At 58.0% G+C, this 230,686-nt stretch carries 204 protein-coding genes, 4 tRNA genes and 6 pseudogenes (2 of these 214 cut by a window edge); 133 read left to right on the top strand and 81 right to left on the bottom strand.

All coding sequences use genetic code 11. From position 1 onward, the window contains the following. Positions 1-690, top strand: partial view of an SDR family NAD(P)-dependent oxidoreductase gene (locus tag G3M63_RS15410; protein WP_163983685.1) — the 3' portion only. The gene continues 105 nt to the left of window position 1, outside the view; the window shows 690 of its 795 coding nt (coding positions 106-795); the start codon falls outside the window, past its left edge; the stop codon is at positions 688-690. Positions 691-826: 136 nt separating this feature from the next. Here the strand turns inward: G3M63_RS15410 and G3M63_RS15405 are convergent, their stop codons facing one another. Both G3M63_RS15405 and G3M63_RS15400 read right to left on the bottom strand, forming a co-directional pair. Continuing rightward, positions 827-1,024, bottom strand: coding sequence for a 4-oxalocrotonate tautomerase family protein (locus G3M63_RS15405; RefSeq protein ID WP_163983684.1), 198 nt, complete (start codon positions 1,022-1,024; stop codon positions 827-829). Between the two features lie 175 nt (positions 1,025-1,199). Continuing rightward, positions 1,200-3,068 (bottom strand): sigma-54-dependent Fis family transcriptional regulator, encoded by a 1,869-nt coding sequence (locus G3M63_RS15400; RefSeq protein ID WP_163983683.1) that lies wholly within the window; start codon positions 3,066-3,068, stop codon positions 1,200-1,202. Between the two features lie 311 nt (positions 3,069-3,379). Between G3M63_RS15400 and G3M63_RS15395 the strand changes: the two genes are divergently transcribed. From G3M63_RS15395 to G3M63_RS15375, 6 genes and pseudogenes are all read left to right on the top strand, one after another. After that, positions 3,380-4,180, top strand: a complete 801-nt coding sequence (locus G3M63_RS15395) for an SDR family NAD(P)-dependent oxidoreductase (protein ID WP_163983682.1) — start codon at positions 3,380-3,382, stop codon at positions 4,178-4,180. A 157-nt stretch (positions 4,181-4,337) separates the two neighbouring features. Beyond that, on the top strand, positions 4,338-6,008 hold the full coding sequence (locus G3M63_RS15390; protein WP_163983681.1) for an NAD(P)/FAD-dependent oxidoreductase: 1,671 nt from the start codon (positions 4,338-4,340) through the stop codon (positions 6,006-6,008). 113 nt (positions 6,009-6,121) lie between these two features. Then, the gene (gabD, locus tag G3M63_RS15385; RefSeq protein ID WP_163983680.1) at positions 6,122-7,570 is read left to right on the top strand and encodes an NADP-dependent succinate-semialdehyde dehydrogenase; all 1,449 of its coding nucleotides are present in this window, start codon (positions 6,122-6,124) and stop codon (positions 7,568-7,570) included. Positions 7,571-7,704: 134 nt separating this feature from the next. After that, positions 7,705-8,440: pseudogene (locus G3M63_RS15380) on the top strand (carbohydrate porin). After that, complete coding sequence (locus G3M63_RS19790; RefSeq protein ID WP_371923589.1) at positions 8,437-8,760, top strand: carbohydrate porin; 324 nt, start codon at positions 8,437-8,439, stop codon at positions 8,758-8,760. The pseudogene G3M63_RS15380 and the gene G3M63_RS19790 overlap by 4 nt, the downstream one beginning before the upstream one ends. A gap of 373 nt (positions 8,761-9,133) precedes the next feature. Next, positions 9,134-10,345 carry an MFS transporter gene (locus G3M63_RS15375; protein WP_163983679.1) on the top strand — a complete coding sequence of 404 codons (1,212 nt, stop codon included), beginning with the start codon at positions 9,134-9,136 and terminating at the stop codon, positions 10,343-10,345. A 298-nt stretch (positions 10,346-10,643) separates the two neighbouring features. On the opposite strand, the gene G3M63_RS15370 is transcribed toward G3M63_RS15375, so the two are convergent. Further along, a complete protein-coding gene (locus G3M63_RS15370) occupies positions 10,644-11,540 on the bottom strand; it encodes a LysR family transcriptional regulator (protein ID WP_163983678.1) in 897 nt (298 codons plus the stop codon). A gap of 252 nt (positions 11,541-11,792) precedes the next feature. Here G3M63_RS15370 and G3M63_RS15365 point away from each other — a divergent pair, with 252 nt between their 5' ends. From G3M63_RS15365 to G3M63_RS15335, 7 genes are all read left to right on the top strand, one after another. Then, positions 11,793-12,749: an LLM class oxidoreductase gene (locus G3M63_RS15365; RefSeq protein ID WP_163983677.1), complete on the top strand. Its 957-nt coding sequence runs from the start codon at positions 11,793-11,795 to the stop codon at positions 12,747-12,749. A gap of 41 nt (positions 12,750-12,790) precedes the next feature. Then, positions 12,791-13,780, top strand: a complete 990-nt coding sequence (locus tag G3M63_RS15360; protein WP_163983676.1) for a zinc-dependent alcohol dehydrogenase family protein — start codon at positions 12,791-12,793, stop codon at positions 13,778-13,780. An 89-nt stretch (positions 13,781-13,869) separates the two neighbouring features. Beyond that, entirely contained in the window at positions 13,870-14,163 is a 294-nt protein-coding gene (locus tag G3M63_RS15355) for a putative quinol monooxygenase (protein WP_163983675.1), read from the top strand. 10 nt (positions 14,164-14,173) lie between these two features. Then, positions 14,174-15,193, top strand: coding sequence for a zinc-binding alcohol dehydrogenase family protein (locus G3M63_RS15350; RefSeq protein WP_163983674.1), 1,020 nt, complete (start codon positions 14,174-14,176; stop codon positions 15,191-15,193). A 141-nt stretch (positions 15,194-15,334) separates the two neighbouring features. Further along, positions 15,335-16,441, top strand: coding sequence for an alkene reductase (locus G3M63_RS15345; RefSeq protein WP_163983673.1), 1,107 nt, complete (start codon positions 15,335-15,337; stop codon positions 16,439-16,441). A gap of 89 nt (positions 16,442-16,530) precedes the next feature. Then, positions 16,531-17,355, top strand: coding sequence for an aldo/keto reductase (locus G3M63_RS15340; protein WP_163983672.1), 825 nt, complete (start codon positions 16,531-16,533; stop codon positions 17,353-17,355). Between the two features lie 10 nt (positions 17,356-17,365). Next, entirely contained in the window at positions 17,366-18,346 is a 981-nt protein-coding gene (locus G3M63_RS15335; RefSeq protein ID WP_150298832.1) for an aldo/keto reductase, read from the top strand. A 23-nt stretch (positions 18,347-18,369) separates the two neighbouring features. On the opposite strand, the gene G3M63_RS15330 is transcribed toward G3M63_RS15335, so the two are convergent. Beyond that, on the bottom strand, positions 18,370-19,440 hold the full coding sequence (locus G3M63_RS15330; RefSeq protein WP_163983671.1) for an SDR family oxidoreductase: 1,071 nt from the start codon (positions 19,438-19,440) through the stop codon (positions 18,370-18,372). A 477-nt stretch (positions 19,441-19,917) separates the two neighbouring features. Here G3M63_RS15330 and G3M63_RS15325 point away from each other — a divergent pair, with 477 nt between their 5' ends. The 7 genes and pseudogenes from G3M63_RS15325 (at position 19,918) to G3M63_RS15290 (ending at position 25,965) form a co-directional block, all read left to right on the top strand. Beyond that, on the top strand, positions 19,918-20,409 hold the full coding sequence (locus tag G3M63_RS15325; protein WP_150298830.1) for a MarR family transcriptional regulator: 492 nt from the start codon (positions 19,918-19,920) through the stop codon (positions 20,407-20,409). Further along, on the top strand, positions 20,406-21,470 hold the full coding sequence (locus G3M63_RS15320; protein ID WP_150298829.1) for an HlyD family secretion protein: 1,065 nt from the start codon (positions 20,406-20,408) through the stop codon (positions 21,468-21,470). Before G3M63_RS15325 ends, G3M63_RS15320 begins: the two co-directional genes overlap by 4 nt. A 7-nt stretch (positions 21,471-21,477) precedes the next feature. Continuing rightward, positions 21,478-22,518 carry a DUF2955 domain-containing protein gene (locus G3M63_RS15315; protein ID WP_163983670.1) on the top strand — a complete coding sequence of 347 codons (1,041 nt, stop codon included), beginning with the start codon at positions 21,478-21,480 and terminating at the stop codon, positions 22,516-22,518. A 567-nt stretch (positions 22,519-23,085) separates the two neighbouring features. Beyond that, positions 23,086-23,630, top strand: a pseudogene (locus tag G3M63_RS19785) (chemotaxis protein CheB). Positions 23,631-23,763: 133 nt separating this feature from the next. Then, positions 23,764-24,114 (top strand): hypothetical protein, encoded by a 351-nt coding sequence (locus G3M63_RS15300; protein ID WP_163983668.1) that lies wholly within the window; start codon positions 23,764-23,766, stop codon positions 24,112-24,114. 48 nt (positions 24,115-24,162) lie between these two features. Then, complete coding sequence (locus G3M63_RS15295; protein ID WP_163983667.1) at positions 24,163-24,342, top strand: general stress protein; 180 nt, start codon at positions 24,163-24,165, stop codon at positions 24,340-24,342. Between the two features lie 300 nt (positions 24,343-24,642). Further along, a complete protein-coding gene (locus G3M63_RS15290) occupies positions 24,643-25,965 on the top strand; it encodes a substrate-binding domain-containing protein (RefSeq protein WP_163983666.1) in 1,323 nt (440 codons plus the stop codon). A 254-nt stretch (positions 25,966-26,219) separates the two neighbouring features. Here G3M63_RS15290 and G3M63_RS15285 read toward each other — a convergent pair whose 3' ends face one another. From G3M63_RS15285 to G3M63_RS15275, 3 genes are all read right to left on the bottom strand, one after another. Beyond that, positions 26,220-26,540 carry a hypothetical protein gene (locus G3M63_RS15285; protein ID WP_163983665.1) on the bottom strand — a complete coding sequence of 107 codons (321 nt, stop codon included), beginning with the start codon at positions 26,538-26,540 and terminating at the stop codon, positions 26,220-26,222. Further along, complete coding sequence (locus G3M63_RS15280) at positions 26,524-26,835, bottom strand: hypothetical protein (protein ID WP_218573619.1); 312 nt, start codon at positions 26,833-26,835, stop codon at positions 26,524-26,526. The genes G3M63_RS15285 and G3M63_RS15280 overlap by 17 nt, the downstream gene beginning before the upstream one ends. A 323-nt stretch (positions 26,836-27,158) precedes the next feature. After that, entirely contained in the window at positions 27,159-29,000 is a 1,842-nt protein-coding gene (locus G3M63_RS15275; protein WP_163983663.1) for a carboxylesterase/lipase family protein, read from the bottom strand. 1,009 nt (positions 29,001-30,009) lie between these two features. On the opposite strand from G3M63_RS15275, the gene G3M63_RS15270 reads away from it, so the two are divergent. From G3M63_RS15270 to G3M63_RS15255, 4 genes and pseudogenes are all read left to right on the top strand, one after another. Next, positions 30,010-31,263 carry a TolC family protein gene (locus G3M63_RS15270; RefSeq protein ID WP_163983662.1) on the top strand — a complete coding sequence of 418 codons (1,254 nt, stop codon included), beginning with the start codon at positions 30,010-30,012 and terminating at the stop codon, positions 31,261-31,263. Further along, positions 31,260-32,726, top strand: a pseudogene (locus G3M63_RS15265) (efflux RND transporter periplasmic adaptor subunit). Before G3M63_RS15270 ends, G3M63_RS15265 begins: the two are co-directional and overlap by 4 nt. Beyond that, positions 32,716-35,856, top strand: coding sequence for an efflux RND transporter permease subunit (locus G3M63_RS15260; protein WP_163983661.1), 3,141 nt, complete (start codon positions 32,716-32,718; stop codon positions 35,854-35,856). The pseudogene G3M63_RS15265 and the gene G3M63_RS15260 overlap by 11 nt, the downstream one beginning before the upstream one ends. 128 nt (positions 35,857-35,984) lie before the next feature. Beyond that, positions 35,985-37,361 (top strand): heavy metal sensor histidine kinase, encoded by a 1,377-nt coding sequence (locus G3M63_RS15255; protein WP_163983660.1) that lies wholly within the window; start codon positions 35,985-35,987, stop codon positions 37,359-37,361. Positions 37,362-37,371: 10 nt separating this feature from the next. Here G3M63_RS15255 and G3M63_RS15250 read toward each other — a convergent pair whose 3' ends face one another. Together G3M63_RS15250 and G3M63_RS15245 are read right to left on the bottom strand one after the other, a co-directional pair. Continuing rightward, on the bottom strand, positions 37,372-38,061 hold the full coding sequence (locus tag G3M63_RS15250) for a heavy metal response regulator transcription factor (protein WP_163983659.1): 690 nt from the start codon (positions 38,059-38,061) through the stop codon (positions 37,372-37,374). 156 nt (positions 38,062-38,217) lie between these two features. Continuing rightward, complete coding sequence (locus tag G3M63_RS15245; protein WP_150298818.1) at positions 38,218-38,544, bottom strand: four-helix bundle copper-binding protein; 327 nt, start codon at positions 38,542-38,544, stop codon at positions 38,218-38,220. Positions 38,545-38,949: 405 nt separating this feature from the next. Between G3M63_RS15245 and G3M63_RS15240 the strand changes: the two genes are divergently transcribed. The 12 genes from G3M63_RS15240 to G3M63_RS15185 all read left to right on the top strand — a co-directional run bounded on the left by G3M63_RS15240 (position 38,950) and on the right by G3M63_RS15185 (position 50,024). Continuing rightward, on the top strand, positions 38,950-40,761 hold the full coding sequence (locus tag G3M63_RS15240; RefSeq protein ID WP_163983658.1) for a copper resistance system multicopper oxidase: 1,812 nt from the start codon (positions 38,950-38,952) through the stop codon (positions 40,759-40,761). Between the two features lie 76 nt (positions 40,762-40,837). After that, positions 40,838-41,737, top strand: a complete 900-nt coding sequence (locus G3M63_RS15235) for a copper resistance protein B (RefSeq protein WP_256670028.1) — start codon at positions 40,838-40,840, stop codon at positions 41,735-41,737. Between the two features lie 222 nt (positions 41,738-41,959). Beyond that, positions 41,960-42,505 (top strand): cytochrome c, encoded by a 546-nt coding sequence (locus tag G3M63_RS15230; protein ID WP_163983656.1) that lies wholly within the window; start codon positions 41,960-41,962, stop codon positions 42,503-42,505. A gap of 10 nt (positions 42,506-42,515) precedes the next feature. Next, positions 42,516-42,971, top strand: a complete 456-nt coding sequence (locus tag G3M63_RS15225; protein WP_163983655.1) for a DUF305 domain-containing protein — start codon at positions 42,516-42,518, stop codon at positions 42,969-42,971. Positions 42,972-43,078: 107 nt separating this feature from the next. Then, a complete protein-coding gene (locus G3M63_RS15220; protein ID WP_150298813.1) occupies positions 43,079-43,537 on the top strand; it encodes a hypothetical protein in 459 nt (152 codons plus the stop codon). A 215-nt stretch (positions 43,538-43,752) separates the two neighbouring features. Beyond that, positions 43,753-44,604 carry an STAS domain-containing protein gene (locus G3M63_RS15215; protein ID WP_150298812.1) on the top strand — a complete coding sequence of 284 codons (852 nt, stop codon included), beginning with the start codon at positions 43,753-43,755 and terminating at the stop codon, positions 44,602-44,604. A gap of 2 nt (positions 44,605-44,606) precedes the next feature. Then, entirely contained in the window at positions 44,607-44,969 is a 363-nt protein-coding gene (locus G3M63_RS15210; RefSeq protein WP_150298811.1) for an STAS domain-containing protein, read from the top strand. Further along, positions 44,966-45,370, top strand: coding sequence for an anti-sigma regulatory factor (locus G3M63_RS15205; protein WP_150298810.1), 405 nt, complete (start codon positions 44,966-44,968; stop codon positions 45,368-45,370). Before G3M63_RS15210 ends, G3M63_RS15205 begins: the two co-directional genes overlap by 4 nt. Beyond that, entirely contained in the window at positions 45,367-46,371 is a 1,005-nt protein-coding gene (locus G3M63_RS15200; RefSeq protein ID WP_163984295.1) for an ATP-binding protein, read from the top strand. Before G3M63_RS15205 ends, G3M63_RS15200 begins: the two co-directional genes overlap by 4 nt. After that, positions 46,364-47,209 (top strand): sensor histidine kinase KdpD, encoded by an 846-nt coding sequence (locus tag G3M63_RS15195; protein ID WP_163983654.1) that lies wholly within the window; start codon positions 46,364-46,366, stop codon positions 47,207-47,209. Before G3M63_RS15200 ends, G3M63_RS15195 begins: the two co-directional genes overlap by 8 nt. Next, a complete protein-coding gene (locus G3M63_RS15190) occupies positions 47,202-49,139 on the top strand; it encodes a response regulator (RefSeq protein ID WP_163983653.1) in 1,938 nt (645 codons plus the stop codon). The genes G3M63_RS15195 and G3M63_RS15190 overlap by 8 nt, the downstream gene beginning before the upstream one ends. Positions 49,140-49,307: 168 nt before the next feature. Beyond that, positions 49,308-50,024, top strand: coding sequence for an SOS response-associated peptidase family protein (locus tag G3M63_RS15185; protein WP_150298807.1), 717 nt, complete (start codon positions 49,308-49,310; stop codon positions 50,022-50,024). 50 nt (positions 50,025-50,074) lie between these two features. Here G3M63_RS15185 and phrB read toward each other — a convergent pair whose 3' ends face one another. The 3 genes from phrB to G3M63_RS15170 are packed head-to-tail and all read right to left on the bottom strand — an operon-like array spanning position 50,075 to position 53,395. Beyond that, entirely contained in the window at positions 50,075-51,514 is a 1,440-nt protein-coding gene (gene phrB / locus G3M63_RS15180; RefSeq protein ID WP_163983652.1) for a deoxyribodipyrimidine photo-lyase, read from the bottom strand. Positions 51,515-51,524: 10 nt separating this feature from the next. Next, positions 51,525-52,439, bottom strand: coding sequence for a MerR family transcriptional regulator (locus tag G3M63_RS15175; protein WP_256669839.1), 915 nt, complete (start codon positions 52,437-52,439; stop codon positions 51,525-51,527). Further along, on the bottom strand, positions 52,436-53,395 hold the full coding sequence (locus tag G3M63_RS15170; RefSeq protein ID WP_163983651.1) for a DUF523 and DUF1722 domain-containing protein: 960 nt from the start codon (positions 53,393-53,395) through the stop codon (positions 52,436-52,438). Before G3M63_RS15170 ends, G3M63_RS15175 begins: the two co-directional genes overlap by 4 nt. Before the next feature lie 138 nt (positions 53,396-53,533). Between G3M63_RS15170 and G3M63_RS15165 the strand changes: the two genes are divergently transcribed. Next, the gene (locus G3M63_RS15165; RefSeq protein ID WP_218573618.1) at positions 53,534-54,292 is read left to right on the top strand and encodes an EAL domain-containing protein; all 759 of its coding nucleotides are present in this window, start codon (positions 53,534-53,536) and stop codon (positions 54,290-54,292) included. A gap of 20 nt (positions 54,293-54,312) precedes the next feature. Here the strand turns inward: G3M63_RS15165 and G3M63_RS19780 are convergent. The 3 genes and pseudogenes from G3M63_RS19780 to G3M63_RS15155 form a co-directional block, all read right to left on the bottom strand. Further along, positions 54,313-54,759: pseudogene (locus G3M63_RS19780) on the bottom strand (methyl-accepting chemotaxis protein); the annotation flags it as partial. Positions 54,760-54,858: 99 nt separating this feature from the next. After that, positions 54,859-55,545 (bottom strand): annotated as a pseudogene (locus G3M63_RS19775) (PAS domain-containing protein); the annotation flags it as partial. A gap of 415 nt (positions 55,546-55,960) precedes the next feature. Next, the gene (locus tag G3M63_RS15155; protein WP_150298802.1) at positions 55,961-56,413 is read right to left on the bottom strand and encodes a PAS domain-containing protein; all 453 of its coding nucleotides are present in this window, start codon (positions 56,411-56,413) and stop codon (positions 55,961-55,963) included. Between the two features lie 219 nt (positions 56,414-56,632). Here G3M63_RS15155 and G3M63_RS15150 point away from each other — a divergent pair, with 219 nt between their 5' ends. The 19 genes from G3M63_RS15150 to fdhE all read left to right on the top strand — a co-directional run bounded on the left by G3M63_RS15150 (position 56,633) and on the right by fdhE (position 77,176). Beyond that, complete coding sequence (locus G3M63_RS15150; protein WP_163983649.1) at positions 56,633-57,604, top strand: MerR family transcriptional regulator; 972 nt, start codon at positions 56,633-56,635, stop codon at positions 57,602-57,604. 91 nt (positions 57,605-57,695) lie between these two features. Continuing rightward, positions 57,696-58,655: a cation diffusion facilitator family transporter gene (locus G3M63_RS15145; RefSeq protein WP_163983648.1), complete on the top strand. Its 960-nt coding sequence runs from the start codon at positions 57,696-57,698 to the stop codon at positions 58,653-58,655. Between the two features lie 78 nt (positions 58,656-58,733). Continuing rightward, positions 58,734-59,135, top strand: a complete 402-nt coding sequence (locus G3M63_RS15140) for an antitoxin Xre-like helix-turn-helix domain-containing protein (RefSeq protein WP_150298799.1) — start codon at positions 58,734-58,736, stop codon at positions 59,133-59,135. Then, complete coding sequence (locus tag G3M63_RS15135; protein ID WP_150298798.1) at positions 59,129-59,830, top strand: RES family NAD+ phosphorylase; 702 nt, start codon at positions 59,129-59,131, stop codon at positions 59,828-59,830. Before G3M63_RS15140 ends, G3M63_RS15135 begins: the two co-directional genes overlap by 7 nt. Positions 59,831-59,961: 131 nt before the next feature. After that, positions 59,962-61,227, top strand: a complete 1,266-nt coding sequence (locus tag G3M63_RS15130; protein ID WP_163983647.1) for a sodium:proton antiporter — start codon at positions 59,962-59,964, stop codon at positions 61,225-61,227. Between the two features lie 42 nt (positions 61,228-61,269). Then, the gene (gene xth, locus G3M63_RS15125; RefSeq protein ID WP_163983646.1) at positions 61,270-62,058 is read left to right on the top strand and encodes an exodeoxyribonuclease III; all 789 of its coding nucleotides are present in this window, start codon (positions 61,270-61,272) and stop codon (positions 62,056-62,058) included. 551 nt (positions 62,059-62,609) lie between these two features. Further along, positions 62,610-64,148, top strand: coding sequence for an MBOAT family protein (locus tag G3M63_RS15120; protein ID WP_163983645.1), 1,539 nt, complete (start codon positions 62,610-62,612; stop codon positions 64,146-64,148). A gap of 21 nt (positions 64,149-64,169) precedes the next feature. Further along, positions 64,170-66,095 carry an HAD family hydrolase gene (locus G3M63_RS15115; RefSeq protein ID WP_163983644.1) on the top strand — a complete coding sequence of 642 codons (1,926 nt, stop codon included), beginning with the start codon at positions 64,170-64,172 and terminating at the stop codon, positions 66,093-66,095. Continuing rightward, a complete protein-coding gene (locus G3M63_RS15110; RefSeq protein ID WP_150298793.1) occupies positions 66,092-66,337 on the top strand; it encodes an acyl carrier protein in 246 nt (81 codons plus the stop codon). Before G3M63_RS15115 ends, G3M63_RS15110 begins: the two co-directional genes overlap by 4 nt. Before the next feature lie 7 nt (positions 66,338-66,344). After that, a complete protein-coding gene (locus G3M63_RS15105; RefSeq protein WP_256669838.1) occupies positions 66,345-67,355 on the top strand; it encodes a hypothetical protein in 1,011 nt (336 codons plus the stop codon). A gap of 94 nt (positions 67,356-67,449) precedes the next feature. Further along, complete coding sequence (locus G3M63_RS15100) at positions 67,450-67,911, top strand: HPF/RaiA family ribosome-associated protein (protein WP_150298792.1); 462 nt, start codon at positions 67,450-67,452, stop codon at positions 67,909-67,911. An 89-nt stretch (positions 67,912-68,000) separates the two neighbouring features. Continuing rightward, positions 68,001-68,432, top strand: coding sequence for a DUF1810 domain-containing protein (locus G3M63_RS15095; RefSeq protein WP_163983643.1), 432 nt, complete (start codon positions 68,001-68,003; stop codon positions 68,430-68,432). 93 nt (positions 68,433-68,525) lie between these two features. Then, positions 68,526-69,041 (top strand): hypothetical protein, encoded by a 516-nt coding sequence (locus G3M63_RS15090; protein WP_163983642.1) that lies wholly within the window; start codon positions 68,526-68,528, stop codon positions 69,039-69,041. Between the two features lie 286 nt (positions 69,042-69,327). Further along, positions 69,328-71,268 (top strand): selenocysteine-specific translation elongation factor, encoded by a 1,941-nt coding sequence (gene selB / locus G3M63_RS15085; RefSeq protein ID WP_163983641.1) that lies wholly within the window; start codon positions 69,328-69,330, stop codon positions 71,266-71,268. A 20-nt stretch (positions 71,269-71,288) separates the two neighbouring features. Then, positions 71,289-71,384 (top strand) — tRNA-Sec (locus G3M63_RS15080). Positions 71,385-71,541: 157 nt separating this feature from the next. Next, the gene (gene fdnG, locus G3M63_RS15075) at positions 71,542-74,604 is read left to right on the top strand and encodes a formate dehydrogenase-N subunit alpha (protein WP_178101060.1); all 3,063 of its coding nucleotides are present in this window, start codon (positions 71,542-71,544) and stop codon (positions 74,602-74,604) included. A 12-nt stretch (positions 74,605-74,616) separates the two neighbouring features. Then, positions 74,617-75,552: a formate dehydrogenase subunit beta gene (fdxH, locus tag G3M63_RS15070; RefSeq protein ID WP_150298789.1), complete on the top strand. Its 936-nt coding sequence runs from the start codon at positions 74,617-74,619 to the stop codon at positions 75,550-75,552. Further along, positions 75,549-76,250 carry a formate dehydrogenase subunit gamma gene (locus tag G3M63_RS15065; RefSeq protein WP_163983640.1) on the top strand — a complete coding sequence of 234 codons (702 nt, stop codon included), beginning with the start codon at positions 75,549-75,551 and terminating at the stop codon, positions 76,248-76,250. The genes fdxH and G3M63_RS15065 overlap by 4 nt, the downstream gene beginning before the upstream one ends. 35 nt (positions 76,251-76,285) lie before the next feature. Further along, the gene (fdhE, locus tag G3M63_RS15060) at positions 76,286-77,176 is read left to right on the top strand and encodes a formate dehydrogenase accessory protein FdhE (RefSeq protein WP_150299312.1); all 891 of its coding nucleotides are present in this window, start codon (positions 76,286-76,288) and stop codon (positions 77,174-77,176) included. Between the two features lie 181 nt (positions 77,177-77,357). Here the strand turns inward: fdhE and G3M63_RS15055 are convergent, their stop codons facing one another. The 3 genes from G3M63_RS15055 to G3M63_RS15045 are packed head-to-tail and all read right to left on the bottom strand — an operon-like array spanning position 77,358 to position 83,156. Beyond that, positions 77,358-78,812 carry an efflux transporter outer membrane subunit gene (locus G3M63_RS15055; RefSeq protein WP_163983639.1) on the bottom strand — a complete coding sequence of 485 codons (1,455 nt, stop codon included), beginning with the start codon at positions 78,810-78,812 and terminating at the stop codon, positions 77,358-77,360. Further along, the gene (locus G3M63_RS15050; RefSeq protein ID WP_150298786.1) at positions 78,805-81,984 is read right to left on the bottom strand and encodes a multidrug efflux RND transporter permease subunit; all 3,180 of its coding nucleotides are present in this window, start codon (positions 81,982-81,984) and stop codon (positions 78,805-78,807) included. The genes G3M63_RS15055 and G3M63_RS15050 overlap by 8 nt, the downstream gene beginning before the upstream one ends. Continuing rightward, positions 81,981-83,156: an efflux RND transporter periplasmic adaptor subunit gene (locus G3M63_RS15045; protein WP_163983638.1), complete on the bottom strand. Its 1,176-nt coding sequence runs from the start codon at positions 83,154-83,156 to the stop codon at positions 81,981-81,983. Before G3M63_RS15045 ends, G3M63_RS15050 begins: the two co-directional genes overlap by 4 nt. Before the next feature lie 218 nt (positions 83,157-83,374). Between G3M63_RS15045 and G3M63_RS15040 the strand changes: the two genes are divergently transcribed. Together G3M63_RS15040 and G3M63_RS15035 are read left to right on the top strand one after the other, a co-directional pair. Beyond that, positions 83,375-83,641, top strand: a complete 267-nt coding sequence (locus G3M63_RS15040) for a DUF2798 domain-containing protein (RefSeq protein ID WP_150298784.1) — start codon at positions 83,375-83,377, stop codon at positions 83,639-83,641. Between the two features lie 83 nt (positions 83,642-83,724). After that, on the top strand, positions 83,725-84,723 hold the full coding sequence (locus G3M63_RS15035; RefSeq protein ID WP_150298783.1) for a DUF4105 domain-containing protein: 999 nt from the start codon (positions 83,725-83,727) through the stop codon (positions 84,721-84,723). Between the two features lie 25 nt (positions 84,724-84,748). On the opposite strand, the gene G3M63_RS15030 is transcribed toward G3M63_RS15035, so the two are convergent. Then, on the bottom strand, positions 84,749-85,801 hold the full coding sequence (locus G3M63_RS15030) for an AI-2E family transporter (RefSeq protein ID WP_150298782.1): 1,053 nt from the start codon (positions 85,799-85,801) through the stop codon (positions 84,749-84,751). 176 nt (positions 85,802-85,977) lie between these two features. Here G3M63_RS15030 and G3M63_RS15025 point away from each other — a divergent pair, with 176 nt between their 5' ends. The 3 genes from G3M63_RS15025 to G3M63_RS15015 all read left to right on the top strand — a co-directional run bounded on the left by G3M63_RS15025 (position 85,978) and on the right by G3M63_RS15015 (position 89,575). Next, positions 85,978-86,415, top strand: a complete 438-nt coding sequence (locus G3M63_RS15025) for a nucleoside deaminase (RefSeq protein WP_163984290.1) — start codon at positions 85,978-85,980, stop codon at positions 86,413-86,415. A 162-nt stretch (positions 86,416-86,577) separates the two neighbouring features. Beyond that, positions 86,578-88,710, top strand: a complete 2,133-nt coding sequence (katE, locus tag G3M63_RS15020) for a catalase HPII (protein ID WP_163983637.1) — start codon at positions 86,578-86,580, stop codon at positions 88,708-88,710. A 139-nt stretch (positions 88,711-88,849) separates the two neighbouring features. Further along, a complete protein-coding gene (locus G3M63_RS15015) occupies positions 88,850-89,575 on the top strand; it encodes a GMP synthase (RefSeq protein ID WP_163983636.1) in 726 nt (241 codons plus the stop codon). A gap of 11 nt (positions 89,576-89,586) precedes the next feature. Here the strand turns inward: G3M63_RS15015 and G3M63_RS15010 are convergent, their stop codons facing one another. Further along, positions 89,587-90,774: a hypothetical protein gene (locus G3M63_RS15010; protein WP_178101002.1), complete on the bottom strand. Its 1,188-nt coding sequence runs from the start codon at positions 90,772-90,774 to the stop codon at positions 89,587-89,589. 69 nt (positions 90,775-90,843) lie between these two features. Between G3M63_RS15010 and arfB the strand changes: the two genes are divergently transcribed. Both arfB and G3M63_RS15000 read left to right on the top strand, forming a co-directional pair. Continuing rightward, positions 90,844-91,257, top strand: coding sequence for an alternative ribosome rescue aminoacyl-tRNA hydrolase ArfB (arfB, locus tag G3M63_RS15005; RefSeq protein WP_163983635.1), 414 nt, complete (start codon positions 90,844-90,846; stop codon positions 91,255-91,257). 293 nt (positions 91,258-91,550) lie between these two features. Next, positions 91,551-92,492 (top strand): IS110 family transposase, encoded by a 942-nt coding sequence (locus G3M63_RS15000; RefSeq protein WP_163983425.1) that lies wholly within the window; start codon positions 91,551-91,553, stop codon positions 92,490-92,492. 240 nt (positions 92,493-92,732) lie between these two features. Here G3M63_RS15000 and G3M63_RS14995 read toward each other — a convergent pair whose 3' ends face one another. From G3M63_RS14995 to G3M63_RS14985, 3 genes are all read right to left on the bottom strand, one after another. Next, complete coding sequence (locus tag G3M63_RS14995) at positions 92,733-93,587, bottom strand: PA4780 family RIO1-like protein kinase (RefSeq protein WP_163983634.1); 855 nt, start codon at positions 93,585-93,587, stop codon at positions 92,733-92,735. Between the two features lie 82 nt (positions 93,588-93,669). Beyond that, positions 93,670-95,412: an alkaline phosphatase gene (locus G3M63_RS14990; protein ID WP_150302422.1), complete on the bottom strand. Its 1,743-nt coding sequence runs from the start codon at positions 95,410-95,412 to the stop codon at positions 93,670-93,672. Positions 95,413-95,450: 38 nt separating this feature from the next. Further along, a complete protein-coding gene (locus G3M63_RS14985) occupies positions 95,451-96,668 on the bottom strand; it encodes a serine hydrolase (protein WP_150302421.1) in 1,218 nt (405 codons plus the stop codon). Between the two features lie 360 nt (positions 96,669-97,028). Here G3M63_RS14985 and G3M63_RS14980 point away from each other — a divergent pair, with 360 nt between their 5' ends. Further along, a complete protein-coding gene (locus G3M63_RS14980) occupies positions 97,029-97,403 on the top strand; it encodes a YkgJ family cysteine cluster protein (protein ID WP_150302420.1) in 375 nt (124 codons plus the stop codon). Positions 97,404-97,642: 239 nt separating this feature from the next. Here the strand turns inward: G3M63_RS14980 and G3M63_RS14975 are convergent, their stop codons facing one another. Next, the gene (locus G3M63_RS14975; protein ID WP_150302419.1) at positions 97,643-99,307 is read right to left on the bottom strand and encodes an electron transfer flavoprotein-ubiquinone oxidoreductase; all 1,665 of its coding nucleotides are present in this window, start codon (positions 99,305-99,307) and stop codon (positions 97,643-97,645) included. 279 nt (positions 99,308-99,586) lie between these two features. On the opposite strand from G3M63_RS14975, the gene G3M63_RS14970 reads away from it, so the two are divergent. Both G3M63_RS14970 and G3M63_RS14965 read left to right on the top strand, forming a co-directional pair. Then, positions 99,587-100,336 carry an electron transfer flavoprotein subunit beta/FixA family protein gene (locus tag G3M63_RS14970; RefSeq protein WP_163983633.1) on the top strand — a complete coding sequence of 250 codons (750 nt, stop codon included), beginning with the start codon at positions 99,587-99,589 and terminating at the stop codon, positions 100,334-100,336. Continuing rightward, a complete protein-coding gene (locus G3M63_RS14965; RefSeq protein ID WP_163981887.1) occupies positions 100,337-101,266 on the top strand; it encodes an electron transfer flavoprotein subunit alpha/FixB family protein in 930 nt (309 codons plus the stop codon). It begins immediately after the preceding gene. A gap of 294 nt (positions 101,267-101,560) precedes the next feature. Here G3M63_RS14965 and G3M63_RS14960 read toward each other — a convergent pair whose 3' ends face one another. Continuing rightward, complete coding sequence (locus G3M63_RS14960) at positions 101,561-102,283, bottom strand: UDP-2,3-diacylglucosamine diphosphatase (protein ID WP_150301552.1); 723 nt, start codon at positions 102,281-102,283, stop codon at positions 101,561-101,563. 9 nt (positions 102,284-102,292) lie between these two features. Continuing rightward, on the bottom strand, positions 102,293-102,787 hold the full coding sequence (locus G3M63_RS14955) for a peptidylprolyl isomerase (protein WP_150301553.1): 495 nt from the start codon (positions 102,785-102,787) through the stop codon (positions 102,293-102,295). A 308-nt stretch (positions 102,788-103,095) separates the two neighbouring features. On the opposite strand from G3M63_RS14955, the gene G3M63_RS14950 reads away from it, so the two are divergent. Next, a complete protein-coding gene (locus G3M63_RS14950; RefSeq protein WP_150301554.1) occupies positions 103,096-104,763 on the top strand; it encodes a glutamine--tRNA ligase/YqeY domain fusion protein in 1,668 nt (555 codons plus the stop codon). Between the two features lie 4 nt (positions 104,764-104,767). After that, positions 104,768-106,153, top strand: coding sequence for a cysteine--tRNA ligase (gene cysS / locus G3M63_RS14945; RefSeq protein WP_163983632.1), 1,386 nt, complete (start codon positions 104,768-104,770; stop codon positions 106,151-106,153). A 64-nt stretch (positions 106,154-106,217) separates the two neighbouring features. Here the strand turns inward: cysS and G3M63_RS14940 are convergent, their stop codons facing one another. After that, positions 106,218-107,630: a sodium:alanine symporter family protein gene (locus G3M63_RS14940; protein WP_163983631.1), complete on the bottom strand. Its 1,413-nt coding sequence runs from the start codon at positions 107,628-107,630 to the stop codon at positions 106,218-106,220. A 138-nt stretch (positions 107,631-107,768) separates the two neighbouring features. On the opposite strand from G3M63_RS14940, the gene G3M63_RS14935 reads away from it, so the two are divergent. The 5 genes from G3M63_RS14935 to G3M63_RS14915 all read left to right on the top strand — a co-directional run bounded on the left by G3M63_RS14935 (position 107,769) and on the right by G3M63_RS14915 (position 112,605). After that, positions 107,769-108,599 (top strand): metal-dependent hydrolase, encoded by an 831-nt coding sequence (locus G3M63_RS14935; protein WP_163984289.1) that lies wholly within the window; start codon positions 107,769-107,771, stop codon positions 108,597-108,599. Positions 108,600-108,613: 14 nt separating this feature from the next. Beyond that, positions 108,614-109,522, top strand: a complete 909-nt coding sequence (locus G3M63_RS14930; protein ID WP_163983630.1) for an AEC family transporter — start codon at positions 108,614-108,616, stop codon at positions 109,520-109,522. A gap of 202 nt (positions 109,523-109,724) precedes the next feature. Beyond that, positions 109,725-110,852 (top strand): NAD(P) transhydrogenase subunit alpha, encoded by a 1,128-nt coding sequence (locus G3M63_RS14925; RefSeq protein ID WP_163983629.1) that lies wholly within the window; start codon positions 109,725-109,727, stop codon positions 110,850-110,852. 2 nt (positions 110,853-110,854) lie between these two features. After that, positions 110,855-111,181: an NAD(P) transhydrogenase subunit alpha gene (locus G3M63_RS14920; protein WP_150301559.1), complete on the top strand. Its 327-nt coding sequence runs from the start codon at positions 110,855-110,857 to the stop codon at positions 111,179-111,181. A 5-nt stretch (positions 111,182-111,186) separates the two neighbouring features. Next, on the top strand, positions 111,187-112,605 hold the full coding sequence (locus tag G3M63_RS14915) for an NAD(P)(+) transhydrogenase (Re/Si-specific) subunit beta (protein ID WP_218573616.1): 1,419 nt from the start codon (positions 111,187-111,189) through the stop codon (positions 112,603-112,605). A 150-nt stretch (positions 112,606-112,755) separates the two neighbouring features. On the opposite strand, the gene G3M63_RS14910 is transcribed toward G3M63_RS14915, so the two are convergent. After that, on the bottom strand, positions 112,756-114,192 hold the full coding sequence (locus G3M63_RS14910) for an aldehyde dehydrogenase family protein (RefSeq protein ID WP_163983628.1): 1,437 nt from the start codon (positions 114,190-114,192) through the stop codon (positions 112,756-112,758). A 246-nt stretch (positions 114,193-114,438) separates the two neighbouring features. Between G3M63_RS14910 and iscR the strand changes: the two genes are divergently transcribed. The 10 genes from iscR (at position 114,439) to G3M63_RS14860 (ending at position 122,868) form a co-directional block, all read left to right on the top strand. Further along, positions 114,439-114,915 carry a Fe-S cluster assembly transcriptional regulator IscR gene (gene iscR, locus G3M63_RS14905; RefSeq protein ID WP_150301561.1) on the top strand — a complete coding sequence of 159 codons (477 nt, stop codon included), beginning with the start codon at positions 114,439-114,441 and terminating at the stop codon, positions 114,913-114,915. Between the two features lie 114 nt (positions 114,916-115,029). Beyond that, positions 115,030-116,466: a Fe-S cluster assembly protein SufB gene (gene sufB / locus G3M63_RS14900; protein WP_150301562.1), complete on the top strand. Its 1,437-nt coding sequence runs from the start codon at positions 115,030-115,032 to the stop codon at positions 116,464-116,466. Positions 116,467-116,521: 55 nt separating this feature from the next. Further along, positions 116,522-117,271, top strand: coding sequence for a Fe-S cluster assembly ATPase SufC (sufC, locus tag G3M63_RS14895; RefSeq protein ID WP_150301563.1), 750 nt, complete (start codon positions 116,522-116,524; stop codon positions 117,269-117,271). Then, on the top strand, positions 117,271-118,578 hold the full coding sequence (sufD, locus tag G3M63_RS14890) for a Fe-S cluster assembly protein SufD (protein WP_163983627.1): 1,308 nt from the start codon (positions 117,271-117,273) through the stop codon (positions 118,576-118,578). The genes sufC and sufD overlap by 1 nt, the downstream gene beginning before the upstream one ends. After that, positions 118,571-119,818 carry an aminotransferase class V-fold PLP-dependent enzyme gene (locus G3M63_RS14885; RefSeq protein ID WP_256669837.1) on the top strand — a complete coding sequence of 416 codons (1,248 nt, stop codon included), beginning with the start codon at positions 118,571-118,573 and terminating at the stop codon, positions 119,816-119,818. Before sufD ends, G3M63_RS14885 begins: the two co-directional genes overlap by 8 nt. A gap of 12 nt (positions 119,819-119,830) precedes the next feature. Further along, positions 119,831-120,187: an iron-sulfur cluster assembly accessory protein gene (locus G3M63_RS14880; RefSeq protein ID WP_150301565.1), complete on the top strand. Its 357-nt coding sequence runs from the start codon at positions 119,831-119,833 to the stop codon at positions 120,185-120,187. 13 nt (positions 120,188-120,200) lie between these two features. Then, positions 120,201-120,722, top strand: a complete 522-nt coding sequence (gene sufT / locus G3M63_RS14875) for a putative Fe-S cluster assembly protein SufT (protein ID WP_163983626.1) — start codon at positions 120,201-120,203, stop codon at positions 120,720-120,722. A 10-nt stretch (positions 120,723-120,732) separates the two neighbouring features. Next, complete coding sequence (locus G3M63_RS14870; RefSeq protein WP_150301567.1) at positions 120,733-121,155, top strand: SufE family protein; 423 nt, start codon at positions 120,733-120,735, stop codon at positions 121,153-121,155. A gap of 175 nt (positions 121,156-121,330) precedes the next feature. After that, entirely contained in the window at positions 121,331-122,425 is a 1,095-nt protein-coding gene (locus G3M63_RS14865) for a GGDEF domain-containing protein (protein WP_163983625.1), read from the top strand. A 53-nt stretch (positions 122,426-122,478) separates the two neighbouring features. Further along, positions 122,479-122,868: a YkvA family protein gene (locus tag G3M63_RS14860; protein ID WP_150301569.1), complete on the top strand. Its 390-nt coding sequence runs from the start codon at positions 122,479-122,481 to the stop codon at positions 122,866-122,868. 14 nt (positions 122,869-122,882) lie between these two features. Here G3M63_RS14860 and G3M63_RS14855 read toward each other — a convergent pair whose 3' ends face one another. From G3M63_RS14855 to G3M63_RS14840, 4 genes are all read right to left on the bottom strand, one after another. Next, the gene (locus G3M63_RS14855) at positions 122,883-123,311 is read right to left on the bottom strand and encodes a DUF411 domain-containing protein (protein ID WP_150301570.1); all 429 of its coding nucleotides are present in this window, start codon (positions 123,309-123,311) and stop codon (positions 122,883-122,885) included. 278 nt (positions 123,312-123,589) lie between these two features. After that, complete coding sequence (locus tag G3M63_RS14850) at positions 123,590-123,748, bottom strand: YqaE/Pmp3 family membrane protein (protein ID WP_150301571.1); 159 nt, start codon at positions 123,746-123,748, stop codon at positions 123,590-123,592. Between the two features lie 102 nt (positions 123,749-123,850). Beyond that, entirely contained in the window at positions 123,851-125,053 is a 1,203-nt protein-coding gene (locus tag G3M63_RS14845) for a benzoate/H(+) symporter BenE family transporter (RefSeq protein ID WP_150301572.1), read from the bottom strand. Positions 125,054-125,226: 173 nt separating this feature from the next. Beyond that, entirely contained in the window at positions 125,227-127,470 is a 2,244-nt protein-coding gene (locus tag G3M63_RS14840) for a TonB-dependent receptor domain-containing protein (RefSeq protein ID WP_150301573.1), read from the bottom strand. Between the two features lie 371 nt (positions 127,471-127,841). Between G3M63_RS14840 and G3M63_RS14835 the strand changes: the two genes are divergently transcribed. Continuing rightward, positions 127,842-128,747 (top strand): LysR family transcriptional regulator, encoded by a 906-nt coding sequence (locus G3M63_RS14835; RefSeq protein ID WP_150301574.1) that lies wholly within the window; start codon positions 127,842-127,844, stop codon positions 128,745-128,747. 15 nt (positions 128,748-128,762) lie between these two features. Here the strand turns inward: G3M63_RS14835 and G3M63_RS14830 are convergent, their stop codons facing one another. Then, positions 128,763-129,581, bottom strand: a complete 819-nt coding sequence (locus tag G3M63_RS14830; RefSeq protein WP_150301575.1) for a pyruvate, water dikinase regulatory protein — start codon at positions 129,579-129,581, stop codon at positions 128,763-128,765. 163 nt (positions 129,582-129,744) lie between these two features. Between G3M63_RS14830 and ppsA the strand changes: the two genes are divergently transcribed. The 6 genes from ppsA to G3M63_RS14800 all read left to right on the top strand — a co-directional run bounded on the left by ppsA (position 129,745) and on the right by G3M63_RS14800 (position 135,584). Beyond that, positions 129,745-132,114, top strand: coding sequence for a phosphoenolpyruvate synthase (gene ppsA / locus G3M63_RS14825; protein WP_150301576.1), 2,370 nt, complete (start codon positions 129,745-129,747; stop codon positions 132,112-132,114). Between the two features lie 19 nt (positions 132,115-132,133). Then, positions 132,134-132,619, top strand: a complete 486-nt coding sequence (gene rraA, locus G3M63_RS14820; protein WP_150301577.1) for a ribonuclease E activity regulator RraA — start codon at positions 132,134-132,136, stop codon at positions 132,617-132,619. Between the two features lie 193 nt (positions 132,620-132,812). Next, positions 132,813-133,061, top strand: a complete 249-nt coding sequence (locus G3M63_RS14815) for a CrfX protein (protein WP_150301578.1) — start codon at positions 132,813-132,815, stop codon at positions 133,059-133,061. Positions 133,062-133,064: 3 nt separating this feature from the next. Next, positions 133,065-133,886: a mechanosensitive ion channel domain-containing protein gene (locus G3M63_RS14810; protein ID WP_150301579.1), complete on the top strand. Its 822-nt coding sequence runs from the start codon at positions 133,065-133,067 to the stop codon at positions 133,884-133,886. A gap of 42 nt (positions 133,887-133,928) precedes the next feature. Further along, positions 133,929-134,510 (top strand): RNA polymerase sigma factor SigX, encoded by a 582-nt coding sequence (gene sigX, locus G3M63_RS14805; protein WP_163983624.1) that lies wholly within the window; start codon positions 133,929-133,931, stop codon positions 134,508-134,510. A 102-nt stretch (positions 134,511-134,612) separates the two neighbouring features. Beyond that, complete coding sequence (locus tag G3M63_RS14800) at positions 134,613-135,584, top strand: OmpA family protein (protein ID WP_150301581.1); 972 nt, start codon at positions 134,613-134,615, stop codon at positions 135,582-135,584. Positions 135,585-135,626: 42 nt separating this feature from the next. On the opposite strand, the gene G3M63_RS14795 is transcribed toward G3M63_RS14800, so the two are convergent. From G3M63_RS14795 to G3M63_RS14750, 10 genes and pseudogenes are all read right to left on the bottom strand, one after another. Continuing rightward, positions 135,627-136,079 (bottom strand): thioesterase family protein, encoded by a 453-nt coding sequence (locus G3M63_RS14795; RefSeq protein WP_150301582.1) that lies wholly within the window; start codon positions 136,077-136,079, stop codon positions 135,627-135,629. Between the two features lie 164 nt (positions 136,080-136,243). Further along, on the bottom strand, positions 136,244-137,839 hold the full coding sequence (locus G3M63_RS14790; protein WP_150301583.1) for an isocitrate lyase: 1,596 nt from the start codon (positions 137,837-137,839) through the stop codon (positions 136,244-136,246). Between the two features lie 446 nt (positions 137,840-138,285). Beyond that, positions 138,286-139,107, bottom strand: coding sequence for a secretin N-terminal domain-containing protein (locus G3M63_RS14785; RefSeq protein ID WP_163983623.1), 822 nt, complete (start codon positions 139,105-139,107; stop codon positions 138,286-138,288). 602 nt (positions 139,108-139,709) lie between these two features. After that, positions 139,710-140,132 (bottom strand): annotated as a pseudogene (locus G3M63_RS19570) (GNAT family N-acetyltransferase); the annotation flags it as partial. Beyond that, on the bottom strand, positions 140,119-141,294 hold the full coding sequence (locus G3M63_RS14775; protein ID WP_163983621.1) for a cupin domain-containing protein: 1,176 nt from the start codon (positions 141,292-141,294) through the stop codon (positions 140,119-140,121). The gene G3M63_RS14775 and the pseudogene G3M63_RS19570, both read right to left, overlap by 14 nt. A gap of 78 nt (positions 141,295-141,372) precedes the next feature. Further along, complete coding sequence (gene purB, locus G3M63_RS14770; RefSeq protein ID WP_163983620.1) at positions 141,373-142,743, bottom strand: adenylosuccinate lyase; 1,371 nt, start codon at positions 142,741-142,743, stop codon at positions 141,373-141,375. Between the two features lie 36 nt (positions 142,744-142,779). Further along, complete coding sequence (locus G3M63_RS14765) at positions 142,780-143,670, bottom strand: DMT family transporter (RefSeq protein ID WP_163983619.1); 891 nt, start codon at positions 143,668-143,670, stop codon at positions 142,780-142,782. After that, entirely contained in the window at positions 143,663-144,283 is a 621-nt protein-coding gene (hflD, locus tag G3M63_RS14760) for a high frequency lysogenization protein HflD (protein WP_150301589.1), read from the bottom strand. The genes G3M63_RS14765 and hflD overlap by 8 nt, the downstream gene beginning before the upstream one ends. Then, positions 144,280-145,410 carry a tRNA 2-thiouridine(34) synthase MnmA gene (gene mnmA, locus G3M63_RS14755; protein ID WP_163983618.1) on the bottom strand — a complete coding sequence of 377 codons (1,131 nt, stop codon included), beginning with the start codon at positions 145,408-145,410 and terminating at the stop codon, positions 144,280-144,282. The genes hflD and mnmA overlap by 4 nt, the downstream gene beginning before the upstream one ends. Before the next feature lies 1 nt (position 145,411). Next, on the bottom strand, positions 145,412-145,846 hold the full coding sequence (locus G3M63_RS14750) for an NUDIX hydrolase (RefSeq protein ID WP_163983617.1): 435 nt from the start codon (positions 145,844-145,846) through the stop codon (positions 145,412-145,414). A 402-nt stretch (positions 145,847-146,248) separates the two neighbouring features. On the opposite strand from G3M63_RS14750, the gene icd reads away from it, so the two are divergent. Beyond that, positions 146,249-147,508, top strand: a complete 1,260-nt coding sequence (icd, locus tag G3M63_RS14745; RefSeq protein WP_163983616.1) for an NADP-dependent isocitrate dehydrogenase — start codon at positions 146,249-146,251, stop codon at positions 147,506-147,508. A gap of 165 nt (positions 147,509-147,673) precedes the next feature. Here the strand turns inward: icd and cspD are convergent, their stop codons facing one another. Continuing rightward, positions 147,674-147,937, bottom strand: a complete 264-nt coding sequence (gene cspD, locus G3M63_RS14740) for a cold shock domain-containing protein CspD (protein ID WP_150301593.1) — start codon at positions 147,935-147,937, stop codon at positions 147,674-147,676. Positions 147,938-148,142: 205 nt separating this feature from the next. On the opposite strand from cspD, the gene clpS reads away from it, so the two are divergent. After that, the gene (gene clpS / locus G3M63_RS14735) at positions 148,143-148,505 is read left to right on the top strand and encodes an ATP-dependent Clp protease adapter ClpS (protein WP_150301594.1); all 363 of its coding nucleotides are present in this window, start codon (positions 148,143-148,145) and stop codon (positions 148,503-148,505) included. Positions 148,506-148,538: 33 nt separating this feature from the next. Then, positions 148,539-150,806, top strand: a complete 2,268-nt coding sequence (clpA, locus tag G3M63_RS14730; protein WP_150301595.1) for an ATP-dependent Clp protease ATP-binding subunit ClpA — start codon at positions 148,539-148,541, stop codon at positions 150,804-150,806. A gap of 91 nt (positions 150,807-150,897) precedes the next feature. Here clpA and xthA read toward each other — a convergent pair whose 3' ends face one another. Continuing rightward, positions 150,898-151,713 (bottom strand): exodeoxyribonuclease III, encoded by an 816-nt coding sequence (xthA, locus tag G3M63_RS14725; protein ID WP_163983615.1) that lies wholly within the window; start codon positions 151,711-151,713, stop codon positions 150,898-150,900. Positions 151,714-151,872: 159 nt separating this feature from the next. Between xthA and G3M63_RS14720 the strand changes: the two genes are divergently transcribed. The 3 genes from G3M63_RS14720 to tpx all read left to right on the top strand — a co-directional run bounded on the left by G3M63_RS14720 (position 151,873) and on the right by tpx (position 157,876). Beyond that, positions 151,873-153,591 (top strand): autotransporter assembly complex family protein, encoded by a 1,719-nt coding sequence (locus G3M63_RS14720; RefSeq protein WP_163983614.1) that lies wholly within the window; start codon positions 151,873-151,875, stop codon positions 153,589-153,591. Next, positions 153,588-157,298, top strand: coding sequence for a translocation/assembly module TamB domain-containing protein (locus G3M63_RS14715; RefSeq protein ID WP_163983613.1), 3,711 nt, complete (start codon positions 153,588-153,590; stop codon positions 157,296-157,298). The genes G3M63_RS14720 and G3M63_RS14715 overlap by 4 nt, the downstream gene beginning before the upstream one ends. Before the next feature lie 77 nt (positions 157,299-157,375). After that, a complete protein-coding gene (gene tpx / locus G3M63_RS14710; RefSeq protein WP_163983612.1) occupies positions 157,376-157,876 on the top strand; it encodes a thiol peroxidase in 501 nt (166 codons plus the stop codon). A gap of 34 nt (positions 157,877-157,910) precedes the next feature. Here tpx and G3M63_RS14705 read toward each other — a convergent pair whose 3' ends face one another. The 7 genes from G3M63_RS14705 to G3M63_RS14675 form a co-directional block, all read right to left on the bottom strand. Next, entirely contained in the window at positions 157,911-158,915 is a 1,005-nt protein-coding gene (locus G3M63_RS14705; RefSeq protein ID WP_163983611.1) for an SDR family oxidoreductase, read from the bottom strand. A gap of 43 nt (positions 158,916-158,958) precedes the next feature. After that, the gene (locus G3M63_RS14700) at positions 158,959-160,410 is read right to left on the bottom strand and encodes a vitamin K epoxide reductase family protein (RefSeq protein ID WP_256669836.1); all 1,452 of its coding nucleotides are present in this window, start codon (positions 160,408-160,410) and stop codon (positions 158,959-158,961) included. A 162-nt stretch (positions 160,411-160,572) separates the two neighbouring features. After that, a complete protein-coding gene (locus tag G3M63_RS14695; protein WP_178101000.1) occupies positions 160,573-161,865 on the bottom strand; it encodes a site-specific integrase in 1,293 nt (430 codons plus the stop codon). 1,040 nt (positions 161,866-162,905) lie between these two features. Further along, a complete protein-coding gene (locus G3M63_RS14690) occupies positions 162,906-163,502 on the bottom strand; it encodes an exopolysaccharide biosynthesis protein (RefSeq protein ID WP_150301601.1) in 597 nt (198 codons plus the stop codon). A gap of 18 nt (positions 163,503-163,520) precedes the next feature. Continuing rightward, positions 163,521-164,390, bottom strand: a complete 870-nt coding sequence (locus tag G3M63_RS14685) for a D-hexose-6-phosphate mutarotase (RefSeq protein WP_163983610.1) — start codon at positions 164,388-164,390, stop codon at positions 163,521-163,523. 42 nt (positions 164,391-164,432) lie between these two features. Continuing rightward, positions 164,433-164,855 (bottom strand): CBS domain-containing protein, encoded by a 423-nt coding sequence (locus tag G3M63_RS14680; RefSeq protein ID WP_163983609.1) that lies wholly within the window; start codon positions 164,853-164,855, stop codon positions 164,433-164,435. 277 nt (positions 164,856-165,132) lie between these two features. Then, positions 165,133-165,348: a dodecin gene (locus G3M63_RS14675; RefSeq protein WP_150301604.1), complete on the bottom strand. Its 216-nt coding sequence runs from the start codon at positions 165,346-165,348 to the stop codon at positions 165,133-165,135. Between the two features lie 175 nt (positions 165,349-165,523). Between G3M63_RS14675 and G3M63_RS14670 the strand changes: the two genes are divergently transcribed. After that, the gene (locus tag G3M63_RS14670) at positions 165,524-165,760 is read left to right on the top strand and encodes a hypothetical protein (protein ID WP_163983608.1); all 237 of its coding nucleotides are present in this window, start codon (positions 165,524-165,526) and stop codon (positions 165,758-165,760) included. Positions 165,761-165,831: 71 nt separating this feature from the next. On the opposite strand, the gene G3M63_RS14665 is transcribed toward G3M63_RS14670, so the two are convergent. Beyond that, positions 165,832-166,191 carry a PilZ domain-containing protein gene (locus tag G3M63_RS14665; protein WP_150301605.1) on the bottom strand — a complete coding sequence of 120 codons (360 nt, stop codon included), beginning with the start codon at positions 166,189-166,191 and terminating at the stop codon, positions 165,832-165,834. Positions 166,192-166,478: 287 nt separating this feature from the next. Here G3M63_RS14665 and G3M63_RS14660 point away from each other — a divergent pair, with 287 nt between their 5' ends. Further along, positions 166,479-166,973: a copper chaperone PCu(A)C gene (locus G3M63_RS14660; protein ID WP_163983607.1), complete on the top strand. Its 495-nt coding sequence runs from the start codon at positions 166,479-166,481 to the stop codon at positions 166,971-166,973. A gap of 25 nt (positions 166,974-166,998) precedes the next feature. Here the strand turns inward: G3M63_RS14660 and G3M63_RS14655 are convergent, their stop codons facing one another. Continuing rightward, on the bottom strand, positions 166,999-167,619 hold the full coding sequence (locus G3M63_RS14655; protein ID WP_163983606.1) for a trimeric intracellular cation channel family protein: 621 nt from the start codon (positions 167,617-167,619) through the stop codon (positions 166,999-167,001). A gap of 100 nt (positions 167,620-167,719) precedes the next feature. Further along, positions 167,720-169,084, bottom strand: coding sequence for a glutathione-disulfide reductase (gene gorA / locus G3M63_RS14650; protein WP_163983605.1), 1,365 nt, complete (start codon positions 169,082-169,084; stop codon positions 167,720-167,722). Positions 169,085-169,384: 300 nt separating this feature from the next. Between gorA and G3M63_RS14645 the strand changes: the two genes are divergently transcribed. Both G3M63_RS14645 and G3M63_RS14640 read left to right on the top strand, forming a co-directional pair. Then, positions 169,385-169,774 carry a DUF4398 domain-containing protein gene (locus G3M63_RS14645; protein WP_150301609.1) on the top strand — a complete coding sequence of 130 codons (390 nt, stop codon included), beginning with the start codon at positions 169,385-169,387 and terminating at the stop codon, positions 169,772-169,774. A 38-nt stretch (positions 169,775-169,812) separates the two neighbouring features. Beyond that, positions 169,813-170,583 carry an OmpA family protein gene (locus G3M63_RS14640; RefSeq protein ID WP_150301610.1) on the top strand — a complete coding sequence of 257 codons (771 nt, stop codon included), beginning with the start codon at positions 169,813-169,815 and terminating at the stop codon, positions 170,581-170,583. Between the two features lie 149 nt (positions 170,584-170,732). Here G3M63_RS14640 and G3M63_RS14635 read toward each other — a convergent pair whose 3' ends face one another. Continuing rightward, positions 170,733-171,608 (bottom strand): YihY/virulence factor BrkB family protein, encoded by an 876-nt coding sequence (locus G3M63_RS14635; protein WP_163983604.1) that lies wholly within the window; start codon positions 171,606-171,608, stop codon positions 170,733-170,735. A 177-nt stretch (positions 171,609-171,785) separates the two neighbouring features. Here G3M63_RS14635 and G3M63_RS14630 point away from each other — a divergent pair, with 177 nt between their 5' ends. Both G3M63_RS14630 and G3M63_RS14625 read left to right on the top strand, forming a co-directional pair. Then, a complete protein-coding gene (locus tag G3M63_RS14630; protein ID WP_163983603.1) occupies positions 171,786-172,655 on the top strand; it encodes a carboxylate/amino acid/amine transporter in 870 nt (289 codons plus the stop codon). A 568-nt stretch (positions 172,656-173,223) separates the two neighbouring features. Further along, positions 173,224-174,087: a LysR family transcriptional regulator gene (locus tag G3M63_RS14625; RefSeq protein WP_163983602.1), complete on the top strand. Its 864-nt coding sequence runs from the start codon at positions 173,224-173,226 to the stop codon at positions 174,085-174,087. A 35-nt stretch (positions 174,088-174,122) separates the two neighbouring features. Here the strand turns inward: G3M63_RS14625 and G3M63_RS14620 are convergent, their stop codons facing one another. The 4 genes from G3M63_RS14620 to norR form a co-directional block, all read right to left on the bottom strand. Further along, complete coding sequence (locus tag G3M63_RS14620) at positions 174,123-175,256, bottom strand: CBS domain-containing protein (protein WP_163983601.1); 1,134 nt, start codon at positions 175,254-175,256, stop codon at positions 174,123-174,125. A gap of 75 nt (positions 175,257-175,331) precedes the next feature. Continuing rightward, complete coding sequence (locus tag G3M63_RS14615) at positions 175,332-175,562, bottom strand: hypothetical protein (protein WP_256669835.1); 231 nt, start codon at positions 175,560-175,562, stop codon at positions 175,332-175,334. Further along, a complete protein-coding gene (ccoN, locus tag G3M63_RS14610; RefSeq protein ID WP_150301615.1) occupies positions 175,562-176,998 on the bottom strand; it encodes a cytochrome-c oxidase, cbb3-type subunit I in 1,437 nt (478 codons plus the stop codon). Before ccoN ends, G3M63_RS14615 begins: the two co-directional genes overlap by 1 nt. Positions 176,999-177,552: 554 nt before the next feature. After that, positions 177,553-179,091: a nitric oxide reductase transcriptional regulator NorR gene (gene norR / locus G3M63_RS14605; protein ID WP_163983600.1), complete on the bottom strand. Its 1,539-nt coding sequence runs from the start codon at positions 179,089-179,091 to the stop codon at positions 177,553-177,555. 159 nt (positions 179,092-179,250) lie between these two features. Here norR and ytfE point away from each other — a divergent pair, with 159 nt between their 5' ends. From ytfE to G3M63_RS14555, 10 genes are all read left to right on the top strand, one after another. Beyond that, complete coding sequence (gene ytfE, locus G3M63_RS14600) at positions 179,251-179,964, top strand: iron-sulfur cluster repair protein YtfE (RefSeq protein WP_163983599.1); 714 nt, start codon at positions 179,251-179,253, stop codon at positions 179,962-179,964. A gap of 10 nt (positions 179,965-179,974) precedes the next feature. Further along, the gene (locus tag G3M63_RS14595; protein ID WP_163983598.1) at positions 179,975-180,193 is read left to right on the top strand and encodes a hypothetical protein; all 219 of its coding nucleotides are present in this window, start codon (positions 179,975-179,977) and stop codon (positions 180,191-180,193) included. Between the two features lie 48 nt (positions 180,194-180,241). After that, entirely contained in the window at positions 180,242-181,417 is a 1,176-nt protein-coding gene (locus tag G3M63_RS14590) for an NnrS family protein (protein WP_163983597.1), read from the top strand. A gap of 387 nt (positions 181,418-181,804) precedes the next feature. Further along, positions 181,805-182,638, top strand: coding sequence for a cytochrome c family protein (locus G3M63_RS14585; protein WP_150301620.1), 834 nt, complete (start codon positions 181,805-181,807; stop codon positions 182,636-182,638). A gap of 39 nt (positions 182,639-182,677) precedes the next feature. Next, positions 182,678-184,063, top strand: coding sequence for a cbb3-type cytochrome c oxidase subunit I (locus G3M63_RS14580; RefSeq protein WP_150301621.1), 1,386 nt, complete (start codon positions 182,678-182,680; stop codon positions 184,061-184,063). 5 nt (positions 184,064-184,068) lie between these two features. Beyond that, positions 184,069-184,872, top strand: coding sequence for a CbbQ/NirQ/NorQ/GpvN family protein (locus G3M63_RS14575; RefSeq protein WP_163983596.1), 804 nt, complete (start codon positions 184,069-184,071; stop codon positions 184,870-184,872). Between the two features lie 6 nt (positions 184,873-184,878). Further along, complete coding sequence (locus tag G3M63_RS14570; RefSeq protein ID WP_163983595.1) at positions 184,879-186,915, top strand: nitric oxide reductase activation protein NorD; 2,037 nt, start codon at positions 184,879-184,881, stop codon at positions 186,913-186,915. A 181-nt stretch (positions 186,916-187,096) separates the two neighbouring features. After that, positions 187,097-187,738: a Crp/Fnr family transcriptional regulator gene (locus tag G3M63_RS14565; protein WP_163983594.1), complete on the top strand. Its 642-nt coding sequence runs from the start codon at positions 187,097-187,099 to the stop codon at positions 187,736-187,738. A gap of 25 nt (positions 187,739-187,763) precedes the next feature. After that, entirely contained in the window at positions 187,764-188,123 is a 360-nt protein-coding gene (locus tag G3M63_RS14560; protein WP_150301625.1) for a YbaN family protein, read from the top strand. Between the two features lie 199 nt (positions 188,124-188,322). Beyond that, entirely contained in the window at positions 188,323-188,826 is a 504-nt protein-coding gene (locus G3M63_RS14555) for a hypothetical protein (RefSeq protein WP_150301626.1), read from the top strand. A gap of 382 nt (positions 188,827-189,208) precedes the next feature. On the opposite strand, the gene G3M63_RS14550 is transcribed toward G3M63_RS14555, so the two are convergent. The 6 genes from G3M63_RS14550 to nosR all read right to left on the bottom strand — a co-directional run bounded on the left by G3M63_RS14550 (position 189,209) and on the right by nosR (position 197,011). Next, the gene (locus G3M63_RS14550) at positions 189,209-189,742 is read right to left on the bottom strand and encodes a nitrous oxide reductase accessory protein NosL (RefSeq protein WP_150301671.1); all 534 of its coding nucleotides are present in this window, start codon (positions 189,740-189,742) and stop codon (positions 189,209-189,211) included. Positions 189,743-189,761: 19 nt separating this feature from the next. After that, positions 189,762-190,592: an ABC transporter permease subunit gene (locus G3M63_RS14545; protein ID WP_163983593.1), complete on the bottom strand. Its 831-nt coding sequence runs from the start codon at positions 190,590-190,592 to the stop codon at positions 189,762-189,764. After that, entirely contained in the window at positions 190,589-191,500 is a 912-nt protein-coding gene (locus G3M63_RS14540; protein WP_163983592.1) for an ABC transporter ATP-binding protein, read from the bottom strand. The genes G3M63_RS14545 and G3M63_RS14540 overlap by 4 nt, the downstream gene beginning before the upstream one ends. Continuing rightward, entirely contained in the window at positions 191,497-192,801 is a 1,305-nt protein-coding gene (locus G3M63_RS14535; RefSeq protein ID WP_256669834.1) for a nitrous oxide reductase family maturation protein NosD, read from the bottom strand. The genes G3M63_RS14540 and G3M63_RS14535 overlap by 4 nt, the downstream gene beginning before the upstream one ends. 81 nt (positions 192,802-192,882) lie before the next feature. Further along, positions 192,883-194,784: a TAT-dependent nitrous-oxide reductase gene (nosZ, locus tag G3M63_RS14530; RefSeq protein ID WP_163983591.1), complete on the bottom strand. Its 1,902-nt coding sequence runs from the start codon at positions 194,782-194,784 to the stop codon at positions 192,883-192,885. Positions 194,785-194,851: 67 nt separating this feature from the next. Next, positions 194,852-197,011, bottom strand: coding sequence for a transcriptional regulator NosR (gene nosR / locus G3M63_RS14525; protein WP_163983590.1), 2,160 nt, complete (start codon positions 197,009-197,011; stop codon positions 194,852-194,854). Positions 197,012-197,555: 544 nt separating this feature from the next. On the opposite strand from nosR, the gene G3M63_RS14520 reads away from it, so the two are divergent. From G3M63_RS14520 to narL, 9 genes are all read left to right on the top strand, one after another. Beyond that, positions 197,556-198,422, top strand: a complete 867-nt coding sequence (locus G3M63_RS14520) for a CbbQ/NirQ/NorQ/GpvN family protein (protein ID WP_163983589.1) — start codon at positions 197,556-197,558, stop codon at positions 198,420-198,422. A 196-nt stretch (positions 198,423-198,618) separates the two neighbouring features. Beyond that, entirely contained in the window at positions 198,619-199,065 is a 447-nt protein-coding gene (locus G3M63_RS14515) for a cytochrome c (RefSeq protein WP_150301632.1), read from the top strand. 38 nt (positions 199,066-199,103) lie between these two features. Continuing rightward, positions 199,104-200,519 (top strand): cbb3-type cytochrome c oxidase subunit I, encoded by a 1,416-nt coding sequence (locus tag G3M63_RS14510; protein ID WP_163983588.1) that lies wholly within the window; start codon positions 199,104-199,106, stop codon positions 200,517-200,519. Between the two features lie 78 nt (positions 200,520-200,597). Beyond that, complete coding sequence (locus G3M63_RS14505) at positions 200,598-201,500, top strand: 4Fe-4S binding protein (protein WP_163983587.1); 903 nt, start codon at positions 200,598-200,600, stop codon at positions 201,498-201,500. Between the two features lie 3 nt (positions 201,501-201,503). After that, positions 201,504-203,342, top strand: coding sequence for a nitric oxide reductase activation protein NorD (locus G3M63_RS14500; RefSeq protein WP_150301635.1), 1,839 nt, complete (start codon positions 201,504-201,506; stop codon positions 203,340-203,342). Beyond that, complete coding sequence (locus G3M63_RS14495) at positions 203,339-203,947, top strand: cytochrome c oxidase subunit 3 (protein WP_163983586.1); 609 nt, start codon at positions 203,339-203,341, stop codon at positions 203,945-203,947. Before G3M63_RS14500 ends, G3M63_RS14495 begins: the two co-directional genes overlap by 4 nt. A 7-nt stretch (positions 203,948-203,954) precedes the next feature. After that, positions 203,955-204,194 carry a cytochrome C oxidase subunit IV family protein gene (locus tag G3M63_RS14490; RefSeq protein ID WP_150301637.1) on the top strand — a complete coding sequence of 80 codons (240 nt, stop codon included), beginning with the start codon at positions 203,955-203,957 and terminating at the stop codon, positions 204,192-204,194. Between the two features lie 66 nt (positions 204,195-204,260). Continuing rightward, positions 204,261-206,138 carry a type IV pili methyl-accepting chemotaxis transducer N-terminal domain-containing protein gene (locus G3M63_RS14485; protein WP_163983585.1) on the top strand — a complete coding sequence of 626 codons (1,878 nt, stop codon included), beginning with the start codon at positions 204,261-204,263 and terminating at the stop codon, positions 206,136-206,138. Beyond that, complete coding sequence (gene narL, locus G3M63_RS14480) at positions 206,131-206,784, top strand: two-component system response regulator NarL (RefSeq protein ID WP_150301639.1); 654 nt, start codon at positions 206,131-206,133, stop codon at positions 206,782-206,784. Before G3M63_RS14485 ends, narL begins: the two co-directional genes overlap by 8 nt. A gap of 545 nt (positions 206,785-207,329) precedes the next feature. Here the strand turns inward: narL and G3M63_RS14475 are convergent. From G3M63_RS14475 to G3M63_RS14440, 8 genes are all read right to left on the bottom strand, one after another. After that, positions 207,330-207,716: a putative zinc-binding protein gene (locus G3M63_RS14475; protein WP_163983584.1), complete on the bottom strand. Its 387-nt coding sequence runs from the start codon at positions 207,714-207,716 to the stop codon at positions 207,330-207,332. 70 nt (positions 207,717-207,786) lie between these two features. Next, positions 207,787-208,290, bottom strand: a complete 504-nt coding sequence (locus tag G3M63_RS14470) for an SCP2 domain-containing protein (protein ID WP_163983583.1) — start codon at positions 208,288-208,290, stop codon at positions 207,787-207,789. After that, complete coding sequence (locus tag G3M63_RS14465; RefSeq protein ID WP_163983582.1) at positions 208,284-209,174, bottom strand: U32 family peptidase; 891 nt, start codon at positions 209,172-209,174, stop codon at positions 208,284-208,286. The genes G3M63_RS14470 and G3M63_RS14465 overlap by 7 nt, the downstream gene beginning before the upstream one ends. Positions 209,175-209,185: 11 nt before the next feature. After that, positions 209,186-210,181 (bottom strand): peptidase U32 family protein, encoded by a 996-nt coding sequence (locus tag G3M63_RS14460; protein ID WP_163983581.1) that lies wholly within the window; start codon positions 210,179-210,181, stop codon positions 209,186-209,188. A gap of 123 nt (positions 210,182-210,304) precedes the next feature. Continuing rightward, a complete protein-coding gene (locus G3M63_RS14455) occupies positions 210,305-211,576 on the bottom strand; it encodes an acyl-CoA dehydrogenase family protein (RefSeq protein ID WP_163983580.1) in 1,272 nt (423 codons plus the stop codon). A 33-nt stretch (positions 211,577-211,609) separates the two neighbouring features. Then, positions 211,610-212,050 carry a DUF411 domain-containing protein gene (locus G3M63_RS14450; protein ID WP_163983579.1) on the bottom strand — a complete coding sequence of 147 codons (441 nt, stop codon included), beginning with the start codon at positions 212,048-212,050 and terminating at the stop codon, positions 211,610-211,612. 189 nt (positions 212,051-212,239) lie between these two features. Then, a complete protein-coding gene (gene nirK, locus G3M63_RS14445) occupies positions 212,240-213,628 on the bottom strand; it encodes a copper-containing nitrite reductase (protein WP_178100997.1) in 1,389 nt (462 codons plus the stop codon). 538 nt (positions 213,629-214,166) lie between these two features. Next, positions 214,167-215,138 (bottom strand): GIY-YIG nuclease family protein, encoded by a 972-nt coding sequence (locus G3M63_RS14440; protein WP_163983578.1) that lies wholly within the window; start codon positions 215,136-215,138, stop codon positions 214,167-214,169. A gap of 624 nt (positions 215,139-215,762) precedes the next feature. Between G3M63_RS14440 and G3M63_RS14435 the strand changes: the two genes are divergently transcribed. The 10 genes from G3M63_RS14435 (at position 215,763) to G3M63_RS14395 (ending at position 224,307) form a co-directional block, all read left to right on the top strand. Continuing rightward, positions 215,763-217,094 (top strand): integrase arm-type DNA-binding domain-containing protein, encoded by a 1,332-nt coding sequence (locus G3M63_RS14435; RefSeq protein ID WP_163983577.1) that lies wholly within the window; start codon positions 215,763-215,765, stop codon positions 217,092-217,094. Position 217,095: 1 nt separating this feature from the next. After that, positions 217,096-217,605: a hypothetical protein gene (locus G3M63_RS14430; RefSeq protein ID WP_163983576.1), complete on the top strand. Its 510-nt coding sequence runs from the start codon at positions 217,096-217,098 to the stop codon at positions 217,603-217,605. Between the two features lie 81 nt (positions 217,606-217,686). Further along, a complete protein-coding gene (locus tag G3M63_RS19770; RefSeq protein WP_371923460.1) occupies positions 217,687-217,971 on the top strand; it encodes a helix-turn-helix transcriptional regulator in 285 nt (94 codons plus the stop codon). 10 nt (positions 217,972-217,981) lie between these two features. Beyond that, positions 217,982-218,293: a hypothetical protein gene (locus G3M63_RS14425; protein WP_163983575.1), complete on the top strand. Its 312-nt coding sequence runs from the start codon at positions 217,982-217,984 to the stop codon at positions 218,291-218,293. Beyond that, complete coding sequence (locus G3M63_RS14420; protein WP_163983574.1) at positions 218,290-220,704, top strand: phage/plasmid primase, P4 family; 2,415 nt, start codon at positions 218,290-218,292, stop codon at positions 220,702-220,704. The genes G3M63_RS14425 and G3M63_RS14420 overlap by 4 nt, the downstream gene beginning before the upstream one ends. A 408-nt stretch (positions 220,705-221,112) precedes the next feature. Then, positions 221,113-221,463 (top strand): hypothetical protein, encoded by a 351-nt coding sequence (locus G3M63_RS14415; RefSeq protein ID WP_163983573.1) that lies wholly within the window; start codon positions 221,113-221,115, stop codon positions 221,461-221,463. Beyond that, positions 221,460-222,875 (top strand): hypothetical protein, encoded by a 1,416-nt coding sequence (locus G3M63_RS14410; protein ID WP_178100995.1) that lies wholly within the window; start codon positions 221,460-221,462, stop codon positions 222,873-222,875. The genes G3M63_RS14415 and G3M63_RS14410 overlap by 4 nt, the downstream gene beginning before the upstream one ends. Positions 222,876-222,889: 14 nt before the next feature. Next, on the top strand, positions 222,890-223,663 hold the full coding sequence (locus G3M63_RS14405; protein WP_163983572.1) for a hypothetical protein: 774 nt from the start codon (positions 222,890-222,892) through the stop codon (positions 223,661-223,663). Between the two features lie 183 nt (positions 223,664-223,846). After that, positions 223,847-224,017, top strand: a complete 171-nt coding sequence (locus tag G3M63_RS14400; protein ID WP_163983571.1) for a hypothetical protein — start codon at positions 223,847-223,849, stop codon at positions 224,015-224,017. Then, positions 224,017-224,307, top strand: a complete 291-nt coding sequence (locus G3M63_RS14395) for a hypothetical protein (protein WP_163983570.1) — start codon at positions 224,017-224,019, stop codon at positions 224,305-224,307. Before G3M63_RS14400 ends, G3M63_RS14395 begins: the two co-directional genes overlap by 1 nt. Before the next feature lie 13 nt (positions 224,308-224,320). Here G3M63_RS14395 and G3M63_RS14390 read toward each other — a convergent pair. The 7 genes from G3M63_RS14390 to G3M63_RS14360 all read right to left on the bottom strand — a co-directional run bounded on the left by G3M63_RS14390 (position 224,321) and on the right by G3M63_RS14360 (position 230,003). Next, positions 224,321-224,407 (bottom strand) — tRNA-Leu (locus G3M63_RS14390). Between the two features lie 168 nt (positions 224,408-224,575). After that, positions 224,576-224,649 (bottom strand) — tRNA-Cys (locus tag G3M63_RS14385). 43 nt (positions 224,650-224,692) lie between these two features. After that, positions 224,693-224,768: transfer RNA gene (locus G3M63_RS14380), tRNA-Gly, on the bottom strand. A gap of 62 nt (positions 224,769-224,830) precedes the next feature. Further along, positions 224,831-225,400 carry a CDP-diacylglycerol--glycerol-3-phosphate 3-phosphatidyltransferase gene (gene pgsA / locus G3M63_RS14375; protein ID WP_150301646.1) on the bottom strand — a complete coding sequence of 190 codons (570 nt, stop codon included), beginning with the start codon at positions 225,398-225,400 and terminating at the stop codon, positions 224,831-224,833. 31 nt (positions 225,401-225,431) lie between these two features. After that, on the bottom strand, positions 225,432-227,258 hold the full coding sequence (gene uvrC / locus G3M63_RS14370; protein WP_163984283.1) for an excinuclease ABC subunit UvrC: 1,827 nt from the start codon (positions 227,256-227,258) through the stop codon (positions 225,432-225,434). Between the two features lie 5 nt (positions 227,259-227,263). Further along, positions 227,264-227,908: a UvrY/SirA/GacA family response regulator transcription factor gene (uvrY, locus tag G3M63_RS14365; RefSeq protein ID WP_150301647.1), complete on the bottom strand. Its 645-nt coding sequence runs from the start codon at positions 227,906-227,908 to the stop codon at positions 227,264-227,266. 187 nt (positions 227,909-228,095) lie between these two features. Further along, positions 228,096-230,003 carry a propionyl-CoA synthetase gene (locus tag G3M63_RS14360; RefSeq protein WP_163983569.1) on the bottom strand — a complete coding sequence of 636 codons (1,908 nt, stop codon included), beginning with the start codon at positions 230,001-230,003 and terminating at the stop codon, positions 228,096-228,098. A gap of 160 nt (positions 230,004-230,163) precedes the next feature. Between G3M63_RS14360 and G3M63_RS14355 the strand changes: the two genes are divergently transcribed. Next, on the top strand, positions 230,164-230,686 hold the beginning of the coding sequence (locus tag G3M63_RS14355; protein ID WP_163984282.1) for a putative nucleotidyltransferase substrate binding domain-containing protein. The gene runs 1,412 nt beyond the window's last position; 523 of the gene's 1,935 nt are visible here — the first part of the coding sequence; its start codon is at positions 230,164-230,166; the stop codon falls past the right edge of the window.

The raw sequence follows: 230,686 nt of genomic DNA, 5'->3' as shown, positions 1-230,686 counted from the left end.
ATCAACGGCCGTAGCGACAGCTCGGTAGATAAAGCACTGGCGCGCCTGCGCGAAGCGGCACCGCAGGCAACACTTAGCGGTATCGCTGCTGATCTGGGCAATGCAGAGGGCGCAGGCATTCTCACGGCGGCGCTCCCGGTGGTCGATATCCTGGTCAACAATGCCGGTATCTATAAGCTGGCAGATTTCTTCGAGGGCGATGACGACTGCTGGGAGGATCACTGGCAGACCAACGTGATGTCCGGCGTACGGCTCAGCCGCGCGCTGGTGCCTGCCATGCTCGAACGTGGCTGGGGCAGGGTGGTGTTTATCTCTTCGGAGTCAGCCCGCAATGTGCCAGCCGATATGATTCATTACGGCGTGTCGAAGACCGCGCAGCTGTCGTTGGCTCGCGGTTTGGCCAAGCGCGTCGCGGGTAGTGGCGTAACGGTTAACAGCGTGTTGCCGGGACCCACGCTCTCGGACGGTCTGGCCGACATGTTTGAGGAAGAGCGCGCCCGATCGGGCAAAACGCTGGAGACATTGACGACCGAGTTCGTGATGACCCACCGCCCCACCTCGTTGATACAACGCGCAGCAACGGTAGATGAAGTCGCCAACATGGTCGTTTACGTCTGTTCCAAGCAGTCATCAGCGACGAGCGGCGCAGCGCTGCGGGTCGATGGGGGAGTGGTAGACGATATCCTCTGATGCATTGCCAGGTTGAGCCTGGCGTTGCCATCGCTCTCGTCACCGATGGAGTACAGGCCATCGCCTGACCAACAGCCAAGGTTGCAAAGAGGACATTACGTCTCTTGCAGCCCCGCAGAGGCTGTCGCCGAAGCCCTTAGCTCTTCTTGGGGTCACCCCCAAACAACTTGCCTGCGCCGGCCCAATCGGATTGCGCTACGTCTTCAAAAATGACGTAAATGTAATTGGCATCGGTACCGGTGTTTTTAATAATGCTTTGGGTGATTTCTGCCGCGACGGTTTCCTTCGTGGCGTGGTCTTGCCCTTCGAACCAGCTGACTCGAACAACAGGCATGGTGTGATCCTCTTTTTCAGGGTGAGTGAATCTTCATGAGGGCTGAGCAGTATGAAAAGAATAGAAGAGATCCTGAGGGTGATAACGACGAAATCGCCTGCTTATCGAGACTCTTGATCCGGCCGGCCAAAATGCTTGCATGTTTGCCGCCGGCTTTGCTCTCAGCGATCGAGACTCAGTTATAGGAGCCTTTGCCAGGCATCTTGATGCCGTACTGGTTCACCCGCCGATAAAGTGTTGCGCGCGAAATCCCGAGCTCCTGGGCCGCAAGGACAGGCTTCCAGCGATTGCGCACCAGTGTGTCGATCAGCGTCTGGCGCTCTGGGCTGCCCGATATAGCTTCCTCTCCATTCACCGGAGTGCTGGCACCTAGCGCTATGGGCAGATCCTCGGTTCCAATAACGTGGCTTGTGCAAACCGCGCAGGCGTATCGCAGTGCGTGGTGCAGCTGACGCATGTTGCCGGGCCAGCTGTAGTTCAGCAGCATCTCCAGCGCAGCGCCACTTAGTCCAAATCGTTCACCTGAACGCTCGCATTCTTCGTCGAGCAGTTTATTGATCAATGCGAGTTTGTCCTTGCGTTCGCGCAGCGGTGGGACAACAAAGCGCGCTCCGCTCAAGCGAAAGTAAAGGTCCTCGCGGAAGCGCCCTTGCTCGACCAGCGTTGCAAGGTCACGGTGGCTGGCACAAACCACCTGGATGTCGATGGGCTGAGGCGAGGAGGCGCCAAGCGGTGACACCTCACCTTCGCTCAGGGCCCGCAGCAGGCGAGTCTGCAGCATAAGCGGCATGTCGCCGATCTCATCAAGGAAGAGCGTGCCGCCATCGGCCTGTTGCAATAAACCCCGCATGCCTTTGCTGGACGCGCCGGTGAACGCACCGGCGCTATAACCGAACAGTTCGCTCTCAATCAGGTTTTCAGGGATTGCCGCGCAATTGACGGCTACAAACGGCTTGTCATGGCGGTTGCTGGCGGCATGCAATTGCAAAGCAAAGTATTCCTTGCCTGCGCCTGTCTCGCCATGGATCAGCACTGGAAGGCCGCGGTCTTTGACGCGCACTGCCAGATCCATCGCCTGTGCAACGACAGGATCGAGCGCCTCGATCAGGTTGTTGGCTTTTGCCCTACAGGGAGGGCGTTGCGGCGCTCTGATGCGTACGTGCAGATCAAGGGTGGGCAAATAATGGAGCGTGTCATCATTGCTAGCAGGCAGCCGCGCTGAAGCAAAGGCTTCCTCGATGGTGTCCGGAACCCGGCCGTGGCGGTGCATTAGCAACCTGCGTGCGGCGGGATTGAGCGCCTGAATCACTCCATCGCTATCCCACGCAAATAGAAACTGAGGTTGGCTATCGACATAGCCGGGTTGGGTATGGGCGCGCAACACCCAGAGATCCTGGGTGGTATACATGAAGTAGGCGTTTTCGATCTCAGTTGCGCTTTGAACCACCATTTGTCGGATCAGGTGCTGGCTGCGCCTGTCATCCGAAGCCCGAATGGAGGAGGCGTCCAGGACCGCGAGCATTTCCCCGGTCGGTGAAAACACTGGCGCTGCAGAGCAGGTGATGCCAATAAAAGCTGCGCGAAAATGATCGTGCTTATGTACAGTTATCGGTTGCTTATGGATCAGGACGGAACTCACGCCGGTTGTGCCTTCTTCGCCCTCGGACCAGCAGGTGCCTACGTCCATTCCTGCGCGGCGATACTCCCCCCGTATTGTTGAATCGATGCAGTAATCCACGGTACAGCCGAGGGTGTCGGTGAGCATCACGCAGTAGTCAGCATCGCGCACCCTATGGTGCAACCGGCCGATTTCATCGCCTGCCAGCCGCAGGAAATCGTCAATACGTTCCCTGTGTTCGTTGAGTTGATGAGCTTCGACGATTCTGGGGCCCTGCAACGAGCCTGGATCAAGCTGATAGTCCTGCGCTGAACGACGCCAGGAGTCGAGGATGATGCTCGGTACAGGCACGGTCGGCGCGCTTTGGGCAGTGCGTATCACTCGGCTCACATAATCGACATGAGCTCTTGAGCTACCAGAGGACATGGGTACCTCCACTTTGGTAGTTCTAATTGTTGTAGGTCTATTTAATACGCGTAGATCCATGCCGACAAGCTGTATTGATTTGCGGGCGTCGCGCGAGACATAACGTCTCACGCGTCTCGCGATGTCTCACTTATGGCGACACATAACGTCTTAATGGGCCCCACCCAACCCCTACCGCAGTTTGACTTACCGGCCTTCTAATCCGGTGCTTACAGCGCATATTCCAGATGTTGGCATCCGGTTTGCTTCGGTTGTTTCAGCGAGCCGCCCTCAGCGGTCGTATTTTAAACAACAATAAATAGAGGCATTTCATGAGCGAATCTACTGCTGTCGATTTCTCCCTGGCCGGTAAAGTTGCCCTGGTAACAGGCGCTGGGCGCGGTATAGGCCAGGGTATCGCCTTGAGTCTGGCCCAGACCGGTGCTGATCTGATACTCGCTGATTACGATCTTGGTATCGCTGAGGAAGCGGCCGCCAAGGTGCGAGCAATCGGCCGTCGGGCTCTGACGCTGCAGGTTGATGTGAGCCAGTCTGCCAGCGTTAACGACATGATTGAGCAAGTGCGTGAACACTTTGGTCGCCTGGATGTAGCGGTTAACAATGCCGGCGTTGTCAGTTTGGGCAAAGTTGACGAGCTACCCGTCTCCGAGTGGGACCGCATCATGAACATCAACGCACGGGGCGTATTCCTCTGCTGCCAGGCTGAGTTACGTCTCATGCGTGAACATAAGTTTGGTCGCATCATCAATCTGGCATCCATTGCCGGCAAGGTCGGCTTTCCGGACCTGTCGCACTACAGCGCGTCGAAGTTCGCGGTCATCGGTTTCTCCAATGCATTTGCCAAAGAAGTGGCCCGAGAGGGCATCACTGTGAATGCACTGTGCCCGGGCGTAGTGGGAACTGGTATGTGGCGTGGCGATGAGGGTCTGTCCGCCCGTTGGGCTGAACCAGGTGAGACCGAGGAGCAGTCCTGGGAGCGCCATCAAGTTGCCTTGCTGCCGCAGGGCGAAGCACAAACCATCGAGGACATGGGTCAGATGGCGGTTTTCCTCGCATGTGCCCCACATGTCACTGGTCAAGCCATCGCCGTGGACGGTGGCTTCTCACTATAGGTGAGCGAGCGGACCAAAACCGGTCTGCTCTTTTCAATTATTGAATCTGGATGCCCCAGCTTGCGGCTTGGGGAGGCGCTATCGGCTTGCCTGGAGATTCTGTTAGCGACCATTCGCTAAGTACTGTCCAGGCGGAATGATCAATTAGGAGAACACAATGACAACTACACCTCTGGCCAAACGTTCCGTTGGCACCCAAATCATCAACTACGACGCAGTCATCATTGGTGCCGGCTTCGGCGGCATCTATATGCTGAAAAAGCTGCGCGACGAACTTGGCCTCAAGGTTCGCGCTTTTGACAAGGCTGCCGGCGTCGGAGGCACCTGGTTCTGGAATCGTTATCCGGGCGCCTTGTCTGATAGCGAAACCTTCGTTTACTGCTTCTCGTGGGATCGCGAGCTGTGCCAAGAGTGGGATATCAATACCCGCTACGTTGATCAACCACAAATCCTGTCCTACATGAATCATGTGGTGGATCGCCACGACTTGCGCGAAGACATTCAGCTGGAGACTGCGATCACGTCGGCAGTGTTTGATGAAGAAACCAGCCGCTGGTTAATTTCCACCGATGATGGTCAGCAGTACAGCGCCAAGTATCTGGTCACCGCACTTGGTCTGCTTTCAGCTACCAATATCCCTAACATCAAGGGCCTGAATCAATTCAAGGGCCAGACGTATCACACTGCCAACTGGCCCGCTGATGCCGTATTGGAAGGCAAGCGTGTGGGGGTGATCGGTACGGGCTCGACCGGCACCCAGGTGATTACCGCTATCGCGCCTGTCGTCGGCCATCTCAGCGTGTTCCAGCGCTCCCCGCAATACACCGTGCCCGTGGGCAATGGCCCGGTGAGCCGCGAGGCCGCCGATGATATCAAGCGCAACTATGATGCGATCTGGGAGCAGGTTCGCTCATCCCGCCTGGCGTTCGGCTTCGAGGAAAGCGACATTCCTACCATGAGCGTTTCGCCAGAAGAGCGTAAGAAAATTTTTCAGCGTGGCTGGGACGGTGGTGGTGGCTTCCGCTTCATGTTCCAGACCTTCAACGACATCGCCATTGACGAGCAAGCGAACCTCGCGGCCCAGGATTTCATTCGCGAGAAGATCAGCGAAATCGTCAAGGATCCGGAAACCGCGCGCAAGCTGATGCCGCGCGATCTCTATGCGAAACGCCCGCTCTGTGACAGTGGCTATTACGCCACTTTCAACCGCCCCAATGTGTCACTGGTTGACGTCAAGGCCAACCCTATCGAGGAAATCACGGCGACGGGGATCCGTACCGCCGACGGTGTGGAGCACGAGCTGGACGTTATCGTTTTTGCTACGGGTTTTGACGCTGTCGACGGGAATTACAAACGCATCGATATTCGCGGCCGCAACAATGTCAGTATCAAAGATCATTGGAGCGACGGGCCTTCAAGTTACCTGTCGGTGGCCACCGCCAATTTCCCCAACATGTTCATGATTCTTGGTCCAAATGGTCCGTTCACCAATTTGCCTCCGACCATTGAAACCGAGGTGGAGTGGGTATCCGACATGATTGAATACATGGAAGACAATGAGCTGGCCTGCACAGAACCTGATCCTGAAAGCGAACGCCAGTGGAGCGAAACGTGCCGCGAGATCGCTGACAAGATGCTGTTTGCCAAAGGCGACTCCTGGATCTTTGGTGCCAACATCCCTGGCAAGACCAACTCTGTCTACTTCTACATGGGCGGCTTGGGCCCGTTCAGCGAGATGCTGACGTCGGTTAAGAACGCGGATTATCGCGGCTTCAAATTCATGAGCCTCAGCGTACCCGTCAGGTACGCGCAAAAAGCCCTGTCTTGATTGGGCACGCCACCTCGCTGAGATAGCCGCACCGCACCCGTCCACGCTCCCCCCGGGGCGGGTGTGTCCGCACGGTTGCCAAAAGGTGCCGCGCAACGAATGGAGAACATGCAGTGAACCTGAACAAACCTGAATTATTCCGTCAACATGCCTTTATCGACGGCGAATGGACTGGTGCCGATAGCGCAGAGACCATCACAGTGGTGAACCCGTCCACCCATGCGGTGATTGGTCATGTCCCACGTATGGGCGGAGCAGAAACCCGGCGCGCCATCGAGGCCGCCGACCGTGCCCTGCCTGCTTGGCGTGCCCTTACAGCGAAAGAACGTGCCACCAAGCTCCGCCGCTGGTACGAGCTGATCATCGAGAACCAGAATGATCTGGCGCACATCATGACCCTTGAACAGGGCAAGCCGCTCGCTGAAGCGCGTGGCGAAATCGTGTTTGCCGCATCGTATATCGAGTGGTATGCGGAGGAGGGCAAGCGCATCTACGGGGATGTGATCCCCGGCTCGGCTGACAAGCGTTTACTCGTGCTCAAGCAGCCAGTCGGAGTCTGCGCCGCGATCACGCCGTGGAACTTCCCCAGCGCAATGATCACTCGTAAGGCCGGCCCGGCGTTGGCCGCGGGCTGCGCTATGGTGATCAAACCTGCCTCACAGACCCCGTTTTCAGCGTTGGCTTTGGTTGAGCTTGCCATGCAAGCCGGCATTCCAGGCGGTGTATTGTCGGTTGTGACAGGGTCGGCTGCTGACATTGCCGAGGAGCTGACCAGTAACCCTGTTGTGCGCAAAATATCGTTCACAGGATCCACCGAAATCGGCCGCACGATCATGGAAAAATGCGCCCACGACGTCAAAAAGATCTCCCTGGAGCTCGGCGGCAATGCCCCGTTTATTGTCTTTGAGGATGCTGATCTCGACGCTGCCGTGGAGGGCGCCCTCGCCTCGAAATTTCGTAACGCCGGCCAGACGTGTGTATGCGCGAACCGTCTGTACGTTCACGACAAGGTATACGACGCCTTTGTCGACAAGCTGGCCGCCGCCGTGGGTGCGTTGAAAACCGGTGATGGATTCGCCGAAGGCACCACCATAGGCCCGCTGATTGACGAGAAGGCGGTCGCCAAGGTTCGCGACCATATCGATGACGCCATCGGAAAAGGCGCACGGGTTCTGAAGGGTGGTGCGGCGCATCAGCTGGGCGGCAACTTCTTCCAGCCGACGATTCTGATCGATGTTCCAGTCAATGCCCGTGTTTCGAAAGAGGAGACTTTCGGACCCCTGGCGCCGGTGTTCCGCTTCCATGATGACGCCGAAGTTATCCGCAAGGCCAACGACACCGAGTTCGGCTTGGCGGCCTATTTCTATGCGGCCGATCTGGGACGGGTGTTCCGTGTAGGGGAAGCGCTGGAATACGGCATCGTCGGCGTTAATACCGGGGTCATCAGCTCCGAGGCTGCGCCCTTCGGCGGTATCAAAGCATCCGGTGTTGGCCGTGAGGGCTCCAAGTACGGTATCGAGGATTACCTCGAGATCAAGTATTTGTGTCTGGCAGGAATCTGATCACACCGGTTGCACCTTTGAGGTCAGGCCACGCCTGACCTTTCTAAGTCGCATTTTTACCGAAACCGCAAAGGCCCTGTCTTTGCGGTCCGGGTACCCCTGTGTCGCAAAATATAAAAACAAGGAATATTGGCATGCACAACCTTCTGCAACTTGGCGGATGGCTAAGCCTTTTTGTACTCGTCACCTTACCCGTATCTGCTGCAAACGATTCGTCCCGATGGGGGACGGGCGACTGGGGTGGCACACGCAGCGAGCTGCTCGAAAAAGGCGTGGATTTCACCCTGGGCTATGTTGGTGAAGCCGCTGCCAATCTCCATGGTGGCTATAACGATGACCGCACGGCGAGATACACCTCGCAGTGGGCGCTGGGTACGCATCTGGATCTGCAGAACCTTTTTGGCTGGAACGCTGCCGAGTTTCAGCTTCTAGTGACCGAACGTTGGCAAGAACCTGTCAAACGATCGCATCGGTGATCCTCTGACCGGGCAGCTCAGCTCAGTGCAAGAGGTCTGGGGCCGCGGGCAAACATGGCGCCTCACGCAGATGTGGTACCGCCAGGCGTTTTTCAATAACGCACTCGATCTGAAGATCGGGCGCATGGGGGTGAACGAGGACTTCAACAGCTTTCCCTGTGACTTTCAGAGCCTGGCGTTCTGTGCTGCGCCCATTGGTAACGTGGCGGGGGATGTCTGGTACAGCGGTCCCGTCAGCCAGTGGGCGGCGCGTATCAAATACAACTTTGATAAGCAGTGGGCCTTTCAAATCGGGGTGTTAGAGCAGAACCCCTCGAATCTGGAGACAGGTAACGGCTTTAAGCTAAGCGGCAGTGGCGCTAAGGGAGTCCTGGTTCCGGTCGAGCTGATCTGAAGCCGGCGGTATCTGTCCAGGCGTTACCTGGCGAATATCGGCTGGGCTATTACCACAGCAGTGCGAGCGCCGGCGATGTATACCAGGATATAAATAGCCGCCCGCACGGGGTGACCGGACTGGCGTTCAAGTCACGCAGCGGTAAAAGTGGTTGGTGGGTAATGGGTCGGCAGCAGCTTACGGCTCGCGAAGGCGACGCCTCCCGTGGCATTCATGCTTTCGCCAATTTCACGTTCCATGATAAAGACACCAGCAGCATCGATAGTTTTCAGAATATCGGGGTTGTCCACAGCGGCCTGTTTGACGCGAACCTCGCATAACTACCTCCTCTCGGCACCATACGCATATCCAACCTGTGACGAGTCCCAGCCCGGCACCGTCGGTGCAGCGACAAAGGGTAAACGCGCAAGCTGTCGGCCCGAGCGGCCAACGCCGGGTACAGCTTGAAATCCCGAGCCGGACTATCAGGCCCGCCGCGAATGCCGTTAAAATGTCGCCTCGTTACGATCTTGGCGCAGCTTGCCAAGACTCCGAAGAATTGCCCTGTCGCTCCGACAGGGTACATACAGAGCTACTGTCGCCTCGCTCGAAAGCCTTGAGATGTTGTTTCGATATCGGCCGCATGGGCTAAGCAGCCTCCTGCGGCGGACAGGCAGTGGTCTTTTCCTTTTTTATCCATATTTGAGGTTAAACATGGCGGATAACGCCACAGCAGACGCAGGATCACTATCGCCCAGAGCAATCCTGATGATCGAACTGGCTCTGGCTATGGGCGCCTTCGGCATCGGGACTGGCGAGTTCGCCATTATGGGCCTCATGCCCAACGTCGCGCACGACCTAGGCATCAGCGAGCCGCAGGTCGGGCATTTGATCAGCGCCTACGCGCTCGGCGTGGTAGTGGGCGCACCGGTCTTGGCAGTGCTCGGCGCCCGGCTGCTCCGTAAGCATTTGCTGGTGCTGCTGATGGGCTTCTTCGCCGCCGGAAATTTTGCCAGCGCTATGGCGCCGGGTTACGGCTCGCTCATACTGTTTCGGTTCATCGCTGGATTGCCCCACGGCGCCTACTTTGGTGTGGCGATGCTGGCGGCGGCCACGATGGCACCTCCGAACCAGCGTGCCAAAGCGGTGAGCAGGGTGATGATGGGGCTCACCATCGCGTTGCTGATAGGCAATCCATTGGCAACTTGGCTTGGGCAACTGATCGATTGGCGGCATGCCTTCACAGCTGTCGGGATTATTGCCGTGCTTACGATGGCGTTGGTGGCACGTTTCATGCCGCTCGACCGTCAGGAGGAACGCAGCGATCCACGCCGGGAGATCAGAGCCTTTAACCGCCCCCAGGTCTGGCTGGCTCTAGGCATTGGTTCGATCGGCTTCGCCGGAATGTTCTGCGTTTTCAGCTATCTGGCACCGACTCTGTTGGAAGTGACCGACGCCGATCCCGGCTGGATTCCCGTGGCTCTCATCGCTTTCGGTTTCGGCGGCATCGTCGGCAACCTCGCCGGTGGCTGGCTGTTCGATCGCTTCCAATTTAGAGCGGTGGCCTTGATCCTGATCTGGAGTACGGTTGTCCTGTTGGCGTTTCCGCTGGCGGCGCAGTCGCTCTGGAGCATGCTATTGGCAGCGTTCTTCGTGGGAACCATGATTGCGCTGGCACCGGCCCTGCAGACCCACCTGATGGACGTGGCGATGGGTGCCCAGACACTCGCAGCGGCTTCGAATCACGCCGCTTTCAACCTCTCCAATGCTCTCGGACCCTGGTTGGGGGGACTGGCCGTCAGCGCCGGCCTGGGCTGGACCGCCACTGGTTACGTCGGGGCGGCGACGGCAGCCGCCGGACTATTCGTCTTCGGCTGGGCCTGGCGAACCCAAAGTACGCCTGATGAGGTAGGTCAGGTGGGGTAGGGGCTTCTGAAACGTCGCGCAGCGCATCGTCTGCAACACTCCCCCGGGTTACGCAGGTTTTAGTATGCTGCGTTCACCAGTTGAATCCGTGGTCGAACGCGGCCATAGCCGAGCGACCGCTTTTTTGGCCGTTAGCTGCTGCCTCAGTCTGCAAAAACAATACTGGGCTCGAAGCGATACTTGTCTCGCTGCGTCTTGGCCTGCGCATCCGCTCCGCGACGCGTTGGAGCTCGATCAGCCGAGGCAGGGAAGGGCGCGGTCCCCTAGCCAGAACGATGTTTTAAATTGGCCAGACCGCTCAGTCTTCCAGCCAGCCAGTATAGAGCACCGGAAACTGCTCGCTTACCCAGTCGATGAAGGCGTGTACCTGCGGCGCCAGATGGGACCTGCTGGGATACAGTATTGAGACCGGCCGAGGGCGAGGACGATAAGGTCGTAGCACTTCGATCAACGACCCGTCTGCGAGATAGCGGTCAAGTGTGATGCCAGGTGCCTGGAGAATGCCGAACCCGGCCACACCGCATTCAACATAAGCATTTGACTCGTTGACGCTGATGCCGTAGCTGCTCACGTATGTTTGCTCGCTACCTTCATTGAGAAACTGCCAGGGCAGCGACCGCTTGTTTTGCCCTGATAAAAACGTTACTCCGCCGTGTGCACGCAGGTCGTCGAGGTTCACCGGCTCGCCGTGTTCCTTCAAATAGCGTGGTGAAGCGCAAGTGATCATGATCGCTCGACCGATTCGTCGGGCTACGAGACTGGAATCGGGCAGCTCGCCAATGCGCAATACGCAGTCCACGCCTTCTGCTACGAGATCGACAGTCCTGTCCGTCACGCCGAGCGTCAGCTCGATATCCGGATAGCAGGTGGTAAATTCCCGCAAGCTCGCGATGAGCCCCGGTCGCGCGAATGCGGTAGGAATGTCGACGCGTAGCCGCCCTCGCATGCTTGCGTCTGGGTGGCCGAACATGGACGTCGCCTCAGCGACGTCGCCGAGAATCTGCTTTGCTCGTTCGTAGAACCGCTCCCCTTCATTGGTCAGCCGCACCTTGCGGGTCGTGCGTTGAAACAGGCGTACGCCCAAGGAGGCCTCCAGCTCCTGAATCGCTCGCGTGACTTGAGGACGTCCGACGCGCATGGCGTCTGCCGCACGGGTGAAACTGCCCAATTCGGCTAATCGGACGAAAAGTTGCATTGACTGGAGCAGCTCCACGGGACGTCCTCGTTCAGGTATTCGGTTTTATTAGATTCGAGCCGGGCCGCGGCGAGATTGTTGCGTAAAAGCATAACAGTCTTGTCTCCAGCTGCGCATTTATCATGCTCTGCGGCTGCTGAAGAATAGGTGCAGACGATCTTGACGCTGTCGCCGGGTCAGCCGTTGACCCCAAGGCCACGGTACCAGCCATCGGGCATGTTCGACTGGATGTTTCAAGCAGAGAGGTAGGTTATGTCTAGAGCTCCACACCCCACCGACACACCTGAGGGCGTGTTCAGCACGGTCTTCCGCCCGGACAAGCTGACCTTCGGACTGCTTGCACCGCTCGAGGGGCATCCGCTGAGCGACACGCCCACGATGGAAGGGCACGCTGCGCTGGCGAAACAGGCGGATGACTCGGGTTTCGCAGCGTTCTGGCTGCGCGATGTGCCATTCCGTGATCCCGCTTTCGGTGATGTGGCGCAGATCTACGATCCCATGGTGTACGCAGGCTGGCTTGCTGCTGTCACGCAGCGCATTGCTATCGGCACCGCCGGGATGATTCTGCCGCTGCGCGACCCGATTGCTGTTGCCAAGCAGGCGCTGTCAGTCGATCAGCTCTCGAACGGTCGGTTTCTGCTGGGTGTATCCACTGGAGATCGGCCGTCGGAATATCCCGCCTTTGGAATCGACTTCGAACAACGCGCAGAGCTCTTTCGCGATGCCTGCTCGTTGATTCAGGTCCTTGCCAAGGACCCATTTCCGGTTTATCAGTCGAGCCACTTCGGCTCCCTGGATGGTTCTCTAGACCTCATACCCAAAGCCCATGGCGCCCGCTTGCCGATGGTGGCTGTCGGTCGGTGCGGTCAGGATATCTCCTGGCTAGCAGAGAATCTGGATGGCTGGATCTGGCATCAGAGCAACGTGGCACGCCTGCCCAATGTCATCCAGACGTGGCGGTCAGCCTGCGGGCCGGAGACATTCAAGCCGTACGGCTATGGCACGTTTTTCGAACTGGATAGCGATCCAAATGCGCCGCTGAATTGGGAGCAAGGCGTCCGCGGCGGGCGCAAGGCGCTTATTGATCTATGGCGGGCCCAGCGCGATCAGGGCGTCTCGCACGTTGCCTTGAACATGCGCGTATCGCATCGATCAGTGAAGGACACAATTCAGGAACTGGGGGAGCACGTGCTTCCGCTCTTCGCCTGACGCCGCCTGACAACATAACGACTTCCAACAGAGGGCATTTTATGTCTCGCGTCATACGCTTCCATCGTACAGGTGGTCCAGAAGTACTGCAGATCGACGAGGTCGACGTGCCTGCGCCCGGCTCGGGCGAGATACAAATCCGTGTGAAGGCGCTCGGCATCAACCGGGCCGAAGTGATGTACCGCACAGGACAGTACGTCATCGAACCGCAGTTTCCAGCGATGCTCGGCTATGAGGCTGCGGGCACAGTGGAACAGGTCGGTCCCGGCGTGACCCACTTCGCTGTCGGCGATGCAGTGAGTGTCGTTCCGGCCTTTTCCTTTGCCGAGTACGGTCTGTACGGGGAGCTGGTCAACGCACCGGCACGGGCCGTGGTGAAGCATCCTGAAGCGCTCTCGTTCGCCGAGGCAGCGGCGACCTGGATGCAGTTCGTGACGGCGTACGGCGCCTTGATTGAACTAGGCGCGTTGCAGGCGGGGGAGGTTGTGCTGATTCGTGCTGCGTCCAGCAGTGTGGGGCTGGCTGCGATTCAGATAGCCAACATGGTGGGCGCGACCCCTGTGGCGCTAACCCGTACTGGTGACAAGCGTCAGGCCCTGTTACAGGCAGGCGCGGCGACAGTCATTGCGACCCAGGAACAGGATCTCGTCAAGGAGGTTACGGCCATCACTGGCGGGCAGGGCGCCCGCATGGCCTTCGACCCGGTTGGCGGACCGGAAGTAGCGCAGATCCTCAAGGTGCTGGCCAACCATGGCATCTTTTTCCAGTACGGTGCGCTGGATAGCCGCGACATCCCCGTCTCGGTCATGGACCTGCTCGGCAAACATCTGACGCTGAAGGGCTATCAGTTGTTCGAGATCACTGGAGACGACGCGAAGCTGGAGCGGGCGAAGGCCTTCATAAACGAGGGGCTCGCTTCGGGGAAACTGCGGCCGGTGATCGATCGTACCTTTGCGTTCGAGGATATGGCCGAGGCCCACCGCTATATGGAGTCCAACGCTCAGGTAGGGAAACTGGTCGTCATCCTTTGAGTTGCGCACTCGACCATTCGCCAGACCGACGTTTGGCCCCGGGTCGGTCGAGTAGCGCTTTCACATTATCTAGCTAAACAGGAGCTTTCATGACAACCCCTCTGACGTTGGTCGCCACGCTGGTCGCCAAGGACGGCTTCGAAACCGAATTGGAGCAAACGCTGCGAGGCCTGCAAGGCCCCAGTCGAGCGGAGGAAGCCTGCATTCAGTACGACTTTCACCGTGATGCCGAGCAGTCGCGCACCTTCCACATGATCGAGCAGTGGCGAGACGAAGCTGCGCTGAACGCACATGAAGCGACGGCGCATTTCCAGGCGGCTCTGCCAGCCATCGAACACGCCGCCGAAAAATTCTCCATCACCAAAATGTACCGTCTCTCTTGAGGAACGCCAGATGAAAGCCATCGCACACTTCAAATGCTTGCCTGTTGATCATCCAGACGCCCTGGTGGAAATTGACGTCCCTGAACCGTCGCCAGGCGCGCGCGACCTGCTCGTGGAAGTCAAAGCCGTATCGGTCAATCCCGTCGACACCAAGGTGCGGCAGGGCTACGTACCGCATGAAGACGAAAGCCAGCCGCGGATTCTTGGCTGGGACGCAGCTGGCGTAGTCAAAGCAGTCGGGTCGGACGTCACATCATTCAAGCCGGGCGACAAGGTCTGGTACGCCGGGTCGTTGATCCGCCCCGGCAGCAACAGCGAGCTGCAACTGGTCGATGAACGCATCGCCGGTTTCATGCCCGAGTCCCTGAATTTCGCCCAGGCTGCCGCAATGCCGCTGACGTCTCTGACCGCCTGGGAGCTGCTGTTCGATCGTCTGGGTGTCGCGCGGGATACCACTGACCGAGGCCAAACGCTGCTGATCATCGGCGCTGCGGGAGGGGCGGGTTCGATCCTAACGCAGCTGGCCAGACAGCTGACCGGGTTGACCATTGTCGGCACCGCGTCCCGGCCCGAAACCCAGGCCTGGGTCACCGAGCTTGGCGCACACCATGTGATCGACCACAGCAAGCCGCTCAGCGAAGAGCTCAAGCGCATCGGTGTCGGCGAGGTCAGCTACGTTGCAAGCCTCACCCAGACCGACCGGCATTACGAGCAGATCGTCGAGTCGCTCAAGCCCCAGGGCAGGCTGGGCCTGATAGATGACCCGGAGACTCTGGACGCGCTGCCCCTGAAGCGTAAGAGCCTGTCGCTGCACTGGGAGCTGATGTACACGCGGTCCTTGTACGAGACCGAAGATATGCAGGCGCAGCACAACATTCTGAACGAGGTAGCGCGGCAGATCGATGCAGGCGTCCTGCGCACGACCGTTGGCGAGAATTTCGGGCGAATCGGTGCGGCTAATCTTCTTCGTGCCCATGCACTGCTGGAAAGCGGGAAGGCGAAAGGGAAGATCGTGCTGGAAGGCTTCTGATGAACCTGTTGCCGCAGAGCCAACAACGGGCGAGGCATGGCATTCGTCACCCAGATGAAACTCGAGGTCCGGCTGCCGTGTCAGGTTCGATACACCGGGCTTCATCTCCTTTTCGAGAAACCGCTACCGAGGAAGCATCCCATGGCCGAACGAAACGACATCCTGTTTAGTACTTTCCAGCTCGGCGACCTGACCCTGCCCAACCGAATTGTCATGGCGCCATTGACTCGGTCGCGCTCTTCTCAGCCAGGCGACGTGCCAAACGACCTCAACGCTGAGTACTACCGGCAGCGCGCCGGGGCGGGTCTCATCATCGCCGAGGCGACTCAGGTCTCACCGCAAGGAAAGGGGTACGCCTTCACCCCCGGGATTCATTCGGACGCTCAGGTTGAAGGGTGGCGCAAAGTCACCAGCGCGGTGCACGAGGCGGGAGGGCGAATCCATTTGCAGCTGTGGCATGTTGGCCGAATTTCTCATCCTTCGCTGCAACCTAATGGCGAGAAGCCGGTGGCACCGTCGGCCATCAAGCCCGAGGGCGCCCAGACATACATCAGCGCTGAATCCGGGATGGTCGATATCCCCGAGCCCCGCGCACTCAGCGAGGAAGAAATTCCAGGTATTGTCGAGCAGTTCCGTCTCGGCGCCGAAAATGCCAAGCGCGCGGGCTTCGATGGAGTGGAGATCCATGCAGCCAACGGCTACCTGCTGGACCAGTTTCTGCGCAGCGAGAGTAACCAGCGCACCGATGCATACGGGGGTTCGGTAGAGAACCGCCTGCGTTTCCCCATGATGGTAGTCGAAGCGGTCGTTGGGGTATGGGGCGCTGAGCGTACCGGTATTCGAGTTAGTCCCACCGGCAGCGCCAATGCCATGCGCGACGCCGACCCTGTTGCAACCTACGGCGCGCTTGCCAAGCGTCTCAATGAGGCAGGCATCGCTTACATAGAAGTGGTGGAGGACTCGTTCCAGGGCAACCTGGAGCAAGGGCGGCCCCAGGCGGTCATCGATGCCATCCGCCAAAATTTCAAAGGGCCCTACATCGGTAATGGCCACTACACCGGTGATGAGGCACGTCAGCGTATCGAAGCGGGACAATGTGATCTGGCATCTTTTGGTCGACCGTTCATATCCAATCCCGATCTTCCGGAGCGGATCCGGCAAGGCGCTGCGCTTAACGAGTGGGATGCGAGCTCGTTCTATGGCGGCGATGAGCGCGGCTATACGGATTATCCGACGCTCTCAGACTGATTGCCGACGCGGGTCGCTCGTCGGCTGGTTTCGTCGCGTCGCGTCGCCGCCTGGTTGCCGCACTATCTGTTCTAACATGAGGGTCCTGAATGACAATCCCCACCATCGCCTTCGGAAATGGCCACGAAATCCCCCAGCTCGGCCTCGGCGTGTTCCAGATCCCGCCGGAACAGACCCGGCAGGCTGTGCTCGATGCCTTCGATATCGGCTACCGGCACGTGGATACCGCAGCGATTTACAAGAACGAGCAGGGCGTGGGCGACGCGATCGCCAGCGCCGGTCTGCCGCGCGAACAGCTGTTCATTACCACCAAGTTGTGGAACGACCAGCAGGGTTACGACAGCACCTTGCGGGCCTTCGATGAGAGTATGGCCAAGCTGCAGCTCGACAGGCTCGATCTTTATCTGATCCATTGGCCCTGTCCACAACGGGGCGACTTCGTCGACACCTGGAAGGCGTTCATACGCCTGCGCGACGAGGGCCGGGTGACCTCGATCGGCGTATCGAACTTCCGTGTGCAGGATCTCGAGCTGCTGATCAGCGAGACCGGCGAGGTTTCGGTAGTCAACCAGATCGAGTTGCACCCGTACCTGCAACAGCCGGAACTGTGCCGCTATCATGCAACCAAGGGGATTGTCACTGAGGCCTGGAGCCCGCTAGCGCGTGGCGGGGATATCCTTGCCGACCCGCTGATCAAGGCGCTGGCTGACAAGCATGGCAAGACCGCGGCGCAGGTCGTGCTGCGCTGGCACCTCGATAACGATTTCGTGATCTTCCCGAAGTCGGTCCACACTGAGCGTATGCGCGAAAACTTCGATCTCTTCGATTTTGCGCTCGAAGCTGATGACCTGGCGCAAATCGCTTCCCTCGACCGTGGCCAGCGCATCGGCCCCGATCCGGCAGAGCTGAACTAAGGGAGGCCGAATGGACTACATCAATCTTGGACGAACCGGACTGAAGGTCTCACGGCTTTGTTTGGGCTGCATGACCTATGGCGTGCCCGAGCGCGGCACTCATCCATGGACCTTGGACGAAGCGCAAAGCCGGCCGTTGATCCAGCAGGGGCTGGAGCAGGGAATCAACTTCTTCGACACGGCTAACGCCTATTCCGATGGAACCAGCGAAGAAATCGTCGGGCGCGCGTTGAAGGATTTTGCGCGCCGGGACGAAGTAGTGCTGGCGACCAAGGTGTACATGCCGCTGCGCAACAAGCCCAACGTCGGCGGACTATCGCGCAAGGCCATTTTCAACGCCATCGACGAAAGCCTGCAGCGCCTGGGCACCGACTATGTCGACTTGTACCAGATCCATCGCTGGGACTATGCCACGCCAATCGAAGAAACGCTTGAGGCACTGCATGATGTTGTCAAGGCTGGCAAAGCGCGTTACATCGGCGCCTCGTCGATGTACGCCTGGCAATTCGCCAAGGCGTTATATACCGCCGAGCGTCACGGCTGGACTCGCTTCGTTAGCATGCAGAACCACGTCAACCTGCTCAATCGCGAAGAAGAGCGCGAGATGCTACCGCTTTGCGCCGCCGAAGGCATTGGCGTGATTCCGTGGAGCCCGCTCGCTCGCGGCCGCCTGACCCGCGATTGGGACGCAACCAGCGAGCGTAGCGATACCGATGCCTTCGGTCGCACGCTTTATGGCGCAGCCGAGGATGCCGATCGCCAGGTCGTCGAAGCGGTAGCTCGAGTTGCCGAGGCGCGGGGCGTACCGCGGGCGCAAGTGGCACTGGCGTGGGTGGCACAGAAGGCCGAAGTCACAGCTCCAATCATAGGAGCCTCCAAGCCTCACCATCTTGAGGATGCGGTCGCCGCGCTGGAATTAGAGCTAACAGAGGAAGAAATCACTCAGCTCGAAGCGCCTTATGTGCCACATGCTGTGGTCGGCTTCAGCTAATGATTCGCTTCATCCGAGCCGTTTCATGAGTGACCGCCGGCGAAGGTCGGGATGTAGCCTTTCTCGCCCAGCCGGCGTATCGCGCCGATAAGGCAGTCCTCGGTACTCACAGCCTCGCTGAAGCCGGCGCGGCGGATCTTGCCCATGTCCGAGATCATGTCGAACTCGGTATTGAAGATGAAGTCGCCGAAGGGCCAGCCCACCAATTTGTCGAAAGGGATCGGTCTCAGATTATGACGCTCGGCGAGTCGCTGCCAGGTATCGCGCATTTCCGGCATTTGCCGGGCGAGGGAGAACGGCAGCGGCTCGGCCACCTCCATGCCCAATGCATTGCCAACCTTGTTCCAGATGCGCTCCCAGCGAAACGGTTCGCCAACCAGGTTGAATGCCTGATTGCGTGCGGCGGGGTCAAGCGCAGCCCAGAGGCTAGCCCGTGCCAGCCAGCGCGCGTCAGTCAGCTGCGCCAGCACGCCACGGTAGGTACGTACCGAACCGGGGAACCGCAGCGGCACGCCGGTTTCGAGGCTGAGCGCGGCGAAGGCGCCGATGACCAGGGCGATGTTCATCGGATTGCCGGCTATATCGCCGACCACCACGTCAGGACGCAGAATCGACCATTCAAAGTCGCCTCGCTCGGCGCGCTCCCGGAGCAGGTCTTCCTGGTCGTAGTAGAAGTTAGGACCGACATGGCGCGGCGTTTCGTCTTCATAGAATGGCGCCGTGCTCGGCCCCAGGTGCACGCCGTAGACCTTGGCGCCCTGGTAGTGGATGACTCGCTCGAGATTGGCGCCGGCCGCATTCAGACCGTCCAGCAAATTGCGCAGCATGGCACCGTTTATCATCGCTTCGCGCCCTAGGTTCGCGTCCGGCCGCAGTGCTGCGTAGAAGACGTGGGTGGTGTCACCAGCCGCCGCTAGGGCCTGATGACTGGCGTGAGCATCGGTGAGGTCAAGGTCGATTGTCTCAACGTCGGCGATGAAGCTGCGCCTGACGACCCGGACCGTCCAATCGCCTTGTTCGAGCAAGGTTTCCACCAGCGCGTGACCGATGATGCCGCTAGCTCCAACCACCAGAGCCACTTTTGAATCTGACATGAGTACTCCGCGTCGCGGCCCGAGATGGGCAACCGAGTAAGAAAATCTTTCGCATACTTTCCAGAGACAAGCAAAATCGCATCCGATTCCAGATGGAAGCCAGTGTCGCGCCTTCTTGCTGTTGGCAGAGTGTCGCAAGGTGAGGAGGGTGGTCGGAAGAGCAAGCATAGCTGGCCACGGGTCGGCAGTAGACGCTATATCGAACGGGGAGTTGAGTCGTAGCCCTAGGGGTTCGTTTCGGATCCCCAAGCCGAAAGACCGCTTTCGGGCCAGAAGCGGACTCGCGAAACGCGTACAACACCTTGAGCCACTCCGTTTAGTTCACCGCCGGTATTCGCCCCGAAGTAATGCTTGGTAAGCATCCCCTTCTAGCCAATCGAGTGAACAAATTGGCTTGCTAAGTATCACCATGAGCGTAAGCTATATGCTTAGCGTGCTAATTAGTTTCTGCCTTTTTGGTCACCCTTGGAGGACCCGATGACAACATCAGCCAACTCAGCGTTGCCTTTGCATCAGACACTCAAACCCTCCATGGGGGCGTCCATGGGGCGGGTGCATCGACTATGGCGCAGCGCGATCAATCAGGCGGTCGGCGAGCTGGGCATGACCGAGGCGCGCTGGGCGGTGCTGATCCATTTGGACCAGATTGGCGAAGGCTCCACGCAGCAGGCGTTGGCGACGGAACTGGTGATTGAAATGCCATCACTTACCCGCACGCTGAACCAGTTGGAGCAGCAGCAACTTATCGAGCGGCGCCGTAGCGCGACCGACGGACGTGCTCACTGCCTATGGTTCACCACCGCAGGCCGTAAACAGGTACGTCTGCTGGAAGATCACATGGCGCAGGTTCGCTCTGAAATCTACAAAGGCATATCCGCCGAGCAGCTCGATGCGTTTGCTGAGGTGCTATTGAGCATGGAGCGCAATGTACGCTCGCTGCTGGGCCGTTCCGGGGAGCTGAGTGCATGACGCCAGATCAGATTTTCGCCCGCTGGGTGCGCGCTGCACTGATCGTGTTTGCTCTGATGTTTGGTTATTTTCTTGCCGCTGATCTATGGATGCCGTTAACACCGCAGTCCCGGGTCATCCATCCGGTCATTCGTGTCGCGCCGCAGCTCAGCGGGCAAATCGTTGAGGTCGCGATAACTGACAACCAGCATGTGCGTGCGGGCGATCTGCTTTTCAGGATCGATCCGCGCCCCTACCGATTGGCGCTACGCGATGCGCAGCTGAAGCTGGAAGCGGCCGAGCGTGACAATGCCGGCTACGATGCGTCGCTGGCTGCGGCGGAAGCCGAGGTGCGTGCGGCACAGGTGCAGCTCAACGAGCTTGCGCGCGAGCACAAGCGTCTTGAAACTTTATTGGCTAGTCGCAACGTCTCGCAGCAGCTCTACGAGCAGACCCGGTCCAACTACGAGGCGGCGCAGTCGGGCCTTGCCAGTGCCAAGGCGCGAGCCGAGCAGCTACGAGTGGAACGTGGTCTCACCGACGAGAGCAACCTGCGTTTGCGCCAGGCTCGCAATGATCTGGAGCAAGCAGAATTGAATCTGAGCTACGCGGAGATACGCGCCGAGATCGATGGCATCGTATCCAATCTGCAAGTCAAGCCGGGCACCTACGCCTCGGCCGGCAGCGCACTGGCCGCACTGGTCAGCGATGAAGCGGATGTCATTGCTGACTTTCGCGAAAAGTCGCTGGTGCACATGGCGCTTGGCGAAACGGCGGCGGTTGTATTCGATGCCCTGCCGGGCCGGGTATTCGATGCCCGGGTAATGGCGCTCGATGCCGGTACATCACAAGGACAATTGCTGCCCGACGGCAGCCTGGCGTCGCCGGAGAGCTCCGATCGCTGGGTTCGTGATGCGCAGCGCCAGCGGATCCATCTAGCAGTGCAGGATGCGCCCGGGCTCCTGGAACAGCTGCCCTCCGGTTCCCGCGCGACCGTGCAGCTGTATCCGGTGACCGGTCTGGCCAAGCTGCTCGGCAGTCTGCAGATTCGTCTGGTCAGCCTGATGCATTACATCTACTGAGGCCGCGATGAGACCCATACTGCTAGTCAGTAAGCGACAGCTGGAAGCCAATGATGTGCGTCAGTGCCTGCGGATCGCCTTCGGCGGCATGCTGGGTTTTCTGTTGTGCAAGTACATGGGATGGAACTACGGCGCCTTTTTCGTGGTACAGCCGATACTGCTGCTGGGAATGGTGCCAACTCTCAATGGCCACGTGATGCGGCAATTCCTGGCTAACATGTTGCTAGTGAGCTTTGCGGTGCTGGTCATTCAGGGGATGTTTGGCGATAAGCCGGTGCCGATGATCCTCCTGGTGATTGCCATGTTCGCACTGCTATTCAGACAGATGAGCCGAGGCGCCAATTTTCTGTTTGGCGCAATGTCGGTGGTCAACCTGTCAATGCAGCTGCATTTCGCCAGTTACCCGACGGCAGATGTCGGCGATATTGTCGCCTCGAACATCGCATCGGTATTCACCACTCTGTTCATCGTCATGTTGATGCACGCGCTGTTCGGCGACGTCGCGCCGCGTGAGCCTCGACGGCTGCCGAGCAAACCGCTGACCAACCAGCGCCATGAGGTGATCCTGGCCACAACGGTGGCAACACTCTCCTTCGTGGTGTTCCAGATATTCAACTTGCAGGGCGGCTTGTCCGCCCAGGTAGCCAGCATTCTGGTGCTGTTTCCGCTTAACTGGAAAGGCGCAGGCCCGGCAGGCTGGAATCGGGTACTGGGCACACTGGTGGGTTGCAACGTGGGGTTGGTCGTACAATTCGTGCTAATGGACCATTTCGATGTCCTTCCCTTCGTTGCCGCCGGACTCTGGCTCAGCTTGATGCTCTTCGCTCGAGTCCACCTGCTTGAAGGCGGGTCCGGCGCCGGCTTTGCCGCCCTGACGACCATGGCCATTCTTTTCGGTCAGAATCTTTCGCCGCGCCAGGACCTATTCTATAGCGATCTGTATCGCTTCTGGTCTCTGTCGATTTCGGTGACGCTGTCACTTATCGCAGTTTACTTGCTGCACCTGATTCTGAATCGGTTTCAAGCAACGCGCTTTATGCAAGCATAGGGCTTGATGAGGTAGCCAAGCAGCTGAACGAGCGTCCACGGATAGCCGAAAAGCCGATGTACGGATGCGCTACCTGCTTCGGTCACAAGCACACGTCTTCCCCCGACAAAGCCTCCGAACGGGACTGCCCATCAAAGAAAAGGCTTCCTCCCTCATTTGACGTGCTGCGGCTTGGTTCAATTGGCACCGATTGCACTTGTTGCCGGCTGGCCTGCGCATGGAATCAATGGGCAACCCGAAAGAAAAACAACCCAACGACGATACCCATGATTCTCGAAGCCGCTACTCCGTTATCGATCGCACGAGAACATTTCGCGACGACGATTAGCGCGCTGACCAAAACGCTTTCGGGAAAGCAGATGCTCGCTGCTTCTATCCGGCGGGTTCCAATGTGCCGACCAGCGAGTGAGCAGAACCGGGCCCACCCCTGAAGCACTAATACCTGCTCAATCACCCCGCACATGATCACGTCCGCTGGCTTGGCAGCTCATAACAGGCTGCCTATGCTGTCTTTCTACCGAGACACACACGAGCAGCCCGAAGGGCGACCTGCCGGCTGCGTTTTTAGTGGTGCTGCATATCCCACCCTACGTGCGCAGCGAACTGAGAGAGATACTTTCGCTAGAAACCGAGATGCCTGTCGTTTCCGTTGATGCCAACCAGCCGCTGGAAGCCGCCACCGTATACGTGGCTAACGCGGACCACCACCTGCTATTGACAGACGAAGGCATCCGTATTACGAGGGGCCCCAAGGAGTGCAGGGTAAGGCCGGCGATCGACGTGCTGTTCCGATCGGCTTCGGTTGTTTTTCAAGAGCGTGTAATCGGGGTTGTATTGAGTGGTGCGTTGGACGATGGCACCGCCGGCCTCTGGCAATCAAGGACAGGAATGGGCTTGCCTTTGTTCAGGCCCCATCAGAAGCGCTTTACGACTCCATGCCAAAAAGCGCTATTCAGCACGTTGAAACCGACTCCGTTGGTACGCTTGTTGAGCTTGCGGAACGCATCACGACAACAGTCAAAATCTCGCTGCAGCCCTGCGACCGGACAACGAACGACATCGGGTCGAAAACGGGATCAGTGTTGATGGTAACGGGCTTGGCGCAGGCGTGATGAATCCTGGGAAGGTTTCCAATTACACCTGTCCTGACTGCCATGGCGTTCTGGTACAGATCAATGAAGGCTCGATTGTCAGGTTTCGCTGCCACACAGGGCATGCTTTTCAATCAAAACCCTCATTGCCGAAGTGAACGCGGCGATTGATGTAGGCTTGTGGGGCACGCTGAGAGCGGTTGAAGAAAGGGTCATGCTACTGTGTCAAATGGCCAGTTTGGCTGAGGCAGACCAGTGTTCTGGAGAAGCGGAACGTTACCGAGCGCTTGCTGCAGATGCGGAGGCTCGGCTCAAGCCTTTGCGGAAGCTGGTATTGGACGGGGATTTCTTCAAGCTTGAACAGGCGGTCACGAACTCGAAAAAGATGCTGGTCCAGGCAAAATCGCTATTTTTTCTCAACGATATCATATTGATTCTGCAAGACATCCTTTCGTCGGCGTTGCTGAAACGCCAAGAACTTATCGAGCATGCGGGCCTCCATTGAATAGAGGCGCTTGATACTCAAGTCAGCCCTGAGACGTGGAGGAAAATCATGAGTAATGATGCCAAAGGCAACCCAGGCAACTTCGCAAATGATAAAGAGAAAGCATCCGAAGCCGGGCAGAAGGGCGGTCAGAACAGCGGCGGCAATTTCGCCAATGATAAAGAAAAGGCTTCAGAAGCAGGCAAGAAGGGTGGCGAGAACAGCCACAGCGGCGGCCGTAAAAGCTGATCGCAAAAACGGGGGCATAAGCCCCCGTTTCTTTGTGCCCCCTACCTCATTAGGGCCGGCACCGTCACCACACTGATCACGTAGCTGTCTCCCTACCTAATCGCAAAAGTCGCGGTATATTGAACACACATCCCGCCGACCCGCAGCGTAACTATTCATCGAAACCTCGGATGTAATACCAGACGGCTGTATCGTCAGGGCGGAAACTGGCTGATGTTCGTAATGCCCCTGTAATCTGAATGACACATTTTCGCCGCACTCTGGCTCGCTAAAACATGGACGTCCGATGTGAGGTTAGCGATGCAATCAGTTTGCGGCAGGCTCCTGCGCCACCTGGGATTTACTCTGGCTTTTGCACCCGGGCTGGTCGTTGCCCACGACATGGAAATCCACGGATCCAACACCATTGGCGCAACGCTCGCTCCAATGCTGGTGACCAGCTTCCTGGAACAGCTGAGTGGAGCCCCTGTCGCAGCGAGGGCAACCGGGACCGAGAACGAGACGCTTCTCGGTACCACGCTGGACGGTCAGCCGTTGACCGCGCTGGTAGCCGCCCACGGCACCAGCACCGGCTTCACCTCGCTGGCGTCCAACGGCGCCGACATCTGGGCTGCCTCACGACGCATCAAGGCAAATGAAGTCGATGCCATGGCGGGACGAGCTGACATGACCAGCGCGGACAACGAGCACATCATTGCCATTGATGGCCTGGCGATTCTGGTACATCCATCCAACCCGGTCGATGAGCTCAGCATAGACACCATGGCGAAGATTTTCGCTGGCGAGATTACCAACTGGTCAGCGGTTGGCGGTCCTGACCGGGCGATTCAGGTGTACGCCCGCGATGACCGCTCAGGGACCTGGGACACGTTCAAGGATCTGGTTCTGGCGGGCAAGTTCAAGCTGACTGGCCAAGCCCTGCGCTACGAGTCAAACGACCAACTGTCGATGGATGTCAGCGGTGATCCGGCGGGCATCGGCTTTGCCGGTTTCGCCTCGGTGGGTAACGCCAAACTGTTGGCTATCGCTGACGGTAACGCCCCGGCCCTCAAACCCAGCCGGCTGTCGGTGGCTACTGAGGACTATCCCCTGTCTCGCCGGCTATACCTTTATACACCTGGGACAACCGGCACAGCTTTGGCTCAAGCCTTTATCCAATACGCCCAGAGCCAGGCAGGGCAAGATATTGTGGCCAAATCCGGATTCTTCTCCCAGACCCCGTTTGCAGTTGATCCAGTACTGGACAGCAGCGTTCCTGTTACCTTCAAGCGTCTGACTGAGCGCTATCAGCGCCTGTCTGTGAACATTCGTTTCGCTGAGGGCCGCACCAAGCTCGATAACAAAGCCAACCGAGATTTAATGCGCATTCAGCGATATCTCGAACAAACCAGTAAAACGGGGCGCGACATAATGCTGATTGGCTTTGCAGACAAGCAAAGCGACGAGCTTCGCGCTCAGATGATTTCCGAACTGCGTGCCCTGTCCGCCAGTAAAGCACTGCGCGAACGTGGCACCGTCGTATTGGGCCATACCGGATATGGGCATTACATGCCCGTTGGCTCAACGGGCGGAGCAACTGGCGCACAGCGTAATGGGCGGGTCGAGGTATGGGTTCGGCGGTGAGTGGGATCAGGATCATTGCTTACCGCCGTACTCAAGCAAGGCGCTCTCAGCGCATAGAAGGTTTGGTATCCAGGTATCTTTTTGCGCTATTTACAGGCGCCAGGCACGCGGCAAGCGCAGGTCGATGGCGCGTGGCACGAATGATCGGCGACGCACCGCATTATTCCGGGCTCTAAGCCAAGCCCTATAGTTTATCTCTTCAGCTAGGGTCAATTGTCATTAGGTTCCCAGTTGGCGTTTCGTATAGGTCTAGATCATGCGCTCGTTCGTCCCTTAAACCCTGCTGGTGCCGCTTTCTTCTCTTTGGGCAGGTCGACTTTACGCGTGTTTTTGAACGCAAGCAGATCCACCTCAAATATGCTGATTACTGCCTGATTGTTGCCGTGCACGTGTGCAATCTGCCGCTCATGGTGTGCCTTGAACGGGGCTTGAGCGCTTGATCCCCCAAGCTGGCCAGTGTTGGCCAGCATAACCGGCTGGTACATATGAAACTGAAGGGCAGTGGTCATGGTATCAAAGGTACCAATATCCTTATCCAGAGCTGCGATGACAAATCCATCACTTATCTCGCGCATATCCGCGCTTACCTTGATAAGCCTGTAAAATTTGTCTGCCAGCGGCACTTTCCTGTCGCAACAGCCACACCGCGCGGTTAATCGGCTTTTTCAGATAGGGATGCTCAACAAAGGTGTGCCCCGCGAAGATTAGAGCCCCCGTGCTGTCTGAAAGCCGATGAAGTAACCACATGTCGTCCGGATGAATAGCCAGTTCTGGAAAGACGATGAGATCAAGCTGCTTCTTCTGTTGATCTGAGGTCTTACGATTTGCGAAGCGACTTGCAGCGAGTTGCTGGCCAAGCAAGCGGCACATGGCGGCTAGATGTGCTCTATGCCTAGCCCGATAAGATGCGGTCCACATCAGCGGGTCGCCACTGGATAAGTCGCTGTCCTGAGGCATTAGCGTCTGCACCAACGCAACCCTGAATTCGCGCAGGTTAGATTTTGGGAAGCCACTCAACAGGCAGCAGATAGGCCGGAAGATTAGACTGTTTGCCGTATATCGGCCTTGCTCAGCCAGCCGAGCTTTGACTAGTTTGAGCAGGTCTGACGGTTGGCGAATCGAACCAAAGCCTTCGATATCCGTCCTATCGGGTCAGGGTTGATGTAAACCCTGACCCTAATTTCAAGACGTCGTTATTCGACGGTATTCCTCAGTGGCGGCTCATCCCAGAAACTGCAGTTGTGCTGAGCACGAAAATCACTCATCGAAACGGTTTTCGGGGCGGGAGTCTCCAGGCGCATGACATTTCCGCCCGGCGTATAGCGGGGCCACTCTACTGAAGCGGCGCTACCATCGACGCTATTTGGGTCACCATATTTCGCAAAGTTGGCCCAATAGCTGAGCATTTGTTCAGAGAGTACCTGTTGGGCTCCTGACGGGTCGCCGAGGTCGAAGCTCTCCTGGTTATTGAGTAGATATGGCAGCTCAAAGGCGTGTGAGGCCCCCAGCGGGAAAACGTCTGGGATATTGACGCCAGTAGCCGCACGGATAGCCCGATAGATATCGCTTGAATCGCGATCTGCAAACCAATATCCGTATGTGTCTACCTGGTCCTGCAGCTGCGACCATTGCTTCTGGTTCGGACAATTAAAGCGCCAATCAGTCACAATCAACGAGTAGGCGTACACGTAATCATAGGCGTACTGGGTGGGGAGGTCTTTTTTTGCGAGTTCGGCCTGTTTAAGTGGATCGGCAGCAATTAAGGCACGTGCGCGTAGCAAGTAATGATCGGCAACTTCATCGCTGTCCAGTTCGCTGTTTTCTTTGATTAGGTTGGCGACAACAGGGCGATAGGAAGACGGCAAGGAATAAGTCCAACCGCTGCCAGATGAAATCAGCATGAACAGGTCCCCTTCATCCAGATTGCTGCCCATCAGCACCGGGACCTTATTGAAATCGCCAGAGGTAAGCGCTGTATTGATAGAAATTGGGAGTAATCGACTATCGGCATGATAGACCGGCAGAACACTTTCGATTTGTCTTTCAGCCAGAACCTCTGTCTGAGATGTGAGAATGGTATCCAGGTCGACAGCGCGAAGGCAGTCCAATAATGCAGTGTCCTCAGCACATACGTCAGGCGATTTTTCTCGAATGCGTTGGATGATGGGGGCACCGATTCTTGTTTCTCCGTCGAAGGCCTCGGATGCACCGATCAGTACAGTATCTGGAGCCGCATTGAGCGGGAGCTGATCACCGTTATATGACCCACTTTGTACGATCGCTCGATGAAACAAGCCGGCCGCAGAAGGTGAGGCGATATGACTAAGTACGCTGTGGCCGCCAGCGGATTCGCCAAATATAGTGACGTTGTCAGCGTCCCCATCAAAGGCGCCGATGTTCTGCTGAACCCACTGCAAGGCAAGCTGCTGATCCTGAAGACCGAAGTTGGTGTCGCCCAGCGAACTATGAGGCAGGAACCCGAGCGCGCCCAGGCGATAGTTAAGTGTAACAACGACTACGCCATGCTCCACGAGCCGCTCTGGTTCGTAATCGGTGCCACCACTACCGCCAAGCAAGGCGCCCCCATGAATCCAGACCATGACGGGGTAATCGCCAGGACTCTCAGGCGCATAGACATTTAAAAACAGGCAGTCTTCGATTGCACTGTATGCACCAAAGCTTGTGTCCGGCTGCGCACACGCATCGCCGAAGTCTTTCAATTCGATGAGGCGATCGTGCGAACTTGCCAGGATGGGCGCAGCAAAGCGCTCAGCTTCACCGTAGCGTATTCCCCGGAATACCCGCATACCGTTTTCGCTTACGCCCTTGAAACTGCCAAGGGTTGTGATTGCCGTCAGTGGGTCAGCTGGCGCTGCGGGAGGAGTCTCTACCTCTGGCGCAGGTTCGCTGGAAGCAGGGGAGGCACTGGATCCGCCGCCGCCTCCGCTCAAGCAGCCCGACAACAAGGTGGCCGTTAGACTAAGAGCGAGAATTTTTGCGGTGAAGCCGGTACTTGTGATTCTAATAACGTCCATGTGAGCACCCGAGGTTCCATTGTTGTGTATTTGTTTGTGAAGGATTGCAGGTAGGAGCTGATGATGGCAAGTAAATTGATGGGCGTTGGTGGACCCGAAGGAGGCGTGACGGCTTGACCGGTAGGGAAGTTGAACCGGCGGGCGTTCACCGACGGCGGAATGTAGCCACTGTTCGTCGGACCGGCGGAGTACCGTATTGGTAATACGAATTACGCGGTTTTGTTTGTCCTGCCGTCTCAGCTCAGCTGAGCATCGGTCGCCGGAAGACACTGTTTATCCGGTGAAGTACATCGTATGGAAATATTGGACCAGCCTTTTTGGGGCGAAAGCAGGAATACTGGGCCTGGTCGGCAATATCTACTGATGTGGCTTTCGCCGCGAACTCGGTCTTTTTACCGACTGGCTCTGATAACGGCGACATCGGACCGGCGAATCGCGAAGCTGACATAAATGTAATTTTCGGTTCAGTTTACTGACAGCAGGGCCTGATAAGCTTGGCGGCATCCACTGGCCGGACGTATTCAGAAAAGGATTTGTTGCAGGTGTTGTGCACCTGCCAGCCAAAACCATGATCAGCTATCGAAACCTGTTTCTCATTATCCTCATGCTGCTTGCGCTGCCTCTGAGAGGGACGGCGGAAATGAGAAATGCAGATACATTTCATGCGGATCACCAGTCGGATTCTGCTTTCCACAGCGCCACACTCGAGCTGGAAAATCGTCCCCAGGAGTGCCTCACCCAGGGTGACGGAAGCGCTGTTTGCGACACCGGTGAAGAGTGTCAAACCAGTAGTCTGTTCCAGCTAGCGTCCGGCGAATTCAGTTTGCCTACACTAAGCCCACTCCTTTCAGTTTCTCTCCGAGACCGGATCCCAGCCCGCGCCCCTGATATCGTCTGGCATCCTCCCCGTAGCTGATTTCGCTCATGTTTCCAGGTTCGCCTGACCCGTCAGGTCGGGTGGTCGAAGCATGCCGCTGGCATGCGCTAGAACATCATCGGAATCACAAATATGAACTACCGAATCATCGGGGTGCGTTCGGCCGCAGCTGTCCTGTTGGTTGGCCTACTGGCTGTGCCAGGTCTCTCAGCCGCGCTGACCCTTGAAGAAGCCCTCAGAATCGCTGAGCGCGAAGCGCCTTCATTGGCTGCGCGCAATGCTGACCTGCTGGCTGCGCAAAGCTCGATTGGCCCGGCAGGCGAGCTGCCTGATCCGAAAGTGACGCTTGGCCTTCAGAGCGTACCTATCGAAGGCGAAGCCAGACTGCGACTGGACGCTGAGCCAATGACCATGCAGATGGTTGGGCTGATGCAGGAGGTGCCCAACCGGGCCAAGCGGCGTGCACGCGTGCAAACCGCCGAAGCGACCGCAGCGCTGGCGCACGCTCAGCAGACGGTTGAACGCATCAATATTCGTCAGCTGACAGCGCAGGCCTGGATTGACGCAATGGCCGCGGAACAGAAGCTGAAGATCTTCAAGCAGCTGTATGCCGAAAATCAACTCTTGTCTCAGGCCGTCCAAGCCAGAATCGCAGGAGGGCGTGGTTTGACGGCCGACAGCCTGTTGCCCAGGCAGGAAGCTGCCCAGTTGGCCGAGCAGCAAGATCTGCTCGAGCGGGATCAGGCGATAGCACGCGCCGGACTGCGGCGCTGGATCGGCGAAGCCGCAAGCACGCCGCTGGACGGAAACTGGCCAACCTGGGGGGACGATATAGACCTCTATCGCCACAACCTCAATCGCCATCCAGAGCTGATGGCGTTTGGCCCCATGAGTGATCGTGCTGAGGCGAAGATCGCTGAAACCGTCTCGGATAAAAGGCCTGACTGGGGGTGGGGCGCGGAATATCAGCGCAGGGGCGGTGGTTTCGGCGATATGGTCAGCGTCAGTGTCAGTTTCGATCTGCCGGTCTTCCCTGGTTCCAGACAGGAGCCCAGAATCGCCGCCGAGCGTGCGCGTCTAGCCGGGCTGCATGCGGAGCAGCAGGCCATGCTGCGCCTGTACGAACAGCAGCTGGCTGAGGATGCCGCTGACCTGCAGCGGCTCAAGCAGGCAGTGTCCCGACTCGATGAAACGCTGCTCCCGCTTGCTGAGGAAAAGATCCGCCTGGCGACGGCCGATTACCGGTCCGGCAAGGGTGAACTCACCTCGGTAATCGACGCACGCGAGGCGCTTGTGACCTTGCGTATGCGGCGTGTCGACCTGTCCCGCGACCACTCACTCGTCAGTGCCCGTCTGTATTTTGCCTTTGGAGATATCCAGCCATGACCTTTCCTATCAAGCGACTGGCTCTGCTGATGAGCCTGCCGATGCTACTCAATGTCGGCGGTGCCGGACTCATATTGGCCGCAGGTAACGTTCAGGCTCAAGCGGCTGAGCAGGAGGAACGAGAAGTCCTCTATTGGTACGACCCCATGTATCCGCAGGAGCGTTTTGACGCGCCTGGTCCGTCTCCATTCATGGATATGGCGCTGTTACCGCGTTATGCCGATGAAGGAGACGATGGCGCATCAGTCACCATCGACCCGAGCGTGATGCAAAACCTTGGCATGCGCACCGCTCCAGTCACACGGGAAGCCATCAATCAGAGCGTAGAAGCGGTCGGCAGCCTGCTGTTCGATGAGCGTGATGTGGCGATCGTGCAGGCACGTAGCGGTGGCTTCGTCGAAAAGGTTTACGACCGGGCGCCGGAGGATGTAATAGCGAAAGATGCGCCCTTGGCAGATCTGTTTGTGCCGGGTTGGGCGGCGGCGCAGGAAGAGTACCTGGCTTTACGCGGCATGAACGAGCCGCAGCTGGTCGCGGCGGCGCGTCATCGTCTACGTCTGGCTGGTGTGCCGGCCGAGGTGATCGCGGAACTCGAGCGCACCGGCACAGCGCGGTCGAGCTGGACGATCACCAGCCCCATCGCCGGTGTACTCCGCTCGCTTGAGGTTCGGGAAGGGATGACCCTGTCTGCCGGTGCGTTACTCGCACGCATTAACGGGTTGGAAAACGTCTGGCTGGAAGTGGCCGTTCCTGAGGCTCAGGTGGCCCAACTAGCGGTTGGACAGAAGGTCGAAGCCCGATTGCCCGCGTTCAAGGGCGAAAGCCTGGAGGGATCCATCGAAGCGGTATTAACCCAGGCGAACCTGGATAGCCGCACGGTAAGAGTCCGGATCGAGTTACCCAACCCAGACCTTCGCCTGAACCCTGGAATGACGGCGCACGTGACCCTGAGCCGGGATCAGGATTCTGCTCTGATGGTGCCCGCTGAGGCTTTGATCCGTACCGGTCGGCGCACGCTCGTCATGCTTGCCGAGGACAAAGGGACATTCCGTCCGGTTGAGGTTCAGCCCGGCCGTGAGGCCGGGCAACAAGACCGAAGTGTTGAGCGGGTTGCAGGAAGGCCAGCAAGTGGTTGTCTCGGGGCAGTTTCTGCTGGATTCCGAAGCCAGCCTGCGTGGGTTAGTCGTTGAACCAGAACAACCGGAGCCAACCGTGGCGCCGGCACCGCATCAAGCCGAAGGCACAATCACAAGCCTGCACGACGGCAAGATCGGCTTGTCCCACGGGCCCTTCAAGACATTGAACATGCCCGGCATGACCATGGCATTCCATTCCCGGTCGCAGATCAGCGCTTGCTGGAAGGTCTGAGCGAGGGCGACCGCGTTCGCGTCGGCGTTCGCGAGGAAGATAAAGGGCTGGTCATCGTGCAGATTGAGCAGCTCGGGGGCGGCCATGATCACTAACATCATTCGCTGGTCGGTAACCAACCGTTTTCTGGTACTGCTCGCCACACTGTTTTCAGTCGTGTGGGGCGTATGGGCGGTGCAGAACACAGCCGTCGATGCGCTGCCTGATCTGTCCGACGTGCAGGTCATTATCCGCACACCCTATGCCGGTCAGGCACCGCAAATCGTTGAGAGCCAGGTGACCTATCCGCTGACCACTACAATGTTGTCGGTACCGGGGGCGAAGACCGTCCGCGGCTATTCGTTCTTTGGCGACAGCTACGTGTATGTCCTGTTTGAGGATGGCACGGACCTCTACTGGGCGCGCTCGCGCGTGCTGGAATATCTCAGCCAGGTGCAAAGTCGGCTGCCGGACGGTGTCGCGCCTACCCTGGGTCCGGATGCCACAGGGGTCGGTTGGATTTACCAGTACGCATTGGTGGACCGTACGGGTCAGCATGACCTTACCCAGCTGCGGTCGTTGCAGGACTGGTTCCTGCGCTACGAGCTCAAGACCCTTCCTAACGTGGCCGAGGTGGCGACGATCGGTGGAATGGTCAAACAGTATCAGGTGGTGCTCGATCCGGTACGCATGGCTAGCCGCGAGGTGACGCAACAGCAAATCAAGCAGGCGATCAAGGAGAGTAATCAGGAAACAGGCGGCAGCGTACTGGAGCTTGGCGAGAGTGAGTTTATGGTTCGTGCTTCAGGTTATCTTGAGTCGTTGCAAGATTTTCGCGATATTCCGCTGCGCCTGGACAGCGGCGGCGTGCCGGTCACGCTGGGTGATGTTGCGCATATTCAGCTGGGCCCGGAAATGCGCCGTGGGATTGCCGAACTGGATGGGGAGGGTGAAGTGGTGGGCGGTGTGGTCATTCTGCGTAGCGGCAAGAACGCGCGCGAAACCATTACCGCCGTAGACGCCAAACTGGAGGAGCTGAAAAAAAGCCTGCCCGAGGGCGTCGAGGTGGTCACCACCTACGATCGCAGCACATTGATAGACAACGCCGTGAAAAACCTCAGCCACAAGCTGCTGGAAGAGTTCATCATCGTGGCGCTGGTGTGCGTTCTATTCCTCTGGCATGTGCGCTCATCGCTGGTGGCCATTGTCTCGCTGCCGGTCGGCATTCTGATTGCTTTCATCATCATGCAGCGCCAGGGCATCAACGCGAACATCATGTCTTTGGGGGGTATTGCGATCGCAGTCGGTGCGATGGTGGATGCCGCGATCGTGATGATTGAAAACGCCCACAAACATATCGAGGCGTGGCACAAGAATAACTCCGATAGGAAGCTGGAGGGCGCCGAGCACTGGAAGGTGATCACCGATGCGGCGATCGAAGTCGGGCCGGCGCTGTTCTTCAGCCTGCTGATCATTACCCTGTCATTCATTCCTGTATTCACGCTCGAAGCACAGGAAGGGCGCATGTTCGGCCCGCTGGCCTTTACCAAAACCTATGCCATGGCAGCGGCCGCAGGGCTATCGGTCACCCTGGTTCCGGTGCTGATGGGCTACTGGATTCGCGGCAAGATCCCTGAGGAAGACCGCAACCCCATCAACCGTGGACTCATCCGGGTGTACCAGCCAGCGCTCGAAGCGGTGCTCCGTTGGCCCAGGGTCACCATTGCGGTCGCAGGACTCGTCTTTCTGACGGCCCTCTGGCCGATAACGCATCTGGGTGGAGAATTTCTGCCGCCCCTGGACGAAGGCGACCTGCTGTATATGCCGACGGCGCTGCCGGGGCTATCGGCGCGGAAGGCATCTGAGCTTCTGCAGCGAACTGATCGTCTGATCAAAACCGTTCCCGAGGTGGCGCGGGTGTTCGGCAAGGCCGGCCGTGCCGATACCGCGACTGATCCTGCGCCTCTGACCATGTTCGAGACGACCATCCAGTTCAAACCGAAAGATCAATGGCGCCCAGGCATGACGCCTGAGAAGCTGGTCAAGGAACTGGATCAGGCCGTTCAGGTGCCGGGTTTGGCCAATCTCTGGGTGCCCCCCATTCGCAATCGTATCGATATGCTGGCCACCGGCATCAAGAGCCCGATAGGGGTCAAGGTGTACGGCGCTGATCTGGCACAAATTGACAAGGTCGCCCAATCCGTTGAGCGCATTGCCAAGACAGTGCCAGGTGTCAGCTCGGCGGTGGCCGATCGCATCACGGGCGGACGTTACATTGATGTCGACATCAATCGCGGGGCGGCGGCACGCTACGGGCTGAACATTGCTGACGTGCAAGCCATTGTCGCTGGCGCTGTCGGTGGCGCGAACATCGGTGAGACGGTAGAGGGCTTGGCGCGTTACCCGATCAGCTTGCGCTATCCGCGCGAGTGGCGTGACTCGCTCAGCGAGCTTCGTAACCTGCCGATCTATACGCCGCAGGGTAGCCAGATCACTCTGGGCAGCGTCGCGCAGATCAAGGTGACCGAGGGACCGCCGATGCTGAAAAGCGAAAACGCACGGCTGACGGGCTGGGTGTACGTTGACGTGCGTGACCGGGACATGGCCTCGGTAGTGGGCGATTTGCGTACGAAAATAGAGGAAGAGGTGACGCTTGAGCCGGGTATGAGCATCAGCTATTCCGGACAGTTCGAGTACATGGAGCGTGCCAACGCAAAGCTTAAACTGGTCGTGCCGGCCACGCTGCTGATCATCTTCGTGCTGCTTTACCTTATTTTCAATCGCTTCAGTGAAGCCTTGTTGATCATGGCGACACTCCCGTTCGCGCTGACTGGCGGTTTGTGGTTTCTGTATCTGCTCGACTACAACCTGTCGATAGCAACAGGTGTCGGCTTCATTGCGCTGGCAGGTGTATCTGCTGAGTTTGGCGTCATCATGCTGCTGTACCTGACCAATGCCTGGGCAGATCGCCGGCGCGCCGGTCGCTCCGATACCCTGGCGTTGGTGGATGCCATTCGAGAAGGCGCGGTGCAACGCGTTCGACCCAAAGCGATGACGGTAGCAGTCATTATCGCGGGCTTGCTTCCAATCCTGTTGGGCAGCGGTACGGGTAGCGAAATCATGAGCCGGATTGCCGCGCCGATGGTTGGCGGCATGATCACAGCGCCGTTGCTGTCGCTCTTTGTTTTACCGGCAGCGTATCTGTTGCTGAGACGCCGGGAGACTGCGCAGAACCCGCCGAGCTGATGCCAGGCAGCGTTGGCGGCTTGCCGAACTCCGTCAACCCGGCCTATGGTGGCTGCGTGGCGCAACGATACGATGCTGTCCACGCACAAGCCGCCAGCTGTGGGCTCAACACCGAACGAGAGGCAGAAATGAGCAGGTTGTCGCTACGCGGGAGGATGGCGTTTCTTTTCATCATGGTCGTGACCGCCGTGCTGACACTGGCCGCCATCAGCTTCGATTATTTTTGCCGTCTCCATTTCGAGCGGCAGGATGCCCAGCTGCTTGATCAGAGAGTCGGACAGGTCAAAGCTATTCTCACGCGCGGTAGCGGGCTGGACGCGGCAATGGTGGCGGACATCAACCGCCTGATCGACACCTCTTTCGGGTTGGCTGCCGTGATCAAGGAGGGCGATCAGGTGGTGTATTCCCATCACAAGCTGTCCGAGAAGCTGGGCGCACTGCTTAGCCCAGGACAGGATGACCGGTGGTTCATCGATCTGGGAGACAACCGCTACAGTGGCATCACCGAGCGCATCCCGGGGTGGTCTGGCGGGGACGGAGGAACGATTCACCTGGCGCTGGATGTCACCCATCGCACGCACTTTTACGAAATGATTCGCCAGTGGTTTATTTATACGTTGGTGGTCAGCGCGATTCTCAGCGGCGCGCTCGGTTTTGTCTTTATACGCAGAGGGTTGGAGCCGATATCCAAACTATCCCGGACGTCTTCCGTCATCACTGCGAACTGCCTGGATACCCGCATTTCAACCGAGTCAGTGCCGAGTGAACTCCACGAACTTGTTGCTAATTTCAACGCCATGCTTGAGCGACTCGATCAGTCCTTTTTACGGCTGTCGAACTTCTCTGCCGATATAGCGCATGAGCTACGCAGCCCGTTGAACAGCATGCTGACGCAGACTGAAGTCGCGCTGTTGAAGGATCGCGACGCGACGGATTACAAAGACACGCTGTTTTCGACGCTTGAAGAGCTCCGCCGTATGGCGCGGATGGTTGACGACATGCTGTTCCTCGCCAAGGCCGATAACGGCATGATCACACCCGACTTCGAAGACCATGATCTGGCGGAGGTCGCCTCGAACGTATTGGAGTATTACGAATACGCTGCCGACGAAAAAGGCATCAAACTGACTGTGCACAGCGATGGTCCGGCGCCTGTGAGAGGGGATGACCTCATGCTACGTCGAGCAATCTCCAACGTGATGTCGAATGCGGTGCGCTATGGCGAGGCCGACACCACCATTGATATCACCATCTCCAAAAACGGCCCGTGGGTGGAACTCAAGGTAAGCAACCAGGGCCCGACGATCCCCTCTGAGCATATCGAGAAGCTGTTTGATCGATTCTACCGGGTGGACAGCGCACGGCGGGAGGGCAGCACTTTGAACGCGGGTCTGGGCATGGCGATTACAAACTCCATTGTGGAGGCGCATAAAGGAAAGATCATCTGTACCTCGGCTGAAGGCGTCACTACCTTCGGGGTGAAGCTGCCAGCGGGAACAGTCTGACCCTTGCCATCTAGCCCTGACCCGCTTCGTCACCGTCAATAAAATAGCCCATGCCCCGCACCGTATGGATCAGCTTGACCGGGTAGTCGTCGTCGATCTTTACCCGCAGCCGTCGGATTGCGACTTCAATAATGTTGGTGTCGCTGTCGAAATTGATATCCCACACTTGCGAGGCAATGAGCGATTTGGATAACACTTCGCCACGCCGGCGCAGCAGCAGTTCCAGTAACTTGAATTCCTTGGCGGTCAGGTCGATACGCTTGCCGCCGCGCTCCGCCCTGCGCTTGAGCAGGTCTATCTGAAGGTCTTCTACGGTCAGTGTGGTCTGGACGGTGGTGCCGTTACCTCGGCGTAAAAGGGATCTGACCCGAGCAAGCAGCTCGGAGAACGCGAAGGGTTTGACCAGATAGTCATCGGCGCCCAGTTCCAGCCCCTTGACCCGATCTTCCACCCGGTCTCTGGCAGTGAGAAACAGAGTAGGGGTGGCATTTCCGCCGGCACGCACATGTTCCAGCACCTGCCAGCCATCCAGGCCAGGCATCATCACATCCAGAATCAGCAGGTCGTATTGTTCGCTAAGGGCCTGTTGGGCCGCATCAACACCGTTTGTGACCAGGTCAACCACAAACCCGGCCTCACTGAGGCCCTGTTTCAGGTAAATGCCGGTCTTCGGCTCATCTTCTGCAACCAGGATTTTCACAATTAAGCTCCTAAGCGATAGCTCATTGTGCCGATCTCCGCCGGGGGAAGCCATTTCCTTTCAGAAATGTAATGAGGTTGCGTCTAACGCATCATCGATACTCAGATTTCGCCTGGATTGGCGCGCCCGTACTGGTCCCGAGCGCGCCAAGCGGTCTCAACCAGCCATCCGCTCACATTCTTCGGCGCAGGCCATACAAGCCTCTGCACAGCGCTGACAATGATCTGCTTCATGTTTTTTACACTCTTCGCCACAGGCGCGGCAGATCTGAGCACAGATTCGGCAAACTTCCTTGGCATACTCACTGTCTCGGGCCATGAAGTTAGCGGCCAGTTGGCAGATATCCGCGCAGTCAAGGTCGAGCTTGATGCAGCGAGCCATCATCTTCACATCGTCTTCGCCGAGGCACGCAGCGGCGCAGGTTTGGCATACGATCGCACAGTTGCTACAGGCCTGGATGCATGATTCAAATTTGGAATTCATGTGTGTCTCTCCACTGTAAAGGTTGGTTTGTGCCGCCTCGCTAGCCGGCGGGCACATGCTTGTGATCAAAGGCGAGGAGAGAAGTTTTACCCTGAGGATCTAACTGACAGAATTGTAATGTCCCGATCAGGCGGACGACATACTCGTCTGGTGTCTTCCTTGACGAGACTGCTGTTTGGGTGGGCTCCTTCTCTGTACAAGTTCTTACTCCTTTTTTGTGGAGATGTTCGCGCCCTCTGTGGCGCTTTTTTTTGCCCGTACGGGCCGCGTTGTCCGACCGAAGCGCAACAAACCTGACGCAAATGTAATCACGCACCGGGTAGAGATATGGCAGATTTAAGCGTTTTTAAGCCAATCATTCGCTGCAGTCGGTTAATCGAGTTCATAACGACGGGACATAAGGGCATGCAATACAAGACTTCAAGACGGACCTTCGTCAAAGGTTTAGTCGCAACCGGACTGGCTGGAGGGCTTGGGTTGTGGCGTTCACCTGTATGGGCTTTGACCAGCCCCGGCCAGCCCACGGTCTTGACGGGAACCGAATTTGACTTGGTTATCGGCGAAACGCCGGTGAACATCACAGGCAAGCCGCGAACCGCGATGACTATCAATGGCACTATTCCAGGCCCGCTGTTGCGCTGGCGTGAGGGTGACACTGTTACGTTGCGCGTTGCGAACCGGCTTAGCGAAGACACCTCGATCCATTGGCATGGCATCATTCTGCCGGCCAATATGGACGGTGTGCCGGGCTTGAGCTTTCATGGCATCGCCCCTGATGGCATGTACGAATACCGGTTCCAGGTTAAGCAGAACGGCACCTACTGGTATCACAGCCACTCCGGTTTTCAGGAACAGGCCGGTGTATACGGCCCCCTGGTTATCGACCCCAAGGCCCCGGAACCCTTCGACTACGATCGCGATTATGTCGTCATGCTGACTGACTGGACTGACGAAAGCTCGGAGGCCGTCATGGCCAAGCTGAAGAAGCAGTCCGATTATTACAACTTCAACCAGCGCACCCTGGGTGACTTCATTGACGATGTAAGGCACGACGGTTTGAGCGCAACGCTTGCCGACAGAACAATGTGGGCGCAGATGAAGATGAGCCCAACGGACCTGGCCGATATAAGTGGCTATACCTATACCTACCTGATGAACGGCCAGGCACCCAATGGCAATTGGACGGGGGTGTTCAGACCCGGCGAAAAGCTGCGCCTGCGCTTTATCAACGGCTCAGCCATGAGCTACTTCGATGTGCGCATTCCCGGCTTGAAGATGACCGTGGTCGCCGCAGATGGCCTGCATGTCAATCCGGTCAGCGTCGACGAGTTCCGGATTGCGGTCGCGGAAACCTACGATGTGATCGTCGAGCCTGAGGACGAACAGGCATATACCATTTTTGCCCAGTCAATGGACCGCACCGGCTTTGCGCGGGGCACGCTGGCGGTTCGAGAAGGGCTGAGCGCACCGGTTCCCGAAACAGACCCGCGCCCCGAGCTCAGCATGCAGGACATGGGTATGGATCATGGGGGCATGGTCGGTATGGATCACGGCGCTCTTCAACCGACGGCGGAGAAGGACCACAGCCAGATGGACCATGGCTCGATGAATCACGGTGATATGGATCATAGCCAGTCGAGCACGATGGATCACGGTGCCGGTGGTGCCAATGAAACGATGGGGGCGATGCAGCAGCATCCATCCAGCGAAGAGGGCAATCCGCTGGTCGATATGCAGACGATGATGCCGACTCACAAGCTGGACGATCCGGGGTTGGGATTGCGCGACAACGGCCGGCGCACGCTGACCTATGGCGATCTGCGCAGTACCTTTCCTGATCCGGATGGCCGCGAGCCGAGCCGAACCATCGAGCTGCATCTCACCGGTCATATGGAAAGATTCTCCTGGTCCTTTGATGGTGTGGAGTTCTCCGACGCCGAGCCGCTGCGGCTGACGTACGGCGAGCGTGTCCGCATCACCCTGGTCAACGACACGATGATGACGCACCCGATACATCTGCATGGAATGTGGAGCGACCTTGAAGACGAGAACGGACATTTTATGGTGCGCAAACACACCATCGATATGCCCCCGGGATCCAGGCGCAGCTATCGCGTGACGGCCGATGCCTTGGGGCGATGGGCCTATCACTGTCATCTGCTGTTCCACATGGAGATGGGGATGTTTCGTGAAGTCCGTGTCGATGAGCGAACCTGAAGGAGCCGCAACGATGAATCTTTGCACGCGCAAGAGCTTTACCCGCAGCGCCCTCAAGGCTGCGCTGCTGCTGAGCATGGTTCCCGTCCAGGCTGCTCTGGGGGCCGAAGAGCACGGGGAACACCACGGCACCACCATGGATCACGAACCGGTGCAGCAGGACGTGGACCATAGCCAGATGCAACACCATCCAGCTGAACACGATGAGGTGGACCATAGCCAGATGGGACACGGCTCGTCGGGATCGGACCGACCTGACGGTGTGCTGCCCGCGTTTATGCCGGCCCTGACGGATGCTGATCGCGCCGCTGCGTTTCCGGCTATTCAGGGGCACACCGTGCACGACAAAGTGCCTTTCGGTCTGTTGCTGTTTGATCAGCTCGAATACCAGAACGCCGACGCAGGAAGCGCTTTGGCGTGGGAGGTTTCGGGGTGGTGGGGCGGGGACATCGACCGGCTCTGGGTTCGTTCCGAAGGCGAGCGTACCAACGGCGTGACTGAGGATGCGGAGCTGCAACTGCTTTGGGGGCATGCTACTGGCCCCTGGTGGGAAGTGGTAGGCGGCGTGCGGCAGGACTTCAAGCCGGGCTCACCTCAGACCTGGGCCGCTCTGGGAGTACAGGGCATGGCATTGTATGGCTTGGAAATGGAGATGACCGGCTATCTGGGTGAAGGCGGGCAAACCGCTGCCCGCCTGGAAGGCGAATACGACATCCTACTGACCAACCGTCTGGTACTGCAGCCGGTCGCCGAGCTGAGTTTTTATGGCAAGGATGATACCGCGCGCGGGGTAGGCTCCGGTTTGAGTGAGGTGGAAGCTGGCCTGCGTCTTCGCTATGAAATAGTCCGCGAGTTTGCGCCTTATATCGGCGTGAGCTGGGGGCGGTCCTTTGGTGAAACAGCCGATATCGCCCGGCAGGAAGGTGAGAATACAGAAGAAGCGCGGTTTGTTGCTGGCGTGCGCATGTGGTTTTAGAGCTGAATATAAAAATCGGCCAGCTTGCCCTCGAAACCAGTCACCAAGTCTCGCCGGGACGCCAGCCGCTTTTGATCACCCTGACGGGTCGCGATCTCTGGCGTAGCTATCAGGGGCGAGATATTACATTTCTGTCAGCTTGGCCTAATCGATGAAACCTCATCATCCTGCGCGAGTCACCTAACAGGGGCGGCTCTGTGAAGCTAGACAAGAGGTGATGCAATGCAAGCGAAAACCAGACAGTCAGCTTTCGGAGCTATCGCCGGAATTCTGGCGTTCATTCTAGTCGCCCTGGTTTTCATCATCTGGGTCGTTTATTCGGGTGCCTACAATGTAGGGGCGTCCCGGGACCATCAGCCCATCGTACGCTGGGCGTTCGAAACAACCATGAAAAACGCTGTGGTCGACAGAGCAGAGTCCATTGACATTCCTGCCTTGGACGACGCGATGGTTACTGGCGGAGCGGTACGCTATCAAGCAATGTGCGAACACTGCCACGGCGCTCCAGGAATTGAAAAAAGTGAGTGGTCTCAGGGCATGCTGCCGCGGCCTCCGCATCTTCCAGACGTTGTTTCTGAATGGAAGCCCAATGAAATATTCTGGCTGGTAAAAAACGGCGTGCGCATGAGCGGCATGCCTGCGTTTGGGTCGACTCATAGTGATGATGATATGTGGCAAATCACAGCCTTTGTCGCACGGCTGCCTGGAATGACGGCTGATGAATATGCCAGTTTTGACATGGGCGACTCGGTAGATCAGAGACACTAAAGGAAACCATATGAATATGTCGTATTGGCGTTTCGGCGCAATGGTCAGCACCTCCACGATCATCATGTATGGGGTGATGTACCTCAACACCTACGCGCTCGAACATGTCCTGTGGAGCGAAACCAGAGCCTGGATGGCGCTTCTGATGGGCGCTGTCATGGCAGTGGTAATGCTCAGCTTCATGCTCAATATGTACCAGAAAAAAGGGGTGAATATCGCCATCTACGCGGGCAGCGCCGTGCTTTTCGTTGCCGCCCTATGGCTGGTACGTAGCCAGGCTACCGTCGACGATGCCGAATATATGAAAGCTATGGTTCCTCATCATTCGATAGCAATCATGACCAGCGAGCGTGCGCAGATTACGGACCCACGAGTACGAAAGCTGGCCGATGAAATCATCGACGCGCAACGCCGCGAAATCTCGGAAATGAAATATCTCATTCGCGACCTGGAGGGGGCAGACTGATGCTTATGGCTTCCGCGTACCGTACTCGGCCCAGTCTGTTTCTTGCGGCCGCAGCACTAAGCGCCGCCTTTCTGGCTGGATGCGACGATCCTGCCTCCCGGGATGGTATGGACAATTCAATGATGCAGGCGCCGCCTCCAGAGGTAGTGGGGGCGCAACAAGCCGTCAACTCGCCTGATATCCCCACGATCGATCCCCAGACGATGCAACGTGCCGAAATCGAGAAGGTGCTGGGGGATGGTCCTTATTGCCAATACAGATACACCGCAGAGAGCCCTCCGGTACTGGCCGCCAGCAACGCTGCGAAGAACGAGAGATATCGTGCCGTCATGAAAATTCACGGCCGGCTGGTGGAGCTGTCAGCAGACCAGAATCCCGGTTATGAAAACCTGAATAAAGGGCTCGCGTTTACTGCACAAGGCCTGGAAATGAAGGTGTTTCCAGATGGAGAAGGACAGGCGGAGTCAGCGAAACCGGGAGAGCGCGTGGCAACAGAGCTGCATTTCTCTCTCGAGCAGGGGCTGAGCATTGGGTATCTCGGTTGGTATGAGTGCCAAGCGCAGTAGCTGCCGCGACGTTGATGCTGGACGCCGCGCTGAACCGCCCGATGTTCGCAACTCACTTGTGAACGCCGCGCTGCCCGTTCCGCACAAACGGCCGTCAGTCATGGCGATCCCAATTTGCAGTTCAGCCCGTTGCGACCTTTGATCGCGACGAAAACGCCAAAAGCGATCCAAAACAGGTACTATTCGTCAAATTTACTCAGCAGCGAGACTGACGAATGTCACAAATGGATCAAAGCATCATCGACGCGCTCTCGGGGCAGCAGTCGTCTATACAAGCGGCGTGGCTTGCCAACCTGGAAGAGAGCGGGGCGGCTCGTGGTGTACGTGGTGATGAACTGAAGAAGCAAACGGGTGATTTCCTGAAGCTGTTCAGCGAAGGGGTTGCCGAGTCGGGAATGGATAACTTGGGTGCCGCTGGTTGGGCCGAGGCTCGCGAATTCCTCGAAGCGTTGTCCCATAGCCGTGCTCTGCAAGGCCTCGATGCGCAGCAGACCGCCAGTTTCATATTCTCGCTCAAGCGTCCGCTGTTTGATCTGTTCCAACGCGAGACCTCGGTCGATCCGGCCACGCTGACCAACCATATCGCTGCGGTCTCCGAACTGCTTGATGCGATGGGGCTGCACACCGTGCGCACCTTCCAGAAGGCTCGCGAGGCGGTTATCAAGCGTCAGCAGGAAGAATTGCTGGAACTGTCGACGCCCGTGGTGAAACTGTGGGATGGCGTGCTGGCGCTACCAATGATCGGTACGCTGGACTCGCAGCGCACCCAGGTGGTCATGGAGTCGCTGTTGCAGCGCATCGTGGATACCGGTTCAGAAATTGCGATTATCGACATCACTGGCGTGCCGACAGTCGATACGCTGGTCGCGCAGCATCTGTTGAAGACCGTAACGGCCATCCGCCTGATGGGCGCCGATTGCATTATCAGTGGCGTGCGGCCGCAGATCGCCCAGACCATCGTGCACCTCGGGCTCGATCTTGAAGGTATTGTCACCAAGGCCAACCTTGCTGATGCCTTTGCGCTTGCTCTGCGCCGTTCAGGCCTTTCAGTAACCAAAGCGAGCTGATCATGGAACGTATCCCGATACTTCGGATGGGTGATTTTCTGCTCGTGACTGTCCAGGTAGAGATGCACGATCAGTTGGCGCTGAATCTGCAGGAAGACCTTGCTGATCGCATCAGCGCAACGGCCGCGCGGGGCGTGCTCATCGATATCTCCGCCCTGGAGATTGTGGACTCCTTTATTGGACGGATGATCGCCAACATTTCCGGCCTCTCCAAAATCATGGATGCGCAGACAGTACTTGTCGGCATGCAGCCGGCGGTTGCCATTACGCTGGTCGAACTGGGGCTGAACCTGCCTGGTGTCGCAACGGCGCTGAATGTTGACCGGGGAATGCAGTTGCTGCGCCACAGTGTGCAGCAACAATGAAGGTCACCGACAAGGGCACACGGCCCATCCGCACCGAGCAGGATATCGTTCTCGCCCGTCAGGCGTGCCGCAAGCTGGCGCAGGATTGCGGCTTGCGCCTGGTCGCGCAAACCAAGCTGGTAACGGCTGTGAGTGAGCTGGCGCGCAATACGCTGGTATATGGCGGCGGTGGCGACCTTGATTGGGAAATGCTGGAAGACGGGGTGCGTCGGGGCATTCGGATCGTTTTCAGCGATGAGGGTCCCGGCATCCCGGATCTGCAGCTGGCAATGACCGAAGGCTGGACGTCCGGAGGTGGGCTGGGTTTAGGGCTGACCGGCGCCAAGCGGCTGGTCAACGAGTTCGATCTCGAGACCGCGCCTGGCAAGGGCACCCGCATTTCGATTACCCAATGGACTTGAACCTCGCGGGTACCCTCACCGAGGTCATCCCGGTCGATGACGACAGTCGTATCGGCCAGGCCCGTCGTCGGGCCAAACAACTGGCTGAACAGCTTGGTTTCGATCAGACCGGCGCGGGCCGGGCAGCGTTGGTCGCGACCGAGCTGGCCACCAATATTTTCAAACATGCGCAGAGCGGTGAGTTGCATTGCCGGGTTGTACCCGGGCGCGGCGGGCAGGGCATCGAGCTTATCGCCATCGACAGGGGCCCGGGCTTTGACGCGCACCGTTGCCTGCGCGACGGCTTCTCCACCGGAGGCACGCCGGGCGAAGGGTTGGGATCGATTTCCAGACAGTCCCAGGTGCTGGATATATACGCCGATGAGCGCGGGGCGGTTGTCCTGGCGCGACTGTTTCCCCGTGACGTGACGGATCTGCGGCTAGGGGTCAACCAGCACGCCATGCGTAATGAGGCGGCATGTGGTGATGTATGGCATCTGGCTCTTCGTGGGGGCAAGCTCAGCGCGTTGGTCATTGATGGACTGGGTCATGGCGAAGAGGCGGAAGAGGCAGGGCGCTGCGGCGCCGAAGCCTTTGCTCAGCGCCCTTTTGAACATCCGGATGCGCTGCTGACCGATATGCACCGCGCCATGAACGGTACGCGGGGCGGGGCGGCGGCCATTGCACAATACGACGCTGACAGCGGGACATTGCAATTTTCCGGAATTGGCAATATCGGTGCTCGGCTGATTTCGGCCCAGGGCTCGCGCGGCATGGCCTCGCATCCGGGCATTGTCGGCGTGCAGTATCGCAAGGCGCATACCTTTACTTATGCAGAGGCGAATGCTCAGCTGCTGGTCATGTACAGCGATGGTTTGCAGTCCCGCTGGGATCTAGGCGACTATCCGGCGTTGGGTATGCAGCACCCCGCGACTGTTGCAGCGGTGTTGCACAGGGATTTCTGCAGAGGCCGCGACGATGTCACCGTCATGGCTATAGACCTGGAGCTGCTCAATGGCTGAATCAAATGAACTGGCTCGCTTGCGGGCCGAGAACGAGGCCCTGCGACAGGAGCTTGATGAGACCAATCAGGGGGTGCTTGCACTCTATGCCGAGCTGGACTCTCAGGCCGAAGAACTGAAGCAGGCGTCAGAGCTCAAAAGCCGCTTTTTGTCCTATATGAGCCATGAATTCCGCACTCCGCTTGGGTCGATACTCAGTATTGCCAGCTTGCTCAAGGATGAACTGGACGGGCCGCTCAACGAAGAGCAACAGAAGCAGGTGATGTTCGTGAAGAGCGCTGCGCGGGAGTTGACGGAAATGGTCAACGACCTGCTCGACCTGGCCAAGATCGAAGCAGGGCGAATCACCATTTCGCCAGGCTGGTTCGATATGTTCGATTTTTTCGCCGCGTTGCGCGGCATGTTCCGGCCAATCGTCGACACCGATGCAGTCGACCTGATCTTCGAGGAGCCGGTCGGTGTGCAGCGGTTGTATACCGATGACAAGAAGCTCGCCCAGATTCTGCGAAATTTCATTTCCAATGCGTTGAAATTCACCCTGCGCGGTGAAGTGCGGATTTCTGCGATGATGGTCGGCGAGGACCAGGTACGTTTTTCGGTTAGCGATACCGGAATTGGCATTCCCGCCGACATGCATGACCGGCTGTTCGAGGATTTCGTGCAGATCGATTCGCCTTTGCAGAAGCGTCTGCGCGGCACCGGGCTCGGTTTGTCACTGTGCAAGCGGTACGCTGCGTTGCTTGGTGGACGTGTCGGCATCGAAAGCCAGCCAGGTGTCGGTTCAACATTTTACCTGGTGATTCCGGTGTCGCTCAGAACGGAGGCAAGTGATGACTAAGCGGAGACTGCTCGTCGTCGACGACAACGCAGCCACTCGATATTCCATTCGCCGGCGGCTCGAGGCTCATGGCTATCTGGTGCTTGAGGCAGGCAACGGCGCTGACGGGCTGGCGCTGATCGATGAGGAATCGATCGACGCGCTGATTCTCGATATCAATCTGCCTGACATGAGCGGCTTCGATATTGCCCGCCGCTTGCGCGCCGATCCGCGCACAGCGGTATTGCCGGTTATTCATGTATCAGCCGCCTCAATCGAGACCAGCGACATCATCAATGGTCTGGAATCCGGAGCGGATGCCTATCTGGTTCACCCAATAGATCCCGACGTGCTGCTGGCGACGCTGGGTACGCTGCTGCGGGTGCGTGATACAGAGCGCGCACTGAAGGAGCGGGAAGAGCACTTTCGCGAAATCTTTGAAAATATTTCTGCGCCCATCGCTGTGGTCAATTCATCGTTTCAGGTGCACAACAAGAACCGCGCGTTTTCCAGGTTGATCGCTAGCTGCCCGGGTGATGATATCTCCAATTGCATGGCAGACGGCCAGGAGGACCTGCTGGAAACGGTCAGTGCAAGAATCAAGGCAGGTAAACGCTGGACCGGGACCGCAACCATGCGTGGACCGTTTTCAGAGCGTATTACCCAATGGCAGGTAGCGCCGTACAGGCCGCCCGATCTGGCGCTTGTTTTTATTGAAGATGTGACCGAGCGGCTGCAAAAGGAGCGTAGCCAGGAGCAGCGGCTGGCTACTGTCAGTCACCAGTTGCAGCATGAAGTAAAGGTGCGCGAGCGTACCGAAGCGCAGCTTCTGCAAGCCGGAAAGATGGATTCGCTGGGCAAGTTGACCGGCGGTATCGCCCACGATTTCAATAACCTCCTGACCAGCGTAATCATGAGCCTGGAGCTCATCACCGAACGGGTGGAGGCCGGGCGTTATGGCGAGATCAAACGCTACGCCGACACCGCGTTGCAATCGGCCAGAAGTGGCGCCGGTCTTACCCACCGTTTGCTTGCCTTTGCTAGACAGCAACCGCTGGAAGCCCGATCCATAGACGTCAATGCACTGGTTGGCTCGCTGGATGACTTCATTCGTCGCGCCATAGGTGAAAACATCCAGCTGGTCATGGAGTTGGCCCCCTCACCTGTGGTCGCCTACGCAGATGGAAGTCAGCTCGAAAGCGCATTGATCAACCTGGTAATCAACGCCCGGGACGCGCTGCCAAATGGCGGCGAGATCTGCATAAGCACCGAGGTGGTTACGGTGGAGCGTGATCCTGAACTTGCCGATGGGCGATATGCGGCGCTCAAAGTCAGAGATAACGGCATTGGTATCGCGCCCGAGGTGCTGGACAAGGTGTTCGACCCGTTCTTTACCACTAAATCTGTAGGCAAAGGGACCGGGTTGGGATTGTCCATGTTGTATGGCTTTGCCGGTCAGTCCGGTGGTGTGGCAAGGCTCTGTAGTGAGGTTGGGGAATTCACCGAAGTGATGCTGTTATTGCCAGTCGGCGAAGAAATACATCAAGCAGCTGAAGTGGAAGGCAACCCTGCCCGCGCCACGACGAGCGGACACATTCTGGTGGTTGAAGACATTATCGCTGTGAGTGCAGCCATCACCGAGCGGCTTACCGATGCCGGTTATCAATGTACGCAGACGGACAATGTAGAAAGCGCGCTGGCACTGCTGCATGGTGACGCGCCCATCGATCTGCTGCTGACAGATATCGGCCTGCCACGCATGAGCGGGCATGAACTGGCGGACGAAGCGCGGCGCGTACGGCCAAACCTGCCGGTATTGTTCATGACCGGTTATGCGGAAAGCGCCAAGGACCGGAACCAGTTCAGCCAACCCGGCACCGATATCCTGATGAAACCTTTCAACCTGGATGAGCTGCTCGCCAAGTTATTACGGTTAATGACCTCGGCCTGATGTTCGGTTGACGGTCAGGCTCGTACCGGTAGTGGCGCTGTTTCACACATCGAGCGCTGCTAGCGGTAGCAACCAGCCGGCACGCAGGCGGCAATTGCTGGGCGGGACGACGGGCGCATAGCGTGTGTCAGCTATGCTTCAGTGAGGCACTCAGCCGGAGACCCGCCCATGTGTGGACGTATCGCGCAACACCGTGCGCTGCAGTTGTATCTTCGCTATCTGGCTAACCAGTCCCTGGAGCAGCCGACGAGCGAGCCACCGGTAGGTCGCTATAACGTGCCGCCGGGAACGCTGGTCCATCTGATCCGTCAGGACGGCGTTGACTTGCTTACTACTCAGGTGAAATGGGGTTACGCACCTGCATGGGCGAAAGAACGACGTGCCCCGGCTATCAATGCGCGGCTCGAAACCGCTGCAAGCAGTCGGTTCTGGAAAGCCATCTGGGGAATCGGGCGGTGCCTGGTACCCGCGGACGGTTGGTTTGAATGGGTCGCGGATGCGGATGACCCCAGGCGCAAGCAACCCTATTACCTCAGGCTGCAGGCTGATGAGCCGATGTTTCTTGCCGCTATTGCAGCCTTCTCACAGGGGGATAGTGCAGGGGGCTTCGCCATTATTACTGACGATTCGGATCAGGGCATGGTGGATATTCATGATCGGCGCCCTGTTGTGTTACCGCCGGATGTCGCTCGCGAATGGCTTGACCCCGCCTTGCCGGCAAACCATGCCCATGATCTGGCACGTTATCACTCGCTGCCCGCCGATGCCTTTGAATGGTATGCCGTGACCAGAGCGGTAGGCAACGTCAGCAATGACGGCCCGGAGATGATTGCTCCGCTACCGCCAGAAGACACATCGCTACAGGAATCCCTCCCGCTTTTCTGATGCGCAGCCCGGGCTTTCAACCTGTAAATTGTCGCGAAGTAATAAAGAAATCAGCTGCTTGGCACATCTATTGAAGAGAGATTCCTGAACGCGTTCAAGGCCCGTTGACGGCTTTCGGCGAGATCGACGATGGGCGGCGGGTAATCCGCCATACCGAACAAATCTCCAGCTGAAGCCGGTTCATGGATGCTGCGGTTGTCCAGTTCGGCCAGCTCGGGGAGCCAGTAACGAATGAAACGGCCCTCCGGATCGAATCGGCGGGACTGGGTCAGGGGATTGAACAGGCGGAACCAGGGCACTGCGTCTGTACCGGTGGAGGCACTCCATTGCCAGCCGCCGTTGTTGGCGGCCAGATCCCCGTCGATCAGATGCTGCATGAAGAAGCGTTCGCCCTCGCGCCAATCGATCAGCAGGTTTTTGGTGAGGAACATCGCCACCACCATGCGCAGGCGGTTGTGCATCCAACCAGTGGCCAGCAATTGCCGCATGGCCGCGTCGATCAGCGGAAAACCAGTGCGTCCCTGTTGCCAGGCGGCCAGCTCCTGCGGATTGTGGCGCCAGGGAAGGGCTTCGGTTGCCGAGCGAAATGCCTTGTGCCGCGATACCTGCGGATAACCGACCAGAATGTGTTTGTAGAACTCGCGCCACAGGAGTTCATTGATCCAGGTAACCGCACCAGGACTGCCGGTCTCGAACTCGCCGCGATTGCTGCGCAGCGCCGCATGCAGGCATTGGCGCGGTGACAGCACGCCCGCTGCAAGATAGGCCGAGATCTGACTGGTGCCGGGCTTGGCAGGCATGTCGCGGTCGCGGTTGTAATCATCCAGCCGCTCTGTCGCAAAACGCTCCAGACGCTCGGCTGCCTCGTGTTCGCCCGCTGGCCACAAGGCCTGCAAGGCGGCATCCGCTTCGTCGAAACCCGCAACGCTGTCGGGGATCGGGTCGCTGGCGATTCCGGGTGGGGTTTGCGCAGACGGTAAGCCAACGCTTGTTGGCGGTGCGGTATTCAGGCGTTGGTAACAGACCTTGCGAAACTGGCTAAAGACCTGAAAGAACTTGCCCGAACGCGTCAGAATGCTACCTGGCTGTAACAACACCTGGTCCAGGTGGCTGTGAAAACTGATGCCGAGTGCATCCAGGCTGGCTGTGACGTCCTCGTCGCGCCGCACCTCGTTGGCGCCGTATTCGGCATTCACCTGAACGCTGCCGATGTCATGCTCATGGCACAGAGCAGCAATAACACCCGCGGTATCCGGCCAACGCCGCGCGTGTCGGACGAGCAACGGAACATTCAGTTTCTTCAGCTCGCGTTGCAGCATTGCCAGGTTGCGTAGCCAGAAATCGACTTTGCACGGTGCATCATCGTGCGCCTGCCATTGGCCAGGGCTGAGGAGAAACACGGCAATAGTCGGCCCGGCCTGCATGGCGGCGGTCAGGGCGGTATTATCCTGAACCCGCAGATCGCTGCGAAACCACATCAACTGGCGCATGTGAGAGTCCTCATTGGCCGTCGGGCAAGCTGAGCCGCTGCAAGCAGTGCAGAGCAGCCAATGGAGTGTCTGCCAGGTGCAGGGTGGACAGGTTCTGCAATGCGTCGCGGTGGATGCTCACGGCGTGGCCGCACAGCAATAGGGGTAGCTGACTGGCGCCAAGCAAGCGCTTCAGGTGAGCCGGGTCAATGCATTGATCACTGAACAGCAGCAGGGCGCACGGGCGGATTCGCTCTGCTGCCAGCGCCAGGTCTTCGGCCGGAACGGGCCATTCGAGCACCCGCACCGGGTAGCCGGCATTGCTTGCCAGCCAGGCGCATATCCACAGATTGGGTTCCATGGCGCGATCCGACAGGTTCAGCATCAACAGTGGCGCACCGCTCAGCAGCCGGTTTCCGTGGTAGATCCGGGCATTGAGTTTGCTGCGCAGCCAGGACAGGAAAAATACCTGTTCCACGCGCATGCTTGGGTGTGCGGCCCAGCGTGATTGCAGCTGCGCGAGCAAGGGGGACATCAGATGTTCGCATAATGTCTCGGAGGGATAGAGGGCCAGCGCCCGGTTGAATACGTCGTCCAGTTGGCGCTCGGCGAGCTGTTCGATACAAGCCAGCCATTCATTCAGCTGCTCATCCCACAGAGAGCTGATCGGCTCCCTGAGGGTTGGCGAGTCCTGTAACAGTCGCTTGACCTGACCGACCGCCACGCCGCGCTGCAGCCAACCGAGCACCTGGCGAATCCGGGCGATGTGTTCTGCGCTGTACAGGCGGTGGCCCTTGGGCGTGCGCTGGGGCTGGATCAGCCCATATCGACGCTCCCAGGCGCGCAAGGTGACCGGATTCACGCCGGTCTGGCGGGCCACCTCACGGATCGGCAACAAGTCATCGGCCAGCTGGGAGCCTTTATTGGCACTGTGTGGCGTGATCACAATGCGTTACGCAGGCTGAGATCTTCAGGGTGCGGCTGCAGGTATGCCTGACGATCAATGTAACTGTGCGGGTGCCGACGGAAATGGTGATTTATCATGGTGATCGGCACGACCAGAGGCACTACTCCCGTGCGGTACTGCTCGATCAGCCGCTGCAGCTCCTGCTTCTCCGGCGAGCTGAGCGCGCGCTTGAGATAACCGGACAGATGCTGCAGCACGTTGGTGTGGCTACCGCGGTTGGCGGGTTGTTTCAGCGCGGCCATCAGCTGGCTGAAGTACCGTGGCGCAAACGCCTCTAGCGGTATGGAGGCGCTTTGTGCCACCTCACGCCCGAGTTGTCGGTACTGCTCGCGGCATGTTGCCATGAGCTGATACTTGTAACGCTCATGAAAGGTGATCAACCCGCGCCGCGTCAGTCCGGCACGTTGTAGCCGTTGCCATTCGGCATAGGCGAAGACGCGGGTGATGAAGTTTTCCCTGAGTACCGCATCGTTCAGGCGACCGTCTTCTTCGACCGGCAGATCAGGACGCGCACGCATCAGCGCTGCGGCAAACAACCCACGGCCGCCGCCATCAGCAGGCTGCCCGTTGTCCTGATATACCTTGACGCGTTGCATGCCGCAGGAAGGCGACTTCTGCATCAGGATGTAGCCGCAGATATCGTCCAGCTGCTCGGCGGTTTGCGTGCCGAAGGAGGTGAGCGCGTCGGTCACATCGATAGTGCGGTTGATGCTGCCCAATGCCTGGGGATTGGCTGGGTCGCCAACCAGGCGTATCGGTTCGCGCGGCGTGGCAAGGCCTATCGCCTGCTCCGGACAGAGCGGTATGAACTCGAAATGGCGGGCCAGAACATCCTTGCACAACCGCGATTGCTTATGGCCGCCGTTGTAGCGCACGGGATGTCCTAACAGGCAGGCGCTTATGCCGATCTTGATAGTGTCGAGAGTGACGGCCATGGATGTGCTCCTTGTACGAGATCCGCATGGTGTACATATTTTATAAGAGTACGATTTATATTGTACAAGTCAATGGTGTTGTATAAGAATACGTAGAAGTTTTTGCATCATTCAATTCTTATATGGATATTCCTGCTTATGAGCCTTCAGCCTTCGAACTATCCCTGCCAGTCCTGCCGTGATGGAAAAGCCCTGGCGTTTGATTTCAGTATGGCGTTTCAGCCGATCGTTGATCTACGCGATAACAGCCTGTATGCCTACGAGGCGCTGGTGCGCGGCACCGACGGCAGCGGCGCTGGGGCAGTGCTTGGACTGGTCAACGAACACAACCGCTATGCCTTTGATCAGGCGTGCCGGGTCAAGGCCGTGGAGTTGGCTGCGCGCCTCCAGATGCCCTGTATGCTGAGCATTAACTTTCTGCCCAACGCGGTTTACCAGGCCGCGACCTGCATTCGCGCGACCCTGGCTGCTGCGCGGCGCTCTGGATTTCCCACCGAGAAAATCATTTTCGAGATTACCGAGAGTGAGGAATTGGTGAACAAGGAGCATCTGAAAGACATCATCACGGAGTACCAACGGCAAAAATTCAGGACCGCGATCGATGATTTTGGTGCCGGTTATTCCGGGCTCAATTTACTCGCGGAATTCCAGCCGGACATTATCAAGATCGATATGGGGCTGGTGCGGGACATCGACACGCATCCGGTGCGCAGGGCCATAGTGCAGGGGATACTCGGCGTATGTCAGGCGCTGAATATCGAAGTTATCGCCGAGGGGATCGAGACGGAAGGTGAGCTGCGTGAATTGCGAAACCTGGGGGTTTATCTGTTCCAGGGTTATCTGTTCGCCCGTCCGGCTTTCGAAGCGTTGCCTGACGTAGCCTGGCCGGCATCCTGAGGCCGGCCAGGCAGCAGGCCTCAACGGTGCTGGTCGAGGGTCTGGGCGAATTGACCGATGGCCTGCACTACCTGCTGGGCGCCCAGATGGATGTCGAGAATCACTGAGCCGGCCTGATTGGCCAGGCTCACGCCTTGTTCTGCCTTGAGTGTGCCTGATTGCATGCTGCTTTCGGCCCGTCTGGCCAGCTCGCGGTTTTTACCCACCACCTCGGTAATCGCAACGGTTGCCTCGCTGGTACGCCGCGCAAGGTTGCGTACCTCTTCGGCTACCACTGCGAAGCCTCGGCCTTGTTCGCCGGCGCGTGCTGCCTCGATCGCGGCATTCAACGCCAGAAGGTTGGTTTGTTCGGCAATGCCACGAATCGCACCGACGATGCTGCCGATCTCTTCTGACTGCACACTCAGCGCGCTGATACCCTCTGCAACCTGGCGCAGTTCATCTGCGATGCTTTGCACGACGGTAACGGTTTGCTGAACGACTGCGGTGCCCTGTTCGGCATGCGCGTCAGTCTGTCGGGAGGTATCAAAGGCCAGTTGCGCTGCTTGCGTCTCAGCTTCGCGCTGTTCGACCTGCCGGGTAATATCAGTGGCGAATTTGACCACGCCATAGAGCTCTCCCTGCGCATCGAACAAAGGGTTATACGTCGCCTGAAGCCAGACTTTGGCGCCATATTTATTGATTCGCGCGAAGAGTCCGGCGCTGTACTCGCCGCGGTTGAGGCGGCTCCAGAATTGCCGATACTCGTCGCTCTGCACTTCAAGCGGCTGACAGAAGACCCGATGATGCTCGCCGCGAACCTCTTCCAGTCGGTAACCCATTACCTTCAGAAAATTGTCGTTGGCATGCACCACATGGCCTTCAAGGTCGAATTCGATGACCGCCATGGACCGGTCAACTGCCTGAACATAGCTGGACTCACTTTGCGAGCGCAATGTGCGCTGCGTGACGTCCGTGGCTATTTTGATGATGCGCTGTACCGCGCCGCTGGCATCACATACCGGAATATAATTGGCATCCAGCCAGAGCTGGCGTCCGTCATTTGCTCGTCGCAGCACTAGCTGGCTAAAGGGCTTTCCGGCTCGCAGGCGCTGCCATAGATCGGCAAATTCACGGCTGTGCGCATAGGACGATTCACAAAGTCTGGCGTGATGCTGGCCACGAAGCTGATCCAGGGAATAGCCCGTCATGGCCAGGAACACCGGGCTGGCATCCAGCACCACGCCTGAAGGGCTGAACTCGACAATCGCCATGGCGTTGCGCAGGGCGGCTTGCTCGTCTCGAAGCGCCGCCAACTGGGTCTGGCAATCCTGTAGGGCGTCGTTCAGTTTACGAGTGCGGGTGAACATGATGGGGCTCCGTGAAACGTTCCGTGTAAGCAGGCTATCCATGCCGAAATCGGCGTGAGCGCACTTACGGCCTAAGTTGTACAAATAATCACATATGTACAACAACAGGTAAAGCATTCCCTGGTTCAGGCTTTGTACAGGTTTTGGGGGATGCTTGTTAACAGAGGGGCAGGCTGGGAGCAGGAAGCGCCGCAGGATACGGCTCAGCAGGCGAGGGGGCTCTTCGGAGCACGCACCTGCATACAGAATATTATGTGACGAGTCAGAAGTCGGCGGCTGCTATCGCCGTATCCGCGGACCATCGATCCAGCCTGTTCGGTCAGGATTTCTCCTGTAGCTGCGTCAGCTGGCGCTTCAGTTCGGCGACCTCCGCTTCGAGCTCAAGCACTCGATCCTGAGCTTCGACTTCAACGCTCACGTCTTTCTGAATGCCGATGAAGTAGGTGAGCTGGTCGCCCTCGTTGAATACCGGGGTAATCGACAGCTCGTTCCAGAAGCCGGTGCCGTCCTGACGGTAATTACGAATGATCTGGCGGCACGGGCGGCCATTCTGAATCGCTTCGCGAATTGCAGCCAGACCGGGTTGGTCCCGGTCATCGTTCTGCAGAAAACGACAGTCCTGATAAAGTATGTCATCGACCTGATAACCCGTCAGACGCTGAAAGGCGGGGTTGGCATAGATGAGGATATTGTCGTCGCCTTCCTGTTCGGCTACCACGATGCCGTCATTGGATGCTTCGACTACCAGTTGCAGCAGTTTTGCGTTGATCATTCTTTTAACCCCGGTACGTTTGGTGCCATTCTAGAACAACTCGGCCTGACTGCAGCCTACTCAAAAGCGCTTTGGCAGGCATTATTCCACGTTCTTCCTGTTGCAGCTGGCGAAATGCCTTCATATTCTGTGAGTCGCCGAGGATTCGGGGTTTTATTGCCTGGCGATGATGGATCGCCGCGTTACAATGCCGACATTCATCCATAGCGTTGCCCGCCCATGACCAAACGAGCCGAGCCTGTGTCTGACCCTATCGAGCACTCTGTCACTGATGAACTGCTACCGATTCGTGAAGTGGTGCGCCTGACGGGCGTCAATCCGGTAACGCTGCGTGCATGGGAGCGCCGCTATGGGCTTATCCAGCCGGTGCGGACCGAAGGCGGGCATCGGCTGTATTCGCTGGGTGACGTGGAAAACATTCGCAGCATCATGTCCTGGACAGAGCGCGGCGTAGCAGTGAGCAAGGTGGGCAGTCTGCTTGCACGCAGCAAGCCGGTTGATTCAGGGGCGCAGATCACATCGCAGGCCGGTGGCATCACGTTCGTCCCATCAGACGCTAGTGAGTGGCTCGGGTGGCAAGCACGTATCGGAGAGGCGCTGGCCGCTTTTGACCAAGCCCGTCTCGAGCAGGTGTACGGTCAGCTTTTCTCTACTTACCCGGTTTCGTTGATATTCGAAGAGGTACTGTTGCCCGTATGGCGCGAGCAAAGGCATCAACGCGGGTTCGGTCAGCTCAGCCAGTGGCTGTTTTACGATGCCTTTCTTCGCGCCCGCGTGCTGCAACGCCTGCAGCTGGGCCGGCGCGCCTCAAACCGCTGCGTATTGCTCGCCGCGTTGCCTGAACACTGTCTCGAACTGGAGCTATTGGTAACTGGATTGTTGCTAGGCGCAGACGACGGAGCGGTCCAGGTGTTGCCAACGGGTCAGCCGCTTGATGAGTTGCCGCTGGTATGCCAGTCAGTCCAGCCTGAGGGGCTGGTCCTGTTCGCCCCGGTACCTGCCACGTCTACGTTGCTCCGGCAAATAAACAAGCTGGCGCTGGCCATTGATTGTCCTCTGGCACTGGCCGGTGTCGGTGCGGAACTGGCCGAGGAACAACTCAAGGGCTCACCCATCGCCAATCTCGGCAGCGAGAGCCGGCTCATGCGTAGCCGGTTGGCGCAGTTCCTGGGAGGGCGGCTCGATACCTGAGTTGGGTCAGCGCCGGAGCAAAGCGTTAGCTCCGCTTGACGCTTCAGCAGTCGGATGGTTTCAATGGGCTGAAGCCCAGCGGAGCGCGTTCATGTCCAGCCATACCCATAGTCACAACGCCGACCACAACCATAGCCATAGCCATAGCCATGGCAGCGGTATGACGTTGCTGTTTGCTCTGCTATTTACGACGGGCTTCGCCGTGGTAGAGGTTATTGGTGGCGTTATGGCGAGTTCATTGGCGCTGCTATCTGACGCGGGTCATATGTTTACCGACTCGCTGTCGTTGGCCGTGGGGGCCTTTTCCGCCTGGCTTGCGAGCAAACCCGCATCACGCGCGCATTCTTTTGGCCTGCAACGAGCCGAGGTGCTGGGCGCGCTGTTCAATGTGCTGTTCATGTTTGTGGTGATTGCGGTCATTGCGTTCGAGGCGATCGAGCGGATGCAGGACACGCCAACAGTAGATGGCGGTACCGTGTTGCTCATCGGTGGCCTGGGTTTGTTGGTGAATATCATCGTTGCCTGGGTGCTGATGCGCGGCGAGCAGACGATCAATGTACGCGGAGCGCTATTGCATGTGATGGGCGATCTGCTCGGCTCGGTCGCAGCCGTTGCCGCGGGCGCGATCATCTGGTTTGGGGGGCCCAGCGTCATGGATCCGATATTGTCGTTGGTCGTCTGCCTGCTGATTCTGATATCAGCGATCCGCTTGCTCGGCGTGGTGATTCGCGTGCTGATGGAAGGCGTCCCGCAGGGCATCAATTCCCGGGAAGTCGGGCAGGCACTGGCTGAGGTCGACGGGGTGATTGCAGTGCATGATCTGCACATCTGGAGCCTGTCCTCGACCAGTCACGCGCTGGCTGCCCACGTCGATCTCGAAGTAATGACCGAATGGCAGGCGGTGTTGCCGCAGATGCAAACTTTGCTGAGTGAGCGCTTTGGTATCCAGCACAGCACCCTGCAGCCGGAGGATGCACAAATACGGCTCGATTGCGCAGTCGAGCAGAACTGCAGTGCAGGAGGGCACGGACGCTCAGGCCATGTCCATTGATGGTGGCGGATCAGGTGTGTTTGCAGATACTATTTTTCAGGTGTAGTCTTTATAGACACATCGCTTGAGGGTTGTCTCATGCTCAATACCGCCGCCGTTTCAGCAGATAAAACCGCCGCCGCTACCGGTTTGCGGACTGCTGTGACCATCCTCGACAAGTGGGGCGCCACAGGGGAGCAGGGCGAGGCAATATTGCGGGTCTCGCATAGCACCTATGCCCGTGCCAAGCGCAAGGATGGTCTGCAATCGATCAGTCTGGACCGGGATCAGCTCACGCGGCTGAGCTTCGTATTGAATATTCATGCAGCGCTGCGGACGATCTTTGATAACCCCGATAACCTCTACGGCTTCATGCGGATGCCGAACGACAATGGGTTCTTCTTTGGACGTTCACCTCTCGAGGTCATGGGCAGCGGCGACATGGTCGCGGTGTATGAAACCTTCAAGCGAATCGATGTTCTGCGGGGCAGTCGGTGGTAGCGGTCAGTAGCCTGCCGGTATTGCCGGCGCAATCGGTCCGCGCTTATCGACTGGTCAATTCCAAATTTCCGCCAATAGCCATCTTCGATGACGTCGCCAGCGCCGCCGAGTTTGATGATCTGTACGCGCTACAGGCGCTGACCAATCCGCGCATCCAGAACCAGACAGGCAATATGGAGCTTATCCCCCGCAGCGAAATTCCCTTCGGGATTCCAGGCTGCTCCTACGCAGCCGCGCCCTTCACCCACGTTAACCCGGAAGGCTCGCGCTTCAGCGACGGGACCTTCGGTGTGCTGTATCTGGCGGATCGCGTAGAAACCGCCATCGCTGAGGTCAGGCACCATCAGCAAGCCTACTGGTCCCGGGTTCCGGACCTGCGCTACGAGCGGTTTGTGTTTCGCGCACTGACCGCTCGTTTTGATGAGGCAGGTTCGGTGGATGCGCTGGGGGTGCCGCGTACAGATCCGATTTACTCGCCCACCGATTATGCTGCGCCTCGCATACTGGGCCGTGATGCGCGGGACGCCGGCGCCACAGCCATCCGTTACCACTCGGTGCGTCAGGCAGACGGAATTTGCTGGGGGCTGCTCACACCCAGGCAGGTTTCATCCATCGTCCAGACCGCGCACTACGAAATGATATGGAGCGGTGAGATTGCCGCAGTGCACAAGCTGTCGACTTTCATGGGTAGATAGCGGCGCTCAGCATGCACTTCTGAGCTGGGCGGGCCGTGCGATCAAAACTCCGAAACGAAACGGTATCGACTCCATTCTGGAACTTCCCTCACATGACGGCCTCGCAAGGACATAGCATTCAGGAGCCAGTCATGGAGCAACTCAACCTTTCTCTCGCTGTGATGGGGGCAACGGCGGTCGGTGTCGCCCTGATGTCGTCGGCGCTCAAACGGAGCCCTGTGACCGAGTCGATCCTGGCCATGGCAGTGGGGATTGCCGTGGGTCCGTACGGGCTGGCATTGCTTGATCTGTCGAAGTGGGGTGACGAGACAGCAATACTTGAGCAGGCTTCGCGACTGACACTGGCGATCGGTCTGATGGGTGTTGCGCTGCGGCTCAAACGGGAAAGTCTGAGGGTCCTGCTGAAGCCTATTATCGTGCTGCTGACTATTGTCATGCTGGCAATGTGGTTGACTTCGTCTTTGCTTGCGGGCTGGTTGCTGGGGCTGCCGCTGTGGGCTGCGCTGCTGTTCGGCGCGGTGGTGACGCCAACGGACCCGGTCGTGGCGAGCTCCATCGTGACCGGGAAATTTGCCAAGACGCACCTGCCGCTGCGCATTCGCGATGGGCTATCGCTTGAATCCGGCGCTAACGACGGTCTGGCCTACCTGTTCGTCATGCTGCCGATCTTCATGATGACGCTCGCGCCAGGGGCGGCGTGGTCCACGTGGTTGCTTGAATCGGTGCTTATCGGCGTTGTGTTTGCCATTGTGTTGGGAGGTGTGATCGGTTTTAGTGCGGCGAGACTGCTGTCATTGGCCGAGCACCATGGATGGGTCGACAAGACCTCGCTGCTTGGCTACACGGTCGCGTTTTCGTTATTCGCGCTTGGCTTGGCGGAGCTGCTCAAGGCAGATGCGGTCGTTTCCGTATTTCTGGCGGGATTGACCTTCAATCTGTTCAGCGACAAGAACGACGAGCATGAGGAGGAAAAAATCCAGGAGGGCGTAGCGAAGCTGTTCACGCTACCCATGTTCGTGATTTTCGGTATCGCTTTGCCTTTCGCGGCGTGGGCCGAGCTGGGTTGGCCGCTGCTCGCGCTGACGATCCTGATTCTGCTGCTGCGCAGACCGCCGATACTGCTGATGTTATATCCGGCTCTCAGGCGCTACTGGACAACCCCGGACGTGCGCTTCATTGGGTGGTTCGGCCCGATCGGCATCGCCGCCATCTATTACGCCAGCCTGGCCCACAAGCATATGGACCAGCCGCTGTTCTGGCACGCCGGCAGCGCGATCATCTTTGCGTCTATTCTGGTACATGGCATCACCGCTGCGCCTTCGACACGTTTGTATGCACGCCATGCAGGCGTGCCACCAGAGGGTAGCCGTGTACTCAGCAGGCGTGATGACGAATGAAAATCGGCTAACAGTCATATCAATCGCGAAGGGGACGGGTCCGTGAGCAAGCTGAAAATTGCGACCTTCAACATCAACGGCATCCGGTCGCGTCAGGCCGCTCTGCTGGAATGGCTTGAGAAAGAATCGCCGGATGTTGTGTGTCTTCAGGAGCTGAAAGCGCCTGACGAGGGATTCCCTGTCGATGCAATCAACGATGCGGGTTACGGGGCCATCTGGCACGGACAGAAATCCTGGAACGGGGTCGCCATACTGGCAAGAGGCACGGACCCGCTGGAAACCCGCCGCGGACTGCCGGACGACCCTGATCCTGGCCAGAGTCGGTATATCGAGGCCGCCGTCCAGGGTGTGATTGTTGGCTGCATCTACCTGCCCAACGGTAATCCCCAACCGGGTCCCAAATTCGATTACAAGCTGGAGTGGTTCGAGCAACTGATAGGTCATGCGCAGGGATTGTTTGAATCAGGGCATCCGGTCGTGCTGGCAGGTGATTACAACGTTATCCCTACTGATTTTGATATATACAACACGCGCTCCTGGAAGAAGGACGCGCTGCTGCAGCCGGAGTCGCGAGAATGCTACCAGCGGTTGCTCGACCAGGGTTGGACCGATGCGCTGCGCACGCTCTACCCGGAGGAGCGTATCTATACTTTCTGGGATTACTTCCGTCAGCACTGGAAGACCAACTCGGGCCTGCGCATCGATCATCTGCTGTTGAGCGCAGATCTGGCGCCGAAGCTGGTCGATGCAGGGGTGGACCGTTGGGTGCGGGATCTACCCAAGGCCAGCGATCATGCGCCTACCTGGATTGAGCTGGATTTTAAACATTAAGGCCACTGGTTTTCGGTTCGGGGCTGGTAAATGGAAACCCGAATCCCCCCTAGCCCCCCCTTTGCAAAGGGGGGAATTATTCCGTGCTTCGCTTGCTGGCCCGGTCAACTGGCAGGACTCCGCAAACAACGTGAAGAACCAGTAGGGTTTGGCCCGATAATCATTTCACTACTCGCTCCGCTGTGGACGTTCAAGAGCTTCGACAGTCATCGAGCTGCCAGAGAGCTCGGGCGCCGCTAGCACGTACAGTCAAACTGCTCAAAGGCGCGTAAACCTTGCCCCCCCTTGGCAACAGGGGGGCAGGGCGGTTCGGCTTTCGACCTGGCCCAACAGACCGGACAGCGGAGCATATCCATTCGATCAGACTTCGCCTGCAGCCGTCATGCTGATGTCGTATAACCCGCTTGTTCTGAAACTTTCTGTTACCAATTCAGTCGGACCTAGCAACGGAACGGTTCGCACAGGAAACGGAACACTTGGTCGTCGTGCTGGGCTAATGACAAGTCAGCATTTTTATGGATGGTTGTGAGCGTTATTGAGGGAGCCGGGCAGTGCTTTTCAATTCTGCAGTCTTCATCCTTGGATTTCTCCCGGTAGTGCTGCTCGGGTTTTTTCTCTTCGCTGGATCAGGCCGCCAACGACTGGCAGTGATCTGGCTCACCGTAGCCTCGCTGGTTTTCTATGGCTGGTGGAACCCGTCATACGTTCCGTTGCTGGCCGGCAGCATGGTCGTCAACTACCTGGTGGGTGGCTATCTTTTACGCAGCCCCTCACGTGTGCTGTTGGTCCTCGGCGTTGCGGCCAACGTGCTTTTGCTTGGCTATTACAAGTACACCGGATTCCTCTTTGCCACGCTTGATACGGCCGTGGGACTGGACTGGTCGATAGACAACATCATCCTGCCCCTGGCTATTTCCTTCTTTACATTCCAGCAGATCGCCTATCTGGTCGATGCGCATGACGGGCAGGTACAGGAACATGATTTCTTCAACTATTGCCTGTTCATTTCTTTCTTCCCGCAGTTGATTGCCGGTCCTATCACGCACCATGGTGAGATGTTGCCGCAGTTTCGCGACGAAGAGACCTTTCGCCCCCGCGCAGACAATCTGGCAATTGGCGCTACCATCTTCCTGCTGGGTTTGTTCAAGAAGGTGGTGCTGGCCGATCCGCTCGGCGGAATGGCTTCGCCGGTGTTTGCCAGCGCCGCTACTGGTGTTATCCCGCCATTTTTCGAGGCCTGGACGGGTGCGCTGACTTATACGCTGCAGATCTATTTCGATTTCTCCGGCTATAGCGACATGGCGATCGGCCTGGGGCTGCTCTTCGGCATCCGTCTGCCGGCGAATTTCAACAGCCCGTTCAAGGCGCATAACGTGATCGAGTACTGGTCTCGCTGGCATATGACGCTCACCCGGTTTCTGACGGCCTATATCTACAACCCGATTGTCATGGGCCGCACCCGGGCGCGCATGAAGGCAGGCAAGCCACAGCCCCGGCGCGGCAAGATGACCTTTGGCATCTTTGTCGCGCTGGTGGCATATCCCACGCTGTTCACCATGTTTGTCTCCGGGGTCTGGCATGGAGCAGGCTGGCAGTTCGTCGCCTTTGGTCTGCTGCACGGCATATATCTGGTGGTCGCGCATGGCTGGCGAGCGTACAAGGTGCGCCAGGGCTGGGCCCTGGACAGTGAAAACAGGTTGCACCATATCGCCGCAGTATTGCTGACCTTTGGCTGCGTGGTCGTTGCGATGGTGTTTTTCCGCGCGCCGGATCTCGCCACGGCGATGACCATGCTGGCGGGTATGGCCGGCCTAAGCCCTCAGGAAAGTACTTTCTACCGGGCCGATATTCTTTATATCGCCGTGCATCTGCTGATCGTCTGGGGGCTCCCCAATGTCGAGCAGTGGATGGGCAAGGTGCGCACCGCGCTGGACTTCCATGTTCAGGAAAACTGGGTGCAGCGTTGGGTGCCCGTAGCGCTCTGGCAGCCCACACCTGCAATTGGAGTGGTGGTCGGTGTGGCTGGGTTCTTCGCGCTGGCGATTGCCTTCTCGGTAGCCCCGACAGAATTCCTCTACTTCCAGTTCTGATTACACAAGGAGCATCGAGCCATGGCAGAGCTGCATTGGTTACCCCGGCATGCTGATCCCGGCGCGGCAATGAATGCCGCCAAGGCCGAGCCTGATCCGGCCAAGCGCCTGGCCCGGGCGATTGAGCTTGCCGGCTATCAACGAGATTTTGTGCTGACGACCCGTCTTGACCGGCTTGCCAATAAAGCACTCAATGATTCCGACGCGGTCGACCTTGCGTACAAGGCCGGATTGACGCCATTGCGTGTTGCCCTCCTGTCGTCCCACACAGTGGACCATCTGGTACCCGCGATCCGCGTTGCGGGCCTGAATCGGCATCTGGCGCTGTCGGTGCATGTTGCCCCGTATGGCATGTATCGCCAGGCATTGCTGGTCGACGACCCGGAGCTGACTGCGTTCGCGCCACAGCTGATACTGCTTGCTCTGGATGCGCGGGATGCGCCACTGCAGCTGTCCCTGCAAGCAACTGAGGGGGAAGTAGACGAGGCAGTGCAAGCCAGAGTCAATGAGCTGCGCCAGTTATGGCGCGCTGCGCGGGAACGGTTTGCTGCGCGCGTTGTTCAGCAGACGCTGGTTCCCGTTGATCCGCCGGTGTTTGGTTCATATGAGGGGCTGGTTCCGGCCGCGCCCTATGCGGTTATCGATCGGCTCAATGCTGCTATACGCGCTGCCGCCCGGGAGGAGGGCGTACTGCTGATGGATCTGGCCTGGCAGGCGGCACAGGGGCATTACGGGCCGGGACTTGGCGACGCGACACGCTGGCACCAGGCCAAGCAGCTGGTAAGTCCGGAGCTGGCGCCCTTGTACGGCGATCATCTCGCGCGTATTGCGGCGGCGAGTGCCGGGCTTTCACGCAAATGCCTGGTGCTGGATCTCGACAATACGCTGTGGGGCGGCGTAATCGGTGATGACGGCATCGAGGGTATTCACCTTGGTCAGGGCTCGCCCACCGGCGAAGCCTTTGTCGCGTTTCAGCGTTATGCCGACCTGTTGGCTCAACGTGGTGTCATTCTCGCGGTATGCAGCAAGAACGATATCGCAGTCGCCGAAGCAGCCTTCAAGCATCCCGAGATGGTGCTCAAGCGCGGCGACATTGCGGCCTTTGTTGCCAATTGGGAAGACAAGGCCGGCAACCTTCGGCGTATCGCCTCGATGCTCGATATCGGCCTGGATAGCCTGGTTTTCGTCGATGACAATCCGGCCGAGCGCGACATAGTCCGGCGGGAATTACCTGAAGTGGCAGTGCCGGAAGTACCGGATGATATCGCCGGTTATCCTGCCTGCGTGGCGGCTGCCGGCTATTTTGACGCGGTGTCCTTCACCTCGGACGATGCCGCGCGCGGACGCAGCTATGCGCTGAACGCCGAACGCAAGGTCGCCATGAGCCAGGCAACCGATATCGAAGGATATTTGCGCGGCCTTGAAATGCAGCTGAGCGCAATCCGGATCGGGGCCGCTGAGCTGCCGCGCGCCACTCAGCTAATCAACAAGACCAATCAATTCAACCTGTCCACGCGACGTTACAGCGAAGCTGAAGTCGAACGCATAGCGAATGATTCGCAGGCCATTGCGCTGGCCGTACGTCTGAAAGACAAGTTCGGCGATAACGGCCTGATCAGTGTGGTAATGGCGCGTCCGGACCCCGGCGTCGGCAACAGCGAGTTGCTGATTGATAGCTGGTTGATGAGTTGCCGGGTACTCGGACGCCAGGTGGAGCAGGCCGTACTCGAAGTGCTGGCCAGGCTCGCAGCCGAATACGGGCGCACCGCACTGATCGGCGAATACCGCCCGACCCAGCGTAACGGCATGGTTGCCGAACATTACCCGCGCCTGGGATTTGAACCCGTCGAGACGCCCGAATGGGCCGAGCCGGACGCCAGCTTCTGGCGTCTCGATCTTCACAACACACCTGAAACCCATCACTTCATAGAGATCCTGAATCCATGACCGAAACAGAGATTCTGAGCGCACTCCACCCGATTTTTCAGGACGTATTCGATGACGACGATATTGTTATCGATTCCGAGACCACCGCCGAAGACATCGAGGGCTGGGATAGCCTGGCCCACGTTAATCTGGTTGTGGCTGCGGAGCAGCGCTTCGGCGTCAAATTCCGTACGGCCGAGCTGGAGTCCATGCGCAACGTCGGCCATTTCGTCGCGTTGATCAGTACCAAGCTCAACGGATAATTATCCTATGACCCACACCACGGACCCGGACGCGCAACAGCCGATGACGACATCACCCGAGCCGCCGAATTTCAGAGGCTACCTGTGGGGTGTTGCGGGCGGCCTGGTCGGGGCAGTGACAGCCTTCTGTCTGCTGCTGACGTTACTGGATCAGACTGGGAATCTGCCGCCCCCGGCCTTTTCGAACAACCTGTGCGCCGATGAAAAGCTCGAGTTCCTACGAGCCAACCATGCTCAGGATCCGAACCTGTTGGTCATGGGCTCATCCGTCGCCTGGCGTCACGTCGACAGCAATACCTTGATAGAGCACGCGCCGGGCATCCGCCCGCTGAACGGTGCGTTCTGCGGGATGCATGTCAATCAGTCTGTGTATATCGCCGACTGGTTACTTGAGCGGGAGCCGGGCATTGAGCAGGTGGTGATGCTGGTTGATCCAATCGATTTTGCCGGCTGCAGCGTACTGCCCGATGAGCCCTTCGATAAACAGGATATCGACGCCTTCGTATACGGTGACGCCTGGCGCTGGCAATACTATATGCGTTATTTCTCGCCGGTCTCGTTGTTGCGTAACGCCCAAACGGTACAGGCTCAGCGGTCTAACCTGGACGAAATGAACCCCCTGGTTTTCAATCGTTTCGGTGACGGCCCGCTGAACACCCGAGGTTCGCGCGGTTTGTTCTACGGCCAGCCGGAACCGCTCGATCCGGTCTGCTTTGACGCACTTGCTTCCATGGCGCGGCGGCTTCAGCATGAAGGTAAGCCGTTCACCATTGTCACATCACCGCTCAATCCCGACTGGAAGGCCAAATTTGACCCGAAGGGCGAACTAGGCACCCGATTCAATCAGGCGCTGGCTAAAACCTTAGGTGGTACAGGCGCCCGGCTGTGGGATGGTGATAACGGATGGGAACCGGGCGCAGCAGCGTTCATTGACGCGATACATATGCGCTGGTCGGCTGCGAAGGGTTTCACTGAAGCGCTGGCGGAAAAACTGCCTGATCACCGGCGCGGTGCCTAGGGTCTGTTGCGTCAGGAGAGTATTTGACCAACACGCTGAACCTCGTGGCTGAGTCCGGCTCCAACATACAAGCACGTCACATCAGGAGCCGTATATGCAAGTTCAGGTCAACAGCAATCACATTGAGGGCAGTGCTCAACTGCAGGAATGGGTTGGTTCGACAGTCGTCGAGCAGCTGGAGCGGTTCGAGGAACTGCTCACGCGGGTCGAGATACATGTGAGTGATGAGAATGCTCAGAAGGGCGGAGCGCAGGACAAGCGATGCCAGATCGAGTTTCGTCCCAAGGGCCACCAGTCCATGTCGGTATCACACAAGGCAGAGTCGCTGCATCTTGCAGTCGAGGGTGCCGCAGCCAAGGCGCGTCATGCGCTTGAGCATTTGACCGGCAAGCTGGACGCGCGGCCCGTCACCAGTCGTCAAATCGATGATCCACTGGGCGAAGAGGGTCCGCCAGGCACACGCGATGCGCTGTTGCAGGAAGAATTCCTCGCCAAGCAGGGGGAAGAGCCTACGGAGCTCGATGATGACTCCGAGCAGAAATCACCGGGAAACTGAATCCCCGGGCGCAGCCTGCGGGCTGCGCCGCTTCGCGCACACCATCCTCTGCGATTCGCCCATCGTTTGAACCAACCGAAGGCTAATCCATGAACGACCCTTATCGATTACAACGCTTCGTCGATGCCCAGCAGCCCGTATACGAACGTGCTCTGGCTGAGCTGCGGGCGGGCAACAAGCAAAGCCACTGGATGTGGTTCATATTTCCGCAGATTTCCGGCCTGGGGCGCAGCGATATGGCGCAGCGTTATGCCATTTCCGGGCTCGATGAGGCGCAGGTTTATCTGGCGCACCCCACGCTCGGGCCACGGCTGCTTGAATGCTCCCAGGCCCTGCTACAGCATATCGGCAGCTCGCCGCGCGCCATTCTCGGGTCGCCGGATGATATGAAGTTGCGCTCGAGCATGACCTTATTCAACTCAGCGGCCCCACGGCAGGATGAATTCAGGCTGGTGCTGGACGGATTCTATGAGGGCAAGGCCGACGAGCACACACTGAATCTGCTCGACATGCCAGCTTGATCCGCCGCACGAGGTGCTTTCATCCGCAGGGTTGAACTTGCCTGACGCCGCAGCTTCTAATTTCTTTCATAGTAAGTCTGGAAGCCGGTAGTCATGATAGTAACCCCCGATACGCCCAAACCATCCGAAGTCGAACGCGAGCAGGCCATGTTCGTTTCGCCGAAGGACAGGTTGGATTTTTATCGAAACGAGATCCACAACGAGGCGGGTAATCTATCTGCCCGGACCAACTCCTACCTGTCTGCCCAGTCTTTCCTAGTCATCGCCTATGGCTCGTGTATGGCCAACATGAATCCCGACTGGGGACCCATCTTTACGCTGGTTGTGCCGCCGACTCTCGCTCTGCTGGGTATTCTCAGTTCGCTGAATGCATGGCCGGGCATCAAGGCCGCCTGCGATATCATCGACCATTGGTACGAAAAGCAGGCCAGTCTGCTCAGTTGTGAGCCGGCGGTCGGTCATATATATGATGATTCGCCGCTCTTCTCCAGTTGGGAGTCAAGCATCAGGGGCCAGCGCAAGTCGCTGCTTTTCTCCATGCGCTCACCGTTGCTGTTTTCTGCGTTCTGGTTGTTTTTTGGCGCATTTTCCATCTGGCTTCATCTGTAGCCACGGCTGGAGGCTTAAGGCCGGAAGCTGAAAGGGAGGGGGCGGGGTTGTTGGTAATCTTTGAGAGCTCGTTCGGGCAATGAAAACAATGCTTGGGAGTGATGTCCAAGTTGGAGGTTCGGGGAGGTTCGAGCACCAGCTCGTACCAGCGTCACCCGAACGAGCTCGAAGGGCCAAACAACGAACCCAGGCTCTCCCTCCCAGCTTCTATGGTGCTACATGGCACCGTTGATGAGGGTGGAGGGCTGTGCTCCCATGAAAACCGAAGTCTGTTGAGGAGAATCTTTTGATCGTAGGTACCGCCGGGCACATCGACCACGGCAAGACAGCCTTGCTGCAGGCATTGACCGGTGCCCGGGGTGATCGCCGGAGGGAAGAGCGTGAACGCGGCATCACCATCGATCTGGGGTATGCCTATGCCGACCTGGGTGCCGATCAGCCCTGTGGTTTCATCGATGTGCCGGGCCACGAGCGGTTCGTGCATAACATGCTCGCAGGCGCCAGTGGCATTGATCTACTGCTGCTGGTGGTTGCCGCCGATGACGGCGTGATGCCGCAGACCCGTGAACACCTCTCCATCGCCGAACTGCTTGGCATTCCACGCGCCCTTGTGGCGATCACCAAAGTCGACCGGGTTGAGCCCGCGCGGTTGCACGAAGTACAGCAGCAGGTCGCAGCGCTGCTGGCCGCCGGCCGCTTTGCCGGGGCCCCGCAGTTTGCCGTGTCAGCGGTACAGGAAAAGGGGATAGATGTATTACGTAGTGCGCTTGCCGCCGAAGCACGGCAGGCACTTGAACGCAGCCAGGCCGGGCATTTCCGCCTGGCCATCGATCGTGCATTCAGCGTTGCCGGTGCCGGCGTTGTGGTCACCGGCACGGCGTTCGCCGGTCAGGTCTCTGTGGGTGATGAGCTTAAGCTGAGCCCGTCGGGCAGAACGGTCCGTGTGCGTGGACTGCATGCACAGAACCAGAAAGTTGATGAAGCGCACGCAGGCCAGCGCGTGGCGCTAAACATCGCGGGCGATCGCGTGACGGTGCAACGGATTCACCGGGGCGAGTGGCTGGTTGCGCCGGCCTTGCATGCGCCGGTCACCCGGCTGGATATCCAGCTTGACCTGCTTACCAGCGAGGCGAGAGCGCTACGGCATTGGTCGCCGGTGCATATACATCTGGGCGCGCATGATCTGACGGGGCGTGTTGCGTTACTGCAGGAGCAGACGCTTGAACCCGGTGGCAGAGCATTGGCGCAGCTGGTACTGAATGCGCCCACCCATGCTGTGCATGGGGATCGGCTGGTGCTGCGTGACCAGTCGGCACAACGCACCATCGGCGGCGGTCAGGTGCTGGACCCCTTCGCTCCGGCGCGCCATCGCCGCACCCCTGAGCGGATAGCCCAGTTGCAGGCCCTGGCCGCAGGCTCACTGGAAGACGCCTTTCCTGGCTTGCTCGAACAATCGCATCAGGGGCTCGAGCCCTGGCGTCTGGAACGCCAGTTCAACCGTCCTGCTGGAAGCTGGGCGTTACCGGCGGGTGTGCTGGCAGTCGCCACGCACCAGGGCCCCCGGCTGTTCAACGAGCCAGCCTGGCATGCGCTGCAGAATGAGCTGGAGGCCAGGCTTGGCCAGTTCCATGAGGAACAGCCTGACGAGTTGGGGCCGGATCGTGATCGCCTGCGCCGTTATGCCATGCCCGGGCTGGAACGGCCTGTTTTCGTGGCACTGCTGGAATCCCTGTTGGCCGCCGGGCGTATCGAGGCCAGCGGTCCCTGGCTGCATCAGCCCGGGCACAGGGTGCGTCTTACTGCTGATGAAGAGCGCCTGCAGTCGCAGATCTGGCCGTTGCTGGAGGAGGGCGGGTACGATCCGCCGTGGGTACGTGATTTGGCGCGAACCCTGGAACGGGAGGAGAGCGAGGTCCGTCTTCTGCTACGCAAGCTCGCGCGGCTCGGGCAATTACAGCAGGTGGTGAAGGATCTGTTCTATCCCGAAGGTACGTTGCGCAGCCTCGCGGCGGTCGCGATGGAACTCGCCAGGCGCAACGGCGTCATAGCCACAGCTGATTTTCGTGACCGCATCGGTCTCGGTCGCAAGCGCAGTATCCAGCTGCTTGAGCATTTCGACCGTATCGGCCTGACCAGGCGGGTCGGCGATCTTCGCAGGATCAGGCCGGACAATGCGCTGGCCACATCTGAGGTTTCCACTACACTCACGGCCAGGGTCGCTGAGTAGCATGCCGCTGAGCAACATATGGAAGGCATTCGCGTCCGGTGGCGCGGCCGGGCTTCAAACCCGGTTGGGGGCGGCAGCCGTTCCCGGGTGAGTTCGACTCTCACTGCCTTCCGCCATACTATCCGGAGATCCGGGGGCAGCGGAACCAAGCACAGGCGGCGAAGTCAACACTTTGAGCTAGTTCTCAATCTGCGCCGTAGAAGCGCGCCGGATTTGCCATTCAAGCACCTGTATGGGTGGCTGATCCCAGGTATCAAGGAGACCTCCGTGTCCGTGAACGTATCCAGACGAAGCTTTCTGAAGCTAGGGGCAGCGGGTCTGGGCGCATCGAGTATGGCGATGATGGGGTTCGCCCCGGATGAAGCCGTTGCGTCTGTCCGCCATTTCAAACTTTCCGGCTCCACAGTCTCGCGCAATATCTGCACCTATTGCTCGGTGGGCTGTGGCATGTTGCTGTATTCACGCGGCGACGGAGCCATCAACGTCATCGATCAGATCTACCACGTCGAAGGCGACCCGGATCACCCGGTCAGCCGTGGTTCGCTGTGCCCGCGTGGCGCGGGTGTGCTTGATTTCATCAACAGTGAATCCCGAGTCAAGTATCCCGAGGTGCGCGACCCCTACAGCAACGAGTGGCGGCGCATCAGCTGGGACGAGGCGCTGGACCGCATCGCCCGGCTCATGAAGGATGACCGGGATGCGAATTTCGAGACCCATGACGAACAGGGTCGGCTGGTCAATCGCTGGATGACGACTTCAATGGTCGCTGCCTCGGCGACGACCAACGAAACCGCCTATATCACGCAGAAGGTCACCCGGGCACTCGGCATTCTCAAGCTGGACAACCAGGCGCGCGTTTGACACGGACCAACGGTGGCAGGTCTTGCCCCAACATTTGGTCGCGGTGCCATGACGAACCACTGGGTCGATATCCGCAATGCTGATGTCGTGCTGTCCATGGGCGGTAACTCTGCCGAAGCACATCCTGTGGGCTTCCGCTGGGTCATGCAGGCCAAGAACCAGAATAACGCCATACTGATCTCGATTGACCCGCGTTATAACCGCACCACGGCGGTGGCGGATTACCACGCGTTCATTCGGACCGGGACGGACATCGTATTCCTCGGTGGCTTGATCAGTTATCTGATTGAGAACAACCGCTATGCGCAGGAATATGTGCGCGAATATACCGATGCCAGCCTGATCGTTCGCGAAGGCTTTGGTTTCGAGGAAGGGCTGTTCACTGGCTATAACCAGCAGGACCGTACCTACGACCGCGAAACCTGGAATTTCGAAACGGATGAACAGGGTTTTGCTCGCACCGATCCGACCCTGCAGCATCCGCGCTGTGTGTTTCAGTTGATGCGCCAGCATTACAGCCGTTACACCCCTGAGCAGGTCGAAAATATCTGTGGCATGAACCGGGAAATGGTCCTCAGGCTCTGGGACTTGATGGCGCAGACCTCCGCGCCTGACAAGACCATGACCATCCTCTATGCGCTGGGCTGGACGCAGCACTCCATCGGTTCGCAGATCATCCGCTGCGGTGCCATGGTGCAGTTGCTGCTAGGCAATATGGGCATGCCCGGCGGCGGGGTGAATGCCCTGCGTGGCCATTCCAATATCCAGGGGCTGACTGATATCGGGCTACTGTCGAACCTGCTGCCCGGTTATATGAACCTTCCCTCTGCAGACTTGCAGGATTACCAGTCCTATATGCAGACGCGGATCAAACAGCCGTTGCTCGAAGGTGAGGTCTCCTACTGGAAGTATTACGAGCGTTTCTTCGTCAGTCTGATGAAAGACTGGTACGGCAATATGGCTACCGCGGACAACAACTGGTGCTACGACTGGTTGCCCAAGCTCTCCGAACCGATCTACGACGTGCTCTACGCGATCAATGACATGACGGAGGGCAAGGCCAACGGCGCGTTCTGCCAGGGTTTCAACATCCTCGCAGCGTTCCCGGACAAGGCGAAGGTGTTCGAAGGACTGTCCAAGCTCAAGTTCTTCGTCATCATGGATCCGCTGACGGTGGAAACCGGCGAGTTCTGGAAAAACTTCGGTGAATTCCACGATGTGGATCCGTCGCAGATCGGCACAGAGGTGTTCCGTTTGCCGACCACCTGTTTCGCTGAAGATGATGGATCGATTACCAATAGCTCGCGCTGGCTGCAATGGCATTTCAAGTCTGCGCCGGGACCCGGTGAATCCATGACCGATACCACCATCATGGGCGCCTTGATGCTGCGGTTGAAGAAGCTGTATCAGGAGGAGGGCGGTGCTTTCCCCGATCCGATTCTCAACCTGAGCTGGAATTACAGGAATCCGGCTGCCCCTACAGCTGAGGAGCTCGCACAGGAATACAACGGCCGCGCATTGGAAGATGTGCTGGATCAGGAGGGCAACGTTATTCGCCCGAAAGGCCAGCAGCTGAAGGATTTCAGCGAGTTGCGCGATGACGGTACCACTGCATGCGGGTGCTGGATCTATTCCGGTGCCTGGCCGCAGGAAGGCAACATGATGGCGCGTCGGGATAACTCCGATCCTTACAATACCGGCAATACGCTGGGCTGGGCGTGGGCCTGGCCGATGAACCGGCGCCTGCTCTATAACCGCGCTTCGGCACGGCCGGACGGCACGCCCTGGGCGCCGAACAAGGCGTTCATATGGTGGAACGGTGAGCGTTGGGTAGGCGCGGACGTGCCCGACTTCCCGCTTACTTCGCCGCCTTCTGCCGGGGTTGGGCCTTTCATCATCACGCAATCCGGAGGCGGGCATTTCTTCGCGGCTGAATGGTTGAATGAAGGACCCTTCCCGGAGCATTACGAGCCGCTGGAATCCCCGATCAACCGCAACCCGATGAGTCCGACCAATGCCCTGGCGATGAGCAACCCGATTGCCCGGGTATTCGAGCGGGATCGGGCGAATTTCGGCAGCAACGAGGAATTTCCCTACGCGGCGACTACCTACCGACTGACCGAGCACTTCCACTACTGGACCATGCACGTGCGTCTGAACGCCATTGCGCAACCCGAGAAATTTATCGAAATGAGCGAGGAGCTCGCCGAAGAGCTGGGTATCGCGGTGGGCGAGAAGGTGCGGGTCAGCTCCAAGCGCGGGTTTATCCACGCGGTGGCGGTGGTGACCAAACGGATGAAACCCATGCAGGTGGATGGCAGAACGGTCCATCACATCGGCATCCCGATTCACTGGGGCTTCAAGGGTGTTACCAAGAAGGCGCATCTGACCAATACGTTGACGCCCTTTGTAGGTGATGGAAACACCCAAACCCCGGAATTCAAGTCGTTCCTCGTGAACGTCGAGAAGCTATAGAGGAGATGCCGAATGCGAGGTGATCAAATAAACCTGCAGAACGTCATCGCCCGTTCGGCGACGACGGTGCCTTCTCCGCAAGTGCGCCATGGTGGCGTGGAGAAGGTCACCAAGTTGATCGACGTATCGGTGTGTATCGGCTGCAAGGCGTGCCAGGTGGCGTGTTCGGAATGGAATGATTTGCGTGACGAAGTAGGCGAGTGTGACGGGACCTACAACAATCCGCAGGATCTGACGCCCGAATCATTCGAGGTGATGCGGTTCTCCGAGTACGAAAATGAGCAGGGCAATCTGGAATGGCTGATTCGCAAGGATAACTGCATGCATTGCGCCGAACCGGGTTGCCTAAAGGCGTGCCCGGCACCCGGAGCGATCGTGCAGTACGCCAACGGTATCGTCGACTTCAACTCCGAGCATTGCATCGGGTGCGGTTACTGTGTGGCCGGTTGTCCCTTCGATATTCCGCGCATCTCCAAGAAGGACAACAAGGCGTACAAGTGCACCCTGTGCTCGGACCGGGTGTTCAATGGCCTAGAGCCGGCCTGTGTCAAAAGCTGTCCGACCTCGGCGATCATGTTCGGCACCAAGGAAGACATGCTCGATTATGGCGCGGGTCGGGTCGAGAATCTTCAGGAACGCGGTTATGCCAACGCCGGGATCTACGATCCGGCTGGCGTGGGCGGCACCCATGTGGTGTATGTGCTGCAACATGCCGACAAGCCAGAGATATACAGCGGCCTCCCTAAAGACCCGCATATCAGCCCTACGGTCGAACTCTGGAAGGGCGTCACCAAACCGATCATGTCCGCGTTGTTGGGCGCGTCGGTCCTGGCTGGCTTCTTCCATTACATGATCAAGGGCCCCAAGGAAGAGCCTGAGGATGATCCGGATCCCGAAAAGGCGGCGCAAGCCCGGGAGATTGACCGTCGCGAGGAGGACCGGCCATGAGTCATTCCAACGTGAACAAAGGCATCCTGCGCTATGGCTGGTGGTCACGTACCAACCACTGGATAGTTGCGATCTGCTTTGTGTTGCTGACGTTGAGCGGGCTGGCGTTGTTCTACCCGGCGTTCTTCGGGCTTACCGCGCTTTTCGGCGGGCCTGAACCGACGCGGATAGTACATCCCTATATTGGCGTGTTCATGAGCATCTTTTTTCTGATTCAGGCAGTGCGGTTTTTCACCGACAACCTGTTTCGCCGATACGATGTGCAGTGGGTGAAGCACATGCCCGATATGCTCAGCAACCGGGATGACCGTTTGCCTGCGGTGGGCAAAAACAACGCCGGGCAAAAGGCCGTGTACTGGATCTTCCTGCTGACGGTGCCGATCCTGCTGATCACTGGTGTGGTGCTCTGGCGCCCGTGGATTGCCGACGGCATGCCAATCTGGGCCTTACGCTGGGCGGCGATGATCCATGCCTTCACAGCCTTTATCGCCATCATCACGCTGGTCATTCACGTCTATTCGGCGATCTGGGTCAAGGGCTCGGTTCGCGCGATGACGCAGGGTCGCGTCAGCCATGCCTGGGCTCGCCATCATCACAAACTATGGTATGACGATGTGGTGAATAACCGTGACCCTGAGGGGCAAACCCGTCCGCAGGCCAGAACAACCACAACCCCTGAACGACCCAAGGAGCCGTAGTGAATCATACATACGGAAGTGCACCATCCGGCATCATGGACCCGCCCAAGGTCGCTCTGGCAGGAGCAGGTCTGTTTCAGAAACGTGCTACGCGGCTGCGTGAGTTGATGGTCCAGGTGCCGCCGCTGGATGAGTTCCTCGAGTTCATGGCCCGCGTTGTCCAGGCCCAGCATCAGGTTCTGACTGAACAGGAGCCCGGCTGGAAGCCAGCCGAGGGTGCATTCGACGAAGCGCTCAAGCATGGTTTGCCACCGCTTGGTTTTCAGTCGTTGCTGCGCGATGTGAATTGGCAGAGCGATCTGTCTGCATTGCTTGATAGCGTCGAATTTCATATCGGTCAGCGGCAACGCGCCTTGCTGGAATCGCTGCGAAACAAAACAGCTGAGGAGCTCGATGCGATCGCGGTGAATGTGCTGGAAGCGGGTTCCGGTTCGCATGATGACCGGCCGCTTATGCCGCTCGTCGCGGCTGCGCTCCAGGTGACCTGGGTACGACTGGCGCAAGCTCTGCCGCGCGCGCCTGACAAGCCTGGTATACAAGCCGAAGCGCTATGTCCCACCTGCGGTAGCCCGCCGGTTGCCAGCGTCATTCACGGTGAACAATACCGCAGCGGTGTACGCTATCTGCACTGCAGTCTGTGTGCGACCGAATGGCATCTCGAACGGGTCAAATGCAGTCTGTGCGGGGAGGGCGGGCAGTTGACCTATCTCGGGTTGGATGATGAAAACGGCAAGCCTTTCCTGCCGATTCAGGCCGAAGCCTGCGACCATTGCGATCATTACCTGAAGGTGGCGCTGCGCGAGCTGCATGGCCGCGCCGACCCCGTTGCGGACAATCTGGCCAGCTTGGCGCTGGATGTGATGCTGGCCGAGGAAGGCAAATACTCGCCCAGCGGTTATAACCCGCTGTTGATCATCGGGGACTGATTACTCGCCCAGGGGTGTAGCGTGCCCGCGCTACGCCAGCTCAGCCGCGACACCAAACCCGCCAGGCGAGTCCGAACGCAGGCCGGGGCCAGTCAACCCCAGGAAACCCTACCTTCGGAAACCCGGCTCTGACGCTATTCCTGGGGGTGTAGCGCGCCTGCGCTACGCCAGGGTTTGGCTTTTACTCCGGCAGCTGTCTTGGCGCCGTCGTCCCGCCCCCCAGCGCCACGTAAAGCTCGATCAGATTCTGCACCTGCGCGCGTTTGATCTGTACGTACGCCTGTTCCGCCTGGAACAGGTTGCGCGACGCATCCAGTACCTGCAGATAATTCACCACGCCTTCGGCGTAGCGGTCTTGCGCCAACTCGACGATCTCTCGTAGAACCTCGACATTCTCTTCCTGTGCAATTAACTGCTCGGCCAGAAATTGTCGGCCGGCCAGTGCATCCGACACCTCCCGGAAGGCGGTTTGAATGGCGTCCTCGTATTCTGCAACAGCGATATTTTCGCGCGCCTGGGCCACCGTCAGGTTGCCGCGGTTTCGGCCGAAATCAAACAGCGGCAGGCTGATGGTCGGGCCGATACTCCAGGTTTCGTTGTCACTGTTGACCAGCCCGTCCAGTTCGCTCGAGGCGTACCCGAAGGTGCCTGTGAGCGAAATCTGCGGAAAAAATGCAGCACGTGCGACGCCGATATTGGCCCGCGCGGCGCGCAGCGATTCTTCGGCGGCAATAATATCCGGCCTGACATACAGCAGATCGGAGGGCAGCCCGGCGCGCAATGTGGTTTCGCTCATCTGCTGAGTCAGGGGCAGAGGCTCGGGCAGGGTGCGCTCAATCTCGGCGCCGACCAGTTGCGCCAGAAAGTTGCGCTGCTGCGCCTGAGTCAGCCGTAGCCCCGCCAGTTCGGTTTCTGCCTGGGTCAGCAGCGCGCGGGCCTGGTTCCAGTCCAGTGCAGAGGTAATGCCGGCGTCAAGACGCACCCTGGCGATACGCAGGCCGTCCTGGCGGCTTTCGAGGGTTGCCTCGGCGAGCCTGATACGCTCTTCCGCCTCAAGCAATGCCAGGTAGGTTGAGGCGACATCGGCAATCAAGGACAGGCGAAATGCCCGCTGCGCTTCAAGCGTACCCAGATACTGCGCTCGGGCGGCTTCGGTCAGGTTGCGTACACGTCCCCAGAAATCCAGCTCAAAGGCCGAAACGCCCAGGCCCAGCGAGTAGCGCTCAACGATCCCACCGCCGGCTCCGGCAGCGGCACCGGGGGATCCCGGCGACGCAGTCGCCCCGCCGGCACCCGCGCCGGTAGGGTAGCGGCCCCGGGTCACTTCGGCATTCACGCCAAGCGTGGGATAGCGGCTCGCGCCCTGGACCCGATAGAGGCCGCGCGCTTCCTCGATACGCTCGATGGCTATTTGCAGATCGCGGTTGTGTTGTAACGCGGTGCTGACCAGCTGCCGCAAGCGAGGGTCAGTAAGGAACGCTTGCCAGGCGATATCGCTGGCGACGGCTTCGCCCCGTGCCGGCGCATACACCTTGGGATAAAGCGCTGCCGTCGGCTGCTCGGGTCGTTGGTGTTCCGGAGCCAGCTGGCAGCCGGCGGTAAGCGCTATCAGCAGAACAGAGCAGGTTTTATTCATGCGCTGGCTGCTCCTTGTTGCCGTCGGAGTTGTCCTCATTGTCGGAATTGTCCCGCACGCCGGGAGGGCCCTTGCGGCTTAACCAGCGCCGGACTGACATGTAAAACAGCGGGATGTAGAACAGGCCAAGCAGTGTCGCGACGATCATCCCACCCATGACACCGGTGCCAACAGCGATCCGCGAGGCCGCGCCGGCACCGCTGGATAGCACCAGCGGCAGCATGCCGAGAATGAACGTAAGCGAGGTCATCAGTACCGGGCGGAAGCGCAAACGTACTGCACTCATCACCGCATCAATGAGCGATTTGCCGCGTCCTTCCTCTTCGATGGCGAACTCGACAATGAGAATCGCATTCTTTGCCGACAGGCCGATGATGGTTACCAGGCCAACGTTGAAGTACACATTGGCGGGCAAGTCTCTGAGCATCGCGAACAGGATCGCGCCCAGGCCGCCAAAGGGCACCACCAGCAACACGGCAATAGGGATGGTCCAGCTTTCATAGAGCGCCGCCAGCACCATCAGCACGACCAGTAGAGACAGCCCGAGCAGCATGCCCACCTGACCCGAGGCCTGCTGTTCCTCGTAGGATGCGCCGGACCATTCATGGGCGAAGCCGGCGGGCAATTGCTCCATCAGCTGCGCCATCTCATCCATGGCTTCGCCGGTGGTATGCCCTTGCGCCGCGTTGCCCGAGAGCGTTACGGCGGGATAACCGTTATAGCGCTGCAGCTGAATCGGACCGAGGGTCCAGCTTGCATTGGAAAACGCGCCAAAGGGCACATTTTCGCCTTCGTCGTTCAGCACCTTAAGATCGAGTACGTCCTCGGGCGTCATGCGAAACTGTGAATCCGCCTGCAATAGAACCTGTAACACCCGGCCATCGAGGTTGAAGTCATTGGCGTAAGCACTGCCGAACGCTGTGCCTAAAGCGGTGTTGACATCATTGATCGACAGGCCTAGGGCGCGGGCTTTGATCCGGTCGATATCCAGCCGCAACTTGGGCGCCTCATCGGCACCTTCCGGACGCACGCCCTCCAGAATCGAACTCTCGCTAGCCAAACCCAGGAGCTGGTCCCGGGCGTCGAGCAGCGCCTTGTATCCATTGCCGCCGCGGTCCTCCAGCTTGAAGGAAAAGCCGCCCGATACGCCGAGCGCGGGGATGGATGGAGGGTTCAGCGCGAATACCTGGGCCTGTTTGATCTGTGAAAAGGCCCCCATGGCCTTGCGTACCAGAGCCAGCGAGCTTTGCTCTTCATCCGGCCTGTCAGACCACGGGGTGAGCCGCACGAACGCCATGGCATGCGCCTGACCCTGGCCGAAAAAGCTGAAGCCGAACACGCTGACCACATCTTCAACGGTCGGTTGGTCGGCATAGAACGCCTGTACCTGCTTGACCGCCGTGGTCGTGCGCTCAATCGTGGAGCCCGGCGGGGCCTGAATGACTGTCATCACCGAGCCCTGATCCTCATCGGGCAGAAAGGCGGTCGGCATGCGCACAAAGAGCAGGGCAGTCAACGCCAGCAGCGCAATGAAACCCAGCAGAAAAATAAGCGGGTGGGCCAGTACGAAACCGACTCCGCCGTTATAGCGATCGGTCATGTATGACATGCCGCGGTTGAAGGGGGCAAAGATGCGCTTGCTCCAGCCAGGCTTGTCCTTTTCCTTCTCTGCTGGCTTGAGAAACGCAGCGCACATGGCGGGCGTCAATGTCAGTGCCAGCAGGGTGGATATCCCGACCGCGATGGAAAGGGTGACGGCGAACTGGCGGTAAATTCCGCCCGTGGAACCCGGGAAGAACGCCAGCGGCACGAACACCGCGATCAAGGCCAGAGTGGTGCCGATGATTGCCGCCGATACCTGCCCCATCGCTTTGACTGCGGCCTCGTAGGGGGGCAATCCTTCTTCATCCATCAAGCGCTTGACGTTTTCCACGACCACGATGGTGTCGTCGACCAGCGTACCTATCGCCAACACCAGTCCGAACAGGCTGAGCAGGTTGATGGAAAATCCCAGCAGCCAGAGCCCCAGGCAGGTACCGATCAGTGTGATGGGGATGACGATAGTGGGGATCAGTGTGGTGCGCCAGCTCTGCAGGAAAACCAGCATCACCAGCACCACCAGTGCCATAGCCTGCAGGAGGGTCAGCAGTACCTGACGGATGGATGCAGAAATGAAGGGCGTGGAATCGAAGGGGACGGTCCAGGCAATGTCCTCGGGAAATCCAGCCTCCAGTTCTCTCATTCGCTGCTTGACAGCTTCGGCGGTATCCAGCGCGTTGGCGCCGGGCGCAAGCTGCACGGCGAGGCCGGCAGCTGGTTGACCGTTGAGCTCACTGCGCGCAGTAAAATTCTGCGCGCCCAGTTCGACGCGGGCGACGTCCTTGAGCCGAATCACCGAGCCGTCACTGTCAGCGCGCAGAATAATCTCTGCGAACTCATCGGGGTTGCTGAAACGCCCCTGGGTTTCGATGGGCGCATTGATCTCGATGTTTTCGCTGAGAGGTGGTTCGCCGAGGGAGCCGCCGGCTGCCTGACTGTTCTGCTCGCGCACGGCGGCCATGACCTCGGCAGCCGAGATGCCGAAGCTCGCCAGCCGGTCGGGATTCAGCCAGATGCGCATCGCGTAGGGCGTATAGAACTCGCGAATATCTCCGACGCCCTGGATCCGGCGCAGTTCGCTGATGATATTGGTGGTTGCGAAATGGCCCAGCTCCAGGCTACCCATGGTGCCGGTCTTGGATACCAGCGAGACGATCAGTGCGAAGCTGGATGAGGCCTGATAGACGCGTATACCCTGACGTCGCACTTCTTCCGGCAAACGTGGCTCCACGCGGCTGAGCATGTTCTGCACTTCCATCTGCGCGACGTCGATGTCGGTGCCGGCCTGCAACGTGAGGGAAATGGACGCCGTGCCGTTCGAGCGGCTGGTCGAGTCCATATACAGATAACCCTCTACGCCGTTCAGCTCTTCCTCAATGACCTGCGTGACGTTGGTTTCCAGGACCCCGGCATCTGCGCCAGGATAGGTCACGTTGATGTTCAGCTGGGGCGGGGCGATCGAAGGGTACTGTTCGACGGGCAGGGCGCGCAGGGCAAGGATGCCTCCGAGCAGAATGCCCAGCGCAATGACCCAGGCGAATACTGGACGGCGAATGAAGAATGTCGGGGTCATTGCGCGGCGGCCTCATCCTGCGCCGGCGCACCAGCGCCTGGTGGCTGCCCGGGGTCGTAGGGCTCCGGCGTTACCGGCGTACCGGGCCGGGCCTTCTGCCAGCCTTCGACAATGACTGTTTCGCCGCGCTCGAGACCTTCCAGGATGACCCACTTGCCGTCATACATGCTGCCGGTTCTTACTTCCCGCGATTGCGCGACATCCTGCTCGTCCACGACCATCACGCTGGCACCGCGCTCGTTCATGATCACCGCGCGCTGCGGCAAGAGAATGCTGGCGGGGCGCGTTCCTACTTCAACCTGAGCCTCCACAAACTGGCCGGGCAACAACAGGCGATCGGGGTTCGGTACCTGGGCCCGTACTGCGACGGTGCCGGTGGCGCGGTCAATCGACATGGCCAGAAAATCAACATAACCGGTATGCGGATACGGCTCGCCGTTCTCCAGAACCAACTGTACCGGGACCTTGCCTTTCTCCGGCATTTCCAGTGCCCCGGAAGCGATCTGGGCACGTACCGAGAGCAGGTCGGAGCTCGATTGTGAGAAGTTTACGTAGACCGGGTCGAACTGTTCGACGCGGGTCAGCAATGTTCCGTTGGCCGCGCTGACCAGAGCACCGACAGTCACCTCTGCGCGTCCCGCTACACCGTCAATGGGAGACTCGACACGCGTATAACCGAGGTTGAGTTCCGCTGTCTCCACCGCAGCCTCGGCCTGGGACACATCCGCGCGGGCGGTACGCAGGCGGGCCAGCGCTGTGTCATATTCCTGCTGACTGATCGCCTGTTTGGCGACCAGGCCCTCGTAACGTTTTACATCCTGGGCAGCATTGGCGGCGGTCGCCTTGGCGCGGTCGAGTGCTGCCTCGGCTGAATTGAGATTGGCCTGCATTTCCCGCGGGTCGATCTGGAATAACTGCTGGCCGGCTTCGACGTCCGTGCCTTCTTCATACAGCCGCTTTTGAATAATGCCGTCGACCCTGGCGCGGACTTCGGCGACAGCTATGGCTTCGACTCGCCCCGGTATTTCAACGACGTTGGCGACCGGCTGGGTTTCGACGGTTACAACCGATACCGTGGGTGGTGGTGGCTCGGGACTGGTTTGTTCTTCATCGCAGGCGACAAGGAAAAGCGGGGCCAAACAGAGAATCAGGCGCTGGGGCAGTGACTGCATTGACGTCTCTCTTGTGATTATTCCGCGACGGAGGTCTTGATTGAAGTATCAATCTCGACACCGCTGCGCGCGTGTGGGTTCCTGATCGGCGGCCCTTGTCTCGGCCAGCGATGCGACAAGCAAAACCAGATGTTATCATTTGCGACCCGCACTCCCGGGCCGCTCCGGTGTGATCACCGGTCTGGCCGATGATTCCGCAACGCTTACGAGAGTATCTCATGTCTTCGCAACCTCCCTCATCCCGCTCGCAGCGGTTCAAACTGCCGTCGCGCTATACGCCTTTTGCGGTGGCATTCTATATGTCCAGCATCATGGCGTTTCTGATGTGCCTGGTGATTACAGCAGCGAACGCGGGGTTGGGCCAGGGCTATGTCGGACAGGTATGGCAAGCTTACAAGGTAGCCATGCCCAGCGCCTTTCTCTGCATACTCGCGGTCAGGCCACTGGTGATCAGGCTGGTGACCTGCACTGTCCATAGCAGCTGAGGCTGTCACGCGGTATCGCCGGTACACCTTCGGCTTCAGGGCGGCTAGACTGACGCTGACCAAAGCCCTTACGGACCCGCTTGATGCTTCGCACCCTGTTACTTTCCCTCGGAACACTGATCATCATCCTGAGCTGCGTATGGGGAAGCATGGCGCTGTGGTTCCAGCTGCCATGGCCTCCGGCCGGGCGTATCGGGTTGATTGTTGTCTGGGGTGGGGCCGCTCTGGGTATCCTGTGGTTGATCTGGACCGGCGCCGTGGGTCTCGGCCTGACCGGATATGCGCTGCTGTTCGCCTTGCTGATGGTGTGGTGGGGCAGCCTGGAGCCGAGCCATGAGCGGCAGTGGGCCGATGACCTGGCGCGGATTACCCAGGGCGATATCAATGGCCAGCAGGCTACGCTGCACAACGTACGCAACTTCCATTGGCGCTCGGTGGATGATTATGACGTGCGCTGGGAAACCCGCCGTTATGATCTGGGCACTTTACGCTCGGTTGACCTGATCACGTCGCAATGGGGGATGCCAGGGATTGCCCACATCCTGGTGTCCTTCGGCTTCGATGATGGGGAGTTTATTACCTTCACGGTGGAGATTCGCCGCGAGCGGGATGAGAGCTTTTCTGCAATTGGCGGGTTTTTCAAACAGTTTGAGCTGGACGTGCTCGCCTCGGATGAACGCGATGCCGTTCGGGTACGAACCAATGTGCGCGGCGAAGAGGCGCACCTCTATCGCGTCGAGATGCCGGAGCCTGCCATGCGCGATCTGTTCGTGGCGTATGTCGAGGAGGCCAACCGGCTTGCTGCGCAGCCGCGCTTCTACCATACCGTTACCGCGAACTGCACAATCATCGTTTACAACATGATGGAGCAGATCGTTGATGGGTTGCCGATAGACGTGCGGCTGTTGCTATCGGCGTATCTACCTTCCTACGTCAAAGACGTAGGTGGCCTGGTGGACAGGCCGCTGGAAGCGCTGAAGGACCGTGGTAATTTTACCGAACGGGCACGGCAGGCTGAGGATGACGAGGACTTTTCCCAGGTGATCAGACGAGGCGTGCCGGGTTGGGAATCGATTCCTTGAGCGATGGCGGTCTGGATGTTCCGGCTTATCGCTTGGCTTCATCGCTCATCAGGATGCCCGCCCAACGCGTTTGGGGCGAGGCATCCAGTGCCAGCTTGGCAACCATCGTCAAGGGTATCGATAGCAGCATCCCGACCGGGCCGAACACGTAGCCCCATATCAGTAATGACACCAACACCACCAAAGGCGAGAGCCCTAGACTCCGACCCATGAAACGTGGTTCCAGGATGTTGCCAATCAGGGTGTTGACGGCAACATAGAGGCCGAGCACGCCAAGACCTTCTGCTATGCCCAGACCGAGAAAGGCGATCAGAACGGCCGGGACCGCAGCGATGATCGAGCCAATGGTGGGAATGAAGTTCAACAGCCCTGCGACAATTCCCCACAGAATCGGAAAATCTACCCCGATAACCAGCAGACCGATACCAATCACCAGGCCGGTTGCCGCGCTGGCTGCTGTCTTGATCAGCAGATAACGGTATACCGAACGGAGAAAGCGGCGTGCACGTACGCGCGCCCGCCGCCGATTGGGGAAGGCTGCGTCAAGTTTGTCGGACAGGGTGCGTTCTTCCAGTAGCAGGAACATGAAGGCGAGCAATACCAACAGCGATGTCGCGGTGAACTGGCCGAGCCCGCCGGCTATATCCCGCGCCGCACCGGTGATGGTCGGGGTCGCAGGTAATGACAGTTCTCGCGGTAACAGATCGGGCGGCAGGCCTCGTTGCGCAATGAATTCACGCAGCTCCAGCATCCAGCCGGTAAAGCGCGCCTGATAGATCGGCGCCTGGGTTGCCATGCTCTCGGCAGCGCCCTTGAGTGCAAGGAATAACAGAAAGAAGGTGAAACCTACGACAGAGAACAGCGCTAGAATGGACACCGGCCCGGGCACGCCCCGGCGCTGCATCCAGGTGAGCGGCGGGGCGCTGATAATGGCGAGAAATACCGCCAGCAAAATGGGCGTGACGATATGGCTGATCGCTTTCAAGCCACCGAGCACGACAACCAGCGCGGCCGCGCCGAGCAGCCAATGCAGACTGACGGAAAAGGATGTTGGTTGGGAGGAGAACTGCGGTTGCATCGAGAATCCTTGCAAGTAAGCGCGGGGGCGCCATCATAAGGCGGAATCCCTGTCAGCTACAGGGGTGGCACTGCTAAAAATACGATCTTTGCAACGCCGCTTTTGGATGCATAATGCGCTTAGCCCGACTGTCCGTGCTGGTCACGTTGGTCAGACCCTTCAACCCGGGAGTATCCATGGATCCATTCATGCAGTGCGCTATTGACGAAGCCCGTGCCGGCGCCGCCGAGGGTGGCATTCCCATCGGCTCGGTTATCGTTCATGACGGCAAAATAATCGGCCGCGGACACAACCGCCGCGTGCAACAGGGCAGTGCCATTCTGCATGGAGAAATGGACGCGTTCGAGAACGCGGGACGCCAGCCTGCGTCCGTCTATGCCAACTCGGTGCTATACACCACGCTTTCGCCATGCCCGATGTGCACCGGTGCGATCCTGCTATACGGCATTCCAAAGGTGATTGTCGGCGAGAACCAGACGTTCCTGGGTGAAGAGGAGCTGCTGCGTTCGCGCGGAGTGGACGTTCAGGTGTTACAGAATCCCGACTGTCTGGAGCTGATGCAACGGTTTATTTCAACCAACCCGGCGTTATGGAATGAAGACATCGGTGAATAACAGCGGAGTTGACTGATTTACAAAAACAATAGCTGGCATTGAAAAAGCCTATTTCGCCGTAGACGAACGAAACCGTGGTGACAGGCTCCGATACTGAGACCCCTCCTGCGGCAACCGAAGCACCGCTGTGAGGATCCTCCTTCATTCAGTACGGAGAATCATATGTCCAGCGACAATAAAAGCAGTGATCTGGCGGGCACCGATACTACCGATCGCGGCAATTCCAGTACCAAGATTGATCAGCTTGAAGCCTACCGAGAAGACGCCACGGGCAAGTCACTCTCTACCAATACAGGCACCAGGATTGCCGACAATCAGAACACGCTCAAGGCGGGAGACCGCGGGCCGTCGCTACTCGAAGATTTCATCATGCGTGAAAAGATCACGCACTTCGATCATGAGCGCATTCCCGAGCGCGTCGTGCACGCCCGTGGATCCGCTGCGCACGGTTATTTTCAGGTCTATGAGCCCTTGTCAGATCTGACCAAGGCTGACTTTCTGAACGATCCGTCCAAGAAAACCCCGGTTTTCGTGCGCTTTTCAACCGTGCAGGGTCCGCGCGGCTCGGCGGATACGGTGCGCGACGTACGTGGTTTCGCCACCAAGTTCTATACCGATGAAGGCAACTTCGACCTGGTAGGCAACAACATGCCGGTCTTCTTCATCCAGGACGCCATCAAGTTTCCCGACTTTGTGCATGCGGTGAAGCCCGAGCCGCATAACGAGATCCCCACCGGTCAGTCCGCCCACGACACTTTCTGGGACTTTGTGTCGCTGACGCCTGAGTCGGCACATATGGTGCTGTGGACCATGTCTGACCGCGCCATCCCCGTGCACTACCGCGCGATGCAGGGCTTTGGCGTGCACACCTTCCGCATGATCAATGCGCAGGGCAAGAGTGTTTTCGTCAAGTTTCACTGGCGTCCTGTGTCGGGCGTATATTCGCTGGTCTGGGATGAAGCGCAAAAGCTCGCCGGCAAGGACCCGGACTTCAACCGCCGCATGCTCTGGGAAGACATCGAGAAAGGTGACTATCCAGAGTATGAGCTTGGCCTGCAGGTGGTACCGGAGGAGGATGAGCACAAGTTCGACTTTGACCTGCTGGATCCCACCAAAATCATTCCCGAAGAGCTGGTTCCTGTGCGTATCGTCGGGAAGATGACGCTCGACCGCAATCCGGACAACTTTTTCGCCGAGACCGAACAGGCCGCCTTCCATATTGGCCACGTGGTGCCCGGTATCGATTTCACCAATGATCCGTTGTTGCAGGGCAGGCTGTTCTCCTATACCGATACGCAGTTGCTGCGCCTGGGTGGTCCCAATTTCAACGAGATTCCGATCAACCGGCCGGTATGTCCGTTTCATAACAACCAGCGTGACGCTCCGCATCGCCAGACAATCAACAAGGGGCGCGCTTCCTACGAGCCCAACTCGATCGATGGTGGCTGGCCGAAAGAAGCCCCGCCGGCTCCCAGTGGCGGTGGTTTCGAATCCTATCCGGAACAGGTTTCAGGCACCAAGATCCGCAACCGCAGCGAATCCTTTGGTGATCATTTCTCCCAGGCAACGTTGTTCTGGAACAGCATGAGCGAGCCGGAGAAGGAGCACATCATCGGCGCCTACAGCTTCGAGCTGTCCAAGGTTGAGCGGATGTTTATTCGTGAACGCCAGGTAAACGAGATCCTTGCCAATATTGATCTCACCCTGGCCACTCGCGTCGCGGAGAATATTGGCGTTGCCGCGCCTTCCGGGCCGACAGTTCCGCCGCGCGCGCTGAGCCTGAAGGAGTCTCCGGCACTCAGCCAACTCCACCTGCTGGCTGGGAACATCAAGTCACGAAAGGTGGCCATCCTGATTGCCGACGGCGTCGAGGAATCTGACATCAGTTTCATTAAGAACATGCTCGAGCAGGAAGGCGCTATGGCCAAGCTTATCGGTCCCTCCGCTGCGCCGGTGAAGACTGCGCAAGGTCAAAGTCTGGTGCCAGACGCTTCGATGGAAGGCCTGCCGTCAATTGCCTTCGATGCAGTGTTCGTGCCTGGCGGTGAAGCCGCTGTCGAGGCGATGAAGGCGAACGGCACCGCACAGCATTACCTGTTGGAGGCCTATAAACACCTTAAGGCCATCGCCTTGTGTGGTGACGCCGGCAAACTGGCGAGCCACCTGCGCCTGGACGCCGATGAAGGCTTGATCAGTGCACCAACCGCCAAGGATCTTGGCGACAAGCTCGTCGTAGCGATGACCAAACATCGGGTCTGGGCCCGCGAACCTAAAGTTAAAAGCATCCCGGCGTAGGACACGCCAGCCCCTTGTAAGGAGTCGGCCCCGCTTCCGGATTGAGGCGTGGCCGATGTCTTGCCATCCCGGTCCACTCCGCTCATGATTCAAGCATCTCAGCCGTGTGCTGCTGGGCGTTATTTGACGGGAGGAATACGTGAAGATCGGGATTTTGCAGTGCGACGATGTGACCGAGAATCTCCAACCGAACCATGGCAATTATCCGGACATGCTGCTGAGGCGCCTAGAAGGGCATGTCCGAACGTCAGATGTCGTCATCTATCGTACCCATGACGGCGAGTTGCCTGTCTCCATCGATGAATGCGACGGCTACTTGACTACTGGCAGCCGGTTCAGTGTCTATGATCCGCTACCCTGGATCGAAGCGCTGGAAACCTTCCTGATCAAGTTATGGGAAGCAAAAAAACCGCTGGTAGGTATATGCTTCGGGCATCAACTGATTGCCAGAGCTCTCGGCGGCGAGGTCGAGCGATCCGAAAAGGGTTGGGGCGTCGGTGTTTCCTTCAATCAGCTTGTGCAGCGCAGGACCTGGATGGACCCCTGGCAGGACAAGCTGGATCTGGTTGTCAGTCACCAGGACCAGGTGGTGGAGTTGCCAGACGAGGCTGAAGTGCTGGTAAAAAGCGACTTCTGCGAATACTACGTGGTCCAGTACGGTGACCATTTTCTCAGCATTCAGGGGCACCCTGAGTTCTCCAAGGAGTATTCGAGGGACCTCATGGCGGCACGTCAGGGGATTATTCCGGATGTCCGTCTGCGAGCAGGTAACGCCTCGCTCAGTGCTGATGTCGATGGCGAGCTGATGACCAAGTGGATGGTCAACTTCATGCACGAGGCGTTGGTCCTTCGACGCAACGCCTGATGCCATCGTGACTATAGCTGGCCGAAACGGTTTGCGTTGGCAAGCATGCTGGCCTGGGCCCGCGGGGTCTGCTCCATGGGCCCGTACCGGTTGTTGGTGTTGGGCCAGCTGATAGGCTGTGCATAGAGCGCAGGGGGATGCCGGCTGCCCAAGGCCGTCTCGAAGGCTTGGGTGATTCGCTCCGGAGAATAACCCCGCGCGTCATCGGTTGGCATCGCTGACTGTCTGCGATCAACTACCTCGCCACGGAAGAACATTTCCACACGCAGAACCAATCCCCAGCGCGGCGCAAAGTTAGCCTCGCGCGGGAATCTCAGCTCGGGGACGATGTCGGCAAAGAGAATGTTGCGGTGCAGGTTACGGCGATACTGTGCCAATAATACGTAGTCTTCGACCCGGGTGTGGGACAGGCTGCTGCCGATCACGATACCGGCATAGCGGATGGCGCTGCGCTTGCCGAGTATCTGGTTCAGCTCGATGGACTCGGAAAACTCCAGCGTGTCTTCATCCTCCTGCCATTGCACCTGCGTTATGAAGCGCAGGTGCTGAGTATCATCCAGCGGGCGCCCCAGATCCCAGCGGGTCCTGACCCGATAGCCGTCGCTGTTGAACCATGAGGCGCGATTGTAGGATTCCAGTTGCCAGGGACCTTCGCCGACATCCCACAGGCGCTCGGCGGTGAGTCGCACATAGGGATCCAGCGGAAAGCGAAACTTGATACCCGCTCCAGCACTGGTTTCCCAGCCAATGGTCTTGTCGTCACCGCCCAGCTGACTCAACCCGAGAATGGTGTTGCCGCTGCCGGGTTGTTCCGCGCCGAGGCGATTTGCCTGTTGTTCCGAGAGCGTGCCCTGGGTTTCTTCCGGATCGCTTTCGATGATCAGCCGCAACCTGTCCTTGGTGGTAGGCAGATCAAGTTTGAAGCGAATGCTGGTGTCATTGTCGATGCCTTCGCTTTCCTCCCATTCGAATTCCTGGCTAAGGCGCAGATAGGAACGGTTGCGTACAGCGAGGTGCTCGTCTGTTCCAAAGAACCCATCGATGCTGCGTGAGGAATTGTTTACCCAGCGCGAAAGGCGATCGTGAAGCGGGTCGATACGTTCGACTGTCCAGTCGGGAAGGTCGCTGTCTCCAGACGGCTCGGCAACTGCGGTGAAGGTCAACATCATCAACATGCCGGGCAGCAGGCTTTTGTGCATATTGCTGTACTCCTTTAACCTTGGAGCCAGTATAGCCATCCTGTTTCGCCAAGACGGAGAAAAACCCTGATGATCAAGCTGCTCTACGGTGTCGAGCTCGACGAGGCGGAGGTGGAAGTGTCCGCCATCCGCTCCCAGGGCGCGGGTGGGCAGAACGTCAACAAGGTATCCAGTGCGATTCATCTGCGGTTCGATATAAACAGGTCCAGCCTTCCTGACTTCTTCAAGGAAAGGCTACTCGAGCTGTCGGATTCGCGTGTCACCAAAGACAAGGTGATCGTGCTCAAGGCGCAGCAATACCGAACCCAGGAACAGAATCGCGAGGATGCCTTCGCCAGGCTGGCTGAGCTGATCAACAGCGCAGTTGAAATCAAGAAACAGCGGCGGCCGACCAAGGCGACCAAGGCTTCGAAAAAGCGACGGGTGGACAGCAAGACGGCAAGGGGGCGGGCGAAGGTTTTGCGGGGGAAGGTGGATATCTGAGTTTGTGGCGGCGCTGTAAACCCAGGCTGGCCTGGGGGCCAGCATCGCCGCGGGTCGCGCCTTGTATGGTTTTCCTACAGGTCCAAAACCAAAATGGACCTGTCAGGGTGGAGGGGCAAACGCGCCTTCCGGCCTTTCGGCACGGACTGTGGGAGATTCAGCCCCACCCTCACCACAACGCCAATAGAGAATCCATCGGCAGAGCGTCGCCCGCTTCGACCGACGATATGTTGCAAGCCAGCGTCTGGTGAGCCCTGACAAGTCAAAGATTACTTTAGCTTGGAGGACGTACCATGGCAAAGGCAGTCGAACCCGTTCTGACCGGTGTCGATGTCAGCAAAGCTGAGCTCGTGATAGCTCGCAGCGATTCGTCCGGGGTGGAGGCCATTAGCAACGCCGTGGGCCCGACTAGACGGTGGCTGAAGTCTTTGCCACCTGGATCGAAGATTGCCCTGGAGGCGACCGGTATCTATCACCGCCAGCTTGCTAGGTTGGCGCACGAAGCAGGCTTTGAGCTCTATCTGCTGGACGGATACAAGCTCAACCATTACCGCAGTGGCGTCGGCACCCGGGCAAAGACTGATGCGTCAGATGCCAAGCTCATTCTCCGCTATCTCACCAAGGAAATGGACAGCCTTAAACCGTGGATACCTGCACATGATGCCTTCTATCGCGTCCAAGGGCTGATGCGCCGCCGGGCGTCGCTGGTTCATACCAGAGTAGCCCTGAGTCAAAGTCTGCAGGACATACCGGAGTTGAAGCAGGCCGCCAAACAGCTAGATGCGCATATTCGCCGAGTAGAGCTGCTAATCGTTCAGCGATTAAAACAAGCTATGGCAGATGTCGGCTGGTGGCTCGATGCCAAGCGCTGCAAGGCCATCGAAGGCATCGGCGACCTGACGGCCATGGCGCTGGCCAACACCTTCCATCGCGGCCCCTTCAAAACCAGTGACGCCTTCATTGCGTTCCTGGGCATGGATGTCAGAGTCAGAGACTCGGGCAAACAAATAGGTCGACGCAAGCTCACCAAGAAAGGCGATCCTGAGCTGCGCCGACTGCTCTACAACGCCGCGATGGCAGCGCGAAAAACACAGGCCTGGAAAAGCCTCTATGAAACCTATATTGCACAAGGACTCAAGCCGACCCAGGCGTTGGTCAAGCTGGCCAGGAAACTGGCCCGCATCGCTTTTGCCTTGATGCAGAACCAAACCACCTATCAACCAAAAACAGCCTGAAAGGGGTTGTGGTGAACCATAGAATCTCCCACGAATTAGTTTCTTTGTGTTGATCGAGGGCGTCGCTTGGACTTGGCCTCTACCACAAAGCTGGTTTGTGTTTTTCGTAGGAGGGTCGGCCTCGGCGCGACGGCGTCCAAAGGACGCCCCTGGGGGACTACAAGCTGGCCTGGTGGCCAGGCATCGCCCGGAGTCCGGCCTCCCACAGGCTAGCCCCCAGGGTTTGCTGCTGAGATGACCTTACTGCTCCTCCGCGTCCCGTATACGCTCTTGCCGCTCCTGTTCTTCGGCAAATGCCGCACGGATTTCGTCGACCACCGAATCGACATCAGCGGCTTCCTCGCTCTCGGCAAAATAGCCTGTCAGCGCCGTCTCGGGCTCCAGTTCGCCTTCCTCGTACTTCGCCCACATCTCTTTCGCATAGCGCGTCTCCAGCAGCTCCGGAGCGTACTGGCCGTAATACTCGGTCATGTTATTCACGTCGCGTTCCAGCATCGAGCGCGCATTGTTATTTGCCGCAGCGTCCACTGCCTGGGGGAGGTCAATGATCACCGGACCGTAATCGTCGACCAACACGTTGAATTCGGACAGGTCGCCATGCACCAGACCTTCACAGAGCATCAGTTTGACGTATTCCATTACCAGCGCATGGTCTTCACGGGCCTGCTCGGCGGACATGCTGATGTCGTTCAGGCGTGGCGCGACGCCACCTTCTTCGTCGGTCACCAGCTCCATAAGCAGTACGCCTTCGAAGCAGCCATAGGGTTGCGGCACCCGCACGCCGGCTCGTGCGAGACGGTAAAGCGCGTCCACTTCGGCGTTCTGCCAGGCCTCTTCCTGCTGGTTGCGGCCGAACTTCGAACCTTTCTCCATGGCTCGGGAGCGACGCGAGTTGCGCACCTTTCTGCCTTCCTGGTACAGCACGGCCTGTTTGAAGCTGCGCTTGGCCGCTTCCTTGTAAACCTTGGCGCAGCGGATTTCATTGCCACAGCGCACTACATATACGGCAGCTTCCTTGCCACTCATTAGCGGACGTATTACTTCGTCCACCAGACCGTCGTCTACTAGCGGTTGTATTCGTTTAGGGATTTTCATAGCGCCCTTATACCCTGAAACGGGCAACTTGATAATCCCCTTGCACGAGTGACAATGAAATAGACCCTTTGCGGCCTTCGTTTTACCTGGCTGGAACGAGGCGCCGACGGCTAGCACCCGTTCCGGTCGTTATGACAACGCGCCGCGTCTGATCCATCTGATAGTCGCGCTGTTTGACGCTGCTGACAAAGCGCCAGTCGGCGGTGGCGCGCTCCGGGGTGAAGGTGACGATCATGTAGCCACGCTGATTGGCGTTCAGGTATTGCACATCAGACGCGAGCGTGACCATGGCCTGCTCGACCAGCGGAACGAGCTCCAGGGGCATATTCAGATAACTCTCCATGCCTGGGGAGGTCACCGAGCTGGTCGCAAATTCCACTCCGGCGTGGGTGCCATCAGTAGCCAGCAAATTGTTGGCCCAGGCATTATGCGTATCGCCAGCCAGCACTACGAGGTTCCTGTCGTGTGTCACCGCGTGTTTGAGGAGCGCTTCCCGTTCATGGCCGTACCCGTCCCAGGCATCGAGACTGTAGGGTACCAATGTCTCCGCCTGATCGATCTCCCGCGCCGTTAGCGCAGGGTCGTGACGCTGATGGCGTAGCTTGATGTCGATCAGCTCGTTGAGGGTTTGCGCAAGGTCGGGATGCGAGGAAGCCTGGAGAGCGGATAATAACGCCCGAGGCAACAGCCTTCGGCCCATCAGCACCTGCTGACCCAATACCTGCCAGGTGGACGTGGAAGCCTCCAGCGCACCGTATAGCCAGCGGCGCTGGGCATGACCCAGCAGGCTGCGGTTGGCGTCCATGCTGTCGCGCCTGAAAGCGGCAGCCTTGAAGCCTTCTTCGTCGTAATAGTCCGCGAAGGCCAGCTGACGGTCGCGTCCGACAATACGGGTGTCGAGCATGTGCAGGCTCACCAGGTTGCCGAAATCGAAACTGCGGTAAATGGTTTCGCGGTCATCCGGATGGGCGGGGCGCACTGGCATCCATTCGAACCAGGCTTGCAGGGCCGCGCGTTTGCGCGCCGTGAAGTTCCCTTCATCCTCACCGTGGTTCTGCGCACCCTGTTGCCAGGTGTCATTGCTGATTTCGTGATCATCCCACACCGCGATACAGGGGGCGGCTGCATGCAGCGCCTGCAGGGCGTTGTCGGTGCGGTATAGAGCGTAACGCTTGCGGTAGTCTGACAAGGTAAACAGCTCGCCATTGTTGTCAGCCGGCAAGGATCGGCCGAGTGTCTGAGCGTCTGCTGTGGCGTAACCGTCAGCGCCGTATTCGTAGATGTAATCGCCGAGATGTATCACGGCGTCCAGTTGATCAACACGCGCAGCTTCGGCATAGACATGAAAGTGACCGGCCGGATAGTTTGCGCAGGAAAGCACCGCAAAGCGCACCTGGCTGACATCCCCCTGCGGCAAGGTTTTGCTGATACCCACGGGGGAGAGCACACCTTGCGCGTTGAACCGGTAGTAATAGTGGGCGCCCGGTTGCAGGTTGAGTACGTCGATCTTGACCGTATGGTCCTGAGCAGGACCGGTAACAGTAGCCCCTTTGTGCAGCAGCTGTGCGAAATCGGGATCGGCTGCTACTTCCCAGCCGACCTCGAGGTCGTTTTCCGGACCGTCAAGGAGTGACAGGCGGGTCCAGATAATGAAACGGTCCTGCCTGGGATCACCACTGGCTACCCCATGCCGAAACGCGATCCTGCCCCCGGTGGGGCGTGGTGCTGAGCCGGCAGAACTGACCACGCCGCTTTGTAGACCGGTGGAGACTACGATACTGCCAAACGCGAGTGTCGAAGCTCGCAGAAAGTCGCGCCGATTCATGCCCGCCGCTCCTGTAGGAATCGATATGCCCGCAAGGATCAGTCAACCAGTGCGCCTTGTACCAGCGCGCGTAGCTCCTGTCTTACCAGGTAAGCAGAGGAGGGTATCAACTGGGTCATGAAAATCACCACCAGATCCTCCACCGGATCGATGAAGAAAGCGGTGCCGGCCATGCCGCCCCAGCCGTATTCACCAACAGAGCCAATGGTTTGCGATTTGGCGATATCGGTCTTGACCGAAAAACCGAGGCCAAAGCCGGAGCCGTCATAGGGTGTTTCGCTGAAGCCGCCGACCGAGACGCTGGGCAGATCCGCATTGTCCGGCAGATGGTTCAAGCGCATGAACTCGAGCGTCTTGCGACCGATAATTCTTGCGCCTTCCAGTTCGCCGCCATTGGCCAGGGCCTGGGCGAAACGGTGGTAATCGCTGATACTGGAAACCAGACCACCACCACCGGACAGGTAGCCATGTCGGCGCGCGAAATGTGAATGCTGCGGGTCGTCCTGCAAGCTGAATTGATCACCTGGCAAATACTGGTAGCACGCCGCGAAGCGGTCCAGGCTGTCGGCGGGCACGGTGAAGAAAGTGTCCTGCATGTTCAGCGGTTTGAACACCTGCTCGGCGAAGTAATCTTCAAGACTCATGCCCGACAACAGTTGTACCAGATAGCCGCAAATGTCGGTGGCCACCGAATAATTCCAGGCTGTGCCCGGTGAAAACTCCAGCGGCAATCGCGACAGTTCATCCACCAGGCGCTCGAGCGTCAGACCGGAATTGCCGTCGAGTTTCAGTTCCCGATAGGCCGCATCAACATTGGTGCGATTCATGAAACCGTAGGTCAGGCCCGACTGATGCGTCAGAAGGTCCCGAATGGTCATGGGGCGTTCGCAGGGTACAGTTATGAAGTTGGGATGCACACCGGATTTATAGACGCGCAGATCCTTCCACGCGGGTATGTACTTGTGCACCGGATCGTCCAATAAGAACCGACCCTGCTCATACAACTGCATCAAGGCAATTGACGTTACCGGTTTGGTCATTGAATAGACACGGAACAAGGTATCCGTCTGAACCGGCTTGTTGCGCTCTACATCCATCAGTCCCTGGGCGTGCAGGTAGGCAATTTCGCCATGCCGGGCGACCAGGGTCAGAGCCCCCGGAAGTCGGCCGGGGGTGATATAGGCTCTGTCCAGATGCTCGGCAATTCGTGACAGGCGCCGGGTGTCGAGGCCGGCGATGATGGCGGTTTCAGTCATGCAGAGGTCCGTTTGCTGGTGTGAAGTTGCCTTGATGGTACCGCGTCAGAACCCGGCTGGGGGAGTATTCCCTTATCTGCCAATATGCCGTCATAAGCCCAGCACGTTGCCCGGCTTGATTGTTGATGATGATCGCCCACCGGCAGTCAGGACTGCGCAAGACGCCGTGAACCCATCCTTGGGGGCTTGACGAAAACATCCCTGTTTTCGACACTTGCTCCACCCTGACAGCCGGTGGGCTTGATCGGGCCTAGAATATTTCCGGGTTCAGTTCGCCACCGACGAGAAATTCGCTTGTGTGTTCAAGCTGCTTCGCTGTAAAAATCGCGCTCCAGAAATCAGCTTGAGGTACGCGATGAAATGAGCGAAACAACGCCCTGTCTGAACTGCGGTGCATGCTGTGCCACATTCAGGGTTTCGTTTTACTGGGGCGAGACGGACAGCGCCCAAGAGGGAGGTGTACCTTCCCATCTGACGGAACAGATAAGCCCGCATTTGAGTTGTATGCAAGGTACCAATCAGCCCGAGCCTCGCTGTGTGTCATTGATGGGGTCGGTCGGCGGTGCGGTACGCTGCAATATCTACGAGCAACGTTCCAGCGCTTGTCGGGAATTTCCCTATCATGGGGAAGCAGGGCAGGAAAGTCCGCATTGTCAGCGCGCCAGGGCCAGACATGGCCTGCCCCCGCTGCCAAATCCGCACCACCCGGATCTTGTTCCTGTGGTCGCGGCCTGACTGAGCAGGCAAGCTTGCTGTAGAGCCCTGGGGCTGTAGAGCGCCTGCTCTACGGCAAACTATCCGTCGTACACGGGTTTCTCAGACGATCGCTAACCCTGTTCAAGCCCAGCGTCGAGCAGGTGCTCGACACTCCCAGGAAAAGCTAATCGTGCCTCCCTGGGGCGTAAAGCGCCTGGTTGTGTAGGAAAACAACAAGGCCCCGCATATGCGAGGCCTTGTTTCGTTCCAGCACCAAATTACATGTTGGGGTAATTCGGTCCGCCGGTGCCCTCAGGGGCTACCCAGTTGATGTTCTGGGCCGGGTCCTTGATGTCACAGGTTTTGCAGTGAACGCAGTTCTGCGCATTGATCTGGAACCGTTTGTCACCGTCGTCGTTGGTGACGACTTCGTACACGCCAGCCGGGCAATAGCGCTGCGCTGGCTCATCGTACAGCGGCAGGTTGTGCTCGATCGGGATGCTGGGATCCTTGAGCGTCAGGTGAACCGGCTGATCTTCCTCGTGGTTAGTGTTTGACAGGAACACCGAGGAAAGCTTGTCGAAGCTCAGCACGCCGTCCGGCTTCGGATAGTTGATCTTTTCAGCTTCCGAGGCTTTTTTCAGGCATGCGTAGTCCGGCGTGGTGTCGTGCAGGGTCACCGGCATCTTCCCACCGAACAGATTCTGGTCGATGAAGTTGAACGCGTTACCCAGCAGCGCACCGTATTTGTGGATAGCGGCGCCGAAGTTGCGCGAGCGGAACAGCTCGTCGTAGACCCAGCTGGCTTTGAAGCTTTCAACGTAGCCTGTCAGCTCGTCGCCACCTTCACGGCCAGCACCTAATGCTTCAAGCACCGCGTCGGCAGCGATCATGCCCGACTTCATGGCCGTATGGTTACCCTTGATCTTGGAGAAGTTCAGGGTGCCGAGGTCGCAGCCAATCAGCGCGCCGCCCGGGAATACCATCTTGGGCAGAGAGTTCAGGCCGCCTTTGGCAATGGCACGTGCGCCGTAAGACACACGCTTGCCGCCTTCCAGATACTGCTTCACTACCGGATGGTGCTTGTAGCGCTGGAATTCATCGAAGGGTGACAGGTGCGGATTGGAATAGGACAGATCAATGATCAGACCTACCACGACCTGGTTGTTTTCGATGTGATACAGGAAGGAACCGCCGGTGTTCTCGCTACCCACGATATCCATCGGCCAGCCTGCCGTGTGGACGACCAGGCCTTCTTCATGCTTGGCAGGATCAATATCCCAGATTTCCTTGATGCCGATACCGTAGTGCTGGGGATCGACACCGTCGTTCAGTTTGAACTGGTTCATCAGCTGCTTGCCGATGTGGCCGCGGCAGCCTTCGGCGAACAGGGTGTACTTGGCACGCAGTTCCATACCAGGGGTAAAGAAGCCTTCCTTCGGGTTGCCTTCACGGTCAACGCCAAGGTCGCCTGTGACGATACCGCGAACGACGCCGCCTTCATCGATCAGCGCTTCCTGGGCAGCAAATCCGGGGTAGACTTCCACGCCAAGGTTTTCGGCCTGTTCAGCCAGCCAGCGGCACAGGTTGCCCAGGGAAATGATGTAGTTGCCTTCGTTGTGCATGGTTTTCGGCACAAACAGGTTCGGGATTTTGTAGCCTTTTTCTTCGTTGGTGAGCATATAGATGTCATCACGCTTCACCGGCGTGTTAAGAGGCGCACCCATTTCCTTCCAGTCGGGGAAGAGTTCGTTCAGGGCGCGTGGCTCGAAAACGGCGCCAGAGAGGAGGTGGGCACCGACCTCGGAACCTTTTTCAACGACGCAGACGCTGACTTCCTGGCCTTTTTCAGCAGCCTGCTGCTTGATGCGACAGGCAGCGGAGAGGCCGGACGGCCCTGCGCCGACGATGACAACGTCAAACTCCATGAATTCGCGTTCCACTATATATCTCCTACTCTAGGCCGGATCAGAATTTAGTTATCGAGGCCCATCCCGGGCCGGTTAGCCGCGCATTATATCAGCCAAGCAGGGCTGCTCCAACGCAAACATACGCTAGCGGTTCAGACAGCGGCCCGCACAACAAGGTCCACACCTTGACCCGGTGTAGGCTCATCGTCATGATAAAGCGCTTTTTTTATGAATGGTCCCGTCCGGTCATCCAGTCAACTTCATTATCCGGAGACGGGAAGCTCTCGAGGTTTTATTCACTAAGAGGATGCCATGAAGGTACTAGTAGCGGTTAAACGGGTCGTTGACTACAACGTCAAGGTTCGCGTCAAAGCGGACAATTCCGGTGTCGATCTCGCCAACGTCAAGATGTCGATGAACCCCTTCTGCGAAATTGCCGTGGAAGAGGCCGTGCGCCTGAAAGAGAAAGGCGTGGCGACTGAAATCGTCGCTGTGTCTGTCGGCCCGACTGCTGCCCAGGAGCAGCTGCGTACCGCTCTGGCACTGGGTGCCGATCGCGCCATTCTGGTTGAGTCCACTGAAGAGCTGAGCTCGCTGTCCATCGCCAAGCTGCTCAAGGGTGTGGTCGACAAGGAACAGCCGCAGCTGGTCATTCTTGGCAAGCAGGCCATCGACTCCGACAACAACCAGACCGGCCAGATGCTGGCTGCGCTGTCCGGCTACGGCCAGGGCACCTTCGCTTCGGCAGTCAACGTCGAAGGCGAAAGCGTCAAGGTTACCCGTGAAATCGACGGTGGCGCCCAGACCGTTGATCTGAAGCTGCCGGCCATCGTCACCACTGACCTGCGTCTGAACGAGCCGCGTTACGCCTCGCTGCCCAACATCATGAAAGCCAAGAAGAAGCCGCTTGAAACCCTCAAGCCGGAAGATCTGGGCGTCAGCATCGCTTCGACCCTGTCCACTGTGAAGGTTGAAGCACCGGCCGCGCGCAGCGCCGGCATCATGGTCAAGTCGGTAGACGAGCTGGTCGACAAACTCAAGAACGAAGCCAAGGTGATCTAAATGACAATTTTGGTTATTGCTGAACACAACAACGCCGAGCTGACTGCCTCGACCCTGAACACCGTGGCGGCTGCCAAAGCCATTGGCGGCGACATCGAAGTACTGGTCGCTGGCCAGGGCTGCTCTGCTGTCGCTGACGCGGCCGCCAAGATCGAAGGCGTGAGCAAGGTCCTGCTGGCTGATAACGCTGCCTACGCCAACCAGCTGCCGGAGAACATCTCCCTGTTGGTTGCCGAAATTGGCAAGAATTACAGCCACATCCTGGCCACCGCCAGCACCAACGGCAAGAACTACCTGCCACGTGTCGCGGCCCTGCTGGACGTCGATCAGATCTCCGAGATCATCGCCGTTGAAAGCGCCGATACCTTCAAACGTCCGATCTATGCCGGTAACGCCATCGCTACCGTGCAGTCCAGCGCAGCGGTCAAGGTCATCACCGTGCGCTCCACCGGTTTCGATCCGGTTGCAGCCGAAGGCGGCAGCGCCAGCGTCGAGAACCTAGACGTTGCCCAGGACGCCGGCGTGTCCAGCTTCGTTAACGAAGAGCTGGCCAAGTCTGACCGTCCCGAGCTGGCCGGTGCCAAGATCGTCATCTCCGGCGGTCGCGGCATGCAGAACGGTGACAACTTCGAAATGCTGTACAAGCTGGCCGACAAGATCGGCGCTGCCGTGGGTGCCTCGCGCGCCGCAGTGGACGCCGGTTTCGTACCCAACGACATGCAGGTCGGTCAGACCGGCAAGATCGTTGCACCGCAGCTGTACATCGCCGTCGGTATCTCCGGCGCGATCCAGCACCTGGCCGGCATGAAAGAGTCCAAGGTGATCGTTGCGATCAACAAGGACGAAGAAGCGCCGATCTTCCAGGTAGCCGACTACGGTCTGGTTGGTGATCTGTTCCAGATCATCCCGGAGCTGGACGGCAAGCTGTAAGTAACGCTTGAGCGGTAAATGAAAACCCGGCCTTGTGGCCGGGTTTTTTGTGGGTGGGGATATTTGCTTGGCTCGGTTTCTATGGGGCGCCGCGAGTCGCGCCTCTAACGGAAGAGTGCGAGTGCTCTCAGGTAGCCAATGGCAGAAATGTAAATGTGTAGGAGGGGCGACTCGCCGCGATGGCGTCCGCAGGACGCCGGGTTTGGTCTGACTGAACTACAAGCTGGACGAGCTCAGGTTCACCCAAAAGTCCAGCTAGCCACGCTGTTCAAGGGTGCCAGATCAACCCCGCCATCAGAGCGCAAAACTCTCCAGCCGATAACCGTCCTCATCCACTTCCAGTGCCCAGCCGCTCTTATCCCAATCCCCCAGCACTATCCGCTTCGCGGACTGGCCGTCGATTTCGAGATCGTGCGCAGCAGGGCGGTGCGTGTGACCGTGAATCAGCGTGCGAACCTTGTGCTCGCGCATCACCTCGACCACCTTGTCCGGATTGACGTCTGTGATGTCGGCGGCTTTGTAGCGGGTTTGCTCGCTGCTTTCAGAGCGTAGCTTTCTCCCGATCTTGTGCCGGGTTTTCAGCGAGAGATTGCGCAGAACGAACAAGCTCAGTGGGTTGCGCAGCAAGCGGCGTAGGCGCATATAACCCAGATCGTCGATACACAGGCTGTCGCCGTGCATAAGCAATACGGGTTCGTTATTCAGCGTGATGACCGTCGGATCATTCAGTAGGGTGCAACTGGCCTCCTGACAGAACCGCTTGCCCAGGAGAAAATCCCGATTGCCGTGCATGAGATAAATCTTCACGCCCTTGGCTGCAACGGCGGCCAGGGCGGAAGCAACTTCACGGGCGAGCGGATTAGGGTCGTCGTCGCCGAGCCACACCTCGAAAAAGTCGCCAAGAATGTAGAGCGCGTCTACCTGGCTGGCACGCTGCTCAAGGCAATGCAAAAACGCCCGGGTGATATCCGGGCGTTCGGCTTGCAAGTGCAGGTCTGAAATAAACAGCGAACGCATTCTGTAGCGTTACTCGACCAGTTCGGCGCGCTCGATGATCACGTCGTCGGCGGGCACATCCTGATGGCCAGCACGCATGGTGGTGGATACCGACTTGATCTTCTCTACCACATCCATGCCTTCGGTGACCTGGCCGAACACGGTGTAACCCCAGCCCTGAACGGTGGGAGCGCTATGATTAAGGAAGTCGTTGTCGTTGACGTTGATAAAGAACTGGGCGCTGGCGGAATGGGGCTCCATGGTGCGTGCCATGGCTACCGTGCCCGCCTTGTTGCTGACGCCGTTGTTGGCTTCGTTCTTGATCGGGTCGCGGGTCTCTTTCTGCTTCATGCCGGGTTCAAATCCGCCGCCCTGAATCATGAAGTTGGGAATGACGCGGTGGAAAATGGTGTTGTCGTAATGGCCGTCGCGGACATATTGCTTGAAGTTCTCGACCGTTTCCGGCGCCTTGTCAGCGAAGAGTTCCAGGGTAATAACACCAAAATTCGTATGTAGTTTGACCATCAAGGCAATCCTCGGAGCGAGTTGAGACTAATTATCCTGCGAGACAGACGTGCTTCGGAGCCTCTGAATAACTACTGCGCTCGGCCATGCTGCGTTGAAACCCTCCTCAAAATGCTCATTTACAGAACGTAAACTGCGCTTTTTCGTCGGATTTCGCCTTGCCTGACCTTCGCTCGCTACGTTCTTCAGAGGCTCCTTCGATTTAGACGCCTGTGACTTTCCGGTATGATAAGCGTTTTGGCCGATACGGCCTAGCCAAAATCCGCGATGCCCATGGGCGTTGCCTGTAACGAGTCCTGCGAATCCCTATGAACAAACCGGAATCCACCACGCCAGCACATTTCCTGCGGCAGATCGTCAAGACTGACCTGGAAAGCGGCAAACACCAGCATATCGTGACCCGCTTTCCGCCGGAGCCAAACGGATATCTGCATATCGGCCATGCCAAGTCGATCTGTCTGAATTTCGGGCTGGCCGAGGAATTTGGCGGTGAATGTAATCTGCGCTTCGACGATACCAATCCGGCGAAGGAAGAGCAGGCATACATCGACGCGATCAAGCGTGATGTTGAATGGCTGGGCTTCAAGTGGGCCGGTGATATCCATTATGCCTCGGACTATTTCGACCAGTTGCACGCCTGGGCTATCGAGCTGATCAAGGCGGGCCAGGCCTACGTATGCGATTTGTCGCCAGAACAGGCGCGTGAGTACCGCGGCAATCTGACCGAGCCGGGCAAGAACAGCCCGTTCCGCGAGCGCAGCGTCGATGAGAACCTCGATCTGTTCGCGCGCATGACCGGCGGCGAGTTCCCCGATGGCAGCAAGGCGTTGCGTGCGAAGATTGATATGGCGTCGCCCAACATGAACTTGCGCGACCCGATCCTGTATCGCATTCGCCACGCGCATCACCACCAGACCGGTGACAAATGGTGCGTCTATCCGAGCTATGACTTCACTCATGGCCAGTCCGATGCGATTGAGGGCGTCACGCATTCAATCTGTACCCTTGAATTCGAGGATCACCGTCCGTTGTACGAATGGTGCCTGGATAACCTGCCAGTGCCGGCCAAACCGCGCCAGTACGAATTCGCCCGTCTCAACCTGAACTACACGGTCACCAGCAAGCGCAAGCTCAAACAGCTGGTCGACGAAGGCCACGTGCAGGGCTGGGATGATCCGCGTATGTCGACCCTCAGCGCGTTTCGTCGCCGTGGTTACACGCCGGCATCGATTCGTGAATTCTGCGAACGGATCGGCGTGACCCGTTCCGATGGCGTGGTGGACATGGGCGTACTGGAATTCTGTATTCGTGATGACCTGGATGCCCATGCGCCGCGTGCCATGTGCGTGTTGCGCCCGCTGAAAGTGACCATCACCAACTACCCTGAAGGCCAGGTCGAACAGCTGTCGCTGCCGCGCCATCCGAAACAGGATATCGGCACGCGTACCCTGCCGTTCAGCCGTGAGATCTATATCGATCAGGACGATTACATGGTCGATCCGCCCAAGGGCTACAAACGCCTGGTACCGGGCGGTGAAGTGCGCTTGCGCGGCAGCTACGTGATTCGTGCCGACGAGGCCGTTACTGACGCCGAGGGCAATATCGTAGAGCTGCTGTGTTCCTACGATCCGGACACGCTGGGCAAGAACCCCGAGGGCCGCAAGGTCAAGGGCGTCATTCACTGGGTGCCGGCTGCAGAAAGCATTGAATGCGAAGTGCGTCTGTATGACCGGCTGTTCAAGACGCCGAACCCGGACAAGGGCGAGGAGGGCGTCGGTTTCCTGGAAAACATCAATCCGGATTCGCTGATCACCTTGCAGGGGTGCCGCGCCGAGCCGTCTCTTGCAGACGCGACCCCTGAGGACCGTTTCCAGTTTGAGCGCGAAGGCTATTTCTGTCTCGATTGCGTGGATTCGACTGCAGACAAGCCGGTATTCAACCGCACCGTCACGCTGCGCGATTCCTGGGGGCAATAAGGTCATGGCGCTGAGTCTCTACAACACCCTGAGCAAGACCAAGGAAGCCTTCAAGCCGCTTGAAGGGAATCAGGTGCGGATGTATGTCTGCGGCATGACGGTGTATGACTACTGTCATATCGGCCACGCCCGGGTGATGGTCGCCTTCGATGTTATTTCCCGCTGGCTGCGCTATCGCGGATATGACCTGACCTATGTGCGCAATATTACTGATATCGACGACAAGATCATCCGCCGCGCCAATGACAACGGCGAAAGCTTTCAAGTGTTGACCGAGCGCATGATTGCCGCCATGCACGAAGATGAAACACGCCTGAATGTGCTGCGCCCCGATCAGGAGCCGCGCGCCAGCGATCACATCGCCGGAATGCACGAGATGATCCAGACCCTGATAGACAAGGGTTACGCCTATGCGCCGGGTAACGGCGATGTGTATTACCGGGTCGGCAGGTTCGAAGGCTACGGCAAGCTGTCGCGTCGGCGTATAGAAGACCTGAAAATTGGTGCGCGTATCGAGGTCGATGAGGCCAAGGAAGACCCGCTGGATTTCGTGTTGTGGAAGGCAGCCAAGCCCGGTGAGCCAAGCTGGCCATCACCCTGGGGCGATGGCCGGCCAGGCTGGCATATCGAGTGTTCGGTCATGTCCACCTGCTGTTTGGGCGAAAGCTTTGATATTCACGGTGGCGGGCCCGATCTGGTGTTCCCCCATCACGAGAACGAGATCGCGCAGAGCGAGGCAGCGACGGGCAAGCCTTACGCAGCCACCTGGATGCATGCCGGGGCGGTGCGCGTCGATGGGGAAAAGATGTCCAAGTCATTGGGCAACTTTTTCACTATCCGCGAAGTGCTGGAGAAGTATCACCCGGAGGTCGTGCGTTATTTGTTGGTGTCCAGTCACTACCGCAGCGCGATCAACTATTCGGAAGACAATCTGAAGGAAGCCAAGGGTGCGCTTGAGCGTTTCTACCGCGCGCTCAAGGGCTTGCCAGATGCCGCGCCAATGGAAGCTGTCGAATATGGCGAACGCTTTGCGGCGGCCATGGACGATGATTTCAACGCGCCGGAAGCCTGTGCGGTGTTGTTTGACATGGTGCGCGACGTGAATCGTCTGAAGGATAGCGACCTGCACGCCGCTGCCGCGCTCGGCGCCACGGTGCGGGAGCTGGCCTCGACGCTTGGCGTGTTGCAGCTGGATGCGGATGAATTTCTGCAAGCCGGCGCGTCCAACCAGGTCGATGCGGCGGAAGTGCAGGCATTGATCGATGCGCGGCTGCAGGCTCGTGCAGACAAGAACTGGGCTGAATCGGATCGTATTCGCGATCAACTGACCGGGATGGGCGTCGTGCTTGAGGATGGAAAGGGCGGAACCACCTGGCGGTTGCGCGGATAAGGGTTCGTTCCTGTTGGGGTAGGGCAGGTGCAGACGGCATCCCGCAGCACCCGCCCACTCGCCCTCAGCGCCAGATATTGTTGTTTATCTTCTCCTTCAGTTCCGGATAGTCCGAAGCCTTGAACGTCGGCACCACGCCTTGCTTGCGCTGCGCCAGGTAATCCTTGGTCAGTTTGGCTACGGTCCCCGAGAGCAGGACAATCGCCACCAGGTTGATAGTCGCCATGAGGCCCATCGATGCGTCAGCGGCGTTGAACACCGTCGTGACCGCTTCGTACGCGCCCCATACCACCATGCTCAGCGTTGCCATCCGTAATAAGGTCATGCCCAGCGTATTCCCGACGCCGAGGTAAATCATCGCGTTTTCGGCATAGGAGTAGTTGGCGACAATCGAGGTAAAGGCGAAGAACAGAATGGCTATGGCGATGAAATAGCTGCCAGCGACCCCGATGTGCGATTCCAGCGCTTGCTGCGTCAACTGCGTACCGGTAACACCCGAGCCGGGCTCCATAACGCCAGAAAGCAGAATCATGATGGCCGTGGCGGTACAGATCACGATGGTGTCGATGAACACCCCCATGGCCTGTACCAACCCCTGGGAAGAGGGATGATGCGGAGCTGGCGTGGCGGTGGCCGCGACGTTGGGTGCTGAGCCCATGCCCGCCTCGTTGGAAAACAAACCGCGCTTGATACCGTTGAGCATAGCAGCCGTCACCGAGCCTGCGACGCCGCCGGCGGCTTCTTCAAGGCCAAACGCGCTGCGTACGATGGTCATCAGCACGCCGGGTACTTCGGAAAAATTCATGATCAGCACCAGCAGCGCCATCAGCACATAGGCACCGGCCATGAAGGGCACTACCAGCTCCGCAAACCGGGCGATGGTACGCAGACCGCCGAAAATCACCATGCCGGCCAGTACCGCCAGAGCGAGACCAGACCATAGCTTGGGAAGGCCGAAGGCACCTTCCATCGCATCGGCAATGGAGTTGGCTTGCACGGCATTGAATACCAGCCCGAAGGAAATGATCAGCGCGATCGAAAAGATTGCCCCGGCCCATGGCGCCTTCAGGCCTTTTGACATATAGAACGCCGGCCCGCCGCGGTACTGGCCTTTACCGTCCCGTACCTTGTAGAGCTGCGCCAGCGTGCTTTCGGCGTAACCGGTAGCCATGCCGACCAGCGCAACCATCCACATCCAGAAGATTGCGCCGGCACCGCCCAGATAGAGCGCCACAGCCACCCCAGCCAGGTTACCCGTGCCGACCCGTGAGGCAAGACTGGTGCATAGCGCTTGAAAGGGCGATATGCCCGACGCATCGCTTTGTCTGGAGCCCTTTATCGCTCTTATCATCTCGCCAAAATGCAGGAATTGCAGAAACCCCAGCCGAATTGTGAAGAACACACCCACCGCCAGCAGGCCGTAGATAAGCACGTATCCCCAGAAGATATTATTGAGGAAATCGATGATTGCGGTCATGGCACATCCATTTGTAGTGAAAAATCATGTGTAACTCTAGTCGCTACGCTTCAATACGCCAGACATCTATGCCTGACGGCCAGACAGGGTAATATGCAATTCAGGCTTGAGACCAGATAAGGAGGATCGCGCGTGAACATCCAAACAAGAACACCGCCGGCTTTGCAGATACTACCGAGGCGTCCGGATCTGGCGTTGCCTGATCCCTTGCCGCGACACTGGCACAGTAACGATCCTTTCAAAACGCATTTTTTCAACGCCATGTCCGTGCTGTTCCCGGATGGGGAGCGCTACTTTATCGACTCGGTCCGGTTGTTCCGCGATCAGATCAGCGACACCGATCTGCAACAGCAGATCCGTGGTTTTATCGGCCAGGAAGGTCATCATAGCCGTGAACATCTCGAATATAACCAGCGCCTGCGCGAGCTGGGCTATGACATCGATGCGCTGGAAAGCACGGTCAAAAAGCGCATCCGCTTCGTTCAGAAAAACTTTTCAGCTGAGCGGCAGCTGGCAGGCACCGTGGCGATGGAGCACTTCACCGCGATCATGGCGGATCTGCTGCTGCGTGAGCCGCAATGGATTGATGGGGCTGTTCGGCCCATGCAGAGCTTGTGGCGGTGGCATGCGCTGGAAGAGACAGAGCACAAGGCCGTTGCCTTCGATGTATACATGCAGGTATGTGGCGACCGCAGAATACTGCGGCGTGCTATGCGTCAGGCGACTTTTTTCTTTCTCAAGGACGTGACCAGGGGCATGTGGCACATGCTGCGCAAGGACGGCAAGCTGACCGATCTGCCCATGATGTGGCGTGGCATGCGCTGGTTATGGGGACGCAACGGGTTTTTCCGCAAGCTTGTGGGGGTGTACCGGGATTATTATCGGAGAGACTTTCACCCCTGGCAGCACGACAACAGGGATCTGCTCGATCAATATGCGCCCGCGTTTGCGTCTGCGCTAGTTCGTTAAGGTGCGCCCATAGCGTGGTAGTCATCAACGCTCTTGTCCCCATCTTCGGGCTGATCCTGCTGGGTTATGTGCTCGGCAAGCGCCGCTGGTTGCCCGCCGAGGCCGGCGGGGCGCTGGCCTCCATCACTTTCCGGATATTCATGCCGGTGCTGCTGTTCTCGGGTCTGGCACGTGCCAACCTGAGCGAGGGGCTGTCGCCGTTGCTTCTGCTGGTGTACTTCCTGCCCGCCGTCGGCGTGTTCTGCGCAGTGAACTGGTTGATGCATCGTCGATCAGGGCAGCCGAGCTCTATGGGCCTGGCTGCCAGTTATTCGAATAATGTGCTGGTGGGTGTTCCACTGATAAGCATCCTGCTCGGGGCGGACAAACTGGTGTATCTGTTTGCCATCCTGATCTTCCACAGCCTCGTACTCTTTACCCTGCAGAGTCTCTACAACAGTCTGTGGCGCGGCGAAGGACGCGGCGGGATAGATAAGTGGGGACTGTTCAAAAGCCTCGCAAACCCGCTGATCATCGGCCTGTTTCTAGGCGCGGCGCTCAATCTTTCCGGTGTGTCCGTGCCCGCACCGCTCTGGCGCATGGTGGAGTGGCTGGCTGCCGCGGCGTTGCCCTGTGCATTGCTGGTGCTGGGGTTAAGCCTGTCGCATTACCGCTTGCACATCAGCCGCGTCATGTTCGGCCTGACACTGGCGAAACTGTTGCTGTTTCCCGGCCTCGTGCTGGCTGGTGGGTTCTTGCTTCCAGGGCTCAGCGCAGATGCCCGAACAGTATTGATACTGATGGCAGCCTGTCCGACGGGCGTGAACGTGCTGGCTTTCGCCATGGCAGACGAAGACAGTCGGATCATCAGTTCCGTGATTTTTCTCTCCACGCTTCTGGCGGCCGTTACCCTGCCGGTCTGGCTTATGCTGCTGACAGGCTGATCCCGCACCTGCACGCTTTCGAACTTTATGGTTTTCCCAAACCGCCTCGCGGGTCGTTTATCGCTACCGCCCCGCTCGCGAAAATTGCAGGTGCGCCGTGCATTTTTGCGCATCGAATCCGTTACAAGAACGGCCAGGGGTTGGGGTATGCTCTTCGCCGGCTTTCAATATGTACAAGACGAATAACATAAAAGGAAACTCCATGCCGGTCAGTCTGTTTGTTCCAGCGGAAAGGCGTGCGAACGAAAAGCGCGTTGCCCTGGTGCCGTCGGTAGCCAGCAAGCTATCGAAGTTGGGCATCGACATCTCATTGCAATCCGGCGCGGGCCTGGCTGCGCGTATTCCGGACCCGCTTTATGAAGGTGAAGGCGTCAAGATAGTCAGCACGCCGGTAGTCGCCGATCTGGTCTTCCGGGTTCAACCACCTGAGCTGTCTGACATTGAGCAGATGGCACCGGGTACGGTGCTGTGCTGCTTCGTTTATGCACACCGCGAACCTGAAATCGTCAGGGCGCTCCGTGACCGGAAAATCACCTGTTTCGCCATGGAACTGGTGCCGCGCATTACTCGCGCACAGGCGATGGACGCCTTGTCCTCCCAGGCGGCATTGTCCGGTTACGCAGCCGGGCTGATGGCGGCGACCAACCTCAACCGTATCCTGCCGATGATGACCACAGCCGTTGGCTCATTGCGTCCGGCCAAGGTGCTGGTGATGGGTGCTGGCGTAGCGGGTTTGCAGGCACTGGCCACGGCCAAGCGACTAGGCGCCATGATTGAGGGTTATGACGTGCGCTCGGAAGTCAAAGAGCAGGTCGAGTCGGTGGGCGGCAAGTTTGTTGATACCGGCGTCTCCGCCAGCGGTACAGGCGGGTATGCCCGCGAACTGACCGACGACGAAAAGGCCCAGGTGGAAAAGGTTGTCACCCGACACATCCAGCAGGCCGATGCGGTGATCACCACGGCAGCCATCCCTGGCCGTCCGAGCCCTAAAATTATCAGTGAAGCGCAGATCATGGGCATGAAGCCGGGTTCGGTCATTATCGACCTGGCCGCCGAGGGCGGTGGTAACACGCCGCTTACCGTTCCCGGAGAAACTGTCGAGGTCGGCCCGGTCACTATTGTCGCGCCCATGAATGTCCCCAGTCGTCTGGCTGAGCATGCATCGGAGTTGTACGCCCGCAACCTGCAGCATCTGGTTGGCCTGATGGTCAAGGACGGCGAACTGCAGATTGACTGGGAAGACGAGATTCTGGCCGGAACGGTTTTGACCCATGCCGGTGAAATTCGCAACGAGGCCGCCCGCAAGGCAGCCGAAACCGCCGAGGCATAATCATGGACGCAACGACTACTATCACCGGCTTTGTCGCGCTGTATATCTTCATGCTGGCAGCGTTTACCGGATACGAAATTATCGGCCGCGTGCCGGCGATCCTGCACACCCCCTTGATGTCCGGCTCCAACTTCGTCCACGGAATTGTGGTGGTGGGCGCCATGTGGGCATTGCTTAACGCAGCGACGCCGCTGGAGCAGGTAATCGGCTTTTTCGGGGTGCTGTTGGGCGCGGGTAATGCGGCTGGCGGTTACGTGGTGACAGAGCGCATGCTGGAAATGTTCAAGCCCAGCGACAGGCGCCAGAAAGATGCCTCAGACAAGGAATAACAAGAATGACTGAGATGATTATCGAATCCGTCTACTTCATAACGGCATTGCTGTTCATTTACGGATTGAAGCGTATGGCGAGTCCGGTTACCGCGCGTTCCGGCATCCTGATTGCCGGTGTCGGCATGGTGCTGGCTGTGCTGGCCGCTTTCCTTTATGGGCTTGATGTCAGCGAGCGGGCACAGCCGCATCTGAGCATGAACCTGGCTCTGGTGCTGATCGCCCTGGGACTGGGTCTGGGTTGGGCATGGTACAGCGGCAAGAAGGTCGCGATGACCGATATGCCGCAAATGGTTGCGTTGTACAACGGTATGGGTGGCGGCGCAGCGGCTGCCATTGCGGCAATGGAACTGTATTCCGGTAACGCCCAGGCGCACGGCGTGGTGGTGCCGATGCTGGCGGTGCTCGGCGGGCTGATTGGTTCGGTTGCGCTGTCCGGCTCGCTGATTGCCTGGGCCAAGCTCGACGGCCGCATGAACGGGACCATACGGTTGCCGGCGCAACAGTTGATCAACGCGGTGCTGTTTTTTGTCACGCTCGGGATTGGCGCGGCAATTATCGGCTCCGGAGTCGGCGGTGGCGTTTCGATGCTGTTGATCTCGGTGTTCTTTATCGCTGCTCTGGCGCTGGGCGTGATGCTGACCACGCCAATCGGCGGCGCCGATATGCCCGTGGTGATCTCCCTGTACAACGCCTTCACCGGCCTGGCGGTTGCGTTTGAGGGTTTTGTACTGCAGAACCCGGCGATGATCATTGCCGGCACCGTAGTCGGTTCCGCCGGTACGCTTCTGACATTGATGATGGCCAAGGCAATGAACCGTCCGGTATCCAATGTGATCTTCAGCCAGTTCGGTGGCGATGACGACAGCGACGCAGGGGACATAGAAGGTTCGATGAAGCCCGCGGATGCCTCCGACGCGGCCATTGCCATGTACTACGCCAGCAAGGTGATTATCGTGCCCGGTTATGGTCTGGCTGTAGCGCAGGCGCAGCACAAGCTCTATGAGTTCGTGAAACTGCTGCAGAAGCAGGGCGTGGACGTGGCATTTGCCATTCATCCGGTTGCCGGACGCATGCCGGGTCACATGAACGTGCTGCTGGCCGAGGCGGGCGTGCCCTACGACATTATCTACGACCTGGAAGACATCAACGAGGAATTCCAGCAAGCGGACGTGGCCATCGTTCTCGGGGCCAACGACGTGGTCAATCCGGCTGCGCGCACGCGCAAGTCGAGCCCGATTTACGGCATGCCGATTCTCAATGTGGATATGGCGCGCCAGGCCTATGTGGTCAAGCGCGGGCAGGGCAAGGGCTATTCCGGAGTCGAGAATGAGCTGTTCTACGCGGACAACACCTCAATGGTATATGGCGACGCGCAGAAGGTGATGGTGCAGATGATTGATGCGGTGAAGTCGCTCGGGTGACCTGAACCGATTGGCACAAAAAAACCGCAGCGTGAGACTGCGGTTTTTTTGTGGCTACCGCACTGAAGCGGAACCAGTGTGGCCGGGGCTGCCCCCGGCCTGCGTGGCGCAATATTCCACCAGCCGAGGTGGAGTTGGTCCTTGCTGGGCTTACTTGGCCTTGGCGTTGTAACCGAAGATTGACTTCACCTCGAGGAAATCCTCGAAACCGTAGTGACCCCATTCGCGGCCGTTACCCGACTCCTTGTAGCCACCGAAGGGCGCCTTGTTGTCGAGCGGCGCACCATTCAGGTGAACCATGCCGGTACGAATCCGGCGTGCAATGCGCCGGGCGCGTTCCGGGTCACCGGCCGATATATAGCCGGACAGGCCGTAGGAAGTGTCATTGGCGATACGTACAGCTTCTTCCTCGTCTTCATAACCGATGATGGTGAGCACCGGCCCGAAGATCTCTTCGCGGGCGATTTTCATGTCATTGGTGACGTGACTGAAAATGGTTGGCTTGACGTAGTAGCCCTTCTCCAGGCCATCAGGCCGACCTGTACCGCCCACAACCAGCTTGGCGCCTTCCTCGATACCGGCGGCGATCAGGCCCTGAATCTTGCTCCACTGCGCCTCGGAAGCAACCGGCCCGATAACAGTATCGTCAGCCTTGGGGTCGCCCGGCTTGACCTTGGCGGCCACGGCTTGAGCGATAGCGCTGACTTCATCCATGCGGCTGTTAGGTACCAGCATGCGGGTAGGGGCATTACAGGACTGACCGCTGTTGTTCATGCAGGACATGACGCCATGGGCGACCATTTTCTCGAAATTGACGTCGTCCAGCAGAATGTTCGCGGACTTGCCGCCCAGCTCAAGGGCGACGCGCTTGATGGTGTCAGCACCGCTCTTCATGACCTGGCGTCCGGCACCGGTAGAGCCAGTGAACGACATCATGTCGATGCCCCAGTGGGCGGACATGGCAGCACCGACGGTGGGGCCGTCGCCATTGATGAGGTTGAAGACGCCCGGCGGTACCCCTGCTTCATCCAGAATTTCCGCCAGCAGCAGCGCGGACAGCGGCGCGACTTCAGAGGGTTTGAGTACCATGGTGCAGCCGGTCGCCAGGGCAGGGCCGATCTTGCAGGTCAGCTGGTTCATTGGCCAGTTCCAGGGCGTGATCAGGCCGCACACGCCAATCGGTTCTTTAACCACCAGGGTTGTGCCGATCTCTTCTTCAAATTCGAAGTTCTTCAGGACTTCCAGCGCCGTGGCGAAGTGACCGAGACCAGACGGGGCCTGAGCCTGCTTGGACAGTTTGGCAGGTGCGCCCATTTCCATGGAGATGGCTTCGGCTACTTCCGGCATGCGCTTATGGAACACCGCGATAACGCGCTCGAGCAACGCGATGCGTTCTTCGCGGCTGGTCTGGGAATAGCTTTCGAAGGCTTTGCGCGCTGCGGCGACAGCCAGGTCAACGTCCTCGTGATTACCTAAGGCAATAGTGGCTATGACTTCTTCGGTGGCGGGATTGATGACATCGGCGCTACCGGTGCCCTGGGGTTCGACCCACTGACCGTTGATATAGAACTGCTTGTGGTGGCTCATGAAATGCCGGCTCCTTGAGTTGGTGACGAAGAATAGTCCAACGATAGCACTGTCCGCGCTTTTGTATCACCGGTTTTGCACTAGATCACCGTTGGTTATCCCTGCCAATGTGTTCGGTTTCACGCACAGGGTGATGGCTTTATACTATCCAGCCGCTCTGGCTTGCGGCGCCCGCCATAATACTTGACTAAAACACTTGGATATTGCATAGTTTTGCCTAAGTTGAACCTCCTCCCAGGAGCTAGAATGCGTCTGACAACCAAAGGCCGCTATGCAGTCACTGCCATGCTCGATCTGGCTTTGCATGCGGACCAGGGACCCATAACCCTGGCCGATATCTCGATGCGCCAGGGCGTTTCGATTTCGTATCTGGAGCAGTTGTTCGCCAAACTTCGGCGCAGCCGGCTGGTTGAAAGCGTTCGGGGCCCGGGAGGCGGGTACCGTCTCGCTGGCGGTCCGGACATGATCAGCGTGGCGCAGATTGTTGAAGCGGTTAACGATTCGATGGACGCCACGCGCTGCCTGGGAAAAGGCGACTGTCAGGACGGCGAGATCTGTCTGACCCACCATCTCTGGACTGATCTCAGTAATCGTCTGCGTAATTTTCTGAATGATATAACCCTGGCCGAACTGGTTTCCCGTGAAGATATTCAGCGGGTGCGTTCGCGGCAGGACCGGGGCTGCTCGGGCGCTGCCGAGCCAGTCCTGGAACGCATTATCTAGATCTAGCGGCCCAAGAGCCGATCGAAGAGTGCAGCGTCTCATGGCGTTGTGAAGCCTGAAACGAATTGGCAGCAAGTTGTCACACGGCAATTGCTGCGAAATTGAGGTGATACCGTGTCTCAGCAAGTCGAAAACCTGATCAAGAAGGACTACGCGGCCGGGTTTCACTCTGCCATCGAGTCCGACACTTTACCGCCGGGTCTTAACGAAGAAGTCGTGCGGTTTATTTCGGCCAAGAAGGGAGAGCCTGAGTGGTTGCTGGAATGGCGTCTGAAGGCGTTCCGTGCCTGGCAGGAAATGGAAGAGCCGACCTGGGCCCACGTGCATTATCCCGAGATAGACTTCCAGTCTGTTTCCTACTTCTCCTCGCCCAAGAGCATGGCTGATAAGCCCAAGAGCCTGGACGAAGTCGACCCCGAACTCATTGCTACCTACGAAAAGCTCGGTATCCCGCTGCATGAGCAGGAGATGCTCGCTGGCGTGGCGGTTGATGCAGTATTCGACTCGGTCTCGGTCGTGACGACCTTCCGCGCCAAACTGGAAGAAGCGGGCGTTATTTTCTGCCCGATCAGCGAAGCCGTGCACCGTTGTCCGGAACTGGTCCAGAAGTATCTCGGCAGTGTGGTTCCGCAGAAGGATAACTACTACGCTGCGCTGAACTCCGCGGTGTTCTCTGACGGCTCGTTCGTCTATATCCCCAAGGGCGTACGTTGCCCGATGGAGTTGTCGACCTACTTCCGCATTAATGAAATGAACACCGGGCAGTTCGAGCGCACCCTGATCATTGCCGATGAAGGTTCACACGTCAGCTATCTGGAAGGCTGCACCGCACCCATGCGTGACGAGAACCAGCTGCACGCTGCGGTCGTTGAACTGGTCGCGCTGGACGGTGCGCAGATCAAGTATTCGACAGTTCAGAACTGGTATCCCGGCGACTCGGAGGGCAAGGGCGGCATCTATAACTTCGTGACCAAGCGCGGCCTGTGCCACGCCAACGCCAAGATTTCCTGGACGCAGGTCGAGACCGGCTCAGCGATCACCTGGAAATATCCCAGCTGCATCCTCAAGGGTGACAACAGTGTCGGTGAGTTCTACTCGGTGGCCCTTACCAACAACTGCCAGCAAGCCGATACCGGCACCAAGATGATTCACCTGGGCAAGAATACCCGCTCGACGATCATCGCCAAGGGCATTTCAGCGGGCCGCAGCAACAGCGCCTATCGCGGTCTGGTACGCATGAATCCCGGCGCCGAGGGCGCGCGGAATTTCACCCAGTGCGATTCGCTACTGATTGGTGACCGCTGTGGTGCGCATACCTTCCCCTATATCGAGAGCAAGAACCCGTCGGCGGTCGTGGAACACGAGGCAACCACCTCCAAGGTCAGCGATGACCAGATGTTCCTGTGCCAGCAACGCGGCCTCGATGCGGAGAAAGCCATCTCGATGATCGTCAACGGTTTCTGCCGCGAAGTGTTCAAGGAGTTGCCGATGGAGTTTGCCGTGGAAGCGGGCAAATTGCTTGAGGTCAGCCTCGAAGGCTCGGTGGGTTAACCCGACCAGACGAACGCTTCACGCCACACTAATTCACAAGGTATCAGGCCAAAATATGTTATCAGTCAAAGGGTTGCACGCTAAAGTTGAAGACAATGATATCCTCAAGGGATTGGATATCGAGATCAAACCGGGTGAAGTTCACGCCATCATGGGGCCGAACGGTTCGGGTAAGAGCACCCTGGGGAACATTCTCTCTGGCCGTCCCGGTTACGAAGCCACCGCGGGCAGCATTACTTTCAAGGGTCAGGATCTGCTGGAGATGGATACCGAAGAACGAGCCCGTGAAGGGCTGTTCCTGGCATTCCAGTATCCGGTCGAAATCCCCGGCGTGAGCAACATGGAGTTTCTGAAGGCCTCGGTTGATGCCAAGCGCAAGCACGCCGGCCTGGAGCCCCTGAGTTCGGTCGAATTCATGAAGCTGGCACGCGAAACCAGCAAGCGCGTCGACCTTGAGGCCAACTTCCTCAAGCGTGGCGTGAACGAAGGTTTTTCCGGCGGCGAGAAAAAGCGCAACGAGATCATGCAGATGATGCTGCTTGAGCCGGCGCTGTGCATTCTCGACGAGACCGACTCCGGTCTGGATATCGACGCACTGCAGGTAGTCGCCGACGGCGTCAACAGCATGCGCGACGGCAAGCGCAGCTTCATCGTCGTGACCCACTATCAGCGCCTGCTGGACTACATCGTTCCGGATTACGTCCATGTGCTCGCGGGTGGCAAGATCGTCAAGTCCGGCGACAAGAGCCTGGCGCTCGAACTCGAAGCCAAGGGCTATGGCTGGCTGGAAGGCGAGGTGGCCTGATGAGCGATTTTCAGAATGTGGCGTTGCAACTGGCGGAGGCTCAACATAGCCCCGACTGGTTGCAGAGCTTGCGCGAGCGCGGCGCACTGAGCTGGTCTTCGGCCAGGTGGCCGACCCGCAAGACCGAGCTGTGGAAGAACACACCGCTGCAGCCATTGCAGAGCGACATGCCGTCGCGCTGGGCTGCAGCCACCGGCACTGACTGGCAACAGGATATCGAGCAGATCGATATCGATGCGACGCGGCTGGTGTTCGTCAATGGCCAGTTCATGGCCGAGCTATCAAGTGATCTGCCGGCAGAGATCGTTCGCTTTGCCGATGCAGACGTTGCGCAGCGCCAGGTCATCGAGCAAAAACTTGGTACTGTGGTCGATGCTGAACGGCACTTGTTCGCTGCCCTGAGCAATGCCTGGGTAGCCGATGGCATTCTGGTTCAGGTGCCGCGCAACCGGTCGTTGGACAAGCCCATCTATGTGCTCAACGTGTCCACTCCGGAGGCTGAGCCTGCGGTCAGTAACCAGCGCGTACTCATGGTGCTGGAAGATGGCAGCCAGGCGGAGCTGATCGAGCACTACGTTTCGGCGGACAGCAAGCAAAACGGTTTCGTTAACAGCCTGACCGAGGTGATCGTGGGTCAGAACGCCCAGGTGCAACATTACCGCATCAACCTGGAGCAGGAAGATCTGCTGCATGTGGGCGGGGTTCACGTGAACCTGCACCGCGACGCACGCTTCCATGGCTTCACCCTGGCCCAGGGCAGTCGGCTGAAGCGCATCGATTATCAGGTCAATCACCGGGGCGAGGGCGCTCACCTCGAGCTGCACGGCGTCTATCTGCCGCGCAACAAGCAGCTGATCGATTACCACACCAACGTTGAGCACTGCGTGCCGCACTGCACGACTAATGAGGTGTTCCGCGGCATCATCGGTGACTCGGCCAAGGCCGTATTCAACGGCCGCATTCATATTCATCCGCAGGCGCAGAAGACCCTGGCCGAACTCAGCAACAAGAATCTGCTGACGTCGCCTAACGCCGAGATCTACACCAAGCCCGAGCTTGAGATCTACGCCGATGATGTGCGCTGCGCCCACGGTGCGACCATCAGCCAGCTCAACGAAACGTCGTTGTTCTATCTGCAGAGCCGTGGCGTCGAGCGGGCTGAAGCGATCAGCATGCTCAGCTTCGGCTTCATCAACGAGCTGCTGACGCAAGTGCCAGAGCAAGCCATTCAGGATTACCTGCGCCCGCGCCTGACCACGCTATTCGGGCAGGGGAGTGAACTGCTGGGGCAGCTGGATTATGAATGATCTGAGCATGTCGGGCGTAGCGACCTTTGATGCGGAGAGGGTGCGTCAGGACTTCCCGATTCTGAATCAGGAGGTTAATGGCCACCCGCTGGTATACCTGGATAATGCCGCGACCACGCAGAAGCCGGAAGCAGTGATCCAGGCCATCGTTGATTACTACCGCACCGACAACAGCAATGTGCACCGTGGCGCACACACGCTGGCTGATCGGGCGACCGAAAAGTTCGAAGCGGCCCGGCTAAAGGTGGCGTCCTACGTTAATGCAGGCGAAGCACGGCAGATTATCTGGACGCGCGGCACCTCCGAAGGCATCAACCTGGTTGCCTCCAGTTGGGGCCGTATGCACCTGAAGCAGGGCGACCGGGTACTCGTCTCGGCGATGGAACACCATTCCAATATCGTGCCCTGGCAGATGGTTGCGTTGGAAGTTGGTGCCACGGTCGAAGCCATTCCAGTGGATGAAACCGGCACGCTGGACCTGGACGCGCTGGCTTCCATGCTCGATGAACGCGTGAAGATGGTAGCCTGCGGTCATGTATCAAACGCGCTGGGCACTATCAATCCGGTCGAGCAAATCATCGGTATGGCGCACGCCAGCGGCGCGCTGTGTCTGATCGATGGCGCGCAGGCAATCAGTCACTTCGATGTCGACGTTCAGGCGCTGGATTGCGATTTTTACGTGTTTTCTGCGCACAAGCTGTTTGGTCCGACCGGGCTTGGCGTGCTGTACGGCAAACTGGATCTGTTGCATGCAATGCCTCCCTATCAGGGCGGCGGGGAGATGATCGAGACGGTCAGCTTCGCCGGCACCACATACAATCAGTTGCCGTACAAGTTTGAAGCCGGCACGCCGCATATAGCCGGTGTGATCGGATTTGGCGCGGCGATCGATTATCTGCAACAGCTCGATCGCCGCGGCGCGCAGGCGCATGAGCAGGCATTGCTCGCCTATGCGGAAAAGCGCGCTCAGGAAACGCCCGGCGTGCAGCTGATTGGCACCTCAGCATCCAAGACCAGCGTGTTAAGTTTTCTGCTGGAAGGCACACATCCGCAGGACGTCGGGATGCTGCTCGATCAGCAGGGCGTGGCTGTACGCACCGGTAATCACTGTGCCCAGCCGATCATGGATCAGTTCGGTATTCCGGGCACCATCCGCGCCAGTTTCGCGTTCTATAACACCCTGTCCGATGTGGACCGTTTGTTTGAAGCATTGGCTAAAGCCAGACAGTTTCTTGTCTGATAAGGAGTTCGCATGAGCGTAGAATCCTTCGATCCGGGTAGCCAGGTCGTCACCGTCACGCCCGCGGCACTCGAGCATTTCCGCCGACAACTGCATGGGCAGAACGGCAAGGCCGTACGGGTCAGCACCAAAAAGAGCGGCTGTACCGGCTTTATGTATGTGATTGATCTGGTCGAACAGGGCAGTGAGGACGATATCCAGTACCAGCTGGACGACGACGTCAAGCTGCTGCTCTCCCGCGACAGCCTGCCAATCCTGAGCGGCTCCGAGATCGATCTGGTCAAGGAAGGCATCAACAAGCAGATCAAGTTCATTAACCCTAACGTCAAAGACCAGTGCGGTTGCGGCGAAAGCTTCAGTGTGAGTTGAGATGGAAAGACGCATGGTAGTTGCGCAGGCGGATTGTCCTGCGCGTCGTGTACCGGATGGCACTCCGCTGGTCATCCCCAAGGATACCTTCGTGGCCATCACCCAGGCATTGGGCGGCAACTATACGGTGACGTATCAGGGGCAGATGGTGCGGGTCGACGGGACCGATGCGGCGAACCTGGGGCTGGAGCCCGAGTTGCTGAGCTTTCCTGACCCGCAAGATGACCAGATCCGTGAAGAGCAGGTCTGGGAGGCGCTGGGTACCATTTATGATCCCGAGATCCCGGTTGATCTGGTCAATCTGGGGCTGGTGTATTCGGTCAAGATTGACCAGCAGGCCAAGCGTGTTGATATCGAGATGACACTGACTGCGCCGGGCTGCGGCATGGGGCCGGTGCTGGTGGGCGATGTCGAGTATCGCGTGCAACGTGTCCCCAACGTCGAAACGGTCAAGGTTGATCTGGTATTTGATCCGCCCTGGAGTCGGGACATGATGAGCGAAGAAGCCCAGCTTGAAACCGGCATGTTCTTTTAAGAGGTCCTGCATGAGCCAGATAGGCACCGATACCACCAGCGACGACATCGTCGAAACGCTGTCGTTCTTCGATAGCTGGGAAGATCGCTACAAATACATCATTGACCTGGGCAGGGAACTGCCGCCGCTGGATGATGCTCATCGCACCGATGAAAATATAGTTCGCGGGTGCCAGAGCCAGGTGTGGCTGGTCAGCCGCAGGGAAGGGGACCGCTTTTTCTTTGATGCCGACAGTGATGCCTTTATCGTCAAAGGCCTGCTTGCCGTCGTTCTGGCCGCGTATAACGGCAAGACCGCCGAAGAGATCGGTAATTTCGATATCGAAGGCTATTTCGAGCAACTGAATCTGCTCAAGCACCTCAGTGTCACGCGTGGCAACGGCTTGCGCGCCATGGTCAAGCGCATCCAGAATACGGCCGCCGCCGCGAGCTGACGGTTGTTGCGTATTTCTGGATTGGTGGGTGAAAACACCACGGGAATGGAAAAACTCTGTGCCATTCGAATGGTCGTGTTCTGACCAGTCGGTCGATGGTCGGTTTCTGCTGGTTGATATCAAAATGATATTGCGGTATTGACGTTAGAAGGTTACTGTTTTGTCCGGAACGGCTGTGGACGCCGATTCTTCCTTCTATCAGGGCAGCGTATACATGCAACGGATCTGGCGACGGCTGAAAGGCGACTATCAGTTATCAATCATTATTTCCGTTGCGGTTCTGGCATTGATAGCGTTGCCGCCTTTTGCTTTGTACCGGCTGTTGAATGACGACTGGCTTCTCGGGGCATTGGATAGTGCCTTGGTCATTGGCACCAGCTTCGCTGTACGTTCGGCCTGGCGTACCGGCAAAACCCTGCGCCCGGGCCAGTTTCTGGCTTTTGCCTATTCGATTAGCGCAGTGATCGTTGCGATAAAGCTGGGCGTTAATGGGTTGTTCTGGTTTTACGTCATGATCATCTTCAACTTCTTCGTGGTGCCTCCGATACAGAGTGCGATAGCGACCTTGTGCGCACTCGTCGCCCTGTGCACCTACGGCTTGCTTGCCCCAGGATATCTTTTCGATGGGCCAGCACAGCTTGTTTCCTTTTCCGTTACAGCTGTTATCACCAGCCTGTTTGCGCTGGTTTTTGCCCATCGCGGTTCAATGCAGCGTAGGCAACTTCATGAGCTGGCGACGATCGATCCTCTCACCGGCATCGGTAACAGGCGTGCGCTGGAAGCGGAGCTTGACACGGTATTTGCTGAACACAGCCGTTATGGCACGGCCTATGGGCTATTGGTGTTGGATCTCGATCATTTCAAACGCATCAACGACAGTTTCGGTCATAAGGCCGGGGATCGCGTCCTAAAGGATTTTGTACGAATAGTCGGCTCGGCCTGCCGGCAGTCTGATCGCTTGTATCGATTTGGCGGTGAAGAGTTCGTCCTGGTGGCACCTCAGGTAAACCGGGGCGGGCTGGAGCAGGTCGCACGTAATATCCTCACCACCGTCCAACAAGAGTTACGCAACGTTGATGGCACCCCGGTCACCGTATCGATTGGTGGTGCGCCGATATTGTGGCAGAAGGATTACAAGTCCTGGCTGCACAGTGCGGATGAGTGCCTGTATCAGGCCAAGCACGCAGGTCGTAATACCATCGTTATTGCCGAGCCGGGAGCTAAGCGCTCGAGCCTGCTGTCATATAACCTGGACGGAGCCGCTCCGTGAGTGATCCAGATGCTCCGGATGGCTCGATACACTTTCGTATCCGGAGGCACGAGATGGCACACAGCAGATTCAGCGATAAGGGGTATTGGAACAAGCTCAGCCGTTTCGCCTTGATCGCGGGGCGCGAGGCGGTTGAAAAGTCTCTGTACCTTTATTACGCAGCCCAACGACCGGAAACGCCCAAATGGGCTAAGACTGCAATGTACGGAGCCTTGGCATACTTCATCTCGCCAGTGGATGCCATGCCGGATTTCCTTCCCATGCTTGGTTTCACGGACGACATCGCAGTCATGGCTGCCGCGATCGGGATGGTCTCGTTCTATATTAACGATGAGGTGAAAGCGAAGGCGCGAAACAAGCTGAACGCCTGGTTCGGGGAAAAACAGGGCACTACCTACGAGGGCACCGCCGAACATACTGAATCAGCCCGCACCAGGGGCTGATTCAGCTTCGCTGTTCAGGGGTAACTGTTGAAAACCTTTTGCGCACCTTCATCGTCCACAGCGACAACCTTGTAGGCGTCCTGGCGGTCGCCCATCTCCATGCCCGGTGAGCCGACGGGCATCCCAGGGACAGCCAGTCCGATCAGATCGGGCTTGTCACTCAGAGCCAGGATATCGGCTGCCGGTACATGTCCTTCGATAAAACGACCATCTATTACTGCAGTGTGACACGAAGCCAGTTCGCCCGGCACGCCAGCATCCTGTTTGAAGCTGCGCATATCGTCTTCAAGGTGATCGTTAACGGTGAACCCGTTCCCTTCGAGGTGTTCGATCCAGGCCGAGCAACATCCGCAATTAGGGTCTCTATGCACATCTATTGTCAACGGGTCGCTGGCATGAGCCAGCCCAGAAACAAGCATTAGAGAAGCAAGCAAACGCGTCATGGGGTATCTCCTGATCAAGAGGCCCCAAGGGTACGGTTAGTCGGCGCGCCTAGCAATGCGCAAGCCGGCCTTATCGGTCACCGTTTATCTGATGAATCGTAAGTATGCGTAACGTGTCAGGGCGGTCGGAAGGGTGGGGGTGTGGATGAGGCCCGGGTAGTGTGTGCAAAGCTGAACAGCTCGCAGTCTGGGCATGAAACCGGCTTGCGGTCGTACCCGAAGCCGTTCCGCGCCACCAGCGTGCAAGGTACTGGCGGCGCGGGAACGCACTAACATGGTTACCGGCGCGCGATAATCCATACGGCATGGATGATCCCGGGAATATAGCCGAGCAGAGTCAGCAAAATGTTCAGCCAGAAAGCACCACCCAGGCCGACTTGCAGGAAAACGCCTAGCGGGGGAAGCAAAATTGCGCAAATCAAGCGAACCAGATCCATCGTCACGCTCCTATAGGTCAGTCAAAAACAGGTCAGTCAAAAATCGATCCGTCGTAAACTCGACGGTTATGGTTCTGACCCTGTTGACTCGATGAACGTTCCTTAATCAGGTTTTTTCCAGCGCAGTACCCCCAGCGAGACAAGACCAGCGACGAGTCCCCAGAACGCCGAGCCTACTGAGAAAAGCGTCATGCCCGAAGCGCTAATCAGAAAGGTGATCAAAGCGGCTTCGCGGTCTGCCGGTTCGGCCATTGCCCGACTCAAGCCATCTGCAATCGAGCCGAGCAATGCCAGGGCAGCAACCGACAACACCAGAGCGCCGGGAAGGGCGAGGAACAGAGTAGTCAGACTTCCGGCAAACAGGCCGATCAGGCAATAGAATAGCCCGCACCATAGGGCCGCGGTGTAACGACGCGCTGGGTCAGGATGCGCTTCGGGCCCGGTACATAGAGCCGCGCTGATAGCGGCGAGATTGATGCCGTGCGATCCGAATGGAGCGAGCAGCAGCGACGCCAGGCCGGTGGCAGACAGTAACGGGGAAGCTTTGACCTCATAACCGCTAGCGCGTAAAACCGCCATGCCTGGCAGGTTCTGCGATGCCATGGCTACGATATACAACGGTAGCCCGATGCTTAACAGTGCTGTGAATGATAGTTGCGGCGCCGTCAGGGTGGGCAAGGTCAACGCCCAATCAACTGCCGGCAAGGAAAACAGGTTATTAAAATAGGCCAGTACTGACCCCGTGAGCAAGGCGCTCAGCACGGCATAGCGCGGCGACCATCGCTTGCCAAGCAGATAACTGCCGAACATCCCGAGCACCAGTAGTGTCTGATGCTCTATTGCAACGAAGATTTCGCTGGTGATACGAAACAGAATGCCCGCCAGCAACGCAGCGGCGAGCGAGGCGGGTAGACGCCGGATCAATCGTTCAAAACTTCCGGTGAGGCCCGTTACAAGCAGCAGAACGCCGCAAAACAGAAAGGCGCCAATGGCCTCGGCGAAGGCAACATTTGGCAAACTGGTAATCAACAGCGCAGCACCGGGTGTAGACCATGCCACCACGATCGGCGCGCGATAGCGCAGCGATAGGCCGATCGTGCACACAGCCATCCCGATCGATATCGCCCAAACCCACGATGCAATCCTGACGTCGCTCAAGCCCGCGGCTTGCCCGGCCTGGATGATGAGCACCAAAGAGCTGCTGTAAGCGGTAAGCATGGCAACGAAACCGGCCGTGATACTCGACAAGCTGCTATCGGCGAGAACGCGCTGGAAGCTTGCTTTCGTTGATATGGTTGAGTTCATGACGGAGTGAAGGGTAGTGGAACAAGGCGACCAGCGTAACGCAGTCAGGCTCACCGGTTTCCATACAGTGGCGTAAAAGAACAATCGCTACAGTTTGGCTGCCCACTCGAACAAACGACAGGCACAAAAAACCGGGCACTGGGCCCGGTTCAGGTGTGCGGCTCTACAGAGCTCTAGAACTCCATCGTGGCTGAGAGCCAGAGGCGACGGCCTTCTTCTAGAGTGCCATCGGTAGAGCGACCCGACTGGATATAGTCTGAAGCCCAGCCTGTGGCCCCGGTGCTGGTTGTGTAATAACTGCCGGTAGTGAAGTCTTTCCCGAAGGCGTTGTAAATTGTCGCGTTGAGGGTGACCTGTTCTGACGCTTTGAACGAACCACCCAAGTGGAATACTTCATATGCCTCCAGATCGCCCGCGGCATCATAAAGCGCCTGATTGGCTGCATTCAGGTTCTCATAACGATCCGTAAAGCGCGCCCTATCTCCCCGGTATTCGCCTTTGAACCATAGATTGACACGCTCGGTCGCAGCCCAATTCAACCGAGCAAAAAACAAGTGCTCGGGTGTGTTGGTTAGTGGTTGGCCTTTATTATCCCCACTTCGTTGCTCGCTGTCGGTGTAGGTGTAGTTCGCGCTGACACTCCAGGCTGGGGCGAATTGCCAGCGTCCGCTTAACTCTACGCCTTGGGTAATCGCTTCCCCAATGTTGATGCTTTGGCCAAATTCATCCTGAGTAAATCCACTGCCATAGCTGATACAACCAGGCAAGCCGGGAGATTCCGCGGAGAAACAGTTCGGGAGTGGTGTGCCATCATCGATTTTGTCGTCAAACTTGTTGTGAAAGATGGTCGCATTAGCGTTGAAGTTGTAAAGGTTATCGTAATAAACGCCGAACTCGGTGTTGGTCGTAACTTCCGGTTCCAGGTCCGGGCTGCCAATGGTCAGAATCGTACCCTGACCAGAAACGCCAGTGATGCCGTCATGCAGCTGGTTCAGTGTGGGGGTCTTGTAACCTTGGCTAACGCCACCCTTGAGCGTCCAGGTATCAGTAGTATTCCAGACCAGATAAGCACGGGGACTAAAGTTGCCGCCGAATGCCTCGTGATCTTCATAACGCCCACCCAATGTCAGGGCAAGATCGTCGCGTAGCCGCCATTCATTCTCTGCGAAGAGAGCCCAGGATTTCTGCTCGAAGTCCTCATCAGCGATTCCATCCGTGACCTCAGCGTCCCACCACTGCCCACCAACGGTCAGAATGTGCGACTGACCAAGCGGGGCGGTCAATTTGGTATCGAAAATAAGATCGGTGGATTTCAGCTCCCGATCTTCGCCACCAACGATTTCGGGATAGCCAGCATAAGGATCGCCAATAGTGCCCGGGATAGTCCGACCCAAAGTTTCAGTGGTGTTATGAGTAAAGCTACTATTCAGGGTGCCGAAGCCCAGTCGACCAGTATGAGACACGGCGACCTGATCGCGCTCAAAGCGCAGCTCATCGCTGTACCCATTGGCTACAGTCGGCGCCTCTTCATCGCAGCCGTTGACTGCGCTGCCGCCGGTGCGGCCGTCCAGATTGCCCAGTTGACAATTGTCATTGTTATAAACCTGTTTACCCTGCTCGACATCCAGAATGAAGTCATGATCGGCATTAGGCGTGAGGGATAGCCGAGCCCCTACGTTGTAGTTTCGCCCTTCAACTGGCGATGCCCCACGACGGCTAACCGCTGTATCATTATCGAATGCCAGGTCAGATTCAGCTCGGTCATAAATACTTCCTTTTACCGCAAGGCCCAGCAAGCCATCTATCAAAGGACCGCTTGTGTAAAGGCTGGTATTACTTGAGCTGCCATAGTCACGGTCTTCCTGGAAGGTATGATCGACTGTAACGGACGTGCCCCAGTTATCTGCAACTTTACGTGTGATGATGTTGACTACCCCACCCATCGCATCGGACCCGTAGAGGGTAGACATTGGTCCTCTGATTACTTCGATACGTTCGATGGCTGACATGGGCGGCATGAAACTGGTGGAAGTTTCGTTGAATCCGTTCGGAGTGACGTTCCCCGCTGTATTCTGACGTCGGCCGTCAATGAGAATCAGCGTGTAATCGCTGGGCATGCCGCGAATGCTTATATTCAGCCCGCCGGTCTTACCTGTGCCTTGTCTAATATCAACCCCTTCAACCTCATCGAGGGCTTGAGCCAGGTTGCTATAGCGTTTTTGCTGTAACTCTTCCCGACTAATCACACTGATACTCGCAGGCGCCTCGGTGATCTTCTGCTCAAACCCTGACGCGGTGACAACCGTGTCGGACAATCTCACTGTGTCTTCGTTGGCCGTTGCAATGCTACTCGCCAGCATTGCAATGGAACCGACGAGCGCGAAGGGAACTGCGTGACCGCGGGGATTTGAAAGCATTTAAGGCTCCTTGGTGGGTTTCGCTCGGGCTGCCTAGTGAACGATAATGATTCTCAAACAGTGGTGCACTTTAGGAGTATTCGCATTGAAATTCCAGTGCAGATTATGAAACTTTCCATCCAGGAATCCGGTACGGAGCGTTTATTCTGGTTAAATTGTTACAAAACAGCAGCTTAACGTCCTGGTCTATATTGGCTTATGCATTTTAGTCATAACGATAATCAATGCTAATTGACAGGCGTTCACATTGACTGAAAAAATCGGGGGCTGCAGTGACCGATGCCAACTGACAGTCGATCGTGATTGGGTCGAGGATTCGGTTGTAGCAGGTGCGCATCATTCCTAAGCGGGGGCTACTTCCTAATATGGTCATGCACGATTTCAACGAGTTGACCGTTTTTGCTGCGGTGGTTGAGCAGGGTGGGTTGACCCAGGTCTCTGCCAATCTTGGCCTGCCCAAATCCACCTTGAGTCGCCGTATCAGCCAGCTTGAGGCACGCGTTGGTCAGCGCCTGTTGCTAAGGCAATCGAACCGGATGCTGCCTACTGAAGCAGGCAAGCTGTTCTACAACTATTGCCGTCAACTGCTTGATCTGGCTGCACAGAGCCAGCACTTGCTGGATGATTTGAAAGAAGAGATCAGCGGCCCTTTGGTTCTGAGAGTGCACAACGCATTCGAAAGGGGCTGGTTGCCAGCGGTCCTCGACAGATTCCTGGATACCCATTCCGGCGTAACGCTCGAGCTGTCTGTCACAAGCCTGCAGCCCGAACAGTCCGACGACACAGTAGGCGATCTGTGGTTGTGGCTCGGGGGCGACACCTTTCATGGGCTACGCAACGAACCACTGGGACGCTGGACCAGTGGCCTCTACGCCAGCCCTGAGTTCGTCAGGGCCAACGGGCTGCCGACACACCCCCATCAATTAGCTATGTATCCGTGGGTGGATGTACTGGAAGGAACGGGCGACCCGGTGCGTCTGCAGAGCACGACTCAGGGCGAATATCATTTCACCCCGAAACCGTCGCGACTCAAGGTCGACAGTCTGGTCCTGCAGGCGGATTGTCTGGTACGGGGACAGGGCATCGGCGTGCTTCCCCTTTGGTACGCGGAGAAGTATGAAAAGGCTCATCCAGGCAGTCTTGTCCGCTGTCTGGATGAGTGGAACCCATCGGAACAACCCATCAACCTGCTCTACAGTTTCGGTAAGGCACCGAAAAAAGTGACGGCGCTGGTGGAATGGTTACGTCACCATATGCCGCCGTCATGGGAGCACTGAAACTAGTTGAACCCATTATTTCAGGCGGCGCTCAATGCCCATGTGCACAAGAATCTTGGCTGAAATCTCCTCGACCGAGAAGTGCGTTGAGTTGATATAGTTGATGTTCTCTTTGCGAAACAGGTTTTCGACTTCGCGTACTTCGAATTCACATTGAGCGAAGCTGGCGTAACGGCTATTGGGGCGTCGTTCGTTGCGAATGCTCGATAGGCGTTCCGGATCGATGGTCAGCCCAAACAGTTTTTGTTTGTAGGGGCGCAGGGAGGCGGGCAGTTGCAAGCGCTCCATGTCGTCTTCGGTCAACGGGTAATTGGCCGCACGAATCCCGTATTTGAGTGCCATATAAAGGCAGGACGGGGTCTTGCCGCAACGCGATACACCGACAACGATCAGATCGGCCTCATCATAATGCTGAGTCCGAGCGCCGTCATCGTTATCCATCGCGAAGTGGACGGCATCAATGCGGTCCTTGTAGTGACCGTTGTGCTGTATTGAATGTGATTTGCCGACTGAGTAGGACGACCCGTCGCCAAGCTCCATTTCCAGCGGGGCGAGGAAGGTCGCAAAGATGTCGATCATGTAACCGTTTGAGCGGGACAGCTCTTCGCGAATCTCGCGATTGACTACTGTATCGAAGATGATTGGCCGCGCGCCATCCCGCTCGGCAGCTGCATTGATTTGTTGTACCATGTCGTGCGCTTTTTCGATGGTGTCTACATACGGGCGCAACAACTTGGTGAAACTGATGTTCTCGAACTGTGAGAGCAGGCTCTGGCCAAGGGTTTCGGCAGTTATGCCTGTGCCATCTGAAATAAAGAAAGCGGTGCGTTTCATGCGCTTAGCCTTAAGAAGCGGTGTTGGCTGGGTGCAGCGATTGGGTGTAGCAATATAGAAACCTGAGGTTCATTAGCAGCATTGTGGCGCATTTGTAACATGCAGGCCAGATGGTCGGCCCTATGCGTATCGCTCAATTCAATGGAATTACGGAGAGATCACCTTGTTAGAGTACGTAGTGTCCTTCGAACAACTGGGTGCGGGAGACGTTGAACGCGTCGGCGGCAAGAACGCCTCGCTTGGGGAAATGATCAGCAACCTGGCGCATGCCGGAGTATCGGTCCCCGGCGGTTTCGCCACCACAGCAGATGCCTACCGCGACTTTCTGGAGCAAAGTGGTCTGAACGAGCGTATTCACGCCGCCCTGGACGCCCTGGATGTAGATGATGTTAATGCTCTGGCCCAGACTGGTGCGCAGATCCGTCAGTGGGTGATGGACGCGGAATTTCCCGAGCCGCTTGATGCTGCCATCCGCACGGCCTTCGCCGAACTGTCTGCCGGCAACGACAATCTCGCCGTTGCGGTTCGCTCTTCTGCCACGGCGGAAGATCTTCCCGACGCTTCCTTTGCCGGGCAGCAGGAAACCTTCCTTAATATCCGCGGCGTGGATAACGTGATCCGTGCGGCCAAGGAAGTATTCGCTTCGCTGTTCAACGATCGCGCTATTGCCTATCGGGTTCACCAGGGCTTTGACCATAAACTGGTCGCCTTGTCTGCTGGCGTCCAGCGGATGGTGCGCTCCGAAATCGGCACTGCGGGCGTGATGTTTACGCTGGATACTGAATCCGGTTTCCGCGATGTCGTCTTCATCACCGGCGCCTACGGCCTGGGTGAAACGGTAGTGCAGGGCGCGGTCAACCCTGACGAATTCTATGTGCACAAGCCGACTCTTGAAGCCGGACGCCCCCCGATACTGCGTCGCAATCTGGGCAGCAAGGCGATCAAGATGGTCTACGGCGAAGTGGCGAGCGCAGGTCGCTCGGTCAAGACAGTTGAGGTCGACAAGACTGATCGCTCGCGCTTCTGCCTCAGCGATGAAGAAGTCATCGATCTGGCTCGCCAGGCACTTATCATCGAGAAGCATTACGAACGTCCGATGGACATCGAATGGGCAAAGGACGGTGATGACAACAAGCTGTATATCGTCCAGGCTCGTCCTGAAACGGTGAAGAGTCGTGCCAGCGGTAACGTGATGGAGCGTTATCTGCTCAAGGAGAAGGGCAAGGTACTGGTTGAAGGCCGCGCAATCGGCCAGCGTATCGGTTCGGGCCCGGTCAAGATCGTTGACCACATCTCGCAGATGGACAAGGTCATGCCCGGAGACGTGCTCGTATCTGACATGACTGATCCGGACTGGGAGCCTGTAATGAAGCGGGCCAGTGCCATTATCACCAATCGTGGCGGACGCACCTGCCACGCGGCGATCATCGCGCGCGAGTTGGGAATCCCGGCAGTCGTTGGCTGCGGTAACGCGACCACCGAGCTGAAAGACGGGCAGAACGTGACGGTATCCTGCGCTGAAGGCGACACTGGCCTGATCTATGACGGCGAGCTGTCCTTTGATGTGCGGACCAACAGCGTCGATGCGATGCCACCGCTACCCTTCAAGATCATGATGAACGTGGGCAACCCCGATCGTGCGTTTGATTTCGCCAATCTGCCCAACGCCGGCGTTGGCCTTGCGCGCCTGGAATTCATCATCAACCGTATGATCGGCGTGCATCCCAAGGCTCTGCTCAATTTTGCGAGTCTGCCGAGCGATGTAAAAGACAGTGTCGAGAAGCGAATTGCCGGCTACTCCGATCCTGTCGACTTCTATGTCGAGAAACTGGTTGAGGGGGTCAGTACCCTGGCCGCTGCGTTCTGGCCGAAAAAGGTCATCGTGCGGTTGTCCGACTTCAAGTCCAATGAATACGCCAACCTCATCGGCGGGCGCTTGTACGAGCCTGAAGAAGAAAACCCCATGCTGGGTTTCCGTGGCGCTTCGCGTTATATCAGCGACTCCTTCCGTGATTGCTTCGAGCTCGAATGCCGTGCAATGAAGCAGGTTCGCGATGTCATGGGGCTGACCAACGTCGAAATCATGGTGCCGTTCGTTCGCACCGTGGGCGAAGCCAAACAGGTGGTTGAACTGCTCGGCGAGAACGGCCTGAAGCGTGGAGAAAACGGCCTGCGGCTGATCATGATGTGCGAACTGCCAGCCAACGCATTGCTTGCCGAAGAATTCCTCGAGCACTTCGATGGGTTCTCCATTGGCTCCAACGATCTCACCCAGCTTACGCTTGGCCTGGACCGCGATTCCGGCATCATTGCCCATCTGTTTGACGAGCGTAACGCGGCGGTCAAGAAGCTGCTGGCAATGGCCATATCCGCCTGCACCAAAGCTGATAAATACATCGGTATCTGCGGGCAGGGTCCCTCGGATCATCCTGATCTGGCGCGTTGGCTGATGGAGCAGGGCATCGAGACCATGTCTCTGAATCCTGATTCTGTAATGGACACCTGGTTCTTCCTCGCGGAACAAAACGCCTGATATGACTCAAGGAGACTCCATGCACTACATCACTCCGGATCTGTGTGACGCCTATCCAGACGTCGCTGTCGTCGAGCCCATGTTCAGCAACTTTGGCGGCCACGATTCATTTGGCGGCGAGATCGTCACGGTGAAATGTTTTGAAGACAACTCCGTGGTGAAGGAGCAGGTCGATCAGAACGGCACCGGCAAAGTAATGGTTGTCGACGGGGGCGGCTCGCTACGCCGCGCCTTGCTCGGCGATATGCTAGCCGAAAAGGCCGCCCGCAATGGCTGGGAAGGCATCATCGTGTACGGGTGCGTGCGCGATGTAGATGTTCTGGTGCAGACACCACTGGGGATTCAAGCGCTCGCCAGCCATCCGATGAAAACCGACAAGCGCGGGATAGGCGACCTGAATGTACCGGTTACCTTCGGCGGAGTGACGTTCCGTCCAGGTGAATATGTGTATGCGGACAACAACGGGATCATCGTTTCTCCAACCGAACTGAAAATGCCCACCTGACGTAGACAATCGTTCTGAAATTCAATTGCGGGACCGGCATTCGAATGGTGACACCGTTCGGATGTCGAGCGTCTTTGCATAGCTTGTTGTCGGCAGCCGATGGGCCCTGACCGTGGCGGCAGTCAACAGCTTTTCAGAAGCCTTAAGCAGTGTGTGAAGGTTTCCGGCTATTCATCGATGCGAGGTCACTATCGTGGACGATCCCTTTGAACATCAGTTGCGCAACCTCATGCGTAATGCCGAACAGCAGCGTCCAGTCAGCTCCGATAACGAGCGACTCGAACGGGTGCTGCATAAAGCACATATACATGGCGGTATATTCGACTTGCTGAGCCTCTTCGCGCGATGGGCCTGGGTCCTCACCGAAGGGGTAGACAAAGGCATTCAACACAGACGGCCGGTACGGCGCAGCAACGATTCCTCCAAACAAGCGAGCGAGTAAATCATGGAATTTGATACCTGGAGGCAAAGCTTCGTTGCAGCCATGACCACCCTGTGGAGCAAAATTGCGTCCTTTGTTCCCGATCTGATCGCCTCGCTGCTCATCGTATTGCTTGGTTTTGTGATCGCTAAGGTCGTTGACGCATTATTGAGCAAAGGGCTGGCCAAGCTGGGTCTGGACCGTCTGATGACCGGTGCCGGAGTCACCAAGCTGCTCGGCAGAATCGGTATTTCCTCACCGGTTTCTTCTGTTGTAGGCAAGATAGTCTACTGGTTTATCGTTCTGACTTTCGTGGTGTCTGCTGCCGAGACGCTGGGCCTTGCCCGGGTTTCCTCGACGCTCGATGCATTCGCGTTGTATTTGCCTAAAGTGTTCGGCGCCGCGCTGATTCTGTTGGCAGGCCTGTTGCTGTCGCACCTGGTCAGTGGCGTCGTCCGCGGCGCCGCTGAAAGCATCGGTGTCGATTATGCAGGAGGGCTAGGTCGTTTCGCCCAGGGTCTTCTGGTAATAATCACTGTCTCTCTGGCCATCGGTCAGCTGCAAATCGAAACCGGCTTGCTCAACACAGTGATTGCCATTGTTCTGGTCTCCTTCGGACTTGCCGCAGCATTGGCGCTAGGTCTGGGCAGCCAACAGATAGTCGCTCAGATCATTGCCGGCGTATATGTACGCGAGCTATACCAGGTGGGGGATCGGATTCAGGTAGGCGGCGTTGAGGGCGTGATTGACGAGATCGGCACCGTTAAGACGTCTCTGGTTGATGATAGCGGGGCGGTAATCTCCCTATCCAATCGTGTTTTGCTGAACGAACGGGTCTCCCGATAACCATCCCGCGTGCAAACCAACCCACTTAGCGACCCACCCGTTTTGAATGATTCTGGCCCATCAAGCAGTCAATATACTCCTGCCGATCTGTCGGACGAGGAATTGGTCCTACGCGCCAAACGTGAATTGCTTCACACGACAGTGGCTTATGAAGAACTCATGAGGCGCTATCAAAGAACACTATTTAACGTTTGTGCGCGATATTTGGGGAACGAAAGGGATGCGGATGATGTCTGTCAGGAGGTAATGCTAAAAGTGTTACATGGGTTGAAACAGTTTGAGGGTAAGGCAAAATTCAAAACATGGCTTTATAGCATTACATACAATGAGTGCATCACACAGTATCGAAAAGAGAAACGTAAGAAGCGACTCTTCGATGCGCTAAGTCTGGACTCTCAGGAGGAGGCTCAGGAAGAACCCGAGCCCCTCGCAGGTAGTGGTGGGCTGGACCGCTGGCTGGTTCATGTGAACCCGGTGGATCGTGAAATTCTTGTGCTACGCTTTGTAGCAGAGCTTGAATTTCAGGAGATTGCCGACATCATGTACATGGGATTGAGTGCTACGAAGATGCGTTATAAGCGTGCGCTGGAAAAACTCCGCAAGCACGTGGAAATGCCGTTTTGAAACTCTTTCTATGATGGTGTTGCGTTGTCTGTATACTCACGCCTGTGTTTTGCCGAGATTGCGCAAACCTAACGTCCGAATGGATTAAACGGGGATTCAAAGATGAGATTGAAAAACACTGTAGGTATCGTTGTTGGCGCCGTAGTAGCTGCCTCCACAATGCCAGTTATGGCTCAGAGCGCCGGCTCTGTTGAGGCGGAAGCATTTGCCAAGCGTTACTTCACCGACAGCATCCATGATCTGGATGACGGCACTCTGGTCGGTGGTAGCCTCGGTTACTTTGTGAGCGACAACGTCTCGTTGAACCTCGGCCACGGCGTGTACAAGAGCCTGGAAAGTGAAGCAGCCGGTTTCGAAGGCGACGACATCGACGGTCGCATGACTCACCTTGAGGCCATCTATCACTTCGGTCAGGGCGCAGTACGTCCTTACCTGTCCGGTGGCGTAGCCCATCAGGAACTCGACCAGGTTGGTACTGGCAGCCGCGACAAAACCAGCATGATCCTGGCTGGTGCCGGTGTTAAAAATTATCTGAACGAAAACTTCTTCGTACGCGCAGGCGTCGACGTGATGCACGGCCTGGATCACGACAACACCGAGTGGATGGCGGGCGTCGGCCTGGGTCTGAATTTCGGTGGTGCTGCTGCACCTGCTGCTGAGCCAGCGCCGGCTCCAGCTCCTGCTCCGGCTCCAGCTCCTGCGCCAGAACCCGAAATGCAAAACGTTCGGGTTGAACTCGACGTCAAATTTGATTTCGACGAGGCTACTATCCGTCCTGAATTCCGTCAGGATATTCAGAGCCTGGCAGAGTTCATGAACACCTATCCGTCAGTAACTACCACGGTTGAAGGTTACACTGACTCCATCGGTACCGAGCAGTACAACCAGGATCTGTCACAGCGTCGTGCAGCCTCTGTACGTCAAGCTCTGATCGATGAAGGTGTTGAAGCTGACCGTATCGACTCGGTCGGTCATGGCGAATCCAACCCCATCGCTGACAACGATACTGCTGAAGGACGTGCGATGAACCGCCGCGTTGAAGCAGACGTAGAAGCAGAGGTTGAAGTTCGTTAATAGCGAGCTCGACAAAAAACCCGGTCAAATGACCGGGTTTTTTTATGCGTAATCGGGAAGGCAGTTAACGCCAGGGAAGCGCATGCGAAAGTCATCCGGCATGGGCATTACTTTTGATGTAGCAAAATGATAGAAAACGAAACCCGACTTTGCCAAGGCAACGAGTTCACCGTTGCGTGCTTTGGTTATCCGAAAGATGATATCGCCCCCGTATCTATTCAGATCCATCAGGCCAACTTCAAATATCAATGTATCTCTGGCAAAAGCCGCCGTGCGGTAAGTTGTCGCCAGGTCAGTCACAATGATACCGACTTCGTTTTCACCTACTTCTTCGATGCCGAACTGATATAGGAAGCGGGCGCGCGCTTCCGAGATCATGGAGATCATCGAATCGTTCGCCAGATGCTTGCCCGCGTTGATATCGGTAATCCTGACTGTCAACTGGGTGGTGAAATAGAATTGTTTTTCCGGGAAATGAAGTATCAAACGGGACATAGATAACCTTGCGCTGCGATCGCCCTGACGATTGGACGAGTCGACAGGGGAGGAATGGATGAAAGCGCACGCATTGTACGCGACCAGACGGTCACAAAACAGCTACAAAAAAGGCCACCCGAAGGTGGCCTTTCTACACCCGGGCCTAAGCCCGACGACCGGTCTTAGAACTGGTTCATGGTGTTGTCTTTACCGCCAGCTTTCAGTGCAGCTTCACCAGCAAAGTATTCTTTGTGGTTGTCGCCAATGTCCGAGCCAGCCATGTTCTGGTGCTTGACGCAGGCGATGCCCTGACGGATTTCCTGACGCTGAACGCCCTTGACGTAGGCCAGCATGCCTTCGTCTGCGAAGTACCCTTTTGCCAGGTTGTCGGTAGACAGCGCAGCAGTGTGGTAAGTCGGCAGAGTGATCAGGTGATGGAAGATACCTGCTTCGCGGGAAGCATCCTTCTGGAAGGTACGGATCTTCTCGTCAGCCAGTTTGGCCAGTTCGGTTTCGTCGTACTCGACGCTCATCAGCTTGGCGCGGTCGTATGCAGAAACATCTTTGCCTTCTTCCTGCATGGCATCGAATACCTGCTGGCGGAAGTTCAGAGTCCAGTTGAACGACGGGCTGTTGTTGTAAACCAGTTTGGCGTTCGGTACGACTTCGCGGATACGGTTAACCATGTCGGCGATCTGGCCCACGTGTGGCTTCTCGGTTTCGATCCACAGCAGGTCAGCCCCGTTCTGCAGGCTGGTGATGCAGTCCAGCACGACGCGGTCTACACCGGTGTCCTTGCGGAACTGGAACAGGCCGGAAGCCAGACGCTTTGGCTTGAGCAGCTTGCCGTTGGCCTTGATGACTACGTCACCATTCTGGATGTCGTCAGCGCTTTCGATGTAATCACCGTCCAGGAAGCTGTTGTACTGGTCGCCCAGGTCGCCTGGCTCGTTGGTGACAGCGATAGCCTTGGTCAGGCCAGCACCCAGGGAGTCGGTACGGGCAACGATCACGCCGTCGTCAATGCCGAGCTCAAGGAATGCGTAACGCACGGCATTGATCTTCGCCAGGAAGTCGGAATGCGGAACAGTTACCTTGCCATCCTGGTGACCACACTGCTTCTCGTCAGAAACCTGGTTCTCGATCTGGATACAGCACGCACCGGCTTCGATCATTTTCTTGGCCAGCAGGTAGGTAGCTTCCGGGTTACCGAAGCCAGCATCGATATCGGCGATGATCGGCACAACGTGAGTTTCGAAGTTGTCGATCTTGGCCTGAAGTTCAGCTTCCTTGGATTTGTCGCCAGCTTTGCGGGCTTCGTCCAGGTCGACGAACAGCAGGTCCAGTTCGCGGGCATCAGCTTGACGCAGGAAGGTGTAAAGCTCTTCGATCAGACCGGAAACGGAAGTCTTCTCATGCATGGACTGGTCAGGCAACGGGCCGAAATCGGAGCGCAGCGCGGCAACCATCCAGCCGGACAGGTAGAGGTAGCGCTTGTTGGTTGTCTTCAGGTGCTTCTTGATGGAGATCAGCTTCTGCTGACCGATGAAGCCGTGCCAGCAGCCCAGCGACTGAGTGTAGGCATTGGTATCGGCGTCGTACTCGGCCATGTCTTTGCGCATGATGGCGGCGGTGTACTTGGCGATGTCCAGACCGGTTTTGAAGCGGTTCTGGAGGCGCATGCGAGCAGCGTATTCCGGGTTGATGGCGGCCCAGGTGCTACCTGCGGCTTCTGTTACCGCGGCAATAGCCTTGATCTCGTTTTGGTAAGCTGACATGGTCAATCCTTCAAAGTTTGCGTTTGGTTCTGCACGATTTGTCGACCTGAACCCGCCGTGGGCGACAGTCTGAACAGTTGTAGCAATAACGAAGAAGCAATCGGAATGAAGGCAGCGCGGAGGAGAGGGGTGACGAACAGGTGGATGACGTACGTCTGCTATTCAGCCAGGCAGTTGCTTGACCTTGCAGCGTGGTGGTTCCGTCATTCAGGCTGATACGTTTGAATCGCTTCCCCGTCCCTCAGGACAACTTCGTTCCAGTCGCAACCTCGTCAAAATGCCTTGTGGGCTGTTAAGACACGCATCGGTCCTTTGGTATCGGAGCCGATCGGGAACCCTTCGCAGGGTCCTGGCTAGCGGGAGCGGGGCAATAATGCGACTTGCCAGAGGATAAGTCAACTTGCATGTAGTGATTATTTCGTTGCACTACAGAATTGCGAAAAAGTTCAATCAAGGCGTTCAATCATGAGCCGTATGCTGCCCGAATCCTCTTGCCGGGTGGTTGTACGCCGACCGATATCGCGGCTCTCTGCCGTTTCGGTATCCCCTAGCGCGCCAACCGTCACCCATTCGCCCAACCTGGTAGTGATCTGCGTATCGAGATGCCGTACGTCAATGCGCCGGCTATCGGCGCGGTTTATATGGTCATCGTTGGTGTTCAGGATGATTGTTGCCATATCGCCATTCAGGCGCACCGTTGCATAGAAGCCCTGCGTTACGTCGCGGTATTGGGTCTGCTCGATGACCCGCCCGTAAGCATCCGTGGTCTGTGTGGAAACCGGTACGCTGTGGCCGCTCTGGATCAACACCGGATATCCCTCGTTAGCGGTAATCTGGCGGACACCGTCTGCTGCGCCGCGCGTTTCCCGACGTACGATTCGCGCACGGTTTCGTTCATCGGGGTTGCCTATGACAACGCTCCCAGATCCCGAGCTGATTTGGCCATCGACGCGATGGCCGCGGCTTTGATTCATTGCGTTCTGACTACTCGCAACACTGATTCTCAAGCGCGCAGGTTGGCGGTCAAGATCCGCGATCAAGGTGCGAATGTCAGCGATTCGTCCGGGTTTAGCGCGAATGACTAACTGGTTGCCGTAAGCAGAAATCCGTTCGTCGTCCTGCAGCATTGGCTGGACGACCGGAACCAGGGATTCCGCTAGCCCATAGCTGAGCGGGATGACCTCTGTTGTTGGTGCCCCGGATACAGCAGAAGCCGCTAGCCAGACGAGCGATACACAGCAACGCAGGAAACGGGCAGGGCGATTCATAACAAGAACCTGCGCAGGGCGGGGTCGGTCTGACTGGTAGCCCATAACTCATCGAACCGGCCGCCGTGGCGCCTGACCTGGTCGCGACTGTTATAGCGGACGAAGCCATTGCGCATAGTGGCCTTGGGTAGCAACAGAAGACCGGCATCATCAGCGAGCATGAAAACCCTGGGATCAGGTGCCAGGTCCGGGTGTTGTCGCCGTACTTCGCAAAAGCTGGGGAAGCGATGCATCAGCCCGACAATACTGTGGCCATTAAGCAGATCCTTGCCGACATCCTGTACCAGGACACGAATTCGCGCCCTGGGGTTGCAAGTAATCAAGGGCTTACAACTTTCAATGAATGCACGCTGATTGAACAACCACAGTGCCTGATCAGCCGCGTAAATGGTCAGGCTGCGACGCGCCTGTAACGCGAGATTGCATGCATGCTGCAGCGCATTCTGCTCGTCGACTGGCACCAAGTCTGGATCGATGCCCAGGCGTTGCGGCTGAGGATATTCGCTATCGGGGCGCGTCGGTTCTTGCGGATTGTGGATCTCGAAGCGTCCAGGAGAAATGAAATCGATCGGGGCCATCTCGTCGGATGCGCTGTTTATGCCACTGCGGCAGATCATGCGGTGATGGGGAATGCCCGCCTCGAGATATTCACCGGAGTCGACCACAAAGCCCAGACCGCGATAGAAATCCAGCGCATAGGTCTGGGCTGAGAGCCTGAGCGTATCCATCCCTGCGCCGCGAGCATGTTCCATCACCGCCAGCATCAGCGCCCTGCCAAGGCCGGTGCCGCGCCAGTCACGCATAATCGCTACGCGACCTATGTGGCCATCCGGCAGCAGGCGTGCCGTGCCGGCAGGCTCGCCTTTCACTCGCATCAGGAAATGCACCGATACAGCGTCGTCGGCGTCCCATTCTTCATCGGCCGGGATACATTGCTCATCGATAAATACGGCTCGCCGGATATCGCGCAGCGATTCACAGCTGAGCCAGTCGGCTACCTCAATCCTGACGTCATTCCTCATCATCTCCCTCCGGCAGGAGGTCTCCCTTGTCGAGCAACTGTTCCAGTAACGTCCAGCCTTCCGTGTCGGTCTGCCACTGGAGCAGGTGCTCAGCGTCCAGATAATCCTCATTACAGACTAGTTGAACCAGCGGCAACAGTGAAGCAGGCAGCACGCAATGCTCACCACTGGCGAAGAGCACCACCTGGTCGCCTTCGACACGGTAGGCGAGGCGAGCGCTAGGATTGCGAACCAGACCGTAGCCCTGGCTCAACAGCTGCGCCAGTTCGCCTGGTTCCTGTGGCATGGGCTGGAGCAGTTCAGGATATCGGGGCTCGGTCATGAAACGTCCGAACCAGATAGCCAGGGCGGTTTTGTCATTGGCCGCTTCGAGCAGTATCTCCCGTAGCCGATCTACCGCAGCGTCGTCGATTTCGGCCGGATTGACGGGGACGGGCTGACCGGCGTCACTGTAGCGCTGCTGCTCGCTCAAATGCTGACCAAGGAAATCTGTGTAATGCACCAGCACTTCGTGATGGCTGGGTGCCCGGAAGCCGATCGAATAGGTCATGCATTCGTCTTCGGCGATACCGTAATGGGCCAGACCTGGCGGGATGTAAAGCATATCCCCCGGAGCCAGCACCCATTCCTCCTGCTGCTCAAATTCGCTCAGAATCTTGAGGTCGGGGTTATCCAGCAGCGGGCTTTCAGCGTCACAGCGTTGACCCAGTTTCCAGCGCCGGTGACCCTCGCCCTGCAGCAAGAAAACATCATAGTTGTCATAATGCGGGCCGACGCTGCCACCGGGCGTGGCATAGCTGATCATGACATCGTCCAGCCTCCAGCTGGGAAGGAAACTGAACGCTTTCATCAGGTCCGCGACGTCCGGGACGAACTGATCAACCGCCTGGACCAGTAGAGTCCAGTCCTGCTCGGGGAGCGAGCGGTAGTCGTCTTCAGTGAAGGGCCCGCGACGCAGCTCCCAGGGGCGCTCCCCATGTTCAAGGACGATACGGGACTCCACTTCATCCTCAAGCGACAGGCCGGCAAGCTCATCGGCTGATAATGGATTCTCGAAATCGGTAAAGGCCTGACGTATAAGCAGCGGTTTCTTCTGCCAATAGTCTCGCAGGAATGCTTCGACGGAGATGTTGCCAAGCGGTGAAACGTGATCGAGAGATGCCATCTAGAATACCTGTAACTTAAAACGCCCGGAGGCACCGGGCGTGTAGGAGAAGCGAGGAGGGCTAACGCCTAGGCAGGCTCAGACGCGCCTCGCCTGATCGACGGCGTTACCTATGTAGGAAGCAGGCGTGAGCGCCTTGAGTTCCTGCTTGGCCGCATCAGGGATTTCCAGGCCATCAACAAATTGTTGTAGCGCATCAGGCGTGATGCCTTTACCGCGCGTCAGCTCCTTCAGCTTCTCGTATGCATCCGGAACCGCGTAGCGACGCATGACCGTCTGGATTGGCTCGGCCAATACTTCCCAGCAGTTATCCAGATCTGCAGCTATCTTCTGAGCGTTCAGCTCTAACTTGCTGATTCCCTTGATAGTTGATTCGTAGGCAATAACGCCATGAGCGAAGCCAACACCGAGATTACGCAACACAGTGGAGTCGGTTAGATCCCGCTGCCAACGGGATATTGGGAGCTTGCTCGCCAGATGCTGGAGGAGGGCATTGGCGATCCCGAGATTGCCTTCCGAGTTTTCAAAGTCGATCGGGTTGACCTTGTGCGGCATCGTCGAAGAGCCGATTTCGCCAGCGACGGTCTTCTGCTTGAAGTAGCCGAGCGAAATATAGCCCCAGATATCACGGTCGAAATCGATGAGGATTGTATTGAAGCGGGCCACTGCGTCGAACAGCTCGGCGATATAGTCGTGCGGCTCGATCTGGGTGGTGTAAGGGTTGAAGGTGAGCCCGAGAATATCCTCAATGAAGCTCTTAGCGTTGTCTTCCCAATCGATCTGCGGATAGGCCGAGAGATGGGCGTTGTAGTTACCCACTGCACCGTTGATCTTGCCCAGCAACGGCACTGCCTCGACCTGGCTGATCTGTCGTTCGAGTCGATAAACAACGTTCGCCAGCTCCTTGCCCAGCGTGGTAGGCGAGGCAGGTTGCCCATGGGTGCGGGACAGCATCGGAACGTCCGCATACTGCTTGGCCAGTCCACGGATGTCATCGGCAATACGACGCATCAGCGGGAGCAGCACCTCATCACGGCCGCTGCGCAGCATCAGCGCATGGGACAGGTTATTGATGTCTTCCGAGGTGCAGGCGAAATGAATAAACTCATTAATTTCCTGAAGTTCCGGGAGACTCTTAACCTGTTCTTTTAATAGATACTCTACCGCTTTAACGTCGTGATTGGTGGTGCGTTCGATTTCCTTGATGCGTTCGGCGTGCTCAAGCTGGAAGTCATCCGCCAAGCGGTCCAGCAATTGATTAGCCTGATCAGAGAAGGGGCCTACCTCAGGCACACCCGGATGTGCAGCCAGGCATTGGAGCCAGCGAACCTCAACCTGAACACGGAAGCGGATGAGACCGTATTCACTGAAAATACTGCGCAGGCTGGCGGTCTTGCTGCCGTAACGGCCATCAACCGGAGATACGGCGGTGAGGGAGGAAAGTTGCATAGGATTCTCGTAATTGGTCAGGCGGAAAGGGGCAAATCATACACCAGTCCGGGGCGTTTTGGACCGTCGGGCAGGCAAGGTCAGGCTCAGCAGGGTGGACGCGAAGATCAGCCCGGCACCGAGCCAGGTGGTGAGACCAGGCACTTCATTCCATAGCAGCCAGGCGATGAAACCGGAGAACACAATGGCCAGGTAGCTGAACGGGCCAATCTTGCCTGGTGGTGCCAGGGCGTACGCATGAGACATGATCAGCTGGCTGGCCGTGGCGACAATCCCGACGCCGGCAAGCAGCAAGAGCTCGACTAGCGTCAGCGGTTGCCAGGCCCAAAACAAGGGTATGGCGGACAATAACGCCGAAAAGGTCGCAAAATAGAACACGATACGGCTGACTGGCTCGGTGTCGCTCATTGCTCTGATGGAAACCCAGGCAGACGCTGCCAGTAAACTCGCGCCGATACCCACCAGGCCCTTCGGATCGAACAGGGCCCCGGTCGGCTTGGCTACCAGCAGTACACCAGCGAAACCGATCAACACCATAACCATCATGCGCGGGGTCAAAGATTCACGCAGCCACAGCCAGGCGAGAATGGGGGTGAATACCGGGGCGGCATAGGTAAAGATCATCGAGTCGGCAAGCGGCAGATGGGCAATGGCGTAGAAAAAGCAGTACATCGCGCTCAAGCCATAGAAGGTGCGCAGGAAATGCCCGCCCAGTCGTTGGGTACGAAAGGGCCGGAATCCACGCACCGCAATCATCGGCAGAAAGAACAGCACGCCGATGAAGTTGCGAGCGAATACGATGGTCTCGTTGTTGACGGTCAGCGATGCTTCGCGAATCAGGACACCCATGATAGAGAACAGCAGGGCGGATAATGTCAATAACGCTGCGCCTTTGCGCGGATGGTCAAGCCGGGTCAGCTCAACCATTCAATACCGACCGGGTGGCATCCAGCAGCTTGCGTCGCGATACCAGCAGTTGCCAGCGGTGGCCATCCAGTTGACGCCATAAGCGTGCGGACCGAATGCCTGCCAGCAGCAGCGCGCGAATCTGGTTTGCAGTAGAGGGCTGCTGCAGATGACGCATGTCGCCCTGCACCTGGATGCGCATTTTCAGGGTACTGAGGGTGTCCTGGTAGGTGCCCCCGAGGCCGGCCATCACGTTGTCATGCAGCAAGCCGAAGTGCTCGACCTGGTTGCCAACCTGATCAAGCCGCTGTCCCAGTACTTGCAGCATGTCGTCACGCTTGGCGAGCTGTCGCTCAAGGGCCAACAGGTTCATGACATAACGCAGCGCTTGCCGTTGCAGGCCCACGGTATCACGTTCAAGCATGGCCTGGAGCGCCTGGATGCCGTGGCGGACCGGATAGAGCGAGCCGCCATAGACTTCCATCACGTCGTCGGGCGAGCGTTCGAAAATGCTTTGCAGGAGACAGCGTACAGGGCCTTCGCCGTACTGACCGGTTCGGGCGAGTTTGTCGACCTGCTGAGCGGCTTCGAATATGGCACCCAGCGCGATGACCTGTTCCTCCGCCCGGTTCATGCGGCGTCCTCGTCGCAGGCAGCGATTGCTGTTTCTATCACACCGCCACCAAGGCATACGTCGTCCTGATAAAGGACCACCGATTGACCGGGCGTCACTGCGCGTTGCGGCTCATCGAAGCGGATCAGATAACCAGAGTCCGTGCGCTCAAGTACGCAGTGCTGATCTGGCTGGCGATAACGCACCTTTGCCGTGAGCCTTACCGGAAACTCGAAAGCAGGGTGGTTGACCCAGAAAAGCTCGGAGCATTCCAGCGCACTGGCGAACAGCCAGGGATGGTTGTTGCCCTGGCCGACAACCAATACGTTGCGCTGCAAGTCCTTGCGCAGTACGTACCAGGGGTCATCTCGGGCACCCTGCATTCCGCCAATACCCAACCCCTGGCGCTGACCGATCGTGTGATACATCAGACCGTGGTGCTGACCGATAACCTGTCCGGTAGTGGTTTCGATATTCCCTGGCTGGGCCGGCAGATACTGCTTGAGAAAATCGCTGAAGCGGCGCTCACCGATGAAACAGATACCCGTGGAGTCTTTTTTCCGCGCCGTCGCCAGCTCGTACTTCTCGGCTATGCGGCGCACTTCCGGTTTTTCCAGCTCACCCACCGGGAAGAGGGTGCGTGCAATCTGTTCGCCCTGTACCGCATGCAAAAAGTAACTCTGGTCCTTGTTGCCATCGAGCCCGCGCAAGAGACGGGTCTGGCCGCCCGTATCGGCCCGGCGCACGTAGTGCCCGGTAGCAATCAGATCAGCGCCGAGCATCAAGGCGTAATCGAGGAAGGCTTTGAATTTGATTTCCCGGTTGCAGAGGATGTCCGGATTAGGGGTGCGCCCGGCTTTGTACTCTTCGAGAAAATGCTCGAACACGTTATCCCAGTACTCTGCAGCAAAATTCGCCGTGTGCAATTTGATGCCAAGCCGGTCGGACACGGCTTGTGCATCGGCCAGGTCCTCCCTGGCAGTGCAGTACTCGGTGCCGTCATCCTCGTCCCAGTTCTTCATGAACAGCCCCTCCACCTGGAAGCCTTGTTCCAGCAGAAGCGCAGCGGATACAGAGGAGTCCACCCCGCCGGACATGCCGACAATGACGCGGGTCTGGTTGGGCGTTCTATTGGATGTGGAAGTCATATCAGCGAATCAGGTCCAGTGGATAGTGCGGTTTCTCGAGATAATCCCGGATGCAATCAAGCACAAGATGGCTGCGCAGCTCGATCGGGGTGTTCTGCAGTTGCTCAAGTGTCATCCAGTGGGCAGCTATGATGCCATCATCCAGCTCGCGGGACGGGTCGTGGTTAAGAGGACGCCCAGCGAAACAGGTTCGTTGGTACGTCGTACCGTTACGGGCGGTAAACAAGTAAAGGCCAATGAGACCGGTAATCTCCACCGTCCAGCCGGTTTCCTCCAGCGTTTCACGCTGCGCCGCGTCAATGAGACTTTCGTCGGCTTCCAAATGCCCTGCGGGCTGGTTTAGAACAGCACGTCCATCCTGGCGCTCCTCTACCATAAGAAAGCGGCCCCGATCTTCGACGATGGTGGCAACGGTAAGGTGGGGTAAAAAACGCATGCCAGGCCTCCGTAAAGGTGGCATAGAGTAGCTTAAACATGCTCTGGCGTGAACCATGGCTCATAATTGCCTGCCATGCAGAGGTGCTGGAATAGATTCAAAAAACAGCTAGGATGCTGTTGCTCACCGATATGTAGCGGAGAATGTAGTGTTACTACATCCGGATGAACGTAAACGCCGCTCTGGTAGCTCAACGCAGCTGGAACGCGCACAGCTGGTGAAGAAGACCTAAAAGTGCGTGACTTTTTGTAGGAAAACTACAACAATGCCGGCACTCATTGAGCTCGTCGACTTTCATCGCTTTAATGAAAAAAGACAACAGAGCCGTGTACCTTATTCTCTGATCGCAGGTTATCCGCTTGCGATCAATCTTCTGACAACGACAACACAACGGAGTCAAACATGGGATACCAAAAGATCCAGGTGCCGAACAGCGGCGACAAAATTACCGTCAATGCGGACCTGTCTCTCAACGTGCCGGACAACCCGGTCATTCCTTACATCGAAGGCGACGGGATCGGTGTCGACATTTCTCCGGTCATGATGAAGGTTGTAGATGCTGCTGTTGAAAAGGCGTATGGCGGCAAGCGCAAGATCTCCTGGATGGAAATTTTTGCCGGCGAGAAGGCCACTCAGGTCTATGACCAGGACACCTGGCTGCCTGAAGAAACCCTGCATGCCGTCAAGGATTATGTGGTTTCGATCAAGGGTCCATTGACCACCCCGGTTGGCGGCGGCATCCGTTCGTTGAACGTTGCGCTACGCCAGCAGCTTGATCTGTACGTCTGTCAGCGTCCGGTCCGCTGGTTTACCGGTGTTCCTAGCCCGGTCAACAAGCCTGGCGACGTGGACATGGTGATCTTCCGTGAGAACTCTGAAGACATCTACGCAGGTGTTGAATTCAAGGCGGGTTCACCGGAAGCGAAGAAGGTCATCAAATTCCTCGAAGACGAAATGGGTGTCACCAAGATCCGTTTCACTGATATGTGCGGCATCGGCATCAAGCCGGTCTCCGAAGAGGGTACCAAGCGCCTTGTTCAACGCGCTCTGCAGTACGCAGTCGACAATGACCGCGATTCGGTGACTATCGTCCACAAAGGCAACATCATGAAGTTCACCGAAGGTGCCTTCAAGGAGTGGGGTTACGAAGTTGCCCGCACCGAGTTCGGCGCTGAGCTTCTGGATGGTGGTCCATGGATGCAGTTCAAGAACCCGAAGACCGGCAAGAACATCGTGGTCAAGGACGTCATCGCTGACGCCATGCTCCAGCAGATTCTGCTGCGTCCGGCTGACTACGATGTGATCGCCACGCTGAACCTGAACGGCGACTATCTCTCCGACGCGCTGGCCGCCGAAGTCGGCGGAATTGGTATCGCTCCGGGGGCAAACCTGTCCGACACCGTTGCGATGTTCGAAGCGACTCACGGCACCGCACCCAAGTATGCGGGCCAGGACAAGGTCAACCCGGGTTCGCTGATTCTGTCTGCAGAAATGATGCTGCGTCACATGGGCTGGATTGAAGCAGCTGATCTGATCATCAAGGGAACCGAAGGCGCGATCGCCAACAAGACCGTTACCTATGACTTCGAACGGTTGATGGAAGGTGCACAGCTGCGTAAATGCTCGGAGTTTGGTGATGACATGATCACCGCCATGGGCTGAGATAAGGAAACTGTTGTCGTTTCGTCGCGGCCGCGAGGGAATGGCAACAGATCCTGATTTCATGCAGAAACAATAAAGCCGGCTTAAGCCGGTTTTATTGTTTACTGCCCAGGAGGTTGGCCTGCGCTAAAAGGCAGCCTATGCTGCCGTCCGGGATCTTGAGTATCAGTGATTGGCTGAAGCAGTCTCCTTGAGCCCTGCCTTGGCTTCCTCGGGTTTCTTCTCTGCCACAGACTGGATATTGACCGCGTGCAGGCCCTTGGGGCCCTGGATGATTTCGAACTGGACAGGTTGTCCGGCTTTCAATGTGCGGTACCCCTCCATCTGAATTGCCGAATAATGCGCAAAAAGATCCTCATCTCGTCCATCGGCTACGACGAAGCCGTACCCTTTGGCATTATTGAACCACTTGACCTTACCGTTCTCCATTACCACATCCTCTGCTAACCCCGCCGGGGAAGAATGAAACTGAATTCACACAGCATGGAAAGATCAAAAACAAGTGACCTGCACGTCATGCTTGTTTACACTTTTTAACATTGATTCACAGTAAGTCAAGGTGCCCTCTGGCAAGCTGTGTACCAGTACACATTCCCCCTCGGAGTTCTGCTCCCAGCAACAGTGATCCATCAATATGTTTTCAAAGCAAAAAATTCTACTAACCTCCAACCAGGGGCCTGATGAACCGGGGCGCGAAGAAGATCACGATCTGGCGGTCGAGACGAGCAAGCCTGAGCTCAAACCGCCATCACGGTACAAGGTGGTTATGCTCAACGATGACTTCACGCCGATGGATTTTGTGGTAGAGGTGCTGGAGTCTTTTTTCATGCTGAATCGCGAAGCGGCAACTCAGGTGATGTTAAAGGTTCATACTGAAGGCAGGGCGGTTTGTGGCGTCTATACTCGGGACATAGCCGAGACGAAGGCCGAACAGGTAAATGAGTACGCGAGGGAATGCCAGCATCCGTTGATGTGTCAGATAGAACGGGACGCGTGATAAAGCGACTGGGTCGCATGATGAGGTGGCAAAATGCTGAATAGAGATCTCGAGATCACCCTGAACCTGGCGTTCAAGGAAGCGCGAAACAAGCGCCACGAATTCATGACGGTCGAACATCTGTTGTTGGCCTTGCTGGATAATCAGGCAGCAGTAGCAGTCATGCGCGCATGTGGAGCCGATATGGAGCGGCTGCGCCGCGAGCTGACCGAGTTCATTGATTCCACTACGCCATTGATCCCCAAGCACGACCACGAGCGCGAGACCCAGCCGACGCTGGGCTTTCAGCGCGTATTGCAGCGTGCCGTGTTCCATGTGCAAAGTTCGGGCAAGGGCGAGGTTAGCGGTGCCAATGTACTGGTGGCGATTTTCAGCGAACAGGAAAGCCAGGCAGTGTTCTTCCTGAAGCAGCAGCAAATCGCCCGGATCGATATCGTCAACTACATCTCCCACGGCATCTCCAAGGTCGCCGGCGATGCCGAGCAGATTCAACCGGAGCAGGAGGGTATGGACGAAGAGGCCGGCGAGGCCGCTACGTCGAACAACCCCCTTGAGACCTATGCCAGTAATCTCAACGAACAGGCCCGGATCGGACGGATTGACCCCCTGGTCGGGCGCGCTTCGGAGGTGGAACGGGTCGCTCAGATTCTGGTGCGGCGTCGCAAGAACAACCCGCTGCTGGTGGGTGAGGCTGGTGTGGGCAAGACGGCTATCGCCGAAGGGCTGGCCAAGCGCATCGTTGACGGTGAAGTGCCAGACATCCTGACCGAGGCGGTCGTGTACTCGCTTGATCTGGGCGCCCTGTTAGCGGGCACCAAATACCGCGGCGATTTCGAAAAGCGCTTCAAGGCGCTGCTAAAAGCCTTGAAGAAACGCCCGCAAGCGATTCTTTTTATTGATGAAATACATACCATTATTGGTGCCGGCGCGGCATCGGGTGGGGTGATGGACGCGTCCAACCTGCTCAAGCCAATGCTTTCTTCCGGGGAGATCCGCTGTATCGGCTCGACTACCTTCCAGGAGTTTCGGGGCATCTTCGAGAAAGACCGGGCGCTGGCTCGTCGTTTCCAGAAGGTCGATGTTATCGAGCCTTCAGTCGAAGATACCGTACAGATCCTGCGGGGTCTCAAGAGCCGGTTCGAGGAACATCACGGCATCCGTTATACCGACGAAGCGCTAAGAGCCGCCTCTGAGCTGGCGTCGCGCTACATCAATGATCGTCATATGCCGGACAAGGCGATTGATGTTATCGACGAGGCGGGCGCCTATCAGCGTCTGAAGCCGGTTGAGGAGCGGCCCGAGTGCATCGATGTGGCGGAAGTCGAAGCAATTGTCGCCAAGATCGCGCGGATACCGCCGAAGCACGTTTCGTCCACCGACAAGGAGCTCTTGCAGAATCTCGACCGGGATCTCAAGCTGGTGGTCTTTGGCCAGGATACCGCGATCGAATCGCTATCCACCGCGATCAAACTATCGCGTGCCGGCCTCAAGTCTGCGGACAAGCCGGTGGGCTCGTTCCTGTTCTCCGGCCCCACAGGCGTAGGCAAGACCGAAGTAACCCGTCAGTTGGCGAAAAGCCTTGGCGTGGAGCTGGTGCGGTTCGATATGTCGGAATACATGGAACGGCATACGGTCTCCAGGTTGATCGGGGCGCCGCCAGGTTATGTCGGCTTTGATCAGGGCGGTCTGCTTACCGAAGCCATCAACAAGACGCCGCACTGCGTATTGCTGCTGGACGAGATCGAGAAGGCGCACCCGGAAGTCTTCAACCTGCTGTTGCAGGTGATGGACCATGGCACGCTGACCGACAACAACGGCCGTAAAGCGGATTTCCGCAACGTGATCATAGTGTTGACCACCAACGCCGGCGCTGAATCCATGTCCCGCGCGTCGATTGGCTTCACTCGTCAGGATCACACCAGCGACGCGTCGGAAGTGATCAAGAAGACGTTCACCCCCGAGTTTCGCAACCGTCTGGACGCGATCATCCAGTTTGGCAGCCTGAGCCATCAGAGCATCACTTCGGTGGTCGACAAGTTCCTCACCGAGCTTCAGGCCCAGCTGGAAGACAAGCACGTGGTCATTGAAGTCGATGAAGACGCTCGTAAGTGGCTGGCCGAACACGGCTATGATCCGCTGATGGGTGCGCGGCCAATGGCGCGTCTGATTCAGGACAAGATCAAACGGCCCCTGGCCGAACAGATCCTGTTTGGGGATCTCGCTGAGCACGGTGGCACTGTCCAGATCAGTTTGCGCGACGACGAACTGATCCTGAATGTGCTGGAAGAAGAAATGGCCTGAGCATCACAGGTCGGGACAAAGCCGGTACGGGGTTAGCGTCAGCTAGCCGCGTACCGGCTTTTTTATTGCGGGCAATTCTGACTGCAAGCAATCAGCAGTTGAATGTCGCCCATATCGGGGCGTGGTCAGAGGGCTTTTCCATCGACCGGATGTCATAGTCGATGCCTGTATCGACGCATGATCCAATCAGGGCTTTGCTCGCCATGACCACATCGATACGCAACCCGCGGCGGGGGTCGTCATCGAAACCGCGGCTGCGATAGTCAAACCAGCTGAACCTGTCATTCACGTCCGGATTCAGATGCCTGTAAGTATCAACCAAGCCCCAATCCTTGAGCCGCTGGAGCCAGGCACGCTCCTCAGGCAGGAAGCTGCATTTGCCGGTGCGTAGCCAGCGCTGGGCATTGACTGCGCCGATACCGATATCACAATCCTCGGGAGAGATGTTTATATCGCCCATCACCACCAACTTCTGTTCAGGGCTGAAGTTTTGCTCGATATGCGCCTGGAGATCAGCGTAGAAACGCGTCTTGGCTGGGAACTTGACGGGGTGATGACGGCTCTCACCTTGAGGGAAGTAACCGTTGAAAACGACCATTTCAGAGCCATCGGAACAGGTCAGGGCAGCGGAAATCATTCTGCGCTGTGAGGCCTCGCCATCGGTTGGTAAGCCTTTGACGAGCCAGAGTGGCTCCGCTCGGGTCAACAGCGCGACACCGTAATGGCCTTTCTGACCGTGGTAAAACACGTGATAGCCCAACGATTCGACTTCAGCCAAGGGAAACATTGAATCGTCTACCTTGGTTTCCTGCAAACCGATCACGTCAGGAGAGTGACGCTCAATTATCGCCTTTAATTGATGAGGTCGTGCTCTCAAGCCATTGATATTAAAAGAAACTACTTTCATCGTTTGTCCTATGAATTCAGGCAATCGGTGCCGGTTGGCAAGGTTTTCAGAGCAGAAGCCATGCACCTTAACAGCTGACGCTTCGCAGGTTTCGGTCCGATCGAACGGGGCAGCATGTTAGCATTCCTCCCGCCATTCAGTTGTTGGATAATCGAAATCATGGCTCGACCTTTTATTCCGGTATCCCTGCTTGCGTGCCTGCTGCTGGTCTCCACTGCCGGACAGGCCGAGCTGAGAGTCAATGTGGAGCCCGCCAACACCGCAGTAAGAAACAATATCCAGGCCTTCATAGGTCCTGTCGAAGCCGAGAACCGGCGCGATATGTGGCGCCAGGCCAGGCATAGCCGGGACCAGGCCATCGACGCTGCCAAGGCGCTTGGTTACTACGATGTGCGCGTTCGTCCTCGCGTTACCGGCAGCAACGACTCACCTGTTCTGGAACTCAACGTAACGCTTGGCGAGCCAGTCCGCCTGCGGGAGGTTGATATCCGCGTGACCGGCCCCGGTGAAGGGACGCCTGCCTTTCGGCGACCGGACAGCCCGAGGCTGACCCCCGGCGCAAGACTGCATCATGGGCATTACGAAAGTGCGAAATCACTGATCAGCAATCAGGCTTTACGTTACGGTTATTTTTCCGGACGTTTCGTTGAAAGCCGCCTGTTGATTGATGCTGAGGCGAATCAGGCTGACATTTCCCTGCTTTACGATTCTGGTGAGCGCTATCGCCTTGGGGATGTGACGTTCTCCGATACGCCATTTACGGAAGATCTGCTGCGCAGCATCGTTACCTTCGATAGCGGCGTGCCCTATGATTCGGAGCTGTTGGCCGAATTCAACCGCGACCTGTTATCGACAGGCTACTTCGAGAATGTGCAGGTGCTCGCGCCCGCGTCCCAGGCGGTTGATGGCGTCATACCGGTGCAGGCGACTCTCAGCGCACGCAAGCCGCACTCGCTCGGCTTCGGTGGCGGCTATTCCACGGACGTGGGTGCCCGCGGGCGTATCAACTGGACTCAGCACTGGCTGAACGAACACGGTCATAGCCGCGGTGCGGACCTTGAGTTATCCCTGCCCAGACAACAGATCACCACCTGGTACCAGATTCCGCTGACGCCTCCGCAGGCATCCAGTCTGCGATTCTTCACCGGTATCCAAAAGGAAGACATCGAGGACGTCGAGACAGAAAATTTCGTAATTGGCGCGCTCCATCAGCGACGACTGAAAAACGGCTGGGAACGGGCGATAGGTCTGCGGCTTGAAGAAGAACGCTTCAAGGTGGGTAACGATGAGGGCGATGCCACCCTGTTGATACCCAGTCTCGGCTTCAATCGCACCAACAGCGATGGCGGCATGGACCCAAGCCAGGGCTATAGCCTTGCGTTCGAAGTTCAGGGCGCCAAGGAAGGCTTCATCTCTGACTTTGACTTCCTGCGTGTGACCGGCGCTGCGCGCGGCCTCTACACCCTGCAGGATCGGCACCGGCTGTTGGGCCGAGCGCAGCTTGGCGCCGTTGCCAGCCAGAGCTTCGAGCGCGTGCCACCCTCGCTGCGCTTCTTTGCCGGCGGCGACCAGAGCGTGCGCGGCTATGACTTTCGCACCTTATCGCCGGTCGACGAGACCGGTGACAATATCGGCGGTCGCTACCTGGTGGCGGGGAGTCTCGAGTATCAATATGAGTTCATTGATAAATGGCGCGGCGCGGTGTTCGTCGACCATGGTAACGCCGTCGATTCGCTTGAAGATCCGCTGGAAACCAGCGTCGGGGTCGGGATTCGCTGGGTATCGCCGATAGGCCCCATTCGCCTGGACCTCGCCAAGTCCATAAGCGACTCGGAGCAGGGCTTTCGTATTCATTTTGCCATGGGACCTGAGCTGTGATCTGGTTCATTACCAAGATATTTTTGCGGGGGCTGTTGATCCTGGCGCTGATCCCTCTGGTGCTGGCATTGCTGCTTGCCAACGATGGGGTAAATCGCTGGTTGTTCAAGCAGGTCGAAGAATTCGAGCCCCGCCTGCAACTGACCGACGTCACGGGTGATCTGTGGGGCGGCTGGTCAGTAGAGCGTCTCGAGTGGCGTGACGAGAACCTGCAGCTGGTTGTTGAGGACCTGGCCAGTTCCTGGACTTTTCGCTGCCTGGGAAGCGGGCGGCTTTGCGTCGAGTACATCGACATCGCCAGCATCCATATCGACACGCAACCTGCAGAAGAAGAGGAGCCCGCTACCAATCAGGCCATAGAACTACCGGATATCGATCTACCGCTCGGGCTGGATCTGCAGCGGCTTTCGATCGGCAGTATCTGGCTGGGACCGGAAGAGCCCGTACTGACAGATATATTCCTCACCGCTGCGTTGGACGGGCAATTACTTTATATACGTGAGTTCAGCGGGGCGGGGCCGCAGTTGAGCTGGAAGCTGGACGGCGAAATTCGTATGGCTGATGGCTGGCCCCTGATGATTCGAACCGTCGCCGACTTGCCGCCTGTGGACGAGCGCGAACTCGCTGCCGACCTCAGGCTCAGCGGCAGTGTCGAGGACCTGCGGATTGATCTTCGCACGGATGGTTATATCACCGGCCGCCTGACCGGTCGCGTCGCCCCTCTGGAACCCGCTTTGCCGCTTACCCTGGAGTGGCAGAGCGAGGATTATCTTGCCCTGTCGACGCTGCCTGAAACGCTGACTCTGCAGGCTCTGGCAGTGACCGCGCAGGGGAATCTCGATTCTGGCTATGCGCTACGCGGCCAGGGCAGCCTGCCTGGCGAAGGCGGCGAGATTGCATTGCAGCTGGACGCTTTGGCCAGGGCCACAGGCGTTTCCGATCTGGAGCTCCAGCTCCGGGTTGCGGACGAACCTGCCAGGCGTATCGCGCTCACCGGAGCCGCTTCCTGGGAGGATGAGCTTGAAGCTGAGATCCAGGCAGAACTGGACCGGTTCCCCTGGCAATGGCTATACCCTCAGGATATCGGCGAGATCGTCGTAGAACAGCTACAGGTAGACGCCAGTTTGCAAGGCATGGAGTTTCGTAGCGAACTGAGCGCTTCGCTGTCCGGGGTTGCGGGGCAAAGTGCGGATATCCAGATGACCGTAGCCGGCAACCCGGACCGCATCAATGTTGCGCCCCTTACCGTCACAACCTCCGCGGGCAGCGCCAACGGAGAACTGGCGCTGGAACTCACAGAGGGTGTTGCCTGGGATGCCCAGCTGCTGTTGGAAGACCTGGACCCGGGGGTTTTCGTCGCAGATCTGCCAGGTAGCCTCAATGGCCCGATAAGCAGCCGGGGCAGCCTGGAAGATGAACAGCTAGAACTGGTCGCCGACTGGGAGCTGAACGGCTCCTTGCGTGAGCGTGAGTTGCGGCTGTACGGCGCCGTAACCAAGCAGGACCAGAACTGGGACTTCACAGACATACTGCTTACCCAGGGGGAGAACCGTGTTTCGGGCGGAGGCCGCTGGGGTGAAGAGATAGCGGCGGATCTCGATATCGATCTCCGCGCACTGGAGAGCTTGTGGCCGGGGTTGTCGGGGCAGCTTGTTGGTGATGTCAACGCAGCAGGTTCGCTGGATGCGCCGCGGGTGAACGCCAATATCCAGGGGCATCAGATTGGCTACGAACAGCTAGAACTGAATCAGATCAGCCTGACTGGTGAAGTGACCCTGTCCGAGGAAATGCCCGGCCGGCTGAATCTGTCCGCTGATCGCATGCGAAATGGCGAGACCCGCCTGGGCAATCTCGACATTCAATTGCAGGGTAACCGTGCGGCCCATGCGCTGGATCTCACGCTGGAGCGCAGCGTGCTCGATATCCGCAGCCGGGTTGAAGGCGGCCTGACTGACGACCTGTGGCAAGGTAGCCTGGTACGTGGCGAAATCGAGGCCAGCGGTCTGGATTGGCAGCTGGAGGGCCGCGCTCCGATTGAATATCAACTGGCTGACGGCCAGCTCGCGTTGCAGGCGCATTGCTGGACGCATGAGTCGGCGCGTCTGTGTTTCGAAGGGCCTCAGCAATTGATGCCAGACCGGCAGCTGGCTCTGACGCTGAACGAATTTCCTCTGACATCGCTCGAAGATTTCCTACCCGAGGATTTCTCCTGGAATGGCACGCTGAATGCGGATGTCGAGTTCTCCCAACCCGCCGGTGAGCAGCCGACAGCAGAGGCCAGGATCAGCAGCGTTGACGGTATGGTTTCGGTCACCGACCTGGACCAGACGATTGCCTTTCCCTATTCGCGTCTCGAGCTTACCTCGCAGCTCGATCCCCAGCGTGCGCGGAATAACTTCGTCCTGCAGAGTGAGGCGCTTGGTCAGCTGAATATTCAGGCGGATGTTCAGGACCCGGCGGGTGAGCAACAGCTCACCGGTAGCTACCAACTCGACGGCTTCAAACTCGACTTTATCCGGCCTTTCCTGCCAAACGTCGAGGTGGTGCGCGGCGAGCTGAACGGCAACGGGGATCTGGCCGGTACGCTGCAGGCACCCGAAGTGGCAGGTGTCGTCGTGCTGCAGGAAGGTGAAATCAGCGGCCCGGAGTTGCCGGTCAGCTTCGAGCAGCTGAACGCTCGCGCAGAGATCTCCGGACAGAGCGCTACGCTTTCAGGTGATTGGCGCAGCGGTGAAGCAGGGCAGGGCAACATCAGCGGGCAGATCGTCTGGGCGCCCGAACTCGACCTCTCGCTGGCGGTAACCGGCAGCGCCCTGCCAGTCACGGTGGAACCCTACGCTGACTTGCAGGTCAGTCCGGACCTGACGATCAGTCTGGCTGACAACCGCTTGCAGGTGCTCGGCCAGATAGCCATCCCGGAAGGCGATATAACGGTTCGTGAATTGCCGCCTCAGGCTGTCAGGTTATCGCCTGACGCCGTTGTGGTAGGCGAACAGACTGCAGTTGAACAGGCTCCACTGGATATCGATGCAAGCGTGCAGCTGATTATCGGCGATCAACTGCGTTTTTCAGGCTTTGGTCTGACCGGCCGGTTGCGTGGACAAATTCAGGTTGAGGAGACCATGACCGCCAACGGCGATCTGAACATCCTTGACGGCCGCTACCGTGGCTACGGGCAGCGGCTCAAGCTCCGTCGCGCGCAGCTTCTGTTTGCCGGCCCGATAAGCCAGCCGTACCTCAACATCGAAGCGATCCGCGAGGTTGACGGCGTTACCGCCGGGCTGCGTTTGACGGGACCAGCGGAACAGCCCCAGTCGGAGATATTCTCTGAACCGGCTATGGCTCAGGAGCAGGCATTGTCCTATCTCATACTGGGGCGGCCGCTTGGTAGCGACGGTGGTGATTCCAACGTGCTCGGCCAGGCCGCTCTGGCATTAGGCATGGCGGGCAGCGGGCCCATGGCGCAGAGCATTGCTGGCAGTCTGGGGATCAAGAATTTCCAGCTCGATACCGAAGGTACCGGCGACACCACTCAGGTGGTTGCGGCGGGCTATCTGACGGATAAGCTCAGCCTGCGCTACGGGGTAGGCGTGTTCGAGCCGGCCAGTCAGGTCGGGATCCGTTATGAACTGACACGCCGTCTGTATCTCGAAGCACTTAGCGGTTTTGCCAGTTCGCTGGATTTCTTCTACCGTATCGATTTTTGAGCGACTGCAGGCGCAAGTGCTACAGTGATTCCCATTCACAGCCCGCGCAACCTGCGCGGCATCAACAAGGAGCTCTCATGTCCAGTGTTACTTTGAAAGGCAACCCGATCACCATTGGCGGTACATTTCCGGCACTTGGTGACAGTGCGCCGGCGTTTAGCCTGGTGGCCAAGGATCTGTCTGATACCACATTGTCCAGCCTTGCTGGCAAGCGCAAGATCCTGAACGTTTTCCCCAGCGTTGACACGCCGACCTGCGCCACCTCCGTACGCAACTTCAACAGCAAGGCGAGCCAGCTGGACAATACTGTGGTGCTGTGTATTTCCGCTGACCTCCCATTTGCCCAGGCGCGTTTCTGCGGCGCTGAGGGTCTGGACAACGTGGTCATGCTGTCAACCCTGCGTGGTGGCGAGTTTCTGCAGGACTACGGTGTCGCGATCGAGAACGGTCCGATGGCAGGCCTGACTGCACGCGCGGTAGTGGTACTGGACGAACAGGACAAGGTTCTGCATAGCGAGCTGGTTGCAGAAATCGGCAGCGAGCCGGATTATCAGGCTGCGCTCGATAGCCTGGCCTGAACGCCACGCGGGTTAGCTGCTCACCCCGTGTCAGCTAACCCGCCAGCAGAGCGATGACCGCGCCGCTGGCAAAGGCCACCACTACAACCGTGCCAAGCAGCAGCTTGCGCACGGTTTCAGATCCCACTCCCAAGGCCTGATCTTTCGCATCGCTGGTAAAGCGCCCGGATGTGCGATGTAGTCCTTTCTCGGTAACAGGCGAGAAGAGATTATCCTCGCGCGCTGGATCCTCGTCTTCATCGGTCAACTGACCGTCCCATGCCTGCTTGGACATCATCCTGTCAAGCACACCTGGCATGACCATGCTACCCAGAATTGCCTGCAACGAAGCCTTGCCCAGCCACAACTCCCGCGGTGCATCGATGGCTGAACGGAGTATTGCCCGAGCGGCGACCTCGGGCGTATGGATCGGCGGTACCGGTTGCGGCCGCTTGGGCATATGATTGCGGACCCAGTCGAATTGGGGCGTGTTATGAGCCGGAAGTTGCACCATGGTGATACGGATGGCGCTGTTCTCGTGAATCAACTCGCAACGCAGCGCGTCTGTGAATCCCCGCACAGCAAACTTGGCTGCACAATAGGGTGCCTGCAAGGGGATGGCGCGGTAGGAGAGGGCGGAGCCAACCTGTACGATGGTGCCGTGATCGCGCCGCTGCATGCGGCGCAATGCCGCCTGGGTGCCGTGCACGCAGCCCAGATAAGTGACTTCACTGACACGCCGGATTTCCTCGGCAGGTAGCTCGGCGATTTTGCCGAACACCGTAACCATTGCAGCATTCACCCAGACATCGATCGGCCCGAGCTCTGCTTCGATCCGATCCGCCGCGCTTTCCACCGCAGCTGCATCCGATACATCCACCGCAATTGCCAGGACACGCGTACCGCCGGATTCCAGCTCGGCACGCGTATCTTCCAGCCCCTGTTCGCCGCGGGCGAGCAGCGCAACCTGATACCCGGCGCGGGCGAACTCCTTGGCGGTTGCGCGTCCCACCCCAGCATTGCTTCCAGTGATCACAACGGTGAGTTGCTCATCGCTCATATCATTACCTTTTATTGATGCCTGGATACCGAGCGAATGACGCTCAACGCAATAGCTGATTCCAGCCTGCGTAGCGGTGTCGGATCGGGCCCTGCGGAATGCTTAGACCAATGACCAGCAAACCTGCCACAACACTGGCTATTGAAGCGGAGAACGAAGCCCCGTCGAGCAGCCAAGGCGCCAATACCAGCCAGAAGCCGATTGGCAGATTGAGTATCCGCAGCGGGCGGGCTACCTCGGCCATGGCCAGTACCGACACGGTGATCAACAGCGAGCCCATGAGATGGTCGCTGCTGGCCATTTCGCCGGAGGTACCGAACAACAACCGGGTGCACATGAGGGCAACGCCGAGGAGACACACCACCGCGAGCCCAGCCGGCAGATTGACGCCGCGAACACCTTTGAGGGCCATCTCGGATAACGCACCCTCGAATTCAGGCGTATCGTCCTGCCGCGCTCCGTCCATCGCGTCGCCCATGAAGAAAGTCTTCCAGATCGGCTTGCCACGCCGGCGAGCATCCTTGAGAAACTGGCCCATTGCGACCAGCTCGTCCAGGGCGTACGGCATCATTATCAGCATGGCCAACGCCTGCAGCAGACATAGCGTGCACCAGGTATTAATGAATATAGGCTGAGCGATGATAAAGAATATGCTCACCGCTCCCAGCGGCACGACCACTACGCCAAACGCTGCCACCATCCAGGGCATGGTGCGCCAGCGCCGGGCATCACCCATGACCGCCATCAGCAACTCGATCATATAGGCCATGACGCCGATGCCTGCATCGGACACCGGCCAGGCACGGGACATGTCGGAGGTGATAATCGTCTCGGTTCCATCGCCGAAAAAAGGATCCCAGGCAGAGCTGGTGTGGCCAAGCTGGTAGCCCGCGAGATACCGCGCCAGGAGGATGCCGATCACTGCCAGCACCGCGATGGGCAGCCGTTGCAGCCAAGTGGAGGGGTTATAGTCCCATCCTGGCGGCACCGAAGCTTTTTGCATCATTCCTGACATGCTCATGCCTGGCATCATGGGTATAAGCGTGGAGAATGCTATGACCAGGCCACCAACCAGCAGCGCATTGCCGTAGCTGGCCGGAGACGGTGTCCAGAACACCAGCGGGGCGAACATCAGCCAGAGGCCAATCGTTGTGTTGGCCCAGAATGCCCAGCTCATCCGCTTCAATGAAAGAATCGATAGCACGACGATAAGCAGACCACTGATCACGTCATTCCATGTCATGAGCATGGCGCGGGTCGCGACATCGGGCAGGTCGCGCTCGGATGCCAGCCGCGCCAGAGCGAAATCGTCAGGTTGGATAGACGAATAACCGAAGATGAATGGCGAACTCGCTAGCCACACGCCCAGCATCATGTTCGCAAAATGACACCAGAGCGTCGCCAGCCGGCGTCGTTCCATCATTTGCATATGTTCGGGCATGCTTTGGTCGCCGCTCATGGCGGTCTGGCGCAAGTATTCACTCTGGTGTTCCAAACGCAGGCGCTCCAGGCGAAGAAATGAATCTACTATCTGAACCGACAGGGAGATCAGGCGAGCAGTTCCCCGGAATCCCTCAACCGGGTGCTGTGTACGGCAGAGCTACGCGCTCTGAAGCCTTGTTATGGTGCCTGGGCGGGACGCGACGGAGTTGCCGTGCTAATCCTTGATACGGAGATTCTTGACCGAATGCGCGCGCTGCTCGTCCAGCGAGTTGTAATAGGTATTCTGGGTGGTACTGAGGCTGTTATGTCTGAGATCCGCTTGCAGATCCTTCATGTCCCGGCGCGGCGCGTCGAAGGTGGCGGAGGTATGCCGCAACCAATGCAACGAGGCTGAACGCAGATGATCGACCTCGTCGTCAGTCCAGCCTTCGGCGACCATTCTTTCCAGCGTGCGGTCGAACACCTGCTGCAGCAACAGCCGTAAATGCCGATCAGAAAGCCCGCCGCGACCCTTGAGTGTGGAGAGCAGCGGTTGGTTTTCGTGTGGTGAGGGCAGGGCGGGCAACCCGAGATGGCGGCGATAGCGGGCCAGGTAGTTTTCGATGAAATCGTCACGGACGCTGATCTTCGCGGCCTTGTTGCCTTTACCCACCACGTGGAACCACCAGTTGCCTGCGGTATCCCGGCGGAAATCACCCATCGTTGGCTCCCAGTTATCGCGGCCGACCAGATCGGAAACGCGCAGGTACATGGAGAACAGGGTGGTCAGAATGAATAGGGTTCGTTCGTGGGTTTCATCTTCGTCAGCCATCTGTTCCGCGACCTCGATGACATAATTCCATTGCAAGGGTGTCAGCGACCGACCAGCCACATCAAGCGTATTACGCTGTTTATAGATGGATTTCTGTTTGACGGCCCGAAAGGGATTCACTTCAGTAAGACCTTCATCGATCGCGTGCTGGAAAAAGCTGCCGCACACAGCGAATACCTGAGCGACCGAGCCCTGGGACATCTTGTAGGGCCGGCTGGCCAGCTCCTGACTGTTCGCGTCTGTCATCAGGCGGTTGCGCTTGGGCACGGTAACGCTGAAGGGGCGCCAGGCCTGGTTGACCTCGTAACGATCAGAATCGAGTTTTTTGCGGCCACCAATACGTACAAACCGCGATTTGACCATGGGGCCGACCCAGTCGGCTGGCGGTCTGAGACAGAACTCCATAAAGGCTTCGGCATCCCGTCGGCGCAGCTCTAGCAAGGGCTTTTGCGCAATGAGCAGCGCCCACAGCAGCAGGCGCTCGACGTGGGTGCGGTACGATGTATAAGTCGTGGCGTTGCCGGAGTAGGATTTAAGAAACCCGCGTACCGCCGAGTAGCCTTCAATAGCCCGGACTTCATCCGGAAAACCCGATAGATAGGCCCGTACGGCCGGTAATTCTTGGCTGACCTGGCTGAAATTCAATTCGAGGAATCGATCGTAGGTTTCGAACACTGGCGATGGAGAGTTAGGCATTCGCGGGTTTGGGCTGTTATCTGGATATGGATGGCTCTAGTCTGGGGCTTAACGAGCTTATATGCAATATCCGGGTCTAGCTGTTATCGGATATTGCATATAGGTTCTCCTGCCTGGGTATGGCCCTGTTTGAGGATTTTCATGACTCGATGGCTGTTATTACTCTCGTTTTGTCTGGTCATTAGTCAAATTGCTTAAAGTTTGGCGCAAGTCGCCCACCGGTTGGCAGCATGGCGCAAGACGCTGTGAACCCGTCCCTGGGGGCTTGGTGAAAACATCCCTGTTTTCAACACTTGCTCCATGCTGCCAACCGGCGGCCTTGATCGGGAATCGGTTTGGTGGAGAGCAAAAAGCAGTGTGTGTTCTTATTGGAATCCAGGTGCGAATCAGGCCCTGAACTCTGGATTGGTACGTATGAAGTTTTGAGGCCCGAGAATAGATCTGGCCTTAAACGGCGGGATGGCTACCGCAAGCTTTCGAGAATGCGCGTGCACGGCCACCAGATTCTAAATCTCCTCGGAGGCAGGAGCTTTTTGCAGCTCCAATAATGTAGGCATAGGCATAGGCATAGGCATAGGCATAGGCATAGGCGAGTTGGAATCGCGTTTGCGCCGGAACCGAGTTCTGCACGAAGCATCCGTCATAGCCGCTTATTGGTATTGCTAGCGCTTGGTCGGACCATTGCTCGGGCATTGAGCCAGGGCTGAAATAAATTGTGTCTGGACGCTGTGCTGCTGCGAAATGGTCATACGGTTGAGCTCATTGGAACCTGAAGAGCTTGATGCGATAACTGAGATGTATCTGAGCGCTTTGCATGACCGCCGACTAAAAGAGGCGGTCCAAGAGCCGGTCCGTGATCCACACTGCATAAAGCGCCCTGATCACTCCGGCACCACCCAAATATAAAGTTCGTATAATCTGTATTATGTTAAATACCGTATTGGGTGGGCCTGAGTAGCCAAAGGGTTAATGGATCAACCAGATGGTCACGTCTGTCCTCAATGAAGTACTACTGTGAGCTTTTGTGCTGAAAGAGAGACTCAAAGGAAAAAATACGATGCGACAAGTCCAAGGGTAATTAGCGTAACGATCACGGCGATCAGCGCAAGCAGTCCATCCCGGGCTATGAGAGCTATGCCAAAGATTGCCAATGCGGCGCCGGCGCTGAGCGCGCTGAACGGTACCAGCTCCATAACCGGGAGCGCCAGAGAGATCAACACACAGGCAATGGCGATCATATACAGCCCTGGCCCTTTGGTGAGCATCTCCAGTCTTGGCTTGAACAGTCGATCTATGAACCGTGCCGCAGGACGGGTTCGTTGCACGGCCTTGTCAAGCTTGTTCTGTTCGATCGAACGGTTCAGCAGAATCTTCGGCAACCAGAACTTCTCACGTCCAAACAGTAGCTGACCCGCAGTGAGCACTACCATGGTACCCATCACTGTGGGCACGCCGGGAATGCCACCGATCACTGGCACCAGCGTGATCAGTCCGGCCAGAAGCAACAAGGGACCGAATGCACGTGGGCCGATCGTTTCAAGGATAGATCCGAGTGAAGTTTGCTGTCCCTCGGATCTGTCCTCAGCTTCGGCTATACGGTCCAGGAGCTCTTGCATTGTCGTCAGGTCGCTAGCCATATCTCCACCCTCTCCCACTTAGACGCGTTTGATTTCAGTGCTCAGTGTATGGGATTCACCTGGTTCCAGAATCCTTGCGTCCGGACCTGCGTTCGCGGCTTCAATGCAGACCATTCCAAGATAGCCGTCATCAGGAAACTGACTGAGTCGTGCGCTCTTATCAATCCACGGGTTCCATACCACCACGGATTGACTTCCGCCGCGCGAGACCATGACCCGCTGACTCTCGCCATGCTCAAGCTGAAGCGGTGACGGATGATCGTAGTAGATTCGGTCGACCTCGCCTGAGAATGTTACGGCACCGTGCTGCATGTTGGACGCGACGCCCGATACCTGGTCAACATACGAGGCACCTTCCAGCCCCCAGAGCTGAGTCGAATGAATGCTGTGTACCGGCAGGTAGGTATGCAACGCCTGGCTCAATACCTGTGGTGTGTCACCAACGTTGGAGGTGGTCAGGTTTATCGACAAGCTCTGTCCCAGCAGGAACTCCGCCTGCAGTCGCCACTTCTCGTCAGGCAATTGTTGGCCGATGGTTTCTTCAGGCAGTTCGAGCAGGAGTCGCAGCTGATGGGGCGCGCTGTTCGTGTCGGTGAGTATCCAGGGGCTGGTACGGGCTATGCCATGCGCGGGTCCTGGCCGCTCTCCAGCGAACCACGGCCAACAGATCGGAATACCACCTCGTAGTGGCTTGCCTGGTTCTTCTGGATCAACAGGGCTCATCCACAATAACGGTTCTTCCCCGGCTGGTACGCAGGACACAATGTGAGCGCCCTCCAGAGCTATCCGAGCCTGCACGGCGGGATGGTTGATCTCGAGAAATTTGCGGCCATGTATGTTGCGCACGACACTGATTTCCTTGGAAGCAACCGCCACATCTACGTTCATGAAAGATCCTTTTTGAGCTGAAACCTGTTGGAAACCGTTAGGTTAATGATAGTGCTTGCAGCACTCCACGACGCGTTTGGCCATTTCGGTGCTGTCACACTTGTCGGCTATATCGCTTAGCGATACGACGCCGATGAAATCCTTGTCGTTAGGATTATCCAGCACAACCAGGCGCTGGACTTGCTTCTCGCGCATCTGGCGTAGCACGTCGCTGATTTCGTCCTGCTCATAGCAGAACAGAATATCCCTGGTCATGATGGTGCTGATTTTGTCATCTGCAGCCTTGCCGTGCGCAAGTGTCCGCAGCGCCATATCGCGGTCGGTAATGACGCCCACCAGCGTTTCACCGTCCGCAATCGGCACAAAGCCACTCTCCTGCTCAAGCATCCTTTGTGCGACCTCACGAATGCTGGTATCGGCATCGGTGAACTCAGGCCGTGAGGTCATTACCTGACTGACTTGCATGGGAGGTCCTCCTGCAGACGATGGGATCGGTTGAGCCCTGTGTCCTATTGGTGACTCGCGCCCCGCGGGAAAGTTGCAGCGACTGACAAGACCCGGGTGACTGCTTTGAAACCGGTGGGGCCAGCTGGATCAGGCTTGGCGGGTGTGAACACTAGCGAACGCTCGGCGGACTCTTTCGATGAGCTACAGTCGGGGTGCTGGCGTTCGGGAGAAAATCGGGGAATGAGCGATAAGGTGCAGGCGTCCCAGGATGGGACGCCTATGCCGAGAGAGGGGATTAGGAGCTGGCGTCGATACGAAAACCCACCTTCAGCACTACCTGGAAGTGCGCAACCTGGCCATTTTCGACATGGCCACGCGTCTCCTGAACCTCAAACCATTCCACGTTATGGACGGTCTTGCTGCACTGAGCGATAGCCGTACGAATGGCGTCGTCGATACTCGTTGTCGAGGAACCAACTATTTCCACTCTCTTGTACACGTGATCTGACATACGAATCTCCAATTCCAGGTTGTCGTATCTGTATGGCAAAGGATGCGATTGTTAGTTCAAACACAAGGGTGCTGTCCCGGTACCGGGGTGTAGCGCTGCCCTCGCCTGCCTAGTACCCATCGGCAACAAGCGGTACCGGGAAAGCCCACTTAGCGTTGGCGAGGAGTGTCACTGCTTGCGTTATCGCGACGATCACTCCCGGTATGCGGCTGGAAGGAGCTTTGTTGCTGCAAAGCGCGCCAGGCCTGACGAAGGAGGCGGCAGGAACCTGCCATTTGTGTTGCTGCTGCCATGGTTATTCTCCGTAAACGTTGGGTTTACAGATACTAGTCGCTCAATAATTTATGTCAATGAGAACGATTATCATTTTGTCGTGGCCGACAATGGCTTCATTTTTGTGAAAAAGCCCTGAATTTAGCCGGGCCAGGTTCGGTGCTGTGGGCAGCACCGAGGCGGGTTTATAAGTTCTGCAAGGGGCGTATGCTAACGGCTGGCGACCATCTTCTCGATACAGTGGCGGGAGTCGTCAGGCAGGTGGGTGAACTGAAGACCGGTCCAGTACTGGCCGCCTGCGATGCTCTCGCGACGCCATTTGCTCTCGGCGTCCAGCATGAATTCAGTGATGCCGTTTAGCGTCATCGGCAGGTTCACCTGGAGCGCGTAGGACTTGAACATCTCAATCGGTTTCTCGCTTAACAACATAAGACCTTCGATGTGCAGGTCGACGACTCGACCCAACAGATCGCCAGTATTCAGATCATAGACCTCAAGGCTGCTGCTCACTCTGTGACGCTCCAGTTTTCGTCTTTCGTTCATTTGTTGCTCATCCACTGTGTTATGCATCACAGACTCCTGGCTGGCACTTGCTTGGGAGTTTGCGGTATTTGCGGGCGGGCTAGAAGTCGCCCGGCTGTGCTTTTAGGTCAACTCAATCACAGTTCATCGATCGGGTATAAAAGGCTGGAACCTGAGTCACATGTCAATATGCCATTATCGAAAATCAATTGCAGCCTTCCCGCCTTATGGTTGCCTTCAAATCGTCCTGAGCAGCTTCAATAGGTCGCACCTACTGTGCAGCAGCTGGTCGGCCCGCTACTCTGGGATAATCAACCAAGCTGCCGGAGTCACCAGTGAACCTCAAAAAATACGTCCTACCGCTTGTCGCTGCCGCAAGTATGGCCGGCCCTGCCGTTGCCCATGATTATCAGGCTGAAAGCCTTTTTATCGATCACCCCTGGGCCCGCGCCATGCCTCCTACGGCCACAACGGGTGCGACCTATTTTCGGATCGATAACAACGGTGAGACGGGCGACCGCCTGCTGGGGATCGAGACCCCTGCGGCCGAGTCTGCGGAGCTGCATGAACACGTCCATGCCGAAGGTCTGATGAAGATGCAGAAGGCGGCCGACCTCAGTATTGACGCAGGCGAGAGCGTTACGCTGGAGCCAGGTGGTTATCACATCATGTTGATCAACCTTCAGCAGCCGCTGGTTGATGGCGAGAAATTCCCCATGACGTTGCGTTTTGAGCAAGCGGGGACGGTGGATGTCGAGGTGGCGGTGCATAAAGAGGCGCCGGCAGCAAAGAAAAAGCCTGCCAAACCCGCACACAACCATGCACAGTGAGCAGCGCTTGGGTCAATTGGTGCGTTCAGTCACGATCGAGTAGATGAAAACGCGGCAACTGCAGCTGCCAACGGATGGCGGCCAGCCGAATCAACAGAACCGAAGACATTGCCAGTGCCACATCCAGGCCCGGCGGCAGCTTCAGCGGCGCAAGCGTGGTGTAAAGCAAGGCGCCGAGAATGCTTGCCGTGGCGTAGATTTCCTTGTGGAAAATCAGCGGAATTTCATTGCAGATGATATCGCGCAGCACACCCCCCGCTACGCCGGTCATGACCCCCATGATCACTGCAGCACTCAGGGGGACTTCCGTGGCCATTGCTACCTGCGTACCGATCACCGTGAATACCGCAAGACCAAAGGCGTCGGCGACCAGCAAACCTGTTTCATGGATAGGCCGGGTCAGACGCACCCACACCACGGTGCCTAGCGCCGCAGCTATCGCCACCAGAATGTAGCTATCGTCGCGGATCCAGACCACCGGGTGACGATCGAGAATGACGTCACGCAACGTGCCGCCGCCCAGTGCGGTGATGATCGCAATGACCAGCACACCCAGCAGATCCATCGACTTTCTGCCAGCCATGAGCGCGCCGGTGATCGCGAAGACCGCGACCCCGAACAGGTCAAATGCATAGAACCATGTCATCCGCCAGGCCCCGCACATTAGTGGATTCGCCGAACGCGTCGCGATCCGGATGGCAACCAGGAGTTGGCCTGACCGGACTCGCGACGCCCTTTGCCAGAGTCTAGTCTTCCCGCGTCGGGGTACGCATGGTGACAAACTCTTCTGCGGCCGTGGGATGGATCCCAAGCGTTGCGTCGAATACCGCCTTGGTCGCGCCGGCCTTTACCGCAACGGCAAGTCCCTGGAGGATTTCGCCCGCTTCAGGACCAATCATGTGAATGCCCAGTATGCGGTCGCTATCCTTGTCGACAATGAGCTTCATGAAACTTTGCTCCCCGCGGCCGGCCAGGGTATTGCGCATGGCGCGGAAGCGGCTTTCGTAGATTTTCAGACGATGCCCCCCTGCCCTGGCCTGCTCTTCGGTCATGCCGAGCGTGGCGATATTGGGAATGCAGAAAACTGCCGTGGCGATATTGTCGTAATCGACCGGGATGTATTCATCCGGTTTGTAGAGACGGCGGGCGAGCGCCATGCCTTCAGCGAGGGCCACAGGCGTCAGCTGTACGGTGTCGGTAACGTCTCCGATGGCGAAGACCGCCGGATCGCTTGTCTGATACAGCTCATCGACCGCTACAAACCCGTTGTTATCGAGCTTGACCTGAGTATTTTCCAGGCCCAGCCCAGCCAGATTCGGACGGCGCCCGGTCGCGTAGAGCACCAGATCGGTTTCCAGCGTCTCACCATTTTTGAGCGCTACTTTCAGGCTGCCGTCATCCTGCCGGTCGATTTGCGCCACATCAGCATTGAAACGTACATCCAGCCCCTTGGCTTCAAAGGTATGCGCCATATGCTCGCGCACATCCTTGTCAAAGCCACGCAGGAACAGATCGCCGCGGTACAGCAGACTGGTTTCGCAGCCGAGGCCGTGGAAAATACTGGCGAACTCGACGGCAATATAACCGCCGCCGACAACAAGCGTGCGCCGCGGCAGCTCCTTGAGAAAGAACACATCATTGGAACTGATGACGTGCTCGTTGCCCGGGAATTCGGGGATATGTGGCCAGCCCCCGGTAGCGATCAGAATACGTTCAGCGCTGTAGGTGGTATCGCCAACTATCACCGTATGCGAATCGACGAAACGTGCGCGCCCGTCGACCAGGGTCACGCCGGCGGAAACCAGCAGGTTGCGGTAGATCCCATTGAGGCGGGTGATCTCAATGTTCTTGTTCTCCAGCAGACGGCTCCAGGTGAACCCGGCCTGCTGCAGATCCCAGCCGTACCCGGCTGCATCTTCAAAGTCCTCGGCGAAATGCGCGGCGTAGGCAAACAGCTTCTTGGGCACGCAGCCGACGTTTACGCAGGTGCCGCCCAGATAAAGGTCTTCCGCTACGCCAACCCGCGCGCCCAGCGCCGCCGCCATGCGACTCGCCCGAACCCCGCCGGAACCCGCACCGATAACAAAAAGGTCAAAATCGTATTGCGTCATGCTCTGTTCCCGCTGTGCAAAAGCATCAGCATACCTGATCAATTCGCAGGGCGAGACACCCTTTGCTCTGTGCGGAGCGGTCGTGCCGACGCTAAACGGAACGCTGCAACTGAACAGTTACAGCCTATGCGTTGTCGAATTGGCGTATGTACCGGAACTGCGAAATCTCCATTCTGGGCAACCACAGCGCACAAGCCAGCACTTTTTCAGGCTCTGCACGAGGTGCAGCCAGTGACGGAGACGTAGATCGTATATCCGTAACCGCAAGGTCAACAGACCTTGAATTCTGGAGTTGGGACTATGTCTGATCATTTCTTTTCGCACGCCCCCAAGCGGCTGCTAGCTGCCGTAACGCTTGGTGCTGCGGTAACCCTCGCGGGTTGTGCCGGCACCCCACCACCCACTACGCAACTTGCCGTCGCCAAGCAGGCGGTCACCGACGCGGATACTGCCGAGGGCGCAGAGTACGCGCCAGTGGAGTTGCGCAAGGCAAGAGAAAAGCTGTCCGAGGCCGAGCAGGCCAACCTCGATGAACAATATGACAAGGCCAGACGACTGGCTGAACAGGCCGAATGGGACGCGCGGGTAGCCGAGCGCAAGGCGCGGGCAGAAAAAGCGCGTTATACACTGCGCCAGGCAGAGGAAGGCACCAATGAATTGCGGGAAGAAAGCCTGCGCCGCAGCAATTGAACCCCGGCCCATTTGTTTGCTTTGCAAGGAGTAGCGCCATGCGTAAATATTTCGCTTTACCCGCCTGTTTCGCCGTGAGCCTGCTGGTAACGGCGTGTGCGACCCAGACCAACCCCAATTTCGACAAAGCCCAGCAGAATGTAAGTGATCTGCAGAACCATCCGGATGCCCGCCAGTATGCCGCTATCGAAACCCAGGATGCGGTGTCAACGCTCGAGGAAGCTGAAAAGGCGCTCAATAAAGGCGCGGACCAAAGCAAGGTCGACCATTTATCCTATCTGGCAGACCGCCGAGCCGAGCTGGCGCGCCAGACGATCGTCTTGCGTACGGCTGAAGAGGCATACGAAAGCCTACCGGAAGAACGCGCGCGAACGCGACTCAAAGCCCGCGACAAGGAGATTGAACAGCTCCGCGAACAACTCAACGCCAAGGAAACCGAGCGCGGCTCGGTCGTGACATTTGAGAGCGTATTGTTTGACGTGAACAAGGCGGATCTCAAACCCGCTGCCAATTCGACCATTCGCACACTGGCAGAATTCCTGAACGACAATCCGCAGCGCAAGATCCTGATCGAAGGTTTTACCGATAGCACCGGTTCGGACGCCTACAACCTCCAGCTATCGCAGGCTCGCGCCGATTCGGTGCGTCATGCGTTAGTGCGTGAAGGCGTCGAACCGGACCGCATCGACACGGTGGGTCTGGGCAAGGCCCATCCGGTGGCCAGCAACGATACTCCCGCATCCCGAGCAATGAATCGCAGGGTTGAAGTCACCATCTCGCATGACGAACAGGAAGTGCCGTCACGCTAGATCGTCTCTGTACCGCGTAATACACGCAACACAAACGCCCACGTCCGCCAAGGACGTGGGCGTTTGTGTCAGAGCTGTTCATGCAGCTTGGCCCGTGGTCGCGGCCCCTTCCAGGGTAGCGCCTGTTGCAGAACAGTCGCTCATTCACCTTACGAATCCAGCTCCTTGTCCCCTTTGTTCTTGCCGTCGTGTGCGGCGTGTTCGATCACGGCGTTTATTTCCGCGCCAAGCAGCAATACCGCAGCGGAGATATAAAAGAACAGCATCAATACAATGACCGCACCGATGCTTCCGTAGGTCGCGTCATAGTTTCCGAAATTCTGTACGTAATAGCCAAAAGCGAGAGAGGCGGCGATCCAGACGATAACCGCGACCACCGACCCCGGCGTGATGAAGCGGAAGCTCTGTTCCACGTTCGGCGCGATGTAATAGAGAAGCGCAACCACCAGCATCATCAGAAATATCGCGACGGGCCAACGCGCCCAGGTCCATATGGTCACCACGATATCTTGCAGGCCGACCTGCGAGGCCAACCATTCCATGACCTGCGGTCCCATGATCATCATGGCGGCTATAGCGAGCAGCACGATGGCAATACCGATGGTGTAAACGATGGATAGCAGGAAAACCTTCCACGTCGGACGCGCCTCGGTCACATCATAGGCCTTGTTCATTGCGTTCATTAGCGAACGCATCCCTGCGGATGACGTCCAGAGCGCGATCAGAATCCCGAACGACAGTAACCCGCCGTTTTGCGATTGCAGCTGATCAATCACCGGGTTTATCTGCTCCGCTGCGGTTTCAGGCAGTACTGTCGTTGCCTGCGAACGCAACCAGTCGAAAAACTGCGGCAGATGCAGGAAGCCAAGCATTGCCATCAAAAACAGAATGAAAGGAAATATCGAGAAAAGTGCCTGGTATGCCAATGCCGCAGAGTACGACGACATGTCATCCGCACCGAATTCCTTCAGGGTGCGCTTGGCCAGGGTGCCCCAACCAATGTCGCCCGTGTTCAAGATCGCCATACAATTGTCCCCGAATCAGAGTGGTTGAAGTTCTGACGACGCCCGGCGTAGGTAGTTCGGTTTGGTTAAGCCGCGACCGGCCGGAATGGCTGAGACAGAGCCATCGTGTTTGTCGTTTGAGCAATCAGCGATTACCATGCGGCCCGCACCATTGGCTGTGTAACGGAGTAAGGCTGCATGTTCAACTTGATCGCCGTCACGCTGTTGTGGGCGGTTTCCTTCAGCCTGATAGGCGAATATCTTGCCGGTCAGGTCGATAGCTATTTCTCCGTACTGACACGGATCATCCTGGCAGGGTTATTGTTTCTCCCGTTTCTGCGCCCGGCGCAACTACCCCGAGGCATGATTCCCGGCTTGCTGCTGATCGGCGCGTTGCAATTTGGCGTGACCTACATCTGTTTGTATCTGTCGTTCGAGTTGCTGACCGTACCCGAGGTGCTGCTCTTCACTATTTTCACGCCGTTATACGTCGCCCTGGCCGACAACCTGCTACAACGTCGGTTCAGCATTGGCCCGGTGGTAGCAACGCTGATTGCAGTGCTGGGCGCGGCGGTCATCCGTTATGACGGGCTCAGTGATAGTTATATTCGCGGCTTCCTGTTACTGCAGCTGGCAAACATGACCTTCGCCGCAGGGCAAATCGGCTACGCCCATCTGGTACGACACCATCAGGTCGACGTGCGTCAGCAATGGAGCGGGTTTGGATTCTTCTTTATTGGCGCCCTGGTCGTAGCCTTGCCCGCCTGGTTCTTGCTGGGTGATGCGCAAAAGCTGCCGCACAATGCCGTTCAATGGAGCGTTCTGGGTTGGCTGGGTCTGGCCGCCTCGGGCCTGGGATTTTTCTTCTGGAACCGGGGTGCGACGCAGGTCGACGCCGGCACCTTGGGCATCATGAATAACGCGCTGATCCCTGCCGGGCTTGTCGTCAATCTACTCATCTGGAACCAGGAGGCGGACCTTCAACGGCTCCTGCTCGGCGGGTCAATCATCGGAATTTCCCTCTGGGTAAACGCGTATTGGCCTCGATGGCGCGGCGCGCGCGGCTGACAGTTATTCCAGTGGAATGCTCTGGAATGGGGTCTTCAGGGCTACCAGCAAGGAAACAAGTTCCACCCGAACAGGTGAAGCGCAGCGCGGGCCTGGTCGAAAATCCTGTGTTATGATCGGCTCGGCGAGCAACCAGGGCAGGACCAGTTATCAATCGACTCAGACTTCAGCAGTGCGCTCAGGTATTCACTGCCCCTCTTCTTCTGACCGTATCCGGCTCGGCCGGGATGCTACTGCTTGGCACTGATACTGAACAGGCAGGCGCCGCTGTTGCTGCGTCGGATCCAGTCCAGAAACTCGCATTCATTCTTGCTGCGCTCACCACCTTCGCGGGCTTGATCGGCCTCGTCAGGGCACTTTTCAGGTTCCTCGGCACACCCGCCATGGTGGTGACGGAAAGCCGTCCATGCGAGGCGTGCAATGGCGACGCACCGCAATCGGCGCTGGCCTCTGCCGAGTCCAACTGCACCTTGTGTGGATCTGTTCGCAGCCGACCTCTGTAGCGCGAAATTATCAATCGCAGCGCCGGACAGCTGCCTGGCTCGTTATCGACTGACCGGAATCCTCTGTGGACACAGCACTGGCACGTACTTTCCTGGAAATCGTTCGCGGCGGCAGTTTCATCGCCGCCGCGGAGCGTCTGCATTTGACCCAGGCGGCCGTGACTGCACGGATCCAGTCCCTCGAAGCCCAGCTCAACTGCACATTGTTCATACGCAATCGTTCCGGCGCCAGACTGACCGCTGAAGGTGAAATCTTCGTCGTGCATGCCAATCAGATGGTTCAGGCCTGGGATGCCGCGCAACGCAATCTACCCCTGCCTGAAGGGCATCGCAGCGTTCTCAATCTCGGCGCGGAGCCGAGTCTGTGCAATCCGCTGATGCTGGATTGGGTGGGATTGTTGCGGGAGCAGATACCGACGCACACAGTACGTGCGGAGATGGGTGAAACCCACCAGTTAATGCGGCGCGTGGAGGATGGCACGCTGGACGCTGCCCTGGTTTACCAGCCCGAATACCTGCCTGGACTCCAGGTGGAAGAGTTACTGGAAGAAAAGCTCATCCAGGTGCGCCTTCCGGAAAAACCCGACCCCTATGTGTATATCGACTGGGGCGAAAGCTTTCGTCGGCTGCACGATGCCGCCTTGCCAGAACGCGTTCGCGCTCCGGTCAGCTTCAATCTGGGCCCGCTCGGTTTGCAATACATCATAGAGAACGGTGGCGCGGGCTACTTTCGCACCCGCGTGGTTCAGTCCTATCTCGACGAGGGTGTGCTCGAACGCGTGCCGCAGGCGCCCGAGTTCAGTTTTCCGACCTATCTGGTATATACCCGCAGGCAGGAGTCCGACGCGCTGCATCGGGCGTTCAGCCTGCTCCGAGAGGTGACCAACAGCAATCGAGGCTGGTCCCGACGTCGCGATACATTCTTCTAGTCGCGCCCTGCTCTGCCACCTGCGTGTTCGGGGTTCTAGAGATGCATCAACAGATCCTGATGCAACGCTGCGATCAGGTCGGTCTGGGTAACCAACCCCACAAGCTTGCCGTCATCCATTATCGGTAACGAATGCAGCCCGTGTCGGGACATCAACGGAATCATGTCAACAATGTGCGTGCGGCTGTCTGCGCTGATCACCGGGCTGGTCATCCATTTACTTACTGGTTGATCGCGCCAGATTTTCATTCGCGCCGCAAACAGCCTGCCGGGCGAGGCGTCGACCTGCCCCATCAGATCGCCCAGGCCGACAATACCCACCAGCACTCCGTTCTGATCTATAACCGGCACGGTCTTTACATGGTGGTGACGCAGCATCTGCAGCGTCTGCAGTACGCTTGTTTCCGGCGTAACCGACAGCACATCGCGTGACATGACCTGGGCGGCGCAGGTGTCGCGCATATGTCTGCGCATCGCCGAACGCTCAGTGCTGCGCACGATCTGTTGCAGATCTTCGCGGTTGATATCGACGAACTCGCCGAATTCGTCCAGAGCGCTATCCAGGTCTTCATCGGTGATACCGACTCTGCGCTCAGCGACCGGATCCAGCGTGCGATGGGTGTTGCCTGGCTCGGTTGCTTTGGCATGTCTGGCGCCGGTCAAATGGTTGAACACCAGTGTACAAACCGACATGCTGAGCGCAGCAGTCATCACCGGCAGCACCAGCGCCCAACCCGGGCCTTCGAGCCAGTTGCCCGCTAAAACCAGCACCAACGCCATGGCACCGCCCGGCGGATGCAAGCAGCGTAGCGGGAACATCAACAGCAGAGTCAGCCCCGCAGCCAGGCAAGCGACTTCAATACTTGCCCCGAATGCCGTAGCCAGTACCGACGCGACAGTCACTGCGATGAGATAGCTGCCGAGCAGCGACCATGGTTGAGCCAGGGCGCCGGACGGAACCGCGAGCAGCAGAATTGCAGACGCAGCCAGCGGGCCGGTCAACGCGACAACGATGTCATGTCCGAACAGGAACTGGCAAAGCCAGGCACTGATTCCCAGCGCCAGCACCAGGCCGACCGATAAGCGCAGCCATTCACCGGGCCGCGTTATCATCGCTTGCGGTAGCCATCCAGCGACGCGCGCCGACAGCAGAAAGAATTGTTGCAACATGGGACTCCAGAAAACGAGCTGGCCGCGCAATTCCAGACGCACGCAACCAGCCAGGCGAATCAAAAAGAGTGCAGTTCAGGCATCCAGATAAGCGACCGAAGCATGCTTCAACGGTTCCGCGACCGGCTCGACAACCTTCTCGCAGCGCCGCCCTGTCTCCAGCGTCAGCTGCTCGGCGGCGTCGGGGTCATCGGCAAAGGGAATCAGCGCAGCCTGTTCAATCCGCTCCTCGTCCATACCGCCAAGAACCAGTGTCAGGCACAGTGCGCTGAGCAGCGCAACAGAAAACAGCATCAACACAGCCATCAGTTGACCGCCTGCGCAGTCTGCAGGGTTTCCTGCACGGGTGTGGGGCGGCGAATGGTCAGCCAGCAATTCGCTGCCATCAGCAGCATGCCGGCTGCGAAGGTGCCGCCGCCGATCAGGCGCACCACGTAACCCGGGTGGCTGGCCGAGAGCGCCTCGACGAAGGAATAGGTCAGGGTGCCGTCGAGATTGACCGCTCGCCACATCAGACCCTGAGTGATGCCGTTCACCCACATGGCCACGATGTACAAAACGGTGCCGATAGTCGCCATCCAGAAATGCGCATTGATCAGTCCGACGCTGTACATCTCCTTGCGGCCGTACAGCTGCGGCAGCATGTGATAAATAGTGCCGATACTGATCATTGCCACCCACCCAAGTGCGCCGGCATGCACGTGACCAATGGTCCAGTCGGTGTAATGGGACAGGGCGTTCACCGTCTTGATAGCCATCATCGGCCCTTCAAAGGTGGACATGCCGTAGAAGGCTAGCGCGACCACCAAAAACCGCAGGACCGGATCGGTGCGCAGTTTGTGCCAGGCGCCAGACAGCGTCATCATGCCGTTGATCATCCCGCCCCAGCTCGGCGCAAGCAGAATGATCGACATCACCATGCCCAGAGACTGCGCCCAGTCCGGTAACGCTGTGTAATGAAGATGGTGGGGTCCCGCCCAGATGTACAGCGCGATGATGGCCCAGAAGTGCACGATGGATAGCCGGTACGAGTAGATCGGCCGCTCTGCCCGCTTCGGTACGAAGTAGTACATCATCCCCAGGAAGCCGACCGAGAGAATAAAGCCGACCACACTGTGTCCGTACCACCACTGGATCATCGCATCGGTGGCGCCGGCATAGACCGGGTACGCCTCCGTCAAGGATATCGGTACCGAGATGTGGTTGATCACATGAACCATGCCGGTGACGATGATGAAGGCGCCGTAAAACCAGTTGCCGACATAGATATGCTTGACCGTACGCCGTGCAATGGTGCCAAAAAACAGCCAGGCGTAGGCAGCCCAGACCAGCGTCATCCAGGTCGCAATCGGCCAGATCATTTCAGCGTATTCCTTGCTCGCTGTGTAACCCAGCAGATAAGTCGCTATGATCGCCACCAGCGCCAGTTGCCAACCCCAGAATACGAATTGAGCCAGCCGGTCTGATATCAGCCGAACGCGGCTGGTGCGCTGCACCACGTAGAAGGATGTTGCGAAGAGCGCACCGCCGCCGAAGGCAAAAATCACCAGATTGGTGTGAATCGGCCGCAGTCGGCCGAAGCTGACCCAGGGCAGGTCGAAGTTCAGGGTGGGCCAGACCAGCTGAGCAGCGATAAACGCACCGGTCGTCATACCGATCACACCCCATAACAGCGTTGCGATGGTGAACTGGCGGACCACCTGGTAGTTATACGTCGCGGTTGGCTCGGCTGGACGACTCATAAATCTCCCTGGAAGTTGGTTGCAGACAGCTAGGGTCTGTTGACGTTTCATCGCGAGCCGCGTTGCTGTGTCAAATGACGCCATGCAAGGCGCGGGACGCAGGTAATGGTTGTTCCCTTGCCAAGTCCGGCAACGCCGCATGGCGTCATTTGCCACGCAACCCGTAGGGACGGGACCCGTTTAGCGCAGCACTGCGTTACTCGTCGCTCATTTGGAACAACCAAATTTCACTCCTCGCGCCTTGTTCTGCACCAAACGGGCCTTCGTCGCGGCCGCGATGAAACGTCAACAGACCCTAGAAATAGCGCAGCCAAGGCGCTGTTTCAGAAAGGCGGGTATTGTCGGCGCAGAAATGATTCACCACAAACGAATAAAAATTGTGGTTGAGTTCAATAATATTTGATTTAGATCAAGTCGCATCGAAGCAGATCGATGCTATGGGCAGGGATGGCCTGGGCTCCCCAGGGCAAAAGTAAACAGTATAGGCGGCAGGATTGCCCTGCACTTCGCGCCAGGCCCCGGCGGCAGCTGCACCGCCGGGGTTCAGGCTGCGCTCAGCTTGCTTTCAGGCCCAGACGTTTCGCCAACTTGTGCAGGTTACTGGGATCTATATCGAGCATCCGCGCCGCAGCTGCCCAGTTGTCATTCGCACGCTCCAGCGCCGCGCGAAGATGCTGACGTTGACAGGCATCCGTGAACTGCCTGAGGCTCGCCAACTCCCCTGCGCCATCGCCTGGCGTAGCGGAAAGGGAATCAGCTACCGGCTCGTTGACTTGAGCAGCGGACGCGATATCCAGATGCGCCGCTTCGAGGCTGATAATGCCCTGGCGCGAACCATTACGACCGAGCGCCTTGAGCGCGGCGCGGCTGATGACATGTTCGAGTTCTCGAACATTGCCCGGCCATTGATATCCGAGCAGCGCCTGCTCGGCTTCAGGGGACAGACGGAGACTGCGCACGCCCAGACGGATTCGGTTCAATTCAAGAAAGTGCCCGGCCAGCAGCAGGATGTCATTGCCCCGGTCACGCAGAGGTGGGATCGGCACCGGATAGACCGACAATCGATGATAGAGATCGGCTCGGAAATCTCCGGCCGCCACGGACTCAGCCAACTTTCGGTTGGTGGCGGCAATGATACGCACATCGACCTTGATCGGCTTGTCTGCGCCGATTCGTTGTATCTCACCATTCTGCAACGTACGCAGAAGCTTGGCCTGAATGGAAAGCGGCAACTCACCGACTTCATCCAGCAGGATGGTTCCTCCGTGCGCTGCGTCAAAGCGCCCTCCCCGGTCTGTCATCGCACCGGAAAATGCGCCCTTCACGTGGCCGAACAGTTCGCTTTCGGCCAAGGTCTCTGGCAAGGCGGCGCAGTTCACATGAATCAGCGGCTTGTCCGCGCGGCGCGAATTGCTGTGCACCCAGCGCGCGAACAACTCCTTGCCGACACCGGTCTCACCCGACAACAGCACCGGAAGCTCGGAATCAGCCACCACGCTCAGCTCTTCGAGAAGCCCGGTGATAATCGGACTGTGGCCAAGCACGTGCTCGTCTATTGCCGGCAGTCCGGGCTGCTCGCCGGTTCTGGAAAGGCGCAGCGTGCGGTTTTCCTGTTCCAGCCGCGTGACCCGCACGCAGGCTTCGATCAGCGGAATCAGTGCCTGCAACTCGCGTCTCGCCGCCTCGTCGAACGTGCCGGCGCGCAGCGCATCCATGGTCAACACCCCCCACAGGCGCCCTTCACCATACAGACTGACGCCCATGCAATCGTGCACAGGCAGCGGCTCGCCAGGTGAACTGTCAAGCAAGCCATCGTAAGGGTCGGGTAACGGGCTGTCCGGATCGAACCAGGTTGGCTCCTTTCTCGATATCAGCGCCGCCAGCCGTGGATGGCTGGCTATCTCGAAACGGCGTCCGAGCGCCTCCTGTACCAGGCCGGCAGCTGCGAGCGGCTTGAGGCAATCCTCGGATCGTTGTAGCAAAACCACGGCGCCGCACTGGAAATGCTCGCGCAACACATGGACCAGCCGCTGCATGCGCACCGCTGCGGGTAGCTCGGCCACCAGGTCAGGCAGTATCAAGGGTTCAATCATGGGTTTAATTAACCATTACAAGGGTTTTATTACCCTTTGAAGAGTGGGTACAAGCGACCCTTTTATACTAATTTTCATTGAAATTCAAATGCTTGAAACATGGCACAGCGCTTGCTCGGTGTATTGAGCAACGAACAACTCTCCCATTGAGATATCGCCATGACACCTGATTACCTGAACACTCCGCTGGGCGATCTGGCCCGCTCCATTCCAGGCGCAACCCGTGTATTTCATGCACACCGGCTGGATTTCTGCTGCAACGGGCATATTACGTTGGCCGAAGCAGCCCATCGCAAGCAGATCAACGCCCAGTCGCTCAGCGCCGAGCTGAGCAATCTGCAGGCGGATACTTCAACCGGTACCGATTGGCAGCAGGCTGAGCCCTCGGCATTGATCGAGCATATTCTTGAGCGCTACCACGATGTCCACAGGGACCAACTGCCTGAGCTCATCCGGTTGGCTCGGCGCGTCGAGCAGGTGCATGGGCAGCGTCCGAATTGCCCGAACGGTCTGGCTGACCACCTCGACACCATGCAGCAGGAACTTGAGAGCCACATGCTCAAAGAGGAAAAAATCCTGTTTCCGATGCTGATTGAAGGCCAGCAGAACGCAGCGGCAGGTCCCGTCAGCGTCATGCGCTTCGAGCATGACCAGCACGGCGAGTCACTGGACGAGCTGATGAGGCTTACCAATGACATTACTGCACCTGTCGGTGCCTGCAACACCTGGCAAGCGCTGTACCGCGGGCTTGATGAGTTTCGCCAGGATCTGATGCAGCACATTCACCTGGAGAACAATATTCTGTTCGCCTTCAGTCCGCGTCTCGCCGACGCTCCAGCAGATAGCTGCTGCTCTGTCTGCTCTGGCAAGTGAGGAAGGATCCATGGACGGTAATGCCGACTCGTCGCGGCCCTTTGGGCAGCGACTGGTTGATCGCTTTACAGCTGGCTTCGTCTACAGTGGCCAGAGCGGCAGGAGCAGCGGCCGACCGGCTGGCCAGAATGGCTTCGGTCGTGTCGAGTACAAGCAGGGCACCGGACCACGCAGTCCGAGGCCGGGCAAGGCAGCCCGGCTTCGCCAGCGCAATGTCTGGACCTGCTGATGCCTGCCGAACGAACGCATGACCATTGATTGAGCAAGAGAGAACACTATGCAAAGCAGTAGCAGACCGATCGCCCTGTTCGGGTTGAGCTTCCGGCCTTTTTTCCTGGCCGGCGCTGCGTATGCCTTGCTCGCCATCCCCCTGTGGATCGCTGCCTTTCTGGGATATCTCCCGGAGTGGCAGCCCTCTGGCGGCTGGCTAGCCTGGCATCGGCACGAAATGTTGTTCGGCTTTTCGGTAGCCATTGTGGCCGGGTTTCTGTTGACCGCCGTGCAGAACTGGACAGGCGTGCCTGGACTGAGTGGCAAGCCTCTGGTGTTGCTGGCAGGACTATGGTTGGCGGCACGCCTGGCCTGGTTGGTCAACGCGCCCATGTGGCTTCTGCTGCCCCTGGAGTTGGCTTTTCTTCCGGCGGTTGCCATCGCCTTCGGCTGGAATCTGTGGAAGGTCCGTCAGTATCGAAATTTTCCCATTCTGGTGGTGCTCGGACTCCTCGCGCTGTGCAACCTGTGCGCAATGATCGGCATTCAGACCGCAGATGATTCTCTGCAGCGGCGCGGCGTCTTCGGCGCCCTGTGGCTGGTGGCTGCGCTCATGTCGGTGATTGGCGGGCGGGTCATTCCATTTTTCACCCAGCGAGGCCTGAGTCTGCCTGCGGCATCGCCTGCCCTGCCCTGGCTGGATACAGCGCTTCTCGTGGGCAGCGTCCTTATAGCAGCGCTGATGCTCAGCGGCTGGGGGCTGGCAGCCAGCGCCTGGCAGATACCGCTGTATCTGCTGGTGGCAGCAGGACAGATTGTACGCCTGGTGCGTTGGTACGATCCGGGCATATGGCGTGTGCCACTGCTGTGGTCGTTGCACGTAGCCTACGCCTGGATGGCCGCGGCGCTGTTGGCGATGGCAATGTGGCATGCGGGTTGGGAAATCGGCCTGAGCCAGGCGACCCATCTGCTCGCCATCGGCGGGATGTCCGGCCTTATTCTCGCCATGCTGGCCCGCGTAACGCTCGGGCACACTGGCCGGCCGCTACAACCGCCGAGCTACATGAATCTCGCTTTCATTCTGCTCAGCGTGGCGGTTCCGGCGCGGGTCTGGCTGATCGAATGGTCTGCCCTGGCCGGATTCTGGCTCGCCGTGCTCTGCTGGAGCCTCGCGTTTGCTCTCTACCTCTGGTACTACGCGCCTCTGCTGTGCAAGCCCCGTCCTGATGGCCGACCGGGTTAGTGAATATGCTCGCGGGCGTCCGGCTTCCGGACGCCCGGTTCGTGCCTGAACAGCAACTATCCGGGTCGACTTTCTGCTACTTCCGGATCCTTATCCTGAACTGCCCCCTCTAAACTGCGTCTCGCGGCCAATCAATACCTCTTTATTTCCCCCGCCTGAATTTGCCCCTACCCCGGTTCGCTGCTATCACTAAAGCACGTGACTCAACTAAAGCGCCGGGGGTTCTATGCAACGCTTAGTCAGCTCCATGAAAATTATCGGCTATGCCGTACTGTTTTTTATGGTGGTTGCCATTGGTTATGCCGCATTCATGTCAATCAAATACTGGAACGGCATCTCTGTATGACTTTCAGGGGTTCCTTTGACAATCTGGCGGACTGAAAAAAAATGAATAAAAGACAAACCAGAATATTCGCTATAGCCTCCACGGCGATTTCGGCTCTGGTATTTCTGATCCTCACGGTCGACAGCCATCGGCAATTTCCAGAACTTACCAACGCGGAAACCATTACGCCTCAGGTTACTCACGGCAAGGATGTATGGCATAAATATAACTGCATCAACTGCCATACCCTGTTTGGCGAAGGTGCCTATTACGCGCCAGATCTCACCAAGATTACGCAGCATAGAGGCGAGGCATATCTGAAAGCCTATATGCGTGATCCATCCAATTTCTATGATGAAGAAATTCATCGCCGGCTCATGCCCAAGCAGGATCTGAGCGAAGAAGAGATCAACGACCTGATCATTTTTCTTGACTGGGTCGCGAACGTTGACAACCAGGGCTGGCCACCCCGTCCAATTCTGGTAACCAATAGCCTCGCGCAGCATACACCCGGAGCGGATGTGACGACTGACCCCAGCGTTACGCCGGTGGAAAGCGGATCCGACCCGCGGGCATTGGGGGAAAAGCTGTTCAACTCGGCGGTGCCCTCCTGTAACGCCTGTCATTCCACCGCGCCGGGCGTGACCATGGCGGGACCCTCCATGGCTGGCCTGGTGGGTCGTACTGAAGAGCTGCTCGCCTCCGGCGATTACGGCGGCGAAGCCGCTGACGTCGAGGGCTATATTCGCGAGTCGATTGTGAGTCCCAGCGCACACCTGGTGCCAGGCAGCATGTTTTCGGCTGACGGCGTGTCGTTCATGCCAACTACTTATCCGGAAAGCCTGACCGAAGAGCAGATAGACCACCTGGTGGCCTATTTGACCTCGCTCAGATGAATCGCGCCGCGCGCCAGAAAAAGTTGACGGAGAACAATCATGCGCTATAAATCCCAGTCGGTTGCTTATTGGTACTTTGCAGTATCGATGGGGCTATTCGGATTGCAGATGGTATTCGGCCTATTATCGGCCACCAAGTATCTTGGACCGGATCCACTGTTATACGTCCTGCCTTTTGATGTGACCAAGGTAATCCATACCAACTTGCTGATTGTTTGGGTGCTTGCCGCATTCATGGGCGGTACATATTGGTTGGTACCCGAGGAATCCAGACGCGAATTGCACAGCGTCAAGCTGGCATACATTCAGCTGATACTCTGGGTACTGATGGGCGTCACAGCGATTATCGGTTACCTGTTCCGTTACGGCACCGGTAACAAGTTGCTGGAACAACCATTACCGCAGAAACTGGTCATCGTGTTGTGTATGGGTATCTTCCTTTACAACATCGGTATGACGATCAAGAAGTCCGGCCGTTTTACCACTACCGAAGGGGTGTTGTTACTCGGGCTGGTCAGTTCTGCCGTGCTGTTCATCCCTGCCCTGCTGCACTACGAAAACTACACCGTGTCGATTTTCTATCGCTGGTGGACCATCCACCTGTGGGTGGAAGGCGTCTGGATGATGATCATGGGCTCGTTCCTCGCCTATCTGCTGATTCGCCTGTCCGGCGCGGATCGCGAGGTCATGGAAAAATGGCTGTACGTGATCGTTGCACTGGTATTCATCGCAGGCATTCTGGGTACAGCTCACCACTATTACTGGGTTGGCGTGCCAACCTACTGGTTGCCCCTCGGCGGCCTGTTCAGTGCGCTTGAGCCAGCCGCGCTGGTCGGCATGGCAGTGCTTGCCTACGGTGCCATCCGCCGTTCGGGTATGGCACACCCCAACGCGCTGGCGTTGCACTGGGCGGTGGGCAGTGCTGTCTTCACCCTCTTTGGTGCGGGTCTGCTCGGCCTGGCGCACACCTGGCCGGGTATCAACAAATGGACCCACGGGACGCTGATCACCGCCATGCATGGCCATGCTGCGTTCTACGGCGCTTACGTGATGATCAACCTGGCGATGATCAGCTATGCATTGCCGGCACTGACCCGGGGTCGTCCCGAGGGAGGAACCACCATGGGCTACTGGGCTTTCTGGCTGCAGCTGGCGGGCATGTTCGGCATGACCCTGTCCTTCGCCACTGCAGGCATTGGCCAGGTCTACCTCGAACGGGTAATGGGCATGGGCTATCTGGATGCGCAGCTGAAGATTCAGGTCCACTTCCTCATGCTGATTGCCACAGGAACGATCTTCGTGACCGGGGTAGGCTTGTTCATCTACGACTTCTTCCGGTTCCCGCCACGGCTGATGATCTCGGACGACACGGAACAGCTATCGCCGCGCGAACCGGTCACTGACGATGCGAGGTCCCAGGTTTGACTGTGATGTCCACACAAGAGCCTCCGCAGCAGCGTGAGGCGCCCTTCTATATCCCCAGCGGAGACGAGGTCGAGCTGTTCGAACAGTCGCATGCGCGCAACCTGGCAGTCATGCTCAAAGGACCGACAGGGTGCGGCAAGACCCGTTTCGTAGAACATATGGCCTGGAAACTGGGCCGACCGCTGGTCACTGTCCAGTGTCATGACGATCTGACTGCCAGTGATCTGGTCGGCCGCTTTCTGATTCGGGCCAACGACACCGTCTGGCAGGACGGGCCGCTGACACGCGCTGTACGCGAAGGCGCCATCTGCTATCTCGATGAAGTGGTCGAGGCGCGTCAGGACACCGTGGTCATACTGCACTCGCTTACCGATCATCGCCGTATCCTGCCCCTGGACAAGACCGGTGAACAGCTCGTGGCGGCTCCCGGGTTCCAGCTGGTGGTGTCCTATAATCCGGGCTACCAGCGGATGCTCAAGGATCTCAAGCCGAGTACCCGCCAGCGCTTTGTGGCAATGGATCTCGACTTCCCGCCGCCTGAGCAGGAAGCCCGGATCGTTGTTACCGAAGGCGCAATAGACGAGCCCACCGCCCACGCACTGGTAGCTCTCGCGCTACGCCTGCGAGAGTTACGTGATCATGGCCTGGCGGAGGTTCCAAGCACGCGTCTGCTGATCGCCGCCGCCAATCTGATTGCCGGCGGCATCCAGCCTCGTGCGGCTTGCTACGCAGCGGTGATATCACCTTTGTCCGACGACGAGTCCCTGGTCGCCGCCATGCGAGACCTTGTCGACGCCACCTTTGTCTGAGTAATCATGGCCGAAGCTGAAGACGTAATCACCGACGCCGCGCGCTATGCCACGATTTTCACCCGCAACCTCTGGCGTCGGTATCTTCCCCCTCCTCCGGGTCCGGTGCTGGTCACGCTGAACGACGTTGCCAGTCGCCTGGATCTGCTATGCACTGGCGTATTTGCCAATCGCTACCCGATCCGCGCTGCGCAGGCGGGAGCGCGTTCAACGCTGCTGACGCTATTGTTCAGGCGTGATCCTGCGCCGCGGACCCGCGCTGCCATACCCGCAACGGACGGCTGCAGCATCTGGCTTCCGCGCGATGCGGGCACGCCTGACATGGCGCTGGGATCATCCTGGTACCGAGTGCTTGCACTGCAACAGGCGATGCGTATTCAGCGCGGTAGCGCCACGCTCATCACGGCGAACATGAAACCGCTGGTACGCGATCTGTACCTGCTGCTCGAAGCCTCAAATGCTGACGAAGACCTAAGCCGACTGCTGCCCGGCATGCGCGGCGCGCTTGATATCGCCCGGCAGCAGGCTCTACAGAACCGACCTGAACTGGAACGGTTCTCTCCGCCACGCCAGAAACTCGAGGTATTCCTGCGTCGGCTGCTCGAGCGACCCTGTGGTGATCCGCCAGCGGATCTGCTCTGCGCCACTGCGGAGCAGTCCCTGCGGATGGCCACCAGTCTGGCGCCCGAGTTTGCCCCAGACGAACAATCCGAACGGCTGCTGGGTCTGCATCCGCTTTACCCGGATTGCTGGACCGGTGCACTCAAGCCCGCCCCGGTATTCGATGAGAACAAGACAGGTCCCGCTGGCGCGACCGACGAGACGGACCATGAGCCTGCTGCCCCCCGCAGTGCCAGGCTGGAGCGTCGGCCGACGATACGCGAAGCCAAGGAAGATGAAGACGACGATTCCGGCCCGGGTCCCTGGATGGTGCATCCTGAGGGAGGCCATGAGCATGCAGAGGATCCGATGGGCCTCAAACGCCCGGTTGATCTGGACGATGCTGCCAGCGCCGCGGAATACGGCGAGCTTGTCTCCGAGCTCCCGGAGGCCCGACTGATTTCCACCCCGGGCAGGCCCAAGGAGGTATTGCTGACTGATGATCCGCCGGAGGAGCGTGCACGACGCGTAGCGGGACGCAGTGATCCGCGCGGCAACCGGATTCGCTATCCGGAATGGGATTATCGTAGCAGCAGCTACCGCGATCCCGGTGCCACGGTGCGGCTGCTTGATGCGGTGGCCGGTCCACAGGAATGGGTCGACGAAACGCTGAGGAAGCATCGTCCGATGCTGAATTCCATTCGCCGCCACTTCGAGATGCTACGCGCAGAGCCGGTGCTGCTGCGCCGCAGGCAGGACGGCGACGATATCGATCTGGACGCCTATCTGGAGAACCACGCAGATTTTCGAGCCGGGCTTCCGCGCTCCGATGCACTCTATCAGACCCGCCGCGCCATCCGCCGGAACGTCGCGATCACCCTGCTGATCGACGTTAGCGGGTCGACTGATGCCTGGGTCTCAGGCAACAGACGAATCATTGATGTGGAGCGTGAAGCCGTTCTGCTGGTATGCATGGCATTGGAGAGCCTGGGCGAGCCCTATTCTGTCCAGGCGTTTTCCGGTGAAGGCCCCGGTGGCGTTACCGTACGTGAACTGAAGCGCTTCGAGGAACGCTACAACAATACGGTAGCCCTTCGCATTTCTGCTCTGGAACCAGAACATTACACCCGCGCCGGCGCAGCCCTACGCCACGCTACCAGCGGCCTGATGCAGCAGGCCGCCGAACACCGTTTGCTGATCCTGCTGTCCGACGGCAAACCTAACGACATCGATGATTACGAAGGGCAATACGGCGTCGAAGATATGCGCCAGGCCGTCAACGAAGCATCCCTGCAAGGGATTTTCCCCTTCTGTCTGACCATCGACAGACAGGCCGCAGCCTATTTGCCCAAGGTCTTCGGTGCCCATCGCTATGCACTACTGCCTTCCCCTCAACGGCTACCCGCCGTACTGCTGGAATGGATCAGGCGATTGCTGATCTAGAGCCCTGCACCCTGCAGGGCCAGGCGCGCGGTAGAAGCCATCGGTAGCCTCGGTTATCATCTACCCATAAAGAGGCATGGCTTGATGCAAATCAACTGCTTACCCTCCCACGCACATCCAAACGCGAATCCAGATCATGCAACTGCCTGCGCAACATCATCATCGAGTCCTCCAGCATCCGATGCTGTCATCATTTCCGGCGGATGTTCAGGCGGAAATGCTGGCAGAGACCGTTTACCGGGAATACCCGGCCCAGGCCCTGATTTTCCGCCAGGGTGATCCGGCCGACCGGTTTTTCCTGGTGCTGGAAGGTGCGGTAAAACTCTTCCGCATATCACCGGATGGTAAAGAAAAGGTGGTTGAGGTTATTCAGGCAGGCCACACCTTCGCGGAAGCCGTCATGTTCATGCAGCGCCCGGTGTATCCCGTCTGTGCCGAGACATTGCAGCCCGTACAGCTGGCAGGCTTCTCGAACAAACTCATGTTGCACAGTCTGGAAAGCAATCCACAGACCTGCCTGAGACTGCTCGGGCATCTGAGTGTGCGTCTGCACCAGCGTCTCGATGAGCTGGAAAACCTGACCCTGCAAAATGCCACGCAGCGCTTCGCGCTTTATCTGGTCAGCCAGATCAAGGACCGCTCCGACGATACCGTGGAGCTGGATCTTGGTCTGCCCAAAGGCTTGATCGCTGCGCGTCTTTCCATCAAGCCGGAAACCTTGTCGCGTGCCATGGCGACACTGCGCGATCTCGGACTGATCGGCAGTCAGGGCCGTCATATCCAGATTCCCAGCGTCAGCAAGCTGCTTGCCGAGTTTGCCTGAGAGTAATCAGCAGGAAGTCGCATCCATGTTCAGGCAAATATTATGGCGCACGCTGGCTTCAGTCAGTCTCGGGCTGGGTGCGCTGGGCATCGTATTGCCGGGGCTGCCTACGACGCCATTCCTGCTGGTTGCCGCCTGGGCTGGATCGCGGGGTTGGCCTGCCCTGGAAGCCCGCCTGTTAGCACATGAACGGTATGGTCCGTTGATCCGCGACTGGCGTAATGACCGCGCGGTACCGCGTAAAGCCAAATGGATGGCTTCGCTGCTGATGCTGAGCAGCGTAATCATGATCTGGTTGCTTCCTGCCCCTGATCTCGTCCGCTGGCTGCTGCCGGTGTTCCTGCTGTGTGTTGCCATCTGGCTCTGGACGCGCCCGGAAAGCTGAAGCCTGGGGGGGGCCGGGCGCGCTGCCCGGGTTCTCAATACCCTGATGGTTAAAGCTACCTTGTTTCGAGGTAGTACATTCGACCCGCCATATTAAATCCGCTTTTAAATCAGCTGCTTACCCTCCGGCACGAAACTTGCTTTGACATAGATCAAGAAACGAAAAACTTCGTTCACGTTCAATCCAGGAGTACATCAACATGCCCAGCAAGACTTCTGCCTTATGCCTGGCAATCACCCTTGCGGTATTACCGATCGGCGTTGCCCATGCCGAAAGCCATTCCCATGCTCACGGCCACGAAGCGCACCAGACACATGAAATGGGCGAGCACACACTGCGGCTGAACAACGGCAGCCAGTGGGAGACCGATGCCCCACTGCGTAAGGCAATGGGCATCCTGAGGCAAGACATTCACCCGTTAATGCCGGAGATTCACAATGACCGACTTTCTGACGACGGCTATGAAGCACTCGCCCAACAGGTGAATGACCAGGTGAAATACATGATCGAGAATTGCGAACTGGAAGCCGAAGCCGATGCCCAGTTACATCTCATCATTGCCGAGTTGATGGCCGGCGCCAACGCTCTGCAGGGAGAGGCCGAGGATCAGGCGCGGCGCGACGGAGCAATCCGCGTGGTGGGGGCGTTGAACAGTTACGCCGCTTACTTCAACGATGCCAGTTTCAAGAAGCTCGGTCACTGAGCCGCGGTTCGGCTGCCACGGTATACGCATGGATTGGCACGCACTGGCTTACCGGTCCATCCGTGGGTAGACCTTGGCGTAGCGCAGGCGCACTACACCCCCAGGGTTGGCGTTCAGATCACGGCTCCGAAGATTGGGCTTCCTGGGGTGGGGCTTCCTGGGGTTGGCGAGCGCCTGCTCGCCGACGGGGTTGATGTGGAATGCGGAACCTGGCGTAGCGCAGGCGCGCTACACCCCCAGGGTTGGCGTTCAGATCACGGCTCCGAGGATTGGGCTTCCTGGGGTGGGGCTTCCTGGGGTTGGCGAGCGCCTGCTCGCCGACGGGGTTGATGTGGAATGCGGAACCTGGCGTAGCGCAGCTGCGCTACGCCCGCGGGTTGCATCAATGCATGGATTGCCCGTGCTGGGTGGAGGCGGCCTGCTGCAATACGTCCTGATCGATATCCTCAAAGCGCAACACTCGCCCGTCGTGCTTTTCGGCCATGGCCTGCGCTGCGGACTCATCGGCGAAACTCGCCAGCGTCGCGCCCATAGCACCTTGCAATGGAATATCGATTACGTAGTAAGCCTGCTTCGCGTCAATCAGATGCGCATCGTCGGGCGCGCTCCACTCGCTCTGCCCCATATCGTGCACAAACAACGAAACGTCACTGATACGGTTTTCCGGCTGCAGCCACCAGCCGAGCATTTCTGCGGTTGAGCAGAATTTGCGTACGCCTTCGTTGCCGACGCTCTGTCCTTTCGGGCCTTCAAATTCGCTGATCACCATTCCGCAAACGTGGCATGAGTCTTCCTCATGGAAGGCCACCGGCTCACGTGTTACTTCGTCTTCCTCCTGCTTGCCACAGGCCAACAGACCCAGACTCAGCATGGCGATTGCAGCCAGGCGGGCGCTGCGTCCGTGAAGATAATTCATCATTCAAAAGTCCTTAGGGTCACACGACCCGTCGACGGAACAACCAATACGCCAGTAGCAGCAAAATACTTACCCACACAGCCAGACATGCCCATAACAGCCAGCCCGAAACAGGCAGATCGTCACCCAAAGTCAGTACGCCGACTGCACTGCTGCCGACGTCAAAGCCAGACAGGTTGATCAGGCGGTAGATATCGGTTGGGTTGAACAGGAGCAGCCAGGGAAGCAGGTCCGGGTTGAACTTGCCCTCGCTGATAACCAGTACAGCCAGCAGCGCCAGATCGAATACCAGTACGAACAGGAACCACAACCCGAGCGCCAGACCGGCGGCTGTGGATTTTTCGCGGGCCAGGCTGCTCAGCACATAGGCCAGCGCCAGAAACACCCATCCCAGCAGGGTAGATGAAATCATGAACCGTCCGAATGCCCATATCAGCAGACTCAACTCGACATCTTCGACCAGGGCTGCAATGGCCAGCGCAGCGCATCCAAAGCCAATCAACGTGGCCAACGCCAGAATCAGCCCATGACCAAAGAACTTGCCCAGCAGTATCTGTCCGCGGCCAAGTGGATAGGTCAACAGCAACATCAGGGTCCCCCCTTCCTCTTCGCCGACAATCGCGTCATAGGCGAGCATCAAGGCGATCAGCGGCATGAGGAACGTCGCGAGACTGGCGAGACTGGCGATGGTAGCCGGGATGGAAGTAAAGCCTACCTGGCCGGAGGCGGCGGCGCCAAACCAGGCAATGCCGACGGCCAGCAGCGCGAATACAAGACTGATCGCCAGCAGCCAGCGATTGCGCAGGCCATCGCTTAATTCCTTGAGCGCAATATTCCAGATCTGGTTCATGCCGGCACCCCGTTTGCCTTGTCCATGTAGTGGCGGTAAAGATCGGTAAGCGATGGCTGGTGAATTTCAATGTCGGTCAGTTTTTCCCCTGCAAGCAGTTGCCGGAGCAGATCGAGCTTCTGATCGCCACGCGCCACGACTTCGATACCGTCGCTGCCAAGCGGCGTAGCGCCATGCCCTGCCGCGTTCCAGCGCTGCATCCAGGATTCCCGGTCGACTACGCCGCTGACGCGGATCCGCTCAGGCAACGCAGCCTCGTGACGCAAACTGGTCAGCGTGCCCACCGCCTGCAGGCGCCCACCAGCCAGAATCGCGCCGCGGTCGATATGCCGCTCAACGCCCGGCAATACGTGTGAACACAGGATGACGCTGCAGCCTTGCTGGCGGAGACCGTCAATCAGGCTATACAGGTCTTCAGTGGCGACCGGATCCAGGCCTACGGTGGGTTCATCCAGCAGCAGCAGGCGGGGCTCGCCGAGCAAGGCCTGTGCCAGGCCGAGTCGTTGGCGCATGCCTTTGGAGTAGGTCCGCACGCGGCGGTCCGCTGCATGGCTCAGCCCGACCTGCTCCAGCAACTGGTCTGTCTGACCGGGTGCGGCATCTTTCAAACGCGCAAAATGACGCAGCGTTTCGCGGCCGCTGAGTTGCCCGTAGAAGGTCACGTTCTCGGGAAGGTAGCCCAGGGTGCGGCGCACCTGCGGATCGTTCGGCTCGCGGCCAAGCACGCGCACCTGCCCTTCAGTGGCGTTGAGCAGGCCGAGTATGAGTTTCATGGTGGTGGTCTTGCCTGCACCGTTGTGCCCAAACAAACCAAGGACTTCGCCTTCGCCCAGCGTGAGGTTCAACCGCTCGAGCACGGTCATGGCGCCATAGCGCTGCGTGAGATTCTGGATTTCAACTGCATTCATCGGGTGGCTTCCTGAGCGAGAGCCGGACTGTCCGCCGGTAGCTTCATTAGCGGATGGCTATCCTGCACGCCGGGCGATTTGGTTACCGGGAAAACACGTTGCACCCAGCGCAACAGTTCAATGGCCGGGCTGTTCATCAGCAAGCGCACCTGCGGATAAAGCCAGAGCAGGCGGTCGATGTTGTCGTTCGGCTCATAGGCCACATCGCCCAGCCCGTCATTATCGCGGTCCCACCCCAGGTAATCGCTCCAGTAATTGCCCTGGCCATCGACCGACCATTCCTGGGTGCGGGTCGCCACGTATTTCACTTGCTGCTGGTTGGCCACAAAGGCGTTGCGGCTGATCTTGTTGTCTTCAGATCCAGCCGTAAGATGTATTCCTAACCCGCTGTTTTCGAAGTGGTTGTTTTCTATGGTATTGAACAGTGAATTATAGATGAACAACGCCTTGCCTTCCGCACCCGAGATCATGCTGTCGCCCGTGTCTCCCTGATGAGCATCGGACACAAAGTTACCGCTTATCGTCGAGTAGGTGATGTAGTTCATCAGAATGCCGTAGTTCTGATCATGCTCGGAGCGGTTCCCGGTAACTGTCAGCTGACGGCTCTGCATCAATGCGTAGCCGGTCCGGGTGTTACGCGTGATATTGCCGATGACAGTGTTGTCATGGGAAAACATGTAGTGCACGCCGTAGCGCAGGTCTTCGAGCGTGTTGCCCTCGATCTGGTTGCCGTTGGAGTTGCCGATGTACACGCCGTCACGTGTGTGACGTACATGGTTGTCGATAATTCGGGTGCCCTTGGTACTGAATAGATGGATACCGTTGCCGCGGTTTTGCGAGCGCATACTCTGGTCGCCCTGGATATCGTTGCCGACCACGCTCACATCACTGGCCTGATCGATCCAGATTCCGAAACCTGGTCCGCGCAGGCGATTGCCTCGCAGAGTCGCCCGATCGGCCTCCGGATGCAAAAAAATGCCAGCATCCAGCTCGGTCAGGTTCTGTCCCCAGTCCGAGAGCGTGCAGTTTTCAAGGGTCACGTCGGGCGTCTTTATCTCAACGACATGACCTGTACCCTGCCCATTCAATATTGCGCCGTCTTCGCAGCGCAGGTGGATTGGCTGATCGATGAGAAACTGGCCCTGATATTCCCCTGCAGGAAGGGACCAGCGGTTGTCACTGTCGGCGGACAGTGGCAAGTCGGTAATACTCTGAGGAGCCGCCTGGGCCACTCCGGAAAAATACAGTAATGCACATAGGGCACTGAGGCGCGTAACCACTCTCGCCGGTTTTTTCGGCACTGCTGTTACCTTCTTCGGATGCCATCGAAAAACAGCCCGGCGGATCGCCGGGCTGCTGAGTCGTGCTGATAACTACGGCTATCAGGCCGGTTCGACCATCATCCGGCCGACCATTTCCATATGCAATGCGTGGCAGAACCAGCTGCAGTAGTACCAGAACAGGCCGGCTTTGTCGGCGGTGAATGTGATGGAAGAGGTCTGCTGCGGGCTGATCTCCATGCTCACACCGTGATTCACCATGACGAAACCGTGGGTCACGTCTTCGATCTGGTCGATGTTGGTCACGGTCACCGTCACCTCATCGCCCTGCTTGACGGTGAATTCGGTAAGCCCATAGGCGGGTGCAAAGGAGGTCATGTAGACACGCACCTTGTTGCCGTCGCGGACCACCTTATTGTCGGCAGTCAGGTTGACGCCATCCTTCTCGGCCATCTTCACGGTTTCGGCGAAGAACGGATCATCGCGGTCCCAGATCTTCTTGGTGCGGATCTGATCGCGGCGAGCCATGATGCAGTCATGCGGCTCAGCGAATGCCGGGCCGTCATGAACCAGCTTCATCTCGTCGCCCGAGATATCGATCAGCTGATCGTTCTCAGGGTGCAGCGGGCCGGTCGGCAGGAAACGGTCCTTGGCGAACTTGCTCAGGACCACCAGCCACTGGCCGTCGGCTTCCGAGGTTTCGGTCAGCGACGCGTGGGTATGGCCTGGCTGGTAATGCACATCCAGCTTCTGTTTGATGTAGTTGACGTCTTCGCCGTTATAGGCACGAATGGCGTCTTCCATGTTCCACTTGACGATCTGACTGTCGATGAACAGGGTGGTGTAGCCATTGCCACGACCGTCAAAGGTGGTATGCAGCGGTCCGAGGCCCAGTTCGACTTCGGCAACAACCACTTCCCGCGGGTCATCAAACTTATCGGCAAACAGATCGTCAAGCCGGTCGATGGCGATCATGGTGACCGTCGGGGACAGTTTGCCGGCCGCGATGAAATATTTGCCATCCGGAGATGTGTTGCAACCGTGGGGGTTCTTCGGCACGGGAATGTAACGGGTTAGCTCGGAGCCGGCACGGCCGTCAACAACCGGTACCTTGGAGTCGCCCAACGTGCTGAAATTACCATCCTTGACGGCTTTCTCGATGCGCGGAATATTGAATACCACCACCCAGTCGCGCTCAGCGCGCATCATGCCACCCAGGTCGGTCGCTTCTTCCGAGTTATAACAGGTTGCCGCGGCGTACTTGCCGGTGTAGTCGGCATCGGTATTGTCCAGGTTACCGTCGACGATGACCTGGAAAGCGACCTCCATGCTCTCGGCGTCCAGTACGTTGAACATGGTATAGGCATTGTCGCCACTCAGATCAAAGCTCGTACCATCATTCGGATGGGGAATGATGAATTCGGCGTTGGCAAAAACGTATTTGGTGTGCGGTACTTTCTGCAGACGCAGGCCGTGAATCGACTGAACGTTGGGGATCGTGGTGATCTTGTCCGTCTTCATGATATCCAGGCGGATACGGGCAACGCGGCTGTTGGCCTTGTCGTTGATAAACAGATATTTACCGTCGTATTTGCCATCTGTCATGGATATGTGCGGATGGTGGCAATCGCCGTTCAGGAACTTGGCACTGTCGCCCATGATCCGTTTGCTTTCGTTGGTCAGGCCCCAGCCGGTTGCCGAGTCGATATTGAATACCGGGATGCGCATGAGCTCGCGCATCGACGGAACGCCCATCACCCGGACCTCACCCTGATGCCCGCCACTCCAGAAACCGTAATAGTCATCCAGCTCGCCGGGGCCTACGTGAGTCTTGGATTTCGCCTCCTTGGCTGCCTGGGCAAAGGCTTCGCGGCTCATGATGGAACTGCCAAGCGCGGTCGCGCCCACGACTGCCGCACCCGTCATGGCGCTGGCACCGAGGAAGCCGCGGCGGCTTAGCCCTTTGGCTTCGAGTACTTCGGTATTCTTCTCTTTGTCACTCATCTTTCTGCTCCTTGGATACAGCTTCAGTCTTCAAACTCGGATGTGAAACGTTTCGTTCAGGGTTACTTCAGGGTTCAACCACATGGACCGGAATCAGCTCGGGGACGGGCTCCTTCTTGCCTTTGCGTGCGCGCTTGTTCTTCAGGATCAAGGGCGGACATTTTTCGTCGTTGTGGTAGGTCATCTGGCAGTCCAGGCAGTAATGGCATTCGTTGTGATTGATATGCCCATCCGGATGAATAGCCTGGATTTCGCATTCCTTGGCACAGAGCTGGCAAGGATCACCGCACTCCTTGCGGCGCTTCAGCCAGTCAAACAGGCGGAACTTTGAGGGGATGGCCAACGCGGCGCCCAGCGGGCAGATGTAGCGGCAATAAACCTTGCGGGTAAAAATACTGATCACCAGCAGGATCACTGCATACAGCACAAACCACCACTGACGGTCGAACCTCAGGGTAATGGCCGTCTTGAAAGGCTCAACCTCAGCCGCACGCTCAGCGACGGCCATGGATTCCAGCGAAATGGCAAAGAGCACCATGAGCACTATGTACTTGATCGCCCATAGGCGCTCATGTACAGCAAAGGGTAGCTCGTACTGTGGCACTTTCAACTTGCGCGCTGCCTCGTTGATCAGCTCCTGCAGGGCACCGAAGGGACATAACCAGCCGCAGAAGACCCCCCGCCCCCACAGCAGAATGCTGGCGGCAGTGAATACCCACAGGATGAAAATGATTGGATCGGTAAGGAACAGCTCCCAGCGGAAGTCTTCAAACACCGCGTGCACGAAGGTCAGCACGTTGACCACCGACAACTGCCCCAGCGCATACCAGCCGAGGAATGTCACAGTAAAGATCAGGTAACCGCGGCGCAGCCAGTGCAGGAAAGTCGGGTGCTTGGTCAGCTTGTCCTGGAAGAACAGGATGCCAAGCAGCACCATCAGCGCAGTGACCACGACGCCGATCTGCCAGCTCTGCTGATACCAGATATTGACCCACATCGGACGGTTGGCCTCTTCGATCGCCGCCAACTCTGCAGCCGTAGGCTCTGGCCGCTCGATGTATTGCTCAGGCAGCTGATACGGCAGCTCGAAACTGGTGAACACGCTGCTCACCGGGCCAGTTTGCCGGCGCACCAGCAATTCCAGCGACCAGGGCGTGCCGGGGTCGAAGCGATGGTTCTCGCGCACAATGAAGATAGACATCTCGTCAAAATCAGGCATGCCTGCAGCGAAGACGTCGGATAACCGCTCGTGGTCCATATCGCGAAAGCTGATCATCTCGCCAAACTGGCGCAGCTGCACCCGGTCGAAAATGCCGCCCCGTACGTAGCCAGACCCTTTGTAGGAGTAGTCGCCACGGCCCATCACAGCGATGGCGTGCTCGCCGGGCTCAAGGTCCTCCATCAGAAACCGGTACTGGTTGTCGCCCAGCAGGTTGCGGCCAACGGTCGGCGGGTTGAGATGCGCGGCATACATATCAATGAAGGTGGCGTCGGCCTGATCCGGAGCGGCTTCGTCTATCCCTTCTGCCTCGGTCCCGCGAAAGGCTTCGTCGATCTCGCCATGGGTGAGATGCAGACGGCGGACTGCGCCGTTACCGGTGAGGGTCGCCCAGTCGGTTTCCTCATACACATCCTCGCGAACCGTGGCCGGCCTGGTTCCTGCGGCGCTGGCGGCGTCAACCAGACCCAGCGATACCGCGACGGTATGCGCCGAACCCATGACAATCTCACTGACCACCATTACGGTGACAGTCGCCCCACTGACAGCATCAACGGTGACTGCGTTCTCGTCCCGCGAACGGCCCACCACGACGCGTTGATTAACCGAAATGCCGTCGTACTTGGCAGTGAAGTCGTGCAGTTTCTGCTCAGGGATGCCAATCAGCAGGATAGGCTCATGGTGTTCCAGTACATAGGCATCGCGAATGACGCCCCGCGGATCAATAATCACATGGACATTTAAAGGCTTGCCGGAATAGGCAGGAATGTTGGTGACATCAATACTCTGATAGGCATAACCCACTACCTCTTCGTCTGCATACAAGGAGCGGACGTTGTACTCACCTTCAGGCTCGGAAATCCTGTCCACGTTGGGTAGCGCTATCTCGATCCGCTGCTGGATCAGGTCTGCATAGGCCTGGGCTGCAGCTGCTTGAAAAGCGCCCAGCCCAAGGACAATGCAGATAATAGCTCTGCAGACCCATGCAGCACTGATTGGGTTTGTCATTAATGGAACTCCGGGTACTGAAGAAGTGACTTCGAGGTTTGAGGTAAGTGTAGACATCCATCCGACAGGGGGATTTGATCAGGATCAATTCCCAACCGACTGCGAAATGCATGCATATCGCCATTTAGCTGCATTTATGCGATATATCACAGCATTTGCTCGCATTTGACGACATGATATCCGCTTTTGAGAGCCCTCTCCCGAGGGCCCGCGGCGCTAGGTCGCGGGCTGAGCGGGAACTGTGGAAGGTCCCCTGTCCAGTTCGGCGAATAGTGAAGAACTGACTCAATAACCGCCATACCTATTCCTGGCTATTGACTAGGAAATACGCTGACAAAAAGGCTCCAATCGAAACGGTATATCCAACCATTGATGGTGATATATACCCTTGCGCTATTGGGTGGAAAATACTCTCGGCTATTTTTATCCTTGCAAAACAAGAACCTAAGATATGGCACAGTGCTTGCTAATAGTCCTGCACAGGCATCCGATCCGCTTCGGCAGCTTCATTACCCCGAAACGGACCCAGCTCAGGACGAAATATATGAACCATCTTGCAAGCACGACCACACTGCACCATCCCGACAACAGCGGAATCTATTACCGGGCCACCGGTAATGAAACCGAACTGTTCGAACAGGCTGCCCGGCATCAACTCCCGGTACTCATCAAAGGCCCCACCGGTTGCGGCAAGACTCGCTTCGTGCAGCACATGGCCGAACGTCTGGGCCGCAAGCTCTACACCGTAGCCTGCCATGACGACCTGACAACGGCCGACCTCGTCGGCCGCCATCTCATTGGACCTGACGGCACATACTGGCAGGACGGCCCCCTGACCCGCGCCGTACGCGAAGGCGCCATCTGCTATCTCGACGAAATCATCGAGGCGCGCAAGGACACCACCGTAGTCCTGCACCCGCTTGCCGATGACCGTCGCATTCTTCCGCTGGACGCCACAGGCGAGTGCCTCGAAGCGGCCCCCGGTTTCATGCTGGTGGTGTCCTACAACCCCGGTTACCGCAACTTGCTGAAAGGGCTCAAGCCGAGCACCCGCCAACGGTTCGTGGCGATGACCTTTGATTACCCCGAAACGGCTGCGGAAATCGACATTCTTGTTCGCGAAGCTGGCGTCGAGGTTGCTTTGGCAACACGGCTGGTCCAGCTGTGCAACGCATTACGCCATCTCGGCACACATGACCTGGAGGAAGCGCCTTCTACCCGACTGCTTATACATACCGCCCGCCTGATGCGTGCCGGCCTTGATCCCGTCGCTGCCTGCGAAGCCTGTCTGGCCCAGCCGTTGAGTGACGATCCGACCACTCAGGCCGCCATCCTTGACGTGGTCAAGGCGCACTTCGGCACGCACAACCAACCCGCAACATCCACACAGCGATTGAAAACCAGCGCCTAGGGAGCCGCCTCTGAAGAACGTAGCGAGCGAAGGTCAGGCAAGGCGAAATCCGACGAAAAAGCGCAGTTTACGTGTTGTAAACGAGCATTTTGAGGAGGAATTCAACGCAGTATGGCCGAGCGCAGTAGTTATTCAGAGGTTCCCTAAGTCTGGTCTGCCACAGCTTTCGAACTACTAACACGATGAGGAAGTAATCATGTCGGAGCGTTTCACCAAGGGCATGGCCCGAAATATCTACTACGGGGGCGGCATGTTTTTCATGCTGCTGTTTATTGGTCTGACCATGGATACGGTGGTAGCGATACCCGAGCGGGAAAATCGCGACAAGCTCACAGCCGAGGTCGCCCATGGCAAAGAGCTCTGGGAAGAAAACAACTGTGTCGGCTGCCACTCGCTGCTGGGTGAAGGCGCCTACTTCGCTCCTGAACTGGGCAACGTGTTTGACCGTCGCGGCATGGGTAACGAAGAAGCCTTCCACGCCTACTTCTCCGCCTGGATGAAGGCACAGCCGATCGGTGTTCCCGGTCGCCGTAAGATGCCGCAATTCAACCTGAGCGAGGAAGAAACCCGCGCCCTGTCCGAATTCCTCATCTGGACATCACGTATCGATACCAATGACTGGCCGCCGAACAAGGAAGGCTGAAGCTGACCCGGTTCCCATTACGCAAGGATAAACACACTATGAAATACGCAAGTCAGTCGGCAGCGAAGCCCTACTTCGCTTTCGCCATGATTTTGTTCGTCGGTCAGATCGTTTTCGGTCTGATCCTCGGCACCCAGTACATCATCGGCGACTTCATGTTTCCGGAGATACCCTTCAACGTGGCCCGCATGGTCCACACCAACCTGCTGATCGTCTGGCTGCTGTTCGGCTTCATGGGCGCGACCTACTTCCTGCTACCCGAGGAAACCCAGTGCGAGCTATATAGTCCCTTGCTGGCCAAAATACTTTTCTGGGTATTCGCCGCGGCCGGCACGCTGACCATCATTGGCTATCTGGCCGTGCCCTACGCAACGCTGGCGGAGCTGACAGGAAACAAATATTTCCCGACCATGGGACGGGAATTCCTTGAGCAGCCGACCATTACCAAGATCGGTCTGGCCCTGGTGTTTGTCGGCTTTCTCTTTAACGTCATCATGACCGTGCTCAAGGGTCGCAAGACCGTGGTCAGCATGGTGCTGACCACCGGCCTGATCGGCCTGGCAGCATTCTGGATGTTTGCCTTCTATAACCCCGCCTCGCTGGTGATGGACAAGTACTTCTGGTGGTGGGTTGTGCACCTGTGGGTTGAAGGCGTATGGGAACTGATCCTGGGAGCCATTCTGGCGTTCATTCTGATCCGCACTACCGGCGTAGACCGCGAAGTCGTCGAGAAATGGTTGTACCTGATCATTGCCATGGCCCTGATCAGCGGTATCCTCGGTACCGGCCACCACTTCTTCTTTATCGGCGCACCGGGATACTGGCTGTGGATCGGTTCAGTCTTCTCTGCCATCGAGCCCCTGCCGTTCTTCATGCTGATGGTCTTCGCATTCAGCATGCTCAAGCAGCGTCGCCGCGACCACCCCAACAAGGCGGCCGTCACCTGGGCAGTAGGTTGCACCATCATGGCGTTCCTCGGCGCGGGTGTATGGGGCTTCCTGCACACTCTGGCACCAGTGAACTACTACACCCATGGCACCCAGCTGACTGCGGCCCACGGCCACCTGGCCTTCTATGGCGCCTATGTGATGATCGTGCTGGCAATCATTTCCTACGCCTGGCCGATCCTGAACGGACGGCAAGCCAACAGCCTGCAGGCGCAACGCCTGGAGATCGCCTCCTGCTGGACCATGAGCGTCAGCATGCTGCTGATCACCTTGCTGCTGACCGCTGCCGGCGTGGTACAGATCTGGCTGCAACGCATTCCGGACGACGTCGGTGCGCTAGGTTTCATGGCCACTCAGGACGCGATCACAGTGATCTACTGGATGCGTCTGGCCGCCGGCGTGGGCTTCGGCGTCGGTGTACTCATGTACCTGGCCAGCTTCGTGGCCGCCGCACGCGCCAGCAAGCCGACCGAGCCGCTCGTTGCTGACGTCGCCGCCATGAGCTGATCAGAACGACAATCCGGTGCTGGCAGCTTCCGCTGCCAGCACCACCTACTCATCAACCTGACTGAAGGCGGAGACAACATGATGCTAGCAACGCTTCGCCGGATTAGTCGCAGTGCCTTTTTTATCCTCTTTCTTGTGGCACCTGTACTGGATCTGTTTCGTCTCGATCTAAGCAGGGGCCATTTTGTTTTTCTGACCATGGACTGGACCCTGGGGCTTGATCCCCAGACCAGTGCTCTTGATCCCGCCTCCATCACCCTGCACCTGCTGCTGCGTCTGGGCTTGCCCATTCTGTTAACCCTGGGCGTGCTGCTCTGGGTAGTCTGGCGCTGGGGGCGCCTGTATTGCGGCTGGCTATGTTCGCATTTTTCGATGGTCGAATGGATCGACGGCCTGATGGCCCGCTGGCTTGGCCGGCGCTCTGTCTGGGAAAAGCCCTCTGCCCCCCGACGGGCCGGCGCGCGCCTGGTCATGACCCTGATGGTGCTGGGCGGCTCGGCACTCTGGGCCATCACGCTGTTGAGCTACCTGGTACCGCCGATACCTTTGTGGACAGGTCTGGCAAGTCTGAATCTGCCGACCTGGCACTGGTTTTTCATCGGTATCGGCACCGCTCTGTTCTGTATCGAGTTTGCCCTGGCCCGGCATTATTTCTGCAAGTACGGCTGCGCCGTGGGCATCTTCCAGAGCTTGATCTGGGCGGTGAACAGCCGCGCCATGGTGATCGGTTTCAAGCGCGAACGCGCCCGTGATTGCCGCGACTGCAATGCCTGTGACAAGGCATGCCCAATGCGCCTGCCGCCACGCGGCATGAAGCGTCACAAGATTACCTGCACTCAGTGTGGAGTGTGTGTCCAGACCTGCTCACAGGTTCAGGCCGCCAACCCCGCCGGTTCGCTTCTCCATTGGACCAGTGGCGATGACGCCCTCCTCATGGACAAGCAACCCAGTACCAAAATCCACGTGATCGAGAAGGACTGAACGATGGAAGAACTCGTAGGCATGCGCTGGCACAATCTGGTTACGCGCCTGGCGCGCACCAGCTATCCCGAAGCTCAGGTTCGCCTTGAGGACCAGGGTCCTCGGCTGGCCATGGTATTCCGCGCGCTGGGCGGCGATCCTGGTCTGGTAATCAAGGCCGCTACCGAGCGCGCCTTCCGACCGCCGCGCCACTGGCTTGAGAAGATCGCCGGGACTGGCCGACAGTACGCGATGGCCTGGCGCGACCACGATAGCGTACGCCTGCCGGCCGTGATCCAGACTTACCCGACCGTCGAGCTGAATAACGACTTGTATCTATGGCTGGTGGCGCTGGCGAGCCAGAGCGGCGCGCCCGCTACAGGCGACTGGCTGGTATGGAACCAGAACCAGGTCGCCGCCACGCTGGAACGATTCCCGGGGCTGGCGTCGCTGTATGAGCGCCTGGCGGCAGAACTGGTCTCGATCCGTCCATCGTTGCACACCTTGTCCAGCACGCAGGCACAGCGTGAAAGCTGTCTGCAGGCGGCTATTCTTGAACCGGGTAGTCAGCAAAACTTGCCCGCGGCCGATGGCGATCCACTTCCTGTGCCGCTGTGGCTGTACCCGGCGCTGCATCAGGATCAGGCCGCCGTGTCGCGTACCGATGACAACGACGGCACCAGCACTGGCGCGCCCAAACCCAAGGAAGGTAAAGGACGCAAGCGTGCAGAATTTATTGATGACATAGACGGACGCGACGGGCTGATTGTATTCCGCCTGGAAAGCCTTTTTTCCTGGTCCGAGTTTGTACCCGTGGACCGTACCGTCGACGACAGTGAAGACGATGAAGCTGATCGCGTCGCCGAAGACCTGGACCACCTGAGCCTGTCGCGCCATGGCGATGCCGGCGCGTCCCGACTGCGTCTGGATCTGGACCTGCCCTCCGCCGCCGAGGACGACATCCCGCTGGGAGAGGGTCGTCTCCTGCCCGAATGGGACTGGCGCAAGGAGCAGCTGATACCCCGGCACTGCAAGGTGATACCCATGCTGCCGAAAAATGCCGTGCCCTGTGCGCTGCCCTCACGCCTGCAACCGCTGGCAGGTGAATTGCGTCGCCGTTTCGAGGCGTTGCGCCCGCAGCAAGGCTGGAACAAGCGCCAGGCTACTGGCCCGCTGCTGGATATGGAGGCATGCATCAATTTCGCCACTGCTCGCCAACGCGGCGAAGCCAACGCCCAACCGGCATTGTGGCGCCAACAATCGCCGCAACAACGCGACCTCGCCTGTCTGGTACTGGCTGACCTTTCATTGTCTACCGAGGCCTATGCTGATAACGAACACCAGGTCATCGACGTGGTCCGGGACAGCCTGGAGTTACTCGGTGAGGCCCTGGATGCCGGCGACGACTCCTTCGCCATGTACGGATTTTCCTCGCGCCGGCGCGATCACGTGCGCTACAGCCTGATCAAGAACTTTGCCGAGCCCTGGGGTGCGCCGATACATGGCCGTATCCAGGCTTTGCGCCCCGGCTATTACACGCGCATGGGCGCAGCCATCCGTCAGGCAACCGAAATCCTCAGGGAGCAGCCGGCGGAGCAGCGGCTATTGCTGATATTGACCGATGGAAAGCCAAACGATCTGGACCTGTATGAGGGTCGCTACGGAATGGAAGACACCCGTCACGCACTGATTGAGGCGCGCCGTGCCGGCCTTGAGCCCTTCTGCGTGACTATCGACCAGGAAGCCGCTGACTATCTGCCCTACCTGTTCGGCCCGCAGCGTTTCCACCTCCTGCAAAAGGCAGCCGACCTGCCAGCACTGCTGCCTCAACTCTATCTGTTATTGACTGGACGCACGCCATGAACGCACGGGAGCGGATACATCTACCGCTGGGCAATGTCGCGACAGAAGAGGAGATACCCGGTGACCTGGCGATGTGGTTTTTCATCTTTGCCGAACTGGCGGTTTTTGCTCTGTTGCTTAGCGGCATGGCCTTCGCCCGCGGCAACTGGCCCGACATGTTCAGCGCGGGGGTGGCCACCCTGCACCCGGAAGCCGGGTTGATCAATACCCTGGCCCTGCTCACGGGAAGTTACTGGGTAGCTCGCGGTGTTGCCGATATGCGTGCCGGCCGACTGTCCAGGCTACCAGGGTGGTTTTATGCCGGCGCGGGCAGCGGTGTTTTCTACGTCGTGATCAAAAGTGTCGAATACGTTCAGCTATTCAGCGCCGGGTACAACCTGCGCACCGACACCTTCTATTTTTTCTACTTCTTCACGACGTTCTTTCACATGATGCACGTGCTGCTGGGCATGGTGATTCTGCTGGTGGTCGCCCGACGCTGGCAGCGCGGCGTGTATCAGACTCCCGAAGCGCGCCGGATGGCGGCGGACTCAGCTGCCAGCTACTGGCACATGGTGGATCTGGTATGGCTGATGCTGTTTCCCCTGCTCTATATACTGCCGTGAGGTATGCATGACCACTAAACTGACACACAGCTGGCTGGCACTGCTTGCCCTCACCGGGCTTGGCTGGTGGCTGGGGCATTTCACCGAAGGGAGCTGGCTGCTATGGGCGATCATTCTCCTGAGCGCGATCAAGGGCCAATGGTTGATCGACCATTTCATGGGATTGGCCCAGGGCCCGAAGTTGTTCCGCGCCATTGTCAGCGGCTGGCTGGTTGCTATCCTCGCCAGCATGGCGATGTTCCTGTAGATGCACGGGAGATGCACCGCTGAGATTGCCTGTGTTAAGCCACCGCTCATTCGCGCAAGATAGAACATGACTCAAGACACCATACAATCTACTGACGTATCCGGGACTGCAGACACGAAACCACGTCATTCAATCGTATCCAGAGCCATCATCGCCTGTGCAATTATCATCTGCATAACCCTGCTGGGCATACTCGGCAACAGCTATGTGACCAGCGCACTGGAAGGCGATGCCGAGGCGATCAACGTTGCCGGCAGTTTGCGCATGCAAGCCTGGCGACTCGCGGCGACGGCAGACGCCGATTCTGCGCGCCTGCAGTCCCACGTCGAGAAGATGCAGGCGACCCTTGAGTCTCCGATTTTGCAGGCCGCAATGGATCGGCATCGCGCCTCCGCGCTGCCCGCCTTGCATGCGGCGGTGGTCGATCACTGGCAACGGGGAATGCGACCACTACTCGTCGACAAGACGCCACAAATACAATCGCTGGGGGAGCAGGTACCCGTGTTCGTGAACCTGCTGGATGGCATCGTCGCGACCCTGCAGCGTCTTTCCGAACGAAATCTGGCGATGATTCAAAGAGTGCAGCTGGGAACGCTGCTGGTTGTCCTGCTGAGCACCTGTGCGCTTATTCTCGATCTGCGAAAGCACCTCGCCACCCCCTTGCGCCAGCTTACCGCCCTCGCCCATCAGGTAAGCCGCGGTGATTTCACTGGTCGAATAAGACCGGGCAGCGGAACCGAGCTGGACCTGCTCGCCAGCACCCTCAACAAAATGAATGAAGAACTCGCAAGTCTTTACGCGGACATGGAGACCAAGGTCAACGACAAGACCGCGGAACTGACCCGCACCAACGCCGCGCTGCACCTGCTTTTCGAGAGCGCCCGAACGCTCTACAACCAGCCGGAGGATCCGGTGCGCATGATGGCCCGCTCGCTCGCAGCCGTACGGCAGGCCCTCGGTTGCGGCCCGGTTTCCCTCTGCCTGAATAGCGGCGCCGGCGGCGGTAATTACGCCGCGGTTACCTCCGAGGGCAGCGAGCCACCGCATTACTGCAAGTTGTCCAGCTGCGCCGAGTGCCCGGCGGACCTGGCTGATTCAGGGCTGGAGTGCATGGATCGGCTGATCAGCTTCGAGCTGCACCAGGGATCGACGCACCTGGGCAGTTTGCGTGTCGAGCAGCCAGTCGGCGAGCCGCTTCAGGCATGGCAGGAGCAGGTGCTGGTTACCCTTGCTGATTTGTACGCAGCCTCCATGAGCCTGGCGAATCTTGGCCAGCAGCAGGCACGTCTGGCCCTTATGGAAGAGCGTGCGGTGATCGCGCGTGAGCTGCATGATTCGCTCGCTCAAGCGCTTTCAGCGCAGAAGCTGCAACTGGCCAGGCTCAAGCGGCAGGTCGAGAACGGCTGCGGACCGAGCGAGTTGGCTGAGACGCGCGAGCAGATAGAACAAGGTCTCGCTGCGGCATACCGCCAACTGCGCGAGCTGCTCACGACCTTTCGCATACAGGTTAACGAGCCCGGCCTGAAACCGGCGCTGCAGGCCACTGTGAAGGAATTCAGCCGCAACTCCGGCGTACACATCACGCTGGACTACCAACTTGACCATTGCCCGCTTTCGCCCAACGAAGAGGTCCATTGCCTACAGATTGCCCGCGAGGCGCTTAGCAATGTCATCAAGCATGCGCAGGCCGGCCAGTGCTGGATCCAGCTGAAGCAGCATGACAAGGGGATCGTGACGGTACAGGTCGAGGACGATGGTATCGGGATCGCCGAAACCACCTCGCCCGAAGGTCACTACGGGCTGAGCATTCTCCACGAACGTGCCAGCAGCCTGGGCGGTACGCTCCACATTTACAGAAGAGAAGCTGGCGGAACCAAGATCCTGGTGAATTTCCCGCCAGACTATCGAATCGTTGTCCCAAGGGAACACGCTGCACATGAATGAAACAGATAGCATCCGGATTCTGCTGGTGGACGATCACCCCATGATGCGCCGCGGTCTGCGTGACCTGCTGGCCATGGAGCCTGATCTCGATCCCGCCGGGGAAGCCGGCAATGGCGTTGAAGCCATCCGCCTCGCCCATGAACTCGAGCCTGACCTGATCCTGCTTGATCTCAACATGCCGGGAATGGGGGGGCTGGACATTCTGCGGCAGATGCGTCGCGAACAGATCGATGCGCGCATCATCTTTTTCACCGTATCCGATGATCACGACGACGTACTTGAAGCGCTGCGCAGCGGTGCCGACGGTTATTTGCTCAAGGATATGGACGCAGACCAACTGGTAGAACAGATACGGCTTGCCGCGCGCGGCAAACTGGCACTCAGCGCAGAACTGACCATGATACTGGCTGACGCTATCCGCAACCGGCCCGAGGCTGAAGCCTCCGAACCCCAGGCTCACCTTACCCGGCGAGAGCGGGACGTACTGCGCCAGATCGCCAAGGGCCAGAGTAACAAGATGATCGCCCGTGAGCTGGACATCAGCGAAGGTACGGTAAAGGTGCATGTCAAACGTGTGCTGAACAAACTGGGCATGCGTTCACGGACTGAAGCCGCGGTATGGGTGGTAGAGCAGAACCTGGCCTAGAGAGTGAATCCAGTGCACTCGCCCATCCTGGGGGTGTAGCGCGCCTGCGCTACGCCAATTTCTCAGCTACAGCTAACCCGCCGACGGACGACTACTATCGGTCACGGCAGCGAAAACACTCACGACAAGCAATCATCTGCTGGGTTTGTCTTCCGAGCTCAGCTATCGCAGCGATGTGAGTTGGAGAGTTCTGAGTCAGCTTCCGCGAGCCGACAGGGCCGCGCTGACACGCTGCAAGTACGTCCCTGTAAGCTCGTCGATGACATTCCTGTCATCGGACGGTCATCGCAGCCCTGTCGTCCCGCTCCGCCCCAGAGTTTTGAGCTGCCAAACGGAAACAAAAAACGGTTTTAAACTCCGGACCACGCCGATGCTCGGCCAAGCCCGCCGACTGTCAGGATGGAGCAAGTGTCGAAAACAGGGATGTTTTCGTCAAGCCCCCATGGATGGGTTCACGGCGTCTTGCGGAGTCCTGACAGGCGGCGGGCGATTGGCTGCGGAGTTTCAGCTCAGCATTTTTGAGTTCCCGCTTCCGGCCCCTAAGATCAGACAGCCTCATCCTGGGCACGACTGTTCTGAATCCGCTCGACAATCTGCACCTCCAGCTCGTCCGCCTGCTCTGGCGTGCAATCTTCACCAAATCGTTTACGTACACCGAAATCACTGAGTAAAACGTGAATCTCGGGTTCGACGCCGACATTGTTCAGACAGGCTTTGGCACACTGGAGTTTGCAGCCGTCCACCGCTATTACCTGGCGGCCCGATTTCGCTGTTTTTACCAGGGACGCGACTTTGCCGCCAACGCCAGCGATGCAGGACATCTCGGCAATCCCGGCGCGATCGATCCGCAGAGCAAGCGTATTGGCGAGCTGCGCCACGTTGGAGCAGCCCGAGCAGGAATAGATAAGCGGGGAATTTTTTGTAGCAGACATTAGAACCTCCAAAGGGTCTGTTGACGTTTCATCGCGGCCGCGACGAAGTGCCAACAGACCCTTGCCATTGTCATGCTGGGTGCTGGGCCCCTCCTTGACCTGGGTCAATTCCGGACGCTCCGGCCCCCAGCCACTGAATCAGTTGCCACAACCGCGGCGGCAGACGATCAGAATCCAGACTGTCCATCAGATTCTTTATTTCCAGGCCAAGCTCGGTGTCACCCTCAATAATCAGCCTACGACGGAAGAACAGCGTGTCCGGGTCTTCCTGACGGCTGGAAAGTAGCAGGAATTCGCGCCAGTTTCCGCGGATACACAGATCTGTCGGAGCGCTCCTGTCCAGGCGCAGGCCTTTGTCCGTGCGGGTCACATTCCAGGCCAGGCCGAGATCTGTCACCTCCAGGCGCAACCAGCGTCCGTGCAAACAGTCAAAATCACCGTCGGCAACCGGCTCGGCGAATATCCGGGCCATGGCCTTTTCAATCACCAGCCGCTGGATTGTGAAGGGCACGTGCCGACTCAATGGAAGTATGGGATCGCCTGCGCGCAATGCCAGGCTCGCCAGGTTCAGCATAAACCTGCCTCCTCTACCCTCAACATACCCGGCTGGCCGTACCAGTATCCGTTGCAACCGTCGATTGCGAGCGGCGGCTCGGCGCCTCGTCTGACTTCGTCAAAGGTACGGATGATATCCAGCGTCCCGTTTGAGGCGGGGCTGATACGCAACGCGTCAATGCCCATGTCACGCATTCGGGGGTACTCGGCCAGAAGGTTACTTACCCCGGCGGACATGGTCTGGATCCCGTTAAGCGTAAATAGCGGTTGGCCTTCCTGGCTGGTCATTGGCAGACCATCGGGATATTCCTGACAGATGAAACCGCAGTCATCCTTCGGCCGGTTCTCAGCACGGGCGGTAAAACAGCGCGCTGAATAGGCCAGCGGCAGATGCCCCCAGGCGAACACTTCAATTCCCGGCAAGAGGAAGCCTGCGTCAGCTGCCTGATGCATGACAGCCTGAATCAGCTCGCCGGAACACTCCACCGGCGGCACCCAGCGGACCATTCCCTGCTCCGTCAATTGCTGTAGCGCCAGGGCGTTGTACAGGTTGAGTGACGAGCCGCCAACAAACTCGACGCCCTTGCTGGTGAGGTAGTGCACCGCGGCCATATCATTGGCCTCCACCATGATGTCGCCGTTGTCGCACAACCGCCGTAAACCAGAGAGTTCAGAAGCTGCTTCAATCAATGCCAGGCCTGATATCACTACTTGAGCACCGCTCTCGCTGCGCAGGTCGCGCGCCAGCCCAAGCCAGTCATCCAGCGACAATGCGCGGCGCTTTGAACACACTGTCTCGCCGATATAAATGACATCCAGCGGCTCGCTGGCAACGTCCGCGTAAAAATCCATGATCTGTTGCCGCGTCCAGTAGAACAGGATGGGTCCCAGTGTTAATTTCATTGCTCTCCCCTCTACTGCCAGGCGCGGTGGTAAGCACCCAGAGTGGTTTGACTGCCTTCTGAAACCTTATCGAGTGCCTGCATCCATGCAGGTTCAACCGAATAGCCCCGTGGATTGGCGGCGAACCGGTCCAGCGCCTGGCGCCAGACGCCGGTCACCTGTTCGACATAGGCGGGGCTGCGCTGGCGTCCTTCGATCTTGACCGCCGTCACGCCGATCGCCGCCAATTGCGGTATCAGATCCAGCGTATTCAGACTGGTGGGCTCTTCGAGGGCATGAAAACGCTTGCCGTTGACCATGAAGCGGCCCTTGCACAGCGTCGGATAGCCGGCCGCTTCGCCCTCTTCGTAGCGGTCAATCAACACATCATTCAGGCGTGAACTCAGGACATCGTCTTCCTGATTCCAGCGCACGGCGCTGGCGGGAGAGCAGACGCCGCAGAGATTCGGGGATTCGCCCGTCACATAGGAAGACAAATGGCAGCGCCCTTCCGCCATGATGCACAGGCTGCCGAAGGCGAACACCTCGACCGGTACCGGACTGGCCTCCGCCACCTGGCGCACCTGGTTCAATGACAGCACCCGAGGCAGCACCGCCCGGCGAATGCCGTAATGTTCATGGTAATACTGCAAGGCTGCCGCATTGGTGGCCGAGCCCTGTACGGAAAGGTGCAGATTGAGCTTGGGATGGTGTTTGGTGGCGTAAGCCAGCACACCGGGATCAGCCGCAATCAATGCATCCACGCCCAGATCTGCAGCGTGATCGACTGCCCGCCGCCAACGCGCCCAGCCATCGGGCAAAGCATAGGTATTGACCGCGATATAGATCTGACGCCCCTGCTGGCGGACCAGATCAACACCGCTCTGCAGTTGTTTGTCAGTAAAGTTGAGACCGGCAAAATGCCGCGCGTTGGTATCGTCGCGAAAACCGGTATAGATGGCATCAGCACCCTGACGCAGCGCCGACTTCAGCGCGGGCAGGCTGCCTGCTGGACAGACCAGTTGCATAGTGGCTCCCTGGTAATGTAAAACGCGAGCCACTTTGCGCTTTTCTGGTCCAGCCGGCCTTGATCATAGTCAATGCATCGGTGCTCGACAGACGTCATACACGCCGGTCGGCACCGTTGCGGGTTAACAGTGCTTATGGTCAGTACGAAGCACATCGGGTGGAGTCAGATAATCGCTGCTGCTGCCCCGACGCTCCTGACCTGCGTCGATTTCCATACGGGCGATGCTACGCAGGTGAACTTCGTCAGGCCCGTCAGCAATGCGTAACGCCCGGGAGCTGATCCAGAGGTCGGCCAGGGGCGTATCCGGTGTCAGCCCCATGGCGCCGAACACCTGCATTGCCCGGTCGATCACGTTGCCGAGCATGGCGGGAACCACGGCCTTGATCATGGCGATCTCGCGACGCGCCTCGCGCGCACCACTCTGATCGATCATCCAGGCGGTTTTCAGAACCAGCAGGCGAGCCTGTTCAATTTCCATGCGCGAGCGTGCGATCCAGTCGGAAATACTGCCGTGCTGATGCAGATAGCGACCGAAGGTACGACGTTCCTGCGCTCGATCGACCATGAGTTCGAGGGCCAACTCGGCCATGCCGATGGCCCGCATGCAATGGTGCACCCTGCCCGGCCCCAGCCGCGCCTGAGCCATCATGAAACCGTCGCCTTCTTGACCCAGCAAATTGCTTGCCGGCACGCGCACGTTACGGAATACCAGTTCGCTATGGCCCTCCGGGGAGACGTGGTGCATGACCGGGATGTTGCGCACCAGCTCCACACCGGGCGTATCGAAAGGCACGATAAGCATGCTCTGCTGCTTGCGCGCCTCGCCATCCGGGTCGGTCTTGCCCATCACGATCAGGAACTTGCAGTCAGGGTGCGATGCATTGGTAATGAACCACTTCCGACCGTTGACGATATAGTCGTCGCCGTCCCGGCGGATCAACGTCTGGATATTGCTGGCGTCAGAAGACGCAACATCCGGCTCGGTCATGGCAAATGCTGAGCGGATTTCACCCTGGAGCAGCGGCTGCAGCCAACGCTCCCGCTGCTCCGGGGTCGCGAACATATGCAGCAATTCCATGTTGCCGGTATCCGGCGCGTTGCAATTGAACACCTCCGAAGCCCAGCTGACCCGCCCCATGATTTCCGCCAGCGGCGCATATTCAAGGTTGGTCAGGCGCGTGCCTGGCTCGTCGTCACGCAGGGATGGCAGAAACAGGTTCCACAACCCCTCCTCCCGGGCCAGCGCCTTGAGATCCGCCATGAAAGAGACGGGGAACTGGCCCGCCGCGACTTCGCGCTGCCATTGGCCGAGCCGTGGCACGATATGCTGGTCCAGAAACTCACGCACCTTGAGACGCAGCGCCTGGGTGGCGGGACTGTATGCAAAATCCATAATTGCTCCTTTTTAATGGCATGCAGCGCTGGGTTACAGCGTCATGAAGGGTTCAGCCTGCTGGCTGGTGAATTGGTGGATCTCGAAGGGCGAACGCTGCGGACCTGGCATGCCGGGACTGCCCTGCGGCATACCGGGCAAGGTAATGCCGTGGATGGCCGGTTGTTGTCTGAACAGCTCGGCGATAGCGTCGTAGGGCACATGCCCTTCAACATGATAGTTCCCGATGCTCATTGTGTGGCACGAGCCGAGACCGTATGGCAGCCGCGCCTGCTGTTTGATCTCGCCCATGTTGGCGTCGTCAATGATGGTTACCTGTATTCCGTGGCGTTCGAGGTGACGCGCATATTCGTCGCAACAGGTGCAATCGGGGTTCTTGTAAAGCGTCGCCTCGGCGGGCACTGCTGCCTGGGCGGGAACCGTCGCGCCGAGTAGCAGGGTCGCGACAAGTGTTGAAGTGAAATTTCGCAACATGGGAAGCCCCGGGTTAAATGAGTTCAGGGTCATTCAATCACCGCTCGTATGCGGCATCCTTGATCTGGCTCAAGGACTGAGGGTTCTGGACTGCTGACAGCTCGGTGGGCGGTCCCGAGGAAGGTCGAGCCCAAAAACGAAAACGCCCCGGAACACTGGGTTCCGGGGCGCGTTTGTTGCGGTAGATGGTTAGTGACCGCTGGAGTGGTCTACTGCCTCCTCGGTTTCGAAAATCTCCGCGTCAGCTTCACCGTTGACAGTCAGGATACCGACCAGGCCTTTTTCTGCGCGGGACAGAGCATGGTCGACCAGAATGTACTTGCCTGGGTATTCAGTATCGAACTCAACCATGGTGGCGCCGCCCGGTGGAACCAGAGTGGTTTGCACGTCAGTCAGCGGTGGGCTGGTCAATGAGGCCTGATCGTATACACGGTCGAAGATCTCACCAATTACGTGGAAGCTGGACACCAGGTTGGGACCGCCAACACCGAAGAAGATCCGTACAGTCTCGCCGACATCAGACTCCATGTTATGAGTGGCAGACAGCGCATCCATGGAACCGTTGAACATCATGTGCTCGGGACGCTCGTCGAGCAGTTTGTCCAGAGAGAATTCCTGCAGGCCGGAAGAACCGTGACGCTGTGCAGTGTAAAGCTCACCCTGCATCACGTAGTACTCACGATCAACCGGGTCCAGACCACCTTCAGGCTCGACCAGAATCATGCCGTACATACCGTTGGTGATGTGCTGGGCAACCATCGGTGTAGCGCAGTGGTAGACGTACAGACCGGGAGCCATAGCCTTGAACGAGAAGCTCTTGGTATGGCCAGGCGCAGCCTGAGTAACCGCAGCACCACCGCCAGGACCAGTCACGGCATGCAGGTCGATCGAGTGGATGTGGGCGCTATCGATGGAGTTTTTCATGTTGATGTTGACGGTATCGCCTACCCGTACACGCATCATCGGACCAGGAACAGTGTTGTTGAAAGTCCAGAACTTGTAGCTGGCACCATCGCTCAGGCGACCTTCGACCTCAGTGGTCTCCAGCTCGAAGGTAACTTCTTTCGCTTCGCGATTGCCGACCGGCTCACCGACTTCGCTTGGGTTCTTTGACAGATCGGGGAAGTTGCTCGCAGTGGTTTCCTGCGGATCACCCACGATCAGCTTGCCAAACATCCCCGCAGCCTTGTGTCCAGGCAAGGTACAGAGGTATTCAAAGGTACCACTCTTGCTGGCACGGAAAACCACCGCAGTCGCCGAACCCTTGCCACCGATCTGGTCGGATTTCACGCTGAAATCGGGTATCGCGAAATCATGGATAGCGCCATCGCCATTCACGACGTTTACCTGCACCACTGCACCCTCGGGTACGCGCATCTCCGGATTGATCTGGCCCTTGGTTGGGCCAGCTTCGCTGATATATACCAGCTTGCCATCGGCTATATCGGTTCGAAAGGTAAAGACGACATCCGGCACATACTTGACGTCCGCAGTATCGCCGGGGTGGTCAGCGAATGCAGGCGCGCCAAACCCGACGAGCCCGCAGAAGGTAAAAAGATAGAGAAGGAAGGTTCTCATAGTTTCGATCCCAGATCAGGTGAGACCCTGCCACTGCAGAGTCGGAACGTGCCCGGTCGAGAGCGAATCATTCAGCCTGAATTCCAGACCCATCACCCTCTTCCGAACTTCAGGTTCAGGCTACAAGCAGGAAGTTAGCTCACCCTTGATGGATATCAAATCATTGTGCAAGTAGTTGGCTCGAGGCCGCGGTCGTTTGTCGCATGCGGCAAAACCTGCAGGCTAGAGCTGTCGCGGTGTGATGGGCAATGAGCCAATGACAGCCTTGGGCAAAACGAGGGGCCTTGCCTAATCCTGGCTCCCCCTTCCATTGGCACATACGAAACTTTCGCTGCCTATCGATGGGTATAGGAAACTAATCGTTCGGGAGCGCTGTGCATACCGCGATTGGATTCGGGAACAGCCACCGCTCTCTTCGCTCAGGCACAGCTGGCGCTCGGCCTGGTTGCCAAGCCGGTAGTGCACCAAATGCAGCTTGCCGACTTCCATCATCTTGCAGCGAGTGACGGACGCGCAGTAGCAGGCCCAGGATGTCCGGTCAATCGAACGAGTCCGGCCGTGCGTTATCTCCCGCACTGGCAGCTGTTTCATCAGTGAGCGCCGCATTCACTTTTCCGTCTTGCCATTCGCCGTAGCTTAAACCACTACTCTCTAGTTTCCACTTCGTTCGGCCATTGGCAGAACGACCCGCGACGACTGCAGCCGCAGCGCTTGGGCTAGAAAAGCTGTGATCCTGAACGAACCTGCAGTTGCCATCTAACCCCGCGACGATTACCCCATCTTTAATCAGTTGTTGAAAGAGTGACTGGTAGCCACGTTCCGTGCCGATCCACTCGCGCCGGGCCATCGAATCTTTCAAGACAAAAAATTCTCCGTCGATTTCCTGACCAGAGGCATGAATGCCATGGCGAGGTATATTCATTACAAAGACTGGAGAAATGTCTGCCCCGTCGCCCTCATGCTCAGGAGGAGCGACCAAATAGCGGGCGCTCGCCCGCAGAAAATCGAAGCCAAGCACCGGGAGCATCGTCCGAATCTGTTCCAAAAAAAATGCCATATCGGCGCGGTCCGATTCCGGCAGGTTTGCGTAGTCATGTGCGGTGCCGTTGACCAGTCCGCACCGACCCACCTCTTTGGCGTTGCGGATCAATAGACTTTCGAGATATTTCGCATGCGCCTTAGTGAGGTTTTGGTCCTTGCTGGTCACCAGGCAGACCCGCTCCCAGAAATCCTTGCCTCCCTGCGCTTCAGGCCGATTGTGCTGTTTGAGACGTTTCCCCACATCATCGGTTTCACCAATATAAACCAGCGGTCGCAAGGTGTTATCCGGATCTGGGCCTACCAGGAAGTAAATGCCGGTGCGGCCACACTCTGGCCGTTGTACCAGCTCGCTGAGTTTGCTGCGCGGCCCGGTGAGTACATGCCCCGTCCAGTTCATGATCTCGGCCGTCAACAGCCCGTTGGGCGTACCATCAACCAGAAACAGCCGAAGACTTCTTCCCAATGTCATTTATTTCTCCCATGAATAGCCATAATCGCGGTTCGTGCCGCTGCTCTGTATGGGACCTTACACAAGGAGGAAGGTGGTCAGCCAGAAACATCGGCCTTGCCGGAGGCAACAAGCAAAGCTCAAGCCAAACCGGCTACGATAGGAAAGCGAATGGCTTCTGGTTTCGCTCGATCATCTCGAGGCACGCTTCTTGGATCCGCAATTCAGAAGTACAAGATAAGCGCCGTTCGAAAGCTTAAACGCTTGAACCATCAAGTCAGTTTGGATTATGTCGCTTGACTATGCTCAGAGTGGGAGCAGGCGTAGCAAATAAATCGAGGACAAGCGCGACCGAACGCCACGCTTATCGGTCTGGCCGGTGAGCGCCGCTTCTGGAGATCTTTTTTTCTGGGGGAGGTAAAACAGGCTGAAACCCGAATGATAGATGGTGCCCGGAGCCGGAATCGAACCGGCACGGAGTTGCCTCCGAGGGATTTTAAGTCCCTAATACCCACCCTGAACAACTTTTATGTAGCATCATATAGTCGCTAATTTACTGGGCTTGAGGTACATTTAATCCCTAGGGTGACTCACTTAGTTTTAAAGTGAGCCGCTACATAAATGCTACATAAAAGGGAGTGATGTATGGACAGGCCGGCGCTGAAAAACAAGACCGAAGTTGAAGCACTGCGCCCCAACGGAGATAAGGCTACGGTCTACTGGGATGCTGAGATTACCGGGTTCGGGGTTCGGGTAAGCCCTGGCCGAGAGCAGGAGACCAAGGTAGGCGGCACGCTCAAGAAGGTTCGTAAGCCGTCGTACACCTTCTTTTATCAAGGCCGAATTAACCGGGAAGTGTTCAAGGTAACGCTTGGCACTTTGGGGCGCTTGGGCTTTACCGCGAAGAACGCAGCAGACAAGGCCCGCGAGATTGAAGCACAGCTTCGGCTAGGCCAAGACCCTAGAAAGGCCAAGGCTACCGACTCCCACACCACCACCTTTGGCGACATGATGACCGCCTATGTCGAGATGCTGCAAAGCGCGGGCAAGATCAGCGCTCGCAATGTTGAGAATGCCATAAAGAAGGATATCGCCTCGGCATTCCCGAAACTTTGGAACAAGCCCGCGCAGGACATTGATATCGATGATTGTGTGCGGATCATAGCCAAGCTGAACGATGAGGGATCGCCCCGGCAGGCGGACAAGCTCCGCAGTTACATGAAGGCCGCTTTCACCGCTGCGATCAACGCGCGGGGCAACGTCAAAGCGCCCAAGGTGATGCGTGAGATGCGCCTGATCCTCAACCCCGTCTCGGTAATACAAAAGGTCTCCGGGAGTTCTAACGCCAGCGACCGCGCCCTATCCGTTGCCGAGTTCCGTGCCTATTGGAAACGAATTAAGGAACTACCGGAACCCCGCCGCAGCATAGCGATGCTGCACGTTCTGACCGGCGGTCAACGTATGCAGCAGTTAGCCCGCGTAACACTTGCGGACATCGACCGCGATTCAATGATGATGCGCATGAGTGACGGCAAGGGCCGCAGAGCCAAGCCCCGCCTGTACAGTGTGCCCCTGCTGCCGCAGGCGCTTGAATGCATCAACAACTCCACCGGCTCGGGAAGGTATGTGTTCTCCAGCAATGGCGGGTTATCGCCCATGCACCCCTCCTATATAAGCGACATCGCCGCCGACGTTTGCACAGCGATGGCAGAAGCTGGCGAACTGGAAGGCGAAGCGTTCACCGGAAAGGTTATCCGCGCCACCATCGAGACCCGCTTGATGAAAGCCCCCTACCGCGTCAGTAGCGATGTGCTAGCGCGTCTGCTGAGCCATGGGCTAGGCGGTGTACAGGCCAAGCACTACGCGCATGACGCGATGCATGAAGAGGTTGTGGAGGCACTAGAAAAGCTGTGGCGGTTGCTGGAGAACCAGCCGGAGCCAAGCGCGCAGGTGTACCAGCTTAGAGCGAGCGCATGATATGGAAATCGAAAAACTGTTTGTTGAAGACGCATTGGCCGAATACAAAAGAAACCGCGATTTGGAGCCATTGGCAAAGCTGCTGGACACAAAAGACGGGCTGCGATATCTCGCCTATTCGGACGAGGCGCGGCAAATATTAGCCCAAGCAGCTAGAGGCTTATCAGTTAAGGGTAAAGGCAGAGCCAAAACCCAAAAGCAGAGGGCAAGGGACCGCATCATCGCTGGAATGGTGGCTTTGCTAAACGGGATGGGGCTGGTAGTGAAGAACAATCTAGACAAAAATCGCGACGGCGCGGCTCAAACACCTAGCGCCTGCCGATGCGTAGCTGAGTATTGGGCTATATCCGAAGATGCAGTATATAAGGTCTGGAAAAATGCGCCCGGCGAACACTTCGCAGAAATAGGCACTATGGGGTTCTACGCAGGGATACTTCTAGCTGAAGGCAAAGTACCCTCTGTCAAACTTCTTTATGAGGTGTACGGCAAGAAACCCGCAGGAGAAAGATAAAGGCGCTTTTGTTTCCCTCAGAGTCAAACCGGCAGAAACCCGAAGCTGGCACCTGTACCCACTAATTACAGGTGTCAGAGCATGAACACATATCACCCCGCCACTGCTGAGCGCATGTCCGCTAACATCCAGCGCGACGAAAGCTCGACTTCTCAACCCGATCAGTTTTGCGCAATGCCCCGGCTAATGACGCAAAAAGACCTAGCAGCCTACCTGTATAAGTCCGAGGCATGGTGCGAGCGCGCCCGCTGGGCTGGCGAAGGCCCGTCTTTCGTCAAGCTAGGCCGTAATGTGCGTTACCGTGCAGAGGATGTTTTGGCGTGGATTGATAGCAATGTCCACTCATCCACTACCAGCGCGCAGTAAGGGGCAGACCATGACCAACAAAAAGGCCACTCCCCGTAAAGAAAGCAGCCCCAAAAGTTCACCCGTTAAGTCTACTCTGCATCTGGATCAACTTAAAGCCGCCCTACATGACGAGATGCGATACCGCGCCCGCGTTCTGCGTTTTGATCAGCTTCAAGAGATAGGCCGCAACATGGGTTATACCCGAGTCGAAGTGATCGCCAAGATTAACGAACTCGTGGAAGCAGGCGTTTTTGAGTATCAGAACCGCATAGTTACCGGGGGATCATTTTGTAGCCCTCACACCCGTGTTCTTGTGAAGTTGGCCGGGGGTGAAGAATGAACGCAGCCGCCGCCCTACTATCCGAAGCCCTGCCGGACACTTGCGAGGCCGCCGCCCACTGGTGGTACGAGTTCGGTTTTAAGGTCGCACCCCTTGACCCGAAAAAGAAGAAAACAGCCGTCAAATGGGATAGCTGGTTGCGCCAGTTGGAGCAAGACCCACATGGCACCATTGCGCGTCACTGGGCTGCACACCCTGACCATGAGCTATGCGCCATCGTTGATGACGAAGTTCTGGTGCTCGATGGAGACAGTGCCGAGGCAATCGCGGCCATGTATGCGCTGGAAAAGGCGTTCGACCTGGAACCGCAACTGGTGGTCCAGACCGCAAAGGGAACGCACCACTACTTCCTGAGAGGGCCTGACACCTTTGCCCGCATGGCCTCATATAGCAGCGAGCGCGACCCGGAGAAAATCGACATCCGTACAGGCCGGTCACAAACAGAGGGCCGGTCTGTAATCGTCCTGCCACCTTCGACCGGCAAGCGGGTTGATATCAACGAGGCGGACACGCTGCAAGCTTTGACGGTTGCTGGCCAAGCGTTCATTGATGCCGTATTTCGTCACAACGGAGAGGAACCGCCCCGCCCTATCCTGCCCCGCACTGCCCCCGAGGTGGAGCGCGTCACAGGGCAAAGTGAGGTTGCCGAGATCCTGGCCTATGTAGACCCCAACTGTGGCTATGGGGACTGGTGCACTGTTCTGATGGGCCTGAATGACAAGGTCGCCGGTTCTGATGCTGGGCTATATATGGCGGATAGCTGGAGCGCCAAGGGCAGCAATTACCCAGGCTTTGAGGCTATCGAATATAAGTGGCGGTCATTCACTCCGGGGCATGGCGTCACGTTTGCCAGTGTCGCGGAAATGGCCAAGCAGAACGGCGCGGATCTGTCGGGAATTGCCCGCAGCTATGACGCCGATGGTAATAAGCTGCGGAGCTATGACGAGCTTATGCAGGCCGCAAAGGATATGACCGAAGAGACAGACCCGGACGAGATCAGCAAGCTAGCCAGCGAGGCCAGACGGCTTGATCCAGTTAAAGCGGATCTGCTTTTGAGGGCTATCAAGCGGCACACCAACGTAGGGCTAACCACACTGCGCGCCGCCGTGGCGGTTGTGGTGGGTGAATCGACCGACGACAGAGAAGACCACCTGGAGCTGGCCCGCGCTGTCATAACGGCTGTTGGTGCTGACAACATCCTGGCCGCTGGCCCGTTTGTGTACGAATGGCAGACGCGGGGCGTGTGGCGTCCGATGGAAGAACGCGGGTTCAAGCAGCTAGTACAGCGCCACCTTGAGAACAGAGCCGCCGTGACTGCTAACACGGTCAATTGCGTGGGTGACGTGCTCAAGACCGAGATATTCGCAAAGGATCTGGAGTTCAACCAAGGCGACCCGGAGACCGTGAACACGCTGGCGGGCGAACTGATGCTTGACGGCATTAGCGGGAACTGGGATCTGCACCCACACGACCGGAGCGCATACCGCACGACGCAAATACCCGTCCACTTTGACCCGGCAGCGACAGCGCCCAGGTTCGCGCAATTTCTGGACGAGATATTCGCGCCCGATACTGACAGCGATCAGAAGAAAGCCTGCCTTCTGCAGATGATGGGCTATAGCCTGATGACACATTGCCGACATGAAAAGTTCGTGATGCTCATTGGCAACGGCAGCAACGGCAAGTCTGTTTTGCTCAGTCTGCTGGAGGCCCTGCTAGGCCCGGAGAACGTCGCGGGTGTACAGCCTTCGCAGTTCGACCGTTCTTTTCAGCGCGCACACCTGCACATGAAGCTGGCCAACATCGTGACGGAGATACGGGAAGGCGAAGTCATCGCAGACGCCGCGCTAAAGGGCATCGTATCGGGTGAGCCTGCAACCGTTGAGCACAAGTTCAAAGACCCGTTTGTGATGCGACCCTATAGCACCTGTTGGTTCGGTACTAACCACATGCCCCACACCCGCGACTTCTCGGACGCGCTGTTTCGCCGTGCTGTGATCCTGACGTTTAACCGCAAGTTTGATGCGTCAAAGGGCGAGACTGACCCCATGCTGAAAGAGAAGCTAATTGACGAGCTGCCCGGCATCCTGAATATGGTATTGGCAGCATACGAGCAGGCGCTCTGCTTTGGCTTTACCGAACCAGAAAGCAGCCGGAGGGCTAAGGATGATTGGAGGCTTGAAGCGGATCAGGTGGCCCAGTTCGTTGACGATACTTGCCGCCGGGTGTCGTCGGGCGAGGTTCAATCCCAGCGCCTGTACGATTCGTTTTCCTGCTGGGCCAATGATCAGGGTATCGGGCAGAAGGTTAAGCAGAAATCGTTTACCGACCGTCTCACCCGGCTAGGCTTTGGCAGGCGTCGAGACTCGCAATGTAAATACATTACCGGGCTAGAGATATTGCCCCGGTAGACCACCAACACCCCCAGGAGGCCCAGCGCCTCCTTTTTTTATGCCGCTAGTGCCGCTTGTGCCGGGTGTTCTGAGATACCCCAACCATTCAAAAAATAAATATTAAGGGGGGAAGAAGCGGCATTGGTGTAATAAATGTTTTTTTTGAAAGGCTAATGAATGTCGGATGACGCGGCATACGCGGCATTACCCGGCACAGGATGGTAGTGAATAACCTTTCCCCACGAATCATCCATTTTCAAGCCCCTACCCTCTGTATTTCACCCGCTCAACGCCCGCTAGCTCCCTGCACAAGGGATAAGTTATCCATCTCAAAGCAATTCAAACTCGCGTGATATATGGGTTTCACGGGGAAAGCTCCAAAATATGAAGCAGATATGTAGCAGTTACCCAGCAAATAGGCCCGATATGTCAAAACTTACCACCCCGCCCGACCGTTTCGCCCAAGGCTGGCTTGACCAGCTCGACGGCAGGACTGGTATTGCTCAGACCATGCGCGAAAGGTGGCAGGCGCTGACTGACGACCTTGGTGGCGCGTCTCGCCTGTCCTACCAGCAACGCAGCCTAGTTAGCCGCGTGTTGTGGCTAGAGCATCACCTGATCGAGCAGGAGCGCGCCTTAGCCGCTGGCGGTGATTTTGACTCTGGGAAATGGGTTCAATCGTGCAATGCCTTGTCTGGAATTTTCTCGAAGCTGGGCCTTGATCGCCAAGCGCGTGACGTCTCCTTGGCTGACCTGATCAATCGAGCCAAGCCATGAACATTCTGGAGGCACTGCAAACGCCTGAGCTGTTCGGCGATGCCTTTGCGGGTGATTCATGGGAAGCATGGCGCGCTGTTCTGTCTGGTGCGTTCGCCTTGCCTATGGAGCAAGACCGGCTAGCCCTGTTCAAGCAACTGGCAGGCGACCGGGAGCCACCTACACGGCGCGTCTCCCAACTTTGGGTTGTTGCGGGCCGCAGGTCTGCCAAAACTCATACCGCCGCCGCTGTGTGCGTGTACCTTGCGACTGTCGGCGCTGCATTGGAAGGACTAACCGCCAAGCTTTCAGCAGGTGAAACAGGCGTTATTGCCTTGCTGGCGACTGACCGCAATCAGGCAAAAGTAGCGTTGCAATACATTCACGGCTTGTTCGATCAATCTCCAGTGCTGCGCGGCATGATCCACAAGCGCAACGCCGAAAGCTTAGAGCTGAGCAGCCGCGTCACCATTGAAGTGAGCACCAGCAATTACCGTGCCATACGTGGCAGAACGCTACTGGCATGCATTCTCGATGAGGTGGCGTTCTTTCGGGATCAGTCGGCAGATGCAAACGATGTTGAGATTTATAGGGCTGCACTGCCGGGCCTAGCCACTACAGGCGGTCTGATGATCGGCATTAGCTCGCCTTGGGCTAAGCGGGGCCTGCTGTACGACAAGTACCGCAAGCACTACGGCCAGCCCGGCGACATTCTTGTGGTGAAAGGCCCCACAACGCTTTTCAACCCCACAATAGATCCCCAGGTGATAGCGGACGCGCTGGCAGATGACCCTGAGAGTGCAAAGACAGAATGGCTTGGGGCCTTCCGTGAGGGAATTTCCTCATACATCGACCGCGCCGTCGTCGAGTCTTGCGTTCGCACTCGCCCGCTGATCCTGCCGCCGCGCTCTGGCGTTCGATACGTTGGTTTTGTCGATCCTGCTGGGGGCAGTAGCTCCCCAACTGCGGATCAATTCACGATGGCGATTGGCTACAGGGACGGGGACACCGCTGTTATCTGTGGCGTATGGGGCCGACGCGGCTCCCCTGCTGACATTACGGCAGATTACGCTGAGATCTTGCGCGCCTACGGGGTACGCCAAGTGTACTCGGACAGGTACGCGGGGCAATTTCCAGCCATCGAGTTCCAGCGCCACGGGATCAGGCTCATCTACACGGAACACAACCGCAGCCAGTTATATACAGAGGCTTTGCCGATGTTGAACACGGGCCGCATTGAGCTACCAAACGACCCCACTTTGATCGGCCAGATATGCACTCTGGAGCGCCGCCCCGGACGCCTTGCCGACATTATCGACCATGCACCTGGAGGTGCCCACGACGACCTCGCCAATTCTGCGCTTGGTTGCTGTGTGCATATCGCAAATCACCGCACGCCCATCGCATCAGCGCCCGTGCGATTCGTTGGATAACTGAGGAAATACCCATGAATGACGACATGAACCACGCCATGAACTCACAGTTCGCACCGCCGAAAGCACCCACATTGCCAACGCTACGCCGTACGGTGAACCTGATGGCACCTGAGAGCCATGCCCGTGAGCTGAAAGCCCTGGCGGGAGATATGGCTAATGATCCAGCGATCAACAGCGCCCTAGCCGCTCAGGCTCAAATGGTACGAGGGCTAGCCGCTCTGGAGGACGTCCGCAAAAACAAGCACCCCGCCAGCACCGCAAGCCAGCACCTGGCCAAAGCCCAGGACGCATATCAGCGCCTGATCAAAGCCAATGCCGCCCGCTCAGATCAAGCCCGGAGCCAGATCCGCAGCCGGAGAATGTCTCTTGAAGCTGAGCTAGCCCAACGGCTGGGACTGACCGTTTCGGGTGACAGCACAGAGATTCGCCAAGCACTGCGGAGCATGACCAGCGAAGAGCGCGGCAAAGCAGTGCAAGCCGCTATCGAATCGCGGGACGGGGCAGTACTGGCCGCTGTGTTCAATGGTCGGCAGATCACCACGGGCTTTACTGACGTACAGCGTGACAGCTTCCGCCGTCGTGCTGAGCAACTGCACGCGCCCGAACTGCTGGCCCTACGCCAAGCACTGGACAAAGCCGAGGCGCTGGTTTGCAACGCTTTTGATGACCTAACGATGATGGATCAGGACGTTGCAGGCGCGCCGAGTGTCCGCACAGAGTTTGAACGTCAATCAACTGCACATGATGACGCCATGCTTGCCCTAGCCCGTACGCTAGACCAATGACCACCAACTCACCGTATGCGCACCCGGTGGCAGGAGAAGCCCCGCAAGGGGCCGAACCTGTAAGGCTCTGCCGTCACGAGCCACACCGCGAACCATATGGCGCGATTGTGGGCCGTCGCCAAGTGCTACGCCGCCACAACGAAACCCTAGCCGCTTTCCTGGCTCGCATCGAGGCTATGCACCATGACGCCGCTACAACGCAAGCAGGCTAAGTACCGCCGCGATCTGGTGCGCCGCTGGCTTAGGGCGACCGGGGCTGATCGCGTGCGACTGGCCAGACTGGTCGAGGCGAACCAATGGCAACCGGGGCAGCTTGCCACGTTGATTGAAGAGATACGGCAGGAGATCGGCTAATGGAACCAGACGATATCGACAATGACCAGAAGCCCGAGCCCGGAAGCCCTGAGCTTGATTTGTGGATTGCCGCGCTGACTCTGTACCTCGGGGACGCCCGCAGGTGCTATGAGGGTAAGACATCATGGAGCGCGCCAGCAGGACCGGCACGGGAGGCGCTACAGGACATACTGTCGGAAGGCCCGATACTCAGACGCCTATGCGGCTTCGCGGGCGTTGATCCGCATTGGCTGTACGAGAAGTTCATGGAATCGCTGCCAGAAATGGCGAATTTTGGTAAGACGGGGTAACGCAGGAGTGAAATGGTGCCCCGAGCCGGACTTGAACCGGCACGATCTTGCGATCGTCAGATTTTAAGTCTGATGTGTATACCAATTTCACCATCGGGGCTTTTTTTACAAATTGCTACATATCCGCTACATAAGCATTAGGGCGAATATTAAGCCCCTGATTTGTAACGCATTTTTAGGACCAGCCAACCGATTTTAAGTCCCTTGCGTCTACCAGTTTCGCCATCCGGGCTAGCAGGTACTAAGTCCAGCAGGTACTGAATAATAATGGAGGCCGAGGTCGGAATCGAACCGGCGTTGACGGATTTGCAATCCGCTGCATGACCACTCTGCCACCCGGCCTCTGAGGGTGTGCTGCATTGGCGAAACCAACACAACATAAAACTGGAGCGGGAAACGAGACTCGAACTCGCGACCCCGACCTTGGCAAGGTCGTGCTCTACCAACTGAGCTATTCCCGCTTTGGAACGGCGCTCATTCTATCTTTCTGCGCCGGCCTGTCAAGTCATTGATTCAGAAAATATTATCTGTCGTTCTTTTGATCACTATCCATGCTCATATACGGCCATGCAGCACGCAGATACACGTACATCGACCACAGCGTCAGCACTGCAGAGATCATCAGCAGCACATAGCCGAGGATCACCCAGTTGGTGATGACCGGCGGATTGGCCAGCAGCACCACCAATGCAACCATCTGGGCGGCCGTCTTGTATTTCCCCAATTGAGAGACAGCAACTTGCGCCCGTGCGCCGAGTTCGGCCATCCACTCACGAAGCGCTGAAATGACAATTTCGCGTCCGATAATCACCATGGCCGGGGCAGTCACCCAGAAGTTGGCGTGGCTTTGCACCAGCAGTACCAGCGCCACCGCCACCATGAGCTTGTCTGCGACGGGATCCAGAAAAGCGCCGAATGGCGTGCTCTGCTCGAGTTTGCGTGCCAGATAGCCGTCCAGCCAATCGGTGATGCTGGCCAGAGTGAACACCACGGAAGCCGCCAGATAGCTCCAGGGGTAAGGTAGGTAATACAACAGGATGAAAATCGGGATCAGCCCGACCCGCATCAGGGTTAAAACGTTGGGAATGTTCATGAAGTCTCGGTAACTGGGTTATGCAAGCATTCTAATCACTATGTAGCGCGGCATAAATCTGTTCCGCCAACTTTTTACTGATACCGGGCGCCTTGCCGATTTCGATAGCGCTGGCGCGCTTCAGTTCCTGCAGACCACCGAAGTGTCTGAGCAGGTCACGGCGGCGCTTGGGCCCGACACCCTCGATGCCCTCCAGCGTGGACGTGTTGCGTGCCTTGCTGCGCCGTTGACGGTGCCCGGTAATCGCGAACCGGTGTGCCTCGTCGCGGATCTGCTGGATCAGGTGCAGCGCCGGCGAATGGCCAGGCAACACCAGCTCATTATGCGGATCGTTGAGATACAAGGTTTCCATGCCCGCCTTGCGGGTCACACCCTTGGCCACGCCGAGCAAAGTCAGATCATGCACCATCAGCTCGCCGAGGACCTCAAGGGCCATGCTCATCTGCCCTTTCCCGCCGTCGACCAGCAGGATGTCCGGCATTTTTCCTTCGCCGTCCTTCAGCCTGTTGAACCGTCGGCTGAGTGCCTGGCGCATGGCGGCGTAGTCGTCGCCGGCAGTGACGCCTTCGATATTGAAGCGCCGGTAATCGCTCTTGATCGGACCTTCAGGCCCGAACACCACGCAGGACGCGACAGTCGCCTCCCCGCTGGAGTGGCTAATGTCGTAACACTCCAGGCGCGTCGGCATTTCATCAAGCTTGAGCGCCTCCTGCAGTGCCTCGAAGCGCGCCTGCATGTTCTGCTTGTTCGATAGCATGCCGGCCAGCGCTGCGTCGGCATTGGTAACGGCCATGTTCTGCCAACGACTGCGCGTCCCCCGCACACGGTGACTGATCGCAACACCGAAGCCACGCGCAACAGCCAATGCTTCAGCAATGACCGGCAAATCGTCATGGGTCGCATTGACGATGATTTCGCGGGGCAGCTCACGCTCCGCATCGCCCAGGTAGTACTGCGGCAGGAAGGCGGCAAGCACTTCCCCAGGCGTTTGCTCGATAGGCACACGCGGGAAGTGATTCTTGCTGCCCAGCACCCTGCCCTGTCTAACCATGATGACATGCACGCAGGCGCCGCCAGGTGAAACCGAGGCGGCAATCACATCAACATTGCCATGTTCGGTATCAACGTTCTGCTGATCCTGGACCCGGCGCAGCAGAGAAATCTGGTCACGCAGTTCGGCCGCGCGTTCGAAATCCAGGTTCTCCGCAGCGGCGTCCATCGAGCGGTGCAGCTCATCGGCGAGTGCATTGCTCCGCCCCTCCAGAAACATCACCGAGTGGCGCACATCCTGTTCATATTCGAGCTTATCGACCAGCCCCACGCACGGGCCCTTGCAGCGTTTGATCTGATATTGCAGGCAGGGCCGGGTGCGGTTGCGGTAATAGCTGTCATCGCATTGCCTAACCTTGAACGCCTTCTGCAGCAGGCCGAGGCTTTCGCGAATCGCACCGGCGCTGGGATAGGGACCGAAATAGCGGCCCCTGGCTTTTTTGGTGCCGCGGTGCAGGCCGAGCCGGGGGAAGTCATCCTCGCTGGACAGAAATACGTAGGGATAGGATTTATCGTCCCGCAACAGGATGTTGTACGGCGGCCGCGAAGCCTTGATCAGACTCTGCTCGAGCAGCAGCGCCTCGGTCTCGTTCGCCGTGATGGTGGTGTCGACCTGACGGATGCGCGCTACCAGCGCTTCGGTCTTGGGACTCAGGCCGGTCTTGCGAAAGTAGCTCGACAGACGCTTCTTGAGATTCTTCGCCTTGCCGACATAGAGCAGCGTGCCCTGCTCGTCGAGCATGCGGTAAACGCCGGGTTTGTTGCTTGCGGTAGCCAGAAAGGCCTGCGCATCGAAGTCCGTGTGAATCATGCTCAATAGCGTACGGTTTCGATCATGCCGTGGCGTACAGCAAGCAGCGCCAGCTCGACGTCGCTGTGAATGCCCAGCTTCTCGAAAATGCGGTAGCGGTAGGTATTGACGGTCTTGGGGCTCAGACAGAGTTTGTCTGAGATGCTCTGCACCTTCTCGCAGTTGACGATCATCAGCGCGATCTGCATTTCCCTTTCCGACAGGCTGTCAAACGGACAGTCGCTGGACGGATCATAGAGCTTGCTGATCAGCAGTTGGGCGATATCAGGACTCATATAACGCTGGCCTGCATGCACCTTGCGGATCGCCGTGACCATCTCATCCAGCGCCGCGCCCTTGGTCACATAACCGGTAGCGCCGGCCTGCATCAGTCGTGTCGGAAAAGGCTCTTCATCGCACACGGTAACCGCGACGATCTTGAGGTCCTTGTTCTGCACGATGAGTTTGCGGGTGGCTTCCAGGCCGCCGATGCCAGGCATGCGTACGTCCATCAGTACGACGTCCGGCTTCAGCGCACGGGCCTGCTCGATGGCGGATTCGCCACTATCGGCCTCGCCCACGACGGTGAGGCCCGGCACATCGCTAAGCATGCGACTGATGCCCATGCGTACCAGATCATGGTCATCAACCACGAGTACCTTGATCAAATCCCACCCTCTTGCCAGGAAATCCGGTCGACGTATTCTTCCCAGGGTCTCCGGTAGACCGAGGGGCAGAGCGAGCAGCGCCCGCTCCGTTATTCACTGGCAGCCACAATAACAAACTGGACCGGTAAGGGAAATGAAGCGTCGATAGCCGGATTCGTTCTCCTGCCAGGGGTCAGGATTGCCGGATCTAGCCCGTCGCAGCGAGTTTGCCGCCGGTCAGTTTGGTAGCCAGTTCGTCCAGACAGCCCGGATCATCAATGGTCGATGGGATGCTGTACGCCTCGCCATTGGCCATTTGCCGCATAAGCCGGCGCAGAATCTTGCCGGAGCGGGTCTTGGGCAGGCGGGGCACGATCAGCGCGCCCTGAAAACACGCCAGCGCGCCAATATCCAGGCGGATCAAGGTACGCAACTCGGCGCTGAGCTCGTGCTCGGATATGTCTACGCCGTTCTTGAGTACCACCAACCCCAGCGGCAGCTCGCCCTTGATCTCGTCAGCCACACCGATAACCGCGCACTCTGCTACCGCTGAATGGGAACCGACCACTTCTTCCATTTCGCCGGTGGACAGCCTGTGGCCTGCGACGTTAATGATGTCGTCCGTACGGCCCATGACGAAGACGTAGCCGTCGCGGTCGATATACCCGGCGTCACCGGATTGGTAGTAGCCGGGGAATTTCTCGAGATAACCGGCACGGTAGCGTTCGGGATTACCCCATATGCCTGTGAGACAACCCGGAGGCAATGGCAGCCTGAGGCAGATGTTGCCCTGCACGCCAGCTTCAAGCGCCTGGCCGTCGTCATCCAGAATCTCCAGCTGATAGCCTGGCATCGGCCAGGTGGCCGAACCGGGTTTGGCCGGCTGAATTTCATAACCCGCTGGATTCGCCGCGATGGCCCAACCGGTTTCGGTTTGCCACCAGTGGTCGATTACCGGAATGCCGAAGTGCGCATGCAGCCAGTCCCAGGTCGGCGGATCAAGCCTTTCCCCGGCCAGGAACAAGCGCTCCAGACAGCTCAGATCGTAATGTCGCGCCAGCTCCGCATCGGGATCTTCCTTGCGGATCGCCCGGAATGCTGTCGGCGCAGCGAAGAGTGTTTTGACGCCGTATTCCGCGCAGATCCGCCAGCAGGGACCCGCGTCCGGAGTACGTACCGGTTTGCCTTCGTACAGCACCGTGGTGCAGCCTGCCAGCAGGGGACCGTAAACGATGTAGGAATGCCCAACAACCCAGCCCACATCCGACGCAGCCCAGAACACGTCGCCTGCCTGCGCGCCGTAAACCGCCTGCATACTGTAGCGCAGCGCCACGGCATGCCCGCCGTGATCACGCACCACACCCTTGGGCTTACCGGTCGTGCCGGAGGTATACAGCACGTACAGCGGATCGGTTGCATCCACTGGCACGGCTTCGGCCGGGTGCGCACAATCCATGGCCTGCTTCCAGTCGATATCACGGCCGGGTTGCAGCGCTGATGGACATTGAGGACGCTGAAACACGACGCAATGGCGAACCGGGTGTGCGGCCTCATTGATTGCGGCGTCTACCAGTGGCTTGTAATCGATCAGCCTGTCGGTCTCGATGCCGCAGGATGCGGTCAACAGAATATCTGCCTTGGCGTCATCGATCCGGACCGCAAGCTCATGCGGAGCAAAGCCGCCGAATACTACACAGTGGACCGCCCCCAGGCGCGCGCAGCCCAGCATGGCGATCACGGCCTCGGGGATCATTGGCATATAGATCACCACGCGATCGCCTTTGCCTACACCCAACTCTCTGAGCATGCCGGCGCAACGTGCAACCTTGGCGGTCAGGCCGTCATAGGTGATCTGTTGTTTGCAGCCGGTCACCGGCGAATCGTAGATAATCGCCGTCTGGCTGCCCCGCCCTGCCTGGACGTGAGCGTCCAGCGCCAACCAGGACGTGTTGAGCTTGCCGTCGGCGAACCATTGGTGGTGACCTTCTTCATTCTGGCTGATGACTTTCGTTGGCGGCGTATGCCACGCCAGCTGGGTGGCCTGTTCCGCCCAGAAGGTTTCCGGCTGATCGATTGATTGGCGATAGTCGTGCTGATAGCTGTGGGGTTGAGTCATGAAGGCGTCCTCTTTCTTATGGCCCCAAGACTAGACTTCAGGCTTCGAAAGGGAACTAGACTTATGTCGGTGCCTACTTAGGTAGACCTAGACTTAGGTCGGATGGGAGCCCGTTGGCCCCCGCGGCAGACTCGCAATACAACAATGACAGGCCATGTCGATGACTAAAGAAGAAGCCTTTTCGCAGGCGGGTAAAACGGCGGTCATGCAGAACGTCCATGGCACCATGACCTTCCTGCAAAGCTACCCGCCGTTTAACGCCATGGAAGCCAGTCATCTCGCCTGGATGGTTGAGCATTGCCAGCTGCGCTTTTATGCCGGGGGCGAGTCGATTATCCGGCCGCAGGAAGGGGCGGTGCAGGATTTCTACGTTGTCAAACAGGGCCTGATCCGCGGCGAACGCCTGATACCCGGTCAGGAAACACCTGATACCACCTTCGAGATTGGCGTGGGTGAATGCTTTCCGCTGGCAGCGCTGGTGGGCGAACGTGCCACGCGCACCGAGCATATCGCCAGCGAAGACTGCTTTTGTCTGACCCTGCCCCGCGTTCACTTCATCAAGCTGTTTAAGCTATCAACCGTATTCCGCGACTTTGCTCTGCGCGGCGTGAGCAGTCTGCTCGATCAGGTCAACCAGCAAGCGCAGACGCAGGCGGCGGAACAGCTCGGCGAGCAATATTCGC

Origin of the sequence: Pseudomonas sp. OIL-1 (assembly GCF_010669185.1) — a bacterium.
Lineage (GTDB): Bacteria > Pseudomonadota > Gammaproteobacteria > Pseudomonadales > Pseudomonadaceae > Halopseudomonas > Halopseudomonas profundi.
Note: the sequence above shows the minus strand (reverse complement) of the source record. Positions and strands in the feature narration are given on the sequence as shown.

Coding starts and splice junctions, on each gene's coding strand:
- G3M63_RS15405 (WP_163983684.1), bottom strand. CDS start 1,024: ATGCCTGTTGTTCGAGTCAGCTGGTTCGAAGGGCAAGACCACGCCACG.
- G3M63_RS15400 (WP_163983683.1), bottom strand. CDS start 3,068: ATGTCCTCTGGTAGCTCAAGAGCTCATGTCGATTATGTGAGCCGAGTG.
- G3M63_RS15395 (WP_163983682.1), top strand. CDS start 3,380: ATGAGCGAATCTACTGCTGTCGATTTCTCCCTGGCCGGTAAAGTTGCC.
- G3M63_RS15390 (WP_163983681.1), top strand. CDS start 4,338: ATGACAACTACACCTCTGGCCAAACGTTCCGTTGGCACCCAAATCATC.
- G3M63_RS15375 (WP_163983679.1), top strand. CDS start 9,134: ATGGCGGATAACGCCACAGCAGACGCAGGATCACTATCGCCCAGAGCA.
- G3M63_RS15370 (WP_163983678.1), bottom strand. CDS start 11,540: ATGCAACTTTTCGTCCGATTAGCCGAATTGGGCAGTTTCACCCGTGCG.
- G3M63_RS15365 (WP_163983677.1), top strand. CDS start 11,793: ATGTCTAGAGCTCCACACCCCACCGACACACCTGAGGGCGTGTTCAGC.
- G3M63_RS15360 (WP_163983676.1), top strand. CDS start 12,791: ATGTCTCGCGTCATACGCTTCCATCGTACAGGTGGTCCAGAAGTACTG.
- G3M63_RS15355 (WP_163983675.1), top strand. CDS start 13,870: ATGACAACCCCTCTGACGTTGGTCGCCACGCTGGTCGCCAAGGACGGC.
- G3M63_RS15350 (WP_163983674.1), top strand. CDS start 14,174: ATGAAAGCCATCGCACACTTCAAATGCTTGCCTGTTGATCATCCAGAC.
- G3M63_RS15345 (WP_163983673.1), top strand. CDS start 15,335: ATGGCCGAACGAAACGACATCCTGTTTAGTACTTTCCAGCTCGGCGAC.
- G3M63_RS15340 (WP_163983672.1), top strand. CDS start 16,531: ATGACAATCCCCACCATCGCCTTCGGAAATGGCCACGAAATCCCCCAG.
- G3M63_RS15335 (WP_150298832.1), top strand. CDS start 17,366: ATGGACTACATCAATCTTGGACGAACCGGACTGAAGGTCTCACGGCTT.
- G3M63_RS15330 (WP_163983671.1), bottom strand. CDS start 19,440: ATGTCAGATTCAAAAGTGGCTCTGGTGGTTGGAGCTAGCGGCATCATC.
- G3M63_RS15325 (WP_150298830.1), top strand. CDS start 19,918: ATGACAACATCAGCCAACTCAGCGTTGCCTTTGCATCAGACACTCAAA.
- G3M63_RS15320 (WP_150298829.1), top strand. CDS start 20,406: ATGACGCCAGATCAGATTTTCGCCCGCTGGGTGCGCGCTGCACTGATC.
- G3M63_RS15315 (WP_163983670.1), top strand. CDS start 21,478: ATGAGACCCATACTGCTAGTCAGTAAGCGACAGCTGGAAGCCAATGAT.
- G3M63_RS15295 (WP_163983667.1), top strand. CDS start 24,163: ATGAGTAATGATGCCAAAGGCAACCCAGGCAACTTCGCAAATGATAAA.
- G3M63_RS15290 (WP_163983666.1), top strand. CDS start 24,643: ATGCAATCAGTTTGCGGCAGGCTCCTGCGCCACCTGGGATTTACTCTG.
- G3M63_RS15285 (WP_163983665.1), bottom strand. CDS start 26,540: ATGCGCGAGATAAGTGATGGATTTGTCATCGCAGCTCTGGATAAGGAT.
- G3M63_RS15280 (WP_218573619.1), bottom strand. CDS start 26,835: ATGTGCCGCTTGCTTGGCCAGCAACTCGCTGCAAGTCGCTTCGCAAAT.
- G3M63_RS15275 (WP_163983663.1), bottom strand. CDS start 29,000: ATGGACGTTATTAGAATCACAAGTACCGGCTTCACCGCAAAAATTCTC.
- G3M63_RS15270 (WP_163983662.1), top strand. CDS start 30,010: ATGAACTACCGAATCATCGGGGTGCGTTCGGCCGCAGCTGTCCTGTTG.
- G3M63_RS15260 (WP_163983661.1), top strand. CDS start 32,716: ATGATCACTAACATCATTCGCTGGTCGGTAACCAACCGTTTTCTGGTA.
- G3M63_RS15255 (WP_163983660.1), top strand. CDS start 35,985: ATGAGCAGGTTGTCGCTACGCGGGAGGATGGCGTTTCTTTTCATCATG.
- G3M63_RS15245 (WP_150298818.1), bottom strand. CDS start 38,544: ATGAATTCCAAATTTGAATCATGCATCCAGGCCTGTAGCAACTGTGCG.
- G3M63_RS15240 (WP_163983658.1), top strand. CDS start 38,950: ATGCAATACAAGACTTCAAGACGGACCTTCGTCAAAGGTTTAGTCGCA.
- G3M63_RS15235 (WP_256670028.1), top strand. CDS start 40,838: ATGGTTCCCGTCCAGGCTGCTCTGGGGGCCGAAGAGCACGGGGAACAC.
- G3M63_RS15230 (WP_163983656.1), top strand. CDS start 41,960: ATGCAAGCGAAAACCAGACAGTCAGCTTTCGGAGCTATCGCCGGAATT.
- G3M63_RS15225 (WP_163983655.1), top strand. CDS start 42,516: ATGAATATGTCGTATTGGCGTTTCGGCGCAATGGTCAGCACCTCCACG.
- G3M63_RS15220 (WP_150298813.1), top strand. CDS start 43,079: ATGGACAATTCAATGATGCAGGCGCCGCCTCCAGAGGTAGTGGGGGCG.
- G3M63_RS15215 (WP_150298812.1), top strand. CDS start 43,753: ATGTCACAAATGGATCAAAGCATCATCGACGCGCTCTCGGGGCAGCAG.
- G3M63_RS15210 (WP_150298811.1), top strand. CDS start 44,607: ATGGAACGTATCCCGATACTTCGGATGGGTGATTTTCTGCTCGTGACT.
- G3M63_RS15205 (WP_150298810.1), top strand. CDS start 44,966: ATGAAGGTCACCGACAAGGGCACACGGCCCATCCGCACCGAGCAGGAT.
- G3M63_RS15195 (WP_163983654.1), top strand. CDS start 46,364: ATGGCTGAATCAAATGAACTGGCTCGCTTGCGGGCCGAGAACGAGGCC.
- G3M63_RS15190 (WP_163983653.1), top strand. CDS start 47,202: ATGACTAAGCGGAGACTGCTCGTCGTCGACGACAACGCAGCCACTCGA.
- G3M63_RS15185 (WP_150298807.1), top strand. CDS start 49,308: ATGTGTGGACGTATCGCGCAACACCGTGCGCTGCAGTTGTATCTTCGC.
- phrB (WP_163983652.1), bottom strand. CDS start 51,514: ATGCGCCAGTTGATGTGGTTTCGCAGCGATCTGCGGGTTCAGGATAAT.
- G3M63_RS15170 (WP_163983651.1), bottom strand. CDS start 53,395: ATGGCCGTCACTCTCGACACTATCAAGATCGGCATAAGCGCCTGCCTG.
- G3M63_RS15165 (WP_218573618.1), top strand. CDS start 53,534: ATGAGCCTTCAGCCTTCGAACTATCCCTGCCAGTCCTGCCGTGATGGA.
- G3M63_RS15155 (WP_150298802.1), bottom strand. CDS start 56,413: ATGATCAACGCAAAACTGCTGCAACTGGTAGTCGAAGCATCCAATGAC.
- G3M63_RS15150 (WP_163983649.1), top strand. CDS start 56,633: ATGACCAAACGAGCCGAGCCTGTGTCTGACCCTATCGAGCACTCTGTC.
- G3M63_RS15145 (WP_163983648.1), top strand. CDS start 57,696: ATGTCCAGCCATACCCATAGTCACAACGCCGACCACAACCATAGCCAT.
- G3M63_RS15140 (WP_150298799.1), top strand. CDS start 58,734: ATGCTCAATACCGCCGCCGTTTCAGCAGATAAAACCGCCGCCGCTACC.
- G3M63_RS15130 (WP_163983647.1), top strand. CDS start 59,962: ATGGAGCAACTCAACCTTTCTCTCGCTGTGATGGGGGCAACGGCGGTC.
- G3M63_RS15115 (WP_163983644.1), top strand. CDS start 64,170: ATGGCAGAGCTGCATTGGTTACCCCGGCATGCTGATCCCGGCGCGGCA.
- G3M63_RS15110 (WP_150298793.1), top strand. CDS start 66,092: ATGACCGAAACAGAGATTCTGAGCGCACTCCACCCGATTTTTCAGGAC.
- G3M63_RS15105 (WP_256669838.1), top strand. CDS start 66,345: ATGACCCACACCACGGACCCGGACGCGCAACAGCCGATGACGACATCA.
- G3M63_RS15100 (WP_150298792.1), top strand. CDS start 67,450: ATGCAAGTTCAGGTCAACAGCAATCACATTGAGGGCAGTGCTCAACTG.
- G3M63_RS15095 (WP_163983643.1), top strand. CDS start 68,001: ATGAACGACCCTTATCGATTACAACGCTTCGTCGATGCCCAGCAGCCC.
- G3M63_RS15090 (WP_163983642.1), top strand. CDS start 68,526: ATGATAGTAACCCCCGATACGCCCAAACCATCCGAAGTCGAACGCGAG.
- fdxH (WP_150298789.1), top strand. CDS start 74,617: ATGCGAGGTGATCAAATAAACCTGCAGAACGTCATCGCCCGTTCGGCG.
- G3M63_RS15065 (WP_163983640.1), top strand. CDS start 75,549: ATGAGTCATTCCAACGTGAACAAAGGCATCCTGCGCTATGGCTGGTGG.
- fdhE (WP_150299312.1), top strand. CDS start 76,286: ATGGACCCGCCCAAGGTCGCTCTGGCAGGAGCAGGTCTGTTTCAGAAA.
- G3M63_RS15055 (WP_163983639.1), bottom strand. CDS start 78,812: ATGAATAAAACCTGCTCTGTTCTGCTGATAGCGCTTACCGCCGGCTGC.
- G3M63_RS15050 (WP_150298786.1), bottom strand. CDS start 81,984: ATGACCCCGACATTCTTCATTCGCCGTCCAGTATTCGCCTGGGTCATT.
- G3M63_RS15045 (WP_163983638.1), bottom strand. CDS start 83,156: ATGCAGTCACTGCCCCAGCGCCTGATTCTCTGTTTGGCCCCGCTTTTC.
- G3M63_RS15040 (WP_150298784.1), top strand. CDS start 83,375: ATGTCTTCGCAACCTCCCTCATCCCGCTCGCAGCGGTTCAAACTGCCG.
- G3M63_RS15035 (WP_150298783.1), top strand. CDS start 83,725: ATGCTTCGCACCCTGTTACTTTCCCTCGGAACACTGATCATCATCCTG.
- G3M63_RS15030 (WP_150298782.1), bottom strand. CDS start 85,801: ATGCAACCGCAGTTCTCCTCCCAACCAACATCCTTTTCCGTCAGTCTG.
- G3M63_RS15025 (WP_163984290.1), top strand. CDS start 85,978: ATGGATCCATTCATGCAGTGCGCTATTGACGAAGCCCGTGCCGGCGCC.
- katE (WP_163983637.1), top strand. CDS start 86,578: ATGTCCAGCGACAATAAAAGCAGTGATCTGGCGGGCACCGATACTACC.
- G3M63_RS15010 (WP_178101002.1), bottom strand. CDS start 90,774: ATGCACAAAAGCCTGCTGCCCGGCATGTTGATGATGTTGACCTTCACC.
- arfB (WP_163983635.1), top strand. CDS start 90,844: ATGATCAAGCTGCTCTACGGTGTCGAGCTCGACGAGGCGGAGGTGGAA.
- G3M63_RS15000 (WP_163983425.1), top strand. CDS start 91,551: ATGGCAAAGGCAGTCGAACCCGTTCTGACCGGTGTCGATGTCAGCAAA.
- G3M63_RS14995 (WP_163983634.1), bottom strand. CDS start 93,587: ATGAAAATCCCTAAACGAATACAACCGCTAGTAGACGACGGTCTGGTG.
- G3M63_RS14990 (WP_150302422.1), bottom strand. CDS start 95,412: ATGAATCGGCGCGACTTTCTGCGAGCTTCGACACTCGCGTTTGGCAGT.
- G3M63_RS14985 (WP_150302421.1), bottom strand. CDS start 96,668: ATGACTGAAACCGCCATCATCGCCGGCCTCGACACCCGGCGCCTGTCA.
- G3M63_RS14980 (WP_150302420.1), top strand. CDS start 97,029: ATGAGCGAAACAACGCCCTGTCTGAACTGCGGTGCATGCTGTGCCACA.
- G3M63_RS14970 (WP_163983633.1), top strand. CDS start 99,587: ATGAAGGTACTAGTAGCGGTTAAACGGGTCGTTGACTACAACGTCAAG.
- G3M63_RS14965 (WP_163981887.1), top strand. CDS start 100,337: ATGACAATTTTGGTTATTGCTGAACACAACAACGCCGAGCTGACTGCC.
- G3M63_RS14960 (WP_150301552.1), bottom strand. CDS start 102,283: ATGCGTTCGCTGTTTATTTCAGACCTGCACTTGCAAGCCGAACGCCCG.
- G3M63_RS14955 (WP_150301553.1), bottom strand. CDS start 102,787: ATGGTCAAACTACATACGAATTTTGGTGTTATTACCCTGGAACTCTTC.
- G3M63_RS14950 (WP_150301554.1), top strand. CDS start 103,096: ATGAACAAACCGGAATCCACCACGCCAGCACATTTCCTGCGGCAGATC.
- cysS (WP_163983632.1), top strand. CDS start 104,768: ATGGCGCTGAGTCTCTACAACACCCTGAGCAAGACCAAGGAAGCCTTC.
- G3M63_RS14940 (WP_163983631.1), bottom strand. CDS start 107,630: ATGACCGCAATCATCGATTTCCTCAATAATATCTTCTGGGGATACGTG.
- G3M63_RS14925 (WP_163983629.1), top strand. CDS start 109,725: ATGCCGGTCAGTCTGTTTGTTCCAGCGGAAAGGCGTGCGAACGAAAAG.
- G3M63_RS14920 (WP_150301559.1), top strand. CDS start 110,855: ATGGACGCAACGACTACTATCACCGGCTTTGTCGCGCTGTATATCTTC.
- G3M63_RS14915 (WP_218573616.1), top strand. CDS start 111,187: ATGACTGAGATGATTATCGAATCCGTCTACTTCATAACGGCATTGCTG.
- G3M63_RS14910 (WP_163983628.1), bottom strand. CDS start 114,192: ATGAGCCACCACAAGCAGTTCTATATCAACGGTCAGTGGGTCGAACCC.
- iscR (WP_150301561.1), top strand. CDS start 114,439: ATGCGTCTGACAACCAAAGGCCGCTATGCAGTCACTGCCATGCTCGAT.
- sufC (WP_150301563.1), top strand. CDS start 116,522: ATGTTATCAGTCAAAGGGTTGCACGCTAAAGTTGAAGACAATGATATC.
- sufD (WP_163983627.1), top strand. CDS start 117,271: ATGAGCGATTTTCAGAATGTGGCGTTGCAACTGGCGGAGGCTCAACAT.
- G3M63_RS14885 (WP_256669837.1), top strand. CDS start 118,571: ATGAATGATCTGAGCATGTCGGGCGTAGCGACCTTTGATGCGGAGAGG.
- G3M63_RS14880 (WP_150301565.1), top strand. CDS start 119,831: ATGAGCGTAGAATCCTTCGATCCGGGTAGCCAGGTCGTCACCGTCACG.
- sufT (WP_163983626.1), top strand. CDS start 120,201: ATGGTAGTTGCGCAGGCGGATTGTCCTGCGCGTCGTGTACCGGATGGC.
- G3M63_RS14870 (WP_150301567.1), top strand. CDS start 120,733: ATGAGCCAGATAGGCACCGATACCACCAGCGACGACATCGTCGAAACG.
- G3M63_RS14860 (WP_150301569.1), top strand. CDS start 122,479: ATGGCACACAGCAGATTCAGCGATAAGGGGTATTGGAACAAGCTCAGC.
- G3M63_RS14855 (WP_150301570.1), bottom strand. CDS start 123,311: ATGACGCGTTTGCTTGCTTCTCTAATGCTTGTTTCTGGGCTGGCTCAT.
- G3M63_RS14850 (WP_150301571.1), bottom strand. CDS start 123,748: ATGGATCTGGTTCGCTTGATTTGCGCAATTTTGCTTCCCCCGCTAGGC.
- G3M63_RS14845 (WP_150301572.1), bottom strand. CDS start 125,053: ATGAACTCAACCATATCAACGAAAGCAAGCTTCCAGCGCGTTCTCGCC.
- G3M63_RS14840 (WP_150301573.1), bottom strand. CDS start 127,470: ATGCTTTCAAATCCCCGCGGTCACGCAGTTCCCTTCGCGCTCGTCGGT.
- G3M63_RS14835 (WP_150301574.1), top strand. CDS start 127,842: ATGCACGATTTCAACGAGTTGACCGTTTTTGCTGCGGTGGTTGAGCAG.
- G3M63_RS14830 (WP_150301575.1), bottom strand. CDS start 129,581: ATGAAACGCACCGCTTTCTTTATTTCAGATGGCACAGGCATAACTGCC.
- rraA (WP_150301577.1), top strand. CDS start 132,134: ATGCACTACATCACTCCGGATCTGTGTGACGCCTATCCAGACGTCGCT.
- G3M63_RS14810 (WP_150301579.1), top strand. CDS start 133,065: ATGGAATTTGATACCTGGAGGCAAAGCTTCGTTGCAGCCATGACCACC.
- G3M63_RS14800 (WP_150301581.1), top strand. CDS start 134,613: ATGAGATTGAAAAACACTGTAGGTATCGTTGTTGGCGCCGTAGTAGCT.
- G3M63_RS14795 (WP_150301582.1), bottom strand. CDS start 136,079: ATGTCCCGTTTGATACTTCATTTCCCGGAAAAACAATTCTATTTCACC.
- G3M63_RS14790 (WP_150301583.1), bottom strand. CDS start 137,839: ATGTCAGCTTACCAAAACGAGATCAAGGCTATTGCCGCGGTAACAGAA.
- G3M63_RS14785 (WP_163983623.1), bottom strand. CDS start 139,107: ATGAATCGCCCTGCCCGTTTCCTGCGTTGCTGTGTATCGCTCGTCTGG.
- G3M63_RS14775 (WP_163983621.1), bottom strand. CDS start 141,294: ATGGCATCTCTCGATCACGTTTCACCGCTTGGCAACATCTCCGTCGAA.
- purB (WP_163983620.1), bottom strand. CDS start 142,743: ATGCAACTTTCCTCCCTCACCGCCGTATCTCCGGTTGATGGCCGTTAC.
- G3M63_RS14765 (WP_163983619.1), bottom strand. CDS start 143,670: ATGGTTGAGCTGACCCGGCTTGACCATCCGCGCAAAGGCGCAGCGTTA.
- hflD (WP_150301589.1), bottom strand. CDS start 144,283: ATGAACCGGGCGGAGGAACAGGTCATCGCGCTGGGTGCCATATTCGAA.
- mnmA (WP_163983618.1), bottom strand. CDS start 145,410: ATGACTTCCACATCCAATAGAACGCCCAACCAGACCCGCGTCATTGTC.
- G3M63_RS14750 (WP_163983617.1), bottom strand. CDS start 145,846: ATGCGTTTTTTACCCCACCTTACCGTTGCCACCATCGTCGAAGATCGG.
- icd (WP_163983616.1), top strand. CDS start 146,249: ATGGGATACCAAAAGATCCAGGTGCCGAACAGCGGCGACAAAATTACC.
- cspD (WP_150301593.1), bottom strand. CDS start 147,937: ATGGAGAACGGTAAGGTCAAGTGGTTCAATAATGCCAAAGGGTACGGC.
- clpS (WP_150301594.1), top strand. CDS start 148,143: ATGTTTTCAAAGCAAAAAATTCTACTAACCTCCAACCAGGGGCCTGAT.
- clpA (WP_150301595.1), top strand. CDS start 148,539: ATGCTGAATAGAGATCTCGAGATCACCCTGAACCTGGCGTTCAAGGAA.
- xthA (WP_163983615.1), bottom strand. CDS start 151,713: ATGAAAGTAGTTTCTTTTAATATCAATGGCTTGAGAGCACGACCTCAT.
- G3M63_RS14720 (WP_163983614.1), top strand. CDS start 151,873: ATGGCTCGACCTTTTATTCCGGTATCCCTGCTTGCGTGCCTGCTGCTG.
- tpx (WP_163983612.1), top strand. CDS start 157,376: ATGTCCAGTGTTACTTTGAAAGGCAACCCGATCACCATTGGCGGTACA.
- G3M63_RS14705 (WP_163983611.1), bottom strand. CDS start 158,915: ATGAGCGATGAGCAACTCACCGTTGTGATCACTGGAAGCAATGCTGGG.
- G3M63_RS14695 (WP_178101000.1), bottom strand. CDS start 161,865: ATGCCTAACTCTCCATCGCCAGTGTTCGAAACCTACGATCGATTCCTC.
- G3M63_RS14690 (WP_150301601.1), bottom strand. CDS start 163,502: ATGGCTAGCGACCTGACGACAATGCAAGAGCTCCTGGACCGTATAGCC.
- G3M63_RS14685 (WP_163983610.1), bottom strand. CDS start 164,390: ATGAACGTAGATGTGGCGGTTGCTTCCAAGGAAATCAGTGTCGTGCGC.
- G3M63_RS14680 (WP_163983609.1), bottom strand. CDS start 164,855: ATGCAAGTCAGTCAGGTAATGACCTCACGGCCTGAGTTCACCGATGCC.
- G3M63_RS14675 (WP_150301604.1), bottom strand. CDS start 165,348: ATGTCAGATCACGTGTACAAGAGAGTGGAAATAGTTGGTTCCTCGACA.
- G3M63_RS14665 (WP_150301605.1), bottom strand. CDS start 166,191: ATGCATAACACAGTGGATGAGCAACAAATGAACGAAAGACGAAAACTG.
- G3M63_RS14655 (WP_163983606.1), bottom strand. CDS start 167,619: ATGACATGGTTCTATGCATTTGACCTGTTCGGGGTCGCGGTCTTCGCG.
- gorA (WP_163983605.1), bottom strand. CDS start 169,084: ATGACGCAATACGATTTTGACCTTTTTGTTATCGGTGCGGGTTCCGGC.
- G3M63_RS14645 (WP_150301609.1), top strand. CDS start 169,385: ATGTCTGATCATTTCTTTTCGCACGCCCCCAAGCGGCTGCTAGCTGCC.
- G3M63_RS14640 (WP_150301610.1), top strand. CDS start 169,813: ATGCGTAAATATTTCGCTTTACCCGCCTGTTTCGCCGTGAGCCTGCTG.
- G3M63_RS14635 (WP_163983604.1), bottom strand. CDS start 171,608: ATGGCGATCTTGAACACGGGCGACATTGGTTGGGGCACCCTGGCCAAG.
- G3M63_RS14630 (WP_163983603.1), top strand. CDS start 171,786: ATGTTCAACTTGATCGCCGTCACGCTGTTGTGGGCGGTTTCCTTCAGC.
- G3M63_RS14620 (WP_163983601.1), bottom strand. CDS start 175,256: ATGTTGCAACAATTCTTTCTGCTGTCGGCGCGCGTCGCTGGATGGCTA.
- G3M63_RS14615 (WP_256669835.1), bottom strand. CDS start 175,562: ATGGCTGTGTTGATGCTGTTTTCTGTTGCGCTGCTCAGCGCACTGTGC.
- ccoN (WP_150301615.1), bottom strand. CDS start 176,998: ATGAGTCGTCCAGCCGAGCCAACCGCGACGTATAACTACCAGGTGGTC.
- norR (WP_163983600.1), bottom strand. CDS start 179,091: ATGATTGAACCCTTGATACTGCCTGACCTGGTGGCCGAGCTACCCGCA.
- ytfE (WP_163983599.1), top strand. CDS start 179,251: ATGACACCTGATTACCTGAACACTCCGCTGGGCGATCTGGCCCGCTCC.
- G3M63_RS14595 (WP_163983598.1), top strand. CDS start 179,975: ATGGACGGTAATGCCGACTCGTCGCGGCCCTTTGGGCAGCGACTGGTT.
- G3M63_RS14590 (WP_163983597.1), top strand. CDS start 180,242: ATGCAAAGCAGTAGCAGACCGATCGCCCTGTTCGGGTTGAGCTTCCGG.
- G3M63_RS14585 (WP_150301620.1), top strand. CDS start 181,805: ATGAATAAAAGACAAACCAGAATATTCGCTATAGCCTCCACGGCGATT.
- G3M63_RS14580 (WP_150301621.1), top strand. CDS start 182,678: ATGCGCTATAAATCCCAGTCGGTTGCTTATTGGTACTTTGCAGTATCG.
- G3M63_RS14575 (WP_163983596.1), top strand. CDS start 184,069: ATGTCCACACAAGAGCCTCCGCAGCAGCGTGAGGCGCCCTTCTATATC.
- G3M63_RS14570 (WP_163983595.1), top strand. CDS start 184,879: ATGGCCGAAGCTGAAGACGTAATCACCGACGCCGCGCGCTATGCCACG.
- G3M63_RS14565 (WP_163983594.1), top strand. CDS start 187,097: ATGCTGTCATCATTTCCGGCGGATGTTCAGGCGGAAATGCTGGCAGAG.
- G3M63_RS14560 (WP_150301625.1), top strand. CDS start 187,764: ATGTTCAGGCAAATATTATGGCGCACGCTGGCTTCAGTCAGTCTCGGG.
- G3M63_RS14555 (WP_150301626.1), top strand. CDS start 188,323: ATGCCCAGCAAGACTTCTGCCTTATGCCTGGCAATCACCCTTGCGGTA.
- G3M63_RS14550 (WP_150301671.1), bottom strand. CDS start 189,742: ATGAATTATCTTCACGGACGCAGCGCCCGCCTGGCTGCAATCGCCATG.
- G3M63_RS14545 (WP_163983593.1), bottom strand. CDS start 190,592: ATGAACCAGATCTGGAATATTGCGCTCAAGGAATTAAGCGATGGCCTG.
- G3M63_RS14540 (WP_163983592.1), bottom strand. CDS start 191,500: ATGAATGCAGTTGAAATCCAGAATCTCACGCAGCGCTATGGCGCCATG.
- nosZ (WP_163983591.1), bottom strand. CDS start 194,784: ATGAGTGACAAAGAGAAGAATACCGAAGTACTCGAAGCCAAAGGGCTA.
- nosR (WP_163983590.1), bottom strand. CDS start 197,011: ATGACAAACCCAATCAGTGCTGCATGGGTCTGCAGAGCTATTATCTGC.
- G3M63_RS14520 (WP_163983589.1), top strand. CDS start 197,556: ATGAACCATCTTGCAAGCACGACCACACTGCACCATCCCGACAACAGC.
- G3M63_RS14515 (WP_150301632.1), top strand. CDS start 198,619: ATGTCGGAGCGTTTCACCAAGGGCATGGCCCGAAATATCTACTACGGG.
- G3M63_RS14510 (WP_163983588.1), top strand. CDS start 199,104: ATGAAATACGCAAGTCAGTCGGCAGCGAAGCCCTACTTCGCTTTCGCC.
- G3M63_RS14505 (WP_163983587.1), top strand. CDS start 200,598: ATGATGCTAGCAACGCTTCGCCGGATTAGTCGCAGTGCCTTTTTTATC.
- G3M63_RS14500 (WP_150301635.1), top strand. CDS start 201,504: ATGGAAGAACTCGTAGGCATGCGCTGGCACAATCTGGTTACGCGCCTG.
- G3M63_RS14495 (WP_163983586.1), top strand. CDS start 203,339: ATGAACGCACGGGAGCGGATACATCTACCGCTGGGCAATGTCGCGACA.
- G3M63_RS14490 (WP_150301637.1), top strand. CDS start 203,955: ATGACCACTAAACTGACACACAGCTGGCTGGCACTGCTTGCCCTCACC.
- G3M63_RS14485 (WP_163983585.1), top strand. CDS start 204,261: ATGACTCAAGACACCATACAATCTACTGACGTATCCGGGACTGCAGAC.
- narL (WP_150301639.1), top strand. CDS start 206,131: ATGAATGAAACAGATAGCATCCGGATTCTGCTGGTGGACGATCACCCC.
- G3M63_RS14475 (WP_163983584.1), bottom strand. CDS start 207,716: ATGTCTGCTACAAAAAATTCCCCGCTTATCTATTCCTGCTCGGGCTGC.
- G3M63_RS14470 (WP_163983583.1), bottom strand. CDS start 208,290: ATGCTGAACCTGGCGAGCCTGGCATTGCGCGCAGGCGATCCCATACTT.
- G3M63_RS14465 (WP_163983582.1), bottom strand. CDS start 209,174: ATGAAATTAACACTGGGACCCATCCTGTTCTACTGGACGCGGCAACAG.
- G3M63_RS14460 (WP_163983581.1), bottom strand. CDS start 210,181: ATGCAACTGGTCTGTCCAGCAGGCAGCCTGCCCGCGCTGAAGTCGGCG.
- G3M63_RS14455 (WP_163983580.1), bottom strand. CDS start 211,576: ATGGATTTTGCATACAGTCCCGCCACCCAGGCGCTGCGTCTCAAGGTG.
- G3M63_RS14450 (WP_163983579.1), bottom strand. CDS start 212,050: ATGTTGCGAAATTTCACTTCAACACTTGTCGCGACCCTGCTACTCGGC.
- nirK (WP_178100997.1), bottom strand. CDS start 213,628: ATGAGAACCTTCCTTCTCTATCTTTTTACCTTCTGCGGGCTCGTCGGG.
- G3M63_RS14440 (WP_163983578.1), bottom strand. CDS start 215,138: ATGACATTGGGAAGAAGTCTTCGGCTGTTTCTGGTTGATGGTACGCCC.
- G3M63_RS14435 (WP_163983577.1), top strand. CDS start 215,763: ATGGACAGGCCGGCGCTGAAAAACAAGACCGAAGTTGAAGCACTGCGC.
- G3M63_RS14430 (WP_163983576.1), top strand. CDS start 217,096: ATGGAAATCGAAAAACTGTTTGTTGAAGACGCATTGGCCGAATACAAA.
- G3M63_RS19770 (WP_371923460.1), top strand. CDS start 217,687: ATGAACACATATCACCCCGCCACTGCTGAGCGCATGTCCGCTAACATC.
- G3M63_RS14425 (WP_163983575.1), top strand. CDS start 217,982: ATGACCAACAAAAAGGCCACTCCCCGTAAAGAAAGCAGCCCCAAAAGT.
- G3M63_RS14420 (WP_163983574.1), top strand. CDS start 218,290: ATGAACGCAGCCGCCGCCCTACTATCCGAAGCCCTGCCGGACACTTGC.
- G3M63_RS14415 (WP_163983573.1), top strand. CDS start 221,113: ATGTCAAAACTTACCACCCCGCCCGACCGTTTCGCCCAAGGCTGGCTT.
- G3M63_RS14410 (WP_178100995.1), top strand. CDS start 221,460: ATGAACATTCTGGAGGCACTGCAAACGCCTGAGCTGTTCGGCGATGCC.
- G3M63_RS14405 (WP_163983572.1), top strand. CDS start 222,890: ATGAATGACGACATGAACCACGCCATGAACTCACAGTTCGCACCGCCG.
- G3M63_RS14400 (WP_163983571.1), top strand. CDS start 223,847: ATGACGCCGCTACAACGCAAGCAGGCTAAGTACCGCCGCGATCTGGTG.
- G3M63_RS14395 (WP_163983570.1), top strand. CDS start 224,017: ATGGAACCAGACGATATCGACAATGACCAGAAGCCCGAGCCCGGAAGC.
- pgsA (WP_150301646.1), bottom strand. CDS start 225,400: ATGAACATTCCCAACGTTTTAACCCTGATGCGGGTCGGGCTGATCCCG.
- G3M63_RS14360 (WP_163983569.1), bottom strand. CDS start 230,003: ATGACTCAACCCCACAGCTATCAGCACGACTATCGCCAATCAATCGAT.